Source organism: Amycolatopsis orientalis (genome assembly GCF_000943515.2).
Lineage (GTDB): Bacteria > Actinomycetota > Actinomycetes > Mycobacteriales > Pseudonocardiaceae > Amycolatopsis > Amycolatopsis orientalis.
This window is the reverse complement of the sequence record NZ_CP016174.1, coordinates 5,426,498-5,657,183: the sequence shown is the minus strand read 5'-3', so window position 1 is coordinate 5,657,183 and position 230,686 is coordinate 5,426,498. Positions and strand designations below refer to the sequence as shown.

At 69.7% G+C, this 230,686-nt stretch carries 185 protein-coding genes, 2 tRNA genes, 2 pseudogenes and 1 riboswitch (2 of these 190 cut by a window edge); of the genes and pseudogenes, 112 read left to right on the top strand and 77 right to left on the bottom strand.

The window, feature by feature from the left end; genetic code table 11:
- The 3 genes from SD37_RS24680 to SD37_RS24670 form a co-directional block, all read left to right on the top strand.
- Positions 1 to 1,696, top strand: partial view of a glycosyl hydrolase family 95 catalytic domain-containing protein gene (locus SD37_RS24680; protein WP_044856654.1) — the 3' portion only. 590 nt of this gene lie to the left of the window's left edge; 1,696 of the gene's 2,286 nt are visible here — the last part of the coding sequence; its start codon lies beyond the left edge, outside the window; the stop codon is at positions 1,694 to 1,696.
- A 37-nt stretch (positions 1,697 to 1,733) separates the two neighbouring features.
- Positions 1,734 to 4,025, top strand: coding sequence for a glycosyl hydrolase family 95 catalytic domain-containing protein (locus SD37_RS24675; protein ID WP_044856655.1), 2,292 nt, complete (start codon positions 1,734 to 1,736; stop codon positions 4,023 to 4,025).
- A gap of 73 nt (positions 4,026 to 4,098) precedes the next feature.
- On the top strand, positions 4,099 to 4,986 hold the full coding sequence (locus tag SD37_RS24670; protein WP_044856656.1) for a peptidylprolyl isomerase: 888 nt from the start codon (positions 4,099 to 4,101) through the stop codon (positions 4,984 to 4,986).
- Between the two features lie 34 nt (positions 4,987 to 5,020).
- Here SD37_RS24670 and SD37_RS24665 read toward each other — a convergent pair whose 3' ends face one another.
- Entirely contained in the window at positions 5,021 to 5,413 is a 393-nt protein-coding gene (locus tag SD37_RS24665) for a hypothetical protein (RefSeq protein WP_044856657.1), read from the bottom strand.
- On the opposite strand from SD37_RS24665, the gene SD37_RS24660 reads away from it, so the two are divergent.
- Complete coding sequence (locus SD37_RS24660) at positions 5,401 to 6,351, top strand: 8-oxoguanine DNA glycosylase OGG fold protein (protein WP_335622485.1); 951 nt, start codon at positions 5,401 to 5,403, stop codon at positions 6,349 to 6,351. The two genes, SD37_RS24665 and SD37_RS24660, sit on opposite strands and share 13 nt — an antisense overlap.
- 298 nt (positions 6,352 to 6,649) lie before the next feature.
- On the opposite strand, the gene SD37_RS24655 is transcribed toward SD37_RS24660, so the two are convergent.
- A complete protein-coding gene (locus SD37_RS24655) occupies positions 6,650 to 7,069 on the bottom strand; it encodes a MarR family winged helix-turn-helix transcriptional regulator (RefSeq protein ID WP_044856702.1) in 420 nt (139 codons plus the stop codon).
- A 56-nt stretch (positions 7,070 to 7,125) separates the two neighbouring features.
- On the opposite strand from SD37_RS24655, the gene SD37_RS24650 reads away from it, so the two are divergent.
- Positions 7,126 to 7,650, top strand: coding sequence for a DUF6790 family protein (locus SD37_RS24650; protein WP_044856659.1), 525 nt, complete (start codon positions 7,126 to 7,128; stop codon positions 7,648 to 7,650).
- Between the two features lie 21 nt (positions 7,651 to 7,671).
- A complete protein-coding gene (locus tag SD37_RS24645; RefSeq protein ID WP_044856660.1) occupies positions 7,672 to 8,313 on the top strand; it encodes a TMEM175 family protein in 642 nt (213 codons plus the stop codon).
- 33 nt (positions 8,314 to 8,346) lie between these two features.
- On the opposite strand, the gene SD37_RS24640 is transcribed toward SD37_RS24645, so the two are convergent.
- Positions 8,347 to 9,171: an NAD-dependent epimerase/dehydratase family protein gene (locus SD37_RS24640; protein ID WP_044856661.1), complete on the bottom strand. Its 825-nt coding sequence runs from the start codon at positions 9,169 to 9,171 to the stop codon at positions 8,347 to 8,349.
- A 36-nt stretch (positions 9,172 to 9,207) separates the two neighbouring features.
- Positions 9,208 to 10,020 (bottom strand): IclR family transcriptional regulator, encoded by an 813-nt coding sequence (locus SD37_RS24635; RefSeq protein ID WP_065912965.1) that lies wholly within the window; start codon positions 10,018 to 10,020, stop codon positions 9,208 to 9,210.
- A 154-nt stretch (positions 10,021 to 10,174) separates the two neighbouring features.
- On the opposite strand from SD37_RS24635, the gene SD37_RS24630 reads away from it, so the two are divergent.
- The 8 genes from SD37_RS24630 (at position 10,175) to SD37_RS24595 (ending at position 21,318) form a co-directional block, all read left to right on the top strand.
- Positions 10,175 to 11,686 carry a sodium:solute symporter family protein gene (locus SD37_RS24630; protein ID WP_044856663.1) on the top strand — a complete coding sequence of 504 codons (1,512 nt, stop codon included), beginning with the start codon at positions 10,175 to 10,177 and terminating at the stop codon, positions 11,684 to 11,686.
- Positions 11,687 to 11,733: 47 nt separating this feature from the next.
- A complete protein-coding gene (locus SD37_RS24625; RefSeq protein WP_044856664.1) occupies positions 11,734 to 12,678 on the top strand; it encodes a 5-dehydro-4-deoxyglucarate dehydratase in 945 nt (314 codons plus the stop codon).
- Positions 12,679 to 12,680: 2 nt separating this feature from the next.
- Positions 12,681 to 13,937 carry a glucarate dehydratase family protein gene (locus SD37_RS24620; protein ID WP_044856665.1) on the top strand — a complete coding sequence of 419 codons (1,257 nt, stop codon included), beginning with the start codon at positions 12,681 to 12,683 and terminating at the stop codon, positions 13,935 to 13,937.
- A 4-nt stretch (positions 13,938 to 13,941) separates the two neighbouring features.
- Positions 13,942 to 15,090 (top strand): alanine-rich protein, encoded by a 1,149-nt coding sequence (locus SD37_RS24615; protein ID WP_044856666.1) that lies wholly within the window; start codon positions 13,942 to 13,944, stop codon positions 15,088 to 15,090.
- A 15-nt stretch (positions 15,091 to 15,105) separates the two neighbouring features.
- A complete protein-coding gene (locus SD37_RS24610) occupies positions 15,106 to 16,563 on the top strand; it encodes an aldehyde dehydrogenase (NADP(+)) (RefSeq protein WP_065912964.1) in 1,458 nt (485 codons plus the stop codon).
- A 107-nt stretch (positions 16,564 to 16,670) separates the two neighbouring features.
- A complete protein-coding gene (locus tag SD37_RS24605; protein ID WP_044856667.1) occupies positions 16,671 to 19,016 on the top strand; it encodes a polysaccharide lyase 8 family protein in 2,346 nt (781 codons plus the stop codon).
- 286 nt (positions 19,017 to 19,302) lie between these two features.
- Positions 19,303 to 20,451 (top strand): epoxide hydrolase family protein, encoded by a 1,149-nt coding sequence (locus SD37_RS24600; protein WP_044856668.1) that lies wholly within the window; start codon positions 19,303 to 19,305, stop codon positions 20,449 to 20,451.
- 69 nt (positions 20,452 to 20,520) lie between these two features.
- Positions 20,521 to 21,318: an alpha/beta fold hydrolase gene (locus SD37_RS24595; protein ID WP_065913106.1), complete on the top strand. Its 798-nt coding sequence runs from the start codon at positions 20,521 to 20,523 to the stop codon at positions 21,316 to 21,318.
- Here SD37_RS24595 and SD37_RS24590 read toward each other — a convergent pair.
- Positions 21,299 to 24,058 carry an AfsR/SARP family transcriptional regulator gene (locus SD37_RS24590; protein WP_044856669.1) on the bottom strand — a complete coding sequence of 920 codons (2,760 nt, stop codon included), beginning with the start codon at positions 24,056 to 24,058 and terminating at the stop codon, positions 21,299 to 21,301. The genes SD37_RS24595 and SD37_RS24590 overlap by 20 nt on opposite strands.
- A gap of 124 nt (positions 24,059 to 24,182) precedes the next feature.
- Between SD37_RS24590 and SD37_RS24585 the strand changes: the two genes are divergently transcribed.
- Positions 24,183 to 24,671 (top strand): hypothetical protein, encoded by a 489-nt coding sequence (locus tag SD37_RS24585; protein ID WP_044856670.1) that lies wholly within the window; start codon positions 24,183 to 24,185, stop codon positions 24,669 to 24,671.
- Between the two features lie 150 nt (positions 24,672 to 24,821).
- Here SD37_RS24585 and SD37_RS44235 read toward each other — a convergent pair whose 3' ends face one another.
- Complete coding sequence (locus tag SD37_RS44235) at positions 24,822 to 25,175, bottom strand: hypothetical protein (RefSeq protein ID WP_167369657.1); 354 nt, start codon at positions 25,173 to 25,175, stop codon at positions 24,822 to 24,824.
- Between the two features lie 121 nt (positions 25,176 to 25,296).
- Between SD37_RS44235 and SD37_RS24575 the strand changes: the two genes are divergently transcribed.
- From SD37_RS24575 to SD37_RS24560, 4 genes are all read left to right on the top strand, one after another.
- A complete protein-coding gene (locus tag SD37_RS24575) occupies positions 25,297 to 25,854 on the top strand; it encodes a hypothetical protein (RefSeq protein ID WP_044856672.1) in 558 nt (185 codons plus the stop codon).
- A gap of 105 nt (positions 25,855 to 25,959) precedes the next feature.
- Positions 25,960 to 28,080: an EAL domain-containing protein gene (locus SD37_RS24570; protein ID WP_065912962.1), complete on the top strand. Its 2,121-nt coding sequence runs from the start codon at positions 25,960 to 25,962 to the stop codon at positions 28,078 to 28,080.
- A gap of 111 nt (positions 28,081 to 28,191) precedes the next feature.
- Positions 28,192 to 29,781, top strand: a complete 1,590-nt coding sequence (locus tag SD37_RS24565; RefSeq protein ID WP_236725106.1) for a substrate-binding and VWA domain-containing protein — start codon at positions 28,192 to 28,194, stop codon at positions 29,779 to 29,781.
- 8 nt (positions 29,782 to 29,789) lie between these two features.
- Positions 29,790 to 31,532 carry a hypothetical protein gene (locus SD37_RS24560; RefSeq protein ID WP_044856675.1) on the top strand — a complete coding sequence of 581 codons (1,743 nt, stop codon included), beginning with the start codon at positions 29,790 to 29,792 and terminating at the stop codon, positions 31,530 to 31,532.
- Here SD37_RS24560 and SD37_RS24555 read toward each other — a convergent pair.
- Complete coding sequence (locus SD37_RS24555; RefSeq protein WP_044856676.1) at positions 31,526 to 32,230, bottom strand: class I SAM-dependent methyltransferase; 705 nt, start codon at positions 32,228 to 32,230, stop codon at positions 31,526 to 31,528. The genes SD37_RS24560 and SD37_RS24555 overlap by 7 nt on opposite strands.
- 39 nt (positions 32,231 to 32,269) lie before the next feature.
- On the opposite strand from SD37_RS24555, the gene SD37_RS24550 reads away from it, so the two are divergent.
- Positions 32,270 to 36,220, top strand: a complete 3,951-nt coding sequence (locus SD37_RS24550; protein ID WP_044856677.1) for an alpha-(1->3)-arabinofuranosyltransferase — start codon at positions 32,270 to 32,272, stop codon at positions 36,218 to 36,220.
- On the opposite strand, the gene SD37_RS24545 is transcribed toward SD37_RS24550, so the two are convergent.
- Both SD37_RS24545 and SD37_RS24540 read right to left on the bottom strand, forming a co-directional pair.
- The gene (locus SD37_RS24545) at positions 36,131 to 37,123 is read right to left on the bottom strand and encodes a hypothetical protein (protein ID WP_236725105.1); all 993 of its coding nucleotides are present in this window, start codon (positions 37,121 to 37,123) and stop codon (positions 36,131 to 36,133) included. The genes SD37_RS24550 and SD37_RS24545 overlap by 90 nt on opposite strands.
- 119 nt (positions 37,124 to 37,242) lie before the next feature.
- Entirely contained in the window at positions 37,243 to 38,442 is a 1,200-nt protein-coding gene (locus SD37_RS24540; RefSeq protein WP_044856678.1) for a lipopolysaccharide biosynthesis protein, read from the bottom strand.
- Between the two features lie 68 nt (positions 38,443 to 38,510).
- Here SD37_RS24540 and SD37_RS24535 point away from each other — a divergent pair, with 68 nt between their 5' ends.
- Positions 38,511 to 40,202, top strand: coding sequence for an MmpA family trehalose lipid delivery protein (locus SD37_RS24535; protein ID WP_065912961.1), 1,692 nt, complete (start codon positions 38,511 to 38,513; stop codon positions 40,200 to 40,202).
- Positions 40,203 to 40,205: 3 nt separating this feature from the next.
- The gene (locus SD37_RS24530; RefSeq protein WP_044856680.1) at positions 40,206 to 40,385 is read left to right on the top strand and encodes a DUF2613 family protein; all 180 of its coding nucleotides are present in this window, start codon (positions 40,206 to 40,208) and stop codon (positions 40,383 to 40,385) included.
- A 925-nt stretch (positions 40,386 to 41,310) separates the two neighbouring features.
- Here the strand turns inward: SD37_RS24530 and SD37_RS24520 are convergent.
- Positions 41,311 to 42,543 (bottom strand): glycosyltransferase family 4 protein, encoded by a 1,233-nt coding sequence (locus SD37_RS24520; protein WP_044856705.1) that lies wholly within the window; start codon positions 42,541 to 42,543, stop codon positions 41,311 to 41,313.
- A gap of 163 nt (positions 42,544 to 42,706) precedes the next feature.
- Here SD37_RS24520 and SD37_RS24515 point away from each other — a divergent pair, with 163 nt between their 5' ends.
- Positions 42,707 to 43,402, top strand: coding sequence for a class I SAM-dependent methyltransferase (locus SD37_RS24515; RefSeq protein WP_044856706.1), 696 nt, complete (start codon positions 42,707 to 42,709; stop codon positions 43,400 to 43,402).
- Positions 43,403 to 43,430: 28 nt separating this feature from the next.
- Here the strand turns inward: SD37_RS24515 and pgfA are convergent, their stop codons facing one another.
- Positions 43,431 to 44,465 (bottom strand): cell envelope lipid trafficking protein PgfA, encoded by a 1,035-nt coding sequence (gene pgfA, locus SD37_RS24510; RefSeq protein ID WP_044856681.1) that lies wholly within the window; start codon positions 44,463 to 44,465, stop codon positions 43,431 to 43,433.
- Positions 44,466 to 44,702: 237 nt separating this feature from the next.
- Here pgfA and SD37_RS24505 point away from each other — a divergent pair, with 237 nt between their 5' ends.
- Positions 44,703 to 45,083, top strand: a complete 381-nt coding sequence (locus SD37_RS24505) for a hypothetical protein (protein WP_044856682.1) — start codon at positions 44,703 to 44,705, stop codon at positions 45,081 to 45,083.
- On the opposite strand, the gene SD37_RS24500 is transcribed toward SD37_RS24505, so the two are convergent.
- Positions 45,080 to 46,258, bottom strand: coding sequence for a PucR family transcriptional regulator (locus SD37_RS24500; protein WP_065912959.1), 1,179 nt, complete (start codon positions 46,256 to 46,258; stop codon positions 45,080 to 45,082). The genes SD37_RS24505 and SD37_RS24500 overlap by 4 nt on opposite strands.
- A gap of 60 nt (positions 46,259 to 46,318) precedes the next feature.
- On the bottom strand, positions 46,319 to 46,756 hold the full coding sequence (locus tag SD37_RS24495; protein WP_044856684.1) for a MarR family winged helix-turn-helix transcriptional regulator: 438 nt from the start codon (positions 46,754 to 46,756) through the stop codon (positions 46,319 to 46,321).
- A 37-nt stretch (positions 46,757 to 46,793) separates the two neighbouring features.
- Here SD37_RS24495 and SD37_RS24490 point away from each other — a divergent pair, with 37 nt between their 5' ends.
- Complete coding sequence (locus SD37_RS24490) at positions 46,794 to 47,315, top strand: hypothetical protein (RefSeq protein ID WP_044856685.1); 522 nt, start codon at positions 46,794 to 46,796, stop codon at positions 47,313 to 47,315.
- On the opposite strand, the gene SD37_RS24485 is transcribed toward SD37_RS24490, so the two are convergent.
- The 4 genes from SD37_RS24485 to SD37_RS24470 all read right to left on the bottom strand — a co-directional run bounded on the left by SD37_RS24485 (position 47,305) and on the right by SD37_RS24470 (position 50,539).
- Positions 47,305 to 48,075 carry an SH3 domain-containing protein gene (locus SD37_RS24485; RefSeq protein WP_044856686.1) on the bottom strand — a complete coding sequence of 257 codons (771 nt, stop codon included), beginning with the start codon at positions 48,073 to 48,075 and terminating at the stop codon, positions 47,305 to 47,307. The genes SD37_RS24490 and SD37_RS24485 overlap by 11 nt on opposite strands.
- Positions 48,076 to 48,170: 95 nt before the next feature.
- Positions 48,171 to 48,860 (bottom strand): sigma-70 family RNA polymerase sigma factor, encoded by a 690-nt coding sequence (locus SD37_RS24480; protein ID WP_044856687.1) that lies wholly within the window; start codon positions 48,858 to 48,860, stop codon positions 48,171 to 48,173.
- 144 nt (positions 48,861 to 49,004) lie between these two features.
- Positions 49,005 to 49,502 carry a hypothetical protein gene (locus tag SD37_RS24475; RefSeq protein WP_044856688.1) on the bottom strand — a complete coding sequence of 166 codons (498 nt, stop codon included), beginning with the start codon at positions 49,500 to 49,502 and terminating at the stop codon, positions 49,005 to 49,007.
- Positions 49,503 to 49,669: 167 nt separating this feature from the next.
- Positions 49,670 to 50,539 carry an alpha/beta fold hydrolase gene (locus SD37_RS24470; protein WP_044856689.1) on the bottom strand — a complete coding sequence of 290 codons (870 nt, stop codon included), beginning with the start codon at positions 50,537 to 50,539 and terminating at the stop codon, positions 49,670 to 49,672.
- 121 nt (positions 50,540 to 50,660) lie between these two features.
- Here SD37_RS24470 and SD37_RS24465 point away from each other — a divergent pair, with 121 nt between their 5' ends.
- Positions 50,661 to 53,756 carry an AfsR/SARP family transcriptional regulator gene (locus SD37_RS24465; RefSeq protein WP_065912958.1) on the top strand — a complete coding sequence of 1,032 codons (3,096 nt, stop codon included), beginning with the start codon at positions 50,661 to 50,663 and terminating at the stop codon, positions 53,754 to 53,756.
- Between the two features lie 3 nt (positions 53,757 to 53,759).
- Here SD37_RS24465 and SD37_RS24460 read toward each other — a convergent pair whose 3' ends face one another.
- The 4 genes and pseudogenes from SD37_RS24460 to SD37_RS24450 form a co-directional block, all read right to left on the bottom strand.
- On the bottom strand, positions 53,760 to 54,056 hold the full coding sequence (locus tag SD37_RS24460) for a hypothetical protein (protein ID WP_044856691.1): 297 nt from the start codon (positions 54,054 to 54,056) through the stop codon (positions 53,760 to 53,762).
- Positions 54,053 to 55,246: a DEAD/DEAH box helicase gene (locus tag SD37_RS44325; RefSeq protein WP_418189828.1), complete on the bottom strand. Its 1,194-nt coding sequence runs from the start codon at positions 55,244 to 55,246 to the stop codon at positions 54,053 to 54,055. The genes SD37_RS24460 and SD37_RS44325 overlap by 4 nt, the downstream gene beginning before the upstream one ends.
- Positions 55,247 to 56,008: 762 nt before the next feature.
- Positions 56,009 to 57,448: pseudogene (locus SD37_RS44320) on the bottom strand (TM0106 family RecB-like putative nuclease); the annotation flags it as partial.
- Positions 57,449 to 57,500: 52 nt separating this feature from the next.
- Positions 57,501 to 58,211, bottom strand: coding sequence for a GntR family transcriptional regulator (locus SD37_RS24450; protein ID WP_044856707.1), 711 nt, complete (start codon positions 58,209 to 58,211; stop codon positions 57,501 to 57,503).
- A 121-nt stretch (positions 58,212 to 58,332) separates the two neighbouring features.
- Between SD37_RS24450 and SD37_RS43235 the strand changes: the two genes are divergently transcribed.
- The 3 genes from SD37_RS43235 to SD37_RS24435 all read left to right on the top strand — a co-directional run bounded on the left by SD37_RS43235 (position 58,333) and on the right by SD37_RS24435 (position 61,637).
- A complete protein-coding gene (locus SD37_RS43235; protein ID WP_044856693.1) occupies positions 58,333 to 59,250 on the top strand; it encodes a glycoside hydrolase family 16 protein in 918 nt (305 codons plus the stop codon).
- A gap of 28 nt (positions 59,251 to 59,278) precedes the next feature.
- Positions 59,279 to 60,151 carry a sigma-70 family RNA polymerase sigma factor gene (locus SD37_RS24440; protein WP_044856694.1) on the top strand — a complete coding sequence of 291 codons (873 nt, stop codon included), beginning with the start codon at positions 59,279 to 59,281 and terminating at the stop codon, positions 60,149 to 60,151.
- A 127-nt stretch (positions 60,152 to 60,278) separates the two neighbouring features.
- Complete coding sequence (locus SD37_RS24435; RefSeq protein WP_044856695.1) at positions 60,279 to 61,637, top strand: deoxyguanosinetriphosphate triphosphohydrolase family protein; 1,359 nt, start codon at positions 60,279 to 60,281, stop codon at positions 61,635 to 61,637.
- Between the two features lie 54 nt (positions 61,638 to 61,691).
- Here the strand turns inward: SD37_RS24435 and SD37_RS24430 are convergent, their stop codons facing one another.
- Both SD37_RS24430 and SD37_RS24425 read right to left on the bottom strand, forming a co-directional pair.
- Positions 61,692 to 62,945, bottom strand: a complete 1,254-nt coding sequence (locus SD37_RS24430) for an HNH endonuclease signature motif containing protein (protein WP_044856696.1) — start codon at positions 62,943 to 62,945, stop codon at positions 61,692 to 61,694.
- Between the two features lie 233 nt (positions 62,946 to 63,178).
- Entirely contained in the window at positions 63,179 to 63,658 is a 480-nt protein-coding gene (locus tag SD37_RS24425; protein ID WP_044856697.1) for a DinB family protein, read from the bottom strand.
- Between the two features lie 108 nt (positions 63,659 to 63,766).
- Here SD37_RS24425 and SD37_RS24420 point away from each other — a divergent pair, with 108 nt between their 5' ends.
- The 3 genes from SD37_RS24420 to SD37_RS24410 all read left to right on the top strand — a co-directional run bounded on the left by SD37_RS24420 (position 63,767) and on the right by SD37_RS24410 (position 67,720).
- Positions 63,767 to 64,543, top strand: coding sequence for a cyclase family protein (locus SD37_RS24420; protein WP_044856698.1), 777 nt, complete (start codon positions 63,767 to 63,769; stop codon positions 64,541 to 64,543).
- Positions 64,540 to 66,150 (top strand): thiamine pyrophosphate-binding protein, encoded by a 1,611-nt coding sequence (locus tag SD37_RS24415; RefSeq protein WP_044856699.1) that lies wholly within the window; start codon positions 64,540 to 64,542, stop codon positions 66,148 to 66,150. The genes SD37_RS24420 and SD37_RS24415 overlap by 4 nt, the downstream gene beginning before the upstream one ends.
- Before the next feature lie 388 nt (positions 66,151 to 66,538).
- Positions 66,539 to 67,720, top strand: a complete 1,182-nt coding sequence (locus tag SD37_RS24410; RefSeq protein ID WP_065912957.1) for an IS30 family transposase — start codon at positions 66,539 to 66,541, stop codon at positions 67,718 to 67,720.
- 160 nt (positions 67,721 to 67,880) lie between these two features.
- Here the strand turns inward: SD37_RS24410 and SD37_RS24405 are convergent, their stop codons facing one another.
- From SD37_RS24405 to SD37_RS24395, 3 genes are read right to left on the bottom strand one after another with little or no spacing between them, the layout of a single operon-like run.
- Positions 67,881 to 69,143: an SAM-dependent methyltransferase gene (locus tag SD37_RS24405; RefSeq protein ID WP_044851749.1), complete on the bottom strand. Its 1,263-nt coding sequence runs from the start codon at positions 69,141 to 69,143 to the stop codon at positions 67,881 to 67,883.
- Positions 69,144 to 69,170: 27 nt separating this feature from the next.
- Complete coding sequence (locus SD37_RS24400; RefSeq protein WP_044851750.1) at positions 69,171 to 70,556, bottom strand: FAD-binding oxidoreductase; 1,386 nt, start codon at positions 70,554 to 70,556, stop codon at positions 69,171 to 69,173.
- Between the two features lie 58 nt (positions 70,557 to 70,614).
- Positions 70,615 to 71,859 (bottom strand): SGNH/GDSL hydrolase family protein, encoded by a 1,245-nt coding sequence (locus SD37_RS24395; RefSeq protein WP_044851751.1) that lies wholly within the window; start codon positions 71,857 to 71,859, stop codon positions 70,615 to 70,617.
- 114 nt (positions 71,860 to 71,973) lie between these two features.
- Here SD37_RS24395 and SD37_RS24390 point away from each other — a divergent pair, with 114 nt between their 5' ends.
- The 4 genes from SD37_RS24390 (at position 71,974) to SD37_RS24375 (ending at position 77,211) form a co-directional block, all read left to right on the top strand.
- Positions 71,974 to 72,345 carry an MmcQ/YjbR family DNA-binding protein gene (locus SD37_RS24390; RefSeq protein ID WP_044851752.1) on the top strand — a complete coding sequence of 124 codons (372 nt, stop codon included), beginning with the start codon at positions 71,974 to 71,976 and terminating at the stop codon, positions 72,343 to 72,345.
- A gap of 134 nt (positions 72,346 to 72,479) precedes the next feature.
- Positions 72,480 to 73,646, top strand: coding sequence for a sensor histidine kinase (locus SD37_RS24385; RefSeq protein ID WP_044851797.1), 1,167 nt, complete (start codon positions 72,480 to 72,482; stop codon positions 73,644 to 73,646).
- Complete coding sequence (locus tag SD37_RS24380) at positions 73,643 to 74,305, top strand: response regulator (RefSeq protein WP_065912956.1); 663 nt, start codon at positions 73,643 to 73,645, stop codon at positions 74,303 to 74,305. Before SD37_RS24385 ends, SD37_RS24380 begins: the two co-directional genes overlap by 4 nt.
- Before the next feature lie 2 nt (positions 74,306 to 74,307).
- On the top strand, positions 74,308 to 77,211 hold the full coding sequence (locus SD37_RS24375) for an AfsR/SARP family transcriptional regulator (RefSeq protein WP_044851754.1): 2,904 nt from the start codon (positions 74,308 to 74,310) through the stop codon (positions 77,209 to 77,211).
- Here the strand turns inward: SD37_RS24375 and SD37_RS24370 are convergent.
- Positions 77,183 to 77,623: a hypothetical protein gene (locus SD37_RS24370; RefSeq protein ID WP_044851755.1), complete on the bottom strand. Its 441-nt coding sequence runs from the start codon at positions 77,621 to 77,623 to the stop codon at positions 77,183 to 77,185. The genes SD37_RS24375 and SD37_RS24370 overlap by 29 nt on opposite strands.
- A 105-nt stretch (positions 77,624 to 77,728) precedes the next feature.
- Complete coding sequence (locus SD37_RS24365) at positions 77,729 to 78,469, bottom strand: carbonic anhydrase family protein (RefSeq protein WP_052674970.1); 741 nt, start codon at positions 78,467 to 78,469, stop codon at positions 77,729 to 77,731.
- Between the two features lie 361 nt (positions 78,470 to 78,830).
- On the opposite strand from SD37_RS24365, the gene SD37_RS43230 reads away from it, so the two are divergent.
- The 4 genes from SD37_RS43230 to SD37_RS24345 all read left to right on the top strand — a co-directional run bounded on the left by SD37_RS43230 (position 78,831) and on the right by SD37_RS24345 (position 81,304).
- Entirely contained in the window at positions 78,831 to 79,214 is a 384-nt protein-coding gene (locus SD37_RS43230) for a hypothetical protein (protein WP_065912955.1), read from the top strand.
- Between the two features lie 70 nt (positions 79,215 to 79,284).
- The gene (locus tag SD37_RS24355) at positions 79,285 to 80,124 is read left to right on the top strand and encodes a class I SAM-dependent methyltransferase (protein WP_044851756.1); all 840 of its coding nucleotides are present in this window, start codon (positions 79,285 to 79,287) and stop codon (positions 80,122 to 80,124) included.
- Between the two features lie 5 nt (positions 80,125 to 80,129).
- On the top strand, positions 80,130 to 80,735 hold the full coding sequence (locus SD37_RS24350) for a TetR/AcrR family transcriptional regulator (RefSeq protein ID WP_083255307.1): 606 nt from the start codon (positions 80,130 to 80,132) through the stop codon (positions 80,733 to 80,735).
- A 107-nt stretch (positions 80,736 to 80,842) separates the two neighbouring features.
- Entirely contained in the window at positions 80,843 to 81,304 is a 462-nt protein-coding gene (locus tag SD37_RS24345) for an ATP-binding protein (RefSeq protein WP_044851757.1), read from the top strand.
- 7 nt (positions 81,305 to 81,311) lie between these two features.
- Here the strand turns inward: SD37_RS24345 and SD37_RS24340 are convergent, their stop codons facing one another.
- The gene (locus SD37_RS24340) at positions 81,312 to 81,929 is read right to left on the bottom strand and encodes a TetR/AcrR family transcriptional regulator (RefSeq protein ID WP_044851758.1); all 618 of its coding nucleotides are present in this window, start codon (positions 81,927 to 81,929) and stop codon (positions 81,312 to 81,314) included.
- 85 nt (positions 81,930 to 82,014) lie between these two features.
- Here SD37_RS24340 and SD37_RS24335 point away from each other — a divergent pair, with 85 nt between their 5' ends.
- Positions 82,015 to 83,064, top strand: a complete 1,050-nt coding sequence (locus SD37_RS24335; protein WP_044851759.1) for an NAD(P)-dependent alcohol dehydrogenase — start codon at positions 82,015 to 82,017, stop codon at positions 83,062 to 83,064.
- A 45-nt stretch (positions 83,065 to 83,109) separates the two neighbouring features.
- Here the strand turns inward: SD37_RS24335 and SD37_RS24330 are convergent, their stop codons facing one another.
- Positions 83,110 to 84,021, bottom strand: a complete 912-nt coding sequence (locus SD37_RS24330) for a CPBP family intramembrane glutamic endopeptidase (protein WP_044851760.1) — start codon at positions 84,019 to 84,021, stop codon at positions 83,110 to 83,112.
- Between the two features lie 138 nt (positions 84,022 to 84,159).
- Here SD37_RS24330 and tdh point away from each other — a divergent pair, with 138 nt between their 5' ends.
- From tdh to SD37_RS24310, 4 genes are read left to right on the top strand one after another with little or no spacing between them, the layout of a single operon-like run.
- Positions 84,160 to 85,191: an L-threonine 3-dehydrogenase gene (gene tdh, locus SD37_RS24325; RefSeq protein ID WP_037303110.1), complete on the top strand. Its 1,032-nt coding sequence runs from the start codon at positions 84,160 to 84,162 to the stop codon at positions 85,189 to 85,191.
- Positions 85,191 to 86,372 (top strand): glycine C-acetyltransferase, encoded by a 1,182-nt coding sequence (locus tag SD37_RS24320; protein WP_044851761.1) that lies wholly within the window; start codon positions 85,191 to 85,193, stop codon positions 86,370 to 86,372. The genes tdh and SD37_RS24320 overlap by 1 nt, the downstream gene beginning before the upstream one ends.
- Positions 86,369 to 87,283 (top strand): LysR family transcriptional regulator, encoded by a 915-nt coding sequence (locus tag SD37_RS24315; protein ID WP_044851762.1) that lies wholly within the window; start codon positions 86,369 to 86,371, stop codon positions 87,281 to 87,283. The genes SD37_RS24320 and SD37_RS24315 overlap by 4 nt, the downstream gene beginning before the upstream one ends.
- Before the next feature lie 39 nt (positions 87,284 to 87,322).
- Complete coding sequence (locus SD37_RS24310) at positions 87,323 to 88,330, top strand: TerC/Alx family metal homeostasis membrane protein (RefSeq protein ID WP_065912954.1); 1,008 nt, start codon at positions 87,323 to 87,325, stop codon at positions 88,328 to 88,330.
- Here SD37_RS24310 and SD37_RS24305 read toward each other — a convergent pair.
- Positions 88,327 to 88,890 carry a TetR/AcrR family transcriptional regulator gene (locus SD37_RS24305; RefSeq protein WP_044851764.1) on the bottom strand — a complete coding sequence of 188 codons (564 nt, stop codon included), beginning with the start codon at positions 88,888 to 88,890 and terminating at the stop codon, positions 88,327 to 88,329. The two genes, SD37_RS24310 and SD37_RS24305, sit on opposite strands and share 4 nt — an antisense overlap.
- Positions 88,891 to 88,971: 81 nt before the next feature.
- Between SD37_RS24305 and SD37_RS24300 the strand changes: the two genes are divergently transcribed.
- Both SD37_RS24300 and SD37_RS24295 read left to right on the top strand, forming a co-directional pair.
- Positions 88,972 to 90,054, top strand: a complete 1,083-nt coding sequence (locus tag SD37_RS24300; RefSeq protein WP_044851765.1) for an FAD-dependent oxidoreductase — start codon at positions 88,972 to 88,974, stop codon at positions 90,052 to 90,054.
- 63 nt (positions 90,055 to 90,117) lie between these two features.
- Positions 90,118 to 91,350, top strand: coding sequence for an HNH endonuclease signature motif containing protein (locus tag SD37_RS24295; RefSeq protein ID WP_044851801.1), 1,233 nt, complete (start codon positions 90,118 to 90,120; stop codon positions 91,348 to 91,350).
- 1,161 nt (positions 91,351 to 92,511) lie between these two features.
- On the opposite strand, the gene SD37_RS24290 is transcribed toward SD37_RS24295, so the two are convergent.
- Entirely contained in the window at positions 92,512 to 93,294 is a 783-nt protein-coding gene (locus SD37_RS24290; RefSeq protein WP_044851766.1) for an alpha/beta fold hydrolase, read from the bottom strand.
- Between the two features lie 199 nt (positions 93,295 to 93,493).
- Between SD37_RS24290 and SD37_RS24285 the strand changes: the two genes are divergently transcribed.
- The gene (locus SD37_RS24285) at positions 93,494 to 94,447 is read left to right on the top strand and encodes a helix-turn-helix transcriptional regulator (RefSeq protein WP_044851802.1); all 954 of its coding nucleotides are present in this window, start codon (positions 93,494 to 93,496) and stop codon (positions 94,445 to 94,447) included.
- A 132-nt stretch (positions 94,448 to 94,579) separates the two neighbouring features.
- On the opposite strand, the gene SD37_RS24280 is transcribed toward SD37_RS24285, so the two are convergent.
- Positions 94,580 to 95,212, bottom strand: a complete 633-nt coding sequence (locus SD37_RS24280) for a TetR/AcrR family transcriptional regulator (protein WP_044851767.1) — start codon at positions 95,210 to 95,212, stop codon at positions 94,580 to 94,582.
- A gap of 49 nt (positions 95,213 to 95,261) precedes the next feature.
- Here SD37_RS24280 and SD37_RS24275 point away from each other — a divergent pair, with 49 nt between their 5' ends.
- The 3 genes from SD37_RS24275 to SD37_RS24265 are packed head-to-tail and all read left to right on the top strand — an operon-like array spanning position 95,262 to position 98,541.
- A complete protein-coding gene (locus SD37_RS24275) occupies positions 95,262 to 96,218 on the top strand; it encodes a patatin-like phospholipase family protein (protein WP_174567851.1) in 957 nt (318 codons plus the stop codon).
- Positions 96,215 to 97,063, top strand: coding sequence for an SDR family oxidoreductase (locus SD37_RS24270; RefSeq protein ID WP_044851769.1), 849 nt, complete (start codon positions 96,215 to 96,217; stop codon positions 97,061 to 97,063). Before SD37_RS24275 ends, SD37_RS24270 begins: the two co-directional genes overlap by 4 nt.
- Positions 97,060 to 98,541: a flavin-containing monooxygenase gene (locus SD37_RS24265; RefSeq protein ID WP_044851770.1), complete on the top strand. Its 1,482-nt coding sequence runs from the start codon at positions 97,060 to 97,062 to the stop codon at positions 98,539 to 98,541. Before SD37_RS24270 ends, SD37_RS24265 begins: the two co-directional genes overlap by 4 nt.
- A gap of 51 nt (positions 98,542 to 98,592) precedes the next feature.
- Here SD37_RS24265 and SD37_RS24260 read toward each other — a convergent pair whose 3' ends face one another.
- Both SD37_RS24260 and SD37_RS24255 read right to left on the bottom strand, forming a co-directional pair.
- Positions 98,593 to 99,345, bottom strand: a complete 753-nt coding sequence (locus SD37_RS24260) for a hypothetical protein (protein ID WP_044851771.1) — start codon at positions 99,343 to 99,345, stop codon at positions 98,593 to 98,595.
- Positions 99,346 to 99,349: 4 nt separating this feature from the next.
- A complete protein-coding gene (locus SD37_RS24255; RefSeq protein ID WP_044851772.1) occupies positions 99,350 to 99,940 on the bottom strand; it encodes a papain-like cysteine protease family protein in 591 nt (196 codons plus the stop codon).
- Positions 99,941 to 100,237: 297 nt separating this feature from the next.
- Between SD37_RS24255 and SD37_RS24250 the strand changes: the two genes are divergently transcribed.
- From SD37_RS24250 to SD37_RS24240, 3 genes are all read left to right on the top strand, one after another.
- Positions 100,238 to 103,078, top strand: coding sequence for a helix-turn-helix transcriptional regulator (locus SD37_RS24250; RefSeq protein ID WP_236725103.1), 2,841 nt, complete (start codon positions 100,238 to 100,240; stop codon positions 103,076 to 103,078).
- A 172-nt stretch (positions 103,079 to 103,250) separates the two neighbouring features.
- Positions 103,251 to 104,720: a trypsin-like serine protease gene (locus SD37_RS24245; protein WP_145926717.1), complete on the top strand. Its 1,470-nt coding sequence runs from the start codon at positions 103,251 to 103,253 to the stop codon at positions 104,718 to 104,720.
- A gap of 27 nt (positions 104,721 to 104,747) precedes the next feature.
- On the top strand, positions 104,748 to 106,286 hold the full coding sequence (locus SD37_RS24240; RefSeq protein ID WP_065912953.1) for a S8 family serine peptidase: 1,539 nt from the start codon (positions 104,748 to 104,750) through the stop codon (positions 106,284 to 106,286).
- 67 nt (positions 106,287 to 106,353) lie between these two features.
- Here the strand turns inward: SD37_RS24240 and SD37_RS24235 are convergent, their stop codons facing one another.
- Complete coding sequence (locus SD37_RS24235; RefSeq protein WP_052674972.1) at positions 106,354 to 106,785, bottom strand: HPP family protein; 432 nt, start codon at positions 106,783 to 106,785, stop codon at positions 106,354 to 106,356.
- Positions 106,782 to 107,294: a carboxymuconolactone decarboxylase family protein gene (locus SD37_RS24230; protein ID WP_044851774.1), complete on the bottom strand. Its 513-nt coding sequence runs from the start codon at positions 107,292 to 107,294 to the stop codon at positions 106,782 to 106,784. Before SD37_RS24230 ends, SD37_RS24235 begins: the two co-directional genes overlap by 4 nt.
- 98 nt (positions 107,295 to 107,392) lie before the next feature.
- Between SD37_RS24230 and SD37_RS24225 the strand changes: the two genes are divergently transcribed.
- Positions 107,393 to 107,944, top strand: a complete 552-nt coding sequence (locus SD37_RS24225) for a TetR/AcrR family transcriptional regulator (RefSeq protein ID WP_044851775.1) — start codon at positions 107,393 to 107,395, stop codon at positions 107,942 to 107,944.
- A 12-nt stretch (positions 107,945 to 107,956) separates the two neighbouring features.
- Here the strand turns inward: SD37_RS24225 and SD37_RS24220 are convergent, their stop codons facing one another.
- Positions 107,957 to 108,886, bottom strand: coding sequence for a hypothetical protein (locus tag SD37_RS24220; protein WP_044851776.1), 930 nt, complete (start codon positions 108,884 to 108,886; stop codon positions 107,957 to 107,959).
- 247 nt (positions 108,887 to 109,133) lie between these two features.
- On the opposite strand from SD37_RS24220, the gene SD37_RS24215 reads away from it, so the two are divergent.
- A complete protein-coding gene (locus SD37_RS24215) occupies positions 109,134 to 115,505 on the top strand; it encodes a DUF7927 domain-containing protein (protein WP_044851777.1) in 6,372 nt (2,123 codons plus the stop codon).
- A 19-nt stretch (positions 115,506 to 115,524) separates the two neighbouring features.
- On the opposite strand, the gene SD37_RS24210 is transcribed toward SD37_RS24215, so the two are convergent.
- Positions 115,525 to 115,935, bottom strand: a complete 411-nt coding sequence (locus tag SD37_RS24210; protein ID WP_044851778.1) for a RidA family protein — start codon at positions 115,933 to 115,935, stop codon at positions 115,525 to 115,527.
- Positions 115,936 to 116,049: 114 nt separating this feature from the next.
- Between SD37_RS24210 and SD37_RS24205 the strand changes: the two genes are divergently transcribed.
- Entirely contained in the window at positions 116,050 to 116,715 is a 666-nt protein-coding gene (locus tag SD37_RS24205; RefSeq protein ID WP_044851779.1) for a maleylpyruvate isomerase family mycothiol-dependent enzyme, read from the top strand.
- Positions 116,716 to 116,718: 3 nt separating this feature from the next.
- On the opposite strand, the gene SD37_RS24200 is transcribed toward SD37_RS24205, so the two are convergent.
- The gene (locus SD37_RS24200; RefSeq protein WP_044851780.1) at positions 116,719 to 117,045 is read right to left on the bottom strand and encodes a rhodanese-like domain-containing protein; all 327 of its coding nucleotides are present in this window, start codon (positions 117,043 to 117,045) and stop codon (positions 116,719 to 116,721) included.
- 81 nt (positions 117,046 to 117,126) lie between these two features.
- Here SD37_RS24200 and SD37_RS24195 point away from each other — a divergent pair, with 81 nt between their 5' ends.
- From SD37_RS24195 to SD37_RS24170, 6 genes are all read left to right on the top strand, one after another.
- Positions 117,127 to 117,702, top strand: a complete 576-nt coding sequence (locus tag SD37_RS24195; RefSeq protein ID WP_044851781.1) for a TetR/AcrR family transcriptional regulator — start codon at positions 117,127 to 117,129, stop codon at positions 117,700 to 117,702.
- Between the two features lie 30 nt (positions 117,703 to 117,732).
- Positions 117,733 to 118,125, top strand: a complete 393-nt coding sequence (locus SD37_RS24190; RefSeq protein ID WP_236725101.1) for a hypothetical protein — start codon at positions 117,733 to 117,735, stop codon at positions 118,123 to 118,125.
- An 88-nt stretch (positions 118,126 to 118,213) separates the two neighbouring features.
- The gene (gene secD, locus SD37_RS24185; RefSeq protein ID WP_174567850.1) at positions 118,214 to 120,484 is read left to right on the top strand and encodes a protein translocase subunit SecD; all 2,271 of its coding nucleotides are present in this window, start codon (positions 118,214 to 118,216) and stop codon (positions 120,482 to 120,484) included.
- An 89-nt stretch (positions 120,485 to 120,573) separates the two neighbouring features.
- On the top strand, positions 120,574 to 121,761 hold the full coding sequence (locus tag SD37_RS24180; RefSeq protein ID WP_044851784.1) for a cation:proton antiporter domain-containing protein: 1,188 nt from the start codon (positions 120,574 to 120,576) through the stop codon (positions 121,759 to 121,761).
- A gap of 99 nt (positions 121,762 to 121,860) precedes the next feature.
- Entirely contained in the window at positions 121,861 to 122,844 is a 984-nt protein-coding gene (locus SD37_RS24175) for a LysR family transcriptional regulator (RefSeq protein WP_044851785.1), read from the top strand.
- A 131-nt stretch (positions 122,845 to 122,975) separates the two neighbouring features.
- Entirely contained in the window at positions 122,976 to 124,298 is a 1,323-nt protein-coding gene (locus tag SD37_RS24170; protein ID WP_044851786.1) for a carbohydrate-binding protein, read from the top strand.
- 153 nt (positions 124,299 to 124,451) lie between these two features.
- On the opposite strand, the gene SD37_RS24165 is transcribed toward SD37_RS24170, so the two are convergent.
- Both SD37_RS24165 and SD37_RS24160 read right to left on the bottom strand, forming a co-directional pair.
- Positions 124,452 to 124,766 (bottom strand): DMT family transporter, encoded by a 315-nt coding sequence (locus SD37_RS24165; RefSeq protein ID WP_037310189.1) that lies wholly within the window; start codon positions 124,764 to 124,766, stop codon positions 124,452 to 124,454.
- A gap of 11 nt (positions 124,767 to 124,777) precedes the next feature.
- Positions 124,778 to 124,846: riboswitch (guanidine-III (ykkC-III) riboswitch) on the bottom strand.
- Between the two features lie 50 nt (positions 124,847 to 124,896).
- Entirely contained in the window at positions 124,897 to 125,478 is a 582-nt protein-coding gene (locus SD37_RS24160; protein WP_044851787.1) for a TetR/AcrR family transcriptional regulator, read from the bottom strand.
- A gap of 59 nt (positions 125,479 to 125,537) precedes the next feature.
- On the opposite strand from SD37_RS24160, the gene SD37_RS42120 reads away from it, so the two are divergent.
- Positions 125,538 to 126,083 (top strand): hypothetical protein, encoded by a 546-nt coding sequence (locus SD37_RS42120; protein WP_083255070.1) that lies wholly within the window; start codon positions 125,538 to 125,540, stop codon positions 126,081 to 126,083.
- Here SD37_RS42120 and mptB read toward each other — a convergent pair.
- Positions 125,987 to 127,426, bottom strand: coding sequence for a polyprenol phosphomannose-dependent alpha 1,6 mannosyltransferase MptB (gene mptB, locus SD37_RS24150; RefSeq protein ID WP_044851788.1), 1,440 nt, complete (start codon positions 127,424 to 127,426; stop codon positions 125,987 to 125,989). The two genes, SD37_RS42120 and mptB, sit on opposite strands and share 97 nt — an antisense overlap.
- 111 nt (positions 127,427 to 127,537) lie before the next feature.
- On the opposite strand from mptB, the gene SD37_RS24145 reads away from it, so the two are divergent.
- Positions 127,538 to 128,173: a DUF4230 domain-containing protein gene (locus tag SD37_RS24145; protein ID WP_044851789.1), complete on the top strand. Its 636-nt coding sequence runs from the start codon at positions 127,538 to 127,540 to the stop codon at positions 128,171 to 128,173.
- A gap of 154 nt (positions 128,174 to 128,327) precedes the next feature.
- Positions 128,328 to 128,837, top strand: a complete 510-nt coding sequence (locus SD37_RS24140) for an SRPBCC family protein (protein WP_044851790.1) — start codon at positions 128,328 to 128,330, stop codon at positions 128,835 to 128,837.
- 4 nt (positions 128,838 to 128,841) lie between these two features.
- Here SD37_RS24140 and SD37_RS24135 read toward each other — a convergent pair whose 3' ends face one another.
- Both SD37_RS24135 and SD37_RS24130 read right to left on the bottom strand, forming a co-directional pair.
- Entirely contained in the window at positions 128,842 to 130,092 is a 1,251-nt protein-coding gene (locus SD37_RS24135; RefSeq protein WP_044851806.1) for a cation:proton antiporter, read from the bottom strand.
- Positions 130,093 to 130,173: 81 nt separating this feature from the next.
- Positions 130,174 to 131,130: a helix-turn-helix transcriptional regulator gene (locus tag SD37_RS24130; RefSeq protein ID WP_044851807.1), complete on the bottom strand. Its 957-nt coding sequence runs from the start codon at positions 131,128 to 131,130 to the stop codon at positions 130,174 to 130,176.
- A gap of 92 nt (positions 131,131 to 131,222) precedes the next feature.
- On the opposite strand from SD37_RS24130, the gene SD37_RS24125 reads away from it, so the two are divergent.
- The 3 genes from SD37_RS24125 to SD37_RS24115 all read left to right on the top strand — a co-directional run bounded on the left by SD37_RS24125 (position 131,223) and on the right by SD37_RS24115 (position 134,418).
- A complete protein-coding gene (locus SD37_RS24125) occupies positions 131,223 to 131,786 on the top strand; it encodes a DinB family protein (RefSeq protein ID WP_044851791.1) in 564 nt (187 codons plus the stop codon).
- A 173-nt stretch (positions 131,787 to 131,959) separates the two neighbouring features.
- Positions 131,960 to 132,730 (top strand): carbon-nitrogen hydrolase family protein, encoded by a 771-nt coding sequence (locus SD37_RS24120; RefSeq protein WP_044851792.1) that lies wholly within the window; start codon positions 131,960 to 131,962, stop codon positions 132,728 to 132,730.
- Positions 132,727 to 134,418, top strand: coding sequence for a flavin monoamine oxidase family protein (locus SD37_RS24115; RefSeq protein WP_044851793.1), 1,692 nt, complete (start codon positions 132,727 to 132,729; stop codon positions 134,416 to 134,418). Before SD37_RS24120 ends, SD37_RS24115 begins: the two co-directional genes overlap by 4 nt.
- On the opposite strand, the gene SD37_RS24110 is transcribed toward SD37_RS24115, so the two are convergent.
- From SD37_RS24110 to SD37_RS24095, 4 genes are all read right to left on the bottom strand, one after another.
- Positions 134,382 to 134,813 carry a VanZ family protein gene (locus tag SD37_RS24110; protein WP_083255069.1) on the bottom strand — a complete coding sequence of 144 codons (432 nt, stop codon included), beginning with the start codon at positions 134,811 to 134,813 and terminating at the stop codon, positions 134,382 to 134,384. The two genes, SD37_RS24115 and SD37_RS24110, sit on opposite strands and share 37 nt — an antisense overlap.
- A 6-nt stretch (positions 134,814 to 134,819) precedes the next feature.
- On the bottom strand, positions 134,820 to 135,365 hold the full coding sequence (locus tag SD37_RS24105; RefSeq protein WP_083255068.1) for an isochorismatase family protein: 546 nt from the start codon (positions 135,363 to 135,365) through the stop codon (positions 134,820 to 134,822).
- A gap of 10 nt (positions 135,366 to 135,375) precedes the next feature.
- Positions 135,376 to 136,359: a TolB family protein gene (locus SD37_RS24100; RefSeq protein WP_044851794.1), complete on the bottom strand. Its 984-nt coding sequence runs from the start codon at positions 136,357 to 136,359 to the stop codon at positions 135,376 to 135,378.
- A 78-nt stretch (positions 136,360 to 136,437) separates the two neighbouring features.
- Positions 136,438 to 137,301 carry an alkaline phosphatase family protein gene (locus SD37_RS24095; protein ID WP_044851795.1) on the bottom strand — a complete coding sequence of 288 codons (864 nt, stop codon included), beginning with the start codon at positions 137,299 to 137,301 and terminating at the stop codon, positions 136,438 to 136,440.
- 277 nt (positions 137,302 to 137,578) lie between these two features.
- Between SD37_RS24095 and SD37_RS24090 the strand changes: the two genes are divergently transcribed.
- Positions 137,579 to 138,238 (top strand): MerR family transcriptional regulator, encoded by a 660-nt coding sequence (locus tag SD37_RS24090; RefSeq protein WP_044851810.1) that lies wholly within the window; start codon positions 137,579 to 137,581, stop codon positions 138,236 to 138,238.
- 216 nt (positions 138,239 to 138,454) lie between these two features.
- On the opposite strand, the gene SD37_RS24085 is transcribed toward SD37_RS24090, so the two are convergent.
- Entirely contained in the window at positions 138,455 to 140,062 is a 1,608-nt protein-coding gene (locus SD37_RS24085; RefSeq protein WP_044851796.1) for a purple acid phosphatase family protein, read from the bottom strand.
- Positions 140,063 to 140,225: 163 nt separating this feature from the next.
- Here SD37_RS24085 and SD37_RS24080 point away from each other — a divergent pair.
- Positions 140,226 to 141,415: pseudogene (locus tag SD37_RS24080) on the top strand (IS30 family transposase).
- Between the two features lie 58 nt (positions 141,416 to 141,473).
- Here the strand turns inward: SD37_RS24080 and SD37_RS24075 are convergent.
- The 3 genes from SD37_RS24075 to SD37_RS24065 form a co-directional block, all read right to left on the bottom strand.
- Complete coding sequence (locus tag SD37_RS24075) at positions 141,474 to 141,752, bottom strand: hypothetical protein (RefSeq protein ID WP_044854785.1); 279 nt, start codon at positions 141,750 to 141,752, stop codon at positions 141,474 to 141,476.
- Positions 141,753 to 141,935: 183 nt separating this feature from the next.
- On the bottom strand, positions 141,936 to 143,885 hold the full coding sequence (gene glpK, locus SD37_RS24070) for a glycerol kinase GlpK (protein ID WP_044854786.1): 1,950 nt from the start codon (positions 143,883 to 143,885) through the stop codon (positions 141,936 to 141,938).
- Positions 143,886 to 143,898: 13 nt separating this feature from the next.
- Positions 143,899 to 144,666, bottom strand: a complete 768-nt coding sequence (locus SD37_RS24065) for an IclR family transcriptional regulator (RefSeq protein ID WP_037310208.1) — start codon at positions 144,664 to 144,666, stop codon at positions 143,899 to 143,901.
- A gap of 151 nt (positions 144,667 to 144,817) precedes the next feature.
- On the opposite strand from SD37_RS24065, the gene SD37_RS24060 reads away from it, so the two are divergent.
- The 3 genes from SD37_RS24060 to glpD are packed head-to-tail and all read left to right on the top strand — an operon-like array spanning position 144,818 to position 148,900.
- The gene (locus SD37_RS24060; RefSeq protein ID WP_044854787.1) at positions 144,818 to 145,639 is read left to right on the top strand and encodes an MIP/aquaporin family protein; all 822 of its coding nucleotides are present in this window, start codon (positions 144,818 to 144,820) and stop codon (positions 145,637 to 145,639) included.
- A gap of 25 nt (positions 145,640 to 145,664) precedes the next feature.
- On the top strand, positions 145,665 to 147,182 hold the full coding sequence (glpK, locus tag SD37_RS24055) for a glycerol kinase GlpK (RefSeq protein ID WP_037309812.1): 1,518 nt from the start codon (positions 145,665 to 145,667) through the stop codon (positions 147,180 to 147,182).
- Between the two features lie 5 nt (positions 147,183 to 147,187).
- Positions 147,188 to 148,900 carry a glycerol-3-phosphate dehydrogenase gene (gene glpD / locus SD37_RS24050; RefSeq protein WP_044854788.1) on the top strand — a complete coding sequence of 571 codons (1,713 nt, stop codon included), beginning with the start codon at positions 147,188 to 147,190 and terminating at the stop codon, positions 148,898 to 148,900.
- A gap of 83 nt (positions 148,901 to 148,983) precedes the next feature.
- Here the strand turns inward: glpD and SD37_RS24045 are convergent, their stop codons facing one another.
- Positions 148,984 to 149,715, bottom strand: coding sequence for an SDR family oxidoreductase (locus tag SD37_RS24045; protein WP_044854789.1), 732 nt, complete (start codon positions 149,713 to 149,715; stop codon positions 148,984 to 148,986).
- Positions 149,716 to 149,830: 115 nt separating this feature from the next.
- On the opposite strand from SD37_RS24045, the gene SD37_RS24040 reads away from it, so the two are divergent.
- Entirely contained in the window at positions 149,831 to 150,307 is a 477-nt protein-coding gene (locus SD37_RS24040) for an RrF2 family transcriptional regulator (RefSeq protein ID WP_044855029.1), read from the top strand.
- Here SD37_RS24040 and SD37_RS24035 read toward each other — a convergent pair.
- Complete coding sequence (locus SD37_RS24035; protein WP_044854790.1) at positions 150,304 to 151,611, bottom strand: MFS transporter; 1,308 nt, start codon at positions 151,609 to 151,611, stop codon at positions 150,304 to 150,306. The two genes, SD37_RS24040 and SD37_RS24035, sit on opposite strands and share 4 nt — an antisense overlap.
- 67 nt (positions 151,612 to 151,678) lie before the next feature.
- On the opposite strand from SD37_RS24035, the gene SD37_RS24030 reads away from it, so the two are divergent.
- Both SD37_RS24030 and SD37_RS24025 read left to right on the top strand, forming a co-directional pair.
- Positions 151,679 to 152,629, top strand: coding sequence for an Lrp/AsnC family transcriptional regulator (locus SD37_RS24030; RefSeq protein ID WP_083255067.1), 951 nt, complete (start codon positions 151,679 to 151,681; stop codon positions 152,627 to 152,629).
- A gap of 314 nt (positions 152,630 to 152,943) precedes the next feature.
- Positions 152,944 to 155,520, top strand: a complete 2,577-nt coding sequence (locus tag SD37_RS24025) for a glycoside hydrolase family 3 protein (RefSeq protein WP_044854792.1) — start codon at positions 152,944 to 152,946, stop codon at positions 155,518 to 155,520.
- Positions 155,521 to 155,895: 375 nt separating this feature from the next.
- Here the strand turns inward: SD37_RS24025 and SD37_RS24020 are convergent, their stop codons facing one another.
- Positions 155,896 to 157,095 (bottom strand): oxygenase MpaB family protein, encoded by a 1,200-nt coding sequence (locus SD37_RS24020; RefSeq protein WP_044854793.1) that lies wholly within the window; start codon positions 157,093 to 157,095, stop codon positions 155,896 to 155,898.
- Positions 157,096 to 157,210: 115 nt separating this feature from the next.
- Between SD37_RS24020 and SD37_RS24015 the strand changes: the two genes are divergently transcribed.
- Complete coding sequence (locus tag SD37_RS24015; RefSeq protein WP_145926715.1) at positions 157,211 to 157,840, top strand: TetR/AcrR family transcriptional regulator; 630 nt, start codon at positions 157,211 to 157,213, stop codon at positions 157,838 to 157,840.
- On the opposite strand, the gene SD37_RS24010 is transcribed toward SD37_RS24015, so the two are convergent.
- Positions 157,794 to 158,459, bottom strand: coding sequence for a TetR family transcriptional regulator (locus SD37_RS24010; protein ID WP_044854794.1), 666 nt, complete (start codon positions 158,457 to 158,459; stop codon positions 157,794 to 157,796). The genes SD37_RS24015 and SD37_RS24010 overlap by 47 nt on opposite strands.
- An 80-nt stretch (positions 158,460 to 158,539) precedes the next feature.
- Here SD37_RS24010 and SD37_RS24005 point away from each other — a divergent pair, with 80 nt between their 5' ends.
- On the top strand, positions 158,540 to 159,961 hold the full coding sequence (locus SD37_RS24005; RefSeq protein WP_052675074.1) for an FAD-dependent monooxygenase: 1,422 nt from the start codon (positions 158,540 to 158,542) through the stop codon (positions 159,959 to 159,961).
- A gap of 25 nt (positions 159,962 to 159,986) precedes the next feature.
- On the opposite strand, the gene SD37_RS24000 is transcribed toward SD37_RS24005, so the two are convergent.
- Together SD37_RS24000 and SD37_RS23995 are read right to left on the bottom strand one after the other, a co-directional pair.
- Complete coding sequence (locus SD37_RS24000) at positions 159,987 to 160,958, bottom strand: aldo/keto reductase (protein ID WP_044854795.1); 972 nt, start codon at positions 160,956 to 160,958, stop codon at positions 159,987 to 159,989.
- Between the two features lie 2 nt (positions 160,959 to 160,960).
- Positions 160,961 to 161,761, bottom strand: coding sequence for an SDR family oxidoreductase (locus SD37_RS23995; RefSeq protein ID WP_044854796.1), 801 nt, complete (start codon positions 161,759 to 161,761; stop codon positions 160,961 to 160,963).
- A 301-nt stretch (positions 161,762 to 162,062) separates the two neighbouring features.
- Between SD37_RS23995 and SD37_RS23990 the strand changes: the two genes are divergently transcribed.
- From SD37_RS23990 to SD37_RS23970, 5 genes are read left to right on the top strand one after another with little or no spacing between them, the layout of a single operon-like run.
- On the top strand, positions 162,063 to 168,398 hold the full coding sequence (locus SD37_RS23990; protein WP_044854797.1) for a type I polyketide synthase: 6,336 nt from the start codon (positions 162,063 to 162,065) through the stop codon (positions 168,396 to 168,398).
- A gap of 8 nt (positions 168,399 to 168,406) precedes the next feature.
- A complete protein-coding gene (locus SD37_RS23985) occupies positions 168,407 to 172,462 on the top strand; it encodes a beta-ketoacyl synthase N-terminal-like domain-containing protein (RefSeq protein ID WP_044854798.1) in 4,056 nt (1,351 codons plus the stop codon).
- Positions 172,463 to 172,477: 15 nt separating this feature from the next.
- A complete protein-coding gene (locus SD37_RS23980) occupies positions 172,478 to 172,777 on the top strand; it encodes an acyl carrier protein (RefSeq protein WP_044854799.1) in 300 nt (99 codons plus the stop codon).
- 4 nt (positions 172,778 to 172,781) lie between these two features.
- Positions 172,782 to 173,567 (top strand): alpha/beta fold hydrolase, encoded by a 786-nt coding sequence (locus tag SD37_RS23975; RefSeq protein WP_044855032.1) that lies wholly within the window; start codon positions 172,782 to 172,784, stop codon positions 173,565 to 173,567.
- Positions 173,564 to 174,703 (top strand): glycosyltransferase, encoded by a 1,140-nt coding sequence (locus SD37_RS23970; protein WP_044854800.1) that lies wholly within the window; start codon positions 173,564 to 173,566, stop codon positions 174,701 to 174,703. Before SD37_RS23975 ends, SD37_RS23970 begins: the two co-directional genes overlap by 4 nt.
- 128 nt (positions 174,704 to 174,831) lie before the next feature.
- Here the strand turns inward: SD37_RS23970 and SD37_RS23965 are convergent, their stop codons facing one another.
- Complete coding sequence (locus SD37_RS23965; RefSeq protein WP_044854801.1) at positions 174,832 to 175,683, bottom strand: ABC transporter permease; 852 nt, start codon at positions 175,681 to 175,683, stop codon at positions 174,832 to 174,834.
- Complete coding sequence (locus tag SD37_RS23960) at positions 175,680 to 176,624, bottom strand: ABC transporter ATP-binding protein (RefSeq protein ID WP_044854802.1); 945 nt, start codon at positions 176,622 to 176,624, stop codon at positions 175,680 to 175,682. The genes SD37_RS23965 and SD37_RS23960 overlap by 4 nt, the downstream gene beginning before the upstream one ends.
- Before the next feature lie 331 nt (positions 176,625 to 176,955).
- On the opposite strand from SD37_RS23960, the gene SD37_RS23955 reads away from it, so the two are divergent.
- Genes SD37_RS23955 through SD37_RS23905 form a run of 11 tightly spaced genes read left to right on the top strand, consistent with a single transcriptional unit; the run spans position 176,956 to position 186,870 of the window.
- Complete coding sequence (locus SD37_RS23955) at positions 176,956 to 177,735, top strand: hypothetical protein (RefSeq protein WP_044854803.1); 780 nt, start codon at positions 176,956 to 176,958, stop codon at positions 177,733 to 177,735.
- A 2-nt stretch (positions 177,736 to 177,737) separates the two neighbouring features.
- On the top strand, positions 177,738 to 178,541 hold the full coding sequence (locus SD37_RS23950) for an MlaE family ABC transporter permease (RefSeq protein WP_044855033.1): 804 nt from the start codon (positions 177,738 to 177,740) through the stop codon (positions 178,539 to 178,541).
- 4 nt (positions 178,542 to 178,545) lie between these two features.
- A complete protein-coding gene (locus SD37_RS23945) occupies positions 178,546 to 179,385 on the top strand; it encodes an MlaE family ABC transporter permease (RefSeq protein WP_007033208.1) in 840 nt (279 codons plus the stop codon).
- Positions 179,382 to 180,605, top strand: coding sequence for an MCE family protein (locus SD37_RS23940; protein WP_044854804.1), 1,224 nt, complete (start codon positions 179,382 to 179,384; stop codon positions 180,603 to 180,605). Before SD37_RS23945 ends, SD37_RS23940 begins: the two co-directional genes overlap by 4 nt.
- Positions 180,602 to 181,615: an MlaD family protein gene (locus tag SD37_RS23935; protein WP_044854805.1), complete on the top strand. Its 1,014-nt coding sequence runs from the start codon at positions 180,602 to 180,604 to the stop codon at positions 181,613 to 181,615. Before SD37_RS23940 ends, SD37_RS23935 begins: the two co-directional genes overlap by 4 nt.
- Positions 181,612 to 182,622 (top strand): MCE family protein, encoded by a 1,011-nt coding sequence (locus SD37_RS23930; protein ID WP_235783572.1) that lies wholly within the window; start codon positions 181,612 to 181,614, stop codon positions 182,620 to 182,622. Before SD37_RS23935 ends, SD37_RS23930 begins: the two co-directional genes overlap by 4 nt.
- Positions 182,622 to 183,626: an MCE family protein gene (locus tag SD37_RS23925; RefSeq protein ID WP_044854806.1), complete on the top strand. Its 1,005-nt coding sequence runs from the start codon at positions 182,622 to 182,624 to the stop codon at positions 183,624 to 183,626. The genes SD37_RS23930 and SD37_RS23925 overlap by 1 nt, the downstream gene beginning before the upstream one ends.
- Positions 183,623 to 184,597: an MCE family protein gene (locus SD37_RS23920; protein WP_044854807.1), complete on the top strand. Its 975-nt coding sequence runs from the start codon at positions 183,623 to 183,625 to the stop codon at positions 184,595 to 184,597. The genes SD37_RS23925 and SD37_RS23920 overlap by 4 nt, the downstream gene beginning before the upstream one ends.
- Positions 184,597 to 185,697: an MCE family protein gene (locus tag SD37_RS23915; RefSeq protein WP_044854808.1), complete on the top strand. Its 1,101-nt coding sequence runs from the start codon at positions 184,597 to 184,599 to the stop codon at positions 185,695 to 185,697. Before SD37_RS23920 ends, SD37_RS23915 begins: the two co-directional genes overlap by 1 nt.
- Positions 185,698 to 185,702: 5 nt before the next feature.
- The gene (locus SD37_RS23910; RefSeq protein ID WP_044855034.1) at positions 185,703 to 186,206 is read left to right on the top strand and encodes a hypothetical protein; all 504 of its coding nucleotides are present in this window, start codon (positions 185,703 to 185,705) and stop codon (positions 186,204 to 186,206) included.
- Between the two features lie 10 nt (positions 186,207 to 186,216).
- On the top strand, positions 186,217 to 186,870 hold the full coding sequence (locus SD37_RS23905; RefSeq protein WP_044854809.1) for a hypothetical protein: 654 nt from the start codon (positions 186,217 to 186,219) through the stop codon (positions 186,868 to 186,870).
- A 204-nt stretch (positions 186,871 to 187,074) separates the two neighbouring features.
- On the opposite strand, the gene SD37_RS23900 is transcribed toward SD37_RS23905, so the two are convergent.
- The 4 genes from SD37_RS23900 to SD37_RS23885 form a co-directional block, all read right to left on the bottom strand.
- Positions 187,075 to 188,319 carry a PucR family transcriptional regulator gene (locus SD37_RS23900; RefSeq protein ID WP_044854810.1) on the bottom strand — a complete coding sequence of 415 codons (1,245 nt, stop codon included), beginning with the start codon at positions 188,317 to 188,319 and terminating at the stop codon, positions 187,075 to 187,077.
- A gap of 32 nt (positions 188,320 to 188,351) precedes the next feature.
- Positions 188,352 to 189,542, bottom strand: a complete 1,191-nt coding sequence (locus tag SD37_RS23895) for a PucR-like N-terminal domain-containing protein (RefSeq protein WP_044854811.1) — start codon at positions 189,540 to 189,542, stop codon at positions 188,352 to 188,354.
- Between the two features lie 339 nt (positions 189,543 to 189,881).
- Positions 189,882 to 190,892, bottom strand: a complete 1,011-nt coding sequence (locus SD37_RS23890; RefSeq protein WP_044854812.1) for an alpha/beta fold hydrolase — start codon at positions 190,890 to 190,892, stop codon at positions 189,882 to 189,884.
- 384 nt (positions 190,893 to 191,276) lie between these two features.
- Positions 191,277 to 192,497 carry a PucR family transcriptional regulator gene (locus tag SD37_RS23885; RefSeq protein WP_145926713.1) on the bottom strand — a complete coding sequence of 407 codons (1,221 nt, stop codon included), beginning with the start codon at positions 192,495 to 192,497 and terminating at the stop codon, positions 191,277 to 191,279.
- A gap of 314 nt (positions 192,498 to 192,811) precedes the next feature.
- Between SD37_RS23885 and SD37_RS23880 the strand changes: the two genes are divergently transcribed.
- Entirely contained in the window at positions 192,812 to 194,008 is a 1,197-nt protein-coding gene (locus SD37_RS23880; RefSeq protein ID WP_044854814.1) for a PucR family transcriptional regulator, read from the top strand.
- Between the two features lie 694 nt (positions 194,009 to 194,702).
- Here the strand turns inward: SD37_RS23880 and SD37_RS23875 are convergent.
- Both SD37_RS23875 and SD37_RS23870 read right to left on the bottom strand, forming a co-directional pair.
- Positions 194,703 to 195,917 carry a lipase family protein gene (locus SD37_RS23875; RefSeq protein WP_065912951.1) on the bottom strand — a complete coding sequence of 405 codons (1,215 nt, stop codon included), beginning with the start codon at positions 195,915 to 195,917 and terminating at the stop codon, positions 194,703 to 194,705.
- Between the two features lie 31 nt (positions 195,918 to 195,948).
- The gene (locus SD37_RS23870) at positions 195,949 to 196,521 is read right to left on the bottom strand and encodes a hypothetical protein (protein ID WP_065912950.1); all 573 of its coding nucleotides are present in this window, start codon (positions 196,519 to 196,521) and stop codon (positions 195,949 to 195,951) included.
- Between the two features lie 497 nt (positions 196,522 to 197,018).
- Between SD37_RS23870 and SD37_RS23865 the strand changes: the two genes are divergently transcribed.
- From SD37_RS23865 to SD37_RS23835, 7 genes are all read left to right on the top strand, one after another.
- Positions 197,019 to 198,248 carry a DUF6801 domain-containing protein gene (locus SD37_RS23865; RefSeq protein WP_044854817.1) on the top strand — a complete coding sequence of 410 codons (1,230 nt, stop codon included), beginning with the start codon at positions 197,019 to 197,021 and terminating at the stop codon, positions 198,246 to 198,248.
- Positions 198,249 to 198,321: 73 nt separating this feature from the next.
- On the top strand, positions 198,322 to 199,443 hold the full coding sequence (locus SD37_RS23860; RefSeq protein ID WP_044854818.1) for a DUF6801 domain-containing protein: 1,122 nt from the start codon (positions 198,322 to 198,324) through the stop codon (positions 199,441 to 199,443).
- A gap of 147 nt (positions 199,444 to 199,590) precedes the next feature.
- Positions 199,591 to 201,837: a heavy metal translocating P-type ATPase gene (locus tag SD37_RS23855; protein WP_044854819.1), complete on the top strand. Its 2,247-nt coding sequence runs from the start codon at positions 199,591 to 199,593 to the stop codon at positions 201,835 to 201,837.
- A gap of 46 nt (positions 201,838 to 201,883) precedes the next feature.
- On the top strand, positions 201,884 to 203,761 hold the full coding sequence (locus SD37_RS23850; RefSeq protein WP_044854820.1) for a serine/threonine-protein kinase: 1,878 nt from the start codon (positions 201,884 to 201,886) through the stop codon (positions 203,759 to 203,761).
- A gap of 173 nt (positions 203,762 to 203,934) precedes the next feature.
- Positions 203,935 to 205,779, top strand: coding sequence for a serine/threonine-protein kinase (locus SD37_RS23845; protein ID WP_044854821.1), 1,845 nt, complete (start codon positions 203,935 to 203,937; stop codon positions 205,777 to 205,779).
- 100 nt (positions 205,780 to 205,879) lie between these two features.
- Positions 205,880 to 205,954: transfer RNA gene (locus SD37_RS23840), tRNA-Val, on the top strand.
- Between the two features lie 35 nt (positions 205,955 to 205,989).
- Positions 205,990 to 206,064, top strand: a tRNA-Val gene (locus SD37_RS23835).
- A 33-nt stretch (positions 206,065 to 206,097) separates the two neighbouring features.
- Here SD37_RS23835 and SD37_RS23830 read toward each other — a convergent pair.
- From SD37_RS23830 to SD37_RS23815, 4 genes are read right to left on the bottom strand one after another with little or no spacing between them, the layout of a single operon-like run.
- The gene (locus tag SD37_RS23830) at positions 206,098 to 207,591 is read right to left on the bottom strand and encodes an MFS transporter (RefSeq protein WP_044854822.1); all 1,494 of its coding nucleotides are present in this window, start codon (positions 207,589 to 207,591) and stop codon (positions 206,098 to 206,100) included.
- Entirely contained in the window at positions 207,588 to 211,787 is a 4,200-nt protein-coding gene (locus SD37_RS23825; protein WP_044854823.1) for a type I polyketide synthase, read from the bottom strand. The genes SD37_RS23830 and SD37_RS23825 overlap by 4 nt, the downstream gene beginning before the upstream one ends.
- Positions 211,784 to 213,529: a fatty acyl-AMP ligase gene (locus SD37_RS23820; protein WP_065912949.1), complete on the bottom strand. Its 1,746-nt coding sequence runs from the start codon at positions 213,527 to 213,529 to the stop codon at positions 211,784 to 211,786. The genes SD37_RS23825 and SD37_RS23820 overlap by 4 nt, the downstream gene beginning before the upstream one ends.
- 37 nt (positions 213,530 to 213,566) lie before the next feature.
- Complete coding sequence (locus tag SD37_RS23815; protein WP_044854825.1) at positions 213,567 to 214,307, bottom strand: hypothetical protein; 741 nt, start codon at positions 214,305 to 214,307, stop codon at positions 213,567 to 213,569.
- A 448-nt stretch (positions 214,308 to 214,755) separates the two neighbouring features.
- On the opposite strand from SD37_RS23815, the gene SD37_RS23810 reads away from it, so the two are divergent.
- Genes SD37_RS23810 through SD37_RS23800 form a run of 3 tightly spaced genes read left to right on the top strand, consistent with a single transcriptional unit; the run spans position 214,756 to position 217,867 of the window.
- A complete protein-coding gene (locus SD37_RS23810; RefSeq protein ID WP_065912948.1) occupies positions 214,756 to 215,802 on the top strand; it encodes an alpha/beta hydrolase in 1,047 nt (348 codons plus the stop codon).
- Positions 215,799 to 216,632 carry an SDR family NAD(P)-dependent oxidoreductase gene (locus SD37_RS23805; protein WP_044854827.1) on the top strand — a complete coding sequence of 278 codons (834 nt, stop codon included), beginning with the start codon at positions 215,799 to 215,801 and terminating at the stop codon, positions 216,630 to 216,632. Before SD37_RS23810 ends, SD37_RS23805 begins: the two co-directional genes overlap by 4 nt.
- Positions 216,629 to 217,867 (top strand): glycosyltransferase, encoded by a 1,239-nt coding sequence (locus SD37_RS23800; RefSeq protein WP_044854828.1) that lies wholly within the window; start codon positions 216,629 to 216,631, stop codon positions 217,865 to 217,867. The genes SD37_RS23805 and SD37_RS23800 overlap by 4 nt, the downstream gene beginning before the upstream one ends.
- A 45-nt stretch (positions 217,868 to 217,912) precedes the next feature.
- On the opposite strand, the gene SD37_RS23795 is transcribed toward SD37_RS23800, so the two are convergent.
- Positions 217,913 to 218,353, bottom strand: a complete 441-nt coding sequence (locus SD37_RS23795) for an SRPBCC family protein (RefSeq protein WP_044854829.1) — start codon at positions 218,351 to 218,353, stop codon at positions 217,913 to 217,915.
- 144 nt (positions 218,354 to 218,497) lie between these two features.
- Between SD37_RS23795 and SD37_RS23790 the strand changes: the two genes are divergently transcribed.
- Positions 218,498 to 219,301, top strand: a complete 804-nt coding sequence (locus SD37_RS23790; RefSeq protein WP_044854830.1) for an LLM class flavin-dependent oxidoreductase — start codon at positions 218,498 to 218,500, stop codon at positions 219,299 to 219,301.
- Between the two features lie 239 nt (positions 219,302 to 219,540).
- Entirely contained in the window at positions 219,541 to 220,515 is a 975-nt protein-coding gene (locus SD37_RS23785; RefSeq protein WP_145926712.1) for a TerC/Alx family metal homeostasis membrane protein, read from the top strand.
- Positions 220,516 to 220,544: 29 nt separating this feature from the next.
- On the opposite strand, the gene SD37_RS23780 is transcribed toward SD37_RS23785, so the two are convergent.
- Positions 220,545 to 221,024: a hypothetical protein gene (locus tag SD37_RS23780; RefSeq protein WP_236725100.1), complete on the bottom strand. Its 480-nt coding sequence runs from the start codon at positions 221,022 to 221,024 to the stop codon at positions 220,545 to 220,547.
- Between SD37_RS23780 and SD37_RS43880 the strand changes: the two genes are divergently transcribed.
- The 3 genes from SD37_RS43880 to SD37_RS23770 all read left to right on the top strand — a co-directional run bounded on the left by SD37_RS43880 (position 221,017) and on the right by SD37_RS23770 (position 224,006).
- On the top strand, positions 221,017 to 221,163 hold the full coding sequence (locus tag SD37_RS43880; protein ID WP_236725099.1) for a hypothetical protein: 147 nt from the start codon (positions 221,017 to 221,019) through the stop codon (positions 221,161 to 221,163). The two genes, SD37_RS23780 and SD37_RS43880, sit on opposite strands and share 8 nt — an antisense overlap.
- 366 nt (positions 221,164 to 221,529) lie before the next feature.
- Positions 221,530 to 222,309, top strand: coding sequence for a hypothetical protein (locus tag SD37_RS23775; RefSeq protein WP_044854831.1), 780 nt, complete (start codon positions 221,530 to 221,532; stop codon positions 222,307 to 222,309).
- Positions 222,306 to 224,006: a serine/threonine-protein kinase gene (locus tag SD37_RS23770; RefSeq protein WP_044854832.1), complete on the top strand. Its 1,701-nt coding sequence runs from the start codon at positions 222,306 to 222,308 to the stop codon at positions 224,004 to 224,006. Before SD37_RS23775 ends, SD37_RS23770 begins: the two co-directional genes overlap by 4 nt.
- Before the next feature lie 46 nt (positions 224,007 to 224,052).
- Here the strand turns inward: SD37_RS23770 and SD37_RS23765 are convergent, their stop codons facing one another.
- Complete coding sequence (locus tag SD37_RS23765; protein ID WP_044854833.1) at positions 224,053 to 224,889, bottom strand: DUF2382 domain-containing protein; 837 nt, start codon at positions 224,887 to 224,889, stop codon at positions 224,053 to 224,055.
- Between the two features lie 388 nt (positions 224,890 to 225,277).
- On the opposite strand from SD37_RS23765, the gene SD37_RS23760 reads away from it, so the two are divergent.
- The gene (locus SD37_RS23760; protein ID WP_044854834.1) at positions 225,278 to 226,879 is read left to right on the top strand and encodes an ABC-F family ATP-binding cassette domain-containing protein; all 1,602 of its coding nucleotides are present in this window, start codon (positions 225,278 to 225,280) and stop codon (positions 226,877 to 226,879) included.
- A gap of 4 nt (positions 226,880 to 226,883) precedes the next feature.
- On the opposite strand, the gene SD37_RS23755 is transcribed toward SD37_RS23760, so the two are convergent.
- The 3 genes from SD37_RS23755 to SD37_RS23745 all read right to left on the bottom strand — a co-directional run.
- Complete coding sequence (locus tag SD37_RS23755; RefSeq protein WP_044854835.1) at positions 226,884 to 227,708, bottom strand: class I SAM-dependent methyltransferase; 825 nt, start codon at positions 227,706 to 227,708, stop codon at positions 226,884 to 226,886.
- A 431-nt stretch (positions 227,709 to 228,139) separates the two neighbouring features.
- Positions 228,140 to 229,153 (bottom strand): YdcF family protein, encoded by a 1,014-nt coding sequence (locus tag SD37_RS23750; protein WP_044854836.1) that lies wholly within the window; start codon positions 229,151 to 229,153, stop codon positions 228,140 to 228,142.
- 106 nt (positions 229,154 to 229,259) lie between these two features.
- Positions 229,260 to 230,686, bottom strand: the 3' portion of a protein-coding gene (locus SD37_RS23745) for an ABC-F family ATP-binding cassette domain-containing protein (protein WP_044854837.1). Its footprint extends 193 nt past the window's final position; the window shows 1,427 of its 1,620 coding nt (coding positions 194-1,620); the start codon falls outside the window, past its right edge — the gene reads right to left on this strand; the stop codon is at positions 229,260 to 229,262.

Here is a 230,686-nt window from a genome sequence, read left to right as displayed (position 1 = left end):
GGGCGCTGTCGCGTACTGCGAGCAGCCCCTGCACGCGGGCGGCGGGTACACGACGGCGTGGCGGGAGCGGACCGTCGGTACGCGGCGGCTGCTGGCGGCGACGGTCGCGTACGGGTTTCCCAAGCCGACTCACACCCCGGAGGCGATCAGCCGGGTCCAGCGCGTGTCGGCGACCGACCCGGATGTGCTCGTCGCCGACCATCGGCGCTGGTGGAACGCCTTCTATCACCGTAGTTTCGTGTCCATTCCGGACAAGCGCGTCCAGCGGTTCTACTGGATCCAGCTGTACAAGACCGCCTGCGCCACCCGGGCGAACGGTCCGGTCGTCGCCGAATGGGGGCCATGGTTCCCGGAGGTCGGCAACAGCTGGACGGCGGTGTGGTGGAATCTCAACGTCCAGGTCACCTACCCGATCGTCAACAGCAGCAACCATCCCGAACTCGACGCGGTCACCGCGACCTTCCGCCGCGACCACGCCAACCTCGCGCTCTCGGTTCCTCCCGCCTACCGGGACGGCGATACCTACGCCCTTTCCCATCCGGGGGACTGGCGGCTGCGGCCCGGCGGGACCCGGGCGGTGGGGATCCCCGGCCCCGTCACGAAGAACGACCAGACCGGCAACCTGATCTGGGGCCTGCACAACGTGTGGCTCGCGTACCGGCACAGCATGGACGTCCGCGTCCTGCGCGACGTTCTCTATCCGACGCTCGCCAAGGCGCTCAACTACTACCGCCACTTCCTCGCCGCCGGCCCGGACGGCGCCCTGCACCTCCCGATGACCCGATCGCCCGAGTACGCCGACGCGGCCGACTGCACGTACGACCTGTCGCTGATCCGCTGGGCGGCGCGGACGCTGGTCGAATCGGCGGCCAAGCTGCGCATCGACGACCCGCGGGTGCCCGCGTGGCGGGAGATCGGCGAGAAACTGGTGCCGTACCACCAGGATCCCGCGCAAGGCGTGCTGATCGGTGACGGTGTCCCGCTCGCCGAATCGCACCGGCACTTCTCGCATCTGCTCTGGCTCTATCCGTTGCGGGAGAAGCTCTGGGATCGTCCCGGCGACCGGGACGTCATGCGCCGCACCTTCGCGCATTGGGCCGGCGCCCAGGACAAATGGCACGGCTACAGCTTCGCGGCCGCGTCGTCGATGAGTTCGGTGATGGACGCGCCCGAGGAAGCCCTGCGGTACCTCAACATCTTCCTGGAAGGAACCGTCGTGGCCGATACCCAGCTGACCCCGAACACGATGTACCGCGAAGGCGCGAACCTCGCGATCGAGAGCCCCATCACCGCCGCACAGTCCGTTGTGGACATGCTCCTGCAAGGCGATCACGGCGTGCTCAAGATCTTCCCGTCGGTGTCGTCGACGTGGCGGGACGCGTCCTTCGAAAGCCTGCGCGCGGAGGGCGCCTTCCTCGTCGACGCGTCGCGCCGGGACGGTGCGACCGAATGGGTCCGTGTCCACAGCGAAGCGGGCGAACCGCTCACCCTCCAGCATGGGATCCCTGGCGACATCGAGGTTCGCGACACGCGCGGGCGGCCGCTTCCTTGGCGGGCCGTGGGGCCGGGCACGATCTCGGTTCCGCTCGGCCGCGGCGGGACAGCCGTCGTCACGCGGCGCGGTGCGCGTCCGGCGCTGGAACCACGCGACGTCCCCGGCGACGGCGGCACTCCGGCGTGGGGACTTCCGGTCTGAATCCATGCCCTGACTTCACGACAAGGAGGTCTGAACGATGGACATCACGCGCAGGACGGTCCTCGGCGGGGCGCTCGCCGGCGTCGCGGCCGCAGGACTCGCGCCGTCGGCGTCGGCGGTGGAGAACGACTTCGCGCCCGGTGGCCTCGACTGGCCGGGCTTCCTCGGAGCGGCGGACCTGATCTGGCGCCGGATGCCGAAGACCTGGTACGAAGGTCCCTTCCTGGGTAACGGTTTCCTCGGCTCGGGGATCTACGCGGAACCAGGCCGGAACGCCGTCCGGTTCACCGTCCAGCACAGCGAGGTCCAGGACCACCGCCCCGAATTCGGTTCGCTGTTCGGGCTCGCCCGGCTGCCGGTCGGACATTTCGCCCTCGAACCGGTCGGCGCCATCACGGGGATCGACTGGCGGATGGATCTCTGGAACGCAGAACTCCGGGGCACGATCACCACGGCGGCGGGCAGCCTGTCGCTGCGGGCGATCGTCCACACTGGACAGTCGTTGCTGGTCGTCGAGATCGAGCCGACCGAGGGTGAACGCGGCTTCCGATGGGTGTTCCATCCGGCCGAGGCGGTGAGCCCGAGAACGGATCCGAAGTTCGGGAAGCCGCCGCCCGCCGGATACGTCGCCAATCCGCCCGCGACGCTGGAAACCAGTGGTGACATCAGGCTTTCCGTGCAGGGCCTGCTGGCGGGTGGTGAGCACGTGACGGCCTGGCGCGAGAGCACGCGGGGTTCGAAACGCACGCTGTACACGTCGGTCGCCTGGTCGCATCCGAAGCGGACGGCGGCGAGAGAGGCGCTGAAGACGGTCCGCCGCGCCGAGTCGTTCACCGCGCTCACGATCGAGCACCGCCGCTGGTGGCACGACTACTATCGGCACGGCTTTCTGTCCATTCCGGACACCCGGCTCCAGGGTTTCTACTGGATCCAGCTGTACAAGATCGCCTCCGCCGCCCGCGGCGACGCGCCGGTGATGGCGACCTGCGGACCGTGGCTGGAGCCGACGCCGTGGCCCGCGACGTGGTGGAACCTCAACGTCCAGCTGGAGTACTGGCTCATCCACGGAGCCAACCACCTGGAACTGGACGCCGTCAGCCGCGCGCTCGGGGAATATCGCGCGAACCTGACGAGCCAGGTCGCGGAGCCGTACCAGCACGATTCGGCGGGGATCCCGCGTACGACCGACATGACGCTGCTCAACGGCGCGGTCGGGACGAACTCCGGATTCCCGGTCGGTGTGCCCGGTAAGGAAACCCCGACGCCGGAGGTCGGCAACCTCACCTGGGCACTGCACAACGTCTGGCTGTCCTATCGGCACACGATGGACCGAAGTCTCCTGCGGGATACTCTGTTCCCTTTGTTGCGCAAGGCGATCAACTACTATCTGCATTTCCTCGCGCCCGGCGCGGACGGGAAACTGCATCTGCCGCCGACGTTCTCGCCGGAGTACGGCGTCAACGCGGCCGACTGCACGTACGACCTTTCCCTGATCCGCTGGGGTTGCAAGACGTTGCTGGACTCGGCGGCCGAACTGCGCATCGACGATCCGCTGGCGGGGCGGTGGCGGGAGGTCCTGGCGACGCTGGCCCCGTATCCGGTCGACGCCAACGGTTTCATGATCGGTGCGGGGGTGCCGTTCGCGAAATCGCATCGGCACTACTCGCATCTGCTGCAGATCTATCCGCTGTACGAGATCACCTGGGAGCGGCCGGAGCACCGGAGTGTCATCGAGACCTCGCTCGACCACTGGGTGGGCTTCGAAGGCGCGCTGCAGGGCTACACGTTCACCGGCGCCGCGTCGATGTCGGCGCAGATGCTGCGTGGCGAGAAGGCGGAGTTCTACCTCGGCGAGCTGCAACGGCGCTACATCCAGCCGAACACGATGTACAAGGAATCCGGACCGGTGATCGAAACGCCGCTTTCGGCGGCGCAGTCGCTGCACGACATGCTGGTGCAGAGCTGGGGAGGGGTCATCCGGCTCTTCCCGGCCGTCCCTGCCGAATGGGCGGACGCGGCGCTGCGGGACTTCCGGACGGAGGGCGCGTTCCTGCTCAGCGCGTCCCGGCAGGGCGGGAAGACGCGCTGGGTCAAGGTCGTCAGCGAGGCCGGGGCGCCGTGCGTGCTGCGGACGGACCTCGAAGGTGAGCTGATCGTCCGAGACCGGTCGGGAAGGCCGAAGCGGTGGCGGCGCCTGGCGAACGGGGACGTCCGGATCGATCTGCGGCGCGGCGAGGAGGCCGTCGTGTACCGCGAAGGCGACAAACCCGACTTCGAAATCCGGCCCGTTCCCGCGAACGGGACCGCGGCGCCGTGGGGGATGCCCTGAGCCCGCCGTGACTTCGCGGTGGTGATACGCGAGAGTGTTCCTGCACTTCCCCCGCCGGATGACAGGAGCGCCGATGTCCCAGCCGCCGCAGCAGCCGTATCAGCAGCCGGGCTGGTACGGCGCGCCGCAGCAACCGCCGCCGTCGAACAAGACGGCGCTCTGGGTCGGGCTGGGCGTGCTGGGACTCGTCGTGGTGGTCGCGGTCGTGGCGATCACCGGATTCGTCGCGCCGGGGTTCTTCCTGTCGGATCCGAAGAGCAAGGGTACGGTCGCGTCGCCCTCGTCGGCTCCGCCGTCGACTTCCCAGGAAACGGCGACGCAGAGCCCGGTCCAGATCCCGGCTGAGCGGACTCCGCTGCCGAAACGCTCGGCGCCTCTGGCGGATCCGGCGAGCTGCGCCTACCCGGCGGACTCGTCCGGCCCGGTGCCGAAGAAGGCGACCCCGCCCGCGTCGGGACCGGCGCCGGCGAACGGCACGGTGGCCGTCACGCTCAAGACGACCGCGGGCGACATCGGGCTGACCCTGGACCGCGCGCTGGCCCCGTGCACCGTGGCGAGCTTTCTCTCACTGGCGCGACAGGGTTACTACGACGGGACGTTGTGCCACCGGCTCGGGACGTCGGGGCTGCAGATGCTCCAGTGCGGGGACCCACAGGGCACCGGCACGGGCGGACCGGGGTACACGATTCCGGACGAGGTCTTCCCCGAACTCAAGTACGGCAGGGGCATCCTCGCGATGGCGAAGAAGCAGGAGCCGGACTCCGGGGGCAGCCAGTTCTTCATGGTCTTCGGCGAGGCGGAACTGCCGCCGGAGTACACGGTGTTCGGAAGCATTTCCGACGCGGGCCTCCAGGTGCTGGACAAGGTCGCGCGTGGCGGGGTGGACGACACGAAGAGGAACGGCGACGGCACGGGTCCGCCGCTCGTCCCGGTGACGTTCCAGTCTGTCGCGGTGGGCTGAAGGTGCTTGCCGGCGAAGGCCTTCCTGGCAAGCGTCATACTCCCGCGGAGGAACCAGCAGCCTCGTCGAGGCGGTTGAGGATGGTGGTGAGTTGGCCCTCTTCGTGGATCGCGGCAAGCACCCGGACGAAGTTGTCGACACCCGGGTCACGGACGACGAGTCCGTCAGAGCACCAGAAGTACTTGCCGCCTGAATGCTCGCCGGTCTCGGCCCAGCGCGCCATGAGTCGTTCCACCTCGGCGACCGTGAAGACCGTCGCGCTCCAACGGGAGCCATCGGGCAGCCGCACTTCGACATCGACGTTGTTCACCTGATCGAGTTCTTCGTCAGCGCCGATCAGGAAAGCCACCTCGAACGACAAGGTCCGGACACGGTAGAACGGCCCGTCCCAGCCCTGGGAGAGCACGGTGACCGATGATCGCTTCACGAGCCCAGGCTACCGGCTCGGCATTGGCTGACCCGGCCTTTTTGTGCTGTGGTGGAACCTGGACGACAGTTGAAGAGGAGCATGTGGCAGTCATACCGAGCGACAGGCGTCTCCCGTCGGCATTGACCGATGCCGTTCGGCGATGGCGGGAACACGGCGAACCGGCGCAACCGGCTTCCCGATGGTCTCGCGGCTCCTGGCTCAGACGCTTCCCGGACCACCACACATTCCTTGCCTCCTTGCCGGAGAGCATCGATCGCGCCGAAGCCACTCGGCACGCGGCGCGTTCCACCACGCCGGAAGGTGCCGAGGCGGCCTTTCTGGTAGCGATGATCTGGGGATACGGACCGTCCGGTTATGGCGCATGGCGCACCGCGCGCGTGCTGGCCGAGAATCCGCGCGCGGCCGATCGGCTCGCGGAGGTGGCACTCGTGGCCAGGGATCGCGGTGGGCTCGCCGCGTTCCGCGATCTGGCGGACAGACCACTGCGCTACCTGGGTGTGGCTTTCGGTACCAAGTACCTCCGGTTCGTCACGGCCGCGCAGTCGTCTGAGCCCGCCCCGATCCTGGACGCCGTTGTCCGCCGGTGGCTTGCGACTCACTCCGGGCTGCGCCTGAACATCGACGAATGGCGGCCTGCCGTCTACGAAGACTATGTCGCGTTGCTGACGTCGTGGTCGGAGGAGCTGGCACTGACCGCGGACACCGTGGAGCAACTGATCTTCCGGTCGGCCATCAGCCAGGAGGGGTCAGCGGCGTGGGGCGAACAATGGGCGATCGCAGCTGACGCGGCGATGCCGCCACCCGCCCGAAAGGCGCACGCCATGCTCCTCGAGCTTGACCGGCTGTTCGATACCGCCGAGGTCCGGCTCGCCCGGGAAGCCCGGCGTCACCTGGATGAACTGGCGCGGATCATCCAGCAGGACTGGGCCGATTGAGACCTGTTATTCGGGGCCAAGGCCCAGCCGCGACCGCGGGTCCAGGTGGCATCGTCCACCGCGAGCGCGGCGCGGACGGTGGTAGATCACGTGATCCGAGCCGCCAAGGGAGTGCGGAAGCAGCGGCGATCCGGCCCACCGCGGGAACCGCGTATCGACCAGCCGCCTCGCCAGCGCGACATCGATGGGCGGAAGTGTTTCCATGGCTGGGCAAGGTGCCATTGCCTCATCGGTTGATCAACCGGTTATCCGGCTCGGGCCGCGGGAGTCTTTCCGCGTTTCGGGCTGCTCGCCGTCCTCAGTCGCCTCCGAGGATTTCGGCCAGCCGCAAGGTGTCCTCGAGATAGCGTTCGTAGGGAAAGCCCGCCGCGACGAGCCCGGCGCGGAACTCGTCGTAGAGCGGCTTTCCGGCGGCGTGGAAGGCTTTCCGGCCTGTCTCGGTGAGACGGACCAGCCGACGGCGCGCGTGTTCGGGGTCGATGGTGATCCGCACCAGGCCATCCGCTTCGAGCGGTCGTAGCGCCCGGCTGATCGCCGGGTCGGACACCGACAGTGCCTGCGCGAGCCGATGCTGTGTCGCCGGCTCGATGTCTTCGAGTGTGCCAAGAAGCCTTATCTGGCTGTAGGTCAAGCCGTCGGAGTCGTCGGTGCGCCGCCGGGCCTGTTCGCCCAGCAGCATGACCACGCGGTGCAGCAGATCTGCGAGTCCATCATCCACGAGCGTCACTATACCTGAATGTTGACGAGTTAATATTAACAGGGTAAGACTGAGGTATGGACAACTTGACTTACCTAGCCCGATCCGCCTTCCCCCTGGTCTGGATCGTGGTGCCGGCCATCGGGGCGTTCGTGAGGGCCCGCCACGCCACATCGGTCCGGGAACGGCTGGAGATCTGGCAGCGCTGGTGGGCGATCGGTGCCTTGGGGTTCGGCAGCCTGTGGATGACGGTCGCGTTCCTCGCCTTCCCGGACGGCATGGCCACCGCCATCGGCTTCGATCGGACGCCCTTCATGTTCGAGATCGCCTTCGCCAACCTCGGGCTGGCCGTAATGGGATTCCGTGCCGCCTCGGCCTCCGCGCGCGAGCGCGTCACCATCGGGCTCGGCGCCGGGATGTTCCTCTGGGGAGCCTTGGCGGGCCACGTCTACCAGTGGTTCGCCAACGGCGTCCACGCTCCCGGCAACACCGGCGGAGTCCTCGTCAACGACCTCGCCATCCCGGCCGTCATGATCATCCTGGCCGTGTGGTCCCGGCGCGTGGAGGCCACGGCCCGCCCGGCCGTGGCGACCGTCGCCTGACACCGAAGGAGCTGTCTCGTCATGGCGACTCATGCCTGCCAGGAACCCGATGTGACACGAGCGGGAGCCGCCGAGCGGCTCACCATGTTCGTCGACGCGGTGATCGCGATCGCCCTCACCTTGCTGGCGCTGGAACTCCCCGTCCCCGCCGGTGACACCACCGGGGCGATGCTGCGTTCGGTGTCGGACCACGGTAAGGAGTACCTGGCCTTCGCGGTCAGCTTCGTGGTGATCGCCGCCCACTGGCGAGCGCACCACGAAATCTTCCGGTCTGTCCGATCGCTGAGCGGCCGTCTGGTCAGCCTCACCCTGGCCTGGCTGTTCATGCAGGTCCTGACACCGTTCGCGACGCGGGTGATCACCGCCGAAGGCGCCTTCCCGCCCCGGTTCAGCTTCTACGCGATCGTGCAGGTCCTGGCGTCCGCGTCGTTCGCGCTGATCATCCGGGAGATCCGTCGCGAACGCTTGTACCGCACGGACGCCCTGCCCGAGGCGTTCGCGCCGAACCTGGTGCGCAGCGTCTGTCTGGCCGCGGTCTTCGGGGTGTCCATTCCCGTCTCGTTCCTGACCACGGGGACCGGCGCGTACCTGTGCTGGATCGCGGCGCCCGTCGTGCTCGCCGTCGCCGGTCGCGTCCAGGGCCGCGCGCATTCCGGCGCCTGATCACCTGACGTCGCCATGACCTCGGAAGCACCCTCAGAGCGGGTTGTACGCCCCCAGTGGCGCGGTGCAGAAAGGTCCGCCGACGTACTCGGCAGCCGCCCCGGTCGGCGCGGGTTTGCCCGCCAGCTGGTCGGCGTAGGTCTCCGCGTTGTCGAGCGACTTGTAGCCCAGCTCTTCGGCCTCGGCGAGCGAGTAGATCCGGCGCGTGTTGTCGGAGACGCCCCAGATCAGCCGGTAGCCGGGGGAGGGGTAGCTCAGGCACGCTTCGAAGAGGCGGGCGCCGTCGTCGGGGGAGAGCCAGGTCGTCAGGCCACGCGGGCCGAGGACGAGCGGGTTTTCGAAGCACGAGCCGATCCGGATGACGATCACGTCCATGCCGAACCGCGAGTGGTACAGGCTTCCGAGCGCCTCGATGGCCGCCTTGCTGACGCCGTAGTAGGTGTCGGGCCGGGGTGAGGAGTCGGCGGGGAGGCCGTTCTCGCCGGCTTCGTCGTTGCGGCGGAAACCGACGGAGTGGTTGCTGGAAGCCAGGATCACGCGCGGCACACCGGCCGCGCGCGCGGCTTCGAGGACGGTGTGCGTGCCGTTGATGTTGACGTCGAGGGTCGCTTCCCACGAGTTCTCGCGGCTGTGCCCGCCGAGGTGGATCAGCGCGTCGACGCCTTCGCACGCCTTCGCCATCGCTTCCGGGTCGGTCACCGACGCGATGACCAGCTCGACGGCCTCACCGGTTTCGGGTTCGGGCTGCGGAGCCAGGTCGAGCAGGCGCAACACCCGTCCGGAACGGCGCAGCCGCGACCGCATCAGGGTGCCGACGATGCCCGCCGAGCCGGTGATCAGGACGCGCTGGTCTGCCATGGGAGCCCCTTGTCTGTGGAGGAAGGACGGGAATGATCAGCGGATGCCGGCGCGACGCAGCTGCTGGCCGAGTTCCGCGGTGATTTCGGCGAGGAGTTCACCGACGCGCCGGGCGTCGGCATCGGTGACTTCGGTGACCGGCATGGAACAGCTGATCGCGTCCGTGCCGGGGATGCGGTAGGGGATCACGGCCGCCACGCACCGGACGCCGAGGCTGCCTTCCTCGACTTCCGACGCGTAGCCGCGTTCACGGGTCTTCGCGCATTCGGCGTGCAGCGCCTCGACCGTGGTGATCGTGTTCGGGGTCAGCGCCCGCAGCTCTCCGGTCAGGAGCCCGCCGATCTCGTCGTGCGTCAGTTCGGCCAGTAAAGCCTTCCCCAGCGCGGTCGCGTGGGTGGGCAGTGTGCGGCCGACGCGGGAGACGAGATGCGTCGAGTGCCGTGACTCCCGGGTCTCCAGATAGACGACGTCGGTGCCCTCGCGCCGCGCGAAGTGCGCGGTGAAGCCGGTCTTCTCGCGGATCCGCTCCAGCGCCTCTGTCGCGAACGGGACGACGGGGTCGCGGTCGAGGTAGGCCGTGCCGCAGATGAGCGCGCGTACGCCGAGGCGGTAGCGGGCGGTGTTGGTGTCCACTTCCAGCCAGCCGGCTTCGAGCAGGGTGCGCAGCAGTCCGTGCAGGCTCGACCTCGGGAAACCCGTACGCGCGTGGAGATCCGAGAGCGACAGCCAGACGTCGTTGGCGGCGAAGGTCTCGATCAGGTCGATCGCCCGCCGCGCGGATTTCCCCCCGGCCGGTTCGGCGGCGGACGAGCCGTTCGCCACGGTGACAGCGGCTTCCTGCTGTGGCATCCGCACTCCTCCATCCGGCCGTTGACTTGTGACTCCGGCCATATTAGCGTCCCGAACAGCGTTCTTATGGATGAACATAATCACTATAACAGACTCCGTTCATGGATGTGAACAGACTAGGCCGCATCATCGTGGACGCGGAAAGGAGTCAGCGGTGCATTTGCTGGACTGGATCATGGTGTCCGCGTATTTCGTGCTGATGGTGGTGATCGGCCTGTGGTCACACAGCCGGGTCAACACGGTCAGTGACTTCTTCACCGCCGGCGGGAAGATGCCGTGGTGGCTGGCCGGGATCTCCCACCACATGTCCGGCTACAGCGCGGTGCTCTTCGTCGCGTACGCGGGCGTCGCGTACACCGATGGCATCACGGTCTACTTCTGGGGCATGGCCAGCATCGGTATCGGCGTCGGTATCGGCAGCTGGCTGTTCGCCTCGCGGTGGAACCGCCTGCGCTCGAAGCTGGGTGTCTCCTCGCCGCTGGAGTACCTCGCGAAACGCTTCAACGTGCCCACCCAGCAGGCCCTGGCCTGGAGCGGCAGCCTCCTGAAGATCTTCGACATCGCCGCCAAGTGGTTCGCGGTCGCGACGATCCTCAACGTCTTCGCCGGCGTGCCCTACACCTGGGGCATCATCATCACCGGTTCGATCACGCTGATCTACTGCACCGTCGGCGGTCTCTGGGCCGACGCGCTCACCGACTTCGGCCAGTTCGTCATCCAGGCCATCGCGGCGATCGTGATGCTGTGGGTCGTGCTGGACAAGCTCGGCGGCGTCTCCGGCCTGTGGACCGTGTGGGGCGACCTCCCGCCGAGCCACCTCAACCCGACGACGTCGAAGTTCACCACCGTCGTGTTGCTCGTCTACGTGCTGGTGAAGACCCTGGAGTACAACGGCGGTATGTGGAACCTGGCGCAGCGCTACATGGCCGCGCCGAACACCTTCGAAGCCCGTCGCGGTGCGCGGCTCTCTTCGATCCTGTACCTGGTGTGGCCGCTGGTGATGATGTTCCCGATGTTCGCCGCCCCGCTGCTGATCCCGAACATCTCCAACCCCAACAACGCCTACGCGATCATGACCACGACGTTCCTCCCGCCGGGTCTGGTCGGGCTGGTGCTGGCAGGCATCTTCTCGCACACCATGGCGATGGTCTCCTCCGACGCCAACGCGATCTCCGCGGTCATCACCCGCGACATGATGCCGGTGCTGTGGAAGAAGGCGAAGAACTTCACCGAATCCCAGGGGCTGCTCGCCGCCCGGGTTTCGACGGTGATCTTCGTCGTGCTGACCATGGCGGTCGCCACGCAGGCCGAGAAACTCGGTGGCGTACTGGGTATCGTGGTGCTGTGGGTCGCGGCGCTGATGGGCCCGATCTCGGTGCCGCTGCTGCTCGGCATGCTCCCCGCGTTCCGCCGGTCCGGTTCCCGCGCGGCGCTGATCTCGTGGGCGGGCGGTCTCATCGCCTACGCGATCGCTTACTACGGCTACAAGGCCACCCTCGCGGTCACCGTGTCCACCCCGATCCTCGTCTCGCTGGCGCTGTTCATCGGGCTCGGCTTCCTCATGCCCGAGCGGAAGGCCAGCACGGACGCGATCATCGACACCATCGACCGGGACGACGACGTCGCGGTCAGCAAATCCCAGGACGGCACCACCGTGCCGGCCTGACCGGGCCCGAACCCGGGATCAACCGACAAAGAACGAAAGAGAAATCCATGGTACAGCCCAAGATCGAGCTCGACGGCCTACTGGCGTTCCCGCTGACCCCCTTCACCGAGGGGCTGGAACTCAACCTCGACGCGTTCGCGGAAAACGTCGAGAGCCACGTGGCCGCCGGAGCCGGCGCGCTGTTCGTCGCCTGCGGTACGGGCGAATTCAGCTCGCTGTCCCCGGACGAGCACGCGGCGATCCTGCGCAAGGCTCGTGAGGTCGTCGCCGGGCGCGTACCTGTGTGGGTGGGGGCGGGCGGCGGTGCGTCGTCGGCCCGTGCCGGGATCGCGGCGGCGGAGGCGGACGGCGCGGACGGCGTCCTCCTCCTGCCGCCCTACCTGGTCACCGGCCCGCCCTCGGGTCTGGTCGACCACGTTCGTTACGCCGTCGGCGATTCCTCGATCCCGGTGATCGTCTACCACCGTTCCACCGGGGTGTTCACCCCGAAGTCCGCGGCCGACCTGCTCGACATCCCGTCGGTGGTGGGGCTCAAGGACGGCTTCGGCGATGTTGAGCTGATGAGCCGGATCATCACCACGATCCGCTCGGTCGGCACCGACCGGGCGCGGGATTTCCTGTTCTTCAACGGTCTTCCGACCGCGGAGGTCTCCGCGCGCGCCTACTCCGCCATCGGGGTGGCGCGGTACTCCTCGGCCGTGCACTGCTTCGCCCCCGAGATCGCGGCCCGGTTCCACCGGGCCCTCGCCGAGAACGACGACGCGGTGATGGAGGCGCTGCTCGCCGGCTTCTACCTGCCGCTGGTGGCCTTGCGGGACGAGGGCCAGGGCTTCGCCGTCTCGCTGGTCAAGGCCGCGGCGCGGCTGCGCGGTGACAAGGTCGGCTCGGTCCGGCCGCCGCTGGTCGAACCGACCGCCGAGCAGATCGCCCGGCTGGAGAAGATCGTCGACGATGGCTTCGCCGTCCTCAAGTCCGTCGAGGCCGGTGCCTGACCATGAGGGTTCTCGACGTCGTCCTGACCCCGGTCGCGTTCGCCGACCCGCCGCTGCTCAACGCGATGGGCGTACACGAGCCCTTCGCGCTGCGCGGCATCATCCAGCTCGTCTGCGAGGACGGCGTGGTCGGCCTCGGTGAGTCCTACGGGGACCTCGCCTTCCTGGAGCAGGTCCGCAAGGTGCTGCCGGAACTCAAGGGCCACGACGTGTTCGACCTGCCCGGCCTGCGCCGGAAGGTCGCCACCACCCTCGGCGAGGTCGTCTTCGCCGACGCCCACGGGCTCACCGGCGGGTTCTCCGTCAGCAAGACCGTCGCCAGCGTGTACTCACTGTTCGAGGTGGCCGCGCTCGACGCGCAGGGCCACTACCTCGGCAGGCCGGTGGTGGACCTGCTCGGCGGCAAGGCGCGTGACGCCGTGGACTTCTCCGCCTACCTGTTCTACAAGTTCGGTGCCCACGTCGGCGCCGAGGAGGACTCGTGGGGCGAGGTGACCACGCCGGAGGCGCTCGTCGCCGAGGCGCGGCGCATGGTCGGGGAGTACGGTTTCTCCTCCATCAAGCTCAAGGGCGGCGCCTTCGATCCCGACCAGGAGATGGACGGTATCCGCGCGCTCGCCGAGGCGTTCCCGGACCATCCGCTCCGGATCGACCCGAACGCCGCCTGGACCGTGGACACGGGGATCCGGGTCGCCGAAGAGCTCGACGGGGTCCTGGAGTACCTCGAAGACCCGACGCCGGGTATCGAAGGCATGGCCAGGGTCGCCGAGAAGGCGAACATGCCGCTGGCCACAAACATGTGCGTCGTGCGCTTCGCGGACATCGAACCGGCGTTCCGGCAGCGGGCGGTCGGCGTAATACTTTCGGACCATCACTACTGGGGCGGCCTGCGGGACACGCAAGCCCTCTCCACCACGGCGGAATGCTTCGACGTGGGGCTTTCCATGCATTCGAACAGTCATCTCGGGATCAGTCTGGCCGCTATGGTGCATGTGGCCGCGGCGACGCCGCACCTGACCTACGCCTGCGACACCCACTGGCCGTGGAAGACGGCCGACGTCATCGCCCCGGGTGCGCTGGAGTTCGTCGACGGTGCGGTCGCGGTGCCCGACAAGCCGGGGCTCGGGGTCGAACTCGACCCCGACGCGCTGGCGCGGGCCCATGACGACTATGTCCGATGTGGACAGACAAAACGGGATGACGTGACCTATATGCGGAAGTTCGTCGGAAAGTTCGAGCCGAACACGGCGCGGTGGTGAAGCGGTGAAGGTCACCGGATACGCCTACCCCTGGGACGTCGTCGACGATCCAGGGTTCGTCGAGCGCGTACGGGAACTCGGTGTCGACGAGGTCGCCGTCGCCGTGTCGTACCACAGCGCCCGCGCGGCGACGCCCTGGTCGCCCGAGCGCACCTCGGTCGTCGCGCGTCACGCGGCGCTGTACCGGCCGGTGCGCGAGGAGGCCTGGGGCGAGTTGCGGCCTGCGGAACCGGACTGGGTGGAGAGCCGGGACAGCGCGGGCGACGCCGTCCGGGTGCTGAACGAGGCCGGTATCCCGGCCGCGGCGTGGCTCGTGCTGACCCACAACTCCCAGTTGGGCACGGAGTTCCCCGATTTCGCCGTGCGCAACTGTTTCGGTGAGCGGTACCCGTGGGCACTGTGCCCGGCGCAGCCCGCCGTCCGCGAGTACGCCGCGAACCTGACGGCGGAAAGCCTGGCGGGACTCGATTTCGCCTCGGTGATCCTGGAGGCGTGCGGTCCGCTCGGCGCCGTCCACCAGCACCAGCACGAGAAGACCGACGGCGTGTGGTCGCCCGCGACGGCGCGGCTGCTGTCGGTCTGCTGCTGCGACGCCTGTCTCGAGGGCTGGGCCGAGGCGGGCAAGGACCCGGCGAAGGCGCTCGGCAAGTTGCGTGCCGAGGTCCGGCGGCTGATCGACAGCGGTGACCTGCGGGCCACCGAGGACCGGATCCTGCCCACGCTGCGGCAGGTCCTGCTCGACACGCGGCAGAAGGCGACGGACGCGCTCCGGCGCGAAGTGCTCGCGAAGATCCCGTCGGGGACCAGGATCGTGCTCCACGGCGCGATGGACCCGTGGGTCACCGGCGCGCTGCCGGGGCTGACGCCGTCGGCTCCGGCGGAGGTCGACGCGGTGGTGCTGCAGAACTGGGCACCCGGTCACCGCAGCGCGGGCGCCGTCGCGGCGGCGCGGGCGAAACTGCCGGAGAAGGTCGCCGTCGGCAGCTACATCACCGCGGTGGGGGCGAGCCCGGTGCCCGACATCGAGGCCTACACCACCGAACTCGGCAAGGCAGGCGCCACCGAACTGCACCTGTACCACCTGGGCCTCGCCGGACCGGGGCGCTGGGTGGACCTCATCGCCGCCACCAGCGCAGCGCACGAACTCGACTAGGAGAAACAGAAGCACATGAGCCAGGCAACAGCTCCCGCCACGCTCGAACAGATCCTCGCGGCCGCCGCCGATGCGGCAGGCACGGCGGCGGCCGCGACCCCAGCCCAGCGCGCCGGCTGGCTGAACGCCGCGGCCGACGCCCTCGACGCGTCCGCCGCCGAACTGATCGCGCTGGCCGCCGAGGAGACCCATCTCCCGGCCTCCCCGCGGCTGCAGGGAGAACTGAAGCGCACGACGTTCCAGCTGCGTCTCTTCGGCGAGGTGCTCGCCGACGGCGCGTTCCTCGGCGCCACCGTCGACCACGCCGACGCCGCGTGGCCGATGGGGCCGCGGCCGGACATCCGGCGGCTGCTCACGCCGATCGGCCCGGTGCTGGTGTTCGCCGCCAGCAACTTCCCGTTCGCCTTCAGCGTCGCGGGCGGCGACACCGCGTCGGCGCTCGCCGCGGGCTGCCCGGTGGTGCTCAAGGCGCACTCCGGGCACCCCGAGCTGTCCGCCCGCACCGGCGAAGTCCTCCGTGAGGCGCTGGTCAAGGCCGGTGCGCCGGAGGGTATCTTCGCGGTCATCTACGGGCAGCAGAACGGCGTGACGGCGCTGAAGGACCCGCGTATCCAGGCGGCGTCGTTCACCGGTTCGGTCCCGGGCGGGCGGGCGCTGTTCGACATCGCGACCTCTCGGCCGTCACCGATCCCGTTCTACGGCGAACTGGGCAGTGTCAACCCCGTCGTCGTCACGCGGGCGGCGATCGACGCCCGCGGCGAGGCGATCGCCAAGGGCTACGCGGGCTCGTTCAGCCTCGGTGCCGGGCAGTTCTGCACCAAACCCGGTCTGCTGTTCCTTCCCGAAGGTCACGGGCTGGAAGACACGCTGCGCGAGGCCGTCTCGGCGATCCCGGCGCAGCCGATGCTCAACGAGCGCATCGCGGCCGGATTCGCCGAGGGACTGGCGAAACTGCGTGACGTGGCCGGAGTCGAGGTGCTGTCCGAGTCCGGTGGCGCGGAAGGGATCTCGCACGGCGCGACCCTGCTCGCCACCACCGCCAAGGCCTTCCTCGCCGACGCCGACACCGTCCGCGAGGAATGCTTCGGCCCGGCCTCGCTGATCGTCACCTACGCCGACCAGGCCGAGCTGATCAGCCTGCTCGGGGTGATGGAACCGGGCCTCACCGCGACCATCCAGGGTGAGGAGTCCGATGTGGACTGGATCCGCCCGGTCCTCCCGTCGCTGACCCGCGTCGCCGGCCGCCTGCTCTGGAACGACTGGCCGACCGGCGTCACGGTCACCTGGGCACAGGAACACGGTGGTCCCTACCCGGCGACCACCGCGCCGACCAGCACCTCGGTCGGCACCGCCGCGATCGAGCGGTTCCTGCGACCGATCGCCTGGCAGGGCTTCCCCGACGCGCTGCTGCCGGAACCGTTGCAGGAGAACAACCCGTGGGGACTGCCCCGCAGGACCGACGGGAAACGCTAGAAGACTCGTGAGTGGTAATGACGGTTCTAACCGTCATTACCACTCACGAGGCCCACTACACGCCGCCGCCCCTTGTTGTTGTCTTCGACCTCTTGGGAGGCCCTGTCATGCCCGGATTCGGTTACATCGACCGGAGAACCGCCTTGCGTTCAGGTGCGGCGGCGGCCGCCACGGTCGCGCTCACGACCACTCTCGCGACCCCTTCGTCGGCACTGCCCGCGTCGGGCACAGCGTCTATCGTGACCGGCTATCGCGAACTGCAGACCGGCATCGACCGGCCGTCGGCGGAACGCAGGGCCGCGCTGGCGAGCCTGGACAGGGTCGCGAAGTCCTACCACGACAGCATGACGGTGGGCGGCGGTCCTTTGTGGAAGGACCTCCCGCTGGGCCCGGGCAGCGAGTTCACGACGTCGATGTACGCCCGGCTTCGCGCGATCACGGTCAACTGGGGCACACCGGGCGGTGCGCTGGCCGGTGATCCGGCGGTGCTCGCCCGGATCAAGGCGGCACTGGAACTGTTGTACACCAGCGATCAGTACAGCGAGAAGACCGCCGAGATCGGCAACTGGTACACCTACGAGATCGGCATCCCGCTCTACCTGCTGCACATCCTCGCGACGGTGGCGGACGAGCTGACCCAGGACGAGATCGCCAAGTATCTGAAGCCGGTGCTGAAGTTCTCCGGCAACCCGAACCTGCGCACGAACAACCCGAGCGTCGTCGAGACCGGCGCCAACCGCGCGGACAAGTCGACGATCTCCATCGTGTCCGGGGCGATGCTGGGCGACACCGATCGGATCCGGCGCGGCGTCGGGGCGTTCACCGACGTCGAAGGCGGGGGAGCGGCGAGTGTCATCGCCAAGCTCCACCGCGCGGCCGGGGACGGCTTCCACACCGACGGCTCGTTCATCCAGCACGAGACGGTGCCGTATCCCGGGCACTACGGGATCGTCCTGCTCACCGCGGTCGCGTCCGCCATCCACGTCACCAAAGGCACCGAGTTCGAACTGGCCGCCGACGTCAAGGACGCCGCGTACGCGCTGGTCTCCGACACCTTCGCGCCGTTCGTCTACGCGGGCGCGCTGATGGAGTCGGTCCGCGGCCGGTTCCTTTCCCGGCAAGGGGAATCCGCGCACGACATCGGGCATCAGCTCACCGGCGCCGTCGTCCTGCTGGCACGGTCGGCGAGCGGGAAGCGCAAGGAGGAACTCGGTGGGCTCGCCGCGAAATGGATCACCGAGGACACTTTCGCGCCATACCTGAAGATCCCCGACCCCGAGCGGTTCGCGCCGGGCCCGGACCTCGTCGGCGTTCCCGGGATCGAGTTCGCCCAGGAGCTGCTCGCCACGAAGGTCCGGCCGACGCCGACGGTCGCCACGCACCGCGTGTTCGGCCAGCAGGATCGGATGGTGCACATCACCGAAGGCTGGTCGGCCTCGCTCGGCGTCGCCTCGTCGCGGATCGCGCGGTACGAGTCGGTCAACGCGATGAACCTGCACGGCTGGTACACCGGCGACGGCTCGCTGTACCTTTTCCTGCCGAAGGCCAAGGGGCACTTCACCGACGCCTACTGGCCGACGGTCGACCCGTTGCTGCTGCCGGGTACGACCACCAAGACCGGGCCGACCCCCACGCTGGAACAGGTGCCGCTGACCGGCAGGGCCCACTGCGGCGGGGTCCGCTGGGACGCGCGGCACGGCGCGCACGCCCTCGACTTCGTCTCGCAAGACGGCACGCTGACCGCGAAAAAATCTTGGTTCTTCACACCGTCGGGGGTGGTCTGCCTCGGCGCGGGGATCACCGACGCCTCCGGTGAGCGGATCCGTACCACGATCGAGAACCGCAACCTCGGCGAGAACGGCACGGGGGCGCTGCTCGCCGACGGCAGACTGGTCGGCGGCTCGGAGTCGTTGCGGCGCAAGCGATGGCTGCACCTGGAAAAGGTCGGCGGCTACATCCTGCTCGACGCCGCGGAGGTGACCGCGCTGCGCGAGGACCGGACAGGGACCTGGCGCGACGTCGACAAGGGCGCCAACACCAAGGGCACCACGGTGCCCTACACCCGGCGCTATCAGAAACTGGTGATCGAGCACGGGGCCAAGCCCACGGACGCGAGCTACGCTTACGCCGTCCTGCCCACGGCATCGGTGCTGGAGACGATCGCCTCGGCCTGGGCGTGGCGCGTGCGCTCCAACACCGCGACCGTGCAGGCCGTCCGGCTGTGGGACGCGACGCTGCTGGCGAACTTCTTCGCCGCCGGCTCGGTCGACGAGGTGGCGGTGTCCGGTCCGGCGTCGGTGGCGCTGGGCCGGGGGAGTGGCGGCTGGCGGCTGGCCGTCTCGGACCCGACACAGCGCCAGGAAGTCATCCGGGTGACAGTACGGCGCAAGACCGTCGAGGTGCCGGTGAAGGACACCTTCGGAGCCACACAGGTGATCTCGCTCGGTCGCTGAGCCGCCGGACGGAGCGAAGGTCGAGTTTCCTCGGCTGACCCGAGGAAAGGTCCTTCACGCGCCACCGTGATAACTGCTGATGCTTGAAGGTCGCCTGTGGCGATCACCGTGTCCGTGAAGGCCTCCTTGAGGGACCCAGAGTCCCTCAAGGAGGCCTTCACGGACCGGGTTGGGGGATGAGCCGCTGAGCCGCGGTCTCGTGAGTGGTGATGACGGTTCTAACCCTCATTGCCACTCACGAGGCTTTAGGTCAGGAACTGTCCTATATGGCCTTTACGGTCGTGGCATGACCGACATCGAGCAGTTCCGCATCGACATCCCGCAGTCCGATCTGGACGACCTGACCGACCGGCTGGCCCGCACCCGCTGGCCGTCCGCGCTGCCCGGTGCCGAATGGAGCCGGGGTGTGCCGGTCGGCTACCTCAAGGAGCTGACCGAGTACTGGCGCGACGGGTACGACTGGCGCGCGTATGAGAAGCAGCTCAACGAGTTCTCGCAGTACACCACGGTGATCGATGGTCAGCAGGTGCATTTCCTGCACGTCCGCTCGCCCGAACCGGACGCGATCCCGCTGGTCATGACGCACAGCTGGCCGAATTCGATCGCGGAGTTCCTGAACGTCCTGGGGCCGCTCACGGACCCGCGGGCCCACGGTCTGGACCCATCGCGCGCCTTCCACGTCGTCGCGCCATCCTTGCCGGGTTTCGGCTTCTCCCCGTTCCCGGAACCGACCGACGAGCGACCGTGGGACATCGCGAGGGTGGCTCGGACCTGGGCGGAGCTGATGAGCCGCCTCGGTTATGAACGCTATGGCGCGCACGGGAACGACGCCGGCGCGCTGGTGACACCCTGCCTGGCGGCGTACGCGCCCGACCACGTCATCGGCTCCCACATCACCTCCGGACTCGGCGTGCCGATGGGCGATCCGGCCGACTTCGAGGGCCTGACCGAACGAGACCAGGCCGATCTGTCGGGACTGATGGAACGCTTCGCGGGTGGCAGCGGCTACGGGGCCTACACGACGAACAGGCCGCAGACACTGAGCTTCGGATTCCTCGATTCACCGGTCGCGCAGCTGGCCTACCTGGTCGAACGGTTCAAGGAGTTCGACGGCTGGCCGGGCGGTGCCGGTCCCGCCGAACCGATCGACCGTGACCTCCTGCTCACCAACGCGACGCTGTACTGGCTGACCGCGACCGGCGGCACTTCGCTGTGGCCGTATTACGAGGGCGCGGCCGCGATGCCGATGGACCAGACCGTGGTCCCGACCGGTGTCTCGCACGGCGGCCCCGCCGCGTTGCGCAAGATCGCCTCGCGCAAGAACGACATCGTGCGCTGGGCCGACCACGAGAGTCCCAGCCACATGGTCGCGATGGCCGTCCCGGACGACGTGGTGACCGAGCTCCGCGAATTCTTCGGAAAACTCCGGCGGTGATGTCGAGCGGTGGTCATCGGCTCCGACTCAGGGACGAAGCTAGAGTGAAGCGACCCTGTGGAGGACCTGATGACCACCTCGTTCGAGACCGTGACCTCGGCCGATGGCACCCCGATCGCCTTCGAACGCACCGGGGCGGGCACGCCGGTGATCCTGGTCGGCGGCGCGTTCAACGACCGGACGACCGTGGCCGGCCTGGCCGCGACGCTGGCCACGGACTTCACCGTGATCGCCTACGACCGGCGCGGCCGGGGCGACAGCGGGGCGGGCGCGGTCTACTCGGTGGAGCGCGAAGTCGAAGACCTCGCCACCCTGATCGACCACGTCGGCGGTGCGGCGGCGGTCTTCGGGCACTCGTCGGGAGCCGTGCTGGCACTGGAAGCCGCCGCCCGAGGCGTCGCCATGACCAGCCTCGCCGTGTACGAGCCGCCTTATGTCGTCGACGACAGCCGTCCGAAGCCCGCGGCCGACATCTTCGACCGCGTCCGGGCGCTGATCGCCGACGGCAATCGGGACGACGCGGCGGAACTGTTCCTGGTCGAAGCGGCGGCCCCCCCCGCCGAGGTCGTCAAGGGGATGCGGGACGACCCGTTCTGGGCCTGGTTCACCGGCCTCGCCCACACGCTGCCCTACGACCTGGCGCTGTGCGGTCCCGGCAACGTCCTGCCCGCGGCCAGGTTCGCCAAGATCACCGCGCCCACCCTGGTCATGGACGGCGGGGAGAGCGACACCTGGATGCGCGCCGCCGCCCGCGCCGTCGCCGAGGTCGTCCCCGGTGCCCGGCACGTCACCGTCGAGGGCCAGGACCACGGCGTCCTCCACCAGCCGGACGCCCTGCGCGGGCCGCTCACCGAGTTCCTGAGGTGACGGTGTTCAGCGGTCCGGCGGACAGGCCCATCGCGCCGTAGTGCTCCCGTGCCGCCCGGAAGTCGGCGTCCGCCTCCTCGCCGAGTGCGGCACGGGCCTGCCCGATCCCGGCCAGCGCACGGGCCTCCTGCAGCCGGTAGCCGATCCGCCTCGCCGTTTCGAGCGCTAGGCGATGCCTGTCGAGACCCGCCGACGCTTCACCGAGAGCGAGGAAGGCGATGCCGAGACTGTTGGCCGCCATGGTCAGCAGCAGTGGATGGTTGAGCCGGGTGAGGATCGCGCACGCGCGTTCGGCGTGCTCGCGTGCCTCGCGGGGCCGATGGGCGAGCAGCAGCGCGTCGGCGTGGTCGATGAGGCTCCACGCCTCGCCGAACAGGTATGCGAGATCCCGTGCCGAGGCGATGGAGCGGCCGGTGACCTCGAAAGCCTCCTCGAACCGGCCGTGCCGGGCGAGGACCAGGCCGAGCTGGGCCGCGCTGAGGACCGTGCCGCGGGGATCCGCGCGCAGTGCCACCGACCGCCGGGCCGAGGCCAGCGCCTCGTCCAGCAGCCCGAGGATCTCCTGCACGTTGCTGAGGTTGCCCCAGAGCGTGGCGGCGGTCTCGGGATCGGCGGTCTCGTCCGCCACGGCGAGGCCGTCCCGATAGAACCGGATCGCTTCGGGAAAGTGACCGAGCATGCCGTGCAGAGCACCCGCTCTGGACAGTGCGATCGCTTCGGCGCCACGATCGCCGGACTCGCGGACGACGTCCAGCCGCTCCAGTGCGCAGCGCATGCCCTCGGCGAGCTTCCCGTTCTCCCAGAACGCCAACGTGAGGCTCGCGAGGCTCCGCTGGAGCGGGTCCGGATCACCGATCCGGCGGGCGGCGGTGACGCCGGTCCGCGCCACGGCGAGCATTTCGTCGAGATGCCCGCTTTCACGGAGGTGTTCGGCGGTCTTTTCCGCGATGCGCCAGGCGTGGTCGTCGTGACCGGTGTCGAGGGCGTGGCGGGTGACCGCGACCAGGTTGGCCCGTTCCGTGACGTACCAGCCCTCGCCGTGGCCGTCGCGGTAGTGGTCGAGCAGCCTGCCCACCGCCGGAACCGCTTCCTCGTCGCGGGCGGCGGTGCGGGCGTGCTCGGCGATCAGGTCATGGAACGAGTACCGGCCCAAGGCCCGCTGCGTGAGCAGATGGGCGTCGAGCAGCTCTTCCAGCAGTCGCTCGGCTTCGGGCTCGCCGACCCCGGCCAGCGCGGCGGCCGCGGGTACGCCGATGTCGGTACCCGGATTTCTCCCCAGCAGGCGGAACATGCGCTGCGCGGCGGCGTCCAAGTCCTGATAGGACAGTGTGAACGCGGCGGCGACATCGCGTCCGGCGACCTTCAGTTCGGCCAGCCTGTCGTGTTCGGACCCCAGCCGTTCGACCAGGGTGTTTACCGTCCAGTGTGGACGGTTCTGTAACCGGGCGGCGGCGATGCGGATCGCCAGTGGCAGATTCCCGCACAAGGCGGCCACCCCCGCGTCCGGCCGTCCCGACGCCGCGGCGAACAGCGCGCCCGCCTGTTCGTCCGGGAGGACGTCGAGGCTGATCGAGGCGGCGCCGTCGATGGCCGCGAGCCGTCGCCTGCCGGTGACCACGAGGGCGACCGTGGCCGAGCCGGGCAGGAGGGGCCGCAACTGTTCGGCGCTCGCGGCGTTGTCGAGCACCACGAGCAGCGACCGGCCCGCGGTCGTGGTCCGCCACAGTGCGGCTCGCCGGTCCACGCCGCCCGGCAGCCTGCTCGCCGGAACGTCCAGTTGCCCGAGCAGGGCTTCGAGGGCTGCTTCGGGCGGGAGCGGTTCCCGTGCCGGGGAATGGCCGTGGAGATCCACGAACAGTTGCCCGTCGGGGAAATCCGCGGCGAGCCGGTGCGCGGCGTGGACGGCGAGGGAGGTCTTGCCGACCCCCGCCATCCCGTCGACCACCACGGGCCGTCCGAGCCGGACGGCGTCGAGAAGGCGGCGGATCTCCGCCTCCCGGCCGGTGAAATCCGGGACGTCGTAAGGGAGAAAGCAGCGCGTTTTGCCGTATTCCGGTTCGTCGCGGAGAATCCGCTCGTAGAGTTCGCGGAGCTTCGGCCCGGGGTCGATCCCGAGTTCGTCCACCAGCCTCGTCTGCGCCCGCCGGTAGACGTTCAGCGCGTCGGCCTGCCTGCCCTGCTGGTGGAGCGCGCGCATGAGCAGCCCCGCGAACGCCTCCCGGAACGGGTGCTCGGCGACCAGCGCCGTCAGTTCGGCGACGGAGTCCTCACCGGCGGAGATCTCTTCGTCGAGGCAGCGTTCCACAACGGACAGACGGCGTTCGTCGAGTTCGCCCGCTTCGCCGCGCAGCACCGCACTGTCCACACCGGACAGAGCGGGGCCGTGCCAGCACGCGAGTGCCTCGCGGAACTCGCCGCGCGAGACGTGCTCCTCGAACGAACGCAGGTCGAAAGAAGGCGGACGCAGGACGAAACCGGGTCCCTCCGCGGTCAGGACGTCTTCGCCCGCACCCTCGGCGACGAGGGTGCGTTTCAGCGCGGTGGTGAGGTTACGGATCTGCCGGGTCGCCGTGGCGGGCGGATCCTCGTCCCAGACGACGTCCACCAGCCGCGAAACGGACACGACGCGATCGGCGCCGAGCAGCAGCGCTGCCAGGATCCGCTCCTGCCGCGGACCGGCCAGCTTCAGCGGCCGTCCGCCGTTGCGGCACTGCACCGGCCCCAGAACCCGAAACTCCATCGCACCCCCTCCCGCGAGGTTAACCGGCCGCGGGCCCGCGCCGATGCGGAAGTGATGCAGCTGTGATGCGCCGTCCGGCGAACCTCCTGCTGGACGAAGTATCGGACGTGATGAGGAGAACCCTATGCGCAAGCGGTATTACGCGGCGTTGGCAGGGCTGGTCGTGGCGGCGGCGGGAATCGGCGTGCCCGCCGCGGCGACCGCGGGCGAGCAGCAGGCCGAGAGCGAGCGGCAGGCCTGCCAGCGCTCGTTCGACCGCGCCGTCTGGGAGGACATGGACAGCTACAACAAACGCGACGCGGCCCGCTACCGGGCGATCATCCACCAGGACATGGTCACCATCGGCCGCAAGGGCCAGACGATCATCGGCTATTCCGCCAACGTGGACCCGGTGATCGACGTGCAGTTCAAGCTCCCGTACGAGTGGAGCATGCCGTGGACGGTGACCCACACCGTGGTCGAGGACTGCAAGATGGGCTACGCGATCCTCGACGCGTACTACAAGGCGCCGTCGCAGAACATCGACAGGCACTACACGATCAGCCTGACGCTGGTCCGCCAGCACGGTAAGTGGCAGGTCATCAAGGACACCGTGACCGACGTCCTGCCCTGATGGGGTCGTGAGTGGCAATGGTGGTTAGAGCCAAGGGTGTTTTAGGTACCTACCGGGGTGGGTTCGTTAGCGGCTGGCCGTGAAGGACTCCTTGAGGGACTCAGGGTCCCTCAAAGTTCCCTCATCCTGCTCGGACCATCGCCACCAGGCTCAGTGACACCACCAGTCACAGCGAGAGCGCGTGAAGGCCCCCTTCCCTCGGCTCAGCCGAGGGAAGGGGGCCTTCACGCGCTCTTGGCGGCTGCTCGCCGCCGATGCGGGGAAGTTCGACAAAAGCATTGTGTTCGACAAACTGCGGCCGTTGTCGGTGATGGGCTCGCGGCCTTTAGCGGCGCTTTCGACCAGCGGCAACGGCGGATGATGTTGCCCGCCTTTCAGCGAAGCCGCATCGAATTCTACGCCGAGCCGACGATGACGAAGCTCGCTGTAGACCTTGCCGACTCGTGGAAACGGGGCGAGGTGGTGGAATTCGACCTCGGCGCGCGTGAGATGGGCGGCGACCACGGGGATCTGCTGTCGATGTTGTTGCCGGCCCCAACTCCGGGTTGACGGTGAGTGTTCGGCTACCAGGTGTAGGGTTCGTGATCCTTCCGAGCGTTCCGATTCCGGAGAGGGGTCTGTGAGAATGCCGCTCGAACTGGCCACGGCGGTGGCCGCCCCGGCCGCGGCCGCCGACATCCGGTGTACCGACGTGGAACCGCCGGTCACCGGCCCGCTCGGCGAACCGGCGACCGTGCACGGCGGCATGCCGTTCGAGAAGGTCGTGATCGTCGGGCATCCGGACGTCGACTGCGGGATCCTCGCCGGAATAACGCATCTGCCATCTGAGCCTGCCTCGACCCTCGGCAGCGATCCGCTCTATTTCGTGACGAAACCAGAAGCGCGTGCCGGGCTGTTCTCCGCGACGGAAAATACCGACCCGGGCGTCATCGAGGCGGATGAAGCGACCAAGGATCAGGTTTCCGTCCCGGGAATGGGAACCGTCGCGGTTTGTTCGTGCTCCGGGACTGCGCGAGCGGCGGGACGTCCGGCGGAAGCGCCGTTTTACGGGCCCGAGGCCGAGCTTTCCACGTATGTTCTGCCCGGTGCCGAACATTCGCCGGCGTTACACCGCAACGTGTCGCTGTACCGGGACACCACTCGCGAATGGATGAGGGATAAGGTCGTTGTTGCACTACCGTAGGGTTACCACCCGATCGGGTGATCAGTAAACCGTGAGTATGGCCCGAGAATCGTGGAGGATGTTCCTCCACGACGGAATGCGAAAACGACCCCAGGACCGGCAGACGTGACTGCCCCATTTCCGGACGGCGACGAGTACTCCGCATCGCCGGACGCCCCGAAGAGAACTTCATCCTCCGCTTCGCCCAGACGGAAGAATGCCGCGCCGACGCGGGCCACACTGGCCCGCAAGTGGGCCTATCTGGTCACCAGCACGGCATACCTTCCGTACACCCACGCCCAGATCGAAGAGCATTTCGCCGCTCTTCTCGACGACGTGTTCGCGGCGGTGCTGAGTGGCGACGCCGAACCCGCGCAGGCCACCGAGGCCGGCGCGCGGCTCGTCGCGCTCAGATGTGTCGGCCCGGACAGCCTGCGTCGCACGATGGACGTACTCGGCAAGGGGCTCTTGCACGAACCGGAATTGCGGAGCGTGAGGGCACTCCCCGAACGGGTGTTGCAGGTGCTCGGGGCCCTCGCGTCCGGCTACGGCGAGGCCTTGCGGGAGAGCATCCAGACGCAGCAGGAGGATCTGAGCCGCACGCTGGTCACCCTCGAACGTGAGACCCGGCGTGAACTGGTGCTCTCACAGGCACGCTTCGAGCAGTTGTTCGCCGGCTCGGCGACCGGGGTGGCCGTCACCAGGGTGGACGGCCGGATCCAGCGGGTGAACCCGGCGTTCGCTGAGATGCTGAGCAGACCCGTGGCCGATCTGGTCGGGCTGAACCTCTACGACCTGATCCACCAGGCGGACGCGGAAGGCCTGCGCGAGGGTTACCGGAAGCTGCTCGACGGCGAGAGCCAGCGGCTCGAACTTTCACGAAGACTCGTCGCCGAAGACGAGGAATCGACGTGGGCCCGGTTCACCGGCGCCGTCATCCGCGACTCGGCGGGCGGGGCCCAGCAGCTGATCACACTGGTCGACGGCGACACCGACGTGTCCCTGCTCCAGCGGCAGCTGAGCCGCCAGGCCCTGCACGACCCGCTGACCGGCCTGCCGAACCGGCAGTGCTTCGGCACCCGCCTGGAACGGGCGCTCCAGCACGCCGACCCGTCCTTCGGCGTCACGGTCTACCACCTCGACCTCGACGGCTTCTCCCTGATCGCGGGCGGGCTCGGCCAGAAACAGAGCGACGCGCTGATCAAGAACGTCGCCGCGAAGCTGCGGGCCGTCGTGGGCGGCGAGGACGCGCTCGTCGCCAGGCTCGGCGGCGACGAGTTCGGCATCCTCATCCAGAACACCGCGGCCAGCCCCGACGTCGCCACCGTCATCGGCATGATCAACCAGGAGCTGTCCGAGCCCGTCTACCTCGAAGGCGGGAGCGGCGTCGCCGTCTCGGCCTGCGTCGGCGTCGTGCACCGGCCGCCACGCGACATCGCGCCGACCGAGCTGCTGCGTGTCTCCGACATGACGCTGCGCCGGGCGCAGGCCAACGGCTACCGGCAGTGGGCGCTGTCCGACTCCGTCCTCGACACCAGGGAACGGCACGAGTTCGGCCTGGCCGTCTCGATGGCGGGCGCCTGGGAGACCGGTGAGCTCGAGATCGGCTTCCGGCCCCTGACCCGGCTGGCGGACGACACGCCCGCGGGGATCGAGGCGAGGCTCGCGTGGAACCATCCCCGCCACGGCCGGATCGGCCACGACACCTGCGTCCGCTTCGCCGACGAGACGGGTCTCATCGTCCCGCTCGGCGAATGGCTCATCCGCACCGCGTGCGAGGAGGCCGACGACAGATTGCCGATGGTGGTGGGACTGACGCCGCATCAGGCCGCGGATCCGGATCTCGTCGGAACGGTGCGCCGGATGCTCGCCATGACCGGTCTCGGGCCGTCACGACTGCGGCTGGGTTTCCCCGCCGGTGCCGTACTCCGCGACCTCGGGGAGACCGTCGACAACCTGCAGCTCCTCGCCGAGATCGGGGTGGACGCCGAACTGCAGGACTTCGGTGCCGCCGGTGACGTCGTCTGTCTCGTGGACGTGCCCGTGCGGACGGTCCGGATCGCCGCCCGGCTGGCCGAGCGGCGGACCGAGCCCCTGGCCGAGCGCTCGCTGCGGAACCTCATCGAGACCGCGACCATGGCGGGTGCGACGGTGATCGCGGACGGGATCGATTCGGCCGGCGACGCCGGGGGGTGGCGGGCCGCGGGCGCGCATGTCGGCGCGGGCCGCTACTTCGGTCAGGTTTGAGGGCGTCGGTTAGGCCATCTGCCGCACCGGCGCGGGCGTAAGTTACCCGAGGGTTGACGTGCGCGGGTGGATTGGGCAACATCCCAGATCCTCACCCCGCACCTCGGAGGCATGCGCATGCAGGTAGGCCCGAGGCGTGGGCGGCGTTTCACCGCGCCCGTCGTCGTCTTGAGCCTGTTGCTGGTGATCGCGCTCGGCGCCTGGTGGGGTGTCGACTATCTGCGGGCCCGGTTGGCGGGCAACGGTTGTGACGCGTTGACGCCGGTCGAGATCACCGCCGCGCCGGATGTGGCGCCGGTGCTCACGCGGCTCGCGGCGACCGTGCCGCAGGAAGAATGCTTCAGTGTCACCGTGACCGCGAGCGAGTCGGCGAAGACCGCCGACCTGCTCGGGACCACCACGTCCACCGGACCCGACGTCTGGGTCCCCGAGTCGAGCACGATGCTGGTGCAGGCCAGGGACGCCGGTGCGTGGAACCTGCCGGAGTCCGGTCAGTCGGTGGCGAACTCACCGGTGGTGCTGGGACTTCCCGACGAGACCGCGCGACGGTTCGGCTGGCCGGGGAGAGCCCCGGCCTGGCAGGAGATCCTCGACGGCTCCCCGGTCGGGATGCCGGATCCGGTCCGTGATCCGCTGGGTATCGCCACGCTGCTCGGCCTCCGGAAGATGACCGAGAAGGCGGCTGACCCGGCCGCGGCCTTCACCGCCGCCCTGCGGAAGCTCAACCAGGCGCCCGGCCGGTTCCCGGCCGCCTTCCCGGCGACCGAACAGGCCGTCCTCGCCCGGAATCTGGTGGCGGCCTATCCGGATGTCCCGGTGCAGGGCTTCGATTATCCGTACGTCGTGCTGCCCAAGGCGTCGGAGGCGTCGAGGGGCGCGGCGGAGCGTTTTCTGCGGCTGCTGCTCGATCCGCTCGCCGGGGCGACCTTCGCCGACGCGGGATTCCGCGCCCCCACGGGACAGTTCGCGATTCCGCGCGCACAGGACAGCCGGACCGATCCGGCGCCACGGCCGCCGGGACCCCCGCCCGCGACGGAGCTCTACGCCGCGTTGCAGGCCTGGGCGGGAACGAATCTGAGCGCCAGGGTCCAGGTGCTCCTCGACGTCTCCGGCTCGATGGCCGCCGCCGTACCCGGGGCGGGCAAGAGCCGGATGGACCTCACCTTGCAGGCCGCGACGCAGGGACTCGGCCTGTTCAAGCCCACCACGGAATTGGGCCTGTGGCTGTTCTCGACCAAATTGGACGGTGACAAGGACCACCGTGTCCTGTTGCCGATGCGGACGATCGCCGAGCAAAAGGCCTCCGGCGGGGTCGAGCAGCTGCAGGCCGTCCGGCCGAAACCCGGCGGAGCGACGGGACTCTACGATTCCATCCTCGCCGCGTACCAGAACGCCAGGCAGAACTGGAAACCCGGCCGGATCAACCTGGTCGTGGTCCTCACCGACGGGCGCAACGAGGACAGCGAGACGGTCGGCCTGCCGCGGCTGCTGGAGGAACTGGGCAAGCTCCAGGATCCGCGGAAACCCCTGCCCGTCATCGGGATCGGCATCGGGCCGGATATCGACGCGTCCGAACTGCGGCGGGTTTCCGCCGCCACCGGCGGGGAAGCGTTCACCACCCCCGATCCGCGGAAGATCTCCGACGTCTTCTACCAGGCGCTGAGCAAGATCATGTGCCAGCCGCCGATCTGCAAGAATTGAGGCACTGAGTGGCACTGGGGGAGAGACCGTCGCCGGTCACGCTCACCGCGTTCGTCGCCGGCGTGGTCCCGTTCCTGCTGCACATCTGGGCGGCGTTGCGGGGAAGCCTCGCGCAGGACGACTTCGTCATCACCTACCACGCCGCGAAGGCGGGGCCGTTCGACTTCGGCTACTTCTTCCAGGATTACCACGGTCATCTCGCGCCGGGCGGCTTCCTGCTCGCCGACCTCCTGACCGCGTGGCAGCCACTGGACTTCGCCGTGCTGATGGCGCCGCTCCTGCTGATGCAGGCCGCGGCCTCGGTTCTCCTGTGGACGGTGCTGGTGCGCTGTTTCGGGCGCCGGTGGGGGATTCTCGTCCCGTTCACGATGTTCACGACATCGACGCTGCAGCTCGTCCCGACCTTGTGGTGGGCCTACGCCCTGCAATTCGCGCCCGTGCTGCTGGCCACCACCGCGGCCCTGCACGCGCACGTGCGGTACCTGGCCGACGGCGGACGCTGGGCGATCGCCACCGTGGCTTGGACCGTTTTCGGGCTGGCCTTCTACGAAAAGGCCGTGTTCATCCCGGTACTTCTCGCCGGGGTCACCGTGCTGCTCGGCGTCTCGCTGCGACGGCATGTCGTGCTCTGGGGTGTGCTCATCGCCGTGCTCGCCGGGTACGCCGCCGTCTTCCTCACGCTGACCAGCAGTCAGGTCGGACAAGGCACCGGCCCGGTCACCGTCGGCACCGTCGCGGATATGGCGGGCCGGATGATCGGCGACACCTTGGTGCCCGGGATGGTCGGCGGGCCGTGGTCGGGCCCCGGCCCGGGCGCGACCTTCGCCGCTTCCGGTGTGGTGGTCAGGATCCTGCTCCTGCTCGCGGCCGTCGTGGTCCTGGTCGCGGGGGTCCGCACCGGCGGAGTCCGGGCACGGAAGGCGTGGCTGCTGCTCGGCGTCGTCTTCGCCGCCGATGTCGGGCTCTCCGCGGCGACCCGGCTCACCGAGGTCGGCCCGGAACTGGGCAGCGATCCCCGCTATGTCGCCGATCTGGCGCTCGTCGTCGCGCTGTGTGTCGCTTTCGCCTTCCTGGAGCCCAAATCGCTCGACCGGCCGTCGGATCCACTGCCGTCTCCGGCGAAACGGCCGCTCGCCCTGGTGGTGTGCCTTGCCTTGATCGCGAGTTCCGCGGTGGGTTTCTCCCGGCTGGCGCCCGGGCTGCGGTTCGACCACTCCCGGGAGTTCCTCGCCAACGCACGCGCTTCGGTGGCACGGGATCCCGACCTCGTCCTGTACGACACCACGGTGCCGAACGACATCCTGCACGGCTGGTTCGGGGTGAACGCCCGCACCTCGCGGGTCGTGGGGCTGATCCCGGGTGTCCTGTTCGACCAGCCGACGAGCCGGATGTCCCTTTTGGACGCTTCGGGCACCGCCCGGCCGATCACCGGGGTGGACCCGGTTTCCCGTGGGGTGCCGGGGCCGGTGGCGGGCTGCGGTCATCCGGTCGCTGAGCAACTGGTCCGCGTTCCCTTGGACACCCCCGTACTCGGCCGGTACCTGCTGCGGATCGACTACTTCACCGCGGACGGCGGCGAAGGCGTGGTGGACCGCGACGGCGTTCGCGTGCCGGTGTGGTTCCAGCCCGGCCTGCACACGATGTACCTGCCGATCGAAGGGCTTTTCGACAAGGTCGGTTTCCAGTTGTCCGCCAAGGGCGCTCCCGTCTGTCTCGCGAAGGTTGAGGTCGGCAAGCCGCTCACTCAGTAAGGGTCGTACGGGCTGTCGTGGCCGAAGATCTTCGCCACGGGTGCCAAGCGCAGTCGCAGCAGGATCTTGATCCCGACGTTGCGCAGGAACCACGGCAACTGGGCGATCACGCGCAGCCTGTCCTTCGGTGAGGGCGGGGTGAGCCGGAATCTGGCCATGGACGTCGCACGGTCGAGGTAGGTGTACCGCCGTCCGAAGAGGACTTTCGCGATGGTGCCCAGGGTGACGCCGATCGAGGAAAAGCAGTCGTGGACCAGGATCTCCCCGCCGCCGGCCAGGTGCTCCGACCAGCGCAGGTCGTCGGTGTAGGTCCAGTAGTCGTGTTTGCCGTCGATATAGAGCAGCTGGATCGGCCGGGTCCAGCGCGGCCGGAGTTTCGTGCTGTACTCCGCCACGAGTTCCACGACGTCGTCGACGCCCGCGGCCTTGAGGTTCGCCTCGAACCGTTGGCGGGTCGGCGATCCGCCGAACAGCCGTCCGTCGACGAACGGGTCCACCGCGACCACGGTGGCGCCGACCGTCCGGGCCGCGGTGGCGAGGACGACCGTCGAACGGCCCTGGTGGCTGCCGATTTCGACGATCAGATCGCCCTTGTCCAGACGGCACGCCGCGGTCCACAGGGCCAGGCCCTGCTCCCGTGTCATCCAGCCTTTGACGGGTTCGGCGAGCGACCAGGCTTCTTCGAAACCGTCTGTCATAGGCGCATAGTAGCCACGTTTCCGCCTAGTATCTACCGGATGGTAACCCCCGGCGCGCTGCTCAAAAGGCCGAGTACGTGGATCGTGCTGGCGCTGACCGCGCTGTCCTTTCTGCAGCGTCCCGGTAGGACGACGTTCGACACCAAACTCGACCTCGCCGTGGATCCGCTGGCCTTCCTCGGCCGGGCGCTGCACCTGTGGAATCCCCAGGCGACGGCGGGGGAACTGCAGAACCAGGCCTATGGCTACCTGTTCCCGATGGGGCCGTTCTTCGCACTGTGCCAGGCCGTCGGGCTACCGGTGTGGATCGCGCAGCGGTTGTGGTGCGCGATCCTGCTGTCCGTCGCGTTCGCGGGTGCGCTGCTGGTGGCCCGGGCGCTCAAAGTGGGGAACGAACGGACTCGGCTGATCGGAGCAGTCGGCTACGCCCTGGCGCCGCGGATGGTCACCGAAATCGGATCGCTGTCCTCGGAGATGCTGCCCGCCGTCCTGCTGCCGTGGGTGCTGCTGCCGCTGATCCTCGCCGACCGGATCGGTTCACCCCGCCGCGCCGCGGGCCTGTCCGCGCTCGCCGTGCTGTGCATGGGCGGCGTCAACGGCGCGATGGTCGTGATGGCGCTCGTGCTGCCCGGACTGTGGCTGCTGACCCGGAAATGGCGGAGTACGCACGTCGCACTCGTCATCTGGTGGTTCGTCTTCGTCGTCGGCGTGATGCTGTGGTGGATCCTGCCGCTGGTCCTGCTCGGCCAGTACAGCCTGCCGTTCCTGGACTACATCGAATCCGCGACGAACACCACGGCGCCGATGTCGTTGTTCGAGGTGCTGCGCGGCACGAACCAGTGGGTCGCCTACGTCGTGCAGGGCACGCCGTGGTGGCCGTCGGGCTGGGCGCTGATCGACAACCCCGTCCTCATGACCGCCACCGGGCTGGTGGCCGCCGTCGGGCTGTTCGGCCTCGCGCGGCGTGGCCTGCCCGAACGGCGTTTCCTGATGCTCGGCGTCCTGACCGGGCTGACGCTGCTGACCGTCGGTTACGTCGGGACCCTCGACAGCCCGCTCGCGGAACCCGTGCGGCATCTGCTCGACGGCCCCCTCGCGCCGCTGCGCAACGTGCACAAGTTCGAACCGGTGCTGCGCCTGCCGTTGATGCTGGCGTTCGTCCACGGCATCACGAGTGCCGCGCCCGCGCTGCGCCGGAATCTGCGGCCGGCGCTGGGCGCCCTGCTGGTCGTGGTGATGGCCGCGCCGGTGTGGCTGCTGACCTTGCGGCCGGGGCCGGGCTGGGACGAGGTGCCGGGGTACTGGTACGACGCGATGGGCTGGGTCGCCAAGACCGACGCGCGGGCACGCACCCTGCTGCTGCCCGCGACGGGCTTCGGCGAGTACGACTGGGGCCGCACCGTGGACGAGCCCGCGCAGGCCATCGCGGACAGTCCGTGGGCCGTGCGCAACCAGGTCCCGCTGGGGTCGGAAGGTAACACCCGCCTGATGGACTCGGTCGACGCGGCACTGGCCGACGGCAGGGGAGATCCCGGGCTCGCCGACCTGCTGGCGCGGTCGGGCTACCGGTATCTGGTGCTGCGCGGGGACATCGACCGCGCCAAGGTCGGCGCGCCCGATTTCACGACCTTGCGTGCCGGGCTGGCGGGATCGCCGGGGATCGGGAAGGCGGCCGAATTCGGGCCGCTGGAGATCTACGAGGTGAAGCGGCCGGTGCCGCTCGTCAGCGCGACGTCCACAAAGGACGTTCCGACGGTGAGTGGTGGCCCGGAGAACCTGGCGCCGTTGATGAATTCCGGGCAGCTCGATCCCGGCACGCCGACCGTGCTGACCGGGGACGGCGGCTCGCCGACCGGACCGCGACTGGTCACCGACGGGCTCCGCCGCGCCGAACGCAACGTCGGCGGAGTGCGGGACAACCTGAGCCAGACGCTGACGGCCGGGGAATCGCCGCGACAGCAACGGGCCGCGCTGGACGTCCTGCCGTTTCCGGGGGAACAGCACCAGACGGTGGCCGCGTACCGGGGGATCCGTTCGGTGAACGCGTCGACGGCGGCGTCGTTCGCCGACGCGTTCGGCGGTTCGGATCCGAGTCATCAGCCGTTCGCCGCGCTGGACGGGGATCCGCGGACGGCCTGGCATTCCTCGTCGTTCACCGGTCCGATCGGGGAATGGCTCGAAGTCGAACTGGATACGCCGAGGCTGGTGAACAGCGTCGATCTCGCGATGGTCGACGACATCCGCGTCGGCTGGCCGCCGACCCGGATCCGGATCACCACGGACAACGGTTCCGTCGATCACCAGGTCGTGCGGGGCGAGGGGACGCACCCCTACCCGGCGCCGCCCGGGGTGACGCGCAAGGTGCGGATCACGTTGCTGTCGCTCGTGGTCGGCAGGCAGGACGGCAACGTCGGCATCTCGGAACTGAAGATCCCCGGCGCCGAGCCGCAACGCGCGCTCGAAGTCCCTGCCGACCTGCCGCCCGGCGCGGCGCCGGGCTTCGCGTTCACGCGGGGCGCGCAACCGCGCTATGCCTGCGTTCCCGACAACGGGCACGTCCGCTGCGACGCTTCCGCGGCCCGCGACGGCGAAGAACCGGACGGGATCCGGCGGTTGTTCTCGACGACGTCGCAAAGCGCGTACGAGTTCGGCGGAACTGTGCTGCCCGCCGGCGGCGGCCGGATGCCGGTGGCGCCGCCGGGCGTGCGGGTGACCGGGACCTCGCAACTGGGCGGGGATCCGTCGGCGGGAGCGCTCGCCGCGGTGGACGGCGATCCCGCGACCGCGTGGCTGCCCGACGTCACCGACCTGCGGCCGGCGTTGACCCTGGACTGGGCGGAACCGCGGACGATCTCCGGGCTCCGCGTCGCCACCGATCCGGGCGGAACGGCCAAGACGCCCGCACGGCTGGAGCTGCGGACGCCGACGGACAGCCGTTCCGTCGAACTCGACGCTTCCGGCTCCACGACGTTCCCGCCTTTGGACACTTCGCAGCTGAAGATCGCGTTCGCCGGCCTCGACGACGACCAGCGGACCCGGAACTCGCTGGGGATCGGGACCCTGTCCCTGACCGGCGCCGAACTTCCCGTCACCCCCACGGAGTTCGCGCTACCGTGCGGATCCGGGCCGAACGTCCACTTGGACGGCTTCGCCTACGACACCTCCGTCCGCGGCACGCTCGCCGATTTCGTCGCGCACCGGCCGCTGACGCTCTCGGCCTGCCCCGATTCCCAGGGCGGCGTCGACCTGGCGGCGGGCGGGCACGAACTGCGCACCGACCGGTCGGAGTCTTTCGTGGTCCAGGACCTGTGGCTCAAACCGGCGGGGAAGACCGCCGGGCCGGTCGGACACCGGGCCGTCACGGTGGACTCGTGGGACGCGACGTCCCGATCGGTCACCGTGGCGGGCGGGGACGAGTCGGTGCTGGCCGTCCCGGAGAACGCCAACGCGGGCTGGACAGCGTCCCTGAACGGGACTCCGCTGGTGAAGACACGCGTCGACGGCTGGCAGCAGGCGTGGATCCTGCCCGCCGGTTCGGGCGGCGTCGTCCAGCTCGAGTTCACCCCGGACTGGAAATACCGCTCCGGTCTGCTGATCGGCGCGATCGCGATCCTCGCGGTGCTGATCGGTGTCCTGTGGCCGATCCGGCGGCGTCATGTCTCCGTCGAGGCGGGTTCCGGGATCGCCGTCCCGGTGGTGCTCATCGGCCTGCTCGCCGTACTGGGCGGAATGCTGCCGATCGTGCTGCTGATCGCCGTCCTGCTGGCCCGCCAGTTCAGCGAACGCGCGCCGCGGTATCTCGCTTTCGGCGGGATGGCCGTGGGGACGATCGTCGCGGTGGTGGGGCGGCTGCTGGGGCACGGGCAGGAGTGGGCCTACGGGCCGGTGACCCAGGCTTCGCTACTGCTGGCCGCGGCGGCGATGGTGGCTGTGTGCGTGCCTTGGTTCGCGGGGCGTGAGGCCGAGGGTGACGTCGGGCCGGGGGCGTAGGCGCGCGCTTTCCAGCGCGGCCCGGAGTTCGGCCACGACCTTGCCGGGCTCCGAACGCAGCCGCGACGGAAGCGTCTGGAGAACGACGATCCCCGCGGCCGCGTACCGGGCGTTGCGGGCGAGCGTTTCGCGGAAGCCCTCGGTTCCCGCGTGGTAGCCGAGGGAATCGATTTCCCAGGCGAAGGCGAGCTCGTCACACCAGCCGTCTGGCTGGGCGACGTAGTCGCCGTCGGAGCCGAAGATCTTGACGTTCCACTGGAATTCGGGCAGGTCCGACCATCGCCACAGGTGCCAGGCGTCGGCTTCGGCGACCGAGCGGGCGCCGCCCAGGATCGGGAGGAGGGTGTCTCGCAAGCTGCTCCTTCGGGGGGCTTCGTCGAGTTCCTCGGCGAGCGCTCCGGGAAGGCAGAAACCTCGCTGGACGGACTCGGCCATCATCGCCGTGACCAGGTCCTTGTCCGGTGTTCTCCGGGCCGCGTCGATCACCGCCCGGGGAACCGGAGCTGTCGGGAGCCCGGATCTGACGCGTGGTTTCGGCAGGCGACGTGACCGTTCGATGTGGACGAAACCGCTGTCGGCGACCGAGTGGTTCGCCGGGACCAGAACATGGACCTCCCCGGTGACGGGAAGGTTGCGTAACCCGTATCGCGCCAAAGCGCTTACACCGGTCAGGATCGAATTGACGCCCGCGTGCAGGAGGGCGGCGTGGCTCTTCTGCTCGTTCGTCGGCTCGCCGTTCTGGAGCAGCACGACGCCGGGCAGCAGCATCCGCCACGTCCCGCCGGGCTCGCAGCGTCGTGAAATCGTCCGGCGCGGCATGCCGATGGCTTCGAGCTGCTTCACCGTGATCACCGCCGGACCGCTGGTGATCAAGGGGTGATGTGCCCAGTCTCCTCTTCGCACCCGAGCAGCATGGGGCCGATCACCGACAGAACCCGCCAGTCTGGTTCCGTGACCGGACCTTTCGTGCGTGCCCGTGTGGATTTTGGGACATCTGACGTCCCAAAATCCACACAGCCCCTTCAAGCCCGCCGCGACCGGACCTCCAACAAGGCGCCCGAGAGAGCCAAAGCACCGGCACAGCAAGCGGCGACGGTCACCACCTGGACGGCCGACGAGTGCAGCCAGGTCGTCACCAGCACCGTCTCCGCCGCCACGGTCGCCCACATCAGCACGGTCACCCGCCGGTCGCCCGCGGCGAGGCGGGAGAACAGCAGGATCTGCACCAGCGCGAGCATCGAGCCGGCGAGGGCGAACGGCCAGACCGGCATGGTGCTGGCGGAGTAGCCGGAGCCGCCGATGAACGACAGCAGACGGGGGCCGAAGACCAGCGAGACGAGGAGGACGAGGGAATCGAGGGCGGCGCAGACGGCCAGGGCGGCGGGCAGGATGCGGCGCCGGTCGTCGCCGTCGGCGAAGCGGGGGAGCACCAGGACGCCGACGGCTTGGGGGAGCCAGTAGGCGATCTTCGTGACGATCGCGCCGAGGGCGTATTCGCCGGCCTCGGTCGCGGGGAGGGTGTGGCGGGCCAGGACCAGGTCGAGGTTCACGAGCAGGACCAGCGCCAGCATCGCCTGCGCGGCGTGCAGCACCTCGCCCGCCTGCCGTCCCGCCTTGCGCGGTCGCGGCCGTCCACAGAGGAGCCAGCCGCAGATGATCACCGCGTACGAGCCGATCGCGGTCCCGGCCAGCGCGCCGGTGGCGTTGCCGCCGATCGCGAGCCCGATGAGTGAGCCGCCGACCTTGCCCGCGCCTTCGAGCGACATGAGCCCGGCCAGCCGCGAGAATCGGCCGCTGCCCTGCAGGAGGCCGTGGAAAAGGCCGAGCAGGGTCAGCGGGCCGAGCGTGACGGCGAGCAGCAGCGCGGGGACCACGGAGTCCAGGTGCAGGACGAAGACCAGGACCGGCGCCAGGATGAGGCCGATGGTCGCGACGACGGCGCTCGTCGTGAGGCCGAGTGCCAGGAGCGTCCCGCTGTCCTGTGGCTTGCGCGCCACCCGCAGCGCGACGACGGTCTGCAGGCCCATCGCGGGCACGACACCGATCACCAGCACCGCCAGCAGCGAACTCAGCTCGCCGAACGCGCCCGGTGCGAGCAGCCGGGCGGCGACGATGCTCAGCGCGTAGGCACCGGCGTTGTTGCCCGCCAGCGCGAGCGAGACGAGGATCGCCGCCACGCGCTTGTCGGTTCTGGCCCGGTCGGCCTCGACGTCTACGCTCAACGGCGCTCCTATTACCGGCGAGTAATCGAGCGACCATAACCGCGATCGAGGCGGAAAGGGAAGGGCACTTGGACGCACGGCGCGAACGTCTCGCCTTGGCCGCGGTGTCGGCCGGGCTGGCGCTGCTGGTGTTCCTGCCGGTGCTCGGACGTGGTTTCGTCCTGAGTTACGACATGGTGTTCGCCCAGCGTCAGTCCCTCGTGCCGGACGCGCTCGGCCTCGGGTCGGCCTTGCCGCGGTCGGTCCCCGCCGACGCCGTGATCGCGCTCGCCACGGCGGTCGTTCCCGGCGACATCGTCCAGAAAATCGTTCTCCTGCTTTCGCTTTTCCTCGCGGCATACGGCGCAGCGCGGCTGGTCCCGACGGAGCAGCTCGGTACGCGGATCGTCGCCGCCACCGGTTACGCGTGGACGGCCTATTTCGCGGAGCGGTTGTTCATCGGGCACTGGCCGCTTCTGCTCACCTACGCCTGCCTCCCGTGGATCGCGCGCGCCGCCCTTTCCCTGCGCGCGAACGAGCCGAGAGCGCTCGCGCGGCTGGTGCTCGCTTGCGCCCCGGCCGTGCTCACCCCCCCCGGCGGGGCGCTGGCCGCGCTCACCGCGATCGCGCTGGCCGGACCTCGGAAACTCGGTCACACCGTCGGTCTCGCCGTCGTGCTCAACTTGCCGTGGTTCGTCCCGACGCTCCTGCACGACGGCGGCACGCTGTCCGATCCCGCCGGGGTGGCCGCGTTCAGCGCCCGCGCGGAAAGCTGGGGCCCGGCGATCCTGAGTGTGCTGGGACTCGGCGGCATCTGGAACGGGGACGTCGCCCCCGGCAGCCGCGGCGCGCCGATGGCGCCTTTGCTGATCCTCGTCACGGTCGTCGTGGCGGTGGCCGGATTCCTTCCCCTGGCGCGAAGGTGGGGGACACCGCCGGCGAGAGCGCTGCTGGTGCTGGGAGTTCTCGGTGTCGTCCTCGCCGCGCTGGCGACGTTGCCGTTCGGCGAACCCGTCCTGTCCTGGGCGATGGGGCACGTCCCCGGCGCGGGTCTGCTGCGGGACGCGCAGAAATGGGCCGCGTGGTGGGCGCTCCCCGTCGCGCTCGGCTTCGCGCTCGCGATCGAGGCCGCCGCCACGCGGCTGCGGACCGGGGCGGCGCGCGTGGCACTCGTCGTGGCCGCCGCGCTCTTTCCCTTGCTCACCATGCCCGATCTCGCCTGGGGCGGCTGGGGGCGGATCGAGGCCGTGCGTTATCCGGAGGACTGGAACGCCGTCCATCGGGTGCTCGCCGAAGACCACCGGCCCGGCGACGTCGTCGCGCTGCCGTTGTCCACCTTCAGGAGTTTCGCCTGGAACGACCACCGGACCCAGCTGGACCCGGCGCCGAGGGCGCTGCCGGAGACCGTCCTCGCCGACGACACGCTGCGGGTCGGTGACGAGGAGATCGCCGGCGAAGATTCCAGAATGGACCGTGTCCGCGCCGCGAAGTCGCCCGAAGACCTGTCCGCGGCCGGAATCGGCTGGATCCTGGTCGAACACGGGACGCCGGGACGGGTCGACCCGCGGTTGCTGACCGGCGCGGAACCGGTGTGGTCCGGTGACTGGCTCACGCTCTACCGCACTCCCGGTGCACCCACCGTGACCGAGACGGCATCCCCGATCCCCGTGCTGCTGGCAAACGGAGTAGCGCTGCTGTCGATCGCCGTCGCCCTGTTGTGCCTCAAGTTACCGGTGCGTACATTGAGCCGACGCAGGAATTCCCTGTCGCGGAAGGAGTAGGTCTTGGGCACCCTCATCGGCGCGGCCGCGGCCGTCATCATCGGGCTCGCGACGGCAGCGGGCGGGAGTTACGCGCTGACGAACTCCGCCGATCCCGACGCCGCACCCCAGGTGCAGGCGAAGATCAAGGAGCAGTACAACCCGCTCGTGGCTCCCGAGAACGTCATCTACGGCAAACGCTGAGCCGGTGTCCCAGCTCGCCTCCGACCACGCGCACCGCGTCGTCGGGCTCTACGGCGACCCCACCGTTTCCTGGAGCATCCTCCTGGAAGCGAAGCTGTCTTCGGTTCTGGCGCCCGAAAAAGCGCGGGCGCGGCTGGCCGCCGCGGTCGAGGAGCGGCTCTGGCTCGGGGCCGCTCCCGACGTCGAAGCCTTTCCGGGGAAAGAACTTCCGGCCACCCGTGATCGCTTCGCCGAGGCGCCGTACGAACGCGGTGCGCCGCTGATCCGCGTCGCGGCCGCTACCGACGAACCCGTCGTGCTGATCGCCGCCCATCACGGCGCGCTCGACGGGCTCGGCCTGCTCGCCGTCCTCGGCCTCGTCCTCGACGCCCCGATCTCCTCCGCCGCCAAGGGAATCGGCGCGCGTACGGCGGATCGGTCATTTCTCGGCTCGGCCGTCCGCAGGCTCGCTGAGGCGCTTTTCGCGCCTCCAGCGAGGATCACTCCGGAGAGAACCGAAAGCGGCGCTGGAGACGTGTTCAGCGCCAGGAATCTCCCTCGCCTGCGGCTCGGGTCCTCGGTCTTCGCGGCGGCGGCCGCCGACCTGACGGAAACGTGGAACGCCCGGCGCGGCGGGAAGAGCACGCGAGTGGTGGCCGCGGTCGGCGCCTCCTGGCGAGGCGGTGCCGCGCCGGAACCCGAGCACGACAGCGCGTTCTTCCGCCTGCGGCTCGGCCGGAACCCCAGTGCCGCCGAAGTGGGGGCGCTGCTGGCCGCGCGGCCGCCGGAACCCGATTTCCCCGCCCGCAGCAGCCGGATCGCCCGGCTGGGCACGCGGCTGCTGGCGAGCAGGCTCGGCTCGACCTACCTCGTTTCCAACCTCGGCGTCGTTTCGGCGGCGGACGCGGTCACCTCGATCGCGTTCTATCCCGCCGCCAGTGGCCGCTCAGGCGTGGCGTTCGGCGCGGCGACCGTCGGGGACACGAGCACCGTCACCGTGCGCGCACGCCGTAAGGACTTCGACGACGCCGCGACGGCCGGGCTCGCCGACGGACTCGTGGAAGCCTTGCGGCGTCATGACCCTGGGCTGGGGGATGGCCACCCCGGCCACGTCGCGCACCAGTGACGCGAACCGGTCCACGCTGTGCTCCCAGTCGAACAGGCCCGCCCACGTGACACCGGCCAGGCCCATCTCGATCCGGCGGGCCCGGTCGGCGAGCAGCTCGTCCACCCGCGCGGTGAAATCCTCGAAGTCCTCGGCCAGCAGGCCGGTCTTTCCCTCCACAATGGACTCGGCCACCCCGCCCGCCGCCCGGTAGGCGATCGAGGGCACGCCGTGCGCGGCAGCCTCCATGATGACGATGCCCCAGCCTTCCTTGACCGACGGGCACAGGTGCAGCCAGGACCGCGCCAGGATCTCGTGTTTCTCGTTCTCGTCCAGCCAGCCGTGCAGCCGCACCCGGTCCTCGACACCGCGGTCACGGGCGTGGTTGCGCAGCACCTCCTCCCATGGCCCCTGGCCGACCACTTCGAGGCGAAGTGTCGGCCAGCGCGGCGCCAGTTCCGCGACGACGTCGATCGCGTGCTCGATCCGCTTGTGCGGCACCAGCCTGCTGACCGCGACCAGCGTCAGCTCGGTCTCCCGGACGGCCTTGACGCGCGGCGGAGTGTCCAGGCCGTTGGGGACCACGGTGATCCGCGATCCTTCGATGCCGAGGCCGGTGAGTTCTCCCTTGGTGATCTCGGAAACCGTGACATAGCGGCAGTGCCGGAACAGCCACGGTGCCAGCCTGGATTCGATCCACCAGCCGATCCGGCCCAGTGTCTCGCCGAGCGCGCTGATCCACTGTTCGCGGTGAACGTGGTGCACCAGCACGAGGACCGGGCAGCCCGCGACCAGCCTGGCGAAGAAGGGCATGCCGTTCTGCACGTCGACCACGAGGTCTGCATGCGCCTTTCGGATCGCCCGCAGCGCGTGGAGGTAGACGCCGAACTTGTTGCCACGGCGGCGGTAGCGGACCCCGTCGCGCCATTCCCCGGCGTTCGCGCCCGGATAGGCGGCACACTGGATTTCGACCCGGTACCCGGCTTTGGCGAGCCCCTCGGCCATCCGCTCGACGTACCGCTCGGAGCCGCCGCCTTCCGGATGCCCGGTGTCGCGCCAGTTGACGAGCAGCACACGTGGCCTTTCCATCGTGGTTCTCCCAACCTGTTAGCGACAATGCTAGGTTACCGGTGCGTACACGGTAGATGAATCATTCTCGGAAAGCGATGGTCCGATGGTCGGTAATCGGTCGATGACTTTTTCAACGATGCCGCATCGCGCCACCTTGCGCAGATCGGTGCTGTTGTTCCGGACCTTTCTCACCGAGCAAACCGATCCGGACGGCTTCTACTCGGTGCTCGCCGAGGACTCGGTCCGGCAAGTGGCTCAGCACACTCCGTTGAACGGCCGAACCATTGTCGACGTCGGCGGCGGCCCCGGCTATTTCTCAGACGCTTTCCGGGCGGCCGGCGCCACCTATCTCGGGATAGATCCCGATGTCGGCGAGCTGACGGCACGAGGCGAGGCGGGCGAGAACATGGTCCGCGGCAGCGGGACGGAACTGCCGGTGCGCTCCGGATCCGTGGACGTCTGCTATTCGTCGAACGTCCTCGAACATGTTTCCGAACCCGAGGTCATGCTGGCCGAGATGTGCCGGGTCACCAAACCCGGCGGCACGATTTTCGCCTCGTTCACACCGTGGTATTCCCCGTGGGGTGGTCACGAGACCGCGCCGTGGCATTTCCTCGGTGGAGACTATGCCCGGCGGCGTTACCGCGAAAAGACGGGGAAGGAGCCGAAGAACAAATTCGGCGAGAGCCTGTTCGCCTTTTCGGTCGGCGCGGCCATCCGGTGGGGGAAGGCCACGCCGCTCGCCGATCTCCAGGAGTTCTATCCGCGATACCACCCCTCCTGGGCCCAGTGGATCGTGCGGGTTCCGGGCGTCCGCGAGGTCGCGTCGTGGAACCTGGTGATGGTGCTCCGGAAGCGCTAGACGCTGGAAGTTTCGGGTTCGGGACGAGTCAGTGCCGGGAAGGTGCGCGACGCCGCTTCACCAGCAGGAACACCCCGAGCGCGAGGAAGACCGCACCGAGGATCCCGAGCACGACCGGCCCGGTGCTGGAGATGAAGTCGAGCTTGCCCTTGTTCTCGTCGACCTGCTGGACCATCTTGTCGACGGTCGCGTCGGTGAAGGTCAGCGTGCCGTCGAAGACCACCGTGGGCGTGGGATTCGCGGCGGATCGCAGCTCCTGGTGGGACTGCTGTTCCTGTTTGACCTGGATCCCGGTCACCGGCTCGATCCAGCTGGTGATGGTGCCCCGGTAGAACTGGCCGGCTTCGACGGAGTTCCCGGTGGCGCCGATGAGCGAGCCCGGCACCTTCTTCATCGAGACCTTCGTGTCGGGGATCTCCTGGACGAACTTGTAGACCTCGACGCCCTTGATCTCCTCGACGCCCTTGAACCGGGCCTGGACCGCGCGGCCGGTGTTGTCGTCGTAGACCTGGTAGTCCTTCTGCTCGGTGCCGAAGGGGAACTTGAAGTTCAGGCCGGGCTGCGGCTTGTACTCCTGGATCTCCTCGGGTTTCTGGTTCTCTTTTTCGGGCTTGTCCTTGAGTTTCGTGACGAAGCTGCTGGTGGCCGAGCACTTCGCCTCCTGGTCACCGCCCGGCGGCAGGTAGCCCTCCGCGGTGCGGCGGTCGAAGCAGACCTGGCGTTTGCTCGCGTTGACCACGGTGTCGTCACGGGTGTCGACGACCGAGACGGCCAGCAGCCAGACGGCGACGTCCGTGCCCTCCCGCATTTCCGGGGGCGCGAAATTCGCCACCACGTGGGCGGTGGCCTTCAGTTTCGCGTTGTCGCGGATCTCCGTGACCGTCTTGCCGCCCACGGTCTTCACCGCGAGCACCTTGGACGCGGTGCCTTCGAGGACCGACGTCGAATCCTGGTTCAGTGGCACTTTGGCGAGTTCGGGTTTCACGTAGGTCGGCAGCGACACCGCGCCGGCGACGGCGAACACCCCTAAGGCCAAGAAGATCAGGCTCAACGCTCGTCGCAACGGTCCTCCTGGTGGAACCACGGGAACATCCACATTACCCATCGGTAATCAGTCGCCAGATACTGGCGCGCGGGTCGATCGGCGTCAAAGGTGTGACCGACGGTCATAGGTACGCCGTGCGACCGGAAGGCGGTACCCGCGCCGCCATTCGGCGCAGGCAGCCAAACATGTTTGTTCCCGGGAACAACGGGAGCGGGACCACCATCGGACGACTTCCGCCGGGTGGAAAGGAATTCTGTGCCGCAGGACCCGATCGATCCCCGCGCCCTGGACATCGGTGCGTACTCGGACTCCATCACCGACCTCGAACTCCGCGACGCGGTCGCGGATGTCGCCGCGCTGCTTTCGTTGCACGGCAACGTGATCCGTGATCTCGACGCCAGGAGATCACGATGGCGTCCCGGGCGGCGGTCCCCGCATCCGGACATCGTCCTGTCCGCGGCCGGGCGTCGTCCACAGTGGACGAGATCCGCGAACCCCGAGGTGACCTTGCCGGTCGCCACCACCACTCGCGGCCGCACACTGGCCGTGCGGCTCACCGCGCGTCCCGGCCTCGGGCACACGTTGCTCGACCTCGCGAGGATCATCGACGCCGACATGGCGCCGGAAAGGCTCTAACGCGCGTCGTCGGCCAGCCGGACCGCTTCGAGCGCGACGTAGAGTTCGCCGACGTCGACCGGGTCGGACAGATCGCGCCTGGTGAGTTCCTGTACCCGGCGCAGCCGGTACCGGACCGTGTTCGGGTGGACGATCAGCCGGTCCGCGGCCTCCTTCGCCGAGCCGTGCCCGGCGAACCACGCGATCAGCGTGTCGAGCAGGACGTCCCGTTCGGCCTTGGGCAGCACCAGGATCCCGGTGAGCACGGAGCGGACGACGTCCCGCGACATCGCCGGCGCGCTCGCGACCAGTGTCGTGACAGGGGAGTCGCCGAAGACGGCCCCCCCGGCGGCGCCCGCCACCAGTGACCGGCGGGCGATCCGGGCCCGGTGGACCGCGTCCGGGGCCTCCAGGAATCCGTTGAACGGTCTGCTCATCCCCACCGCGAGCGGCAGGGTGCCCAGTACGTCGCGCAGCCGCCGGACGTCCTCGACCCGGTCGATCACGACCAGTCCGGTCTCGGCACCCGGCCGCCAGACCGACTTCCAGCGCCGTGCCCGCAACAGTGCCTCGACGCCGGGCCGCTCCTTCTGTTCGACGGCTTCGGTCACGACGGCGACGAACGTGCCCGCCGCCGGGAGATCGAGTTCCCTGGCCGCGTCCTCCAGTTCCGCCTGGGTGGCGAACCGGCCCTGCAGCAGGCCGTCGAGGAGGGCGAGTTTCTCGTGCGAGAGTTCGGCGGCCACCTCGCTGTACGCGGTGGTCAGCGCGTCGGAGTAGAGATCGATGGTCTTCCACACGTTGGAATTGATCTCCACCGTGCGCGCGGGGTTGATGAACCCGGGGCCTGCCAGTTCCAGCAGGCGTTCGTAGACGAAGATCCCGCCGATCCGGAACGCGCGGAGCACGGACGGCAGCGGGATACCCTGCCGGGCCTGCGCCAGCCCGGTCTTGCGGGCCGCGTCGAGCGGAAGTCCCCTGCCCTCGACGAGGGCGGTCAGCGCCCGTTCGAGATTCGCCCGGCAGACCTTGCGCAGTTCGTCCGGCGCGGTGGTGTCCACCTGGTGATAGAACTCGTCCTCGTCGCTGAGCAGCCGGGCGAGGCGGTCGCTGAACTCGGGCAGCCGGGTGAGCATCGCCTGCATGAGCTCGCGCTGCTCCCGGGGTGCGGGAGTAGCGGGAGCCTCAGTGCTCATCCGTCAACTCTAACCCGCTCGCGCGGCCACTTTTTATCACGATGCGACGAAAGGGCGCTTTCAGGTGCTGAGCGCGGTTGTCAATCGGCGCAGCGTGTCGCGGGCTTGCCGCAGGTCCGCGGCGCTGACACCGCTGTCATCGAGCATCCCGAGCCGGGGCGCTTCGCTCGCGTCCCACAGCCGTTCCAGCAGCCGCGCGCCCTCGGGGGTGAGGCCGTACAGGAGCGAGCGGCGATGCGCGGGATTGGACTCCGCCCGCAGCTGGCCTGCTTCGGCGAGGTCGTCCACGACGCGCTGAACGGCCTGGCGGACCTGGCCGAGGCGGCGGGCGATGGCGGGGACGGCGAGGGGTTCGTCCGACACCGCGCTCAGCACGTGCCAGCGGGCGACCGTCGTGCCCTGTCCGGCGGCTTCCCGTTCGCTGATCCGGCGGCTCAGCCCTGCCAGTTCGTAGACGTCGGCGATCAGCAGCCGGTAGTCGCGCACGAGATCGGTCATATTTGACAGCATACTGTCAAATAGTCATCCTGGCCGCATGGACGTCACCGAACGGATCGCCTCCCTCTTCACCGCGGCCGCGCCGCGCCCCGAACTCGCCGCACGGCTCGGCGTGTTCGAGCCGCTGATCGGCAGCTGGGATCTGGTGGTGCACAACCACGGCGAGGACGGGAGTGTCCGGACCGTCGACGGGGAATGGCATTTCGGCTGGGCGCTGGACGGCCGCGCGGTGACCGACGTGTGGATCTGCCCGGCGCGGGCGAGCCGGGTCGACGGCCTCGACGGCGAATGGGGGATGAGCCTGCGTTTCTACGACGAGAAGATCGACGCGTTCCGGTCGACCTGGCTCGGGCCGGGCAACGGCTGGGTGATCCCGTTCGTCGGGAAGCCGACCGAAGACGGCTTCGAGATCGAGGCCGACACCGACGGCGTCCGGCGCCGGTGGATCTTTTCGGAGCTGACCGCCGAGAGTTTCTCCTGGCGGGCGGAAGAAACGCTGCCGGACGGGGACCCCTTCGTCCGGCAGCGTTTCGAGGCCACCCGTGCGATCAGTGGTTGATCTTGAACCAGGGCTGCGACCAGCCGAGATAGGTGTAGTTCCAGGCGTTCTTGATCTCCGAGATCGTGGTCTCGGTGAAGCTGCCGGGGCCGTGGATGTCGTTCGACAGGAACTTGCCGCCGCCGATCGAGATCATCGTGTGCCCGGTGCCGCCGTTGCTGAAGAAGGCGAGCCCGCCCGCGGGGACCTGGGTGTCACCCGGGTGCTTGTACGAACCCGGGAGCTGGGTCCAGTGGACGTAGGCCGTCTCCGAGCCGCTCGCGGACCAGCCGTAGGCCCACGAGTTGATCCGGTCGCACCAGCGGTAGTAGTCGGGATCGTTGTTGGTGTGCACATGCGCCTTCGCCCACGCGACGGCTTCGGCGCAGGTCCTCGGGTTGCCGGTGCCGGCGGTGGAGCAGGAGAGGGTGGTGCCGGCGCAGTCCGGGGCGACCCGGCCGTCCGAACCGGTGTAGACGTAGGCGTCGCTGATGTAGCCGCCCTTGGACGGCACGTAGTCCCAGATGTCGGTGGTGCCGTACTTCCCGGTCACCGTCGAACCGTTCGTCTGGCAGTCGATCGTGACGGCGGTGCCGCTCGCGACCGTGCCGACCGAACTCGCGCCGGTGCTCGGGCTCGACCGGACGGTCACCGCCACCCCGGAGTCGGTGTTCACCGTGCCCGTCGCCGCCAGCGCCTCGCCCGCGCCGCCGAGCATGATCGCCCCGGCCAGCGCGAACGTGGCCATGGCGCCCCTGGCGATCCTCGATCGGATCTTCATCTCTGTCCTCCAGTGGTTTCCCCGGATGTGCGGACAGAATGAAGGACGCTCGTACAAGCGACGTACAAGTGTTCGATGGTCCGAAGTGGACGGTTCTATACCGGGACGAGTTCCGGCGCGGCGGCCGGTTCGGGGTTCGGGACATCGGCCGCGTAACGGGCATTCCGCTCGGTGAGCAGGACACGCAGCCGGGCGAGCGCCCGGAACTGGGCCGTGCGGACCGCGCCCGCGCTCGGCAGGCCGAGCCGTTCGGCCGTCTCCTCGGCCGAAAGGCCGAACACGAACCGGAGGGCGAGTACCTGCCGGTGCGGCATCGGCAGCCTGGCCAGCAGGACCCCGGCCTGCATCCAGTGCTCCAGCCGTTCGATCTCGTCGGGGTCGCGCCTGGACCAGCACGGCAAGCCGTCACCGATCTCCGGGACCGAGGCGACCGGTTCGCGGGAACGGCGCCGGTAGAGGTCGGCCACCTTGTGCCCGGCGATCCCGAAGACGAACGCGAGGAACCGGTCCGGGCGGTACCGGTAGCGGGGCAGCGCGATCAGGACCGCCTGCAACACCTCCTGCGCGCAGTCCTGGGCGTCGCAAGCACCCGATCCGGTGGTCCCGAGCCTGCCGGCGCAGTAACGGAACACGTGCGGGGAAAGGAAAGCGGCCAGTTCCCGGACCGCGTCCGGATCACCCGCGACCGCGGCGCGGACCAGCCTGCTGTCCGGGTTGGGCAACCGTCCGGCCGTCGCGGCGGCACGGGAGTCCGCGGGTACCGTCGATGGCGCTACCTCGTCCAAGTCTGCGCTCCAGGTCCAGGGGAAGTGGCCGGGAAAACGCGCCCGTCATCGGGGGCTGGGACTTCGTGCGCGGTTGTCCACCCTGCCGTGCCGCGCAAGGGATGTCCACCCGTCGGCCGCGAAGTCATCCGAACCGCGCAATGTCTACTGTGGACGATGAGGCTGCGACCCCTTGAGGCAGGACAGGACCGGGGGATAGGCGGTGGTGTCGGTGCTGAGCAGATCCGACGTCCAGACAAGGCAATGCGCGAGCACCCGGATCCGCTGGTCGAGATCGGCGTTCTCGCAGGCAGCGCCGATCTGGTCGGCGCAGGTGTCCCGGTCGTCGCGGACGCTGGCGGCGATGGCGCGGACGATCGCCGCCACCCCCGGATCGAGTTTGTCGGGCCGGACGGTCATCCCCGCCGGATCGCGCAGGCGCAGGGTGAACGGTTCACGGATCCGCAGCGAACGGCGGCGGTCCTTGGCGGCCAAGGAGAAAGTATCGACCAGCCGTCCGACGACTTCGCCGAGCGCCGGTCCTTGGCGGGTGGATGAGGCGATGGACACCAGGGCGGTGGCGAGGCGGTCGGCCTCGCCCGATCTGGTGAGGGAAAGAAGATCGCGGGCGACGGTGTGCGCGCGTCTGGGACTGGGTTTCATGTCGGGGCCCCTCGTCGGTGATGCGCAGGACCGATACCCCGCAGACGAAAAGCTAAACATGAATACCTGTCGGATTGGGGCGGGTGGCGGTACGGGTTATGCCGTTCGGCCCAGGCCGATGGGGGTGTTTCGCACGCCGCCTCCGCCGAGACGGCGTGCGAGAAGGGCTAGCGAGCCAACAGTTCTCGCAGCGCCTTCACCACCTCCGACGGCGATTCCTCGGCCATGAAGTGGCCCGAGGTGACCGTCCGGTGATCCAGATCCGCCGCCCACGCCCGCCAGAGCGCGACGGCGTCGTAGCCGAGGGCGGCACCCCAGTCCTGCTGGAGCACGGTGAGCGGCATGGTGAGCCGGTTGCCCGCTTCCCGGTCCGCCGTGTCGTGTTCGACGTCGATGCCCGCCGACGCGCGGTAGTCGGCGACGATCGAGGTCACCGCGTTCCGCGAGGCCTCCAGGTAGGCGGCCCGGACGTCGGCGGGGATCGCGTCGCCGCGTCGCGTCCACGCGTCGAGGAAGTGCCCGAAGAAGGCGTCGGGCGCGGCGCCGATCAGCTGTTCCGGCAGGCCGGGCGGCTGCGCCATCAGGTAGAGGTGGAAGCCGACGGCGGCGCTGGTGCCGTGCAGCACGTCCCACATGTCGAGCGTCGGCAGGACGTCGAGGATCGCGAGGTGGCTCACCTTCTCGGCGTGGTCGAGTCCCGCCCGCAGGGCCACGAGCGCGCCCCGGTCGTGCCCCGCGAGGGCGAACCGGTCATGGCCGAAAGCCCGCGCGACGGCGACGACGTCGGCCGCCATCGTGCGCTTCGAGTAGGTCTCGCCGGTGTCGGCCGGTTTGTCGCTCTCGCCGTATCCCCGCAGGTCAGGGCAGAGAACGGTGTGGTCCGCCGCCAGATCCGCCGCGACGTGCCGCCACATGAGATGGGTCTCGGGGAAACCGTGGAGCAGCACGACGGGGCTGCCGGTCCCGGCGACGGCGACGTTGAGGGCCACGCCGTCCGCGACGGGCACCCGCTGGTAGTCGAATCCGGTGATGCGCATGATCGCCTTCCTGGTCGTTTCTGGGTGATCGCCAGCGTCCCCGGCCCGAATCAGCACCCGGTCAGCGATGACCGAGCGGCCGGGGCACGATGGTCACCGTCAGTGAGGTCAGGAGGTGGTGATGCGGTTCGGGGTGCTCGGTCCGCTCGTGGCTACGGACGAGCACGGCGAGGCCGCGCTCAAAGGGCCGCGGCACCGGGCCGTGCTGGCCAGGCTGCTGATCGCCCGCGGCCGGGTCGTACCGGTGGAACGCCTGGTCGACGACCTGTGGGAGCGTCCGCCCGAGGGCGCTGTCGGCGCCGTCCAGACCTTCGTCGGCGCGCTGCGCCGTGCGCTGGAGCCGGACCGCGCGCCTCGCGAACCCGCGCGGCTGCTCGTCACGGTCGCCCGCGGCTATGCCCTGCGCGCGGAGTCCGTCGACGCCTGGGATTTCGAGGCCGCCGTCACCGAGGCCCGCGAACTGCTCGGTACCCGGCGCCCCGGCGACGCACTGTCGCGAGTGGACAGTGCGCTCGCGTTGTGGCGCGGGCCCGCGTACGCCGAGTTCGCCGAAGAGGGCTGGGCGCGTGGCGAGGTCGCCCGCCTGACCGAACTCCGGCTGCTGGCGAGGGAACTGCGCGCCGAAGCGCTGCTCGCCCTTGGCCGGGCGGCCGAGGTGATCCCGGAGCTGGAATCACGGGTGCGCGAACATCCGTTGCGGGAGAACGGTTCGCGGCTGCTGGCGCTGGCGCTCTATCGTGCCGGACGGCAAGGTGACGCGCTCGCCGTCCTGCGCACCGCGCGCGAACTGCTCGCCGACGAACTGGGCCTCGATCCGGGCGCGGGCCTGCGCGAACTGGAGGCCGATATCCTGGCGCACGCGCCGCGGCTCCAGCCGTCCGTGCCCAAGATCCCCGAGCGGGCACTGATCGGGCGCGCCGCGGAACTGGCCACGCTGGAGGAAGCGGCGGCACGGTCGCGGCTGGTGCTCGTCTCCGGCGACGCCGGGGTGGGGAAGACCGCGCTCGCCGAGGCGTTCTCCGCCCGTCTCGCCGCGCGCGGGTGGACCACGGCCTGGGGGAGCGACCCCGACGACGAGGGCGCGCCGCCCGCCTATGCCTGGACCCGGATCCTGGCCACGCTCGCCGACGCCGGATACGGCGTGGCGCCGCAGGCCGGGCCGGTGACCGAAGATCCGCTGGCCGCGCGCTGGCGATGGCATCGCGCGGTCGCGTCCTATCTGGCCGGTGCCGCACCGCTCCTGCTGGTGCTCGAAGACTTGCACTGGGCGGGCGAGGAAACGCTGGCGTTGCTGACCTCGGTGCTCACCGAGCCGGTTCTGATCGTCGCGACCTACCGCGGCACCGACCCGTCCGCGAGGCTGACGGAGTTCCTCGGCCGGGCCGCCCGCCACGAGCCGGCGCGGATCTATCTCGGAGGACTCCCCGAGGACGAGGTCGCCGCCCTGGTCCGCGTCACGACCGGGGAGGACGTCGACCCCGAGACCGCCGCGGTGCTTCACCGGCGCACGGCCGGGAATGCCTTCTTCGTCCGCGAACTCGCTCGTTTGCTGGCGGCCGAAGGACCGGCCGCCCTGGACGCCGTCCCGCCGGGAGTACGTGACGTCGTCCGGCACCGGACGCGGGCGCTGCCGGACACCGTCCGGAGCGTGCTGTTCCGGGCCGCGGTGATCGGGACGGACCTCGACCTGGACCTGCTCGAAGCCCTGGTGGGGGAAACCGCGCTCGACGCGATCGAATCCGCGGCCCGGCACGGATTCCTGACCGAAGCGGCGCCGCGCCGGTTCCGGTTCGCGCACGCTCTCGTGCGGGACACCCTCTACCACGATCTGTCCCGTTCGAGGCGCGCCCGCGAGCACGGCGAAGTCGCCGAAGCGCTGGAAACCCTTCACCCGGACGACGTCGATGCCTTGGCGCACCATTTCGTGCTGTCCGGGAAGTTCGCCGACCGCGCGGCGCACTACGCGCGCGCTGCCGCCGAACGGGCGGAAAGCCGTTTCGCCCCAACAGAAGCAGCCAGACTCTGGGATGCCGCGCTCACCGCCTACGACCGATCCGGCGCCTCCGACACGGAGAAGCGACTCGAACTGATCATGGGCAACGCGCGGGCGTCGGCCGTGTCCGGCGACCTCGGCCGGGCACGGCGGTATCGCGCCGAAGCGCTGGAACTGGCCGAAAAGCTTAACGATCCGCTGCTGACCGCCCGGGTGATCGGCGCCTTCGACGTCCCCGCGATCTGGACCGAAAGCGACGACCCGGACCTGGCTTCCCGGCTCGCGGCCGCCGTCGAACGGACGCTCGCCGCCTTGCCCGCCGAACGGGAGGCCGAGCGGTGCCGTCTGCTGGCGACGCTCGCCGTCGAACTGCGGAACGCGGGCGGGCGCCGGGCTCGTGAGGCGGCCGAAGAGGCCGAGGCGCTCGCACGGCGGCTCGGCGATCCGGCGCTGCTGGCGTTCGCGCTCAACGCCCGGTTCCTGCACTCCTTCGACCGGGCGGGGCTCGCGCCGAGGCGGGCCGAGATCGGCAGCGAACTCCTCGACCTGGCCACGCGGCATCGGCTGGTGACGTTCGAGGGGCTCGGACACCTCGTGCTCATGCAGGCGAACAGCGCGCTCGCGGAGTTCGCGGCCGCGGACCGGCATGCCGCGTCGGCGGACGAACTCGGGGAGAAGTACGGCGTTCCGCTCGTCGGCGTCTTCACCCGGTGGTATCGCGCGATGCGGACCGCGATGACCGGTCCCGGCGGAGAGGCCGCCTACCGTGCCGCCGCGGCCGGACTCGCCGGAACGTCGATGTCCGGAGTGGACAACGGGATCCTCGCCCTCGCCCTGCACTGCGACCGGATCCAGCGAGGCTTGCCGCGCGAAACGGACGTGAAGAGCTACGGCGCCTACGAAAGCTGGTGCCGTCCGGTACTCCCGATCCCGGACTCGCCCCGCGATCTGCTGTACGAGGCCCGCACCTGCCTGCACGCCATCGTCGAGATCGAACACGGCGACCGGGCGGCGATGGAGCGGCTGTACGCCGAACTCCTGCCCGCCGAGGGCGAGATCGCCGGGGCGGGAAGCGGAATGCTCACCCTCCGGCCGGTCGCGTGGTACCTCGGTGACCTCGCCACCGCCCTCGGCCGCCCCAACGCGGCCGCCGGGCATTACCGGCGGGCGCGGGCCATCGCCGTGAAAGCCGGTGCACCGCACTGGGTTTGTCTTGAGAGGTAAGGCTCACTGCTCCCGCATCGCCCGGCGGATCTCGGCCAGCTTGTCCTTGGCGGCCTTGTCGCGGTCGGCGATCTTCTTGTCCAGGGAGGCGACGTCCTCCTTGCCGCCGAGACCGGCGAGTTCGGTCGAGCCCAGCGAGGTCGTGTACCGCTGCTCGATCCGGTCCCGCACGTGGTCGAACGAGGGCACGCCGCTCTCGCTGTAGTCCGGCTCCGGGACCTCGACCGGCGCCGTCGGAGACTCTTCGACGATTTCGGCGTCGAGGATTTCCGGCGTCTTGTCCGGGCTGTTCTCGGTCATCGTCCACTCCGTCCTGCGTGCCAAGGCACGGCTTCGGTCATCAACCCGAGCATGCCCGAAACCAGCCGCATCTGGTCGACCGTGCGGATGTCGGCCTCGACCAGCCGCGGGGAACAGACCACGATGGCGAGCGCCTGCGCCCGCGAGAGCGCCACGTTGAGCCGGTTGCGCGAGAGCAGGAAATCCAGGCCACGTGGCAGATCGACCGCGGACGACGAGGTCATGGTGGTGATCACCACCGGTGCCTCCTGCCCCTGGAACCGGTCGACGGTGCCCACCCGCACGCCGGGATACCCGGCCTGGTCGAGGGCACGGGCGACGACGCGGGCCTGCAGGTTGTACGGCGCCACGACCAGGATGTCCTCGTCGCCGAGCGGCCGGGGTTCACCGTGGTCGGTCCAGGCCCGGCCGTGGAGGTCGGCGACGATGGCGGTGACCGCGTCGGCCTCCTCGACCGAACGCGTCGTGTTGCCGTGGTGGTCGACCTCGGCGAGGTACAGGCCCGCCTCGACGCCGTCGATCGCCCGCTCGGCCGCCGAAGGATGCGAGTGCAGGCGGCCCGCGTAGGACAACCGCGAGACCGGCGCGCAGACGGCCGGATGCATCCGGCGGGTCTCGTCGAGGAAGTAGCCGAGTTCGGCCGGGATGATGTCGGCCTCGCCGATCAGATGCCCGAGCGCGGAGGCCTCGGCGCCCGCGGGATGCGTGCCCTGCACGACCTGCGGCAGCTGCTGCGGATCGCCCAGCAGCAGGAGGTTCTTGGCGCACATCGACACCGCGAGCGCGTCGGCGAGGGCGAACTGGCCCGCTTCGTCGATGATCAGCAGGTCGAACGGCTCTTCGCGGATCGCGGCGTTCGCGAACGTCCACGCGGTCCCGCCGACCAGATGCCCGGTGTCGTGCTCCTCACGCCACTTCACCAGCGCGGGATTGGTCTTCGGCTGCTCCCACGGCGCGGCCGGATCCGGGGTCCGCTTGGCGCGTTTGGCGCACGGCAGGTCCGGTGCGTTCTTCAGCGCGGCGGACAGCACGTTCTCCACGGCCTTGTGGCTGGTCGAGGTGACGGCGATCGTCTTGCCCGCGCGCACCAGCTTCGCGATCAGCCTGCCTGCCAGGTACGTCTTGCCCGCGCCCGGCGGGCCCTGGACGGCGAGCGTGGAGCCGTCGAGCGCCTCGACGGCCTCGATCACCGTGCTCACCAGCTCCGTCCCGGGCTCGGGCAGGGTCCGGTCGTCGCGCAACCGCGGCGTGGTGCGCCGGAGCAGGTCGACGCCGGGATGCGCGGGCAGCGCCGGCAGCGCGTCGACGACGAGCCGGGCGAGGTCCGCGACCGCGTCGTCCTTGGGGGAAGGCCGCACCGGGCTCCCCGGCAGCACCGCGACCGGCCTGTCGGCGGTGGTCTCGTCGGGCGGGCAGCTTTCTTCGAGGGTCAGTTCGACGGCGGTGGCGGAGATCACCTTAGCGTCCCGCGCGGCGGCCCCGTACCGCAGCCGGACGTCGTCACCGGGGGCGAAGGGATGTGGCCGGTCCGGGTCGCAGCGGAGCATCAGCGAGCGCTTCGCCTTGCGGACCCGCCCGGACGGCGGCACCCATTCCCCGGCCTCCATGGCCACCGGGACGGTGCACGAGTTGTCGGTCTCCAGATCGCCGAGCGGGGCGGCCAGCTGGCGGAAGTACTCCCACCACGCCGGATTCGTCTCGCGGCGGTGGTAGCCGACAGAGGCCGCCAGCAGCGCGCGAGCCCGATCTTCGCCGGTGAACTCGGCCGGATCGTCGGGCAGCCCGTCCAGCAGCGGATCGACCAGCGCGGCCAGTTGCGCGGCGCGTTCCGCGCGTTTCTGCGCGGCGACGTCCTCTTCGGTTTCGCGCAGCAGAGTGTCCACATCGGACTCTTCCGGCGGCTCGGCGAGCGCGATCCCGGCCTCGGCACGGATCTTGTGCAGGAATTCGAACAGCCGCAGCGTGGAAACGCAGTCGTATTCGTTGTAGTCGCTGATGCCGCGCAGTATTTCGTCCGCGTGCTCTGTCTCGCCGGAGGCGGTGAGCGTCAGGTATTCCTCATAGGCCTCGATGCTCGAAACCGCCGTCTTCACGTCGCCGTCGCGGGCTTCGGGCATGTAGAGCGGTTCGAGGTACTTGATCGAGTACGACCGCTGCGAGACCCGGAGTGCCTTGCGTACCACGGCATACAGGTCGACGAGCCCGCCGCTGCGCAGCAGGTGGTCGACGGCGTCCTCACGGGTCCCGTGCACGGCGGCGAGCCGTTTGATCGCGGTGACCTCGTACGGGGCGTAGTGGTAGACGTGCGAACCGGGATGCTCGGCGAGCCTTTCGGTGGCGAAGTCGACGAACTCCTCGAAGGCCCGCTTCTCCTGCGCCCGGTTGTGCGCCCAGAACGGCGTGAACTTCGTGCCGTCCTCGGCGGTCACCGCGCCGAAGAGGTATTCGAGCCCTTCACCCGCCAGGGCGTAGGGATCACCCTCCATGTCGAAGAAGACGTCGCCGGGCGCGGGCGGCGGCAGTTCCGCCAGCGCGTCCGGATCGATGATCTCGTAGGCGATCTCGCCGGTGGCGTCCTGGCGGACCTGGATCGCGGCCTGGGCGCGCAGGGTGGTGAACGACGTCACCGAGATGTCGCGCGGCCGGTCTTCCGGCGCGGCCTTCGCGAGCGCGTCGATGGTGCCGAGGCCGGCGGCGACGAGTTTGCGCCGCTGGTCACCGCGCATACCCGCCACCAGCGAAAGATCGCGGTCGGCCTCACGGGCGCTCGCGCAGTGCGCGGCGTAGGAGCAGCCGCCGCAGGCCGGCCGTTCGTCGGCCCACAACGGGACCGGCAGGGTCGGCCGGCGGTTCCGCAGCCGGGCGCGGAGCCGGTCCACCAGCGGCAGGAAATCGTCGACGCGGAACGAGCGGGTGCTGTGGTCGCCGAGCAGCAGGTGCATCCGCGGACCGGTGGGCCAGCCCGCCCGGCGCAGCGCGTCGGCGTACGCGGTCAGCTGGACCACGGCCGCGGGCTTCGCGTGCCTGGCCAGCTTCGTGTCGTACACCTCGTAGCGGCCTTCGTCGTCCCGCATCAGGAAGTCGGCCCGGCCGGAGAACTCGCCGTCGTGGAAGACCGCCTGGTAGATCACCGGCGCGCCGGCCCGCAACGCCTCCTCGGTGGCCTTCGCGGCGACGACCGGGTCGCGTTCGTCGATCTCGACGACGACGCTGCGCTCGCCGCGCAGCTTGTCCAGCGTCGCGGCCTCGTGCGCGCGTCCGTGCGTGACCGCCAGCTGATCCGGCCCGGAGCCCGGCCGTGGCGCCCCCGGGAGACCGGCGGCCAGTGCCTGCTTGAGGACGCTGCGGTGCTCGCATTCGAGCAGGTCGGCGAGATCGGACGGGGTGTACATCGCCCGGGAGTCTGACATGGACTCCCGCGCGGGCGGCCCCGGCGCGCCGGAGTCAGCCGGAGGTGTGGTCGAACTTCAGGTGTGAGGTGATCCGGTAGCGGTCGCCCCGGTAGATCGAGCGGGTGTACTCGATCACACGGCCGCTCGGGTCGCGGGTGGTGCGTTCGAACAGCAGCGCCGGTGAGTGCTGCGGGACGCCGAGCAGGCCGGATTCGTCGGCGTCGGTGACGGTGGGTTCGGTGATCTGCACGGCTGTCGCGGGAACGACCTCGTAGCGCGTGCGGAGCAGTTCGTAGAACGAGCCCGACTCGAAGTCGGCACGCGTGATGTCCGGTACCAGGTCCCGGGGGACCAGGATGCGCTCGATCGCCATCGGCGCCTCGTCGACGACGCGGACGCGGGTGACGGCCACCAGCGGGCGGCCGGGGGAGACCTCCAGCCGTTTGCCGAGCCGGGCCCCCGCCGGCGTGGTGGCGAAGTCGACCACCCGGCTGGTCCACTCGCCCTCGGCGGGCGGGGCGAACTGGTCGCCGCCGGTGGCGGGCAGGAGGTCCTGGGAGATCTTGCGCGGCGCGGTGAACGTGCCCCGGCCGTGTTCGCGGACGAGCAGCCCGTCCCGCGCGAGTTCGTCGATCGCCGCGCGCAGAGTGGGGCGCGAGACCCCGATCTCCATGCTCAACGCCCGTTCCGAAGGCAGGACCTCGCCCGGCTGACGTCGCTCGATGAGCTTGCGCAGCCGTTCTTTGACCTCTGTCCGCCGCATGACCACAGCTTAGCCAGTGGTCCCCGAGAATTGGCTGGTGGACAACTTGTCTAGACCTATTGACTTTACCACTTTTGGCGGTGACCTTGGTAAAAACTGACCAGTGGTAAAGGAGACAGCGATGCGAAGGTTCCGTCTCACCACTTTGGCCGTCACCGCCCTGTCGGTCGCCGCACTCGGCCTGGCACCGGGTACCGCGAGCGGGGCGGCCGCCTGCGGTGCGCTGTTCGACGACTTCCATTACGCCTCGCACACCGACGGCCTGCTCGCGCGGCACGGCTGGCAGGTGCGCTCCGGTGGCGGCGGGCCCGGCGTCGCCGGAGCGCGATGGGCTCCGGAAGGCATCACGTTCCCGACGTCCGACGGGGACAAGGTGCTTCAGCTGGCTTCCGCCACCGACGGGACGCCCGCGGGGACGACGCAGACCGAGATCATGCAGCCCGGCCGGCGGTTCTTCGAGGGGACCTACGCGGCGCGGATCCGGTTCTCCGACGCGCCGTCGTCCGGCCCCGACGGCGACCGGATCAACCAGACGTTCTTCACGATCAGCCCGCTCCGCTACGACAACGACCCGATCTACAGCGAACTGGACTTCTCGGAGTACCTGCCGAACGGCGGGTGGGGCGAGGCGGGACCGGTCAACTTCCAGACCAGCTGGCACACCTACACCCCGGATCCCTGGTACGCCGAGAACAAGAGCGACAGCCAGCGCCGCAGCGTCGACGGCTGGCACTCCGTCGCCGCGACCGTGTCCGACGGCCACGTGCGGTACTACATCGACGGCGCGCTGGTGGCCGACCACGACCGCGGCGGCCCGTTCGACGTGTACCCGAGGCAGGACATGTCCCTGAACGTCAACCAGTGGTTCATCGATCTCACACAGCACGCGGGCGGCACGAGCACCTACCTGGAGCAGGTGGACTGGGTCTACTACGCGAAGAACGAGGTACTGACACCGGCAGTGGCCGCCGAGCGGGCCGCGTCGTACCGGGCTTCGGGTGTGCGGTTCACCGACGATCTCGGGGGTTGTTGGATGTGACCGGGGTTCTGCGGGAGCGAGGAGTGCGGTGGACGAGCGGGATCGGCTGACGGAACGGTTCGAAGAGCACCGGACGAGGCTGCGTGCGGTCGCGTACCGGATGCTGGGTTCGGCCAGCGAGGCGGAAGACGCCGTCCAGGACACGTGGCTGCGGCTCAACCGGACCGACGCCGCGGAGATCGAGAACCTCGGCGGCTGGCTGACCACGGTGGTGGCGCGGGTGTGCCTGAACGTGCTGCGCTCGCGCGACCACCGGCGGGAAGATCCGCTCGACGACGCTTTCTCCGAGCCCGCCGACTCCTCGGCGGATCCCGCCGCCGACGCGGTGCTCGCCGACTCGGTCGGGCTGGCGATGCTGGTGGTCCTGGAAACGCTGGCGCCCGCCGAACGGCTCGCGTTCGTCCTGCACGACATGTTCGCCGTGCCGTTCGACGAGATCGCCCCGCTGATCGATCGCACCCCGGCCGCCGCCAGGCAGCTCGCGAGCCGCGCCCGGCGCCGCGTCCAGGGCCGCTCCACCGCCGCGGAACCGGACCTCGCGCGCCGCCGCCAAGTCGTCGACGCCTACCTGGCCGCGGCCCGCGGCGGAGACTTCGAAGCGCTCCTCGAACTGCTCCACCCCGACGTCGTCCTGCGCGCCGACAAGGCGGCCGGCCCCTCGCGCGCGCCGATCTTCCTGCAGGGCGCCAGTGTGGTGGCGCGTGGTGCGGCGGCCGCTTCGGTGCGGGCGGCGGTCACCCAGCTCGCGCTGGTGAACGGCGGCGTCGGTCTCGTGATGGCCGACGAAGGACGGCCGTCGGTGGTGCTCGCGTTCGCCTTCGCGGACGGGAAGATCACCGAGATCGACGTCATCGCGGACAAGGAACGGTTGCGGGACCTCGACCTGGTGATGGTGGACTGACTTCGTGTTGCGGTTCGGTCGCGAACGCGTACCGATGACTCCTTTTCCGGCGAAAGCCGGTTAACGGTTGCCGGTCGTTCGCCGCCTCCTTGTCAAGGCTGTCGGAAGCTATGAGAAGGAGGCGGCCATGCCGGAGGGGACGCTCGGAAATGTTCGGCGCCACACTGTGAAGGATGCGCCCGCTTATCGGGACGCTTATCAGCGGGATCGGGACCGGGTTCTTTATTCGTCCGCGTTCCGGCGGCTCGCCGGTGTCGCACAGGTCGCCGCGGTCAATGAACAGCTGGTGCTGCACAACCGGCTCACGCACAGTCTGAAGGTCGCGCAAATGGGCCGAAGACTCGTGCAGCACCTGCGCTATCAATCCGGCGATCCGGAATCGGGATTCCCGCCTGGGTCGGAGCTGAACGAGGATGTCGTCGAGACGGCCGGGCTCGTGCACGACATCGGGCATCCGCCGTTCGGCCACGTCGCCGAGGAGGTCCTCGACGAGCGCCTGAGCCGGGTGGCCGGCTTGGAAGGTTTCGAAGGAAACGCGCAGTCTTTCCGGGTGGTGACGAAACTCGCCCGGCGGAAGATGGACCACACGGGTCTCAACCTGACGAGGGCGACGTTGAACGCGGTCCTCAAATACCCGCGTCTCAAGCCGCGTGACTCCGGCGCGGGATCGGCTTTGTGGACCGATCGTGGCCATGGCGACAAATGGGGTGCTTATCAGACCGAACGGGACGACTTCGCCTGGGCGAGGCGTGGCAGCGAGGGGGAGTTGAGGTCCGCGAACGCCATCCTGATGGACTGGGCCGACGACATCAGCTACGCGACCCATGATCTCGAGGACTACTTCCGTGCGGGGCTGATCCCGTTGCACAACTTGGCTGTCGACAAGAAGCGCATCCTCAAGCACGGTCGCCGCCGGCTGAGAAAGCTCAACGGATTCAACGAGTACCGGTTCGGGGAACAGATCGACAAGATCGTCGACGAGTTCAGCAGGAGTCTCCACTCACAGTGCTGGGACACCCGCGAGAACCGGGTACGGGTGAACAAGATCACCAGCGCCCACCTCACCCGGTTCGTGAAGGCGGTCCGGCTCCTCGGCGAGGCTCCCTATGTGGAGATCGACCATGACAGCCAGTACCGGGTGGCCGCGCTGAAGGAACTGACCTGGTTCTACGTGATCGACAGGCCGCCGCTGGCGATCCAGCAGGAAGGTCAGAAGAGGATCATCGGCTCGCTCTTCGATCGGTTGATCACTTGCCTGGAGAAGTCCCCGTCCAGTCCGAAGATCCCGATCCAGCTCCGTGTGATCTATCGCGACATCGAGCGAGACGCCGCGGCGAAGGGCACCTTCAAGAAGAACAAGGAGGCCCGGTGCGCTCGGGCTGTCACCGACTACATCTGCCTGCTCACCGAGGCGCAGGCCGTGGATCTCGGGAAACGGCTGGCGGGAGACTCGCAGAGTTCGATGTTCGGTACCTGGTTCAACTGAACCCGGCCCCGGGCATGCCGACGGGCCCGTCGCCGGTGGTGGTGGCGGGCTCGTTCAGCGGTAGTGGGTGTTGCGCCTGGGCTTCTGTAGCGGGTCGAGGTATTGGGGCGGGATGAATTCGGGCCGGCCGTCGGCGGCCATGCGGACCTTCCAGCCGGATTGTCCGTGGATGACGGTGTGGTGGTAGCGGCAGAGCAAACAGAGATTGCGCAGATCGGTGTCGCCGAGCTCGCCCCACGGAAGAATGTGATGTGCTTCGCAGTGTTTGGGGCGCCGTCGGCAGCCGGGAAAGGCGCAGTGCCGGTCGCGGACGTTGAGCGCCCGGCGTTGGGCGGGGGTAACGGTGCGGGCGGCGCGGCCGATGTCGAGCGGTTCGGCTTCCGTGCCCAGGACGGCGGGGATGAGTTTGGCGTCGCAGGCGAGCATGCGGGCGTGGCGTGCGGTGATCTGGGAGACCCCGTCCAGGCACGCACTCCCGAGTCCCGACGTGAGGGTGTCCAGGGGGATGGTGACGACGACGGTGGTGCGGTCTCCGGACAGTGTCGGAGCTTTGTCGTTCGTCATGGCGTAGTGGATGGCGTCGAAGAGGGCGTCGCCATGGCGTTCGCCGGGGGTGCGCAGGTCGTGGTTTCCGTCTTCGTCGACGGGACGTCGTTGACCCCAGGTTTCGAACAAGGCGTTGGCGCGCGCCCCGAACTCGGGGTCCAGGAGCCCGGTGAGATTCCACCAGCCGTCATCGCGTTTGCGGAGAGACACCTCGCGTGCGGGTGGCTTCAAGTCCTCGTCCTTCGGTTCGTTGCCGTCGGGGTCGAGGTGGGCCAGGAGGTCGAGACCGGCGTTGGTGATCTCCCGGGGTCCGGCGCGGTGGGCCAGATCGACCAGGATCTGTTCCGCCGCCACGCGGTCTTCCGCCGAGACCTCGTCGGGAATCTTCTTCAATGTCGTCAGGACGGGATCCAGTTGCTGTTCGCCGAGTTCACCTTCGGCCGCGGCGGCGCCGGCGATGGGTGCGGTGGCGGGAACGGGAGAGCCGTCGAGGTTGCGGCCGGGGTTCAGCGCCTGGGCTCGTTCCAGGGTTTTCTGCGCTTCGGCGGGGGTGATGCGGGCGGTTTCGGCGTACCAGCCGGCGGTGGAGCCGTGGCCGAACAGTTCCTTCGAGCCGCGTGCTTCGATCTCGACCAGGAATTGGCCGATCTCCGCCATCGCCTGACGTGCCAGGGATAACCGCTCGACCACGCCGTGCGCGAGTTCACGCGCACCGGCGCGCCACAGCTCGTGTGGCGGTTCGAGGGTTCGTCTGCTGGACACCTTGCAAGATTACCGGTAAATCGAACGCACTTTCGATCCCGAAAGGGATATACACGAAAGTGTGTTGGGTCCTTCTCTTTGCTTTGGGAGGCTTATCGAGATTCGCCGAAGGCTTTCGCCGACTCTCGACCGAACTCCCGTAGGCCCAAAAAGAAAAGGCTCACCGCGCACAGCCTCGTGAGTGGTAATGACGGTTAGAACCGTCATTACCACTCACGAGCCAAGCAACCGACTCAGTCGGCGAGGATCTGTTCGCGCAGGATGTCCGCGTGCCCGCAATGCTGCGTCAGCTCCCGCAGGACCTGCAGGTACACCCACCGGAGCGTGCGCGGTCCGGTCCGGTGGCCGGTCACGACGGTGTCCAGGGACAGGTCCGCGACCACGGTCCTGGCCGTGGCGCGGGCTTCCCGGTGCGCCGCGGTGATCGAGGCGATGGTGTCGCCGTCGGTGAGCCGGAAGGATTCGTCCGGATTCGCCACCAGGCCGAGGTCCTGCCGGGGCGTGCCGCCGACGCACTCCTCGAACCACACCCGCTGCATCCACGTGACGTGCTTGAGCAGCCCGAGCAACGTCGTCGCCGACGGGACGAGACGGCGGCGGGCCTGCTCCTCGGTGAGCCCGTCGAGGGTTTTCTCGATGGCGTCGCGATGTTCCTCGACGAAGGCGTCGAGCTGTGTGCGTTCGTCTTCCAGCGGCACATCGAACGAACCCATCGAAGTCTCCCGTCTTCCCGCGGTCTCGTGACCGCCCGATCCGGGCCAAGTCAACCAGTACCCGCCTAAGGTGATCGCTGACGCCGCAGTCACTCCCGGGAGGCACGCATGTCGTTGTTGGCCCAGCTGAACGCCGCGATCACCACGGGCACGATCGAGGTCGTCGACCTCACCGCGCCGTTGAGCGAGAACACGCCGATCCTCCAGCTGCCGGAGCCGTTCGCGAACACGATCCCGTTCGGCCTGGAGGAGATCAGCCGGTACGACGAACGCGGACCGCGCTGGTATTGGAACAACATCCACACCGGCGAGCACACCGGCACCCATCTCGACGTCCCCGTGCACTGGGTCTCGGGAAAGGACGGCCACGACGTCTCCCAGGTGCCGCTGCGCACGCTGGTCGCCCCGGCCGTGGTGCTCGACGCGTCGGCGCGCGCGGCAGAAGACCCGGATCACCTGCTGTCCGTCGACGACATCCGTGAGTGGGAGCGCGACAACGGGCCGCTTCCCGATGGCGGCTGGCTGCTGTATCGCACGGGCTGGGACGCCCGTTCGCATGATCAGGAGACCTTCCTCAACAACGACGAGAACGGCCCGCACACGCCGGGCGTCTCGGCGGAGTGCGCCCGCTGGCTCGCCGAAGAGGCGCCGATCACCGGGTTCGGCGTGGAGACCGTCGGCACGGACGCGGGACAGGCGCTGGCCCTCGAACCGGCCTTCCCCTGCCACGAACTCCTTCTGGGCGCGGGAAAGCACGGCCTGACCCAGCTGCGGAACCTGGCGAGCCTGCCACCCACCGGATCCCTGTTGATCGTCAGCCCGCTCCCGATCGTCGGCGGCTCCGGCAGCCCCGCCCGCGTCTACGCGCTGGTGGAGCGGGCATGAAAACCGCGGAGCTGGTCGGCCGCACCCTCGCGGAACTCGGGGTGGGAGCGGCGTTCGGGGTCGTGGGCAGCGGCAACTTCGAGGCCACCAACGGTCTGCGGGCGGGCGGGGTGCGGTTCGTCGCCGCGCGGCACGAGGGCGGCGCGGCGAGCATGGCCGACGCGTACGCGCGGACGAGCGGCCGCGTGTCGGTGCTGAGTCTCCATCAGGGCGTCGGGCTGACCAACGCGATCACCGGGATCACCGAGGCCGCCAAGAGCCGGACACCGATGATCGTGCTGACCGGCGACACCGCGGCGTCGGCGGTCCTGTCGAACTTCCGGATCGACCAGGACGCGCTCGGCGCGGCGGTCGGCGCCGTCCCGGAACGCGTCCACAGCGGGCCCACCGCGGTCGCCGACACCGTCCGCGCCTTCCGCACGGCCCTGCAGCAACGCCGGACCGTCCTGCTCAACCTCCCGCTCGACGTCCAGGCCCAGGAGGCGCCGGAAGCGGTTTCGGTGCCGGAAATCCCCGGCCCCGCACGGATCCGGCCCACCGCCGAGGCGGTCGCGGAACTCGCCGACCTCCTCGCCGGGGCACGGCGGCCGGTGTTCATCGCCGGCCGGGGCGCCCGGGCGAGTGCCGCGCCACTGCGGGAACTCGCGGAGATCTCCGGCGCGCTGCTGGCGACTTCGGCGGTGGCACACGGCCTCTTCCACGGTGATCCCCGCTCGATCGGGATCTCGGGCGGCTTTTCGTCCCCGGCGGCGGCCGACCTCATCGGAGCGGCCGACCTCGTGATCGGCTGGGGCTGCGCGCTGAACATGTGGACCACCAGGCACGGCAGGCTCCTCGGCCCGGACGCCCGGCTGGTCCAGGTCGACGTGGAGCAGTCCGCGCTGGGCGCGCACCGCCTGATCGATCTCGGTGTCGTCGGCGACGTCACCAGTACCGCCGAAGACGTCCACGCCGAACTGGGCAGGCGTGGCCATCGCATGAGCCGCGAAGCACCGACGGGCACAAGATGGAACGACGTCCCGTATAACGACCTATCCGGCGACGGAAGGATCGACCCGCGCACGCTCAGCCGCCGTCTCGACGAGATCCTGCCCGCCGAACGCGTGGTCTCGGTCGATTCCGGCAACTTCATGGGCTACCCGAGCGCGTACCTGTCCGTTCCCGATGAGAACGGCTTCTGTTTCACCCAGGCTTTCCAATGCGTCGGACTCGGCCTGGGGACGGCGATCGGCACGGCGGTGGCCAGGCCGGACAGGCTACCGGTGCTCGCCGTCGGCGACGGTGGGTTCCATATGTCCCTTTCCGAACTGGAAACCGCGGTACGGCTGCGGATCCCGCTCGTGGTCATCGTCTACAACGACGCGGCCTACGGCGCCGAGATCCACCACTTCGGCGACGCGGACATGACCACCGTCCGGTTCCCCGACACCGACATCGCGGCGATCGGCCGGGGCTTCGGCTGCGACGGGGTCACCGTGCGGTCGGCCGAGGACCTGGCCGCCGTCACGGACTGGCTCGACGGGCCGCGGGCAGCGCCGCTCGTCATCGACGCCAAGATCGCCGACGACGGCGGCTCGTGGTGGCTCGCCGAAGCCTTCCGCCACTAGCCTCGTGAGTGGTGATGACGGTTCTGTTGAGGAGTAAGTCAAAGGTGGCGTGACCGGGCCCTGTGCCGCCGCGTGAAGGCCTCCTTCCCTCGGCTCAGCCGAGGAAACTCGACCTTCGCACCTTCCCCGGTACATGGTGTGCGGTCAGCTCGCGTCACCTCAGTGACGTAGTGAAGGCCTCCTTCCCTGCTCTGAAGGTCAATGCCAGGAACTTGAGCGGCCGTGCCTGAGGTTTCCCTGATTGTCCATAAAGGACGCTTACCGTGGTAAATTGTCTGTTTGAGTATCGATTGCCCGTATTTCCAAGTCCGTGAAGGCCTCTCGGAGTCATGGGGTTGTTGCAACACCGTCTGATGGAGGGCGGGGTTGTGGTGGTGCGGGTTCATCGGTGGTTGCCGCGGTCGGTGCGGGTGGCGTTTTGGATCGGGTCCGGGCCGGGGTGGCGGCGAAGCCGGCGGCCCGGGCGGTGGGCTTGTCCCCGACGACGGGGGTGCGGTTGTTCCGGCAGGCTGGCGGGGTGATCGGTAACGCACCCACCCGGCCTGGTCCGGTCCGGTTAAGCCTGGCCGAGCGGGAAGAGATCGCCTGCCTGACCGCGGCGGGGCAGGGGCCTCGCGCGATCGGGCGGGTGATCGGCCGCCCGGCCTCGACGGTGTCACGCGAGGTGGCCCGTAACACCGGCACCTCCGGTGCCTATCGGGCGGTCAGTGCCCAGCACGCGGCTGAGGAACGCGCGAAACGCCCGAAGGTCGCGAAACTGGCCGCGGACGCCTCGTTGCGCCAGGTGGTGCAGGCCGGACTGGACCGGAAATGGTCCCCGCGTCAGATCTCCCGGAGACTGGTGCTGGAGTTCCCCGACCGGCCGGAGATGCGGGTGTCACACGAAACGATCTACCAATCCTTGTATGTCCAGGGAAAGGGTGCGCTGCGCCGCGAACTGACCGCCGCGTTGCGGACCGGGCGGGCACTGCGGATGCCACGCCGTCAGGCCCAGGCCCGCCGGGAACGCACCCCCGGCGGGCTCAAGGACATGGTCAACATCTCCGCCCGGCCCGCCGAGGCCGCCGACCGCGCGGTCCCCGGGCACTGGGAAGGCGACCTGATCCTGGGCAAGGACAACAAGTCCGCGATCGGAACCCTGGTCGAACGCTCGACCCGGTTCGTGATGCTGCTGCACCTGCCCCACGGACGCGACGCCGCCACCGTCGCTCACGCCATGACCGAGATCATCCACACCCTGCCACCACTGCTGGCCAAGTCCCTGACCTGGGACCAAGGCAAAGAAATGGCCCACCACCAGCAGATCACCCTGGCCACCGGCCTGGACATCTACTTCTGCGACCCTCACGCACCCTGGCAACGCGGCACCAACGAGAACACCAACGGCCTGCTCCGCCAATACTTCCCCAAAAGCACCGACCTCACCCAGCACACCCCAGCCGACCTCGCCCGCGTCGCCACCGAACTCAACGGACGACCCCGAGAGACCCTCGGCTGGCACACACCCGCCGAAGCCCTCGAAGCACTACTCTCAGACCAACAAACAATGCGTGTTGCAACCACCATGTGAATCCGCCCCTCCTTGAGGGACTCTGAGTCCCTCAAGGAGGCCTTCACTACCGTCTGGGCCGACCACGCCCCCGCTGACGTCGCGCAAGCCACTCTCACAACCTGCCACGTTTGCCCTACCCCTCAATAACCGTCATTACCACTCACGAGAACCCCTGCACCTAGACGCCCCAATCCGGCCGCAGCGGCATGCCCGAGTCGCCGTCCGGGCCGACCTTCACCCCGAGTACCTGGTGCAGCTCGATCTCCCGCCGTTCGAAGGCGAGGCGGCACGCGGCCATGTACAGCGCCCAGACCCGGCTCCGGCCGGCGCCCGCTTCGGCGACGGCCGCGTCCCAGTTCGCGTCGAGGTTCGCGCACCACGCGCCGAGGGTGATGGCGTAATGCTCGCGGAGGTTCTCCGAATGCCGCACCTCCAACCCGCTGTCGTGCATGGCGGTGGCGATCTCCCCGACGGACTCCAGTTCCCCGTCGGGGAAGACGTACCGGTCGATGAAGCCGCGCGAGCGGTGCGGGACGGAGGTGTCCGGGTTGGTGATGCAGTGGTTCAGCAGCCGCCCGTGGGGCTTCAGCTTCCCGGCGAGGAAACGGAAGTACGACGGAAGGTTCCGTGCGCCGATATGTTCGGTGAGCCCGATCGACGACACCGCGTCGAAATCCGTTTCGGTGACGTCGCGGTAGTCGAGGTGCCGGACCTCGGCCCGGTCCGCGAGCCCCTTGGTCACGATGTCCTTCTGCGCCCACTGCGCCTGTTCGCGGGAAAGGGTGACGCCCAGCGCCTCGACGCCGTAGTGCTCGACGGCGTGCTCGACCATCCCGCCCCAGCCACAGCCGACGTCCAGTAGCCGCATCCCCGGCTTGAGGTCGAGTTTCCGGCACACCAGGTCGAATTTATGCGCCTGCGCCTCTTCCAGCGAGGCGTCGGCGGACGGATACGCGGCGCAGGTGTAGGCCATCGACGGGCCGAGAACCAGTTCGTAGAACCGGTTCGAGACGTCGTAGTGGTTCGAGATCGCGTTGCTGTCCCGCGCCTTGGAATGCCGCAGCCCGTCGAAGACGCGTTTGGCGCGGCTCGGCAGCTCTTCGGCGGGCGGGGCGACGCGGCGCAGGTGCCTGGGGCCGAGTTCGCGCAGCAGCCACAACCGGTCGGCGGTGCTGAGCTGGTCGACCTGCGCCACGAGCGCGCGCAGCGCCGTGTAGAGGTCACCGTCCACATCGAGCGCGCCGGCGACGTAGGCGCGCGCGAGACCGAGGTCTCCCGGCGAAGACATCAGATACGTCAACGCCAGGGGCGACCGCACCTGGATCGACACCGGCGCGTCGGCCGGGCCGCTCGTGCTGCCGTCGTAGGCGGTGATGGACACTTCGGCGCTCGGGCCGAGCAACCGCTCGAAGATCTTCCCGACGGTCGTCGTCTCAGCCATGTTCGTCTCTCTTCTTGCCGTTCCGGGTCACCGCCGCCGCACGCATTTCGCGTACAGGTCGAGCAGGCGCCCGTCCGGGTCGTAGGCCGTTTTCAGTTTCCGGTAGGCGTCGCCGTTGTACAGCCGCCAGAACTCGTCTTCGGTATAGAAACTGTCGGAGTACAGCGACTTCCGCCCGCCGAGCCGGGTGACTTCGGCCTCGATCAGCCGATTGTGCGTATCGGGCTCCTCGCCGGGGTCCAGCGGGACCGCGGACCAGAACCCGAAGTTGACGTACAGCGTTTCGGGGTCCAGTTCGTACAGTGGGGAGTTCGCGCCGCCCGGCCGCTGCTTCAGCGGGCAGATCCACACGGGGCTGATCGGGATCTCGCGGCGGAAGAAGTCCAGGAACTCCGCGGCCCGCGCCAGCGGCACCTCGATGTCCTGGACGATGGTCTCTTCCGGCGGGAGACCGCGCAGCTTGAGGATTTTCGCGGCGATCCCGAACCGGCGGTCGAGCGCCACCGCCTTCCAGTAGACCGACGACCGCAGCAGCCGCCTGCCCAGCAGCAGCCGGGGGAGCCGGTGCTGCACGCCGAACGCCCGCGAGCACCAGAACCAGTCCGTGTCCCAGCGCCACAGGTAATCCCGCACGCTCAGATGGTCGGTCTCCCGCTCGCGGATCGACTTGTAGTAGATGTCGAGCCAGGTGTAGTCGCTGGTCGCGGGGGCGGAGGTGGTGAACGTGCCCAATGTCAGATACTGCTCGCCGGGCCCGAAGACCGTTCCGTCCACGAAGTCGGCCGCCCCGGTACGGCAGGCCTCGCCGAGCGCCGCGAAGTACTCCTGCGTGTCGTCGTACCGGACGTGGTCGAGCCGCACGTACGGTTTGACCGGCTCCAGTTCGATCTTCAGCCGCAGCGCGTACCCGAGCGTCCCGTACGAGTTCGGAAAGCCGTGGAACAGGTCGCTGTGCTCGTTGTCCGCCCGCGCGACGACGATCCGGCCGTCGCCGGTGAGCAATTCCATCTCCAGCACCGATTCGTGCACGAGGCCGTTGCGGAACGACGACGACTCGATGCCGAGACCGGTGACCGCGCCACCGAGCGTGATCGTCTTGAGCTGCGGGACGACCAGCGGCATCAGCCCGTGCGGCAGGGTCGCGTCCACCAGCTGCTCGTAGGTGACCATGCCCTCGACGTCGGCGGTTCGGGCCAGTGGATCGACGTCGAGGACGTGAGTGAACCCCGAGACGTCCAGCCCCGGGGTGCTGGTCGCCGTCCGTGCCCGGAACAGGTTCGACGTCCGCTTCGCCAGCCGGATCGTGCCGTGGAGGCCGGCCAGCTGGGCCCGGAGCGCGTCCGCGCGTGCCTCGTGTTCGGCGAACCGGACCAGCCGGGCCGTCGCTCGGGGTCCGCTGTCGCCGCTAGCCATCTTTGATCGCCATCAGCTCATCGTGCCCGACGGAACCGCCTCGCGCAGCCCTCAATCTCTACCTCAGCCGTGACAGGGGGACGGCGTCCGCCATCGCCGTGAAGCCCTTGTCCCCGGGGTGGAGGTGATCACCGGAGTCGTATTCGGGCTTCATGCGCTGCGGATCGGCGGGATCGCGGATCACCGCGTCGAAGTCGACGAAGCCGTCGAACAGCCTGCTGGTCCGGATGAACCGGTTGACCGCCTGCCGGGTCTCCTCGAGTTCCGGGGTGTACGAACGCCAGCCCTTCCACGGCGTGATCGTCGCGCCGAGCACCACAAGGCCGCGGTCGTGGGCCCGGGTGGCGATCTGCTTCAGCGCCGAGATGATCTTGGCCGGATCGGCCTGATGCGGCGTCTGCTGGATGTCGTTGATGCCTTCGAACACGATCGCCGTCCGCGCGCCGGACTGGCTCAGCACGTCCCGGTCGAGCCGGGCGAGCGCGTTGACGCCGTAGGTGCCGCCGTCGAGCAGCAGCCGGTTCCCGCTGATCCCGGCGTTGAGCACGCCCATGCGCGCGCTGACCTTGTCGGCGAGCTGATCGGGCCAGCGCAGGTTCGCGCCCCAGGTCGAGTTCGCCCCGTCGGTGATCGAGTCGCCGATCGCCACGACGCTGCCCCGCAGGCCGGGGCCCCGGACATCTACTCCGGACACGTAATGCCAGACCGCGGTCCGTTCGGGGAACGCCGCCGCCGACTCGTCGGCGGCTTTGTCGCCGTCGCGGGTGAAGTACGAGTTCTGCGTGGCCAGCGGGTGGTAGGTGACCGGGCCGGACGGCGTCGGTGTGTACGTGGTCACCAGGAGATCGCCGTCCCTCGGCACGTTCAGCGACGCGCCGTCGCTGACGATGTCGGCTCCCGGCGGCACGGTGACCTCGCCGTCGCCGCCGAAGGTCAGCGTGCGCATCGTGCCGGGGACGGCCTGCGGGGTGTCCGGGCCCGCGGCGACCGCGACGGTCACGCGGCCGAACACCACCGGAGCCCGGCCGAACGCGTTGGACAAGCGCACGCGGACCTCGTGCCCGCCCGCGCTGGTGTGCACGATGTTGCGGATCGAGAAGTTCGGGTAGCCATTGTCGGTCCCGGCCACCCCGGCCGCGGGCGACGCCGCCCAGGTGCCCACCCATCCGCTCGCGGTCGCGTTTTCCGCCTGGTTCGCCGGAGCCGCCGCCGCGGCTCCCGGTACGACCCCCAGCAACAGGATCGCCGCCACCAGTAAACGCTTTCCCGAATGCTCTCTCCGAAAGACACGGTTCGGTCGCATGTCGTCAGGCCTCCACCCAGTCGGCTCCGCTCATCGTCGGTGAATCACCGACCGCGGGTCAATGCGCGGCGCAGGACAGGTTTTCTGTCGGGGGGAGCGATTAGCCTGAACGCCATGAAGCCTGCCGCTCTCGCGAAGCTCTGCCTCGCCCTCCCAGGCGCCCGGGAGGAGTTCCCCTTCGGTGAGGACAACAGCGTGTTCAAGGTCGCGGGCAAGGTGTTCGCGCTCAGCCGGCTCACCGCGAAACCGCTGCGGATCAGCCTCAAATGCGAACCCGACCTGGCCGTCCGGCTCCGCGCCGAGCATCCGGCGATCATCCCCGGCTACCACCTGAACAAGCAGCACTGGAACACCGTCGAGCTGGACGGTTCGCTGACCGACGACTTCGTCCGCGAAATGATCGAGGACTCCTACGACCTCGTCGTCGCGGGTTTGCCGAAGCGGGAACAGGAGAAGCTGAAGTGGGTCGCGCTCAGCCAAGAGTGACGAGCCAGGAGTGAGCGGCCCGCGTTTCATCCGGATTTCATCCGCCCGTGCTCGCGCGGCCTCCTACCGTGGGCGGAGACGGGTGCCGACCGCCGCACGATGACGCGCCTCCCGCCACTTCCTAGGCTGAGGTGGTGCTGGAGATCTTGCGGGACCGGTTGCGGGCACGGGTGCAGGTGAGCCTCGCCCGGGCCGGACTGACCCTGCCCTGGTGGGTGCCGGTGAGCTCCACGCTGGTGAGCGCGGTGTTCGCGGTGGTCGCCCTGGTCCAGCGAGACGCCTTGCTGCCGCCGACCCCGGTGGCGCTGGCCGGGCTGGTCGTGATCGCCAGACCGCTGATCTGGGCCACCACCGATTGGGTCGTGCCGTGGGTGCGGATGGCCGCGCTGATCGTCGCGGCCGCGGTCCTGCTCATCGAGCCGGTGCTCCCGGATTTCGCGCCGTTGCTGCTGCTGATGGCGGCCACCGAGGCGGGCAGCATCCTGCGGACGCCGCTGGCGATCGCCCTCGTGACCGTCACGGGTGAACTGGTCCTGGTCGTGGCGGGGGTCTGGGGAGGGCTGGTCGGCGGGCCCGTGTACATGGTCGCGGTCCTGCTCGGCCTCTGCGGTGGGCTCGTGGTCCGCTGGTACACCCGGGCGCTGGCCGCCGAACGCGACAACCGCGACGCCTCCCGTGACAAGGCACTGCTGGCCGAGCGGCAGCGGATCGCGCGCGAGGTGCACGACGTCGTCGGCCATTCGCTCAGCATCACGCTGCTGCACCTGACCGGGGCGCGGCGCGCGCTGCAGCAGGACCGCGACGTCGACGAGGCGATCGAAGCGCTGACCGAAGCCGAGCAGGTGGGTCGCGCCGCGATGGCCGACATCCGCCGCACGGTCGGCCTGCTCGCCGACACACCGTCGGGCAGCTCCCCGCTGCCGGGGGTGGAGGACATCGCGACGCTGGTGGAACGCACCAGGGCCGCCGGACTGGCGGTGCGCTATACACAGGAAGGCGACCTCGATCGGGTAGGCGCCTCGGAAGGATTGGGTCTCTACCGGATCGTGCAGGAATCATTGGTCAACGTCGTCAAGCACGCCCCCGGCGCGACAGCTGAGGTCCGGCTCACCGCCGGCCGGTCGGGCGCGAAGCTCACGGTCAGCAACTCCCTCCCCGCGACCGTCCGGCGTACCTCCGAGGACGGCTCGGGGCTGGCGGGGATGGCCGTCCGCGCGGCCCAGCTCGGCGCCGACCTCAGTGCCGGGCCCAGCGGCAGGCAGTGGATCGTCCAGGTCACCGTGCCGGGGGTCAAGCCATGACCGCCACCGAGATCCGGGTGCTGCTGGTCGACGATCAGGAGCTGGTCCGGTCCGGGCTGCGGCGCATCCTGCGGCGCCGCGACGGGTTCGTCATCGCGGGGGAATGCGGCGACGGCTCCGAAGTGCCCGCCGCGCTGGCCGCGAGCGAGGTCGACGTCATCGTGATGGACCTGCGGATGAAGAACATCGGCGGGGGGGAGGCGACCAGGCGGCTGCGGCGGTCCGGCGGAGGCCCGCCGGTGCTCGCGCTGACCACCTTCGACGACGACAGCCTGCTGGCCGACGCGCTGCGGGCGGGTGCCGCGGGCTACGTCCTCAAGGACTCACCGGCCGAAGACCTGATCCGCGCCGTGCGCGCGGTCGCCGACGGTGACGCCTGGCTCGACCCCGGCGTCACCGGCCGCGTGCTCGCGGCCTACCGCCAGGCCGCCGGGAGCGGCAGCGGCGGGCTCTCGCCCGAACTGCTGACACCGAGGGAACAGGACGTGCTCCGGGCCATCGGCCGCGGGCTGACCAACGCGGAGATCGCCGCGTCGCTGGTGATTTCGGAGGTGACCGTGAAAAGCCACATCGGCCGGATCTTCACCAAGCTGCAGCTGCGTGATCGGGCGGCGGCGATCGTCTATGCGTTCGATCACGGGATCGTGGTGCCGGGCTAGCCATGGGAAACGATGGGGGGATGATCATGCCGGACTCGCTGCGCTTCGAGGTGCTCGGCCCGTTGCGGGCCTGGCGGGGGGAGACGCGACTGGACCTCGGTCCGGTCCGGCAACAGGCCGTGCTGGCCGCGCTGCTGCTGCGCCCGGACGTGACCGTCAGCCACTATGAACTCACCGACGGGCTCTGGGAACGGCCGCCGGAGTCGAACGTGCTGTCGGTGTACGTCCGGCGGCTGCGGCAATGCCTGGACACCTCCGGGCAGCGGCCGCGGGATTCGGTGATCGTGTCCGACCGCGGTGGCTACCGGTTCGCCGGCGACGGGGTGTGGCTGGACGTCGTCCGGCTGGAGGAGATCGCCGTCGTCGCGGCCGCCGCCGAGGAGGCGGGCGACCTCATCACCGCGGTGGACGCCTTCGCCGACGCGCTCCGGCTGTTCCACGGCGAGCCGCTGACGGGGCTGCCCGGCGCGTTCGTACAGGGCGAGCGGCGCCGCCTGGAGGAACGCAAACTCCTGCTGCTACGCCGGAAATTCGGGGTACAGCTGAAACTCGGCCGGTTCGACGAGGTGATCGGTGAGCTGTCGGCGCTCGTGTCCGCCGATCCGCCGAGCGAGCCACTGGCCGCGCTGCTGATGCGTGCCCTCTACGGCGGCGGGCGTCAGGCGGAGGCGCTGGAGGTTTTCACCGACGTCCGCCACCGGCTGATCGACCAGCTCGGCGTCGAACCGGGCGAGGAACTGCGGAAGGTGCAGGAAGCGGTACTGCGTGGCGACGAAACGCTGCTCGGTGTCGCCCAGCGCCGGGAGACGCCGCGCCGGATCCGCAACGAACTCCCCGCCACCAACGGCGAACTCGTCGGACGGGACCGGGAACTCGCGCTGCTCGTCGAGGAAGGCGATCCGGAGACGGTCTCGGTCGACGCCGTCGACGGCGTCCCCGGCGCGGGCAAGACCACGCTCGCGGTGTGCGCGGCCCACCGGCTCCGCGAGTCCTATCCGGACGGTGCGCTGTTCGTGGACCTGCACGGCTACACCGAAGGCCGCGAGCCGGTGACGCCGGAACGCGCCCTGCGGCGGCTGTTGCGCGCGGTCGGCGTCGAGGACGGAGCCATGCCGGACGATCTCGACGAGCTGGCCGCCTCGTGGCGGGCGGCGACCGCGCAGCTCGAGTTGCTGCTCGTGCTCGACAACGCCGAGTCCGCCGGGCAGGTGCGGCCCCTGCTCCCCGGCGGGCCGGGCAGCCGCGTGCTGGTGACGAGCAGACGGCGACTGTCCGGTTTGGACGCCGACCGCCGGGTCTCCCTCGGCGCGCTGGGACTCGACGCCGCGGAACGGCTGCTGAGCAGGATCGTGGGGACCCCGAGGGCGGAGGGCGAACGGTTCGCCGTGCGCGCGCTCGCCGGGCTGTGCGGGCGGCTGCCGCTCGCACTGCGGATCGCGGGCGCCCGGCTGCAGAACCGTCCGATGTGGACGTTCAAGGATCTGGTGGACCGGATGTCGGACGACGAGCGAAGGCTCGGCGAGTTGACCGCCGAGGACCGCAGTGTCGAGGTCGCGCTGCGCCTTTCCTACGAGCAGCTGCGGCCGGCCGAGCAGCAGGCGTTCAGCGTGATCGGCCTGTCGCCGACGCCCGAGTTCGACCGGCTTTCGGTGGCCGCCCTGCTGGACTGTTCGGCCGCCGAGGCCGAGCGTCACCTGGAAAGCCTTGTCGACGCGAGCCTCGTGCAGGAACCGGCCAGCGGCCGTTACCGGCTGCACGATCTGGTGGCGGTCTACGCCCGGCGCCTCGCCGACGGGCTGCCCGGCGACGTCGTCGATGCCGCGCGGAAGCGGGTCTACGGCCTGTACCTCGGCGCCGCTCGCCGGGCGAGTGAATGGGGGGTCGCGCGGTTCCCGCTGGAATCGGGCGGACCTTTCACCGGGCAGCGTGACGCTTCCGCCTGGCTGGACGCCGTCGGCGACCTGCCCGAAGTGGTCACCCAAGCGGCGGAGGCTGGGCTGGACGGCCTGGCGTGCTCGATCGCCGAAGGGCTGGTCGACTATCTCGCGCGCCAGCAGCGGTACCACGAATCCCGGGCCGCGCTGCAGATCGCGCTGCCCTTGGCCGAACAGGCCGAAGACGAACGCCTGGTCTCGTCGCTGCGGTTCTGCCTCGGCTACGCCTACGGCATGCAGGGCCAGCTGGACCGGGCTCGCGGCTGGTTCGACGACGCGCTGCGGGCGGGCCGGGACTCCGGCGACCGCGGGGCCGAGGCCCGGGCGCTGGGCGGGCTCACCATGGTGGACCTCATCTCCGGGCGGCATGACCTCGCGCTGGCCGGGATGCGGGAGGTGATGACCATGGCCGACGAGGTGGGGGACGGCTGGCTCGCCGAACGGGCGCTGTCCGCGCTCGGCTTTCTCGCCTACCTGCGGGGAGAGCACGAAGAAGCGCTGGTCCACCTGGGCCGGGCCCGCGAGCTGAGCGAGGAGATCGGCAGCCCGGGGATGCTGGCGCGGGTGCTGTGCCACAGCGGCACGGTCCGCCTCGAACTCGGCAGGTTCGCGGAGGCCGCGCTGGATCTCCGGCGGTCCGTCCAAATCGCGGAGGAGACGACGGACGGCCTGCTCATCGCGTCCGGGCTGGCCCGGCTGGGCGCGGCGGAGCTGGAACTCGGGAACCTCGACGAGGCGTTCGAACTCCAGCGGCGGGCGCTGACCGCGATCACCGAGGAGACCGTCGTCGGGATGGAGTCCGAGATCCGCAACCGGCTCGGACGCACCCATCTCGCCGCGGGCGACCCGGTCGCGGCCAGGGAGCATTTCGAATGGGTGCTCACCACCCTCGGCCCCGACGGCGATTCCCTCCAGCGCACCCTCGCGCTGGAAGGCCTGGACCTCACCAGACGGTCGGCACACCTGCGTTGACGATCGTGAAGCGGTGTCCCTCCATGTCCTTGCGCCAACGCGCGAAGCAGGCGTCACCGGCGTCGGTCACGTGTACCCCGGAGCGGACTTCGTGGACGACGCAGGCCAAGTCCGCGCCGTCGCACAGCACCAGTTCCCGCGGTGCCCCGCGTTTCCGGAGGACGGACGAGCACAGGGCACCGCGCCTGCTGATGACCCCGTCGTCGAGACAGCGACGGAGGTCGTCGACGGCATGGGCGGCGGTCTCGAACAGCGTCCACCGGTACCTCGGCGCCGGGCGGCCGGCGGCCCACGGGGTGAGGAACGCGGCCCAGCTCCAGCCCGGTCCGATGACCCCGGCCCGTTCCCCGGGACTCGGCCGGTCGTCCCGGGGCAGCACCATGGTGTACGGGGTCCGGCTCGCCGGGCTCATGCATGTCTCCTCGTGGACCTCCGGTCCGCCGGTGCGGATCCGTGCCCGGAACCGTAAAGCGAAGCCATGAAATCCCGATGAAACGCCGGCGGTCCTACGGTTCCGTCAGATCTGCGGCACCGCGGTGAGACGCCGTCCGTTCAGGGGCTGGGGCGAGCGGGCGTTGCCGTCCCCGAACAGGCCCTGGAACCGCGCGATCGTCGCCGGGGACACGGTCCGTTCGGCCATCAGGAACCATTGCACGCCTTCGGTGAACGGCGCCGTGGTCAGGGAGCCGTTGTACCGGAGCGTGCCGCGGTCGCGGGGCAGGAGCGTGTTCAGGTCGAAGTCCGCCAGCGCCACCGTCTCGCCGCATTCCGGCGCGAGTCGCGCCAGGACACGGTCCACCGGCGACGCGGCGCCCGCGCGCAAAGGCACGCCGATCACCAGCAGCTTCCCGGCGGCGCTGCGGTGCACGAAATGCATTTCCAGCGGATCGGCACGGCCGGCGAAACGGTGTTCGGACGGGGTGTGGAAATGGAACTGTTCGAGTTCGTAGCGGACCCCGGCGAGTGTGACGTGCCCGGTGCCGGGCCTGACCACGGCCTCTTCGGTTTCCTCGTGATTCCTCGTCCCGCACCCGTTGGAATCCGCCGCGTCCTTCCGGATGTATTCGAGGTCCAGATCGGAATGGCCGTAGGAGACCTCCAACCTCGGCAGGGTGGGATCGAACCGGATCGCGCCGGGGGAGATGTCGACAGGACTCTGCGACGGCTGCCGCGACTGGGCGGTGGTGCCGCCCGCGGTGAGCAGGAATCCGGCGAGGGCGAGGGGAAGGACGAATGCGGTAAGGCGACTGCGCGTCACACTCTGAACCTTTCAAGGACCCGGATGAACTGTGATCATCCGGACAAGTCGGCCTCACCCAATGGGGTTACGGCGCGAGAAGAACACATCTTTTTCCTCTGCGGGTAAATGCGCAAGTCCCCTGAGTAGGGCAATTTCCGGCACATTTCTCTCGTTCCGTACGAAACGGAGTGTGATTCGTGCCGGGCTTCCGCGAAAGGCTTACGGTGCGCATCCGGGACAACACCCGTAGTATCCGGCCGTGGTGATCTTCTCTGTCCTCGTCAGCCTGGTTGCGCTCTTTACCGCCGTGGACCCCGTCCCGCGAATCGGAGCCTGCGAAGGGGCGGAAGGGGTCACGGTCGCCGTCGATCTTCGGGGAGTGGGCCGGTCCGAGGTTCTCGTGCGCTGCGTGCCCGGCGCGCCCGGCGACGCGCGGACCGCCCTTGAGCGCTCCGGACTCGACGTGCGCCTCGGGAGCGGAACGGGGCCATACGGGGATTCCCGCTACGTCTGCCGGGTCGAAGGCCTGCCCGCCGGTGACGCCTGTACCGGCCATCGGGACGGCGCGCCGTTCTGGAAGGTGTGGCGGACCGGCGTGGATCCCGTCGCCTGGCGGGAATCCGCGACTCAGGGCGGACCAGGGTCGGTGCCCGTCTGCGCGGGTGGCCTCGTCGGCTTCGGCCACGGCCCCAAGGCCTCGCAGATGACCGTGACTCCCGAACAGGTCGTGACCACGCCCGGCTGGCTGCCGCCGCGCTGTTGACGGCGGCGTCGGGCTTCCATCATTATGAACATGTGTTCATGAACGTGTGTTCATAACTAAGGAGGCCCCGATGACCGGCATCGTCAACACCGCGCAGGCGGAGGCGTGGAACGGCTACGAGGGACGGCATTGGGCGGCGCACGCCGAGCGCTACGACGCCGTGAACGAGGGGTTCAACGAGATTCTGTTCGACGCCGCCGGGATCGGTGAACGGGATCGGGTGCTGGACATCGGCTGCGGAAACGGGAAGGTCACCCGGCTCGCCGCCGTCCGCGCCGCGCTCGGGGGCGCGACGGGCGTCGACCTGTCCGGGCCGATGCTCGCCACGGCGCGGGCCCGCGCGGCGGAGGAGGGCGTCGCGAACGTGGTGTTCGAACAGGGTGACGTCCAGGTCTTCCCGTTCGGGGAAGCCGTTTTCGACGTCGCGCTCAGCCGGTTCGCGGTGATGTTCTTCGCCGATCCCGTCGCCGCCTTCGCCAACGTGCGCCAAGCGCTGCGGCCTGGAGGGCGGCTCGCGTTCCTCTGCATGACCGAACTCGCCGGAACCGATCTGGGTGTCGTTTTCGGTGCCCTGGCACCGTTTCTGCCGATGCCCACCGGTGAGGACGGTACCGGGCCGACGTCGTTCGCCGATCCCGCGCGGATCCGGTCGGTGCTCACGGAGGCCGGATTCCGGGACGTCCGGTGCACCCGCGTCGAGGCGGACCAGGTCTGGGGGAGCGACGTGTCCGACGCCGCGGGTTTCATCGCCGATTGGGGACCGGTCAAGTACCACCTCGACCAGGCGGGCGCCGACGCCGCGGACGGCGCACGGGAGGCACTTTCCGCCGCGCTACGGCCGTTCGCGGGACCAGGCGGGGTCCGGTTGCGAGGGTCGGCGTGGTCGGTCACGGCGTCCGTGGCACGCTGAGCCCGATGTCACCGAGGAAAGCGGCCGCCCTGCGCGACAGTGAAGACAGCCTGCGCGAACATCTGGTCGCCACGGCCGCCCGGCTGATTTCCCTGCGGGGTACCGCGGAACTCACGGTACGGGCGATCGCCCGTGAGGCGGGCGTCGCCGACGGCGTGCTGTACAACCACTTCGCCGACAAGGAGGAGTTGCTGGCCAACGCCCTGGTGGCGCATGTCCGAAGTGTCGAACGCGGACTCGGCGAGCTGCCCGAGCCCGGTTCGGGTACCGTCGAGCACGGTCTCCGCGCGCAACTGGTCTACGGTTTGGCTCTGCACAAGGAGATCCTGCCCGCGTTCGCCGGGCTGCTCGCCCGGCCCGCCGTACTCGAGCGGTTCGGCGCGCTGACCGCGGACGGCGGGAACTGGCGCGACCGTCTCGCCGGATATCTGCGCGCGGAAAAGGAACTCGGCCGGATTTCCGGCGATCTCGAAGCCGTCACGGCGATGCTGGTCGGCGTCTGCCACGAAACCGTGCTCTCCGGCCTGTTCCCGCACGGTCCGGGGGTGGTCACCACGCCAGGGATCGACGCCGTGGTCGCGACGGTGCTGGAGGGTATCGCGGCGCGCTGACCTGGGGTCATACCGGCCACGGCGGCTTCCGGTTGATCGCCGTGAGTTCTGGGTAACCCGATCGTGCGGCTTCAGCAAAGAGGCCGTGCGACGGGAAGGGTGTCTCCATGATCAGCATCGCGGAGCATCCGGTTCCGGGAACCTGGGTGCTGGATCTGCGGGCCACGACGCCGCGGGCGTTGCCGGACATGCGCGCCTGGGTGGCCAGATGCCTTCCCGACCTCGGCGAAGGCCACCTCGACGACGTCCTGCTCGCGGCCACGGAACTCCTCGCCAACGCCTACGTGCACGGGGGTGGCGCGCGCCACATCCAGCTGTGGCGCGGCGTGTCGCCGTGCGCGATCCGCATCGAGGTCGCGGATGTCAGCGTCGAACAGCCTCGGGCGCGCCGTTCGCAGTTCGAGGATCCGCGCGGACGCGGCCTGCTCGTGGTCGACGGCGTGGCGGTCCAATGGGGCGTCCGGCGTGAGTCGGTGCGCGGCGGGAAGCTCGTCTGGGCGCATATCCGCTGCGACGGCGGCTGTCCGGAGGCGCTCCCGCGCGTGCGGGGGAAGCACTCCCGGGACTGACCGTTTCCTAAGGGGCGTGGCCTTGTCTTTCCGCGCGGCCTTTGATCGCCGCGCGGGCGGCGTCCACCGACTTCCGGACGACGACTTCCGTGGAATAGCCCTGCTTCGTGAAGACACCGTCGAGGTGGAACGTGCCGTAACCGTGCGCCTGGGTGAACAGCTGCTCCATCAGTTCGAGCCCGTCCTGCGGCCGGTCGGTGACGGTGAGGCAGAGCATGAGGAACTGGTCGGTCAGGCGGCGGGTCTGCTCGTGCAAAGCCGCGTGCTCCGGTCCTTGAAGGCCGTCGGCGTAGATGATGTTCATCCCGGCGCGGCGCTCGATCAGGTACCCGGTGTAGGCGCCCGCGGCCGCGGCGAGGGCGGCGACGGGGTCGGATTCGGCCTCGATGGCGTCGTGCACCCGGTCGGCCAGCTGGCACGCCACTGTGGCGGCGATGGCGGCCATCAGGCTCTCCTTGTCCGCGAAGTGCCGGTACGGCGCGCCCGGGCTCACCTTCGCGCGGCGGGCGACCTCGGCGACGGAGAAGCCGGCGAGTCCCTGCTCGGCGATCAGGTCGAGCGAGACCCGCACGAGTTCCGCGCGAAGGTCGCCGTGGTGGTACTTGCCGCCCATGTCGTGGATCACACCCCAGGTCGTGGAATATGTAAGAGCCCTCTTACGTCGTTGTAAGTGACCTCTTACATGGTCTCACTGTTTCTCGGAGGGTTTCATGAGCACGACCACGCACGCCATCGCCGCGCCGTCCCCGGGCGCCCCGCTGTCGCCGACCACGATCGAACGTCGCGACCTGCGCCCGGACGACGTGCTGATCGACATCGCGTACGCGGGTATCTGCCACAGCGACATCCACCAGGTCAAGGAGGACTGGGGGACCGCGATCTTCCCGATGGTGCCGGGGCACGAGATCGCCGGCGTCGTCGCCGCGGTCGGGTCCGCGGTGACGAAGTACCAGGTCGGGGACCGCGTCGGGGTCGGCTGCATGGTCGACTCCTGCGGCGAATGCGAGTATTGCGTCGCGGGCACCGAGCAGTTCTGTGTCAAGGGCAACGTCCAGACCTACAACGCCGTCGGCTTCGACGGCGAGAACACCTACGGCGGTTACAGCCGCCAGGTCGTGGTGAAGGACGCGTTCGTCTGCCGGATCCCGGAGGGAATCGGCCTCGACGTCGCCGCGCCGCTGCTGTGCGCGGGCATCACCACCTACTCCCCGCTGAACCGGTGGGGCGCCGGCCCCGGCAAGAAGGTCGCCGTGGTCGGCCTCGGCGGGCTCGGCCACCTCGCGGTCAAGATCGCGGTCGCCATGGGCGCCGAGGTCACCGTGCTCAGCCAGAGCCTGAAGAAGCAGGAAGACGGCCTGAAGCTGGGCGCGAAGGACTACTTCGCGACCGGCGACCCGTCGACGTTCCAGGCCCTGCGTGGCCGCTTCGACCTGATCCTCAACACCGTTTCGGCGACCTTGCCGGTCGACTCCTACCTCGGCATGCTGCGGGTCGGCGGCGCGATGGTGAACGTCGGCGCGCCCGGCGAACCGCTGTCCTACAACGCCTTCTCGCTGCTCGGCGGGAACAAGGTGCTGGCCGGGTCGATGATCGGCGGTATCGCCGAGACCCAGGAGATGCTCGACTTCTGCGCCGAGCACGGGATCGGCGCGGAGATCGAGACGATCTCGGCCGACCAGGTGAACGTGGCCTACGAGCGGGTCGAGAACAGCGACGTCCGCTACCGGTTCGTCATCGACACGGCGACCATCGGCGCGTGACCCCCTGACGGCGGCCGGTCTTCCCTAGGGAGGCCGGCCGCCGTTTCACATCAGCAGCAGCGGCAAGGTGTTGACCGCGGTATGCGCGGCCACCTGTGCCCACAGGTTGCGGTAGCGGGACCAGAGGTAGCCGGCGAACAGGCCGAAGAATCCTTGGAAGGCCACGATCGTGCCCAGGGTCAGCGGAAGTCCGGCCCAGGGTGAGGCGCCCTGGCCGTGGGTCGGCAGATGCAGCCAGGCGAACAGCAGCGACGCCAGCAGGATTCCGGGCCATCGGCCGAAAAGCGCCTCCAGCCGGGTCTGCAGCATGCCGCGGTAGAAGACCTCTTCGAGCACGTTCGCGGTGAAGAAGGTCAGTGTCGCGCCGACCGCGAGGTACACCGGGTCGGGATAGTCCTCGCTGGTGGGAAGCGGCGGGGCGAGCGGGCCCGATACGGACAGCCAGCCGAACACGAGTACCGCCGGAATCGGCGCCAGCCAACGCCAGGTCTCCCGCGGCCACCAGCCCGGCCGCAGCCGGAAAGGATCGGCTCCGCCCGCGGGCCGCAGGGCACGCAGGAGAAGCAGTGGCAGGACCAGGAACACGATCGGCTTGGCCAGTGCCCAGACATCGCGGACCGCCGCCTGCTGCCCCGCGGCCGCCACCAGGAACAACGCGAGCGGCCACAGGAAGGCGACGAGCGCCAAGACGGTCGCCTGCCTGCCCAGTACCCGCCGATCGGGCACTTCGGGAAGCGTTCCGGGTACACGGAGCGGGATCAGGCGGATCAGCAGGAGCCCCGCCAGCGCGGGAAGCAGGGCACCCGCGAGGGAAAGTTCCGTGTCCGAGTCCGCGGAGGGTTTGCCCGAGGCATGTCCGGTCGCCAGCAGCAGGGCGGGGGCGAGGGCGAACGCCGTCAGCCCGCCGATGAGGACCCTTCGGTCGGCACCCGGCCGGGTGCGGGTCTTTTCCGTCACGGGAAAAGGATCTTCGAAGCGGGCGCCTAACCGCGTCATCACTTCGTAGGACCAGGGGGTCCTTGTGAAGCCACGCTAACGAGGGATTTCAGAAACTCGCGATGGACCGCACAGCACGCACAGGTCAGACTTCGCGCCATGAAGGCATTGGTCAAAGCCGACCGAGCACCCGGGCTGGAACTCACCGACGTGCCGGACCCCGCCGTCGGCCCCGGGGAAGTCGCCGTCCGCGTACTGCGCGCCGGGATCTGCGGCACCGATCTGCACATCGACTCGTGGGACGACTGGGCGGCACGCACCATCGCCGCGCCGCTGGTCATCGGGCACGAGTTCGTCGGCGAGGTGGTCGAGATCGGCCGGTCGGTGACGACGGTCAAGGTGGGTGACCTGGTCAGCGGCGAGGGGCATCTGGTCTGCGGAAGCTGCCGCAACTGCAAGGCCGGGCGGCGGCACCTGTGCGCCCGGACCAAGGGGCTCGGCGTGCACACCGACGGCGCCTTCGCGCAGTACGCCGTGCTGCCCGAACAGAACGCCTGGGTACACCGCAACGAGGTCGACCTCGACATCGCCGCGATCTTCGACCCGCTGGGCAACGCCGTGCACACCGCGCTGTCCTTCCCCGTCATCGGCGAGGACGTGCTGGTCACCGGCGCCGGCCCGATCGGCATCATGGCCGCCGCGATCGCCCGCCACGCCGGCGCGCGCAACGTCGTCGTCACCGACGTCAGCGAGCACCGCCTGGAACTGGCCCGCAAGGTCGGCGTCGACCTCGCGCTGGACGTCTCGTCGGCGACCATCGCCGACGCGCAGGAACGGCTCGGCATGGCCGAGGGTTTCGACGTCGGCATGGAGATGAGCGGACGGCCCGAGGCGCTGCGCGACATGATCGCGAACATGTCGCACGGCGGCCGCGTCGCGCTGCTCGGCCTGCCCGCCTCCGACGTCTCGGTGGACATCGCCGCCGTCGTGCTGAAGATGATCCAGATCAAGGGGATCTACGGCCGCGAGATGTTCGAGACCTGGTACTCGATGTCGGTGCTGCTGCAGGCCGGGCTGGACATCTCGCCGGTGATCACCCACCGGTTCGGCTACACCGAACACGAGAAGGCGTTCGCGACGGCCAGGGAAGGCCGTTGCGGCAAGGTCATTCTGGATTGGACGGAGAACTGATGTACGGCGCGATGCGCGACGACCTCAAGGCAGGACTCGCCGAGATCCGGGAAGCCGGGCTGTACAAGGGCGAGCGGGTGATCCAGGGGCCGCAACGGGCTTCGGTCCGTGTCGGCGACGGCGACGTCCTCAACTTCTGCGCCAACAACTACCTCGGCCTCGCCGACCACCCCAAGCTGATCGAAGCGGCGCAAGAAGCGCTGGACCGCTGGGGCTTCGGCATGGCGTCGGTGCGGTTCATCTGCGGGACCCAGCAGCCGCACAAGGAACTTGAAGCGAAGCTGTCGGAATTCCTCGGCACCGAGGACACGATCCTCTACAGCTCCTGTTTCGACGCCAACGCCGGGCTGTTCGAGACGCTGCTGACCGACCAGGACGTCATCATCTCCGACGAGCTGAACCACGCGTCGATCATCGACGGCGTCCGGCTGTGCAAGGCGAAGCGGATGCGCTACCGCAACCGTGACGTCGCCGACCTGGAGCAGCGGCTCAAGGAGGCGTCCGGCGCGCGCTACCGGATGATCGCCACCGACGGGGTGTTCTCGATGGACGGCTACCTCGCGCCGCTCGACGAGATCTGCGCGCTGGCCGAACGTTACGACGCGCTGGTGATGGTGGACGACTCGCACGCCGTCGGCTTCACCGGCCCGACCGGTCGCGGCACACCCGAGTTGTTCGGCGTGCGGGACAAGGTCGACGTCGTGACCGGCACCCTCGGCAAGGCGCTGGGCGGGGCGAGCGGCGGCTACACCTCGGGTCGCGCGGAGATCGTCGAGATGTTGCGGCAGCGTTCCCGGCCGTACCTGTTCTCGAACTCGCTCGCGCCGTCGATCACCGCCGCCGCGCTCGCCACGCTGGAGCTGCTGGACTCCTCGGGTGAGCTGTTGGAGAAGCTGCGTGCCAACACCGCACTGTTCCGGCGCCGGATGACCGAAGCCGGTTTCGACCTGCTGCCCGGCGAGCACCCCATCATCCCGGTGATGATCGGCGACGCCGCCAAGGCGGGCAAGATGGCGGATCTGCTGCTCGACCAGGGCATCTACGTGATCGGGTTCTCGTATCCGGTGGTGCCGCACGGTAAGGCCCGGATCCGGACGCAGATGTCGGCGGCGCATTCGACCGACGACGTCAACCGGGCGGTCGACGCGTTCGTGACGGCAAGGTCCATGATGGACGAATGATCGATCCGCGACGGCTGCGGGTACTGCGCGCCCTCGCCGACCACGGCACCGTGACGGCGGCGGGCCAGGCGCTGCACCTGACGCCGTCCGCGGTCTCCCAGCAGCTGGCCGCCCTCGAAGCCGAGTGCGGCCAGCAGCTGTTGCGGCGGTGGGGCAGGCGGGTTTCGCTCACCCCCGCCGGGGAACTGATGGTGGTGCACGCCAACGCCGTCGCCGCCGAACTGGAACGGGCGCGGGCCACCCTGGCCGCGCTCGACTCCGGGGTACAGGGCCTGGTGCGGCTGGCGAGTTTCGCCTCCGCGATCACGATGGTCGTCGCGCCGGCGATCGCCGCGCTGCGCGCCGGTTCGCCCGGGGTCTCGATGCAGGTGCAGGACGTCGAGGGGCACGCGAGCATCCCGCTGCTGCTCGACGGCGAGGTCGACCTGGCGATCACCGAGGAGTACCGGCTGTCGCCACGGACGGATGAAAGCAGGCTCACCCGGTTCCCGCTGTACGTGGAGCCGTTCGACGTCGTGCTGCCCACCGCGCACCGGCTGGCCGGATCGTCCGAAGTGGACATCGACGACCTCGCCGACGACGACTGGATCGCCCCGAAACCCGGTAATCCCTGTCGCGACGTGCTGATGATCGCCTGCGCGACTCCGGAGATCCGGCACGTTTCGGACGATTTCCACGCGATCACCACCCTGGTCGCCGCGGGCGAGGGGGTCGCTTTGGTGCCGCGTAACGCTTTCACCGCCGTGCCCGGGGCGCTCGCCGTCCCGTTGCGCGGCGAGCCGCCGCTGCGCCGCGTGTTCGCCGCCGTCCGGCGGGGGAGCGCGGACCACCCGCTGCTCAAGACCGTGATCTCGGCGCTGCTGGACGCGGCGCCGGGGCATGCGAATGCGGACCGGGGGAGTCGACCTTAGGATCAGGGCACTAGCCGCCGAAAGAAAGACAGGGCGCGGATGCTCCAGATCGATGGCCTCACCTGGACCTTGACGATCGGACTGGTGCTCGCGCTGCTGGCGCTCGACCTCATCCTCGCGGCGGTGCGACCGCACAAGGTCGGCTTCGGCGAGGCGGTGGCCTGGTCGGTCGGCTACATCCTGGTCGCGGTGGCGTTCGGCGTCTGGCTGACGCTGGCTCACGGCGGCGACTTCGGGCAGCAGTACTTCGCGGGCTACATCGTGGAGAAGAGCCTGTCGGTCGACAATCTCTTCGTCTTCGTGATCATCATGAGCACTTTCGCGGTGCCCGAGGAACATCAGCACAAGGTGCTCACCTTCGGCATCGTCGTCGCGCTGATCATGCGCGCGGTCTTCATCGCGCTCGGTGCCACGCTTCTTTCGTTGTTCTCCTTCATGTTCCTGCTGTTCGGATTGCTGCTGATCTACACCGGGATCCAGCTGTTCCGGCATCGTGACGAGGATCCGGACGTCGAGAACAACGTGGTGGTGCGGACCGCGCGCCGCCTGCTGCCACTGTCCACCGAGTACGACGGCGGCAAGCTGATCACCCGGCTCGACGGGAAACGGGTGGGCACGCCGCTGGTGGTGGTGCTGCTCGCGATCGGCGGGGTCGACCTGCTGTTCGCGCTGGACTCGATCCCGGCCGTCTTCGGTGTCACCGACGAGCCGTACCTGGTCTTCGCCGCCAACGCCTTCGCCCTGCTGGGTCTGCGCGCGCTGTACTTCCTCGTGAAGGGCCTGCTCGATCGGCTGGTGTACCTCTCGGCCGGGCTCGCGGTGATCCTCGGGTTCATCGGGATCAAGCTGATCCTGCACTGGGCCCATGTCGACATCGACACGAGCGTTCCCGAGATCTCGACGCCGGTCAGCCTCGCGGTGATCATCGGCATCCTCATCGTGGTGACGGTCGCGAGCCTGCTCAAGACCCGCAACGATCCGTCGGCCAAGGCACATCCGGGGTCGCTGCGCGCCACGCCCGCGCGGTCGGAGTCCGAAAAGGACTAACGCCAGCCCCGCTCGAGCAGGTCGAAGATCTTCTCGACGTCCGTGCGCGGATCCGGCCTGCCCCTGGTGAGCGCCGGGATGTCCAGTACGAACCGCGCGAGCGCGCGGCAAGCGATGTCGTCGGCGTCGACCCCGGCGTCCTCGGCGATGGCCGCGCTGAGGGCCGCGGCGTGCCGGGTCCACAGGCGTTCCCCGTACTCCTGGAGCGCGGGGGTTCCGCTCACCAGCGCCGTGAATTCGGGGTACTGGGGGTGTTCCGTGATCGGGAGCCAGGTGGCGAGCACGTACTCGCGCAGGGCCTCGACCACGGTTTGCCCGGCCCGGCGTTGCCGCACAGCGGCGATCAGGTTCGCTTCGCGGTCTTGGGCCTCGTCGAAGACCAGTGCCTCTTTGCCGGAGAAATGCTTGAACAGTGTCGTTGTCGACACGTCGGCGGCCTCGGCGATGTCCCGGATGCTCACCTGGTCGTAGCCCCGCTCCAGGAACAGTTTCAGGGCGGCGTCCGCCAGCGCCTGGCGGGTGGCCGCCTTCTTGCGTTCACGCCGTCCCGGTGTCTCCATGAGCGCACCCTACCGTACGGGTTGTCACAGTCACTAAGTTGACTCGTTGCACTTTTTAACTCGTTCTGCTTTTCTGGGGTCATGACTTCGAGAATCAGCATCATCGGTGCGGGGCCCGGCGGCCTGACCTGCGCTCGCATCCTTCAAAGGCACGGCATCCCCGTGACCGTCTACGATCGCGACCCGCATCCCCGGGCGCGTGACCAGGGCGGCAGCCTCGACCTGCACGCGGACGACGGGCAGCTGGCCTTGCGCGAAGCGGGCCTGCTCGACGAGTTCTTCGCGCTCGCCCGTCCCGAGGGGCAGGAGATGCGCCTGCTGGATCCGGCGGGACGGCTGCTCGTCCACCACGTCCCGGCCGAAGGCGAGTTCTTCAAACCGGAGATCGACCGGGGCCGGCTGCGGGGGATGTTGCTCGACTCGCTGGAACCGGGCACTGTGCGGTGGGGGCGGGCTCTGGAGCGGGTCGAGCCGTTCGGGCGCTTGCGGTTCGTGGACGGAACGACCGTCGAGACGGATCTGGTCATCGGCGCCGACGGCGCGTGGTCGCGGGTGCGCCCGGCGGTGTCGTCGGCCGTGCCCGAGTACGCCGGGATCACCTTCCTGGAAGCCTGGTTCGACGACGTCGAGAACGCACACCCCGAACTCGCCGACCTGGTCGGCCAGGGCGGCGCGATGGCGGCCGACGGCGACCGCTGCCTGTTCGCCCAGCGCAACGGCGGCGATCACATCCGGGTCTACATCGTCCAGCGCCTGCCCGCGGACTGGATCGGCTCCAGTGGCACCCCGGAGATCCGCGCCCGGCTGCTCGACGCGTTCTCCGGCTGGTCGCCGCGGATGACCAGGATGATCACCGAGAACGACGGCCCGTACGTCGATCGCCCGTTGTACGTCTTGCCCGTCCCGCACACGTGGGAGCACTCGCCGCGCGTGACCCTGCTCGGCGATGCCGCCCACCTGATGCCGCCGCTCGGGGTCGGCGTCAACCTGGCCATGCTCGACGCCTGCGAACTGGCCCTCGCGCTGGCCGGGTCCGCCACGATCGGTGAAGCCGTCGCGACTTACGAGAGGACCATGCTTCCCCGTTCGGTGGATGTCGCGCGGCAATTGGAGAACGGTGTCGAAGGTTTGCTCGAAGCGCACGACGATTCCCTTGTCGGCTAAGGGTTTCCCAAAACTGTCGGTGGCTGGTTGTACGTTCGGCGAGTGGACACCCGCAACGCCACTCTGGCGCTACTCAAGGAAATAACCGAGCCTTCCACTTTGGGGGAGATCAACGATTCGCTGTATTCGTTGGACGACAAGGATTCCCTCGCTGTCGCGGTGGCGGCGTCGGAGGGGATCGCGCGTCTGGAGGCGGTCCGGTTCCGCGCGCTGGCCCAACTGAGCCGTCACCGCGACGGTGCGCGCGGCGTTGTCCAGGAAGTCGCGTTCGAACTGTCTTTTGTGGACAGTCACGCGGGTGCGATGGTCGCCGCCGCGGAGGCGCTGACCACCCGCTTGCCGCGCACACTGGGATTGATGGATCAGGGTGTGGTGAGCGGTTTCGGGGCGATGAAGGTCGCCGCCGCGACCGCGTGGCTCTCCGATGAAGACGCCCGCGCCGCCGACGCGTTACTGGAAGACCGCTTGCCGCGCAAGAACTCCGAGCAGATCCGGAAGGCGGCCGGGCACGCGGCGATGACCGTGGATCGTGCAGGGGCGGCCAAGCGTGCCGAGCACCATCGCGCGGGCCGTCGGCTGAGTATGCGGCACGGTGAGACAGGGGTGGCCTCGATCGAGGTCGAGGACGGCCCGGTCGAGAAGGTCGCCGCCGCCTACACCCGGATCGATCGCGAAGCACGGGCCCTCAAGACCGGCGGCGAGACCCGCACCCTGGATCAGCTGCGTGCCGACGTCGCGCTCGATCTCCTCTTGGGTGGGCAGGGCGGCACGAGTGAACGGGCCGAAGTGTTCCTCTACATGGATCTGGCCACCTACCTCGGCCTGAATGACGATCCGGCGGAACTGGCCGGACACGGCCACATCCCGGCGGAGCTGGGCCGTCACATCGCCTCCGGTCCGAACACCTTGCTGCGCCGGATCATCACCGACCCCCTCTCCGGGCAGGTACTGGACCTGGGCCGTGATCGCTACCGGCCCACGGCGGGGCTCGGCGAGTTCGTCCGCGTCCGTGACCGCGAGTGCCGAAGACCGGGCTGCCACCGTCCCGCGCAGGCCTGCGACCTGGACCATTCGGTGCCGTGGCAGTTCGGCGGCCACACCGACGCCACCGACCTGATCGACCTCTGCCGCCGCGACCACCGGCTCAAGGACGAACCAGGCTGGACCTACCGGCTCGACGGCGATGGCACCCTGATCATCACCACGCCCACCGGGCGGAGCTACGACAGTGCTCCGCCGCCGCTACACGAACCGCGTCCGGAGGTGTCGTTGGCGGAGGAACCGCCGCCGTTCTGAGGCGTTGCCGGAATTCGGCGACGGGGTCGTGTTTGTCGCCGTGTCGCGTCGGTGCTGGTCGAATCTTGCCTGGAGGTGTCTTGGGGTCGTTGACCCATCGCTGTTCTGGCTCTTCTGGCTCATTGCCGGAATCTGGCGACGGGGTTGCTGGTGTTGAAGTTTCGCCGGTGATGCTGTGCTGCGGTGCTTGGTCGTGAGTTGCCGCCGCTGTACGAATCGCGCCCGAAGGCGCCTCGGGCTGATGAGCTGCCGCTGTTCTGGGCATTGCCGAAATTTGGTGCCGATTCGTTGCTGGGGAAGGGTTCCTTGGGGCGCGGCCTGGGGTGGGCAGGTTCGCCAGGGGTGCTGTGCTGGCCGGGAGTTGTTGCGGTGGGCTGTTGCCGAAATCTGGCTACGGTGTGATCGCATCGCGTGGGCAGGTTTCCTCGGTGTCTCCTCCTGACGAACCGCCGTGCCGAGTCATTGCCGAAATGTGGCGACGATTCGCTGCCGGAGATGGGCTCCTTGGGGCACGGCCCGGGACGGGCAGGTTCGCCGGGTGCGGTCCTGGCTGGGGGAGTTGTCGCGGTTTTGGGCTGTTGCCGAAATATGGCTACGGTGTGATCGCGTGCGTAGGCATTGCTGGTGTCTCGTCCTGACGAACGGTCGTGCCGAGTCATTGCCGAAATGTGGCGACGTTCAGGTTTGGAGAAGGTTGCTGTTGATGGTGATCGGTGTTGGCAGATCCGGCGGTGTCGCTGTGCCTGGCCGTGAGTTGCAGTCGCGCCGCATCGTCGCTAGACGAGTCGCGCCCGAAGGTGTCTCCTCTTGACGTACCGCCGCGTCGCGTCGTTGCCGAATGTGGCAACGATTCGCTGCCGGAGATGGCCTCCTTGGGCACGGCCCGGACGGGCAGGTTCGCCGGATGCGGTCCTGGCCGGGGGAGCTGTCGCAGTTCTGCGCCGTTGCCGAAATATGGTCACGGCGTATCGCGCTGTCAGGTCTCCTTGATCTCTCCTCCTGACGAACCGCCGCACCACCCCATTGCCGAAATGCGGCGACGATTCGCTGCCGGAGACGGGCTCTTTAGGAACCTGCGGGGATTCGGGTGGCTTGGCCTGCCGTGCTGGCCCGAGACCCGCCACCCTTCTGACCCATCGCCGAAAAACGACCACACCCCACCTAACCCAAGAACTCCCTCACCAGCACGCTCGACTCAGGACGGCATTCGTCGAAATAAGCATGCCTAGCACCGGCAAAGACATGCATCCGCGCACCAGGGATCCGCCCCGTCAGCAAAGGCGCGTTCGCAGGCGGAGCAAGCACGTCGTCATCCCCGTGAAGCACCAACGTAGGCGCGGTGATCCGCGGGAGCACGTCCCACGCGTCGTGCGTGTTGCTCGCCACGAGATGACCGCGGACGGCGTGCGGTGGCATGCCGTGGGCGCCGAGGACGGTGTAGGGCCCGGGGTTGGCGGCCCGCCAGGCGGGCGTGTACATCATGTCCTCCAGCGCTTCCCGCGCTTCGGCCGAATGCCGTTTCGCGAGGGCCAGCCGGACGTCGTTCGTCCGTTCGACCCCGTGTGCGCCGCCCGGCGAGGTGCAGCCGAGGACGAGCCGCCGGACCCGGCCGGGGTGGCGAGCGGCGAACCATTGGGCGACGCGGCCGCCCATGGAGGTGCCGTAGACGTCGGCTTCGGCGACGCCGAGCCCGTCCAGAACAGCGAGCACGTCGTCCGCGAAAAGCGTTGTGGAGTAGGGAACATCGGGTGCGTCGCTGGCCCCGGTACCGCGGTAGTCCATGGTGATCGTGCTCGGGAAGTCCCCGCGCGTGCGGTTCCACCACGTGTGGTCGTTCGCCTGCCCGGCCAGCAACACGAGCGGCCTGCCCGTGCCGTGCCACTGGTAGGCCAGGCGCGTGCCGTCGGCGGCGACGGCGTGGCCGGTGCGGGGGAGCGTGCTCATCCTTCTCCTGTTCGGTCGTCCGGGACGGGCCCGATGGCTACTCTCCCTCGTCCCCGGCCCGGGGGGTCCACCGGGCGCGGGGTAAGCCATTCCGACCAGCCGGATGACGCCGTCTCGGTCTGGTAGTGCCCGCCACCCGGCGGTAGCGTTCCGGTTGGCCGGTTTCGTCACGAGTGAACGTGAAGGAGTCGTGGTCGGCGTGCACGAACCGATGGTGACGGAGTTCGCGACCACCGATCCGGAACAGGCCCGCGCCCTGATCGCCGAGGCATACCGTGACAACAGGTTGCGCGTACGGGGCACCGTCGAGAACTACCGGTTCGAGCACAAACGTTGCGACATCGGCGACGTGCAATTCGACTTCCTGCACAACACGCTGACCACGGAGGTCGTCGTCCAGCCGCTGGGCCGGGTGGTCCTGCTGCGCGTGCTGGACGGGGAGATCGAGATCGACGACGGCATCAGCGACCGCAGGCTGCGGGCGGGCGACGTGTTCGCCGGCCCGCACCCCGGCCAGGGCTACCGGACCGGGATGCACGGCACGCGCCTGCAGGTCACCGGGATCGATCTGGACCTGTTCACCGGAAACGACCCGGCGCAGGACGGCCGGGCGGTCGAGCGGCTCTGCTACGAACCGGTGAGCCCGGAGAAGGCATTGCGCTGGCGCCGGACGGTCGAGTACGTCACCGAGCTGTTCTCCGACCCGGACGTGGAGAGCGGCCCCCTGGTGCTCGGCGCGGCAGGACGGCTGATGGCCGCCGTGGCACTGGACACCTTCACCGCGGTCACCGGCGACACCCGCCCCGGTGACCGCAGGGACGCCGTCCCGGACACGGTGCGCCGCGGAATCGCCTTCATGGAGGCGAATCCGGACCTCGATCTCGGCGTGGCCGACATCGCCCGCGCCTGCCGGGTCTCGGTACGCGCGCTGCAGCTGGCGTTCCGGCGGTATCTGGACACCACCCCGATGGCTTATCTCCGCAAGGTCCGGCTGGACCGGGTCCGGGCCGAACTCCGCGCGGCCGAACCCGGCGACGGCGTGACGGTGACCCGGGTCGCGGCGAACTGGGGTTTCCTGGGCGGAAGCCGGTTCAGCGCGCAGTACCGCGAAGCCTTCGGCGAATCGCCCGGTCAGACCCTGCGCGGGAGCTGACCCTTCGTTTTCGTCGGTACGGGCCTGCGTTTTCGCCGCTAGACGACCGCGCCCGCGCCGGGTTCCATGGATTCGGCCACCAGTGTGCCGAGACCCCGCTTGCTGGTGCGTCGTAACCGGACCGGCCGGTCCCTAACGAGGTGCCGCGATCCCGTCGTACATGACGCGGCGGACGGCCCTGCTCATCGCGGCCTGTCCCGACGGCGACGGGTCGCGCAGGCCGGACAGGATCGACGCGAGGATCATCCCGTTGATCGCCCGCGCGGTGGCGTCGACGTCCAGGTCCGCGTGCAGGTAGCCGAGGTGGACGCCGTGGTGGAGATAGCCCGCGGTCAGTTCCGCGGCGGTCTCGTAGAAGTCCAGTACCCGCTCCCGCATCTCGGCGTCGATGCCGGCGGCTTCGAGCAGGAGAAACCGGGCCATCCGCGGGTCGCTGCCGAAGATCTGGGCGAGCGCGTCGCCGATCCTGGCGCTCTGTTTGCGGTATTCGGCCAGGCTGTTGACCGCGTCCGGGGCGTTGTCCGCCGCCAGTGAGGCGACCACCTTCTCGACCAGGTCCGTGATGACGTGGTCGACGATGTCCCGCTTGTTCTGGAAGTACCGGTAGAAGGTGCCGTGCCCGATGCCGAGCCGCGCGGCGATGTCGGCGATCCCAGTCGCGTGGTAGCCGCGTTCGGCGAAGCAGTCGAAGGCGGTCTCCACGATCTCGCGCCGTAGTTCCTGCTTTTTCCGTGCGGCCCTGCTGACCGGGGTCTCCGTCGTCATGCCGGTCAGCTTATTGCCTCGACCGGCGATATGACATACCGTTCCGGAAATGACACGTCATTCCGCAAGGGCGCTGGTGCTCGGCTGCGGCGGCACCCTGGGCTTCGCCTGGACAGCGGCGGTACTCGACGCGCTGCACAACCGGGCGGGCTGGGATCCGCGTGAGGCGGACGTCCTGGTCGGGACGTCGGCGGGCGCCGAGGCGGTGGCGATGCTGGGAGCGGGCATTCCCGCGAAGGCGATCCTCGGCGCGCTGACCGGCGCACCCGACGGGGATCCCATCGTCGCCGCCCACGTCCGACGGACGCCGAAGCGGTTCCCGCCGATGCCGTCCCCGCGGTGGCCCGCCACCGGCCTGGTCCGGGCCGCGATACGCCGGGACGTCGACCCGCTCGCCGGTCTCGCGGGCCTTCTTCCCCAGGGCAGGGGAGACGCGGCCTGGCTCCGCGAGCTGGGGGACGCGCTGGCGCCCGGCGGCTGGGTCCCCCATCCCGCGACCTGGCTGGTGGCCACGGATCCGGGCGGTGCACGGGTCGCGCCCGGTTCCCCGGGCGCGCCGCCCGCGCGGCTCGGCGAGGCGATCGCCGCGTCGTGGGCGATCCCCGGCTGGTTCCCTCCGTCTCTTGTGGACGGACGTCCGCTGCTCGACGGCGGGACGGTCTCCCCGACCTCCGCCGATCTCCTGCTCGGCCACGAGACCCACAAAATCCACGAGGTCGTGCTGATCGCGCCGATGAGCAGCGAAGGCGGGGCCCCGGCACGAGGCATGGCCCGGCTGGAGCGCCTGCTGCGGACAGCGCTGACCCGGCGCGTGGACGCCGAGGCGCGGCGATTGCGCGCGGCGGGGGTGCGGGTGGTCCGGATCGAACCGGCACCGGCCGATCTCGCCGCCATGGGCGCCAACTTCATGGACGGACGGCGGCGTGACCACGTGCTCGCCACCGCGTCGAGGACGGCGCCCGGCCTGGTCGCCGATGCCTTCGAACGAGAGGGAGTACGCGCATGAGCCGTTATCCGGAGCTGGACCTCGACGGGGCGCATGTGGCGATCACCGGCGCGGGACAGGGCATCGGCCGCGTGACCGCCGAGCGCATGGCCGCTCTCGGCGCGCGGGTGTCCATCGGCGATCTCGACCTCGAAGCCGCGAAACGCACGGCCGTCGACGTCGGCGGGACAGCGCATCACCTCGACGTCGCCGATCCGGCCTCGTTCGCCGCTTTCCTCGGTGACGCCGAACAGGCGAACGGGCCGCTCGTGGTCCTCGTCAACAACGCCGGGATCATGCCCAACGGCGGCTTCCTGGACCTCTCCGACGCGCTGAACCGGGCGACCATGGAGGTCAACGTCTTCGGCGTCGTCCACGGCATGCGGCTGGCGCTGCCCGGCATGCTGGAGCGCGGCCGCGGGCACATCGTCAACGTCGCGTCACTGGCCGGGAAGTTTCCCGTCAAAGGGCTCGCGATCTACAACGCCAGCAAGTTCGCCGTCGTCGGGCTGACCGCGGCGACCCGGCTCGAATACGCGCCGCACGGCGTCAGCGTTTCCGCCGTGCTGCCGTCGGCGGTCGACACCGCGCTCGCGTCCGGGCTCGACATGCGGCCGATCCCGAAGGTGAAGCCGGGCAGGATCGCCGACGCCGTGGTGGAGTCCGTCCGCACCCGCGCCGCCGAGATCGCCGTGCCCGGTTACGTCGGCGTGCTCGCCGCCCTAGCGGGCGTGACGCCCGAACCGGTGCTCAACGCGGTCCGCCGCCTGATGCGCGACGACCGGGCCCTGCGCCCCGACTCACCCGAGCGTGCGGGCTACCGGACCCGCCTCGACCAGGACATCCACCGGAAGGAAGAGGCATGAAAGCGCAGTACGACGCCGTCGTCGTCGGAGCCGGTTTCGGCGGGATGGGCGCGGCGATCCAGCTCAACCGGCTCGGCTACGAGAACCTGCTCATCCTCGAACGCGAGTCCGATCTCGGCGGCACCTGGCACGTGAACCACTATCCCGGCCTGGCCGTCGACATCCCCTCGGCCACCTACTCCTACTCGTTCGAGCCGAATCCGCACTGGTCGCGCCTGTTCGCGCCGGGGGCGGAACTCAAGCGGTACGCCGGGCACGTCGCGGACAAGTACCGGCTGCGGCGCTACATGCGCTTCGGGACCGTGGTCACCGGAGCCGTCTGGGACGAGGCGAACGCGTACTGGACGGTGTCCCGGGAAGGTGACGAGCCCGTCACCGCGAAGTACCTTCTGACCGCGACAGGATTCCTTTCCCAGCCCAAGAAACCCGACATCCCCGGGATCGACACCTTCGGCGGCAAGGTCATCCACACCACCGCCTGGGACGACGGCTACGACCTCACGGGCAAACGGGTGGCGGTGATCGGCACCGGCGCGACCGCGGTCCAGCTGATCCCCGAGATCGCGAAGATCGCCCGTGAACTCACCGTTTACCAGCGGACCCCGATCTGGGTGAGCCCCAAACTGGACTTCCCGGTTCCCAAGGCGGTCCGCCACGCGTTCGCCGCGGTCCCGCTCACCCAGCGGGCCGCCCGGCTGACCGGCACAGCGCTGCTGGAACTGATGATGGTCACCGGTGTCCTGCACTACAAGCAGCTGCCGATGGCGAACCGGCTCGGCAAGCTGTGGTGCCTGGCGCATCTGCGCCGTCAGGTACGCGATCCCGGGCTGCGCGCGAAACTGACACCTCGGTATTCGTTCGGCTGCAAACGCCCGACGTTCTCCAACGAGTACTACCCGGCCTTCACGAAGGACCACGTGCACCTGGAGACGACGTCGATCGCGCGGATCGACGAGACGGGCATCGAGACCACCGGCGGCGGGCGGCGGGACCTCGACGTCCTGGTGCTCGCGACCGGATTCGACCTCTGGGAGGCCAACTTCCCGGCGATCGAGATCATCGGCCGCGGCGGCCGCGATCTCGGGAAGTGGTGGCGGGAGAACCGGTTCCAGGCCTACGAGGGCGTCGCGATCCCGAAGTTCCCCAACTTCATTTCGCTCAACAGCCCCTATTCCTACTCGGGGCTGTCCTATTTCACCACCATCGAGACGCAGATGCGGCATATGGACCGGCTTTTCGGCGCGATGCGGCGGCGCGGCGCGACCGAGTTCGAGGTCACCCAGGAGGCCAACGACGCGTTCCTCGACCGGATGACCGCCCGCCTCGGCGATTCGATCTTCACCCTCGGGAACTGCGCCCCGGCGAACAGCTACTACTTCAACCCGCACGGGGAGGCGACCCTGCTCCGCCCGTCGTCGACCTTGAACGCCATCAAGGAGGCGGGGAGTTTCCCCGTCGAGGACTACACCTTCGCCTGACCGGCAGGGGCCGGGATCCCGCGCGATCCCGGCCCCGCCCGTCGGTAGCGCTTACTGCCTGCGGAGCCGGAGCGTGACGGCCGCGCCCGCCGCGGCGAGGAACACCGCGCCGATCGCGTAAGGCCACCACGGCACCGAGGTGTCGCCCGCCGGCGGGGCCCCGTAACCGCCGGCGGCGCCGGTACGGTCGTAGGTCGAGCCGGGCAGCTTGTCGCCGTAGCGGCTTTGCAGGGCCTGACGGTAGGCGGCGAGCGTCATCTTCTCGCCGGTCTTCGCCACCGACGATCCATCGAGGACGGTCACGGTGTCCCCGTCGACGGCGTACCAGGCTCCGGCCTGCGGTTCGCTCAGGAGATAGCCCTTGCCGGTCCGCCCGCCGAGGCGCTTCTCGATGTCACCCGAGGCGACGTTGAACACCGACCAGCCCGAGCCTTCGCGCTGCGACCACAGGGTCGCCGCGTTCCCGTTGCCCAGGGTGGCGGGCACGGCGACGTAGGCGAGTTCGGCGGGCGCGCCGGGAGCCCCGGCGATGAAGGCGGCGGTCGGCTGGTAGACCGCCACCGGAGTCCGCGGATCGGCTTTGGCGGTCCTGGCGGCGATGGCCGTGTCGGCCTTGGCCGCCCCGGGGAACACCGCGTTGGCGAGCCGCTGGGTGGTCGCGTCGCTGGTGACCACTGTGGACACCGCCGCGAGATCGGCCGCGGTGGGTGCGCCGCTGGGGGCGTCGGAGGCGGACGCCTGGCCACCGAGCGCGAGCGACAGTCCGAGAGCGAGGATCGTGGCGCCGAGGAAGGTTCGCTTCATGGTTTCAGTCCTTGATCCCGTAGACGGTGTGGGTCCAGGTGAACGAGTTGTTGGACCGGTAGGCGCTGTAGCTCATCTGGTTGTAGCGGGGGCTGGAACCCCACGGGTCGCCGTAGTAGACCGTCGTCGCGCCGTTGGTGTTGTCGTAGCCGTAGAGCACGTGCATATGGCCGCCGCCGTTGCGCCAGCCGATCCGGGTGCCGATCGGCTGCCGGGCGTCGACCTGGCTCTTGATGGTGGCGAAGCTCAGTGTCTGGCCGGAGGAGTTGTAGCTGCCGACGTTGCTGAACCCGAGCCACCGGAACACCCGTTGCTGGTCGCTGAGGTAGCCCTGGTTGTTGGCGCAGTCCGAGCCGGACTCGTTGTGCGCCACCTGGCAGAATTTCGTCTGGGACAGGGAGTATCCCCACCAGGCGGCGATGGTGTTGCCGCTGGCGTCCCAGCACCAGTTGCTCTTCTCCTGTGCCTGCATCTGGATCGGGATCGTGGTGGCCGCCGTGACCGTGGGCGCCGCGGAGGCGGGCGCCTGCAGGGCGACCATCGCGGCGACACCGGCGCAGACTGTGGCCAGCCCGCGCCTGAATGAGATTTTCACCGTGGGGACACTCCTAACTGGATGGTCGAACGCGGTAACAGAGGGATACTGCGAACAGACTGAGATTCACCCTCCAGTGGTATCCGTGGCAAGGCGCGCGGCAATACGTAAGGGTCCGTATTGCGAAGGCGGACGCGTGAGCCGTCGGGTCGCCCCGCAGGTCGGCGTGATCCGATCGAGTTAACGGCGGGCGGAGAAGGTGACTCCGGTGGTGTGGACCAGCGGAAAGCGGGCGGACCCTGGTCACTGTTCGTGTTCCCGCCTTTCGGCGGGTGTCCGATCGGTATGGTCCCGGACATGCCGACGATCGGTGCGGCACCGGTGTTCGTGGCCCGCGACACCGAATTGGCCGAACTGGTGCGTGTCACCATGAACCCGCCGTCGGTCGCCGTCGTCGAGGGCGAACCGGGTGTGGGCCGGAGCAGACTGCTCGAAGAACTGGCCGCCCGGCCCGGGATCGCGTCGCGAGTGGTCTGGTCCGCCCGCTGCGGTTCCTTCGCCCGGCCGGGTCGGCTGGCCCCGCTGGTCGACGCGCTGCTCGGACGGAGCGACGTCGCCGCCGCCCACGCGGCGGGCTTCTCCCCGGTGACCGGCGTCCTGCGGCGGCTGATCCCCGAATGGTCGTCGTGGCTGCCGCCGTTCCCGGCGAACGCGGACGCCGAGACCGTCCGGCAACAGGAGTTCCGCGCCCTGCGGGAGGTACTGACCGGCTGCGGCGCGGCGGTCCTCCTCCTCGACGACGTCCACTCCGCCGACGACGACACGTGGGAGTTCTTGCGTGGCCTGGCGGCCTCCCCGGCGACCGCGCTGAGCGTGGTGGTCAGTTCGGCGGCGTGCGGACCGCGGAGATTCCCGCCGATAAGGGAGATCGACGCCCATCTCTCGCTCGCGGCGTTCACCCCCGCTCAGGTGCGGACGTTGCTGGACGCCTCCTTCGGCCGCTGCGCACCGGAGTTCGCCGCTGCGGCACACCGGCGGACGTCCGGGATCGCCGTCGACCTGACGGCCTTGGTACGGAGCCTCGGGGACACGGCCGAAGCACTTTCGGTCGAAAGGCTGGCTTCGGCGACCGTGCCACCGATCGTGCGGAGCCGGGTCGCCGGACTGACGGCCGTGATCGGGGAGCCCGCGCGTGACGTCGTCTGCGCGGCCGCGGTGCTCGGATCCCCGGCCGGGGAAGCGGATCTGGGTGCGGTGGCGGCATTACCGTCCAGGGAGACCTCCGGCGCGGTCACCGAAGCGGTCGAAACCGGGCTACTGCGGGATCTCGGTTGTGGCCGGTACGTCTCGGGAAGCCCGTTGAGCGCGGAAGCGGTCTACGCGCTGCTGCCCGGTCCCCAGCGGTGCGCGATGCACGGCCGTGCCGCCGCCCGGCTCGCCGCCGTCGCCGACCCCGTGGCGTCGCTCATCGCCCGGCACGCTCGGCTGGCCGGTGAACTCGCGGCGTGGACACAGTGGACCGGCGTCGCGGTCGACAACGCCATCGAAGACGGCCGTACCGAGGAAGCGAGCCGCCTGCTCGAAGCGGCGTTGCGGGACGCGGACCTGCCGAGGAGCGCGCGCGAGTCGTTCGCCGTGCGGCTCGCCCGGGAGCTGCCGCGCGGCATCGCCCACGCGGGCACGGTCCGGCTGCTGCGGGAGATCCTGCGCGAATGGCCGCTGAGCAAGGCCGCGCGGGGCGAGATCAGGGTCCACCTCGGCCAGGTGCTGATCAACCAGGTCGGCAAGGTCGAAGCCGGCAGGCTCGAAATCGAACTGGGCGCGGCCGACCTCGGCAGACGGCAGGCGCTGCTCGCCAGGGGATTGGTCACCTTGGCCCTGCCGCATATCGGGACGGTCCCGGTCGAGGAGAACCTGCGCTGGCTCGACCAGGCCGAGCAGGTGAGCAAGGGGGAACACGACGCCGGGCTGCTCGCCGCCATCGCCGCGAACCGGCTGTCGGCGCGGATGCAGGTCGCCGATCCGGAGGCCTGGCAGGACATCGCCGATCTGCCGCTGGCCCCGGAATCGGCCGAGGTCTGCCGTCAGGTGGCCCGCACCTACATCAACCTGGCCGACGCGGTGGCGTGGAACGGGCACTACCCGGTCGCGCGGGCCTATCTCGCGACCGCGCGGCGGCTGATCCGCGACGACCATCAGCCTTATCTCGACGCGCTGGCCGACGGCACCGAACTCCGGCTGGACCTGGCGGTGGGGGAGTGGTCGAGTGTCGCCGAGAAGGCGCGGGCGATGCTGACCCGCGTCGACGGCGACAGTTCGCTGGCCGCGGAACCGTTGCTGGTACTCGGCTGGTACGAGTACGGGCAACACCGGCCGGCGGCGGCGCTGCGCAGTTTCGACGCGGCGTTCGCGCTTTCCGCGGGCAGCGTCCCGGTGCAGGCTTCGGCGTACGCGGGCCGCGTCGCGGTCCATCAGGCGGGCAAGGACCTCCAGGCCGCCCGGCGGCTCGCCGAGTACGGCCTGGAGACCGTGCGCCGCAAGAACAACTGGGTCTGGGCGGCCGAGCTGATGCCGTTCGCCGTGCGCACGATGCTCGGGCTGGGACAGCTCGTGGAGGCGAGGGAGCTGCTCGCCGAGTACCGGCAGGGCATCGACGGCAAGGACGCGCCGATCGCCAACGCGGCGGCACTGCTGTGCCGGGGCATGCTCACCCAGGCCCGCGGTGAAACGCTCGCCGCCGGTGAGCTGCTGCTCGGCGCGGCACAGGCCTACCGGGCGCTGCCTCTCCCGTTTTTCGCCGCCTACGCCGACGAACTCGCGGCCGGATGCTTCGCCGAGACCGGGGAGCGGGAACGTGCCGTCGCCTCCTTCACCATCGCGGAGACGGCGTACGCGAAGCTCGGCGCCGCCGTGGACGCGCTCCGCTGCCGCCGGTCGCTGCGGCGATGCGATCCGGAGATGCCGCGGCGCGGCCGCCGGGGGTACGGCGAGGCGCTGTCGCCGAGGGAACTCGAGGTCGCCCGGCTCGCCGCGCGGAACCTCACCAACCGGGAGATCGGCGAGCGGCTGTTCCTGTCGCCGCGGACGGTCGAAATCCACATCGGGCGGGCGCTGCGCAAACTGCGGCTGCCTTCGAGGACGGTCCTGACCGAAGAGTTGATCCGGGACGCGACCGGCGACGGTTCCAAAACCGCCTGATTCATTCCCTAAGGGCCCGTATTCGTCGATTTGATGGGTAAGTCGCGAAGAAGTCGCAGGTAGGGACCGCTTTCTTTAAATGGGGGCATGGTCGCCGAACTCCACTATTGTTCCGTTTCCGCCGCCGATCGACAGTTGTCGGGCAGTCGCGATTTCCCCGAAAGGAATCACCGTGAGCAGAAAACGGATCTTCGGCGTGGTCACCCTGACCATGGCCGCGCTGGCCCCGGTCGGCATCGCCGGTGCGGTGTCACCACCCGCCGTCCCGGCCGACCCGCCTCGCGCCATCGCCCCGACCGACGCCGCGCCCTTGCCCGAAGGCGGCGTCCACACGCAGAGCGTCGGCGGGGTACCGGCGTCGGTCAGGGACTACCCGTATGCCATCGCCGCGCTCCGGGAGGGCGGCTCGCGGCCGAGGGGGCAGAGCTGCTCCGGTTCCGTTATCGCGCCACGGAAGGTCCTGGTCGCGGCCCACTGCCGGGAACTCGCCGGGGAGAAGAGTGTCCTTTATGGACTCGACGATCTGAAGAGCGCGGGCGGCACTCAGCTGAAGGCCGTCGACTACAAGGTCCACCCCAGGTTCACCCAGCCCTGGAACGGTTACGACGTCGCGGTGATCACCGTCGACGGGGACATCCCGGTCCCGCCCGGCGGTTACGCGAAGGTCGCCACCTCCGCCGACACCGGCTTGGAAACGCCCGGCAAGGACGGCTTCAGCCTCGGCTACGGCAAGAAGGACGTCGACGACTCCACCCAGGACGTCACGCTGCACAAGCTGACCTTGCCGATCGTCACCGCGAGCCAGTGCACCGGCGTGGAGAACGGCGTCGACCCGAAGACGATGATCTGCGCCGGATATCCCGACGGCCGCAAGACCATCCTGCCCGGCGACAGCGGCGGCCCGTTCGTCGTCGGCGGGAAGGTCGTCGGCGTGGCTTCCTGGAGCCGCAGCGACTTCCACTGGTACAGCGTCTACAGCAGGCTCAACAACGACATGGGGGACTGGGTCGCCGAGCAGATCGGCGGCCAGCAGCCCGGTGACACCTTCACGCTCACCGCGTCGCCCTCGTCGGTGCGGGTCCTGCCCGGCAAGTACGTGTCGGCGAGTGTCACGAGCAAACCGGGCAAGAACGGTGCCGAGGACGTCACACTGTCGGCTTCGGGACTGCCCGAGGGCGCCAAGGCCACGTTCCAGCCCGCCACGATCAAGGCGGGCGAGGTGGCGAAACTGACCATCGAGACCGCCTCTGGCACCCCTGAAAAGGCTTACCAGGTCACGATTTCCGGGAAGGGCACGACCGACACGGCCACGGCGGCGCTGTCGCTCACCGTCGGGGCCGGTGAACCTCCGGCCGGTGAGCTGAAGGTGACCGTGAACCCGTCGTCCGGTTCGGGACGTCCGGGTTCGCTGGTGAGCGCCACTGTCTCCGCGACCGGCGGCAGCGGCGCGATCACCTTGTCCGCCACCGGACCCGGGTTGCCGATCAACCCGTTCTTCTCGCCGCAGAGCGTGTCGAGCGGCGGCAGTTCGACCATGCAGGTCTTCGCGCCGTACCAGCCGGGCACGTACCCGGTCACGGTGACCGCGAAGGACGGCGCGGGCAAGACCGCGACCACCACGTACACCCTCACCGTCCAGTGATCTTCGCCGAAACAGAGGTGATCCGCCATGCGTGACAAGACGAAAACCCTGCTGGCGCTGGGCTTGTTGAGCCCGCTGCTGGCGCTCGGGGCCGGAACGGCGGTCGCGGCCGATGCCGAAGGCACCGTGATCCCCGCCAAGGAACACTACGGCGACCAGTACATCGTCGTACTCCAGGATGTCGCCGCGGCCGGGCAGTCCGCCTCGGCGGACCTGGCCAAGCGGTACGGCGGCGAGGTCCGCTCGGTCTGGACCGCGGCCGTCCGCGGCTTCTCGGCCAAGGACATGACCGCGAAGGAGGCGCGACGGCTGGCCGCGGACCCGTCGGTCAAGGCGGTCTACGAAGACGGCACCGCACGCGGCACCGGCACCCAGCAGAACCCGACCTGGGGGCTGGACCGGGTCGACCAGAAGAGCCTTCCGCTCGACAAGGCCTACACCTATCCCAACGAGGGCACGGGCGTCACCGCGTACGACCTCGACAGCGGCATCAATCCGTCGAACCCGGAGTACGAAGGCCGGGCCAGCCTCGGCAAGGACTTCTTCGGTGGTGACGGCAAGGACTGCAACGGCCACGGCAGCCACACCGCGGGCACGATCGGCAGCAAGACCTACGGCGTCGCGAAGAAGGTCAAGATCGTCGGGCTGAAGGTGCTGGGCTGTGACAACTCCGGGCCGGACTCCGGCATCATCGACGCCGTCGACTGGGTGACGGCGAACGCGCGGAAGCCCGCCGTGGCGAACATGAGCCTGACCATGGACGCCCCCGGCGTCGGGGACGACGCGGTCAAACGGTCGATCGCGTCGGGCGTCGTCTACGGCGTGGCGGCCGGAAACGCCTCGACCGACGCCTGTAACACCAGCCCGGCACGGGTGCCGGAGGCGATCACGGTCAACGCCTCGGACTCCGCGGACAACCGGTCGTCGTTCTCCAACTACGGAAGCTGCACCGACATCTTCGCGCCCGGTACGAACATCACGTCGCTGAGCCCGGGCGACGGTGGTTCGGCGGGGATGAGCGGAACCTCGATGGCGACGCCGCACGTCGTCGGCGCGGCCGCGCTCTACCTGTCGGCCAACCCGGCCGCCACCCCGCAACAGGTGCGGGACGCGCTGGTGAACGGCGCGACCGCGGGCGTCATCAAGAACGCGGGCAGTGGTTCGCCGAACAAGCTGCTCAACGTCTCGTTCATCGGCAGCGGTGGCCCCGGCCCGGCATGCGGGGTCAAGTCGAACACCACGCCGGTGCCCATCCCGGACGCCGGGGCCGCGGTGACCAGTTCGGTGACCCAGGAAGGCTGTGACGGCAAGGCTTCCGCGTCTTTGCCGGTCAAGGTGGACATCTCGCACACCTACAGCGCGGACCTCGTCCTCGACCTGATCGGGCCGAGCGGCAAGGCCTACCGGCTCAAGAGCGCGGGCGGGGTCGGCTCGGCCGACGGGGGGCACACGACGTTCACGGTCGACGCGTCCGGTGAGGCGGCCAACGGCACCTGGAAGCTGAGCGCTCAGGACGTCTACAGGTTCGACACGGGCGGCATCGACGGATTCGGTATCACTTTCTGAATCCACTGAGACTCGCCGGCAGGGCGGGGAGGGAGAACAGAGGCGGGGCCGCGCGGCCCCGCCTCTGTCATGCCTGTGCGGCCTTCGCCGCGAACCGGGTGCGGAGGAGCACCGCGACGGCCAGCGCCGCGGCCGCCCCGAGCAGGAACACGCCGGTGGGCAACGGCTGCAGGACCATCAGGCAGCCGGACGCGACCGCGGGCGGATGCACCACCCGGAACAGCAGCATGGCGCCGAGTCCGGCCGCCGCCGCGACCGCGACGGCCACCGGGCCGGGGGCCAGCAGGAGCGCGGTGATCGCGCCACCCAGTACGGCGAGGGCGTGACCGCCGAAGACCGCGGCAGGCCGGGCGGACGGCAGCGCGGGATTGGCGAGCACCAGTGCCAGGCTGGCGGCGAGCGGGGCCGACGCCGCCGGGCCGATGCCGGAGCCGATCCCGGCGGCGGCCACCCCACCCGCGCCCACCGCGGTCAGCAGGATCGGCAACGTGTGCTTCACGACGTGACCTCGGGGAAGTCCAGGTCGGGTTCGGCGACGTGGTTGAAGTAGTTGGACAGCACGTTGAGCGCGATATGCGCGACCACCTCGGCGACCTGCGCGTCGGTGACCCCGGCGGCCCTGGCCTCGGCCAGCCGCTCGTCGGGGATCCGGCCGCGATGGACCAGTACGGCGTCGGCGAGCCGCAGCACGGCGCGAGTGTGCGGGTCCGGACTGTCGGCCTCGCGCGCGCTCGCCAGTTCGCCCGCGGGGATGCGCATCTTCTCGCCGCGGAAGGTATGCGCGGCGAGGCAGTAGCCACATTCGTTGCGCTGCGCGGTGAACAGCGCGAGCAGTTCTCGTTCCCGCGCGGTCACTTCGCCGCGGGTGAGGGAGTCGCGCAGGGCGAGGTAACCGCTCAGCGCGGCCGGGCCGTTGGCCATCGCGGCGTAGAGGTTGGGCACCCGGCCGAGCTGGGCTTGGACGTCGGTCAGCAGCGGATGCTCGGTGAGCTGGGGGATGCGGGGCACGAGATCTCCAAACGGTACTGGTCTGTTCCGAACGAGACGGTACAGGTCTGTTCCATCTTTGGTCAACCAATTCGGTACAGAGTGGTACTGTCTTGGATGTGGGAACCCGAGCGCGCGAGCGACTGCTGAGTACGGCCGAAGAGCTGTTCTACGCCGAGGGTGTCCGCGCGGTCGGCATCGATCGCATCCTGGACGAGTCCGGTGTCGGCAAGGCGTCGCTGTACCGGCATTTCCCGAGTAAGGAAGCACTGGTCGAAGCCGTCCTGCGGGAACGGGACCGCACCTGGCGGCAATGGCTCTCCGACACCGTCGACGGCTACCGCCTCGATCCGGCGGACCGGGTCCTCGCGGTCTTCGACGCGCTCTTCGAACGCTTCTCCCGCAAGGACTTCCGCGGCTGCGCCTTCATCAACACCATGGTGGAGACGGCGGATCCGTCGAGTCCCGTGCATGCTGTCGCGGCCGAGCACAAGGTCGCGCTGACCGGGTATCTCGCCGCTCTGCTCGCCGACGCGGGCCGTCCCGATTCCGGTGAACTGGCCGCGCAACTCGTCCTGATCGTGGACGGCGCGATCGTGACCGCGGTCCGGGAGAACTCCCCGGACGCGGCCCTGCGCGGCAAGTCGATCGCCGCCGCCCTGCTGCGCTGACCCCCTCCGGACTCAACGTCGGGACGACGTGAGCGCCCGCCGCAGTTCTTCGTACGTCGGGGCGAGCGTCCGGAGGGTCGCGGCGGCACGCACGTCGTCCTCGACCACGAGGTCGTACTGCAAGGAACCGATAAACCGGGCTTGCGTGGTGAGGACGGCGGCCGCGTCGTCGCGGCCGATCCGGCGCAGGCACGACGCCGCGTCGGCCGCCCGCCGGGCACCGAGACGGACCGCGAAGTGGATGAGGTGGCCGCGCAGTTCGGGGCCGCAGCCGTCGTCGATCCGGGCGGCCAGCGCGAGTGCCGCGTCGCCGTTGCCGAGTGTGCCGGGCGGAAGGCCGTCGTTCTCCCCGCTGAGCCGCCTGATCGCCCTGGGCAGCGACGCCTCGATCGCGGTTTCTTCCGCGACGACGGTGTGCCGCGCGAAATCCGTCCGCATCGTGTGCGGTTCGCCGTAGGCGACCGTTTCGGCGCGCCAGGCCGCCGCGAAATCCTCCCGGGGTATCCGCGCGTACGGGTATCCCTGCGGATCGTGGACGGTGACGGATGTGTCGTCCGCGGCGAGCGCGACCAGGAAATGGTCGGCGCCGACCGGGCCGGTCATTCCCGGCTGGTGCCGCAGGTGCCCCATTTCGACCGGGCCGAGCAGGACCGGGCCGTCAGCGAGGCTTTCGACGAGCCGGGAGTAGGCGACGTCCGGATCCGGTTCACTCGCCGTTTCCGCGCGCCAGCCGAGGACGTCGAGGGCCTCGCCGATACCGAGATCGGGATCCCAGCCGAAGGCGTCGAAGAACGGCAACGAACCCCCGATCAGCTGCATCCCGAAGGGACTGCCGGTCACGGTCTCCAGCACGTCGGCTCCCGGAGCCTCGGAGCCGAACATCATGGCGAGGGAATGGGCATAGCAATAAGGGCCGGAGCCACGGTAAGGAAGGTCGATCACGTGTTCGACGATGGCATTTTTCCGGCGAAAACGCCACCCTGGTCTTTTCGTCCCTTGTGGACGGTGGCCGCGGGCATCATCACCCGTCCGGGGGTTTTGGGGTCACTCAACGGGTTTTATCCAGGGAACACCGCTGGTCCCGCTTGCCGTGGACGATCTTGCCGACACAGGATGACCGTCATCGGAGCTCGCTGTCCCCGTCGTCCTCACCTGGGCCGACTGGAGCGAGGGGTGAGGCGGAGGCGGCATGGCGGAACGTCGTGGGCGGAATCGGTGGCGCCGGGGCATGGCACTGCTCACGGTGATCGTCGTGGCCCTGCTGATGGGCGCTCCGCTGCCCGCCGGCGCCCAGACGCAGCCGCGAGGGGCCGGGACCGAACGGCCGATCGGGCCCGAACCGGTGTACTCCGGGCTCGCGCACGGTGGCATCACGATGGCCGCCAACTCCGTCGTGCAGTGCGGCGTCGGCGTGGTCTGCAACGAGTCCGCGAGCAACGCGAGCCCGGTGTCGTGGATCAAGACCGACCCGGCCGCCCCCGGCAACACCGCCTCCGCGGCGAGCCTGAGCGTCCCGCCCGGCGCGAAGGTGCTCAACGCGCGGCTGTACTGGCAGTTCAACCCGGTCGCCAGCAGCGGGACCTCCGGTGACGGGAGCAAGGGCAACCAGGTCTCTATCAAGACCCCGGGATCGAACGCCTACCAGCGGATCACCGCCGAGACCTACGACTGGTTTCCCGCGACCACGACGGGCGGCACCCCGACCCTGTACGCCTACGGCGGCGCCGCCGACGTCACGAGCCTCGTGACCGGCGCCGGGGCCGGGCAGTACACGGTCGCCGACATCCAGGCGTGCCAAGGCCAATCGATCAGCCGGACGAACCTCGGGTGCTGGGGTGGCTGGTCCTTGGTGGTGGCCTACGAACTGCCCAGCGAGCCGCTGCGGTACCTGCAGGTCTGGGACGGGATGCAGGTGGTCGCGGGCGGCAGCACGCCGAGTTCGGCGACCATCGCGCTGAGCGGCATCAAGGCCCCGACCTCGCGTCAGCCCGACGTCGAACTCGGGATCGTCGCCGGCGACGGCGACGCGCCCATCACCGGTGACTACCTCCAGGTCGGCCCGAACGCGTCCAGCCTGCAGACGATCGCCATGCCCGCGCCCGGCGGCGTGGCGACCAACAACGCCTTCAGCAGCCGCATCGACCAGGTCACGGCCACCGGTACCGGTACGAACGTCACCTCACGCACTCCCAATCCGGTGAACAACGTCGGGTACGACGCCCGCAGTATCGACATCACCGGCAAGGTCCCCGCGGGAACCACCGCGCTCCAGGTGAAGATCGGCACCGTCGGCGACGCGCTGTACCCGCAGACGATCTGGCTCGTCACCGACGCGCTCGAACCCGATCTGCAGATCACCAAGGCCAACGACCCGGTCGGCAACACCGACGACAACCCGCCGGGATACGTGACCAAGGGCGGCGACGTCACCTACACCTTCGACGTCGCCAACCGGCACGCCGACGGCAGCATCACCGACCTCGACACCGCGACCGACGTGGTGCTCACCGACACCCTGCCCGACGGCGTCACGTTCGTGGCCGGGTCCAATCCGGACTGCTCGGCCGCCGGGCAGGTGGTCACCTGCCGCCTGCGGAACCTGGCCGCGGGGCAGTCGCAGAAGGTGGCCTTCAAGGTCACGGTCGGTGCGGCGGTGCCGGACGGCACCAAACTCGACAACACCGGAAAGCTGACCTTCCGCGGCGAGGACACCGGCCGCCCGCAGGAACGCACCTCCAACACCGTGCGGAACACCGTCGCCTCGCCGGGGTATCAGCTGACCAAGTCGGTCGACCTCGCCGAAGCGGTCCCGGGCGACACCCTGACCTACCAAGTGACCCTGCGGAACACCGGGGTGATCCCGGTGCCCGCGCTCACGGTGCGCGACACGCTGCCGTCGGGAACGACCTACGTGTCGTCCAGTGCCTCGAAGGGCGCGGCCTCCGGTACCGGCCCCATCGACTGGGCCGTCGACGGTCTCGCCGTCGGGGAGACGGCGACGTTGACAGTGCGCGTGAAGGTCGAAGAAGCCGCCATCGGCCAGGAGCTGGTGAACCGCGCGACCGTCCCGACCGGACCGCCGCCGGTGGTCCCGCCGGACAACCGCTGCCCGGACGATCCCACCGCGGCCTGCGCGAAGACCGAGGTGCCCTCGCCGTCGTACACGGTGACGAAGACCGCGGACAAGGACTCCGCGAACCCCGGTGACACCGTGCGGTACACGGTCACCATCGCCAACACCGGGAAGGTGACCGCGGCGGACCTCAAGGTCGTCGATGACCTGACCGGGGTGCTGGACGACGCGGTCTACCAGAACGACGCCGCCGCGACGCCCGGCTCCGTGTCCTATGTGGAGCCGAAGCTGACCTGGACCGGCACGCTCGCGGCCGGGAAGAGCGCCGAGTTCACGTACACGGTGAAGGTGAAGAACCCGAACACCGGCGACAACCGGTTGAAGAACGTGGTGACGACGGAGACGCCGGGCGGGAACTGTCCGCCGGGTTCGACGGATCCGAAGTGCGGGACGACGACCCCGGTGTCGGGGTTGCTGATCGAGAAGTCGGTCGACAAGGCGTCGGCGAATCCCGGTGATGTCGTGAAGTACACGGTCACCGTGCGGAACACCGGGCAGACGAAGCTTTCCGGGGCGACGTTCACCGACGATCTGACCCAGGTGCTCGACGACGCCGTCTACCAGAACGACGGGGCCGCGACGATCGGAGGTGTCACCTATGCGGCACCGAAGCTGACGTGGACGGGTGACCTCGGCGTCGGCGAGACGTCCACGGTGACTTACACGGTCAAGGTGAGGAATCCCAACACCGGGGACAACCAGCTCAGGAACGCCGTGTCGTCCGAAACGCCGGGTGGCAACTGTCCGCCGGGCAGCACGGATCCGAAGTGCGGGACGACGACTCCGGTGTCGGGCTTGCTGATCGAGAAGTCGGTCGACAAGCAGTCGGCGAATCCCGGTGACGTGGTGAAGTACACGGTGACCGTGCGGAACACCGGACAGACCAAAGTGGACGGTGCGACGTTCACCGATGATCTGACGCAGGTGCTGGACGACGCGGATTACCAGAACGACGGTGCGGCGACGATCGGTGGTGTCACCTATGCGGCACCGAAGCTGACGTGGGCCGGCACCCTCGACATCGGCCAGACGTCGACAGTGACGTACACGGTGAAGGTCAAGAACCCGAACCCCGGTGACAAGAAGCTGTCCAATGTGGTCACTTCGGAGACTCCCGGTGGCAACTGCCCGCCGGGCAGCACGGATCCGAAGTGCGGGACGACGACTCCGGTGTCGGGCTTGCTGATCGAGAAGAAGGTCGACAAGCAGTCGGCGAATCCGGGCGACACGGTGAAGTACACGGTCACGGTGACGAACACCGGCCAGACCAAACTGGATGGCGCGACGTTCACCGATGATCTGACGCAGGTGCTGGACGACGCGGATTACCAGAACGACGGTGCGGCGACCATCGGTGGTGTCACGTACGCGGCGCCGAAGTTGACGTGGACCGGTGATCTCGACCTCGGTGCGACCTCGACGGTCACGTACACGGTGAAGGTCAAGAAGCCCAACACGGGCGACAATCTGCTGAAGAACGTGGTGTCGTCGGAGACGCCGGGCGGGAACTGCCCGCCGGGCAGCACGGATCCCAAGTGCGGCACGACGACTCCGGTGTCGGGCTTGAAGATCGAGAAGTCGGTCGACAAGGCGTCGGCGAATCCTGGTGACGTGGTGAAGTACACGGTCACGGTGACGAACACCGGCCAGACCAAACTGGATGGCGCGACGTTCACCGATGATCTGACGCAGGTGCTGGACGACGCGGATTACCAGAACGACGGTGCGGCGACGATCGGTGGTGTCACCTATGCGGCACCGAAGCTGACGTGGGCCGGCACACTCGACATCGGCCAGACGTCGACAGTCACGTACACGGTGAAGGTCAAGAACCCCGTCCCGGGCGACAAGAAGCTCATCAACACCGTCACCTCCGAAACCCCGGGCGGGAACTGCCCGCCGGGATCGACCGATCCGAAGTGCGGAACCACGACCCCGGTTTCGGGCCTGAAGATCGAGAAGAAGGTCGACAAACAGTCGGCGAATCCCGGCGACACGGTGAAGTACACGGTCACCGTCACCAACACCGGGCAGACCAAGGTGACCGGGGCGACCTTCACCGATGACCTCACCCAGGTTCTCGACGACGCGGACTACCAGAACGATGGTGCTGCGACCATCGGCGGCGTCACGTACGCGGCGCCGAAGCTGACGTGGACGGGCGACCTCGGCGTCGGCGACACGGCCACGGTCACCTACACGGTCAAGGTGAAGAAGCCCAACACCGGCGACAACCGGCTCAAGAACACGGTGACTTCGGAGACACCGGGCGGGAACTGCCCGCCGGGTTCCACGGATCCGGACTGCGGCACGGAGACCCCGGTGTCGGGCCTGGAGATCAAGAAGACGGTCGACAAACAGTCCGCGAATCCGGGCGACGTCGTGAAGTACACGGTCACGGTCACCAACACCGGGCAGACCAAGCTGGACGGCGCGACGTTCACGGACGACCTGACCCAGGTTCTCGACGACGCCGACTACCGGAACGACGGCGGTGCGACGATCGGTGACGTCACCTACGCGGCGCCGAAGCTGACGTGGACGGGCGACCTCGGCGTCGGCGAGACGTCCACGGTGACCTACACGGTCAAGGTGAAGAACCCGGGCGACGGCGACAAGAAGCTCGTCAACGCCGTCACTTCGGAGACGCCGGGCGGGAACTGCCCGCCGGGCTCCACCGATCCGGACTGCGGGACGACGACCCCGGTTTCCGGGCTGCTCATCAAGAAGACCGCCGACAAGAAGTCGGTCGATCCCGGCGACACGGTGAAGTACACGATCACCGTCACCAACACCGGGCAGACCAAACAGGACGGTGCGTCGTTCACCGACGACATGACCCAGGTCCTGGACGACGCCGACTACCGGAACGACGGCGCGGCGACCATCGGCGGCGTCACTTACGCGGCACCGAAACTCACCTGGACCGGCTCGCTGGACATCGGGCAGACCGCGACCATCACCTACACGGTCAAGATCAAGAACCCGAACCCCGGTGACAAGAAACTGTCCAATGTGGTCACTTCGGAAACGCCCGGCAACAACTGCCCGCCAGGTTCGAGCGACCCGAACTGCGGCACCGATGTGCCGTCCCGGGAACTGACGGTGAAGAAGACCTCGGACAAGCAGAGCGCGAACCCGGGCGACGTCGTCACCTACACCGTCACCGTCACCAACACCGGCAAGGTCGATCTCGTCGGCGAGGACGCCGCACGGGTCACGGACGACCTCTCCGAGGTGCTGGACGACGCCGACTACCGGAACGACGCCACATCGACGCCGGTCGCCGGGGTGTTCGCCTTCACCGCGCCGAACCTGGTGTGGGCGGGTGATCTCCCGGTCGGGGCGTCGACCACGCTGAAGTACTCGGTGCAGGTGAAGAACCCGGTCACCGGCGATCACCAACTGCGGAACACCGTCAGCACCAACATCCCGGGCACCTGCCCGCCGCAGTCCGACGATCCGGCGTGCTCGACCGTCACCCCGGTGCCCGGTATCTCGCTGGAGAAGAAGGCGGACAAGGCCACGGCGAACCCGGGCGACGTCGTGAAGTACACGGTGACGGTCCGCAACACCGGCAAGACCAAGCTGACCGGCGCGACCTTCACCGACGACCTCACCGAGGTCCTCGACGACGCGGTGTTCCAGAAGGACGGTACGGCGACGATCGGCGAGGTGACCTACACGGAACCGGAACTGACCTGGACCGGCGATCTGGAGATCGGGCAGACCGCGACGGTCACCTACAGCGTGAAGGTGACCAAGACCGACGGCGACGGCAAGCTGACGAACGTGATCACCTCGGACACCCCCGGCGGGAACTGCCCGCCGGGCAGCAAGGATCCGAAGTGCGGGACGACGACGCCGGTGTCGAGCCTGAAGCTCAAGAAGACCGTCGACAAGACCGCGGCCAAGGCCGGTGAGGTGGTCACCTACACGGTGACGGTCGAGAACACCGGCCAGGCCACTGTGGACGACGCGACGTTCACCGACGACCTGACCCAGGTGCTCGATGACGCCACCTTCGACGGCACCGCGAAGGCGAGCATCGGGGCGGTGACCTACTCCGCCCCGAAGCTCACCTGGAAGGGCAAGCTCAAGCCGGGGGAGAAGGCCACCGTCACCTACGCGGTCACCGTGAAGTCGCCCGTGCTCGGCGACCATCGGCTCCGCAACGTCGTCACCTCCGACACGCCGGGCGTCAACTGCCCGCCCGGTTCGGCGAACCCCGACTGCGGGACGGATACCCGGGTCCCGCCGGAGCCGCCGACGCCGGAGAAGCCGAACCCGCAGCCGCCGGCCACCCCGCGTCCGCCCGGTCTGGCCGTCACCGGTTCGCCGGTGAGGACGATGACGGTGCTGGCGCTGGGCATGCTGGCCATCGGGGCGTTGCTGCTCCTCGCCGGACGGAGGCGCCGGGAGTCCTGACCGGCCGCCGGGCCGGAACTCAGCGTCGGGGTACCGCGATCAGCGCTTCGACCTCGACGACGAGTTCCGGCCTGGCCAGCGCCGCGACCACGATCAGCGACTGGGCGGGCCAGTCCGCCTCGGGGTACCAGCGGGTGAAGGTCTCGCGCATCGCCGTGCGGAAACCGTCGAGGTGCTCGGTGCCGGACAGCATGCTGAAGACCTTGACCAGGTGTTCCGGTCCGGCGCCGGAGGCTTCGAGGAGCCGTTCGAGGTTGGCGAGCAACGCGCGGGTCTGGGATTCGGCGTCGGGCCCGGCGAGTTCGCCGTCGGGAAGCAGGCCGATCTGGCCCGCCACGACGACGAGTTCGTGATCGGCGGGAACGCGGGCCAGGTGGCTGTACGCGCCGATCGGCGCCGCGACGGACTCCGGGTTCCAGCGCTGGATCATCGATTCCCCTTTTCGCTCGACGGCGGAATTCACCTCCCGAGTATCGACGACCGATGATTCGGGGCTCCGACGGGAGTCTCAGCTGGCGGACAACGACGACTGGAGGGACTCCGGATGACGAATTCAGGACCGAAGACGCGCGCCGCGACCGGGGTCTGGCCGCTGATCCACACCGAACGGGCGGCGCTGGCGAACGACCTGACCGGACTGAGCGAAGAGCGCTGGGAGACGCCGTCGCTGTGCTCCGGGCTGAGCGTGCGCGAGGTGCTGGCGCATCTCACCGCGGGCGCGAGCCTCACGCCGCTCCGGTGGCTGGCCGGGGTGATCCGCTGCCGGTTCGACTTCGACAAGCAGGTCGCCCTGCGGCTGGCCGAGCATCTGGGCGGGAACGGCGCGGAGACGCTGGAACGGTTCCGCCGCGTCGTCACCAGTACGACGAAACCGCCGCTGCCCGCCATCGCGATGCTCGGCGAGGCGATCGTGCACGCCGAGGACATCCGCCGCCCGCTCGGTCTCCGCCGTGACTATCCGATCACCGTCCTCACCTCGCTGGCCGGCTACTACCAGGGCGCCGACCTGGTGGTGATGGCGAAGGGGCGCATCGGCGGACTTCGGCTGGAAGCGACGGACGGCCCCTTCGCCGTCGGGTCCGGGCCGCTCGTCTCGGGGACGACCCTGGCGCTGACCATGGCCATGACCGGACGAGCGGCCTATCTCACCGAACTGCGCGGCGACGGGGTCCCGATCCTGCGACGGCGGGTGCCCCGCGAACGGACGTGAGGCTCAGTCCTGTTCGAGGGGAAGGCCGGCGGCGGCCCAGTCCTCGATGCCCTCCCGGTACTTGCGGACGTCGGTGTAGCCGAGCGCGGTGAGGCGGTCGGCGACCTGTCCGCTGTTGGGGCATGCCGGGTTCGAGCAGTAGGTGACGATCGAGGCGCCGCGATCGGGCAGCACGGTGGCCGCCTGGGCGTCGACGTCGGCGAGGACCAGGGGGATGGCGCCGGGCAGATGCTGCTTGGCGTAGTACTCGCCACCCAGCGCGTCGACGACCGTCACGGTCTTCGCCTCGATCGCGGCCTTCAGTTCGTCACGGGTGATGAGTGCGGTCATGTCGCTACCTCCAGTTAATCGGACTATAGTCCGTATGTGCCCCACGACCATAACGGACCGCAGTCCGCTTTCGCAACGCCCTTGGAACTCCTGCGCACGCCGCCGCCCAAGGAGCGGGCGGACGCCGCCCGCAACCGGGCCGCCATCCTGGACGCGGCGGCGTCCCTGTTCGCCGCACACGGCGTCGACGCGGTGTCGATGGACCAGGTGGCGGCCGCCGCGGGCGTGGGCAAGGGAACGTTGTTCCGCCGCTTCGGCGACAAGGCCGGGCTGGCCGCCGCACTGCTGGACGCCCGGGAACGGGTGCTCCAGGAAGGGGTCCTCCACGGACCCCCGCCGCTCGGCCCCGGCGCCACGCCGTCGGAACGCCTCGTCGCCTTCGCCGACGCCTACCTCGACTACCTGCTCAAACACCTGCCGCTGGTCCGGATGTCGGAGACCGCGGCGCCGGGGGCGCGGTACCGCATCGGCGCCTACCGGTTCTGGCACCGGCACGTGGCGATCCTGCTCGACGGCACGCCCGACCCGGAGCACACCGCGCACGCCTTGCTCGCCCCGCTGGCGGCCGAGCATGTGACCGCGCTGCTGCCGGAACTCGGTGAGGAGCGGGTCCGTGCCGGGATCACACGCCTGTGGCAGGACGCCGGGGCCAAGTAGGGTGTCGGCGAGACCACGGGGAGAGTGCCGATGACGGTGGAGCGCCGGACTGGCCGGCCTGCCAGGCAGGCCGTGCTGGTGCTGCTCGCCGCCGTGCTGACCTCGCTCGGGCTGGTCTTCGCGCTCCCCCCTGGCGATCCCGCCTCGGCGGCGGAGTCGCGCGGCGCGAACGCGACGATCGACTCCTCGGTCTCCAAGGCCGTGGCGCCGGTGCGCGCCGCGGGCAGGCTCGCCGCCGAGCCTTCGCTCCTGGGGGTGCACGGCCATGGTGACCTGCCCCTCTTCGGGACCGTCCCGCATGGGCCGGCGTCGACGGCGTTGCTCCGCCTCGGCGGACTCCGGTCCGAGACCACTCCTCCCTCGTACGCGGCGCATCGCCTCGCGCTGGGGGATCGCGCTCCTCCTTTCCCGGTAGCCGTCTGAAGCTCACGGGCACGTCTTCCGCGTGCCCGGACCGGGAGTCCGCGCGCCTTTCTTCGCGCGCGGGTGAATACATCGAGGAGAACCCTTCGTGCCGCGCGAAACCGCGCGGCGAGGCATGACCGGGCGGGCCGTAGTCTCGCTGGTCGTCCTCGCCGCGACCGTGTACCTGTTGCTGACCACCGCCCCGCGTCTGGGGCTCGATCTGCGTGGTGGCACGCAGATCGTGCTGGAGACCAAGGATTCACCCACCGCCACCGCGAACGCCGAGACCACCGACCGGACGCTCGAGGTGCTGCGCCGCCGGGTCGACGCGCTCGGCGTGGCCGAACCCATGCTGGCGCGCTCCGGGGACGACCGGATCATCGTCGAACTGCCCGGCGTACGGGATCCCCGCGAGGCCGTCGAGGTGATCGGCCGGACCGCGCAACTGTCCTTCCATCCCGTGCTCGGCGCCGCGACCGCTGATTCGCGCGTCCTTCCCGACGAGAGTGGCCGGCAGATCACGCTGGGGCCCGCCGCGCTGACCGGCGAAGGCGTCGACAAGGCGCTCGCGACGATGGACCCGCAGGGCGGCGGCTGGCTCGTTTCCGTTGACTTCAAAGGGGATTCCGGTCGTGCCTGGGAGCGGCTGACCGGGCAGGCCGCCTGTTCCCCGCCGGGTGATCCGGCCAGGCGGGTGGCGATCGCCCTCGACGACAAGGTGATCTCGTCACCCCAGGTGAGCCCGCAGGTCGCCTGCGGGGTCGGGATCGTCGGCGGGAGCACGCAGATCACCGGGCGGTTCTCCCCGGCCGAGGCGAAGGATCTGGCGTTGCTGATCAACGCCGGCGCGCTGCCGACCCCGGTCGAGATCATCGAGCAGCGCACCGTCGGCCCCACGCTCGGCGCCGCCGCCATCGACGCCAGCGCCCGCGCCGCGGTGATCGGGCTGGCACTGACCGCGCTGTTCCTGGTGGCGGTGTACCGGCTGGCCGGACTGATCGCGGTGGGCGCGCTGGTCGCGTACGCCGCCGTGTCCTACGCGGCCCTGCTCGCCGTCGGCGCGACACTGACCTTGCCGGGACTCGCCGGGTTCGTCCTGGCCATCGGCATGGCCGTCGACGCCACCGTGCTCGTCTTCGAACGGGCGAGAGAGGAGCACTCGGTCGACCGGGGCGGTTCGCTGCCGAGGTCGGTCGGCCGCGGGTTCAGTGGCGCGCTTTCGGCCATCGTCGATTCGAACGTGACCACCCTGCTCGCCGCCGGACTGTTGTTCTGGCTGGCGTCCGGTCCGGTGCGCGGCTTCGGCGTCACCCTGTCCATCGGCGTGGTGGTGGCCCTGTTCATCTCCCTCGTGCTCACGCGGTGGCTGTTGCATCTGACGATGCGGGGCGCGGTCGCGCGCGCACCGCGGATCTCCGGCCTCACCCACGAAGGCCGGGTCCGCCGGTGGGTGAACCGCCTCGATCCGGGTTTCCTCGGCCGTCCCCGGCGCTGGCTGACGGTGGCGGGTGCGATCGTCGTCGCGGCCGCCACTGGGCTGCTGGTGGCCGGGCCGAACCTCGGCGTCGAGTTCACCGGCGGCCGGGTGATCGAGTACGGCACTTCGGCGCCCGCCGACGTCGAACGGGTCAGGGACGCGGTTGCCGACGCCGGTTTCCCGCGCGCCGTCGTGCAGCTGTCCGGCGAGAGGGACATCTCGGTGCGCACCGAGCCGATCGACGAGGCCGCCACCGAGCGGATCCGGGCGGCCGTGGCCGGAGTCGCGGGAAACGCCACGGAGATCCGCGACGAGCAGATCGGCCCGAGCCTCGGCGCCGAACTGCGCACCAAGGCGATCGTCGCGCTCGGCCTCGCGGTGCTGGCGCAGCTGGCCTATCTCGCGGTGCGGTTCGACTGGCGGCTCGGCGTGGCGACGGTGGCCGCGCTCGCCCAGGACGTCCTGATCATCCTCGGGATCTTCGCGTGGCTGGGCAAGTCGATGGACGGCGTCTTCCTCGCCGCGCTGCTGACCGTGATCGGCTATTCGGTCAACGATTCGGTGGTGGTCTTCGACCGGGTACGGGAGGTCCGGGGACAGCGCCGCAAGGAGCCGTTCGCCCGCGTCGTCGGCACCGCGGTACTGCAGACGCTGCCCCGGACGATCAACACCGGGATCGGGGTGCTGTTCGTGCTCGGCGCGCTGCTGGTCCTCGGGGACGGGTCGCTGGCCGACTTCGCCCTCGCGCTCCTGCTCGGCCTCGTCGCCGGCACGGTGTCCACTGTGGCCACCGCGGGTCCCGTGGCCATCCTGCTCGACCGGCGGTGGCCGGGGGCCGGACGTCCGGTCAGGAAGCCTTCGCGGGCGCGAAAGCGCGACGACAACGGCGCGGTGGTGTGATCGGGGTTCCTTTGTGGACCGCCGCGCCCGCCCGGTCTCTATGCTCGTTCCCGGTGGCAGGGGAGTCCACCGGGAACGAGGGGCGGTAGATGATCCAGAGCGTGCTCGTCGGCGCGGTCGTCGTGCTGGCGTGGACGATGACGGCGGCGCGGCTGGAACGGTGGCAGATCACCGCGCCGATGGCGATGGTCGCGGCGGGGCTGGCGATCGGGTTCACCACCCGCAACGATCTCGGCAACGGGCTCAACACCGAGATCGCCCTTAACGTCGCGGAACTGATCCTCGCGCTGCTGTTGTTCGTGGACGCCACCGCGGTCAAGGGCGGCTACCTCGGCCACGACGGCAAGACCGCGGTGCGGTTGCTGCTGATCGCGCTGCCGCTGACGATCCTGATCGTGCTGGGCGTCGGCCTGCTGACGCTGCCGGGGCTCGGCTGGACGGCGGTCCTGCTGATCGCCTGCATCATCGCCCCCACGGATTTCGCGCCCGCGACGTCGGTGGTGCACGACGTCCGCGTGCCCGAACGCGTGCGGCATCTGCTGAACGTCGAAAGCGGCTACAACGACGGCGTCGTCGCGCCGGTGTTCATCTTCGCGCTCACCCTCGCGGGGAGCCGCCATCAGGCGAACACGCCGGGTGAAGCCCTGCAGGCGGCGATCCCGGCGGCGTTGCTGGCGGTGCTCGTGGGTTCCGTCGTCGGCGCGGTGGCGGCGGTGGCGATGAACGTGACGGGCAGGCACGGCTGGTCCACCCGGCATTCGGCCAGGGTCGCGGCCGTCGCGCTGCCGCTGCTGACCTACACCACCGCCGTCGCGATCGGCGGCAACGGCTTCGTCGCCGCGTTCATCTGCGGGATCGCCTACAAGGCCGCCCGGCACCCCGGCGAGGACGAACTCGGGCTGGCGGAGGACGTCAGCTCACTGTGCGGGCTGCTGATGTGGTTCGTGTTCGGCAGTACGGCGGTGCTGGTGCTGTCGTTCGGTCTCACCTGGGGTGTGGTGATCGTCAGCGCCGTCGCGCTCACCGTCGCCCGGCTGATCCCGGTCCTGCTCACCTTGCTGCGGACCGATTTCCGGTGGCGGGACCGGATGACCATCGGCCTGCTCGCGCCACGCGGAGCGGCGTCGATCGTGTTCGGGCTGCTGGCCTACAACTCCCTCGAAGGGGAGGCGGCGGACATCGCGTTGAGCGTGATGGTGGTGACCGTGCTGGTGAGCGTCGCCGCGCACGGGGTCGGGGCGTCGGCGTTCCTGAACCGCAAAGCCAAGAGGTCGTGAGCGGCAGGGTTCGCTGACATCGTTGGCATGTTGGGAAGCGAAGCCATTTGGCGCAGTTCTTCACTTGGTCTAGTCCAGTTACCGCTCTAACGTAGAGGGATGGAGCTGGAACTGCGCCACCTGCGCATCATGTGCGCGATCGCAGAACTCGGAAGCATCACCAAAGCGGCGAACACGCTCGGGATGGCGCAGCCCGCGTTGACCGCCCAACTGAAGCGCATCGAACGGACGCTCGGCGGGAAGCTCTTCCTGCGCGATCACACGGGGACCCGGCCGACGGCGCTCGGCCTTCTCGTCCTCGACCGGGCCAAGATGGTGCTCCCCGCCGTCTCGTCCCTGCACGACGAGGCGGCGCGCCTCGCCCAGCACTCCGGCACCGGCGAACCGGTCACGTTGCGGCTCGGCTCGGCGACGGGCCCGATGCTGGGGGCGCTCCTGCAGCGCCTCGGCACCACCCATCCGGACATCCACGTCGCCACGCATACGTCGTGGTCGGCCAACGAACTCGCGGGCATGACCGCCGAAGGCGCGATGGACTTCGCCTTCGTCGGCGTCTGCGGTGACGCCGCGCCGCCGCCGTCGCCCGGTCTCCGATGGCGGACGCTCGCGCATCATCCGGTCTTCGTGCTGATGTCGGCACGGGACGAGCGGGCACAGCACGACGAGGTGGAGCTCAGCGCGCTGGCGGACGAGCGCTGGTGCGCGACGCCGGGGGACGGCTGCTTCGGTGACTGTTTCGCCTCCGCGTGCGCCAGGTCGGGGTTCACCCCGCGATCGCTGTACGAGACCGATGTCCTGACCTGCATCGAGATGGTCGAATCGGGACACGCGGTGGTGCTGTGCCAGCCGCTGTTCCACGAGATCCCCGGCATCGTCGCCGTCCCGATCGCGGGAAACCCGCTGAGCTGGCGGAATCTCATCGGCTGGTCGGAACGCGGCGAGATGGGCCCGTTCGCCGCGGAGATGATCGCGCTGTCCCGCGTGGTGTACGGCGAACTGATCGACCGGCGGCCGACCTACTCCAAGTACCTCGAGCTGAACCCGGGTTATGGCGTCGACTACACCGACGCCGGGGTGCATTGAGCAGCGCGAACATCCTGAAAAGGTCCAGTCCACTGAGGTGGATATGATCTAAATGGTATGTACCATTCGCGGGAGGCTCCTCGTACGGTCGGGACTTGATCCCTTCCGGCAAGTTCCGAGGAAGCGTCTCAATGAACCGAAAGATCGTAGCGGCCGCCGCGGCGGCCATCGCCGGCGCCGGACTGGTCACGGCCGTCGCGCTGACGCCGAGCGCCAGCGCGGGCCAGACCGTCACGGCGGCGGGCCAGGTCCAGGCGGAGATCATCGCGGCACTGTCACGCGACCTGAGGATCAGCCCGGAGCAGGCTGAAACCCGCCTCGCGGACGAGCGGAAGGCGGCACTCGCCGACAGCGCCCTCAAGGCCCGGCTCGGTTCCTCCTACGCCGGGTCCTGGCTGGACGCGGCCGGGACGACGTTGACCGTCGCGGTCACCGACGCGGCCTTGGCGGACACGGTCCGCGCCGCGGGGGCCACCCCGAAGACCGTCGCGCGGAGCGCCGCCCAGCTCGACGCCGCCAAACTTTCCTTGGACATCAGGGGAACCAGCGCGCCGAAGACGGTGCCCGGCTGGTACGTCGACGCCACCACCAACTCGATCGTCGTCCTGGCCAACGCGGGTTCGGAGGCCGCCGCCCAGTCGTGGGCGACCGCGTCCGGCGTACGGGCCGACGCGGTGCGGGTCGAGACCAGCACCGAAAGCCCGGTTCCGCTGATCGACGTCATCGGCGGCAACGCCTACACCTTCGGCTCGGGCCGGTGCTCGGTCGGCTTCTCGGTCGAGGGCGGTTTCGTGACCGCCGGGCACTGCGGTACCACCGGCACCCGTACCTCGAACCCGAGCGGGACCGTGGCGGGCTCCAGCTTCCCCGGCAACGACTACGCGTGGGTCCGCGTGGACGCCGGCAACACGCCGCGTCCGCTGGTGAACCGCTACCCGGGCACCGTGCCGGTGGCGGGATCGCAGGAGGCCGCCATCGGCGCCTCGGTCTGCCGTTCCGGTTCCACGACCGGCTGGCACTGCGGCACCATCGAACAGAAGAACGCCTCGGTGAATTACCCGCAGGGCACCGTTTCCGGCCTCACCCGGACCAACGCCTGCGCCGAACCGGGCGACTCCGGCGGCTCGTGGCTCGCGGGCGACCAGGCGCAGGGCGTCACCTCCGGCGGTTCCGGCAACTGCAGTTCGGGCGGCACGTTCTACTTCCAGCCGATCTCGGAGATCCTGAGCGTCTACAACCTGCGCCTGGTGACGTCGGGCTCGAACCCGCCGTCCAGCACCACCGCCACCACCACGCCGACCGACCCGCCCACGGGAACCTGGGCGGCGGGCACCACCTACGCCGTGGGGGCGACCGTCACCTACAACGGCGTTTCCTACCGGGCCCTGCAGGCCCACACCGCTCAGGTCGGCTGGGAGCCGCCGAACGTCCCCGCCCTCTGGGCGCGCTCCTGACCGCCTAGCCGTCCGGGCCACACGCAGGGGTGCGCCCGGACCCCGACCGTCCCCGACGTCGTCCGTGCGTCGGGGGCGGTCCCTTTCGTGTGGGGTCGTGAGTGGTAAAGAGCGTTCTAACGACACTTGCCACTCACGACCCACACTTTCGTTTCAGTGCAGGACCTTCAGGCCCACCACGCAGGCCACGATTCCCACGATCAGCAGAATTCTGGCCAGGGAAACGGTTTCCGCGCCCGACCACATGCCGTAGCCGACGGTGAGCGACGCCCCGATCCCGACCCAGACCGCGTAGGCGGTGCCGACGGGAAGGTCCTTCATCGCGTAACCGAGGCCCACCATGCTCGCCACCAGCGTCACGCCGAAGATCACCGACGGCGTCGGCCGGGAAAGTCCTTCGGACCTGCCGAGGGCGGTGGCCCACACGGCTTCCAGCACACCCGAAACGATCAGCACAAGCCAGGACATGAGGCGCTCCCAGAGCGCCGTCTTGTCGCTGGCCGGGTACGGCACCCACTCGTCCGGGGACCTCGATCACGAGGTTCCGTACCCAGGATCGCACAAGGACCGGGGGAGAGTGGATCCGCGTCGCGCTCCCTCAGCCCGACAGCAGGGTGCGCGTGGTCTTGATGACCAGGTCGACGGCCCGCGGTGGTGGCGCCTCGCCGCGGTCGAGGTGCCGCCGTATCGCGGCATAGGGCAGGTCCACGAGGGCCAGCATCAGTTCGTCGGTGCTCCGGCCGGTCAGCGGGCGCAGCCGTCGCACCACCTTGCCGATCGCCGCGTCGAGGCGACGGTTGGCCTCGTCGGCGCGCGCACGGTCTTCGGCGGTCCAGTCGTCGACGCCGAGCGCGCGGGTTCCTTCGTAGAGCAGTTTCCCCTCGGCGGGATGGGCCCGGCACCAGCGGACGACCTGTGCCGCGGCCTCGATGGCGGCTTCCACGGGCGGTTCGCGGTCCAGGGCTTCGAGGTATTCCTGCTGGAAGCGGGTCAGGGTGCGGAGCCAGATGGCCGCGAGCAGGGCCGGCCGCCCGGGAAAGCGGTGGTAGATCGACCCGCTCGGGGCACCGACCTCGCGGGCGACGGCCGACATGCTCACCGCGCCGATCCTCTTGGCGGCGAAGATCCGGATCGCGGCGTCGAGGAAGTCGTCGGCGGTGTGCCGCGGTGGCCGTCCCATTTTCAGAGACTATCCTCTACTATGGTTTTAGGGGAAGGTCTCTAGAACTGGGAGGCGCGATGCGCGTATGGAACAGGCATTCCCGGATCGTCGCCGTGTCACAGGAGCGCGTCGGCGCCCTGATCGACACGCTGGCCGGTGACGACGATCGGCTGTGGCCCGTGGCCGCGTGGCCGCCGATGCGGTTCGATCGGCCGCTCTCGGTGGGGGCCGACGGCGGGCACGGGCCGGTGCGGTACCTGGTCGAGTCCTACGAACCGGGGAAGGCGGTGCGCTTCCGCTTCACCGCCCCGCGCGGGTTCGACGGGTTCCACGAGTTCACCCTGCGCGCGGCGGGAAAGGGGGAGACCGAACTCGTGCACCTCATGGTGTTACGACTCCGGTATCCCGCTTGGTACACCTATCCGCTGCTGTGGCGGCCGATGCACGACGCCTTGCTGGAGGACGGCCTGGACCGCGCCGAGCGTGAGCTCACCGGCACGGTACGGACACCGGCGCGCTGGAGCCCTTACGTCCGGCTCTTGCGGAACCTGATCTCCGGCAAGAGGTCCTTGCGCTTGAGCACGAACAACGTCCCGCCGATCAGCCCGACGGCGAGCAGATAACCCAGTGCCAAGGACACCGCGCCGCCGTTCGCGGGCGGGAGGAGCACCCCGAACAGCGCGCTGATCCCGGCGAGGATCCAGCGGCCGCGGCTGGTCGTGAGGCTCACGGCGAGCAGTGCGACCGTCCACAGGAGATACCACGGCTGCACGACCGGACCGAGGACCAGCATCGCGGCGAAGGTCAGGCCCGCGCCGTAGAGCGGATGCAGCTTCTCCCTGTAGGTGAGCCACAGCAGCCTGGCCCCCACGGCCAGGCCGAGGATGGCGCCGATGAGCGAGAACACCTTGATCGCGCCGTCGGTCAGGTCCGCGCCGAAGAGCTTGCCGACCCCGCCGACGAGGAAGCCGAGTTCGTTGGTGGGCGCCATCCAGCTGTGGACCTGCCCGGAAACCCCGGAAAGCACCCGGACCCAGCCGAAGCCGAGCCCGCTGCCGAGGGAGATCGCCACGGTGACCGCGGCGAACCCGGCGGGCAGCCCCAGCGCAACCGCCACCCGGCCCGCGGGGGTCGCCCGGCGGAACAGGTCGACGCCGACGAACAGCAAAGCCGCGACGGCCACGATCTTGACGTTCGCCGCGGCGCTCACCGCGATCACGCCGGCCGCGATCAACGCGGGCCGGGCGGCGCCGGTCCTCGCCGCGCCCATGAGGACGAGTTCCAGTCCGGCGACCATCAGGCCGACCATGAGCCCGTCGTTGTGCACGCCCGCCACGACGTGCCACAGCACCAGCGGGTTGAGCAGGGCCAGCCACAGCGCGATCGACGGCGACACCCCGGCACGGCGGGCGAGCCGGGGGAGCGCCCACGCCATGAGCGCGATCCCCGCCAGTCCCAACAGGCGGTGCAGCAGCACCGTCGGGACCAGGTCGTCCCCGGCGATCCCGGCGATCGTGCGGGCCAGCGCGACGAACGCCGGCCCGTACGGCGCGGGCGTGTCCCGCCAGTAGTGGCTGACCGCCAGCGTCACCGGGGAATCGGCGCCGAGCGCCTCGGCCGGTCCGACCAGATACGTGTCGAAGCCCTTGGCCGCGATCAGCCCCTGTGCCAGGTAGCTGTTGATGTCGCCGCTGAAGAGCGGGCGCGCGGCCAGCAGCGGCACGCACCACGAGACCGCGATCCAGTACAGCCGCCGCTCCGGCAGCCCGGCGGCGAGCCGTCCGATGCCCAGCCAGGACAGCACCAGGGTGGCCATCCCGGTGACCCCCAGCGCCACCACCAGGACCGAGGGCAGGCCGATCCCGGACGTGACCAGCACCAGCACGACGATTCCGGTGAATCCCGCCCAGTGGAGTGTCCGGAGGTTCAGCCCGGTCTTCTCCGGCGCGGGCAAGACGTTCTGCATGCGGTCAAACTACTCCAAGTGCGGAAACCGGTTCCGCCGATCGTCCGAGAAACGGGCGCTCGAGGCTTCGGCCCCGTCCCGGCCGGGTACCCCTGCCCTGGAGAGGTGGTGGTGGGCGTGAAGAAACGCTGGGTGCGTCTCGGCGCGTTCGCGGTGATCGGGCTCCTGATCGTCGCCGCGGCGCTGCAGATCACCGGGCTGCTACCGAAGCTCGACCCGTTCGGAACGTCCACTGTGGACCGTTCGCAGCCCGCGGTGCTCCAGGCCGTCCGCGATCTGAGCCAGTATCACGCGGCGGCCGGTGACTACCAGGTCGTCGTCGACATCGAGAAGGACGTCAAGTGGGTGCCCGCGAGCATCGCCGGGGAGCGGACCCTGTTCGTGGCCGCGGGAACGGTCGACGCCTACCTCGATTTCGGTCCGCTGGTGGAGAATTCGCTCACCGTCTCGGAGGACCGGCGCTCGGTCGAGGTGCGGTTGCCGGAACCCCGGCTGGCGAAACCCAATCTGGACCACGAGCGCAGCTACGTCTTCGGCCAGGAGCGCGGCCTGATCGACCGGCTCGGGGCACTGGTGTCCGTACCGGATCAGCGGCAGTTCCATCTCGCCGCGGAGAAGCGGATCGCCGAAGCCGCGCAGCATTCCGGTCTGCTCGAACGCGCCAAGGCCAACACCAAGTCGATGCTCACCGGGATGCTGCGGGCTCTGGGCTTCCAGGTGACGTTCCCCGGGGAGCCGACGACCTGACCTCTCGCACGTGGCTTCGTACGCGGATGAAGCAGAGCGCGCCCCAAGCACTCATCGCCGCACGATGATTGTCCGCGAACGTGCTGTGCTCACCGCGGCGCCTTGACCGCGCCACCGCGTACTGGTGGGCTGGCAGGGTCGACTGGGAGGCGCGATGGTGACGAAGCCGAGGCATACCCTGACCTATACCGAGCCGCTCGCCACCGGAGAGGTCTCGATCGACGCCCCGCCGGAGACGGTGTACCGGTTGATCAGCGACCCCGTCGCGATGGCCGAATGCGCCGAGGAACTCCGCAAGGCCCGCTGGATCCGCGGCGCTACCGAGGCCGCCGTCGGGAACTGGTTCTCCGGCAGCAACCGCAACGGCCTGCGGCGCTGGGTGACCCACGCCGAGATCATCGAAGCCGAACCGGGGCGCCGGTTCGCCTACCGGGTGCGCACGCCGTTCTTCGTGCCGATTTCCCGCTGGGAATACGAGATCAGGCCCGAGGGCGACGGCAGCCGGGTCACCGTGACCAACTGGCTGCGGGTACCGCCGTGGTTCATCCCGCTCGCCATCCTCATCACCGGTCAGTCCGATCGCGCCGGGACCAACCGGGCCAATATCGCCACCACCTTGGAGCGGGTGAAGGCGCGGCTCGAAGGCCGGGAATGGCGCGTTTAGCGGGCTAAACGCGAGGGTGCTGCATGCCGCGCTTCTCGAGTTTGCGCATCACCGGGCCGGACAGCAGGCCGTGCACGAGGACAGACACCGCGATCGTGAGCGCCGTGACGCGCCAAAGGGTGTCGGCCATCGGGAAATCGCCGTGCCCCAGGGCGTAGGACAGGTAGTAGAGACTCCCGATCCCGCGGATGCCGAAGAAGGCGATCGCCGTCGCCGCCGGGCGGGTGGTGGCGCCACCGAGCAGGGCCAGTCCGCCGAACAGCGGGCGCACGACGACCACCGCCACCACCGCCACGAGGATCTCGACGAGGCGCAGATCGGCCAGAAGCCCGTCGCCCAGTACGACACCGAGACCGAGCAGGGCCAGCGCGACGAAGAGCCGTTCCAGCTGATCACCGAATTCGTGCAGCACCCCGTGGTACTCGTGGGAGCGTTCGCTGGCGCGGATGGTCGCGGCGGTGGTGAACACCGCGACGAAGCCGATCCCGCCCAGCCATTCGCACAGCGCGAAGGGGAGGAACGCGATGGCCAGCACTACCAAGCCGTCGGAGTACTCGCCCAGCCGCAGCCGCTCGTGCCGCACGCGGAACATGAGCCAGGACAGCAACCGGCCGCAGGCGAGACCCACCAGCACGGCGACCGCGAGCGGCACGACGACCTCGGTCAGCAGCCACGGCACGGGAGAGGTGCTCGCCGTTCCGGCCAGGACGAGCGCCACCAGCACGAACGGCATCGCCAGTCCGTCGTTGAGCCCGGCTTCCGAGGTGAGGGTGAACCTGATCTCGTTGTCCGCGCCCCGGCCGTCGTCGGTATGCGGCGCGGGGACCTGGACGTCGCTCGCCAGCACCGGATCGGTCGGTGACAGGACGGCGCCCAGCAGCAGCGCGGCCGCCGGGGACAGGGCGAGCGCCCACCAGCCGAGCAGAGCCACCGCGCCGACCGACAGCGGCAACGTGATCGCCAGCAGCCGCCAGGTCGAGTTCCACGATCGCCAGCCGATCAGCCGGTCGGACTTGAGCCCGGCGCCCACCAGCGACACCAGGACGCCGAGTTCGGTGATCACCTCGACAGCGCCCACATGCGACCGCGGGTCGAGCACGCCCTGGCCGTACGGGTATCCGAGCGGGAGCAGCCCGAAGATCAGCCCGCCCACCAGCAGGACCAGCGGCATCGACAGCGCGCGTTCGTGCAGCAGGTTCGGCAGCACCGCGGCGCACAACGCCAGAACGCCTGCCCCGGCGAGCAAGATCTCCATCCGGGCGGGGTACCCGGCGAAGACCTCGCGCAACCGGCGAACCGGTACGGGCGAGTGTCCACTTTGGGCGCATCCAGAGGACTAAACGCGGGCCGCCTTGGCGTAGCGTCGGGCCAGCGAGGCGAACGCCTCCTTGAGTTCCGGGGGCCCGACGACCTCGATGTCCGCGTCGAACCGCCCGATGCTCGCCGCCAGCCCGGCCCAGGACCACGAGCCGAGCACGAGCCGGCATCGGTCCGGCCCGAGTTCCTCGACGACGCCGTCGCGGACGTAGTGCGAAACGGTGGTGGCGGGGAGATCGAGGATCACCTCTCCCCGGCACGGCCAGTCGCCGGAGCCGTCGGAGCCGCGGAACCTGCTCGCGACGAACGTGGCGACGTCGTCGGCGGGCAGGTCGCGCGGCGTGAACCGCGGGCCCGTCGGCGTCCGCGGCGTGATCCGGTCGGCCCGGAAAGTGCGCCAGTCCTCGCTGTCGCGGTCCCAGGCGACGAGGTACCAGCGGCCGTGCCAGGTGACCAGGTGGTGCGGTTCCACCCGGCGCGGCGGCGAAGCGCCCGCGTAGTCGAAGCGCAGGATCTCGCGGGCGTGCACGGCCGCGCCGAGCGTCAGCAGGACGTCGCCGTCGACGCGGGGATCCGCGCGGTTCGCGGGCGACTCGACGGCGGTGACGCGCAAGGTGTCGATCCGGCGCCGCAACCGCGAGGGCATCACCTGCCGGACGGTGTGCAGCGCCCGCATGGCCGCTTCTTCGATCCCCGCGCCGCTGGTGGTGGCGATCTGGAGCGCGACGGCCAGCGCGACCGCCTGCTCGTCGTCGAACAGCAGCGGCGGCAGCTCGGAACCGGCGTCGAGCCGGTAGCCGCCGTCGGGCCCCTTGATGGTCGCGATGGGGTAGCCGAGCTCGCGGAGCCTGTCGACGTCGCGCCGCACCGTGCGCGGGCTGACGTCCAGCCGTTCGGCCAGCAGCGCCCCCGGCCAGTCGCGGCGCGCCTGCAGCAGCGAGAGCATCGACAGCAGACGGGCGGAGGTCTTCGGCATGCCTTCCATCTTGCCGCGAGTAGAGGCCACAACCTGTCCTCTACCCCTGCGAGAGTCCTCGTGTGCCAGAAAACGACAACCCGGAGGGCCCGATGACCGCCACCATCCTCGACGCCGAGCGCGCCGACCTGATCGAAGCCCTCGACACCGTCCGCGCCACGCTCACCGGCACCGTCCGGGGCCTCACCGACGACCAGCTCGGCGAGCAGCCGACGGTCAGCGAGCTGTGCCTCGGCGGCCTGCTCAAGCACGTCGCGTCGATCGAGGAGATGTGGCTGCGGTTCGCCGTCGAGGGACCGTCCGCGATGACCTACGACCTGCCGGACGGCGTCACCTGGGCCGACCTCGGCGCCGGGACCGCCCGCGAGTTCCCGCAGTGGGCGATCGACCACCGGAACAACTTCCGGATGCTGCCCGGCGACACCCTCGCGGGGATCCTTGAGCAGTACGCGCGGATCGCCGCGCGGACGACGGAGATCATCGCCTCGATCCCCGACCTGTCCGCGACGCATCCGCTGCCGGAGGCGCCCTGGAACGAGCCGGGCGCGGTGCGCAGCGTGCGCCGGGTGCTGGCGCACGTGATCGCCGAGACCGCGCAGCACGCCGGGCACGCCGACATCCTGCGCGAGAGCATCGACGGGCAGAAGTCGACCTAAGGTGCCTCGTGAGTGGTAATGACGGTTAGAACCGTCATTACCACTCACGAGACCGTACTCACAACAAACCGCCGCCCTATTGCTCTCCACCGCACCAAACTGCTGGTTAAGACCATGAAAACGCAACGATCTGCTCATATCGGCGGTGCGAAACGGCAGGTATCGTCGTCGGTATGAAGATCGCCGTCCACCAGGGCCCGTACGCCGAACTGCCCGGCGCGGTCGCGGCGTCCGGCGCCGATCTCGTGATCGCCGCCGAAATGATCACCACCGGCTATCACATCGGCGCCAGGTCCCACGTGCTCGCGGAACCGGCCGACGGCCCCACCGCGGCCCGGATGTCCGCGCTGGCCAGGGAAACCGGTGTCGCGCTGGCCTACGGGTATCCCGAGTCCGACGGTGGCCGCGTCCACAACAGCGTCCAGCTGATCGACGCGGCCGGGCGGCGCCTGGCGAACTACCGCAAGACACATCTGTTCGGCGACATCGACCGGTCGTGGTTCGAGCCGGGCACCGAGGCCGTCGTGCAGGCCGATCTCGGCGGCATCCGGGTCGGCCTGCTGATCTGCTACGACCTCGAATTCCCCGAACTGGTGCGGGCGCACGCGTTGGCAGGGACCGAACTGCTCGTGGTCCCGACGGCGCTGATGAGCCCGTACGAACTGGTCGCCGAAACGCTGGTTCCCGCCAGGGCCTACGAGAGCCAGCTGTTCGTCGCCTACGCGAACCGCTGCGACACCGAACAGGAACTGACCTACTGCGGCCGCTCCTGTGTCGTCGCCCCGACCGGGGAAGTGCTCGCTCGCGCCGGCGGCGGCACGGAGCTGATCAGCGCCGAAGTCACCCGCGAGGCACTCGTCGCGTCGCGGCGGGAGAACACCCACCTGGCCGACCGACGGCCCGAGCTGTACCGGACACTGACCGACCAAGGAAGCACCGTATGACGTCCGCCGTTCCGACCGCGATCCACCACGACGAACCGGCCGGACGGCCGATCACGATGTTCGGCCCCGATTTCCCGTTCGCCTACGACGATTTCCTCGCCCATCCGGCCGGGCTCGGCTCACTTCCGGCCGAGCGGCACGGTACCGAGGTCGCGGTGATCGGCGGCGGGCTTTCGGGCATCGTCGCCGCGTACGAGCTGATGAAACTGGGCCTGCGGCCGGTGGTCCACGAGATCGCCGAGATCGGCGGCCGCCTGCGCACCGTCCGGTTCCCCGGCTGCCCGGACGACCTCGTCGCGGAGATGGGCGCGATGCGCTTCCCGCCGGCGTCCACCGCGCTCTTCCACTACATCGACAAGGTCGGCCTGGAGACGACGCCGTTCCCGAACCCGCTGGCACCCGGAACGCCGAGCACGGTCGTCGATCTCAAGGGGGAGAGCCACTACGCGCGTACCGCGGACGAGCTTCCCGCGGTGTTCGGCAAGGTCGCGGCCGCCTGGGACAGCACGCTGTCCGAGCAGGCCGCGTTCGCCGAGATGCAGAAGGCGATCCGCGACCGCGACACGAAGACGATCAAGCGGCTGTGGAACGAACTCGTGCCGAGGCTGGACAACCAGACGTTCTACGGTTTCCTCTGCGACTCACCCGCGTTCGCCTCCTTCCGCGATCGCGAGATCTTCGGGCAGGTCGGCTTCGGCACCGGTGGCTGGGACACCGACTTCCCGAACTCCATCCTGGAGATCCTCCGGGTGGTCTACACTGGCGCCGACGACGAACACCGCAGCATCACCGGCGGGAGCAGACAGCTTCCCTTGCGGCTGTGGGAACACGCGCCGGAGAACCTCGCGTTCTGGCCCGCCGGAACGAGTTTGAGCACGCTGCACGGCGGACGGCCGAACCCCGGCGTCGCCCGGTTGCACCGCACCGCGCCGAACAACATCACGGTGACCGACACCGAAGGCCGGATCCGCACCTATCCCGCGGCGGTGTTCACCGCGCAGAGCTGGATGCTGCTGTCGAAGATCGAATGCGACGAGGCACTGTTCCCGATCGACCACTGGACGGCGATCGAGCGCACGCACTACATGGAGTCGTCGAAGGTCTTCGTCCCGGTCGACCGGCCGTTCTGGCTCGACAAGGACCCCGCGACCGGACGCGACACGATGAGCATGACGCTGACCGACCGCATGCCGCGCGGCACCTACCTGCTCGGCGACGACCCGGACGCGCCCGCGGTGATCTGCCTGTCCTACACCTGGGCCGACGATTCGCTGAAGTGGCTGCCGCTTTCGGTCTCCGAGCGGGTCGAGGTGATGTTGCAGTCCCTGCGGGAGATCTACCCTGGCGTCGACGTCCGGCGGCACATCATCGGCGACCCGGTGACGGTGTCCTGGGAGGCCGAACCGCATTTCATGGGCGCTTTCAAGGCCAACCTGCCCGGCCACTACCGCTACCAGCACCGGCTGTTCACGCATTTCATGCAGGACAGGCTGGACGAGCGCCATCGGGGCCTTTTCCTGGCGGGTGACGACGTTTCGTGGACGGCGGGCTGGGCGGAAGGCGCGGTCCAGACGGCGCTCAACGCGGTGTGGGGCGTGCTGCACCACTTCGGCGGCGAGACGGATCCGGCGAACCCGGGGCCGGGGGACGTCTACGACGACATCGCGCCCGTCGAGCTGCCGGACTGAGACCGGCGAACCAGCCGTCCCGTGCCGAGCGTGAGCAGTACGCCCAGAACCGCGCCGACGGTGTTCATCAGCCAGTCGTTGGTGTCGCAGGCGCGGCCGATCGCGGGAACGAGCGCCTGCAGCGCTTCGATCACGGCGGACAGTCCGGAGCCCGCCGCGAGCGTCGTCAGCGGCCGCCTCGTCGCCAGCGTGGCGAAGTAGGCCAGTGGCAGGAACAGCGCGACGTTGGCCAGGAGTTCCACGGTGCCCAGCGTCGGCATGGCGAACTGGACCGTGCACAGGATCCCGTCGATCCGGTTCGCGGTGGGTACCAGCGTCAGCGCGAAGACCGGCAGGAGGCTCAACCCCGCCAGCGCCCACAGGATCCGGCGCTTGCGGGCCGATCCTACGAGCACGCCCGCTCACGCGGTGAACACGACCTCCGCTGCGGGCACCACCCGCAGCCTGCCGCCAGGGTGGATCGCGGTGCTCAGCAGGAGGTTGTGCCGGGCGATGACCTGTTCGGCGGTCAGTCCAGTGGTCGGATCGCCGTCGGCCGACGGAGAGTGGCCGTCGCCGACCAGCACTACGTCCAGACCGTGGCTCTGCGCGGACCGGGCGGTCGCGTCGACGCAGTAGTCGGTGGCCAGCCCGGTCAGCACCACGGTGTCGACGCCCCGATCGACGAGCAGTCCCGCCAGGCCGGTGCGGTAGAAGGAATCCGTCGCCGTCTTGTCGACCACCACGTCGACCGGTTCGAGGCCGAGCAGCGAGCTGACCCGGGTGCCCGGTGAGGAAGGATCGAAGTCGGTACCGGCGGCGCCGATCTGCCGCAGGGCGATCACCGGAACGCCTTTCGCGCGGGCCCTGCGCGCCAGTGCGGCGATCCGGAGAGCCAGTTCCTCGCCACGCCACACCAGGGGAACGAGCATGTCCTGCAGGTCGACGATCAGCAGCGCGGCCTTCATGTCCGGCAGCCTAGGGGAGCGCGGCGGGTGATTCGGCCTCCGGGATGAGCAGGCGCGGGTCACCCGTGCCGTCGGCGGCGACCGCCCACACGTCCGAGTGCGCCGGTGAACGGGGCAGCGCGTAGGCGACGGTGCGGTCGTCGAGCCAGGCGGGTTGGTCGTCGACGCTGCGGGTCTCGCCGAGCGGGGTGACGGCGCCGGTGGCGAGGTCGAGCACCGAGATCCGCCAGCCCTTGACCGGATCGCCGTCGATCGCGGCCTTGTAGGCGACGCGGGTCTCGTCGGGGGAGAGGGACGGGCATTCCACGTTGTCCCGCAGCGTCTTGACGGTACGGGCCTTGACGTCGCCTTCGACGAGATACCGATGGGAACCGGTGGACATCGTGGCGTAGAACCGGTCCGGGCGCCGGGTGAAGGTGACGCCCCAGAAGTTGACGTCCACCGCCCGGTACGGCGCGCCGTCCACGGTCACGGCGAAGTCCTCCAGCGTCGCTTCGACGTCGCCGGTGGTGAGGTCGAGGATGCCCGCGCGAGTGGAGAACCGGCCGCCGTTGTAGGAGTCTCCGGAAACGAAGACCGTCCACCCGAGACGGCGTCCGTCGGGCGAGACCCTGGCCCGGTTGGGCACCCCGACCAGCGGGATCTCCTGGGTGACCGTGAGACCGCCGTCGAGGACGGCGAGCTGATAGGTGGTCAGCCCGGTCTCCGGGCGCAGGCAGATCCCGGTGCCGCCCGCCGCGTGCACCCGGCTGCAGGTCACGGTCGACACCGCGCGTGGCCCGCCGGGATCCGCCGTGGCGACACTGGACACGTGCCCGCGGTCGGCGTCGGCGGTGCTGCGGAACAGCAGTCGCGGCCCGGTGAGGGTGACGGCGCCGCTGGTGCCCGCCGACGCGGTGCCCGGATTTCGCGCCACCCCGACGTAGATCACGGCTGCCGCGGCCAGCGCGAGCACTCCGGTGACGGCCAGCAGCGTGCGGGTGCGGGTGTTCACGGTCGGCCTTCCTGCCTGGCGTCGTCTTGACCACCCGCGGGCGTGTCCACTGTGGACACGCCCGCGGGGATCGGCCGGTTACTGCCACACACTCGTGATCGGCGGCTTGTTCGCCGCGTTGGCGATGCCCGGAAGGCCGAAAGCGGCCTCCATGGTGCGCAGGATCGAGTAGTGGTTGATGGATTCGCCGTAGTTCCCCGGCTTCACGTGGGCGCCGACGAAGGTGGTGAAGATCTGGTTCACCGACGTCCCGCTGTCCTCGTCGAAGGTGACGATCAGCAGGCTGTTGTGCGTCTTCGCCCACTGGGCGTAGGCGTCCAGGTTGCTCTTCAGCCATTTGTCGCCCGTGTCGACGGAGCAGTCGTGCATGTCGCTGCAGAGGTCTGGGGTCACGAAGGCGACGTGCGGCAGTTTCGTGAAGTCGGACGGGAAAGCGGAGAACCGCTTGTTCGCCGACGCCGGGACGTTGCTGAAGCTCACCCAGCTGTTGTGCTTGCGGGCGTACTTGCCCTTGGTGCAGCCCGTGTAGCCGTCCGACGGCATGCTTTCGGCGTAACCGGTGAACGTCTTGCCGATGCCTGCCAGCTGGGAGGCGATGTTCTCCTTGTTCCCCAGGTCCTGGCACTTGTTGCTGTCCACGCCATGGGTCGAACCCGCGAACTGGGCGATGTAGTTCGGCTGGCTCGGGTGCGTCGTCCCGTACGCCTTGGTGAACTTGGCGCCCTGTGAGGCGAGCTTGGCGAAGTACGGGGCCTTGGAGCTGCCGTTGATCTCCTTGTAGTCCTTGTTCTCGAACATCACCAGCACGATGTGGTCGAACGCGGGCACCTTCGCCGCCGCGGGCACCACCGCGGCCGTGGTGGTGCCCTGGTGCGACACCATCGTGGCCGCGGCCACGCCCGCCGCCGCCACGGCGGCGACCGCGATGCGTTTCCAGAACATGAAACCTCCTGGGGTCAAGGATCGGACTTCGACGACCGGCCATCGGGTTCAGCGGCGCTCCGCGGCGGTGACAAGGTAAGACATCGGATGTCTTGATGTGCATCTAAACCGTCCGGAGCCCCTCTGCCCACCAAGGTCGCCCGACTGGAGCAATCGGGCGGAGGAAATCGAGGCAAAACCGGCGTGGGCTGACATCGAATCGTGCAAACCTGCATCATGCACTTACGCGTGGCGAGCCGAAAAGGAACGGCGCACGCCCATGGTTAAACTCGAAGTCGTGAAGTCCTTTTCGTCGAGACCGGCCGGATACACGATCGGGGAACTTTCCGCGATCGTCGGGATGTCGCCGCGCAATATCCGGGCGCATCAGACGAGGGGATTACTGCCGCCGCCGGTGCGGCACGGCCGGTCCGCCTATTACGGGCCGGTTCATCTACGGCGGCTGGAACGGATCACCACGCTGCAGGAACAAGGCTTCAATCTGGCTTCCATCGCGGCGATGCTGGGCACGGCCACCGCGGATCCGGGCACCGCGCGGACGAGTGCGGCGCTGGCCGAGATCGCCCGCGTCCAGCCGCCGGTCTTCTGCGCGCTGGAACGGCACGGTCTGCTCGGCCGGGACGATTCGGGGGCGGCCGCGATCGCGCGGCCGCCCGTCGCGCAGGCGGTCGCGGAGCTGGCGGGAGCCGGGATCCCGCCGGTCGACGTCCTGCGGTTCCTCGGGCAGCTCATGGACCGGATGGCGCCGGTGGCCGACGCTGTCGTCGGTGCGGCCGCGGAGCGGCTGACGGTGGCGGATTCGCCCTCGGGCGGAGCTTCGCCCGACCTGGGATCCTCTCTCGCGGACTTCCTGGTAAGCGCTTTCAGAACGGCCGTCGAGAACGCGGTCGAACTCACATTTCCAGGCAGGGGACCAGGGAAACGGCGGTCGAGGTAGCGGTCGGTTCGCGCCGGGAACGGCGATCGGCCGGTGACCTCGTCCCGTTTATGTCATGAACGTGTAACAGTCAGGCCGACGCGATAAGGCCGGTTCACCTCCCCATTATCTTCAAACAAACTCCTCGGCCGATCGGCCGAGGAGAAATGGCTTTCCGGCCGATGTGCCGAGGAGGAACGGCGGCCCCCGGACGGCGGGAACGAGGGCCGCCGTTGGTCAGCTTCGCCGCAGAGTGATCTGATCTATCAGCGTTCCGTCCGCGCTGATCGCCCGGACTTCCAGCCCCGCCGGCGTGCCGCCCGCGGCCGGGACGACGTCGACGGCCACCAGGCTGTAGCCGCGGAACCGCACCCGGGACCAGGTGACCTTCTTGGTCGTACTGTGCCCGTCCTCGTACGAGAACTTCATCGGGATGGGGGAGTCGTTGGCGGTCTCGTGCCCGAGATAGGTGTCGGGAGCGGGGAACTCGGAGACGCTGTCCCCGCCGCCGCCGCCCGCGGTGATGTAGGTGGTGCCGTCCTTGACCGGGTTCGCGGTGCCCCGCGACGGGAGCTTCTTGGTGGCCTTGCCCGCGCGGATCGGGTCGGTGCGCTCGTAGATGTGGTTGTGCCCGTTGAGGACCAGGTCGACCTGGTACTTGTCGAACAGCGGCGCCCAGTCCTGCTGCGCGCCGAGTTCGGCCCCGTTGGAATGACAGGTCGAGTACGTGCACTGGTGGCAGTACACGACGACGAAGTCGATCGTGGGGTCCGCGCGGAAGGCCTTGAGGGTCTTCTCGAGCCACGAGAGCTGCTTGCCCTTGGTGTAGCCGAGGTTGGACGGGCTGTTGTAGCAGACGTCGTTGCCGTCGAGGCTGATCATGCCGACGTTCTGGTAGCGCCAGGAGTAGATGCAGGTGGAGCCGCTCCAGGCGTTGTCCGGCATGGTGAAGCGGGCCCGGACGCCGCCGTAGCCGTCCGCGGAGTACCAGCCCTCCATCTCGTGGTTGCCGAGCGCCATCATCCACGGGATCCGCGAGGTGACGGGCTCGTTCTGGACGAAGAAGGAGTCCCACAGCCGCGCGTCGTAGGTGTCCTCTTCCGGATGCCCGCCTTCGCCGGTGAGGGCGTAGCTCAGATCGCCCATGGCGAGGTGGAAGGCGGGGTCCAGGCCCGCGATCAGGCTGCTCGTCGCGACGGCGTTGTAGCCGACGCCCTGATCGCCGAACGCGGTGAAGGTGAACGCGCCGTCGCCGCCCGCCGCCGGGGCGGTGTGGAAGGTGGCCATGTCGGCGAGCCTGCCGCCGGTGGCCGGGTCGTAGCCCTGATGGCCGACGACGTAGTAGTAGGTGGTGTCGGGGAGCAGCCTGTCGAGCCGGGCGTGGAGGTAGTACTGCGTGATCGCCTTCGGGGCGTTCGGCGGGACCTCCTCCACGGGGTGCTGCCACGACATCTGACTGGTCAGCGCCCGCACCTCGGCGGCGATGGGCGGACTGAAGTCGCCGGGGACGGTGCCGATCCGGATGAACGGCGCGGTCACCGCCGCGGGGACCTGCCAGGAGACGACGACCTGCTGGGCCGGATCGGCGCCGAACGCGATATGCCGTCCGAACGGCCGCAGCGCCGAGCCCGCGGTCTTGTCGGCGTTGAGCAGCACGGTCGGGCCGGGTGACGCGGTGGCGGTGCCGGGGAGCAGGACACCGCCCGCCGCGAGCGCGGCACCGCTGACCGCGCCCACCCGGAACAGGGTCCGCCGTGAGTACTCGTTGACGAATTTGTCGTGCTTCTCGGCAAGGCTGAGCCGACGATAGGCTTGAGACCTGCGGTTTCGGGGAGTCTCAGACATGATCTGAAGTTAAGAAGGCTTCTTAACTATGTCAACGGGTGAACACGACTTCCGTTCTCACCTGCATCGAACCGTGCAAGCTTCCGGCCGGTGGTGGGTCGTGAGTGGTAATGAGGGCTTGGGTTCTAGTGGTCGTCGCAACATCTGATGTGGAGGTGTTGTGATGGCTGGGTTTCGTCGTCGTTGGTTGCTGCGGGATGTGCGGGCGGGGTTTTGGGATGGGGTCCGGGCCGGGTTGTCGGTGGAGCGGGCAGCGGTGGCCGTGGGCGTGTCGCGGGCCAGTGGGAGACGGTTGTTCGACGAGGCTGGCGGCGTGCTCAGTAATGCGCCGAAGTCTGGATCGGGCCGCTATCTCTCGCTGGCCGAGCGGGAGGAGATCATGATCCTGTGGGCCCAGCGGGTGCCGAAAGCGGAGATCGCGCGCCGGCTGGGCCGGGATCGCTCCACGATCGGGCGGGAACTGGACCGCAACAGCACCGGGCAGGGCTATCGGGCCAGTTCGGCTCAGCGCGCGGCCGAGGAGCGGGCGACACGACCGAAACCGGCGAAGCTGGCCGCCGACCCGGTGCTACGGGACAGGGTCCAGGCGGATCTGCGGGCACGATGGTCGCCGGAACAGATCACTGCCAGGCTGGTCCGGGACTTTCCCGACCAGCCGAGGATGCACGTGAGTCACGAGACGATCTACCAGGCCATCTACGTCCAAGGACGAGGCGCGCTGCGGCGTGAGCTGGCGCAGTGTCTGCGGACCGGGCGAGCGATCCGCCGACCGCGGCGGATGCCTGACGGGCGCCGGACCCGCCAGGGCAAGATCGCCGGGATGGTCCCGATCTCCGAACGCCCCGCCGAAGCCGCGGACCGGGCGATCCCGGGCATTGGGAAGGCGATTTGATCATGGGCAAGGACAATCGTTCGGCGATCGGGACCCTGGTCGAACGCTCGACCAGGTTCTGCCTGCTGCTGCACCTGCCCGGCGGGAAAGACGCCGCTACCGTCGCCGAGGAGATGATCAAGACAATCCAGCGGCTGCCCGCCGAGCTACGCCGGTCACTGGCCTGGGACCAAGGCACCGAAATGGCCCAGCACGCCCAGATCACCCTCGCCACCGACCTCGACATCTACTTCTGCGACCCACACGCACCCTGGCAACGCGGCTCCAACGAGAACACCAACGGACTGCTCCGCCAGTACTTCCCCAAAGGCACCGACCTCGCCACACATACCCCCGAAGACCTCGCGAGGGTGGCCGCCGAACTCAACGGCCGCCCCCGCAAAACCCTCGACTGGGACACCCCAGCCGAACGACTCAACAAGCTACTGTCCTCATACGAGCACGTTGCGACGATCGCGTGAATCCACCGGGTTCTAACCGTCATTACCACTCACGAGCGGGCAAGCGAGGCTGGGAGCGTCAGACGAGTTCGGAGGAGACGACCGCGGGCAGCTCCCGCAGCCGTTCCAGCAGGGCCTCGACCTCGGCTTCCTCGACCAGGAGCGCGCACGTCATCGTGCTTTCCCGCACCCCGTCGCGGACGTCGACCGAGAGATCGTGGACCAGCCCGCCGTGCCGCGCGAGCGCGTCGACCAGGCCGGGGATCTGTTCGACGCCGCCGACGAAGTAGGTGGCGATCCGGCGGCGGACCATCAGCGACGAACGAGGGGCGGGAACCGAAAAAGTGGTGAGCGACATCGTGGGTCTCCAGGAGCGGGAACGGACTGGCCAGAGGGCCAGGTCCCGGGAAGATGTCCCGTGTCGACGGGTCGCCGGACTGCGCGCCGGCGACCTGGTTTCAGCCGGCGCGCTGGACTACTACGAGTCGGGTGAAGCGCTGCATGGGCGAAAGGCTAGCACGCCACCGGAGGACGTCAACGGCTACAACCGCAACCGGGGGCCTTGCTCACGGATGTGCGCGGCCGAGCCGCAATCCAGATCGAGTTGCCGCCTCCGCTCCGCGGCGAAGGCGCGCCCCAACGCCGTACGGTCCGAAGTGGACATCGTGCGGCGGAGTTCGTTCAGCAGGCCGCGCTCCTCGGCCCTGATATGCGCGTCGACCGAGTTCTCCAGTGCCATCAAGGCTTTCTCGGAGTCGGTGGACTCCAGTACCGCCAGCAGTTCGTCGGCGAGACCACTCTCCGTCCCATCAGGACGGACGATCCGGTCCGTCGCGGTGACGTGGGCGACCAGGGTCGCCGACAGCTCCGCGACCAGTGCCGGGCGATCGGCCTCGTCGTTGCGGAGGTCCCGGAACAGCTGCTCGATCCGGCGGTGATCGGCCAGGACGACCTCGACCAGGTCGGAGCCCGGGGGAGCGGCGGCGGGTCCCGGCCGCATCCAGCCGAACGTCAGTTCCACGGCCTGGCGCCAGTGCGCGTATTCGCTGTCGCGGCGGGCAGGGTTCATCGACGGCAGCCACTGCCCGGCGCGGTGCCAGTTCCGGCGCAGCCCCTCCAGGTCCGGCCAATACCCGACCGACAACCCGGCCGCGTACGCCGCGCCCAGCGACACCGTCTCGGCGACCATCGGGCGGACCACCGGCACGTCGAGGACATCGGCGACGAACTGCATCAGCAGATTGTCGGCGGTCATCCCACCGTCCACTTTGAGCGTCGACAGCGCGAGCCCGGAATCGGCGTTCATCGCGTCGACGACCTCGCGTGTCTGCCAGCCCGTCGCCTCCAGCACGGCCCTGGCCAGGTGTCCCTTGGTGATGTACGACGTCAGCCCGGCGATCACGCCGCGCGCCTCGCTGTGCCAGTGCGGCGCGAACAGGCCCGAAAAGGCGGGCACGATGTAGCAGCCGCCGTTGTCCTCGACCGTACGGGCCAGCGTCTCGATCTCGGGCGCGCTGCCGATCAGTTCCAGCCCGTCGCGGAACCACTGCACCAGCGACCCGGTGACGGCGATCGAGCCTTCCAGCGCGTACACGGCGGGTTCGTCGCCGATCTTGAAGCCGACCGTCGTCAGCATGCCGTGCGTCGAGAGCACCGGCGTCGGACCGGTGTTGAGCAGCAGGAAGCTTCCCGTGCCGTAGGTGCACTTCGCCTCGCCGGGCGCGAAGCAGGTCTGGCCGAACAGCGCCGCCTGCTGGTCCCCGAGCGCCGCCGCGATCCGGATCCCCGGCACCACCCGCGACGTCGTCCCGTACACCTCGGTCGACGGGCGGATCTCCGGCAGCATCGCGCGCGGGACGTCGAAGAACTCCAGTAGTTCGTCGTCCCACGACAGCGTCCGCAGGTTCATCAGCATGGTGCGGGAGGCGTTGGTGACGTCGGTGACGTGGACGCCGCCATCAGGTCCACCGGTGAGGTTCCAGATCAGCCAGCTCTCGACCGTGCCGAACAGGACGTCGCCGCGTTCGGCGCGTTCCCGCAGGCCAGGAGTCCGTTCGAGCATCCACCGGATGCGGGGCGCGGAGAAGTACGTCGCCAGCGGCAGCCCGCACAGCTGCCGGACGCGGTCCGCGCCCGGCTCGCGGGCGAGTTGTTCGAGCATCGCGTCGGTGCGGGTGTCCTGCCAGACGATCGCGCGCCCGACCGGGTTGCCGGTGTGCCGGTCCCACAGCACGGTGGTCTCCCGCTGGTTCGCGATGCCGAGGCCGACCACCTGCGCGGCTTCGGCGCCGGCGTCGGCCAGCGCCTGCGGCACGATCCGGCCGACGTTGCGCCAGATCTCCGTCGCGTCGTGTTCCACCCAGCCCGGCCGCGGGAAGTGCTGCTGGTGCTCGCGCTGCGCGACCGACACCAGCCTGCCGCGCGCGTCGAACAGGATGCACCGTGTCGAAGTGGTGCCCTGGTCGATCGACATCACATAGCGCTGGACCACGCGAGCACCTCCATCACCATCGGGACGCGCCGAGATCGCGGGAGACCGCCCGTGCCGCGTCGCGCACGTGCCCGAGCAGCCGCGGGATCGGGCTGCCGTCGGCTTCGCAGATCCGTTCCGTCGCGCCGGACACCCCGATCGAGCCGACCACGATGCCGCCGTGACCGCGGATCGGGGCCGCGATCCCGGCCTCGCCGGAGATCATCTCGCCGTTCTCGCTCGCCCAGCCCGCTTCCCGGACTTTGCCGCAGGCGCGTTTGATCGCGGTCTGGGTGACCAGCGTCCGGCGGGTGTAGGCCTCCGGTTCGCCGGTGCGCAACGATGCCACGAGACCCGTGTCGTAGGCCAGCAGGACTTTGCCGAGCGCGGTCGCGTGCAACGGCAGAAGGGTGCCGACGTCGAGGGTCTGCAGGCTGTCGTCGGGCCGGAACACGTGGTGCACCACCAGGACCCGGCCTTCCAGCGGGGCGCCGATCCGGACGGCTTCGCCGCTGCGCGCGGCCAGCGCGTCGGCCCAGTTGATCGCCCGCGACCGGAGTTCGTTGACGTCGAGGTAGCTCGTGCCCAGATGCAGCAGTGCCGCGCCCAGTTGGTATTTCCCGGTGTCGCGGTCCTGTTCGACAAAGCCGACCCCTTGCAGGGTGCGCAGGATCCCGTGCGCCGTTCCCTTGGCGAGTTCGAGGGAATCGGCGATCTCGCCGACCCCGAGTCGGCCGGAACCACGCGCCAGCAACCGCAGGATCGCGGCGGCGCGCTCGATGGACTGGATCGGACCGGGCACGGCCCAACCGTAGCCCGACCGGCCCTGATTCGACAATGTCGAACATCGTCTCCGGGCGTTCGACAATGCCGACCGGTGTCCGTTGACCCCGGGTTTCCCCGAACTTAACTTCGGCCTCAGCAGGGCAACGGTGTCCTTTGTGGAGGAAGCAATGGTGCGAAACCTCAAGGCTCGCGGACTCGCGGGCGAACTGGCGGCGGAGTTCGTCGGGACGATGATCCTCATCCTGTTCGGCTGCGGGGTGGTGGCTCAAGTCGTCGCCGCGGGCATCGGGGACCACGACAGCATCGCGTGGGCGTGGGGCATCGGTGTCACGCTCGGTGTCTATGTGGCTTCACGGATCAGCGGCGCCCATCTGAACCCCGCCATCACGGTGGCCTTGGCGGTGTTCAAGGGTTTTTCCTGGCGCAAGGTCGCCCCGTACGCCTTGGCGCAGACCGCCGGCGCGTTCCTCGCCGCGCTGATCGTGCGCTGGAACTACACCGAGGTGCTCAACGCCGCCGACCCCGGCCTCACGATCAAGACCCAGGGTGTCTTCTCCACCCTTCCGGGTAACGGAACCCTTCCGGTGGGTGACTGGGGCGCTTTCCGCGACCAGATCATCGGAACGGCGATCCTCGCCTTGGTGATCTTCGCCATCACCGACCTCCGCAACACCGCGCCCGCCGCGAACCTCGCCCCGGTCGTCGTCGGGTTCCTGGTCGTCGCGATCGGCATGGCCTGGGGTACCAACGCCGGTTACGCGATCAACCCCGCCCGTGACTTCGGCCCCCGGCTGATGTCCTGGCTCACCGGCTACGACACCGCGTTCACCGACCAATACGGCTATCCGTACTGGTGGATCCCGATCGTGGCCCCGGTCATCGGCGCGGTCATCGGCGGCGCGATCTACAAGTACTTCATCGAGCGCTACCTGCCCGCCGATCCCGCTCCGGAAGCCTTGCCCGCCAAGGATCTCGAGCCCGCCGCCTGAGCCGTCCGCAAAGGAGAGACACCAGATGCCTGACTACATCGGCGCCGTCGACCAGGGCACCACCAGCACCCGGTTCATGATCTTCGACCACGGTGGCAACGAGATCGCCCGCCACCAGCTCGAACACGAGCAGATCCTGCCGAAGCCGGGCTGGGTCGAACACGATCCGACCGAGATCTGGGAGCGGACCCGTTCGGTCATCGCCACCGCGCTCAACAAGGCGAACCTGACCACGGCCGACCTCGCCGCGCTCGGCATCACCAACCAGCGCGAGACCACCGTCGTGTGGAACCGCCGCACCGGCCGCCCGTACTGCAACGCCATCGTGTGGCAGGACACCCGCACCGACCGGATCGCCTCGGCGCTGGACCGGTCCGGCAAGGGCGACGTCATCCGGCGCAAGGCCGGGCTGCCGCCCGCGACGTACTTCTCCGGCGGCAAGCTGCAGTGGATTCTGGAGAACGTCGACGGCGTCCGCGAAGACGCCGAAAAGGGCGACGCGCTCTTCGGCACCACCGACACCTGGCTGATCTGGAACCTCACCGGCGGGCCCGACGGCGGCGTGCACGTGACCGACCCGACCAACGCGTCGCGCACGATGCTGATGGACCTCGAAACCCTGGCGTGGGACGACGAACTGCTGTCGTTCTTCGACATCCCCAAGCAGATGCTGCCGTCGATCGCGCCGTCCTCGAACAACGGCCGGTTCGGCGTCACCCGCGCGGACGGCCCGCTCGGCGGCGAGGTCGCCATCACCGGTGTCCTCGGGGACCAGCAGGCGGCCACCGTCGGCCAGGTGTGCTTCCGGCCCGGCGAGGCCAAGAACACCTACGGCACCGGCAATTTCCTGCTGCTCAACACCGGGCACGAGGTCGTGCGGTCGAAGCACGGCCTGTTGACGACGCTGGCCTACCAGTTCGGCGACGAGAAGCCGGTCTACGCGCTGGAAGGCTCCATCGCCGTCACCGGTTCCGCCGTGCAGTGGCTGCGCGACCAGCTGGGCATCATCAGCGGCGCCTCGCAGAGCGAGAGCCTCGCGCGTCAGGTCGAGGACAACGGTGGCGTCTACTTCGTCCCCGCGTTCTCCGGGCTTTTCGCGCCGTACTGGCGTTCGGACGCGCGCGGCGCGATCGTCGGGCTCACCCGCGCCACCACCAACGCGCATCTGGCGCGGGCGACGCTGGAAGCGATCTGCTACCAGACCCGCGACGTCGTCGAGGCCATGCAGAACGACTCGGGCGTCACGCTCGACGTGCTGCGGGTGGACGGTGGCGTGACCGCGAACGAACTCTGCATGCAGCTGCAGGCCGACATCCTCGGCGTGCCGGTGTCGAAGCCGGTCGTCGCCGAGACCACCGCGCTCGGGGCCGCCTACGCGGCCGGCCTGGCCGTCGGGTTCTGGAAGAACACCGACGAGCTGGAGCAGAACTGGAACGAGGACAAGCGCTGGACTCCGTCGTGGACGGACGAGCAGCGCGCCGAGGGCTACGCGGGCTGGCAGAAGGCCGTCGGCCGCACGCTCGACTGGGTCGAGGTCGAGTGAGCCCGATGAACAGGAGGAACAGAGTGACACCCGTACCGCTTTCCCCGGTCTACCGCGCCGAGGCGCTGCGCAAGCTCGCCCGCGAAGAGATCGACGTGCTGGTCGTGGGCGGGGGAGTGACCGGTGCCGGCGTCGCGCTCGACGCGGCGTCGCGAGGGCTCTCCGTTGCACTCGTCGAGGCCCGCGACTTCGCCGCGGGGACGTCCAGCCGGTCTTCGAAGCTGATCCACGGCGGGCTGCGTTATCTGGAGAACCTGGACTTCAAGCTGGTCCGGGAAGCGCTGAAGGAACGCGGTCTGCTGCTGCAGACGCTGGCGCCGCATCTGGTCCGCCCGGTGAAGTTCCTGGTGCCGCTCAAGCACCGCGTCTGGGAACGCGGCTACATCGGCGCGGGTGTCACGCTCTACGACACCCTCGGCGGAGCACGCGCCCTGCCTCGGCATCGGCATCTGTCCAAACGCGGCGCGGCCAAGGTCGCGCCCGGCCTCGCGGACGACGCCTTGATCGGCGCCATCCAGTACTACGACGCCCAGGTCGACGACGCCCGGCACACGATGACGATCGCGCGGACCGCCGCCGAACAGGGCGCCTCCGTCCTCACCCGTGCCCGCGTCACGTCGCTCATCCGCGACGGCGAGCGCGTCGTCGGTGCCAAGGTCGTCGACCGCGAGAGCGGTGCGGAGATCGAGGTCCGGGCGAAGACGGTCGTCGCGGCCACCGGCGTGTGGAGCGACGACATGGCCGAGGCGGCGGGCATCCCGGCGCCGTTCACCGTGCGCGCGTCGAAGGGCATCCACCTGGTGGTGCCGCGCGAGAAGATCGACCTGGACACCGGGCTGATCCTGCGCACCGAGAAGAGCGTCCTGTTCGTCATCCCGTGGGGACGGCACTGGATCGTCGGCACCACCGACACCGAATGGGACCTCGACCGCGAGCACCCGGCGGCCAGCCAGGCGGACGTCGACTACGTGCTCGATCACCTCAACGCGGTCCTGCGCACGCCGATCACCGCCGACGACATCGAAGGCGTGTACGCCGGGCTTCGGCCGCTCCTGGCCGCAAAGGCGACCTCGACGACGAAGCTGTCGCGGGAGCACGCCGTGGCGCATCCGGTGCCCGGCCTGGTGATCGTGGCGGGTGGCAAGTACACGACGTACCGGGTGATGGCCGCGGACGCGGTCGACGTCGCCGTGGAGGACCTCGGCCGCCCGGCACCGTCGTCGTGGACCGAACGCCTGCCGATCGTGGGCGCCGCGGGCTACCACGAGCTGTGGGGCGCGCGGCACTCGCTCGCCCAGCGCGCCGGGCTGCCGATCGGCCGGATCGAGCACCTGCTCCAGCGCTACGGCACCGCGGTGGAGGACATCCTGGAGTCGATCTCGGAGCGTCCCGAACTGGGCGAGCCGATCCCGGGTACGGCGGAGTACCTCAAGGCGGAGGTCGTCTACGCGGTCTCGCACGAGGGCGCGCTGCACCTGGAGGACGTCCTCACGCGCCGTACGCGGATCTCGATCGAGGAGCGGGACCGCGGCGTGACGGCGGCGCCGGTGGTGGCGGAGCTGATGGCGCCGCTGCTGGGCTGGGACTCGCACAAGCGGGAGCGTGAGGTCACCAACTACCTCGCGCGGGTCGAGGCGGAGCGCTCCGCCCAGATCCAGCCGGACGACGAAGCGGCCAACGCCAGCCGCTTGGCCGCCCCCGCGCTGCTGCCGAGCTGACCTCTGCGCCCGTCATGGGCGGCGTTTAGTCCTCTGGATGCGGTTCTTGCATACGCAACTACCGCATCCAGAGGACTGAATGCTTACTTCAGCCAGTCGAGGTAGCGGGTCGGGGCGAGGCGGGCGCCGTCCTTGGTGGTGAGGACGTCGCCGCGTACGGCGGAGAACATGCCCGCGGTCTCGTCGATCGTCACCGAACGCGTGTCTCCCTTGGCGGACAACGTGATCCGGCCCAGTTCGTCCAGCGGGTAGACGTCCGGGCCGCCGACGTCGAGGGTCCCGTTCAGCGGCTTCCCGGCCGAGACCTCGGAAACGGCGGCGGCGACGTCGGCCGCGGCGATCGGCTGGATCGGCGTGCTGGGCAGGCGGACCGTGTTCTCGTCGGCGGTCCAGGACAGGACCGCGTCGACGAACTCCATGAACTGGGTGGCGCGGACGATCGAATAGGGGATCCCGCTGCTCTTGAGGATGTCCTCCTGCAGCGTTTTGGCCCGGTAGTAGTCGAGTTCGGGGACCTGGTCGACGCCGACGATCGACAGGATCACGAAGTGCCCGGTGCTCGCCTTCTTCGCCGCGGCCACGAGGTTGTCCATCGACGTCCGGAAGAACGCGGGGGACGCCTCGTCGAAGGTCGGGGAATTCGTGAGGTTCACGACGACGTCCGCGCCGTCGAGGGCGGCGTCCAGGCCCTGGCCGGTGAGGAGGTCGACCCCGGTGGACGGCGAATGCGGCACCGCCTCGTGCCCGGCGTCGTTCAGGTTCCGCACGACCTGTGAGCCGATCAGCCCGGTCCCGCCGATGATCGCGAATTTCATGGTCCAGTGCCCTTCGTCGAGGAGTGTCCGCTAACCCGGACACCGTATGTCCGAGAATGATACTCAGACATATTGTGTCCGAGTCAAGGGGCGGGTTAGAGTCATCCGGGTGAAGATGTCCGGCGGGGTGGAGTGGGCCCTGCACTGCTGTGTCGTGCTGACCTCGGTCGACGAACCCGCGCCCGCCGCGCGTCTGGCGCAGCTGCACGACGTCTCCCCGAGCTACCTCGCGAAGCAGCTCCAGGCGCTTTCCCGCGCCGGCCTGATCCGGTCGGTGCAAGGGAAGGCGGGCGGCTACGTCCTCACCCGGCCGCCTTCGGAGATCACGGTGCTCGACGTCGTCGAGGCCATCGACGGGCCCGGTCCGGCCTTCGTCTGCACCGAGATCCGGCAACGGGGTCCGATGGCGACGCCGCCCGAAGCGTGCACAGCGCCCTGTGCCATCAGCCGCGCGATGGCAGGAGCGGAAGTCCAGTGGCGAGCGGCTCTGCGCGCGGTCTCCATCGCGGATCTGGCCGAGGACGTCCGCGGTGACTACGGTCCGGGCGCGCTCGCCGGGATCGGCGCCTGGTTCAAGGCGGCCGAAGGCTAGACCGTCGCCTTGGCCGTCGTCTTGGCCGGTCGCATCAGTGCGGTGGTCACCATGGTCGCCAGCACCAGCGCGGCCGCCGGCACGAGCGCCTGGATCAGGGAATGGCCGCGCAGGAAGACGGTGCCGAGTACGGCGATCCCGAGCGTCGTGCCCAGTTGCTGCACCGCGTTCAGCAGCCCCGCCGCCGATCCCGTCTCATGTGGACGGACGACGGACAGCGCGGTCGTGAAGAACGGCACCGTGAACAGGCCCAGCCCGAGCCCGCCGATCCCCAGCGCGAGCGGCGGCGGGCCCGCCATCGCCAGCAGGATTCCCGCGAGCAGCAGCGTCAGCCCGGCGAACGCGACCCGCGGCCCGTACCGGGGCACGAGCCACTGGCCCGCCAGCCACGACGACACGGCCAGCCCGCCCGACCACGGCAGCAGCGTGAGTCCGGACGCCAGTACGCCGAGCCCCTCATCGAGTTGCTGGTGCAGGACCACGACGAGCATCACGCCGTTCATCACCGCGAAGAACAGGGTCGAGGTCACCAGTGCCGAGGGGAATCCGCGGTGACCGAACAAACTCGGCTCCACCAAAGGATTCCGTCGCCTCCGCTGGTGGAAACCGAACACCACCAGCACGGCGGCGCCGCCGGTGAACAGGGTCCAGTCCCACCGGTCGATCAGCGGGTACACCAGCAGCCCGACGCCGAGTGAAGCGAGCAGGGTTCCCGGCACGTCCAGCCGGACAGGATTCGCGGCCCGGTCCTCCGGCAGCAGCCGTCGCGCGGCGAGGATCGCGAGCGAGATCGGCACGTTGACCAGGAACGCCGCCCGCCAGGACACCAGATCCGTCAGCAGGGCGCCGAGCAGCGGCCCGCTCACGGCGGACAAGCCCACCACGGGACCGTTCCAGCCGAGTGCCGCGGACAGTGCCGGACCGGTGTACATGGCCTTGATCAACCCGATCGTCTGCGGGATCACCAGCGCCGACGCCAGTCCCTGTACCGCTCGCGCGCCGATCAGCACGCCGGTGTCCGGCGCTAGCGCGCAGCCCAGCGACGCGAGGGCGAACACGGCGACGCCGGCCAGGAACACGCGGCGGCGGCCCAGCAGGTCGCCGAGCCTCCCGCCGGTGATCAGGAGCATCGCGAACGGGAGGGTGTACGCGGCGCCGAACCACTGGATGTCGGACGCGGCGCCGCCGAGTTCGGCGTGGATGGCCGGACCGGCGACCTGGGTGATCGTCGCGTCCAGCACGTTCATCGCCTCGGCCGCGAGCAGGGTGCCGAGCGCGGCGGCGCGGATCTTGGTTTCTTGCATGACCGAGATGGTGCAGCGAAGATGGTGATTGTTCCCTGTATCGCCCGGCGAATGGATGAAATGTTCCATGCTTGACGAAATCGACCGTGGTTTGGTCCATGCGCTGCACCTCGACGCGCGGGCTTCGTTCAGCCGGATCGGGACGGTGCTCGGTGTCTCCACGCAGACCGTCGCCCGCCGCTATCAGCGGCTTCGCGCCGACGCGGGGTTGCGCGTGGTGGGCCTGCCCGACCCCGGCCGGACGGGGCTGACCCAGTGGCTCGTGCGGCTCACCGCGCAGCCCGCCACCGCGCGGACACTCGCCCGCTCGCTGGCCAGGCGGCCGGACACGTCCTGGGTCAAGCTGACCTCGGGCGGCACGGAGATCGTCACGATCGCGCATACGCCGAAGGATTCGCCGAGTGCCATGCTGCTGCACGACATCCCGCGCACCGCGAGTGTCACGGCGGTGTCCGCGCACCTCGTGCTGCACACCTACCTCGGCGGGCCGACGGCGTGGCGCGGGCGGCTCGCCGCGCTGACCGAAGACCAGCAGGAAGCGTTGCGGCCCACGGAAATCGTCCCGGACGACGCTCCGCTGACCGCGTCGGACCGCGTCCTGATCGACGCCCTCCGCCCCGACGGCCGGCTGAGCACCGCCGACCTCGCGGCCGCGACCGGCCTCGCCCCGGCGACCGTGGCCCGCCGCCTCGCCGACCTTCGCGCGCGCGGCGTGCTCTTCTTCGACGTCGAGATCAACGCGGCCCTGTACGGCGTGACCACCCAGGCGTTCCTGTGGATGGCCGTCGCGCCCGCCGACCTCGACGAGGTCGCGACGACGCTCGCCACCCACGACGAACTGGCGGTGGTCGCCGCCACGACGGGGCCCACCAACCTGATCGCGCAGGCGCTGTGCCCGGACACCGGCGCCCTGCACCGGTACCTCACGCGCCGGCTCGGCGCGCAGCGCGCGATCCGCACGCTGCACACCGCGCCGGTGCTGGAGATCGTGAAGGCGGTCGGACCGCTCACGGCGTGAGCCGCGGCACCGATCAGGAATCGAGAAGCGCCGGAACCGCGGACCTCCCTAGCGTCAACGCCATCGGCAACGACCCAGGAGGTTCCACCGCTGGACGGCGCGGCAGGCGCGTGGCGGCGGGGGAGTGATCTACCGGTGGCCGGGTGGCGTGTCAAGCCTTAGTTCACGGCAAAAATTAACGGTCGGCGGACCTGTCCGAAACTCTTGACTGCACGTCCGCCGCCGGTGAGGATCGGCCGGTCCCCGCCTCCCGCAGAATGGACCAGACCATGGCAAGACGTTCTCGCGCGCGCCGAAGTCCGCTCGTCGCCCTGATGAGCCTCGCCCTCCTCGGTGGCGCCGTCGCGGCCGCGCCGTCGGTGGGCGCGGCCGAGCAGCCCGTGATCGGGAAGCCCGCCCTCGACCGGGACGGCTGCGCCCGGATCGAGAAGAGCCTCCCGGCGCTCGCCGACTGGCCGAAGGTCGAGAGCCGGTTCAAGGGCAAGGCCGGCGACGAGCAGCGGATCGCCCAGCTCCTCAAGGGAATGACCCTCGAGGAGAAGGTCGGGCAGATGACGCAGCCCGAGATCGCGGCCATCACCCCGGACGAGGTCCGCCAGTACTCCATCGGCTCGGTCCTCAACGGCGGCGGCTCGTGGCCGAACCAGGACAAGCACGCCTCGCAGCAGGATTGGCTGAAGCTCGCCGACGCCTACTGGGACGCCGCCAAGAGCAGCCGGACGCGGACACCGGTGATCTGGGGCATCGACGCCGTGCACGGCAACAACAACGTCTACGGCGCCACCGTCTTCCCGCACAACATCGGCCTCGGCGCGGCGCACGACCCGTGCCTGGTGCGCGACATCTCCGCGGCGACGGCCCGGCAGATCCGCGCCACCGGCCAGGACTGGGCGTTCGCGCCGACGCTGGCGGTCGTGCGGGACGACCGCTGGGGCCGCACCTACGAAGGGTTCTCCGAGGATCCGCGGATCACCCGGGCCTACGGCTACGAGGCGATCAACGGCCTGCAGGACGGTTCGACCAAGCGCATCGGCTACAACGGCGTGATCGGCACGGCCAAGCACTTCATCGGTGACGGCGGCACCCTCAAGGGACAGGACCAAGGCGTCAACCCGGCCTCCGAGGCCGAGATGATCAACGTGCACGGCCAGGGCTACTACGGCGCGCTCGCGGCGGGTTCCCAGACCGTGATGGTGTCGTTCAACAGCTGGACCAACGCCGACCTCGGGATCACCGAGGGCAAGCTGCACGGCAGTGACAAGGCGCTGAACCAGATCCTCAAGGGCAAGATGGGCTTCGACGGCCTCGTCGTGTCCGACTGGAACGGCATCGGACAGGTGCCCGGCTGCACCAACTCCTCGTGCCCGCAGGCGATCAACGCGGGCATCGACATCGTGATGGTGCCGAACGACTGGAAGGCGTTCATCACCAACACCGTCGCGCAGGTGAACGGCGGGCAGATCCCGGTCTCGCGGATCGACGACGCGGTGACCCGCATCCTGCGCGTCAAGCTGCGCGCCGGGCTGTACGAAGCGCAGAAGCCGTCGGATCGTTCCTACGCGAACTCCGACGAAGCGCTGACGGAGAAGTGGCTCGCGCGCGACGCGGTCCGCTCGTCGCAGACGCTGTTGAAGAACAACGGCGAGGTGCTGCCGCTGAAACCGAAGTCGAAGGTGCTGGTGGTCGGCAAGAGCGCGGACAGCGTCCAGAACCAGACCGGCGGCTGGACGCTGAGCTGGCAGGGGACCGGCAACACCAACGCCGACTTCCCGAACGCCACGTCGATCCTCGCCGGGCTCAAGCAGCAGCTCGGCGATGTCAACGTCACCTTCGACGAGAAGGGCGACACCGACCCGAAGGGCTACGACGCCGTCATCGCCGTCATCGGTGAGACCCCGTACGCGGAAGGCGTCGGCGACCTGACCCGCAAGACGCTCGAAGCCTCGAAGCTCTACCCCGAGGACCTGGCCGTACTGGACAAGGTCCACGGGAAGGGCACTCCCGTCGTCACGGTCTACGTGGGCGGCCGGCCGCTGTACATGAACAAGGAGATCAACCGCTCGGACGCGTTCGTGGCGGCCTGGCTCCCCGGCACCGAAGGCGGCGGCGTCGCCGACGTGCTCGTCAAGGGCGGCTTCAAGGGCACCCTGCCGTACTCATGGCCGAAGAGCGCCTGCCAGACGCCGCTGAACGCGGGCGCGGCCGAGTACGACCCGCTGTTCAAACTCGGCTACGGCCTGAAGACCGGGCAGGGTGTCACGGTCGGGCAGCTGGACGAGACGACCGGGCCGGTGTCGTGCGGCTCGACCGGTGGCGGCGGGACCGCGACCGAGGATCTCGAACTGTTCAACCGGACGGATGTCGCGCCGTACAAGGGTTTCATCGGCTCCGCGCAGAACTGGGGCGGCACCGAGATCGGCCCGGACGGCGTCGCTTCGCACGCCGAGATCTCCGTCGTCCAGTCCGATGTGAACGTCCAGCAGGACGGGCTCAAGTCGACCTGGACCGGCACCGGGCCGGCGCAGCTCTACTTCCAGAACCCGGCGGGCACCAACGATCTGCGCGGTTACCTCAACGCCGACGCGGCGCTGGAGTTCGACACCATCGTGCATCAGGCGCCCGCCAACCGGACGGTGATCAGCATGCACTGCGTCTACCCGTGCTTCTCCGAGGTGAATGCCACCAAGCTGTTCACCGACCTGGCGGGCGCGCCGAAGTCGACGGTGAAGATCCCGGTGTCGTGCTTCGCCAACGGGCTGGATCTGGAGAACGTCAACACGCCGTTCCTGGTGTACACGGACGGGCAGTTCTCCGCTTCGTTCGCGAACGTGCGGTGGGTGCCGAAGGGGGCACAAGATCCCGACGCCCGGCCCTGCTCAAGTTTGAGCTGACCAGTCCCACTTCGGTCTCGTGAGTGGTAAGTGTCGTTAGAACGACACTTACCACTCACGACCAGGCCTGACTTCGCAAGTAGTCGACTACTTGCGAAGCCAGGCACTGAGCCTTTTGATCCGTGGTGGGGGCTCGAGGCTGAAGGGGCCGTTACCCGCATCGCATGCAGGGAAAGCGCCCTTCGCCGCGTGAGATGAGGGGAAAGGCCCCTTCAGCCACGCCCCCCGCTCCCTCGGTATCCCAGGACGAACCGGCGCAATGAAAGGTCCTTTCCTTGCAAAATTTGCGAGGAAAGGACCTTTCATTGCGCCACTCACGAGGTCGGGAGGGCCGTTAGTCGACTGAACGCGGCCACTCCCGAGGTCGGGAGGGGCTCAGGAAGGGCGGTTCATGTCGGGGATCTCGATGTTCACCGGCCTGCCCCCCGAGAGCCACAGCCGGATGTACTGCCGGATCGCCTCGTCCAGCACCCAGGCGACCGGGGGCACCAGCGGCAGCGGGATGAGCTTCTCGTGGAACGCCACCAGCGCCGGGAACGCGGTGCCGATCAGCGGATCCCAGACCGGCTCCCGCGGGATGCCGTTCCACTCGGAGACCCGGTCGCCGACGATGTACCGCGCCAGCGCGTTGACCATCGGCCGGTCGGTGCCGCCCGGGCTGGTCTGCTCGGCGAGCATGTCGAGGAGGATGTCGGTGAGTTCGACGCCTTCGCGCGTCGGTCCCATCGCCGGATCCAATACCTGCGTGGACTGCGCGTAGGCCGCGTTCCACGTCGCGGGCAGGTACTCGTCGCTGATCCCGAGCATATGGCCGGTCACCTGCCAGCTGTGCAGGTAGGCGGCGGAATGCGCGGCGGAGACACGGACTCGCCAGTCGGTCAGCTTGCGCATGGTGTAGGTCGGCAGGGTGTGCCAGGTGACCAGCATGTCGTTCTGGCTGATCGGGATACCCTGCTGCCAGTGGGGAGACTGCGGCAGCAGATGCCGGACGGCGGCGTGCACCAGCCGGGTCTTCACCGCCGAGACGATCATCTGGCCGTCGGGCCGGTAGGCGTTGAGCGAACCGACGTCGTAGCCGAGTTTGGCCGTCTTCGCGACGCGGTCCTTCATGTCCGCGCCGCCCTTGGAGTAGTAGACCGCCCTGGCCTCGTTCGGGATGGCGGTGCTCAGCATCCCGCCGCCGAGCCCGTTCAGCAGGTTGACGAACCGCCCGCTGACCTTCATGAAGTCGGCCGCCTGGTCCAATTTGGACTGATCGGCCCACGACGGCAGCCGCCGCGCGTGCTCGACGAACTCCCGCAGATCCGGCGGTAGCCCGGACGGCGTCGGCTGGTCGTTCCTGGTCCAGGTCCGCAGCGCCTCGTTGACCGCCGCGACCTGTCCCCGGTCGAGGACCGCGGCGACCACCGGATCGGCCTCGGCGTCCCACACCCACTTCGGATCGGTGCCCGCCCCCGTCCCGGCCACCGAACCGCTCGGACTCCACGCCCAGGCGGGCCGGGCCATCCCCATGGCCCCCAAGAGGGTCGCTCCGCCACTGACGATCAGCATCTTGCGTCGATTGAGTTCGGTCATGCGCCAGTACTCCTCCTTGAGTCCCGGACCTGCGGGTTGGTACTGTGATACAAGTAGTGCAACCGCGTATCTCAAGGAGAGCACAATCATCGCGAAGACGCCAGACCCGGATTCGTTGCTGGAGCGCGCCCTCGCCGACGCGCTCGAACGCGCCGAGGAAGGCGACGAGATCGCGCTTCGGCTACTCGACGCCGCCTACGAGCAGTTCTGCCGGATGGGGATCCGCCGGTCCACGATGGAGGACGTCGCCCGCCGCGCCGGCGTCTCCCGGATCACCGCCTACCGCCGGTTCGCCACCAAGGACGCCTTGGTCGAACAGGTCGTCCGCCGCGAGTTCCGGCGCTATTTCGACCAGTTCCTGCTCGACATCCAGCACGCCGAAACCGCCGCGGACCGGGTCGTGCTCGGGTTCGCCAGCGCGTTGCGGGCGATCCGGCACAACCCGTTGATCGGCGGCCTCATGACGGTCGAGCCCGACGTGCTCGTCCCGTCGATGGTCAGCGACGGCGGGAACACGCTGGCGACGGTGCGGCGGTTCGTCGCGGGCCAGCTCCGCCGCGAGCAGCACGCGGGCAACGTCTCGGCGGACGTCGACGTCGAACTCGTCGCCGAACTGATGACCCGGGTCTGCTCCTCGTTCCTGATCACGCCGAGTCAGGTCGTCGATCTCGACGACGACGAGCAGGTCCGCGAGGTGGCTAGGCGGTTCCTCGTCCCGATGCTGCGGCCGCGACCAGACCGCTGATCAGTAGATCCAGCGCCCTGGCGAAGTCCCGCTCGGGATCGGCCGCCGCCAACGAGGGCAGCGCGCGGCTGAAGTGGGGGAGGACGGCCGGGTCGACCCGCCGGAGGTAGGGGTCCATCTGCTCCTGTTCGGCTTCACCGCGGCGTACCGTCGTGAAGCCGACGGTCGTGAGCAGCAACGAGCCGAAGACGAGGCTGTTCAGCGCGCCCAGCGTCTCGCGGATCCCGTCGCCCTCGAAGCCGGCTTCGTAGAGCGCGCCGACGAGATCGTCGATCGGCAGCAAGGCCTGCAACGAGTTGGGATTGGCCTCGTCGGTGGCCAAGGCCATCGGCACCACCGGATGCTCGGCGAGTACGCGATAGATGTTGAGCACGGTGACCCGCACCCGCTCCGGCCAGGGCGACGCCGGATCCGCGCGCTCGATGCGGCTGTAAACGCGCTCCGCGATGCCGTCGAGGATGTCGGTCTTGTTCTGGACGTGGTTGTACAGGGCCATCGCCTCGACGCCGAGCGTCTTGGCGAGCTTGCGCATCGAGAGTCCCTTGAGGCCCTCCTCGGCGGCCAGTGCGAGCGCCGCGTCCAGAACCTTCTCCCGGTTCAACGGCTCTCTCCGCGTCATCTCACGTCCTCCGCTTGACAGGTTTACGGTGTATCTATCATATTTACAGCGTACATTTACACTGTAAATACGGGGGTGTCGTGAACGACGTGATCATCGTGGGCGGGGGACCGGTCGGCCTGCTGCTGGCGGGCGAACTCCGCCTGGCCGGGGCCGATCCGCTCGTCCTGGAAGCGGCCGACGGTTCCCTCCGCCGGAACCGGAGTTACGGAGTGCGCGGACTCAACGGCCGCACCTCGCAATCGCTGCGGCTGCGAGGACTGACCGAGGCGTTCGCGGCGGCGCAGGCCGAGATGTTCCAAGTCGCCCAGGGGATCTCGCGCCAGATGAAAGGCAACCGTGCCAGGGGGCACTTCGCCGGCCTGCCGCTGGTCGAGGACGAGGTCCCGCCGGGTGCGGCCGGTGGATTCATCCTCAAACAGCATGTGCTGGAAGGGATCCTCGCCGAGTGGGTGACGGGGCTCGGCGTCCGGGTCCGCCAGGGCAGCGAGGTCGTCGACGTCGTACAAGAGGAGTCGTCGGTCCGCGCCGTGCTCGCCGACGGCCGGTCCGAGCGGGCCGCCTACCTGGTGGGCTGCGACGGCGGCCGCAGCGTCGTGCGGAAACGGTCCGGGATCGCGTTCCCCGGTACGGACGCGACGATGACCGGCCGGATCGCCCGGGCCGAACTCGCCGACCCCGGCGCGGTGAAGTCGTCCATGCACGGTCCGGGCGGGATGCTGAACCTGTCCCTGATCCCGGGTGAGATCGCCACCATGGAGTTCGACGGCGGACCGGGGGACCGGGACGCGCCACTGACGCTGGAGGAGATGCGGGCGAGCATCAGCCGCGTCAGCGGGGTCGACGTGCGAGTCGCCAGGCTGGACGGCGGAATCCGCTTCAGCGACAACACGCGGCAGGCCGCCACCTACCGGCAGGGACGCGTGCTCCTGGCCGGCGACGCCGCCCACGTGCACTCGCCGGTCGGCGGGCAGGGACTGAACCTCGGCCTCCAGGACGCGATGAACCTCGGCTGGAAACTGGGCCTGGTGGTGCGGGGCGCGGCACCGGAGTCCTTATTGGACACTTACACCACCGAGCGGCACCCGGTCGGGGCACGCGTGCTGCGCAACACGCGTGCCCAGGTCGCGCTGATGCGTCCCGGTCCGCAGGTCGCGGCGCTCCGGGAGGTGCTGGCGGAGACGCTGGAGCTCCCGGCGGCCAAGCGGCATTTCATCGCGATGGGGAACGGGACCGAAATCGACTACGCGCCGGACGCCGAGCATCCGCTGGTCGGCCGGTTCGCCCCGGTACCGCTGGTGTCCGAGGACGGTCACTCGTTGCTGGTGACCGGCTCCGAGGTGATCAGGAAGACGGCGAACGGGCACGACCGGATCCAAATCGTCGAGACGCGCACCGGCCCGGACTTCCTGGCGAGGCCGGACGGGTACGTCGCGTGGGCCACCTCGGACGGCGACACCGCCGGGCTGACCGAAGCTCTCGCGGAGCTCGGGGTCTCGTGAGTGGTGATGACGGTTCTAACCGTCATCACCACTCACGAGACAGGGCGGGAGACCAGGTCAGCCGCGGGTCCGTCTGGACGAAGCTGCCCAGCAGCTGATCGATCTGGGTCAGCACGTCGAGGTCCAGCGCCACCCCGGACGCCTTCGCGTTCTCGGTCACCTGCGCGGCGCTGCTCGCCCCGGTCACCACCGAGGCGACGGTGTTGTGCTGGAGCGTCCACGCGAGTGCCAGCTGGGCCATGGTCAGCCCGGCCTCGTCGGCGACGCCGCGCAGCATGCCGACGCGGTCGAGGAGATCCGGCAGGAGCAGCGGCCGGGCCTCGACCGCCTTCGCGGCGCGCGAGTCCGGGGGGATCTCACCGCCCCGGTATTTGCCGGTCAGCACCCCCTGGGCGAGGGACACCGAGGCGAACTGACCGATGCCCGCGCGTTCGCACACCGGCATCACCTGTGCCTCGGCGACCCGCCAGAGCATGGAGTAGTGCGGCTGGTTGGCGATGAGCGGGACACCGAGCCGGTCGGCGATCGGCTTGGCCTCCAGCAACTGTTCGGCCGTCCATTCCGCGGTGCCCGCGTAGAGGACCTTCCCCTGCCGCACCAGATCCGACAGCGCGAGGAAGGTCTCCTCCAGCGGGGTGCGGTAGTCGAACCGAAGTAGTTGGTAGACGTCGACGTAGTCGGTGCGCAGGCGCCGGAGCGAACCGTGCAGCGACGTCGTCAGGTGCTTGCGGCTGAGACCGGCGTCGTTGACCCCCGGCCCTTCCGGCCAGAACACCCCGGTGCACAGCACGAGATCGTCGCGGCGCGCGGAGGTCAGGGCGGCCGCGAGGTTCTCTTCGGCGTCGCCGCCGTCCCAGGCAGCGGCGGTGTGGAACGTCGTGATGCCCGCGTCGAGCGCGGCCTGGACGCACTCCGCGCCGTCGCGATGCGTGAGCCAGTTGCCGTAGGAGAGTTCGCTGACGGACAGCCCGCTCGCGCCGAGCCTGCGGTATTCCATGCTCACCTCTTCCGCGCGCCGGTTTCGAGGATGGTGCGGTCGATCCATTCGTCGAGCCCCGCCGCCTTGCGCGCGTAGGTCTCCCGCACCGATTCGTGCGGCAGGATCAGGAACTCCTCCGACGCCAGCCCGTGCACGACGGACTCCGCCACGTCTTCCGGCTCCAGCAACGGCGCCGCGGCGGCGATCGCGAGCGCGGCGGGGTGCCCGGCCGCGATCCCCGGCTCCAGCAACGCGGTGCGCACCCCGAGCGGGCACAGCGCGCTGACCCGCACGCCGCGCGGCCGGTAGGTGATGGCCAGCCATTCGGCGAGCCCGACGGCCGCGTGCTTGGTCACCGAGTACGGCGCGTCGCCGGGTGTGCCGAGCAGACCCGCTCCCGAAGCCGTGATCAGGAGATAGCCGTGGCCCCGGCTCAGCATCGCGGGGAGCGCGACCTGGGCGGCGTGCACATGCTGCATGACGTTGATCGCCCACGACCGGGTCCACTGCTCGTCGGCGGCGTGCACACCCGTCCCGAACGCGGCGCCGGCGTTGGAGCAGAACAGGTCCACCGGGCCGAACGCCGTACGCGCTTCGGTCACCAGCATCTTCAAGTCCTCTTTGGACGAAGCGTCGGCGTGGCGCGCGATCGCGGCACCACCCGAGGCCGTGATCCCGGCGACGACCTCCTCCGCCGCATCGAGATCGAGGTCGGAGACCACCACTCCGGCGGCGCCCTCGGCGGCGAACCGGCGGGCCATGGCGGCGCCGATACCGTGTGCCGCGCCGGTCAGCACGACGACTCGTCCTGTCACTTCCACATGCGCTCCATGGTTATCGATACTACTTTCGATGACAATTCTTCTGTTTTGTTACGCCGGTGAGCGACGCCCTGTCGAAATCTGGAATGAAGGTGATAAAAGTGCAGGTCAGGGGCCTGTTCTGAACGTGTCGACATATTTGTTTCCGGCGCCGGACTTTAGCACGCGTTCCCTTGTTTTCCGAGTTTTCGGACTGGAGTATTGCGCTCTCTGCGGCAAGTAGGTTATTTCTTGGGAATCCCGCTGAGGATCACCGAACCCGGCGAGGTTCGACCAGCCCAGCCGAACAGGAGGTCCGCCGGTGAAGCATGCGACGGCGCGCACGCGGGTACTCGGCGTCAACCCGCTCGGACGGCCGGACCCCGGGCTGGCGGCCGCCGTCGCCAGGGGTGGCGGGCTCGGTGTCCTGGACATCGGTTCCGCCGGGTCCATCGGGTCCACAGTGGACAGAGGGTTCCCCTTCGGGATCCGGATCCCGGCGGGCGGCCAGGTGCGGCCGGAAGAGGTGCGGGAGAGTGGCGCGGGGCTCGTCCTGCTGTCCGAAGGGGCGGTCTGCCAGGGCAGGGTCGAGACTCCCGTACTGGCCGAGGTGACCGGCGTCGAGCAGGCCGTCCGGATGCTCGGCGCCGGCGCCTCCGGTCTGGTGGCCAAGGGCGCCGAAGCGGGCGGCTCGGACCTCACCACTTTCGTCCTCCTGCAACGGTTGCTGGAGCGGTTCGGCGACGGCGTCCCCGTGTGGGCGTACGGGGGCATCGGACCGCGGACCGCGGTGGCCGCGATCGCCGGAGGCGCCGCCGGGGTGGTGCTCGACGGGCTCGGCCTGTTCCCGGAGGCCGATGTGCCGGCCGCGGCCGGGGTCGAACTGGCCAGGGCCGACGACGGACTCGCGAACCTGTTCAAGAATCGCTTCGCGGACGCGGAAAGCGCTGTCCGGTCGATCGTGCGGTCCCTCGCCGTGCCCCCGTCGGCGCACCCCGCGGACCAGGGCGCGCGCCTGTGCCGAACCCTGGGGACCGGCCTCCCGGTGGTGCAGGGGCCGATGACGCGGGTGAGTGATCAGCCCGGCTTCGCCGCCGCGGTCGCCGCGCACGACGGCTTCCCGTTCGTCGCGGTGGCCACCGCGAACGGCGCCAAGACCACCGAACTGCTCGGCCGCACCGCCGAAGCGCTCGGCGACCGGCCCTGGGGCGCGGGCATCCTCGGCTTCGTCCCGGAGGCCCTGCGCGCCGAACAGCTCGCCGCGGTGCGCGCCGCCCGCCCGCGCTGCGTGCTGATCGCGGGCGGGAAGCCCGCGCAGGCCAAGGCACTGGAAGCCGACGGGATCGCGACGTTCCTGCATGTACCGTCGCCGATCCTCCTGCGGCAGTTCCTCGACGCCGGGGTCCGCCGGTTCGTCTTCGAAGGCGCCGAATGCGGCGGGCATATCGGCCCGCGGTCGAGTTTCGTGCTCTGGGAACAGCAGTTGGACGTCCTGCGCGAACACGGCGCCGACGACGTCGAGGTGCTGTTCGCGGGCGGGATCCACGACGCCCGGTCCGCCGCGATGGTCTCCGCGATGGCGGAGCCGCTGAAAGGCGGCGGAACCGGTGTCCTGATGGGCACCGCGTACCTGTTCACCGAGGAGGCCGTCACGCACGGCGCCATCACCGGGGTCTTCCAGGACCGCGTGCTCGGCGCCGGGTCCACGGTCACCCTGGAAACCGCGCCCGGCCATCTCACCCGGTGCCTGCCCAGCCCGTACACCGACGAGTTCGCCGCGCTCAAGGCCGGGCTCCGCGCGGACGGCGTCCCACCGCAGGAGGCCTGGCAACGGCTGGAGGAGCTGAACACCGGACGGCTCCGGATCGCCAGCAAGGGGATCCGGCGGGAGGGCGACGCCCTGGTCGAGGTCGACACCCTCGGTCAGCTGGCCGAAGGCATGTACATGGCGGGCCAGGTCACGGTCCTGCGGGAACAGCGCACCGATATCGCCGCCCTGCACCGGGAAGTCACCGACGGTGCCGCGGAACTGCTCGCCGCCCGCACACCCGTCGACGAGTCCGTTGTGGACGGTGACATCGCCATCGTCGGCATGGCGTGTGTCTTCCCCGGAGCGCCTGACCTCCCGGCCTTCTGGTTCAACGTCCTGCACGGCGCGGACGCCGTCACCGAGGTGCCGGATCAGCGCTGGGACAAGGCGGTCTACGCCGGCGAGTCGACGTCGAAATGGGGCGGCTTCCTGCCCGCGGTGGACTTCGACCCGCTCGCGTACGGCATCCCGCCCAAGTCGATGGGCAGCATCGACCCGGCCCAGCTCGTGTCGCTGCAGACGGCGCGGCGGGCCCTCGAAGACGCGGGCTACGGCGACGGCGGCTTCGACCGCGAGCGCACCAGCGTCATCTTCGGCGCGGAAGCGGGAGGAGATCTGGCGAACGCCGGTGTCCTGCGCGCCTTGCTGCCCAGCTACCTCGAAGACGTCCCGGAAGAACTGCTCGCGCAGCTGCCGGAACTGACCGAAGACTCCTTCCCCGGCACTCTCGCCAACGTCATCTCCGGCCGGATCGCCAACCGGCTCGACCTCGGCGGCGCCAACTACACCGTGGACGCCGCGTGCGGATCGTCGCTGGCGGCGCTGGACCTCGCGGTGAAGGAACTGCGGGCGGGTACCAGCGGGATGGTCCTGTGCGGCGCGGTCGATCTGCACAACGGCATCAACGACTACCTCATGTTCACCTCCGCCGGCGCGCTGTCGCCCACGGGGCGGTGCCGTCCGTTCGACGCGGCGGCGGACGGGATCGCGCTCGGCGAGGGCGTCGCGTGCCTCGTGCTCAAGCGGCGGGCCGACGCCGAACGCGACGGCGACCGGGTCTACGCCGTGGTCAAGGGGGTCGGCGCGGCGAGCGACGGCAAGGCGCTCGGCCTCACCGCGCCCCGGCCGGAGGGGCAGCGGCGCGCGCTCGAACGGGCCTACCGCGACGCGGGCGTCTCACCGGCGGACGTCTCGCTGGTGGAGGCGCACGGCACCGGCACGGTCGTCGGCGACGCCACCGAACTGACCACGCTCACCGAGTTCTTCCTCGACGCGGGCGCCGAACCGGGCGGTTGCACGCTGGGTTCGGTGAAAAGCCAGATCGGGCACACGAAATGCGCCGCGGGACTGGCGGGACTGATGAAGGCGGCGCTGGCGCTGTGGCACGAGATCGTGCCGCCCACGCTGCATCTGAGCAGGCCGAACCCCGCCTGGGACGCCGAGCGCAGTCCCTTCACCTTCTCCACCGGCGCCCGGCCGTCGCCGGTTCCGCGCGGCCGAGGTTTCGCCGGGGTGAGCGCGTTCGGGTTCGGCGGGACCAATTTCCACGCGGTGCTGGCGGCCCCGGGTGTCGCACCCGACCGGCGCCACGGACCGCGGGATTGGGACGCCGAGCTCTTCCTGGTCCGAGGATCCGATGTGGACGGTGCCAGGGCGGTGCTGCGCGATCTGCTGTCGGCGCACGAAGGCCGTCCGCTGCGGGAGATCGCCGCGCTCGCCGCCGAGCGGGGCGGCTCCGGGCCGGTGCGGCTCGCGGTCGTCGCGAATGACCTCGCGGAGCTGCGTGAGGCCGCCGAGAACCGCGGCGGGCTCACCGCGGAGCACACGGAACCGGGTGCGGTCGCGTTCCTGTTCCCCGGACAGGGCAGCCAGCGGACCGGCATGCTGGCGGAGCTGTTCGTGCACTTCCCGGAGCTGGCCGACGTCCTGCGGCTCGCGCCGGAGATCGCCGCGAAGACGTTCCCCCCGCGTGCCTTCGGGGAGGAGGCCCGTGCGGCACAGGACGAGGCGCTCAAGGACACGCGTGTCGCCCAGCCCGCGCTCGGGCTCGTCGAATCGGCCGTCTGCCGCCTGCTCGCCGACCTCGGTGTCCGGCCGGATCTGCTGGCCGGGCACAGCTACGGTGAACTGACCGCGTTGTCGGTCGCGGGCGCCTTCGACACCCCGACCCTGGTGGCGCTCAGCCAGGCCAGGGCCCGCTCGATCGCCGAAGTCGCGGGTGCCGACCCCGGGGCGATGGCCGCGGTGAAGACCTCCCGTGAAGAGCTCGCCGCCGTCCTCGATCGATCCGACGTCGTACTGGCCAACCACAACGCGCCCGAGCAGACCGTCCTTTCCGGACCGACCGCGGCCGTCGAAGACGCCGTCCGGGAGCTGCGGGAACGGGGGATCGCCGCCAAGCGGATCCCGGTGGCGTGTGCCTTCCACAGTCCGCTGGTGGCCGGGGCGAGCGACGTGTTCGCCGTCGACCTCGACAACGCCGAGATCGGCGACCCCGGCCCGCCGGTGTGGTCGAACCGCACCGCACGGCCGTACGAGCCCGGGGAGGTGCGTGCCGGTCTGGCCGCGCAGATCGGCTCGCCGGTGCGGTTCGTCGAGCTGATCGAGGACATGTACGCCGCGGGCGCGCGCACGTTCGTCGAGGCGGGTCCGGGGCAGGTGCTTTCCCGGCTGGCCAAGGAGATCCTCGGCGACCGGCCGCATACCGTGATCGCTTGCGACCCCGGCGGACCCGGTCTGCGGGGGTTCCTCACCGCACTCGCGCGGCTGGCGCTCACCGGCGTCGACGTGCGCACCGAACGGCTCTTCCGCGGCCGCGTCCGGGTCGGCCCGCTTCCCGCACCCGCCTGGACCGTGGACGGCCAGACCGTCCGCGCCCCCGGCGGCGAGGTCCCCGCCCATGGGCTCGTGCCCGCCCGACGAATCCCGAGGACGACCATGAACCAGCCCGCGCCCGGTCGTGACCAGGCCGTCGTCGAATTCCTTCGCACCAGCCGCGAGATGCTGGCGGCGCAGCGGGACGTGATGCTGGGATACCTCGGCACCGCGCCGCTTCCCGTGACACCGGTGTCGGCTCCGGTCGCTCCGGTATCGCTGCCGCCGGTCGAAGCACCGGTCGTGGCCGCGCCCGCCGCCGACCCGGAGCCCGTCGCCGAGGCCCCCGTCACGGACGTCCTTGCCACCGTGATCGGCGCGATCAGCGAACGCACCGGCTATCCGGCCGAGATGATCGACGCCGATCTCGACCTCGAAGCGGATCTTTCCATCGACTCCATCAAACGCACCGAAATCGCGGGCTCGCTGCTGGCGAAGCTCGGCCTCTCCGGACGGGTGCACGACGACGCCCAGGATCAGCTCAGCCGGGACAGGACGGCGAGCGCGCTGGCAGCGCGGCTTCGGAAATGGCTGGAGCCCGCGGCGCCGGTCGCCGCGGCACCGGCACCCGAAGAGTCCCCGGCCGGCCGCGCGCCCGGCCGGTACCTGCTCAGCCGGGTCGCCGCCCCGCTCGGCACCCCCGATCTCACCAAGGTGGGCGGCAAGACGATCGCGGTGAGCTTCGAACCCGGCCAGGAGGAGCTGGCCGAGTCGGTCCGCGCGGTGTTCGCCGAGGCGGGCGCGCTGCCGGGAGCGTTGGACGACGCGGACATCCTGCTCGTGCTGAACCCGTTGTCCGAGGCCGAGGAACCGGTCGCGGCGCAGGTCTTCGGACTGCTCAAGGACGCCAAGGGAACGGTGGTCGTGGTGGCCGGCCCGGGAACCGGGCACACCGCCGGGCTGCGTGGCCTGGTCCGCGCCGCGGCCAGGGAACGCACCGAGCCGACCAGACTGGTCGAACTGGAGTCCACAGTGGACCTCGCGCGGATAGTGCTGGAAGAGGTGATCGCCGAGGGGCCGGCCGCCGTGCGGTACGACACCGCCGGTCGCGCCGCCTTCGAGCCGTCGGCGGCCTCCCTCGGGTCGATCGCGTACGCGGGTGCGGGCCCCGGCGGCGGCGAGACCAAGGCGCTCGGGCTCGGGCCGGATTCGGTGCTGCTGCTGATCGGCGGTGCCCGCGGGATCACCGCGCGGGCGGCGGTCGCGCTGGCGGAGAGCGGCTGCCGGATCGAACTGGCCGGGCGCACGCCGTGGCCCGCCGAACCCGGCGACGAGGACCTGCCGTCCGATGCGCAGGGGATGCGCTCGGCCCTGGCCGCGCGCGGTGGTTCGCTGGCCGGGATCGAACGCCGGGTCCGCACCGTGCTGGCCCAGCGCGAGATCGCGAGGACCCTCGATCAGATCGGCGCCGCCGGTGGTACCGCGGCCTACCGGTCGCTCGACGTCCGCGACGGCACCGCCGTCCGGCAGCTGGTCAAGGATCTGCACACCCGCTACGGCCGGATCGACGGCGTCGTCCACGCGGCCGGGGTGATCGACGACAAGCTCATGGCGGACAAGGACGAGCACTCCTTCCGTACCGTCTACGGGACCAAAGTGGACGGTGCGCGGGCGTTGCTCGACGCGCTGGAGCATTTCGGGGTGCGGCCCGGGTTCGTCACCTTCTTCGGCAGCATCGCCGCCGTGCTCGGCAACCGGGGCCAGACCGACTACGCGGCGGCGAACGACGCGCTGGAGACCCTCGGCGAGCAGTGGGCGGAGCGCACCGGATGCCGGGTCCTGACCGTCCACTGGGGACCCTGGGCCCCATCGGACGACCACGCCGGCATGGTGTCGCCGGAGCTGGCGCGCGAGTACGAACGCCGGGAGGTCGCGCTGATCGACCCGGACGAAGGCACCGCCGCCCTGCTGCGTGAGCTGGCCTACGGGCCGTCCGACGTCCGCTCGGTGCTGTACACGGCTTCACTGTGGTGAACCAGGCCATGACGAACCAGGAACCGGTCGCGATCGTCGGCATGGGGGTCTTCCTCCCCGGCGCGTCCACTGTGGACGAGTACTGGCAGAACATCGTGTCCGGTACCGACGCGATCACCGAGATCCCGTCGCATCGCTGGGATCCGAGCTTCCATGACGGGGACGGCCGCACCCCCGATCGCACCTACGGGCGGCGTGGCGGCTTCGTCGCCGACAGCCTGGACTTCGACGCGACGGCGCTCGGCATCGCGCCCAGTTCGCTCGCCGGGATGGAACCCGACCAGCTGGTCGCGCTGGCTGTCGCCGCTTCCGCCGTCGACGACGCCGGTGGCTTGCGACGGCTGGGCGACCTCGAACGTGTGGGCGTCATCCTCGGGCGCGGTGGCTACCTCTCGCCCGGACTGCAGCGCTTCGACCAGCGGGTCCGGTCGGTCCGTCAGATCACCGGCGCCGTCCGCGAACTGCTCCCGTCGGCCCGGCCGGAGCTGCTCGACCGGCTGCGGAACGCGTTGCTGGAGCCGCTGGGGGAGTTCCGGCCGGACACCGCGATCGGGCTGGTGCCGAACCTCGCCGCGTCGCGGGTGGCCAACCGGCTGGACCTCGGTGGCCCCGCGTACACGGTGGACGCCGCCTGCGCGTCCTCACTGCTGGCCGTGGACCAGGCGATCGGCGAACTCGCCCGGCGACGCTGCGACGTCGTGCTGGCCGGCGGGGTGCACCACTGCCACGACGACACGCTCTGGTCGATGTTCACCCAGCTCGGCGCCCTTTCGCCGAGCCAGCGGATCAGCCCGTTCTCCCGGGAGGCGGACGGCCTGCTGATCGGTGAGGGCACCGCGATCGTGGTGCTGAAACGGTTCTACGACGCGCGCCGCGACGGCGACCGGGTCTACGCGATCCTGCGCGGGTCGGGGACGTCGAGCGACGGCAAGGGCGCGAGCCTGCTCAGCCCGGCCGTGGCAGGCCAGACCCTGGCGCTGCGCCGGGCGTGGGCGTCGGCGGGCCTCGACCCCACCGCACCCGGCGCACTCGGCCTGCTGGAGGCGCACGGGACCGCGACGCCCGCCGGGGACGCGGCCGAATTGGCCACCCTCGCCGAGGTGTTCGGCCCGCCGGACGGACCGCGTGCCGCGCTCGGCGCGGTCAAGGCGATGATCGGGCACACCATGCCGACGGCCGGGGCCGCCGGGCTGATCAAGGCGGCGCTCGCCCTGCACCACGCCGTCCTGCCGCCGACGCTGAACTGCGCGGATCCGAGTCCGCTCCTGGACAAGACCCGGTTCCGGACCTTGACCGCGGCGGAGCGGTGGCTCGCCGGTGACGTGCCACGCCGGGCGGCGGTCAACGCCTTCGGCTTCGGCGGCGTCAACGCGCATGTGGTGCTGGAGGAGGCCGATCCGGCGCCCACCCGGCCCCGCCGGGCCAAGGTGACCGCGGAACCCGAGCGGGTGGTGAGGCTCGCGGCGTCCACGCCGGACGAACTGCGCGCACTGCTCGACCGCCCCGAGCCGGAATCCGGCGGGCGGGGCCCGTGCCGCATCGGGATCGTCGCGCCGACCGGGAAGCGGCTGGAAGTCGCGCGGAGGGTGCTCGCGAAGGTCGCGGCCGAGGGCAGGTCCTGGCATGGGCCCAACGACATCTGGTGCACCACGGCGCCGTTGCTGGAGCAGCCCGGCGCCAAGACCGTGTTCGTCTACCCGGGACTGGAGGCGGACGCGGAACCGCGCTGCGCCGACGTCGCCCGGCATTTCGGCCTGGAGCGACCGGAGTGGTCGACGACCAGTGTGCTCTCGCGCGCGTCGAGCGTCTCCCAGGTCGGGCTGCTGCTCGACACCGCGTTGCGGCGGCTCGCGATCAGGCCGGACCTGCTCGCCGGGCACAGCGTCGGCGAGTGGACCGCGATGCAGGCCGCCGGGATGTACCCCGGACAGTCCACAGAGGACATGCTGAGCCGGTACTGGCCGCACGGTTTCACCCTGCCCGACGCCGAGTTCCTGGTACTGGGCTGTTCCGCGGAGCGGGCGGCCGCGTTGCTCGCCGCCGAACCGGAACTGATGATCTCCCACGAGAACGCGCCGCGGCAGACGATCGTCTGCGGTGATCCGGCGGCCGCGGCCCGGCTCGCCAAACTGTGCACGCAGCACGGCGTCGTCGCCAGGACACTGCCGTTCCGGTCCGGGTTCCACACCCCCTTGATGCGTTCCCGGCTCGGCCCGTTCACCCGCCTCGCGGCGGAACTGGACCTGAAGGCGCCGCGGATCCCGGTCTGGTCGGCGACCACCGCCGCGCCGTATCCCGCGGATCCGGTGGCGGTCCGCGAGCTGTACCTGGCCCATCTGGTGCGCAAGGTCCGGTTCCGTGAACTCGTCGACGCGCTCCACGCCGACGGTGCCCGCGTGTTCGTGCAGGCGGGCGCCGGTCAGGTCGGCTCGTTCGTGTCGGACACTCTCGGCGAACGGCCGCATCTGGTCGTCGCCGCGTCGTCGGGCACCCGCCCGGGTCTCGCGCAGCTGCTCCGGGTCGCCACCGCGGTCTGGGTGGAGGGCGGACGGCCCGCGTTCGACATGCTGGAGCCGCGCCGGACCCGGATCGACACCGCGGGGACGCTGCTCTCGGTCGCCGACGACGTCAAGGGCATGTTCGACGTCCCCGGCGACGTTCCCGAACTGGCCGAGGGGGTTCCGGAGGCGATCGTCGCGGAGTTCACCGCGCTCCTCGCCGAGACCAGGCAGGCCGCGGCGAGCGTGATCGACGCGGCGAAACGGCGGGAAGAGCGGACCACCGTTGAGTCCACTGTGGACGTGTCGCTCGATTCGATGCCGTATCTGGTCGACCACCGGTTCTTCCGCCAGCGCGACGGATGGCCGGAAGAGGCGGACTTCCGCCCCACCGTCCCCGCGACGACGCTGGTCGACATGGCCTGCCGGGCGGCGGAACGCGCCTGGCCGGGGACGATCGCGACCGGGGTGAGCAACGCGGCGTTCTCACGCTGGCTGATCGCCGCGCCCGCGCGGCAGGTGCCTCTTTCGATGACCCGTGAGGGCGACCGGATCAGTGTCCAAATCGGACCGCACGCCAGTATGGACGTCCAGCTGGCCGCGCGATATCCCACCGCACCCCGGCCGTCTCCCTTGCCGGGCCCGGAAACCGCGCCCCCGCTGAGCGCCGCCGAGATCTACTCGCGCCGGGAGATGTTCCACGGCCCGTCGTACCAGGGGCTTTCCCGGTTGATCGGGCTCGGGGAACGGCATATCCGCGGCGATCTCGTCGTACCGTCGGCCCCCGGGGCGCTGCTGGACAACGTCGGGCAGCTGCTGGGGTGCTGGCTGATGGCCACCAAGGCGGACGCGCTGCTGGCGTTCCCCACGTCGATGGGCCGGATCACCTGGTACGGCCCCGAACCGGCGCCGGGTACCACGCTGCGGTGCGTGGTCCGGGTCCGGCTGCCGCGGCCGGAGGTACTGGAGATGGACGCGGAACTGGTGCGCGACGGCACCGTGCTGGCGCGGATCGAACAGTGGCGGGACATCCGTTTCCCGTGCGACCGGGCCGCCCACCGGGTCTACGCCTTCCCCGACCGGCACCGGCTTTCCGAGGACCACCACGGTGCCTGGACGGTGGTGACCGACCGGTGGCCGAGCCCGGCCGCGCGCGACATCTACGCCGGCGTCCATCTCGGCGCGGAGGAACGTGCCGAGTACGCCGCTTGTGCGCCCCGGCGGCAGCGTGGCTGGCTGCTGGAACGGATCGCGATCAAGGACGCGGTCCGCGCCCGGCTCGCCGAGAACGGCGTCGAAGGGGTTTACCCGGCGGAGATCCGCGTGAGCGCAGACGGGACCAGGGTGACCGGACAGCACGGCCGGACGCTGCCGGAGTTCGCCGTCGCCGTCGCCCTCGCGAAGACCGGGGACCTCGCGGTCGCCCTCGTCCGGGAAGCGACGGCGCCACCGCCCCGGATCGCGGTCCGGGCCGAGGGTGACCTGGCCGGGCTGGGCGAGGAGATCGGTACCGGGGTGGAGTTCGCTGGGATACCGGGGCACGTGGTGGCCTGGAACCGCGGGTAAGAACAGGAGCAGAGCATGACGATCGAACAGCAGAGCCCGGTTTCCGTCTTCGGCACCGTGGCCGAATTGCTGACGGAACTGGTCGGGGACGCCGACGTCCTCGGCATCGAGATCACCCCGGAGACCACCTTCCACGAGGACCTCCAGCTGGAGAGCATCGACCTGGTGACGTTCGCGAGCATTCTCGCCGAGCACTTCGGCGCGGACGTCAACCTCGCGGAGTTCCTGGCGGAGAAGGATCTCGACGACGTGATCGGACTGCGGGTCGGCGACATCGCGGACTATGTGGCCGCCCGCCTCGGCGAACGGGGCTGACGCGGTGCCGACGATGACCGTCAACGGTCTGCGCACGAACGTGCACCTCGTCCCCGGTGGAGGCACGGAGACCGTGGTGTTCCTGCACGGCATGGGCACCGACAGCCTGGCGAGCTTCTACCTCACGCTGGCCCCGCCGGTCGCCGCCGCCGGGGTGGACGTGGTCAGCTACGACCTGCGCGGCCACGGCAAGACCGAACGCCCCGAGCGCGGGTACACGATCGCGGATTTCATCGCCGACCTCGACGACCTGCTGTCCCAGCTCGACCTCGACCGACCGGTTCATCTGGTGGGCAACAGTTTCGGCGGCACCCTGGCCTACAGCTACGCCGTGGCGAAACCGGAGCGAGTGCGCAGCATCGTGTGCATCGAGTCGGAACCCGCGACCGAGCTGTGGGCGGACAAGATGGCACAGATCCTCGAACACACAGTGCGCTTCCTCAAGGTCGAGGAGAGCTTCGACTGGATCGAGGCCAACTACAGCGCCCATCACCGGCGGCTCGCCAGGATGGCCGCCGAACGGATCATGTCGACGACGATGGCCGAGGAGGTCCCGCTCGGCCCGTTGCTGACCATGGACCAGGTGGCGGCGATCGACTGTCCCGTACTGTCCATTTTGGGCAGTCATGGCTATCAGGCCGATGATCTCACCGCGCTGACGTCGTTGCTGCCCCGCGGCGAGTTGCACGTGTTCGAAGGCCAGGGGCATTCGGTGCTCGTCGAGCAGCACCGGGAGGTGCGGGAGCTGCTGCTGAACTGGATCGCCCGGCACGGGAGGCCGCGCGGATGAGCCGGTTCCTCCTGGTCGTGCCGCCGCTCACCGGGCATGTGGCACCGCTGCGCGCGGTGGCCGCCGAACTCCTGCGCCGCGGCCACGACGTCGCCTGGTGCGGCCCGGAACCCACGACTTCGGAGCTGACCAGGGCGGGCCGGGTCCACGCGGCGGGCGACGCGCTGGAATTCGCCGTCGAGCGCCGTCCCGAGGGGCTGAGAGGCTTCGCGGCACTGAAGTTCCTCTGGGAGCGGTACCTCATCCCACTCGCCGACGCGATGGTCCCCGGCGTCGAGAAGGCGGTGGCCGACTTCCGGCCCGACGTCGTCCTCGCCGATCAGCAGGCCTTCGCGGGCGCCCTGGTGGCGAGCCGCCGGGCCGTCCCGTGGGTGACCTCCGCGTCGACGTCCACCGAACTCGCCGACCCACTGGGCGCGCTGCCGAAGATCGCCGCCTGGGTCGACGGACTGCAGGACGATCTCCGCGCCCGGCACCACGTATCCTGCGGTGACCTGCGGTTTTCGCCGGAGCTGGTGCTGGCGTTCACCACCGTCACGCTGACCGGGCCGATCACCGGCCCGGGCGCGGTCCGGTTCGTCGGCCCGGCGCTGGCCCCGGCGCCCCCCATAGGCTTCTCGTGGGACAGGCTCGACGGCCGCCCGCTCGTCCTCGCCACCCTCGGTACCGCCAACGCCGCCCTCGGCCGCCGCTTCCTGTCCGAATGCGTCGACGCCCTCGCCGGGATGCCCGAGGTCCAGGGTCTGGTCGTCGATCCCACCGGCGAACTGCTCAGCGACGAAGTGCTGCTGGCCAAGCGGATCCCGCAGGCGGAAGTGGTCCGCCAGGCGGCGGCGGTGATCTGCCACGGCGGGCACAACACCGTCAGCGAAACCCTCGCGTGCGGCCTGCCGCTGGTGATCGCGCCGATCCGGGACGACCAGTCGATGCTGGCTCAGCAGGTCGAGGCCGCCGGTGCGGGACTGCGGCTGCGCTTCGACCGCGTCAAGGCGCCGGACATCCGCCGCACCATCACGGACGTGCTGACCGAACCCGCCTACGCCGCGGCGGCCGCACGGGTGCGGGCCTCGTTCGCGGCCGCCGGGGGAGTGGGGGCCGCCGCGGACCACCTGGAGTCGCTGCTTCAGCGCGGTTGAGTGGGTCTGGTGGCGCACGGCGGAGCTGAAGGGCGCTTTCCCCGCATCTCATGCAGGGAAAGCGCCTTTCGCCGCATGCGATGCGGTGAAGGGCCCCTTCAGCCCCCTGGACGGAAAGCCAGGCCGCATCACCTCGGCGCGGTCTCCCGCGGCGACCGGAACGTCCGCGCCGCGATCCATCCGCCGGCCAGCGCGGCCACCGCCGCGATCCCGAGCGACACCGGGATCGACCAGCCCGACGGGCGTCCCAGCGCGAGCGCCCTCGTCGCGTCGATCGCGTAGGTCAGCGGGTTGATCGCCGAGACCACCCGCAGCCAGGTGGGCATGGTGTCGAGCGGCATGTAGGCGCTGGAGGAGAACATCAGCGGGAACATGACCACGAAGGACGCCATCTGCAGCGTCTCGGCTTTGCGCAGCCAGGTCGTGATCGCGACGAAGATCCAGCTCAGGCACCAGCCGACGAGCAGGGTGAGCAGAAGTGCCGCGGTGACCCCGAAAACACCGCCGGTCGGCCGGAAACCGAGTAGGACCACGCTCGCGAGCGCCGTCACGATCAACTGCACCGCGAGCCGGGCGGAGTCGGAGATCGTGCGGGCCACCAGTACCGACGACAGGCTGATGGGCAGGCAGCGGAGACGTCCGGTGAATCCACTGTAGATCTCCGCGAGCAGTCCGGCACCGGAACTCATCGCCGTGGTCATCGCGATGTTCACCAGCGTGGCGGGGACGAGGAAGTTCACGTAACCCTGATAGGCCGCGACGCCCGGCAGGGTGCTGACACCGTTGAAGACCTGGCTGAACAGCAGGAGCAGCACGATCGGTTGCAGCAGGCCGAAGAACACCAGCCGCCGGTCGCCGAACGCGGTCTTCAGCGAGCGTCCGGCGAGGACGCGGACCTGGGTGGCGAACGTGCTCGGCGGCCAGGCGGCCGGATCGGTCAGTACCACCGGTGCGGGTGCGCGGTGCCGTGCCTCGGTCATGACGGGACCGCCGGATTCCGGTGCAGGGAAAGGTAGACGTCGTCGAGCGTGGGCTCGGCGACGGTGAGGTCCTTCATCGGCGCGCCCGCCGCGTCGAGGGCGCGGACCAGCACGGTGATGTCGGCGGGCCCGGACAGGGCGACGCCGAGAACCAGCCCGGCCGCCGACGTCGTGCAGCGCATGCCGAGTCTGTGCAGTGCGGCCAGCGCGCGGCGGGCGGCGAGGTCGGTGCCGAAGGTCAGGGTCGCGGTCCGTTCCCCGAGGCGCGCCTTCAGTTCGGACGGCCGTCCGGAAACCGTGACATGCCCCAGTCCCAGCACGATGACGTGATCGGCCAGCCGGTCGGCCTCCTCGAGATACTGCGTGGTGAGCACGACGGTGGTGCCCCTGGCGGCGAGCCGTTCGACACCGTCCCAGAGACCCGCGCGGCTGACCGGGTCGAGGCCGGTGGTGGGTTCGTCCAGGAAGAGGACGTCGGGGGAGCCGACGAGTCCCGCGGCCAGGTCGAGCCGCCGCCGCATCCCGCCGGAGTACGTCCGCGCGGGGCGGTCCGCCGCGTCGTCGAGGCCGAACATGGCGAGCAGTTCGGCCGCGCGGGCCTTGGCCTGGCGCCGGTTCGCGCCCAGCAGCCGGGCCACGAGTTCGAGGTTGCCGCGACCGGACAGCGCGTCGTCGACGGCGGCGAACTGGCCGGTGACCCCGATCCTCCGCCGGACGTGGTGCCCGGCGCGGACGACGTCGAAACCGCAGACCTTGGCGCTGCCGGCGCTCGGTTGGACGCGGGTGCTGAGGATGTCGATCAGTGTCGTCTTCCCGGCGCCGTTGTGCCCGAGCACCGCGAGTACGGTGCCCCTGCCGACCCGAAGACTGACACCGGCGAGGGCCGTCACCTCACCGTAGTGCTTGGCGAGGCCGGTCACCTCGATGGCAGCCTGCTCCATCGCCACTCCCTGGGATCTTGTCCGCCGAAACTACCGAGGAATTCGGCGTCGCCGCAATGAACAAAACGGACTCCGGACGCCCCTCACAATTCCGCGCACCCTTCTTCGCACGCGCGTCACAAAAGTGCTTGCAACCGGTCTCGTGAGTGGTAATGACGGTTAGAACCGTCATTACCACTCACGAGACCAACCCCAAAACAGTTACCCCCTTTACAAAACCGACCCGGTTTTCCTCGGGCCACCACCCCTTGCTTGTTTCCCTGATCTTCCGCCAGTAGCGTGCTGCACAAGTTGGCCGTTCGGCCGGGGAAGTCGAAGTGAGGAAGCCCGAATGTCAGTGCTGACCGGGCGCGTTCTGCGCGCCTTCCTACTCCCGGCGGTGCTGGGGCTGGGGGCGCTTTCGCTGGCTTCCGCCTCCGCCGCCGACCCGGCGCGGACACGGCAGGCCGAACCCGTTCAGGTTCCCGCGGCCGCGGCCGCGCCGGGACTGAAGTTCGGATTCTACGTCGGCGACGAGCAACAGCCCACGACGAGCCGCGTCGCGAAACTCGGCTCGGACATCACGTTCCCGCAGGGGCTGTTCGACGGCAAGATCCTCGGCTTCGTCGGCAGGGTGCCGATCACCGGCAAACTCGCCATCCCGCCGACGTCGAGCTATTTCGTGTCCTTCCGCTTCATGCCGGCCACCGGTGACGTGGAACTGATCCCGGACGGCGACGCCACCGGCACCGTCGAGGTGAAGACCGGGGCCACCACCGGCTGCAAGGCGGTCGGCACGAACCTCTGCGCGGATTCCGACGTCACGAACAAGATGTTCATCAAGCTTTCCAACGTCAAGGTGGACGGCAAGGTCCTCGACGTCGGCCCGAACTGCCGGACCGCGCAATCGGTCGTGGTGAACATCAAAGCGCTGGTGCCGCTCGCGTTCCCTGCCCCGCCGGTGAAGGTCACCACCACCTTCCCCACCCCCGGTTTCGCCGGTTGCGGTGGCCGTGAGGACCTGAGCCCGCTGCTCACCGGTCTGGTGTCCGGGCCGGGCAACACGCTGGTCACCCACCTGAAGCTGCGCTGTACCGGCGATGGGCCGCCCCCCAACGGATGCGGAGCCTGACGATGACCAATCCCGTCGCCCTGCTCGCCCGCGCGCCGGAGAAGGCCGCCGCCGCGCTGCGCGAATTCGGCCGGATGTGCGCCATGGGGATCGACGTCGTCCTCGCGATGTTCCGCCGTCCGGTGCAGGTCCGTGAGTTCATCCAGCAGTTCTGGTTCATCGCCAGTGTGTCGATCACACCGGCGATCCTCGTGTCGATCCCGTTCGGCGCGGTCATCTCGCTGCAACTCGGTTCGCTCACGAGCCAGATCGGCGCGCAGCAGTTCAACGGCGCCGCGAGCGTCCTCGCCGTGGTGCAGCAGGCCAGCCCGATCGTGACGACGCTGATCATCGCGGGTGCCGGCGGTTCGGCGATCTGCGCGGATCTCGGTGCCCGCTCCATCCGTGAGGAGATCGACGCGATGGAGGTGCTCGGCGTCTCGCCGATCCACCGGCTGATCGTCCCGCGGGTACAGGCCGCCATCGGGGTTTCGGTACTGCTCAACGGCTTGGTCAGTGTCGTCGGCGTGCTCGGCGGCTATTTCTTCAACGTCATCGTGCAGGGCGGGACGCCGGGCGCGTATCTCGCGAGTTTCAACGCGCTGGCGCAGCTGCCCGACCTCGTCGTCAGCTCGATCAAGGCGTTCATCTTCGGTTTCCTCGCGGGTGTCGTCGCGTCGTACCGGGGCCTCAATCCCCGGGGCGGCCCGAAAGGCGTCGGCGACGTCGTCAACCAGTCGGTGGTGATCACGTTCCTGCTCCTGTTCTTCGTCAACACCATCCTGACCGCGCTGTACCTGCAGCTCGTCCCGGCGAAGGGAACCTGATCCCGTGACCAGCGTCCCCGAACGGGCCCGCGAGGCGTTCAAACGCCCCGGCAACAGTCTTTTCGAGCTGGGCGACCAGTTGCTGTTCTACATCCGCGCGCTCGCGGCGATCCCGATGGCCGTCACCCGCTACTTCCGCGAAGTGGTGCGCCTGCTGGCCGAAGTGACCTTCGGCAGCGGCGCCCTCGCGGTCATCGGCGGCACGGTCGGGGTGATGGTCGGCCTGTGCGTGTTCACCGGGATCACGGTGGGGCTGCAGGGTTTCAGCGCACTGAACCAGATCAACATCTCCGCGATGACCGGCTTCCTCACCGCGTACTTCAACACCCGCGAGATCGCGCCGCTCTCGGCCGGGCTCGCGTTGTCCGCGACGGTCGGCGCCGGGTTCACCGCGCAGCTGGGCGCCATGCGGATCTCCGAGGAGATCGACGCGCTCGAAGTGATGGCCGTGCGCAGCATGCCGTACCTGGTCACCACCCGGATCGTGGCCGGGTTCATCGCGATCATCCCGCTCTACGTGATCGGCCTGCTGATCTCCTACCTCGGCTCGCGGGTGACGACGGTCGTCTTCTTCGGCCAGTCCGGCGGGACCTACGACCACTACTTCTCCCTGTTCTTACCGCCTGAAGACGTCTTGTGGTCGTTCGGCAAGGTACTGGTGTTCAGCGTCGGCGTGATCCTCACGCACTGCTTCTACGGCTATCGCGCGGCGGGCGGCCCGGCGGGGGTCGGCGTCGCGGTCGGGCGTGCCGTGCGGACGTCGATCGTGCTGATCAGCGTGCTGGACCTGTTCCTCAGCCTGGCCATCTGGGGCGCGACCACGACGGTGAAGGTGTCCGGATGAGCGCGCGGGCACGGACGCAGGCCGCCGGGGTGATCTTCCTCGTCATCCTGGTGCTGCTCGGCTGGCTCGCCGTCGCCATCTTCAACAAGGATTTCGACCGCGCGGAGCTGGTCACGCTCAAAACCGACCGGGTCGGCAACCAGCTGGCCCCACCCGCCGAGGTCAAGGTCCGCGGCGTCCCGTTCGGCGAGGTCCGGGCGGTCCGCGGCAGTGCGGACGGCGCCGAGATCGATCTCGCCATCGACCCGGCGAAAATCGATCAGCTGCCGAAGAACGTCTCGGCCCGGCTGCTGCCGAAGACGGTTTTCGGTGAGCGCTACGTCAACCTCGTGCTGCCGGACCGGCCCGCCGGTGGTTCGCTGCGGGACGGCGACGTCATCACCCAGGACCGTTCGGCCAACGCGATCGAACTCGAACGCGTGCTCGGCGATCTGCTGCCCCTGCTGCGGGCGGTGCAGCCGCAGAAGCTCAACAGCTCGCTCGGCGCGATCTCGCTGGCCCTCGACAATCGCGGGAAACCCTTGGGGGACAGCATCGTCCAGCTCAACGACCTGCTCGGCCGGGTGAACCCGCTGATGCCCCAGTTCAAGGCCGACATCAGCCGTGCGGCCGACGTGGCCGACCTCTACACCGGGGCCGCACCGGACATCCTGAACGCTCTTTCGGATCTTTCCACGACGGCGAAGACCATTGTGGACACTCGCGCGGATCTCGACAAGCTGTACACCAGTGTCACCACCGCCAGTGGTGACCTGAACAAGTTCCTCGTGCAGAACAAGGACAGCATCATCGGCGTCAGTGCGAAAAGCAGGCCGACGCTGGAACTGCTCTCGCGATACTCGCCCGAGTTCCCTTGCCTGTTCGACGCCGTGAACCGGCTCAAGCCGGTGATGGAGAAGGCATTGGGCAAAGGAACCGGCGAGCCGGGGCTGCACGTGACGCTGTCCGTCCACGACGCGCGGGACAAGTACGTGCCGGGTCGTGACGATCCGAGGTTCGACCAGAAGGGCGGGCCGAGGTGTTACGGCGGGGGTGGGTCTTCGGCGGCGGTGTCCTTCGCCGCCGATGGGGACCTCGGCCCGGTCAATTCGAAGGGGGAACGAGGGCTGGTCGCCGAGCTGCTGGCACCGTCGCTCGGGATGCGGCCGGCCGAGGTCCCGGACTGGAGCAGCGTGCTCGTGGGCCCGGCGTTACGCGGTACGGAGGTGACCGTCCGATGAGGAGTGTCGCGGGCCCGGCGATCAAGGGCTTGATCTTCTTCGTGATCACCGCGGTGGCGACCGGCATCCTGGCCATCACCATCGCGAACTCCGGCGTCGGCACGACGGTCGGCTACACCGCCAGGTTCACCGACGCGACCTCGGTCAACCCCGGGGACGAGGTCCGGATGTCCGGGGTCCGGATCGGCCAGGTGGATTCGGTCGCCGTGGTCGAACGCCGCCTCGCGGACGTGCGGTTCTCGATCGAGGACAGGCGCCGCCTCACCGCGGGCGCGTCGATCACCATCCGGTACCGCAACCTCGTCGGCCAGCGGTACCTCTCCATCGACCCCGGCCCCGACGGTCCGCCCGTCCTCGACCGAGGAGCGCTGATCCCGCCCGAGCGGACGCATCCGGCGCTGGACCTCACCGCGTTGTTCAACGGGTTCAAACCGTTGTTCCAGGCGCTGTCGCCGAACGACGTCAACCAGCTGTCGTTCGAGATCGTCCAGGTGCTGCAGGGCGAGGGGAGCACGATCGACAGCCTGCTGGAGCACACCGCGTCGCTGACGAACACCTTGGCCGGCAAGGACGAGGTGATCGGCCAGGTGGTCGGGAACCTCAACACGGTCCTCGACACGCTCAACTCCCAGGGCGATCAGTTCGACAAGCTCGTCGACGTCACCGCGCGGCTGGTCTCCGGGCTCGCCGCCGACGCGAAACCCATCGGGCAGGCGATCGGCGGGCTCGGTGAGCTCACCACGGCCACCGCCGGCCTGCTCCAGGACGGCCGCGCGCCGCTGAAGGCGGGCATCGTCACCCTGGGCGATCTGTCGAAGAACCTCGCCGACAACACCCCCGTGTTCGAACAGTTCCTGGCCAACCTCCCGAAGAAGCTGGACCGGATGGGCGCGATGGTCTCGTACGGCTCGTGGTTCAACTTCTACCTCTGTTCGGTCAAATCGGATGCGCGGCCCGCCCCGGGCGGCCCGCCGGTCGGCATCCCGCTGACCCAGGGACGGTGCCGGTGAAAGCGCCCAGGATCAAACCCTTCCGCAGCCGCAACCCGATCGTCGTCGGCGCCGTCACGGCGCTGCTGATGGCGGCGGCGGGCTCGGCGACCTTCTTCTCCGACGACCTCCCGCTGGTCGGCGGGGGTGTCACGTATTCGGCGGAATTCACCGAAGCCGCCGGGCTCAAACGCAACGACGAGGTCCGGGTCGCCGGGGTGAAGGTCGGCGAGGTCACCGACGTCCTCCTGGACGGTGGTCGCGTCAAGGTCCTGTTCCGGGTCAAGAACACCTGGATCGGCAACCGCACCACCGCCGCCATCAAGATCAAGACATTGCTGGGGCAGAAGAACCTGGTCATCGACCCGGTCGGCAACGCGGAACTGGATCCGGACGAACCGATCCCGGTGCAGCGCACGAGTTCGCCCTACGACGTCACCACGGTGTTCAACGACCTCGCGAACACCGTCGGCGCGATCGACACCGATCAGCTGGCGAAGGCGTTCGGGGTGATGTCGGAAACGCTCGGCGCCTCCACACCCCAAGAGGTCCGGACGGCCTTCGACGGCATCACCGCCCTGTCCAAGACACTCGCGTCGCGCGACGAGGAACTGGTGAAACTCTTCCAGAACACGAACAAGGTGTCCCGGACGCTCGGCGACCGGACGCAGCAGATCGAAGCGCTGATCCGGGACGGCAACACCCTGCTCACGGAACTGAACGCGCGCAAGGACGCGATCGCGAAGCTGTTCAGCGGCGTGAAGAACCTGTCGGTGCAGCTCAAGGGACTCGTCGCGGACAACCAGAAGACGCTCGGCCCGGCGCTCGACCAGCTCGATCGCGTCGCCACCGTGCTGCAGCGCAACCAGGACAAGCTCAGCGAGAGCCTGCGGCTGGCCGGGCCGTTCTACCGGCTGCTCGGCAACGCGGTCGGCAACGGCCGCTGGATCGACACCTACATCTGCGGGCTCGTCCCGACCGGCGGTCCGCCGGGCAGCTGTATGCCGTCGAGGAACGGGGGACGCTGATGGGGCGCCACTTCACGTTGGCCGATCTCGGGGGACAGGCCCGGCGCCGGGCCTGGGTGCGGCGCCTCGCGGTCGCCGTGGTCGCCGGGCTGCTCGTGACGGCGGCCTGGCCGCTGCTCACCAAGCAGGCGGACCGGGTCCTGACCGGGTACTTCACCGCGACCGTCGGGGTCTACCCGAACACCGAGGTGCGGGTGCTCGGCGTCCCGATCGGTTCGGTGACCAAGGTCGAGCCGCGGGGGACGAACGTCGAGGTGACCATGACGATCCGGCCGGACGTCAAACTGCCCGCCGACGTCGGCGCCGTGGTCATCACCCCGAGCCTGGTCGCCGACCGGTACGTGCAGCTCTCCCCGGTGTACGTGGGCGGGCCGGAGCTGGGCGGCGACGCCCGGATCCCCCGCGAGCGCACGGTGACCCCGGTCGAGGTCGACGAACTCCTGGGCAGCCTCAACCAGCTGATGACCGCGCTCGGGCCGAAGGGCGCCAACCGGGACGGCGCGGTCAGCGACGTCCTGACCAAGGCCGCGGCCTATCTCGACGGCAACGGCGGCAAACTCGGCGAGGCGATCAAGAACCTCGGTGAGTTCGCCCGTACGGCTAGTGATTCCAAGGACGATCTGTTCACCTCCCTCGACAACATCAGCAAGTTCACCGCGATGCTCGCCGCGAACGACGGCCAGGTGAAACAGGCGATCCAGCAGATCTCGTCGATCAGCAAGATCCTGGCCGATCAGCGGGACCAGTTCTCCGGCGCGATGAGCGAACTCACCGAGGCGCTCAGCGTCGTCCAGGGGTTCATCAAGGACAACCGGGGCAAGGTGAAGTCCGATGTGGACAAACTCTCCGAGATCACCAAGGTGCTCATCCAGCAGAAGGCGTCGCTGGGAGAAGCACTCGACGCGGCGCCGAACGCGCTGACGAACGTGCTCGGCGCGTACAACCAGGGTGCGGGAACGCTCGACGGCCGGGGGAACCTCACCGAATTCTCGGGGGCGAAATGAAAACCCGGCTCGCTGCCGTACTGGTCCTCGTGCTGGCCGCCACCGGTTGCGGCGACGGTGTGGACGTCTACGACATCCCGCTGCCGGGCGGCGCCGCGCTGGGCGACCATCCGATCCACGTCACGGCGAGTTTCTCCAACGTGCTGGATCTCGTGCCGCAGTCCGGGGTGAAGGTGAACGACGTCCCGGTCGGCCAGGTGCGGACGGTCGAACTGGCGCCGGACGGGCGCAGCGCCGTGGTCGGGCTGCTGATCGACGGCAATGTGAACCTGCCGGCCAACGCGGTCGCGCGGCTGCGGCAGGCGAGCATCCTCGGCGAGAAGTTCGTCGAACTCGCGCCGCCGGACGAGGCGACCCCGAGCGGGCGGCTGGCCGACGGCGCGGTGATCCCGCTGGCGCGCTCGTCGCTGACCCCGGAGATCGAAGAGGTCTTCGGCGCGCTTTCCTTGCTGCTCAATGGTGGAGGCGTCGCGCAGGTGCAGAACATCACCCGCGAACTCAACGACGCGCTCGGCGGCAAGGAAAGCGCGGCCCGCAGCCTCTTGTCCAATTTGGACACTTTCGTCCGCGGGCTCGACGAGCACAAGGCGGAGATCACCCGTGCCATCGAGAGCGTCAACAGGCTCGCGGCGACCTTGAACGCGAACACGGAGCAGATCAAGGCGACGCTGAACGGGCTCACGCCCGGGATCGAGGTACTGAACCAGCAGCGTCAGGCACTGGTCGGGATGCTCAAATCGCTGGACGGGCTCACCTCGGTCGCGGTCGACACGGTGAACCGCAGCAAGGACGACCTCGTCGCGGACCTGAAGGCGCTCGAACCGATGCTGAGGCGGCTGGCCGACTCCGGGGACAAACTGCCGAAGGCGATGGAGATGATCTTCACCTTCCCGTTCCCCGACGCCGCGCTCGACGCCCTCCGCGGCGACTATCTGAACACCTTCCTGACCTTCAAGAGCGGCGGCCGCTGATGCTGACCAAGTTCGTCCGCGGCCAGCTGGTGGTCTTCGTGGTCGTCGCGGTCCTCGGCGTCGCGTACGTCGGTGCGACGTACGCGGGGCTGGACAAGCTGGTACTCGATCGGGGCTACACCGTGAAGGTGCGGCTCGCCACCGGCGGCGGGATCTTCAGCAACGCCGAGGTCACCTACAGGGGCGTGCCGATCGGCCGGGTCGGCGAACTACGGCTGACCTCCTCCGGGATGGAGGTGGACCTCGACATCGAGCCCGGCAGCCCCGAAGTGCCGGCGGACACCGAAGCCGTCATCGCCAACCGGTCCGCCGTCGGCGAGCAGTACGTCGACCTGCGGCCGCGACGCGGCGACGGTGCCATGTTGCGGGACGGTTCGGTGATCAGCGAGGCGGACACGAAGATCCCGCTGCCGGTGGACGTCGTGTTGTCCAGTGTGGACGCTTTCGCCAACTCGGTGCCGAAACCCGCCTTGCGGACCGTGGTCGACGAGCTGTACAAGGCGACGTCCGACGCGGGCCCGGCACTGGACCAGCTCGTCGGACGGGGCATCGAGTTCGTCAAGGCGGCGAGTGCCCACGTCGATCCGCTCACCAGGTTCGTGACCGACGCGCAGACCGTGCTCGACACGCAGGTTTCGCAGGCGGACGCGATCCGCTCGTTCGGCGCGAACGCGAAACTGCTCGCCGAGACACTGAAGAGTTCCGACGGGGATCTGCGCCGGTTGATCCCGGCCATCCCGGCGGCGGCGAACGAGATCAGTTCCGTGCTGCGGGAGACCGGGCCGAGCCTCGGCATCCTGCTGGCGAACCTGCTGACCACCGCGGACGTACTGGAAACGCGGCTGGACGGCATCGAGCAACTGCTGGTCACCGCGCCGAAGGCGGTCGCGGCGGGCGCCGCGATCATGGGACCGGACGGCGCGCACGTCGGCCTGTCGCTGACGTTCTTCGACCCGCCGCCGTGCGTCACCGGTTACGGGACCGGCTACCGCGACGGGCTCGACACGGCACCGCGTCCGTTGAACACCGCCGCGCGCTGCGCGCTGCCGAAGGGGAATCCGACGAACGTCCGCGGCTCGCAGAACGTCCCGGGAAGGTGAAGACCATGACCAGATTCGCTGTCCTCCTCGCGGTGGTCGCCACGGCGTTCGCCGCCTGGTTCGGCTACTCCTGGTGGGACGCGAGCCGCGACGACGGCGTCGCGCGGGCCACGGTCCGGGAGGACGCGCTGACGGCGGGGAGGCAGGCGGTCGCCACACTGACCACTTTGGACTACCGGCAGGCGGAACAGGGTTACCAGAACTGGCTGAACCTCTCCGGCGGCGCGCTGCACGACGAGCTGGCGCGGGACCGGGAAGGCGGCCTCGGCCGGATCGGCCAGGCGAAGACCGTCACCACCGGCCGGGTCGTCGACGCCGCGGTGACCGAAGTGGACAGTGGCGGCGGGACGGCCGAAGTGATCGCGTCGGTCGAACTCGAGGTCCGGCCCGACGGCGGGGAGGCCGTGACCAAGCACAACCGGTTCCGGGCCGGCCTGAACCGGACGCCGGACGGGTGGCGGGTCACGTCGCTCGGGCAGGTGCCGGTGACCGACACCGGAAAGCCATGACGGAGGACGGATGACCACGAAACGAGCCGTCAAACCGGCCCGGCGCACCGTGAAGGTGGCCGGGAAAATGGGCGGGAGCACGAAAGTCCTCGACGCGCCCGATGAGGTCGTCGAGGTCGACCCGGTCGATGACGTCCCGGAGGTTTCCGAGGAGACCGTCGCACCGGTGCGGCGTCGGGGTGCTCTGGCTTTCGGCGCGGTCGCGTTGGTGATGGCGGGCCTCGCGGGGTGGTTCGCGATCGAGGCGCGGGACACGACGGCTGTTTTGGCGCACAACACCGCGCTGACCGACGTCGCCGCGACCGCCGAGGTGAGCGACCAGGTCGGCAAGGCGCTCGGCACGATCTTCTCGTACCGGTACGACGATCCCGCCAAGAGCGAACAGGCCGCGAAAGAGGTCCTCTCCGGACCCGCGCTGGGTCAGTACGATCAGCTGTTCGCCCAGGTCCGGAACCTGGCGACGGCGCAGAAACTGGTCGTGACCTCGACTCCGGTGGTCTCCGGTGTCAAGGTCCTCGACGGCGACCGGGCGTCGCTGCTGGTGTTCCTCGACCAGACCGGCGTCCGCGGGGACGGGCAGCGCAGTAGCGGTGCGGCCCAGCTGAGCGTGACGGCCGAACGGTCCGAAGGGAAGTGGCGGGTCACCGCCCTCGCCGCCGCCTGACCCCGCCACCCCCTCGCATTCAGTCCTCTAAACGCGTGTCCTCAGGGGATAGCGCGCGGATGGGTCGTGAGTGGCGATTCGGGTTCTAACCCGAATCGCCACTCACGACCAACTCAGCCCACCCCTCGCCGGAAGCCTCAAGCCTGGACACGCCACTCGCGACCACGCTCACCCCACGCATTTAGTCCTCTGAATGCGTGGGGTTCAGGAGGGGATCGTTCGTAGGGCGAGGATCATCTCGAAGCGGCGTTCGGGGTCCTTCAGCCCGTCCGCGAACAGCGCCTCCAGTTCCTGAGCGCGGGACCGCACCGTCTGCGGGTGCACCGAGAGCCGCTCCGCCACCTCACGGACGTTCCCGCACGTCTCCAGCCACGCGAGCAGGGTCCCGGCCAGCCGTGAGTGCTGCTTCCCGGTGAGCCCGGCCAACGGCCCGAGCCGCTCCCGCACCAGCTCGGCGGCCAGAAACGGTTCCTTGAGCAGCCACAGTCGCGAAAGGTGGTCGGCACACCACGTCACCGGCTCGTCGGCGAGCGCGCCGGACTCGACGAGCCGCAGTGCCTCTCGCGCGGCCCGCAGGGAACGAGCCGCGTAGGAGGGCGGGACGGCGGGGCCGACCGCGGCTCGCCAACCGGCCAGATGCTCGGCGAATTGTTCCCGTTCATCCGGTTCCGGAGCGGGCAGCAGCAAACAGGGCGAACTGCTCTCGAAGTCCGCCAGCGCGCTCGAAGCAGCCGCCGGAGCTTCGTCCGACGGCTGATCGAGTGCGACGGCGACGAGCAGGTCCGGTAACTGCCAGCGTGCGAGGTCGGCGGCGTGTTTGACGACGTCGGGCGGTGACGGCGGTTCGGCGAGCAGGAGTTCCATCAGCCGGTGACGCCGTCGCTCCAGCGCGCCCGCGGCCTTCTCCCGCGCCTCCGCGTGGCCCTCGACGGACAGCGCCGACAGCTCGTCGATGTAGGCGAAGATGGCTTCCGCGAGCAGGCACAACGTCGCCGAAGGAACACCCGTGCGCCGCCCGGCCTCGGCCACGCGGCGCCAGGTCACCCTGGCCCCGACCCGGTACGCCGCCTGGAGGACGTCGACGTTGCGGCCCTGGTGGAACTCCTGGACACCCAGGCTCAGGAACACACCCCGGCGGTCTTCCGACGGCGCCTCCGGGTTCCCGATCCGCTCCAGGAACTGCAGGAACGCCATCTGGACACCGGTTTTGAGCGCCTTGCCGAACGCGCCGTCCAGCGGCCGGGCGTAGTCGGGGATGGTCCGCTGGATCTCGCGGACCACCTCCCCGGCCACGTCGGCCAGCACCGGCCGGAACACCGTCGCCAGTTCTCTCGGCAGCAAGGCCCAGAGCTGCACGGGACGTCCGCTCGACCCGCCCGGCCGGGCGGGGGAGAGGAGCGGTCCGTATGTCGCCTCGACCCCGCTGCGGCCATCCTGCGGTCGGGTCACCTCGTCACCTCGTTGTGAGTGGGAAACGCTGATCAGTCCTCGGCGAGCAAGGCCTCCGCGCGCAGGGCGATCTCCATGTCGAGCCGGTCGTCGGCGTTGTTCAACCGGTCGCCGAAGAGATCGATGAGCTGGTGCATGCGGTACCGGACGGTCTGGGGGTGGACCTTGAGTTTCTTCGCGATCTCCGGAGCGCTGCCCCGGGACTGCAGCCAGATCAGCAACGTCTCCCCGAGCCGCGCCCGCTGCTTGGGCGTGAGGTCGTCGAACGGGGCGAGGCTGCGTGTGCACAGCTCACGGACCAGGAACTCGTCGGCGAGCAGCCACAGGGTGGACAGGTGGTCGCTGTAGCGGGTGACCGGCTTGTCCGGCAGGACCCCGCGCTGGACCAGCCGCAGGGTGCGGCGGGCCCACAGCAGGGAGCGCGGCGCTTCGGTGAGCCGCACGGCCGGGCCGATCACCGCCCGCCAGCCGGGGAGCCGCTCGGCGAGGTCCTTCAGGTGCCTGTCGGGGTCTCCGGTGACCAGGCAGGGCTTGGGGCCCTCGAAGTCGACCAGGACGTCGGCGTCGAGGTCGGCGCTGTCGGAGTCGAGCGGGCCGTTCCGGCGTTCCAGCGCGACGACCGTGACCTCGGCGGGCAGCGCCCATTGGGCATTGGCCGCGTGGGACGCGATCGACTGCGGTGAGGACGGCGGATCGGAGAGCATGAGTTCGAGCAGCCGCCGTCTACGTCTGGCCCTGGTGCCGGCGGCCCGTTCCTGCGCGGCCGTGTAGCCCTCGATGGACAGTGCGGAAATCTCGTCCACGTAAGCGAAAATCGCCTCGGCCGCGGTGCACAGGAGATCGGCGTCCGCTCCGATCGCCTGCCCGAATTCCGAAACGTGCCGCCAGGCGACCCGACCGCCGACGCGGTAGGCCGTCTGCAGGCAGTCGAGACTGCGGCCCTCCTTGAACTCGACCTTCCCGAGATTGCGGAAGACCGCGGACCACTTGTCGAGCGGGGCCGTCCCCTGACCGACCGTATCGAGGCAATGCAGGATGGCCTGCCGGATACCCTGAGTGATGATCTGTCCGAACGCGCCTTCCAGCGGCTGGGCGTATTCGGGGACGGCTCGTTGTACCTCCTGGAGGATGGCTCGGGCCAACGGGTCGGCCCGCGGCCGGAACCGCTCGCCGAGTTCCCGTGGCAGTGACGCCCACAGTCCATTCGCACCGGTGCTGCGCACAGGTCGGTTCTCCACTGGGGTTCTCGGTGCCGGCGCGAAGGCGCGCGGTCGCTGGACCGGACCCGGTGGCTGGCGGTGCGGGGTGACGGGGTGACGCACGTCGGGGTCAGGCCGTGCGGTCCGCAGATCGTGCCGCGAGAACCCGGTATCCAAGTCGGTCATGTTTTTATCCTTGGTAGCAACAAAATCAGCCTCTTCAACGGTGAAGCCGATCCAGATTTTGTGGCTCACGCAACATAAAATCCGGCCGAGAGGACTGTCAACGGCTGGCGGGACCTTGATCGGCCACCTGGATGGACTACACCCGAACGGGTGGTCCGATCCGGCGGCGGGTGACATTTAGGCACGCCTGAGATGGGGTCCGGGTGACAACTTTTCCGGGACCTTCTTCACGGCCTTCGCGCGGTTTTCGACCTCATTCGCCGCTTCGCTCGCCCGAACGAGGATCTCGACGACCTCTTCGAGGGTCAGCCGGGCGGGTTCCGTCTCGTCCAGGAAGCGTTCCAGCTCCGCACCGAACCGGGCCGGGTCGGCTACATGTGGAAAGTGTTTCGCATTTTCGAACACGGTCAAGCGGCTACCCGGCAGCAGTTCCGCCGTCTTTCGGCCGTGCTCGACCGGGATGAGCGGGTCGTGGGCACCCCAGATCATCAGGGTCGGCACCTGCTCGGCGAGGTAGAGCTTGTCGACCGCGCTCGCGCGCTGGCCGCGGAGGTCGATCAGGCTGCGCGCGATGAAGAGGAACGCCCGGCGGCGGCCCGCGTCGGAGAGTGACGAAAGGTGCCTTGTCAGTTCCCGCGTCTCCGGGGCCAGTTTCCCGCCGAGACCGCGGCCGGCGGCGGCGATCCCGCGGGCGATCGCGACGGTGACCGGGTTGACGGCGGCGGCGAGTGTCGCCTTGGCGCCCGGGAGCGCCGTCGCGCGCAGGACCGCGGTCACCTGCGGACCGAGTCCGGCGCTGCCCACGAGCACCAGCCGGGCGCACATCTCCGGGAACTGGTAGGCGAACTGCATCGCGATCCCGCCGCCGAGGGAGTGCCCGGCGATGGTCGCGTGGTGGTTCCCGGTGAGGGCGAGGATGTCGCGGACGACGCTGGCCATCGCGCCGAGGCCGTAGTCGGCCCTCGGTGAGCCGGAGTCGCCGTGGCCGGGCAGGTCGGGGACGAGGACGTGCCGCCCGAACCCGGTCCGCTCGAAATGCTCGAGCAGCGGGATCCAGGTCTGCCCGCTGCCCGAGATCCCGTGCAGCAGCACGAGCGGCTCGCCCGTGGTGTCCCTTGTGGACGGCAGGTATTCCCGCAGCCGGATTTCCTGCCCGTGCAGGGTCAGTGTGCGCGCTTCGAGGGCCATGTCCCGCCTTTCCGTTGTCAGGCGTCAAAATAACGTGAGGAAAGGCCGGTTCGTCAGCGTGTCGCCGGACACGTCCGGCAATTGCGGCCGAGGTGACAAGAATGCCGGGGCCGACCCCGGAGCCGGATGCCAAAACCTGGACACCGGAACAATCGCGCATCGACATTTCCCGACCGTGCCGGTATTCAGGAAAGCGTCCGTGAACACCCGTCACCACGGGAGAAACGCATGGCCGCGACGACGCACCGTGCCGGATCGGCGGCCGTTCTCTGATGGCCTGCCGGGCGGACTTCCACATCGATCAGCCGAGGGTGAAACCCGCCCGCCGCGGCCTGCGCTGGGTACTTCCCACCGTGCGCCCACCGGAACGGCGGGTCCGCCGGGTCAGCGCCCTGGCGCGTCTTCGTCGCGGCGGTGGGCGCGCATGAGCCGCTGGGCGCGCAGCGCGAGGTGCATGCCCAGCCGGTCGTCGGCGTCCTTGAGCCGGTCGCCGAACAGTTCTTCCAGTTGCCGCAGGCGGTTCCGCACGGTCTGCGGATGCACCCCCAGCCGTTGCGCGATCTCCGGCGCCCCGCCGCGGGTTTCCAGCCAGGCGAGGAGCGTTTCACTGAGCCGCTCCCGCTGTTTCCCGCTCAGCGACGAGAACGGGTCGAGACTCCGCTTGGCCAGTTCGGCGGCGAGGAAGTCCTCGGCGAGCAGCCACAGGGTGGCGAGATGATCCCGGCACCAGACGATCGGACCCGGCGCGTCCTCGCTGGTCAGCAGTAGTGCGCGGCGGGCGGTGCGCAGGGCGGCCGGGGCGTCGGCGAGCGGGACCACGGGGGAGACCGCCGCGCGCCAGCCGTCCATCGCCTCCTTCAGCGGCGCCAGATCGGTGTCGGGATCCGCGGTGAGCAGGTACGGCTCGGTGGTGTCGAGGTCGCGCAGCACTTCGTCGGCCAGGAGATGGGCGGGGAATTCGCCGGCGCCCGGAGCGCGCTGGAGCGCGACCATGGCCGCGATCCGCGGGACCCGCCACCCGGCCCCCTTCGCCAGGCTCGCGATACTGCACGCGGACCCTTCCGGTGCCTGCGCGATCAGTTCGAGCAGACGGCGGCGCCGGAGCGGGATCGCGCCCGCGGCCTGGGCTTCCGCCTCCTGGTAGCCCTCGATCGTCGTCGCGCACAGTTCGTCGACGTAGACGAAGACGGATTCCGCCGCGAGCGCGATGACGTCGGCCCCGACGCCGAGCCCGCGCACGATGGGCCGCATCGCGCGCCAGCCCGCCCGTGCGCCGATCGTCGCGCTGTCGTGCAACGGTTCCAGGCCGCGGCCTTCGGTGAATTCGATCCGCCCGCGCAGGCGGTAGAAGTCGATCCAGCGGTCGTGCGGGACGTCCGCGTCGCCGATGCAGTCGACGTAGTGCCGCAGCGCCCGCTCACAGGAAACGACCAGGACCCGGCCGAAGACGCCGCGCAACGGCTGGGAATACGCGGCGACGGACCGCTGGACCTCTTTGATCATCGCGGCCGTGGCGTGACCGGTATACGGACGCAGTTCGTCGCCGAGCGAACGCGGCAGCGCCGCCAGCATGGGGAAACTGCGGTACTCGACCACGAGGACCACCTTTGATTTCGTCGAACGGGGTGACGGGAAACATGAATCCCTTTACGCGGCCGCGCCGGATCGACGGGACGGCGCCGGGAGTGTTTCTACTCGATCGGCCGAGGGCGTGTACCGCGAATGTGACGTTGAATTGGCGACGGAAAGTCGCGGTACTCCACGCGGACTCCACGGACGGACGTTTCGCCACGACGGCTTTTGACACGGATGTGGCGCCGGTTCTACGCTCCGTGCATTCGAGTGCGCCGGTGGCGCGCGGACGAAAGGGAATGGGTGCCCGGAATCGTCGGCATACTTCCGAGCGGGGGAACGCATCCGTGAGCTGGCAGCCCGTTGGTTCGTTGTGGGCGCGCCTGCCGAGGGAACTCGGTGACGCGGTCCGGCCGTGGATCCCGGCGATCGCCCGGCAATGCGTCGAAGGCGTGATGGCCGAAATCGGTGAATGCGCCGAGGTTTTCAGCGACGCCGACGCCCGTGCCGCGGCCGTGGAGCTGACCAGGCGCGGTATCGAGCGCGCCATCGACCGGGTCGGTGTCCCCGAACTGCTGCAGAACGACCTCTTGACGGACTTCCGTGACCAGGGCCGGATCGCGTTCCAGCAAGGGCTCAGCCGGGAGGCCGCGCAGGCGGCGTTCCGGGTTTCGAGCCGGGTGCTGTGGCGGTCGATCGCCGCGGCCGGCCGTCGGCTGAACCTCTCCGGCGATGTCCTCTACGGCGCGGCCGAATGCCTGTTCGGCGACGTCGTCGAAGTGACGATGGCGCTGACCGAGGGCTACAACGCGGCACAGGCCGAGGCCACCGGACCCGCGGAGCAGCGGGCAAGGCTGTTCCGGCTGCTGACCGGCGGTGGCGGGTACGCCCAGGCCGATGTCGGCGCGCTCGCCGTCGCGATCGGCTGGCGGATCCCGCACCGGATCACCGCGGTCGTCTTCACCGCCGCGCCCGGCGCGCCCCCGTTCCCCGCGGGCCTGCTCCCGACGGCGGTACCCGCGGATCTCGTCTCGGACGCGCCCGGTGCGCTGGTGGCCTGCCCCGAAGCCGACCTCGGCGGCCTCCGCGAGCTGCCTGCCGGATGGACGGCCACGGTCGGCGTGTCCGTCCCGGTCGCGCAGGCCGCCGAGTCGTTCCGGATCGCCCGCCGCGCGGCCGAACTGGCCCAGCGGGGGATGATCACGATGGTCGGCCCGGTGCTGTGGTGCGAGGAGCACATCACCACGTTGCTGTTGCTCGCCGATGAGTTCCTGCTGGACCAGCTGGCCGGGGAGACGCTGGAACCGTTGTCGGGACTGGCGCCGCGGCAACACGAGGAGCTGGCGGCGACGCTGCTCACCCAGGTGCAGACGCGGGGAAGCGCACCCGAGATCGCCCGGCAGCTCGCCGTGCACCCGCAGACGGTGCGGGCACGCCTGCGCCGTCTCACGGAGTTGTTCGGCGAGCGGCTGGAGGACCCGGACCAGCGGCTGCGGATCGAACTCGCGCTACGGGCCGAACGCCTGCGCCCCGCCGAGTTGTAGCCCACCGCCGCTGAGGCCTCGTGAGTGGTAATGACGGTTCTATTGAGAGATAAGCCAAACATGGCGCGATCGGCTCGCAGCTGTGAAGGCCCCCTTGCTTACCCTCAAGGTAGCGAGGGAGGCCTTCGCTACCTTGACGATCGACAAGGGGCCCCACGTGGGGCAGGGCGCGTCCCATGTCTGTCCACCAGGGATAGTCACCAGCGACTCGGTGTCCGATCGATGCCTAGAAGTACGGTTCAGGATGGGGTCGTGAGTGATAAGTAGCGTTCTAACGCTCTTTATCACTCACGACCCCATCCCAAAACCGCGCAAACTACTCAAATTGGACACCTGGGGCCGGACAGGGGTCTCTTGTGGACACCTGGGGTCGAGACTGGCTTCCGTCAGCCAGTCCGGTCCCGCGGCGGGGCACGCCATATTTGCCTTACCCCTCGATATTTGAGAGGTAAGGCAAAGTTGTCGTGACCGACACCCCCAACTCCGCGTTCTCCCGAAGCCGCTGCTGCCGATCACCTCGGTGAAGACTCCGGGAGCCGGGCATGTCTCCAATGTGGCATTGGGGACGCTCAGCGTCTCCAATGCCACATTGGACACATCAGACCGCGGCGTGAGCCGATAGCGCACGCGACACGCCAAGTTGCCTTACTCGCCTCTAACCGTCATTACCACTCACGACCAGAGGGCAGCGGGATCAGCAGTTCGACGTCGCCGGAGTACCCGCGATCCGGTCCTTGACGAACGCGAGCACGTCGGCGTTGCCGGTGTAGACCGCGGTGATGTGGTCGGTCTCGTAGGTCTTCCACGTTTCCTTGACCCCGGCCGCGCAGTAGGCCTTATGCAGCGCGTCGGCCTGGGAGAACTGCACGAGCTGGTCCTGGGTGGCGTGGTAGAGGAACAGCGGGACCTTGATCGGGGTGCCGCCCAGCTTGTTCTCGGTGAGCCGCTTGACCCATTCCGGCCGGACGTAGCCCGCGCTGGTCGTGTAGTCGGCGATCTTGTGGTTCGCGTAGGTGGTGAGCAGTTCGAACGTGCACGCGCTCTTCTGCATCTCCGCCAGTTTCACGCGCCCGTTGTCGCTGAGGAACGAATCCAGCTTCAGTTCGGGATAGGCGTTGTCCAGGCCGACGAGGGCATAGGCGAAGACACCGAAGCCGAACTTCCCGTCGAGCTGCAGGGTGACCTGGACCAGATCGGCGGGGACACCGCCCGCCGCGACGCCGACGAGGTTCAGTTCCGGCGCGTAGGTCGGATGCAGTTCACCGGCCCAGGCCGCCGCGCCGCCGCCCTGCGAATAGCCGCGGAAGAGCACTTTGGCGTCGGCGGACAGCTTCGCCTCGGGCAGGCGCTGAGCGGCACGGACCACATCGATCACCGCCGGGCCTTCGGACCGGCCGACCACGTAGGTCGTCTTCGGATCCTGCCGGTAGCCCTCGTAGTCGGTGAGCGCGACGGCGTACCCGGCGTCGAGGAGGTCGTCGAGACCGGACTGTTCGTAGAACGCGCCGATGTCGATCATCTTCGACGGTGTGCAGGTGAACGCCGGGCCGTGCGTGCCCGCGGCGAACGAGACGATCGGCGCCTTCGCCGGGTCCGCGTTCTTCGGCACCAGCACGGTGCCGGTCACCGCGTCCGGCTGCCCGAGGGCGTTGGTGGACAGGTACATCACCTGCCACGCGTTGACGGAATCCTTACGCGGCCCGGCTTTCGAGACACGTGAGCGGATGATGTCACCCGGCTTGCCCGCCGGGAGCGGGGACGGCGGGGGGTAGAACGAGTCGTCGGACGCCGCCGGGACGGCGGAGTTCGCCGGACCGCCGCCCAGCGCGGTCAGCACGCCGGCGGACAGGACGATCGCCAGCGCGGCGGCGAGTGTCCGGCGGGTCGGACGGGGGAACGAGATCGGCACGGCCGGGCCTCCAGAGAGCACGGGACGGATGTCAGGCGTTGCCGCCGTAGACCTGGCGACAGGTCGGGGATTCGGTGAAGGCGAGGTCCAGTTCCGCGTTTGCGCGCAGATGCTTGATCGGGCCCTCGGGCTCGCTCAAGCCACTCATCGTGGTGTCGGCGTCGGCCACCACCTTTTGCAGGCTCGCCTGGTCGGTGACCGGCGCGCCCTGCATCTTCGTCAGGGTGTCCGTCACCTTCGACTTGGTCTCGCCGAGGGTGGTGGTCGCCTTGTCCACCGCGGACTGTCCCTCCGGCACCGGCGGCACCCCGGCGTTCCGGATCCCGCCCGCCATGTCGTCGAGGGCGGCGGAGAGCGAATTCAGGAAGCCCACCATGGCGGTCTTCGTCTTCTGTGGATCGGCGGGGGCGAACGCGGGCGGCTGGGACAGCTTCGCCGACGCCGTCGCGACTCCGGAGCACACTTTGTCCACCCAGGCGAGCGCGGCGGGGTCGGCGTGACGGCCGGCGTCGGCGGGTTCGTCGGACCCGCAGGCGCTCAGCAGGGTCACCGCGGCGGTCACGGAGACGGTGGCGAACGCGATTCGCGCTGCCGTGCGGCGCATTCTCTTCATGGTTTCCCCGTCGAATTCGGCGAAAGAGGGGCCGATGGCCGTCGACAGCGGAAAACAGCTGTGGTCGACGGCGACCGGCTTGCTGAACTGGGAGGTTACTCACGAAAGATTCCGCCAGGCAAGCCGATCGGTGCACCATGGAAGCGGGGAAAGACGCGATTGGCACGCGGGACACAGTTTCGCGCCGGCGGATTGTCACCGGTGTCAGTGGTTCCGCCGAGCCTCGCCAGTGGCTCTGTGCTGGGGAAACCCGTGTGCTCCTACTAGGAACCGGATGCCGGCACCGTGTCCGGGTGACAATTTACCGTCCACCCGTCGACTTTTATGGGCGGGGCCTTGATAGTGGTCCTGTCACGTCGTTAGTTTACTGTTCGGTTGCGATCCGTCAGACATCGTCGCTACCCGGAGAATTCTCCCGGGCCGATATTTATTGCTCTGGGGAATTGTGCGCCGTTTCGTATCATCGTTGATACCACGGAAGGACGATCGTGAGTCACCGTAGAGGAACAAAGAAGGCGGTCGCCGCCGCCGCTGCCGGTGCCGTGGGGCTTGCCACCGCGGTACTCGTGGTCGGGGCGCAGTCCAGTGTCGCCGATCCGATCTCACTGCCGCTCAACTACCACTGCACGTTCCCGCTCGTGGGTTCGCAGTCGCTGAAGGTGGTGATCAACACCGATCTGCCGCTGTCGGTCAAGACCGGTCAGCCGACCGGCACGTTCGACATCAAGGCCGTCTCCACGATCAACGCGGACACGGTCAGCGGGCTGAACCTGATCGGTGCGACCACACTGGAGGGTCAGGCCGTCGCAGCGGCGAACGTGGCGGCCCCCGGGCTCAACCTGCCGGTCAAGGTCCCCAACGAGATCGCCAAATCGAACATCCCCACCTCGGGCGAGATGACGGTCAACGCGGCGGGCAGGACCCCCTCGCTGACCTTCAACCAGCCCGGCGAAGCGAAGATCACCGTGGGTGACCTGCAGCTGAAGGTCACCCCGCGCAAGGCCGACGGTTCGGTCACCGGCATCACGCCGGACGGCACGATCGACGCGCCGTGCACGCAGGATCCGGGTCAGAACAACACCCTGGCCACGATCAAGATCGGTGAGGGCGGCGGCACCACCACGCCGACCACCACACCGACCACGCCCACCACCACCCCCACGACCCCGACCACGCCGACGACGCCGCCTGTCACCACCACCCCCGGTGGCGGCGGGCTCAAGTACGCCTTCGGCATCAAGGGGCAGACCGCGCTGAAGTCGCTCGGCAGCACCGCGCCGATCAGCGGTGGCTTCGACGCGGACGTCGACCTGGCTTCGAAGACGTTCACCGGCGACCTCAAGCTCGACCCGTCGCACACCGACTTCAAGCTGTTCGGGTTCATCCAGGGCGGCTCGGACATCAAGGTCGAACAGGTCGGCAAGCAGACCGGTGAGCTCGTCGGCACCGGGTTCAAGGCGCACATCAAGTTCAACGTGTTCCTGCCGAGCGTGCAGATCTTCGGGATCCCCATCAGCAGTGACCCGAAGTGCGGCACGGTCAGCCCGTCCACCAGCGAGATGACCACCGGTCCGGACTTCGACCTGCTCAAGGGCGGGAAGCTGACCGGCACCTACTCGCTGTCCGCGCTGCAGAACTGCGGTCAGCTGAACGACTGGATCAGCGCGTTCGCCAAGAGCGACGGCAACACGCTCGATCTGAACCTCGCCAAGAAGTAGTCAAGGCAGCCGGTCCCCGTCGCCTCCCGCGACGGGGACCGGTGCCGTACCGGCGCCGTCCAGGAAGGCGACCATGCCCTTTCGTATCAACGTCCGGATGCTGCTCGCGGCCGGCCTCATCGTCCTGCTCACCGCCTGCTGCCTGCTGTTCGTCGCGGTCCGCGGCGCGGCGGCGGCCACGCCGGTGGCGAAGAAGCTGTCGTTCACCTGCCCGTTCCCGCTGATCGGGCTGCAGAAGCTCGACGCGGTGATCAAGGCCGACTTCGAGGTGCCGACCGCGCCCGGCGGCACGCTCACCACCTCCGGGCTGACGATCACCGTCACCGTGCCGGACAAAGCGGCGCGCGGGCTCAACCTCGTCGGCGCCACCACCGTCGAAGGCACCGCGGCGGCGGAGGTCACGCTCGTCAACGGCGACGCGAACCCGTTGCCGGTACGCATTCCGCTGAACGTCGGGAAGACCGAGATCCCGGCGGCGGGCTCGTTCAGCCCGGTGGCGACCGGATCCGTGCCCACGGTGACCTTGGCGAAGCCGGGCAAGACCACCCTGACCGTCGGCGACTTCACCACCCGCCTGACCCCGAAGAAGGCCGACGGCTCCTTCACCGGCCTCGGCTCGTTCACTTCGGACTGCACCCTCGACCCCGGCCAGGACCCGGTCCTGCTCTCCTTCGACCTCGGTGGGACCCCCGCGGGACGCCACTACACGGTCGCCGGGAAGACCGGCCTCAAGGCGCTGGGCACCACCGCGCCGCTGACCGGTGGATTCGACCTGAGCCCCACCGCGGCCACGGTCTTCGCCGGCGGCCCGGTGTTCGACAGGACCCACACAGACTTCCGGCTGTTCGGCTTCGTGCCGGGCGCGGCCGACCTCGAATTCGTCGCCGACGGACCACAGGGCGGCGATCTCACCGGGACCGGTTTCGTGGCGCGGCCCCGGTTCACCACCGTCCTCCCGCTCGTCACCCTGCTCGGCATGCCGGTCAGCAGCGGACCCGGGTGCAGGACGTCGAGCCCGTCGACGGCGGAACTGCGGACCGGGGACGGCTTCACGATGGCGGCGGGCGGGGCGCTCACCGGCACCTACACGTTGGCTCCGCTGACCGGCTGCGGCGCGTTCACCCCGTATCTGAGCACGTTCGTCCAAGGCGACGGCAACACGTTCGATCTCGTGCTGACGCCCCGTAAAGCCTGATCTGGCACACCTGTTCTCACCACCATCGCAGTAGTCGGGCCGGACGCGGGCCCGGTTCCCGGCGGCGGTAATCTGCCTCGCGACACCTCACGGGACACCCGTTCCACCACCAAGGAACCATCGGTGAATCCCTGGGAGTGCCGCACCATGACGATTTCCGCGCCGGAGACCGCCGTCCGCACGGTGGAACTGACCGTGTCGGGGATGACCTGCGCCGCCTGTTCGGCACGGGTCGAACGCACACTGAACAAACTCGACGGTGTCCGCGCGTCGGTGAACTACGCGACCGAGCGCGCCACCGTGCAGGTCCCGGACGAGCTGGCCGACGACGTCCTCGTCGAGCGGGTCCGCAAAGTCGGGTACACGGCGGAAATCCGCGGAGAAGAGGATCCGGGCACCGGCTTCGCGCGGGTCCGCGATCTCCGGCGGCGGCTGGTCGTGGCCGCGTTGCTGGCCATCCCGCTGGGGAACCTCTCGATCACCCTCGCGCTGGTGCCGCGGCTGCGGTTCCCCGGCTGGGAACTGCTGTGCCTGGTCTTGGCCGTTCCGGTGGTGTTCTGGTCCGCGCTGCCGTTCCACCGCGCCACACTGCGGAATCTCCGGCACCGTTCGTCCAGTATGGACACCCTGGTGTCGATCGGCGTGCTCGCCTCGTTCGCCTGGTCGGCGTGGTCCGCGTTCTCCGGTGGCGCCGGACCGGGATACTGGATCGGCTTCGGTCCGACAGCGGCCGGAGCGGACGCGATCTACCTCGACGTCGCCGCCGGGGTGACCACCTTCCTGCTGGCGGGCCGCTACTTCGAAAGCCGGTCCCGGCGCAGCGCGGCCGGACTGCTGGCGGCACTGGACGCGTTGGCGGCCAAGGACGTCCGGGTCTCGCGTGACGGGGTCGAGCTGATGGTCCCGATCGGCGAGCTGGCCGCCGGGGACCTCTTCGTGGTGAAACCGGGTGAGTCGATCGCCGCGGACGGCGTCGTCGACAGTGGACTGTCCACTGTGGATGTCAGCGCGGTGACCGGCGAACCCGTGCCCGCGGAGGTCGGCGCGGGCGACCGGGTCATCGGGGCCTCGGTGAACCGGGACGGCAGGCTGGTGATCCGGGCGACCGCCGTCGGCGCGCATACCCAGCTGGCCCAGATGACGGCGCTGGCGGAACGCGCGCAGGCCCGCAAGGCCGCCGTGCAGCGTCTGGTCGACCGGATCTGCGCGGTGTTCGTCCCCGCCGTGCTCGGGGTGGCCGCGCTGACCCTGGCGGGGTGGCTGGCCACCGGGGGACCCGCTCGCGACGGTTTCGCGGCGGCCGTCGCCGTGCTCATCATCGCCTGCCCGTGCGCGCTCGGCCTGGCCACGCCGACGGCGCTCATGGCGGGTGTCGGCCGCGGCGCCCAGCTGGGCATCCTGATCAAAGGGCCGGACGCGCTCGAAGCGAGCCGTTCGGTGGACACCGTGGTCCTCGACAAGACCGGCACCGTCACCACCGGGAAGATGACCGTGACCGACTGCCGCCCGGCCGACGGGTTCACCATGCCGGAAGTGCTCCGGTTCGCCGGTGCCGTGGAGGCCGGGTCGGAACACGCCATCGCCACCGCCGTCGTGACGGCGGCGCGTGCGGGGCTGCCTGGGTTGCCGCCGGTCGACGGCTTCTGCGCGCTGCCCGGACTCGGGGCACGGGGCGAGGTCGACGGGCACGAAGTCCTCGTCGGCAACACGCGGCTGCTGGCGGATCGGGGGATCCCTGTCCCGGCCGACGTCGCGGAAGGACTGGCCGCGGCCGAGGGCGAAGGCGCGACGGCGATCCTCGTCGCGCTGGACGGCCGTGTCGCCGGGTTCCTGGTGATCCGGGACGTCGTGAAGCCGTCGGCGCGGGCCGCGGTCGACGCCCTGCACGCGCTCGGCCTGCGGACCGTCCTGCTCACCGGCGACAACGAAGCCGCCGCCCGCGCGGTCGCGGACGAGGTCGGCGTCACCGACGTCCGCGCCGGGGTCCTGCCCGCGGAGAAGGCCCAGGTCATCGACGCGTTGCGGGCCGGGGGAGCGCGGGTCGCGATGGTCGGCGACGGGATCAACGACGGCCCGGCGCTGGCCACCGCGGATCTGGGGATGGCGATGGCCAAGGGCAGTGACATCGCGCTGCGTTCGGCGGACGTCGTGCTGGTCCGCGAAGACCTGCACGTGGTCCCCGACGCCATCCGGCTCGCCGATCGCACCCTGCGGATCATCCGCGGGAACCTGGCCTGGGCGTTCGGCTACAACGTCGCCGCGATCCCGCTGGCCGCGCTCGGCCTGCTGAACCCGTTGATCGCCGGGGCGGCGATGTCGCTGTCGTCCGTCCTCGTCGTGTCCAACAGTCTCCGGCTCAAGGATTTCGGCCGGGCGGACCGACGCGCCGCGTGACACTTCCGGGTGGTTTTGTACCATCGCCCCGGACAAGGGGGCCTTCGTGAAGCCGTTGAACACCGGCGAACCCACCGGCGTGGGGCGCTACCGGGTGTTCGCCACGCTCGGCGAAGGCGGGATGGGCCGGGTGCTGCTCGGGATCTCCTCCGACGGCCGCCTGGTCGCGATCAAGCAGGTCCACCCGGGCTTCGCGCACGATCCCGGCTTCCGCGAGCGGTTCCGGCGCGAGGTCGACACTTCGCGCTTGGTGTCCGGCGCGTACACCGCTCCGGTCATGGACGCCGATCCGAACGCGCCGACCCCGTGGCTGGCCTCGGTGTTCGTCCCGGGACCGTCGCTGTCCGAGGCCGTCGCCGCCGGCGGGCCGCTGCCGCCGATCGCGGTCCGGCATCTCGCCGCGGGGCTCGCGCTGGCGCTGGGCGATATCCACCGCGCCGGGCTGATCCACCGGGACCTGAAGCCGAGCAACGTCATCCTGACCGGTGACGGCCCCCGGGTGATCGACTTCGGGATCGCCCGCGCCGTCGAAGGCGACTCCGAACTCACGCACACCGGGGCGGTCATCGGCTCGCCCGGGTTCATGTCGCCGGAGCAGGCCGAGGGCAAGCCGCTGACCCCGGCGAGCGACATGTTCTCCTTCGGCGCGCTCCTGGTGATGGCCGCGACCGGGTCGAACCCGTTCACCGGAACGTCCACACCGCACACCCTCTACAACGTCGTGCACGTCCAGCCCGATCTGCGTCCACTGGCGCCGGAACTCCGGCAGATCGCCGAGCCGTGTCTGGCGAAGAACCCGGCGGACCGGCCGCCCCCGGCCTGGGTGCTGGAGCGCCTTGGCCCGATCCCGCCGATGACCAGTCCCTGGCCGCCGGTCGTGCGGCACCTCATCGACAAGCAGCAGGCCGAGGTCGGGCGGCTGCTCAACCCGCCGAAACGGTCCCGCCGCGGCCTCTACGCGGGGATCGCCGCGGCCGCCGTCGTGCTGCTGGCCGGTGGCACGATCACGGCCGTCTCCCTGAGCAAGGACGATCCGCCTCCCGCCGTCGCGGCGCCGAGCGCGTCCCCGCCGCCGGACGAACCGATCGCCACCCCGGTCAACCCGGATCCGCTCGGCCCCGACAACCTGCGCAAGGTGGACCTGTGCAAGGTGCTCGAAGGCCGCGACGTGCCCGGCTTCGGCAAGCTGAGCACGAAGAACGGTACCCAGTTCGATTGGTGCACGTATTCCTCGTCCGCGGGCAAGTGGCTGGACCTGCGGATCGCCGGCGACCTCTTCCAAGCCGAAGCGGGCGGCGAACTGGAGGGGCTTCCTTTGGCCGTCAAGGGGGCAGGCGGCTCGTGTGAGGTGGCGGTCCCCGTCACCGGGCTGTTGCACACCACTCTCACCGCCCACGTGGGCTCCTTGTCCACAAAGGACGAGGCTTGCTCGGTGGTCAAGGCGGCCCTCGCCGACGCGGTCAAGCGGATCCGGGCCGGCGGTCACGATCGCGCGCTTCCGGCAGGCACGCTGGCGCCGCTGGACCCGTGCGCGCTGGTCGGCCCCGCGACCGTGGACCGGCTCATCGGCCCGGTGGTGGAGACGATCCGCGAGCATCTGCACGAATGCCGGTACGACGCGACGGGCAGTGTCCGGTTGAGCTTCGGGCGGGGAGCCCCGCCGACGGAGGCGACGTACTCGTCTTACGCGGCCACCGCCACCCTGGATCTCGGCGGTACCAAGGTGTATCTGGCGAGGTCGGACGATGGCCCCGCTCGCTCCACCTGCTCGCTGATCTGGCTGCATCTGCCGGTCAGTGACCAGGTCGGGGAGAACGTCGAGCTGACCGTCGGCACCAGCGGCGCGGAGAAGAACGCCGAACTGGCCTGCGAGAAGGCGAAGAACTTCGCCGGGGCGCTGCTGCCGAGACTCCCGCGCTCGTGAGTGGTGATGACGGTCAGAAGCAAGGTTGTTTCAGGTACCTGCCGGGGGTGTTCGTTGGCGGCTGTCCGTGAAGGCCTCCTTGAGGGACTCAGGGTCCCTCAAGGAGGCCTTCACGGACGGCTCGTCAGAACCGTCACCACTCACGACCGACCCGACCAAGGACGAACAGCTCAGTGAAACCGTTGAATCCCGGCGAACCCCGGCAGATCGGCCCGTACCGGATCATCGCCGAGCTCGGCGAGGGCGGCATGGGCCGCGTCGTGCTGGGCCTCGCGCCGGACGGCAGGCTCGTCGCGGTCAAGCAGCTGCACGCCCAATTCGCGCACGATCCCCGCTTCCGTGAACGGTTCCGGCGCGAGGTCGCCACCTCCCGCCTGGTGTCCGGTGCCTACACCGCCGCGGTCATGGACGCCGACGCGGAAGCGGAAACCCCGTGGCTCGCCTCGGTCTTCGTCACCGGGCCGTCGCTGAAGGAAGCGGTGGACGCCGCCGGGCCGCTGCCCGCCGGATCGGTGCGCCTGCTGGCGTCCGGGCTCGCCGCCGCGCTGACCGAGATCCACCGTGCCGGGTTGATCCACCGGGATCTCAAGCCCAGCAACATCATCCTCACCAGTGACGGGCCCAGGGTGATCGACTTCGGCATCGCGCGGGTGGCCGAGGAGGCACAGGACCTCACCGGGACGGGCGCGATCATCGGGTCGCCCGCGTTCATGTCCCCGGAACAGGCGGGAAGCGGGCAGGTCACCGGCGCGAGCGACGTGTTCTCCCTCGGCGCGATCCTGGTGATGGCGGCGACCGGCCGCGGTCCGTTCACCGGCCCGACCGCACCCCAAACGCTGTATAACGTCGTGCACGCGACCCCGGATCTCACCGGGGTCCCGGACGAGATCCGGCGGCTCGCCGAACCGTGCCTCGCCAAGGATCCGGCGCGTCGCCCGACCCCGGACCAGATCCTGGAGTACCTCGGGCCGGTGCCGCCCATCGCGGCTCCCTGGCCGCCGTCCGTGCACGCCCGGATCCAGCAGCAGGACGCCGAAGTGCGCTCGGTGCTGGCGCTGCCGTTGCCGATCTGGCGGCCGCCACCGAAGAAGATGGCCCCGCGGACCAAGAAGATCCTGTTCGGCGCGCTCGCCGCGGTCGTCCTGCTCATGGTCAGCGGGATCGTCGCACTCGGTCTCAGCGTCGCCGAATACGCCAAACCCGAGGAACCGGGCGTGACCTCGCTGTCGGTGTCCGAGGCCTTGAGCCCGGAACGTCTGCGCCTGGTGGACCCGTGCAAGGTCCTCGCCGGCCGGTTCGTGCAGGAGTTCGGCACCCTGACACCGGACACGTATTCGTTCTATCCCGCCCGCTGCAAGTACGCCGGCCTCAACGGCGCGACCTTCGAGCTCCGGCTCGGCGAAGGCATGAGCACCAGCGGTGCCGAGCGGACGAACCGGACCGCCGACGGGCTTCCGTTGCTGCGCAGCACGATCAGCGGCGGCTGCGATTCGGTCATCCAGCTTCCGGCCGAGCGGCGGCTCGGTGTCTTCATCTCACATCCGGAAAAGGACGGCGACCCCTGCAAGGCCGCCGACGACATGCTGACCGCCGTTGTCACCCGGCTGCGCACGCACGAGGTCGACCGCGCGAGCGACCCGCCGAGCCTGCTGCCGTTCGACCCGTGCGCCGTCCCCGACACGGCCGTCGTCGCCAAGAACCTGCCGAACGCCCAAGTCGCTCCGCAGACGTTGCGTATCTGCGAGTGGCAGGGCGGTGGCGAGAGACTGACCGTCGAGCTGAGTCGGGGAGCCTACGCGCCCGAGGGCTCCCCGATCGACCTCGGCAACGGCGTCACCGGTGACATCCGGGAGTTCGGGGGCACGAACTGCACCGTGACCTGGCAGCACCGCCCACTGCCGGAGCGTGAGGCCGAACACGTCGCCGTCCGGCTGAGCGCCAAGGAGGGGAGCGGAAGCCCCTGCGACCGGACGAAGGAGATCGCCGCCTCGATCGTGCCGAAGCTCCCGAAGCCCTGAACCCGCCTGCTCGCCCGCGGTTCGATCGAGAAAGGGGATCCCCTGTGCGGGCCCGGAAACGGGGTCCGCTAAGCTGTCTCCAGTACGAACAACAGCACACGCGCGTTTAGCTCAGCGGGAGAGCGCTTCCCTGACACGGAAGAGGTCACTGGTTCAATCCCAGTATCGCGCACCAGGTTCGCTTCCCCAGCGGACCGGAGTTCGTACCACGGGCGATTAGCTCAGGGGGAGAGCGCTTCGTTCACACCGAAGAGGTCACTGGTTCGATCCCAGTATCGCCCACCATCGCTTCTGGTCTCGTGAGTGTTAATGACGGTTCTAACCGTCATTAACACTCACGACCCAAGACCAGACCGCGGCCAGCAAGAACAGTCCGGCGGCGACGCCCGCGGATACCTGAAGCCCCGTAGTGCAGGCGGTTCGTGCCGCGCCGAGCAGTTCGTCGGCCAACTGCGCCGGGAGACCCGATGCGGCCGTCTCCGCCTGTGCGGGTCCTGACAAAGCGAGTCGCCGCACCGGTTCCGGGACAGCGGCCGGCACCGCCAGCCGCCCCGCGTACACGGCGGCCGCCAGGGAACCGAACACCGTCGTGCCGAAACCCGCGCCCAGTTCGTAGCCCGTCTTCTCCACCGCCGCGGCGCCTCCGGCCTGGTCCGCCGACGTCGCCGAAAGCAGCGTGTCGGTGCTCGAAGTGAGGGCGAGCGCCATCCCCAGCCCCAATCCCGTCAGCCCGCAGCCGAGCAGTACGGGCGACGTCAGCGCGGCCTGCCCCGCCGCCGGGACCAGCAACGCCACCACCGTCACGGCGAATCCGGCCGTGCGGACCCGGGCGTTGCCGAACCGTCCCAGCAACGACGGGGTCACCACGCTGCCGACGGCCGACGCGCCGAGCACCAGGAGCAGCCGCGCCGCCGCCGCGGTGGGGGAGAGGCCGAGCACCACCTGCAGATACTGCGCGAACAGCAGGCCGAGCCCGACCAGTGTGCTCATCACCAGCAGCACCCCGCCGACCGCGGCCCGGACGCCCGGCAGGCGAAACAACGTCAGGTCCAGCAAGGGCGGATCGGTCCGGCGCTGACGGCGCAGGAACAGTCCGATGAGGACACATCCGGCCGTGGCGGAGGCGATCGCCGTCACCCAGGAACCCGGTTGCCCGACGGCGAACGCGATGCCGAGGACCCCGCCCGCCGCGAGCCCCGCGCTGAGCGCGTCCCACGGCCGCCGTCCCGGTGGATTCCGGGGCAGCCACCGCAACGCCAGCACCACCGCCGCCAGGATCACCGGCGGGTTCAGGAGGAAAGTGGCGCGCCAGCCCCAGGTCTCGACCAGCACGCCGCCGAGGATCGGCCCGAACACCGAGCCGGTGCCCGCGATACCGCTGCACACCGCGATCGCCGTCCGGCGCCGCCGCTGCTCCGGGAAGAGCTCCCGGAGCAGCGACATCGTCACCGGCATGATCATCGCCCCGCCCGCCCCGAGCATCGCGCGGAAGGCGAGCAGCACCGGGACGTTCGGCGCGAACGCGCAGCCGAACGACGCGATCCCGAACACGACGTATCCCGTGACCAGCACCCGCCGCCGTCCGTACCGGTCGCCGAGGGTGCCGAACGGCAGGAGCAGGGGTGCGGCGGTCAGCGGGTAGATCGCCACGATCCACACCTGTGCCGCCGCACCCGGCCGTAACTGGCGGACGAGGTCGGGCAGCGCGACGTGCAGCACCGTCGCGTCCACCGCCACCAGGAAGAGCCCGGCGCCGAGCACCGCCAGCAGCGGCCAGGCGCGGACCGCCGGCTCGGCCCGGGCCGTGGTCACAGGAGGCCCGCCAGATGCCTCGCCACGACGTCGACATGGGGCGGGTCGACCACCGACAGGTGATGGGCCTCGACCGGGACGATCTCCAGTCCCGGGCACAACCCGGCCCAGCCCGCCGCGAGATCCGTGCGGGAGTAGCGCGGCTCCATCGCGAGCCCGGCGGCGTACTGCTCGATCGCCCGGTAGAGCACGACGCGGCCGTCGTAGCGGCGTGGCGTCCCGCGTTCGGCCGCCAGCGTGTCCAAAAAGGACTGACGCTGGTGCCGGAGCACCCCGGGACTGAGCAGCCCCGCTTCGGCGACCCGGCGCATGGTCAGGTCGATCTGCTCCTCCTCGGGCAGCGGCGCGAGTTCCTCGTGGCCGAGCTGGACTTCCCGGCCATAGGTCCCTTCGACGTACCCGGTGAACCGCAGGAACCGCCGGGCGGACGACGCCCGCGGATCGAGGTCCGGCTCCGGGAGCGGGAGCATGGTGTCGATCAGCGCGACGAACTCGACCTCCTCACCTTCTTCGGCGAGCCGCGCGGCGACGCCGTAGGCCAGCGCCCCGCCGAACGACCAGCCGGCCAGCCGGTACGGCCGGCCGCGACCCTGGGCCCGCACCAACGGCAGCAGATGCTCGACGCGGTCTTCGATGCTGATGCCGGGAACGCGCTCGAACCCGACGCATGGCACCGCGGCGGGCAGCCGATCGAGCAGCGGCCGGTAGACGGTGCAGGTGCTGCCGCCGGGATGGAACAGCAGCAGCGGCGCGACCCCGGCCTCACCTGGCGCGAGGACGTGCACCGGTCCCTTTTCCTCTCGCGTGTCGAGGACGGCGCGGGCGACGTCTGCGATGGCCGCGAGCGAGTCGTGCCGGCGGAGTTCGGCGGCGTCGACAGGAGTGTCGAGTTCCGCGCTGAGTCCTTCGGCGATCAGCTCGGCCAGCCGGTCCGGCCCGCCGGTCTCGGTCAGCCGGACGTGCGTCCCGGCGGCGTCGGCCCCGGTGTGCTCCTGCCACAGCCGCAGCACCAGGCGGTCCGCCGCGTCCCAGGCCCGGCCACGGGCCGGCCGCGGATCCTCGTCTTCGCGTGGCGCGAGATCCCGGCTGAGGTCGGCGAGGGTGGCGCCCCGGAGCACGCCCGCCGCGTCGGGCTCGGTGCCGAACTCGCGGCGGACGGCCTCCCGGATCCGGTTCGCCATCAGGGAATCGAGGCCGAGTTCGACGAGCGGGACGTCGACGTCGATCCGGTCGGGCCGCAGCCCCATCACGGCGGCGACGATCTCGGTCAGCCGGTCGCCGCCGCTCGGTACGGGTTCGGCCTCGGGTTTCCGCGCCGCGAACGACGGCGGTTCCTCGACGGCGGTGTACCAGTGCCGTTCGTGCCGCCATGGCATCGGCGGGACGTCGGCCAGCCGGGCGCCGTCGTCCGGATCGGCGGGGGTGATCCGTGTTCCCGCGCAATAGAGTTCGGCCGCGGCGGCGCCCAGCGCGCGGACCTCGTCCTGGCCCCGGCGCAGCGTCCCGGTGACGACGGCGTCGTGGATTCCCTCGGCTTCGAGTGTCCGCGCCACCGAACCCCGCAGGATCGGATGGGGTGAGACCTCGAGGAAGAGGCGATGCCCGTCCGCGGCCGCGGCCGCCACGGCCTGCCGGAACCGCACCGGACGGCGCAGGTGCGCGGCCCAGTATCCGGCGTCGAAGTCCGGCAGCTCGCGGGGATCGGTCAGCACCGTGTCGTACCAGGGGACCGTCGGGCGGCGGCCGCCCAGTTCGACGAGCGCCTCCCGGAGGGCGGGCAGGACGGGGTCGACCCGGACGGAGTGCCCGGCGACCTCGACCGGCAGGCGGCGCGCGGTCAGCCCGGCGGCCTCCAGCTCCGCGACGAGCAGGTCGAGGACGGTGGCGTCCCCGGCGACGGTCAGCTGGCCCGGCGCGGATTCGACGGCGAGTTCGATGTCCGGGTACAGCTCGAGTTCCTCCGGCGCCAGTTCCACCGCCGCCATCGCGCCGCCCGGGCCGATGGTGCCCAGCAGCCGGGCACGCGTCGCGACCAGGTGGACGGCTTCGTCAGCGGTGAGCACACCGCTCACCACCGCGGCGGCCGCCGAACCCAGCGAATGCCCGATGACCGCGGACGGCCGGACGCCGAGTGCCTCCCACTGCGCGGCCAGCGCGACCTGTGTCCCGAAGATGGCCGCCTGGGTTTCGGGCAGGGACAAGGGATCCGCGGTGGTGAGCAGGGAACGCAGCGACCGGCCGGTGTGTTCGGTGAACAGGTCGTGGAGTTTGTCGACCTGCGCGGCGAACGCGGGCTCGGCGGCCAGCAGCCCGCGGCCCATCCCCGGCCACTGGGAGCCGTGGCCGGAGAACACGAACACCGGTCCGCCGGTGGACAGGGTGGTGCCGGTGACCGCGCCCGCCGGGAGCGGATCCGCTCCGGTTCCGACGGCGCGCAGCAGGACCGCCAGTTCCGCGGTGTCCCCGGCGACGACGGCGGCGCGGTGCGGCCCGCCGTTGTCGCGCCGGAACAGGGTGTGGGTGACGTCGGCGAGGGACTGCGACGGCGTGGCCGCGGATTCCAGCCAGTTCGCCAGTTGAGTCGCCCGTTCGGTGAGCCGGTCGCGGGTCCGCGCGGACAGCAGCCCGATCCGGACGTCCGCGCGTTCCGGGGCCGGTTCCAGATCCGGTGCCTGTTCGAGCACGACGTGCGCGTTGGTCCCGCCGAACCCGAACGCGGACACCCCCGCCGTGGCCCGGCCGGACCGGCGTGGCCAAGGCGTCGGTTCGGTCACCACCTTCAGGCGGAGCTCGTCGAACGGGATATGCGGGTTGGGCGCGGTGAAGTGCAGCTGGGGCGGCAGTTCGTCATGGGTCATGGCGAGTACGACCTTGATCAGCCCGGCGATCCCGGCTGCCGCCTCCGCGTGCGCGATGTTCGTCTTCACCGAACCGATCAGCAGGGGAGCGTCGGGCCGCCGGTCCTTGCCGAGCACGGCGCCGAGCGAGCGGGCCTCGATCGGGTCGCCGAGCAGGGTGCCGGTGCCGTGCGCCTCGACGTAGTCCACAGTGGACGGATCGAGGCGGGCGCCGTGGTAGGCAGTGCGCAACATGTCCTGCTGGGCGACGGGGTTCGGCGCGGCGAGGCCCTGCGACCGGCCGTCGGAGTTGACCGCGGTGGAGCGGATCACCGCCAGCACCCGGTCGCCGTCGTATTCGGCGTCCGCCAGCCGTTTGAGCACGACGACGCCGCAGCCTTCGGCACGCGCGATGCCGTCGGCGTCCGCGGCGAACGTCTTGCAGCGGCCGTCGCCGGCGAGCAGGCCCGCCGCGGCGAACGCGGCCGTGGGCCCGGGCAGCAGCATGAGGTTCACCCCGGCGGCCAGGGCCAGATCCGCTTCGCCGTCGCGCAGCGCGCGCACGGCGTGGTGCACCGCGACCAGCGACGACGAGCAGGCGGTGTCCACCGCCATGCTCGGCCCGCGCAGATCGTAGATGTAGGACAGCCGGTTGGCCGAGATGCTCCCGGCGGCGCCGGTGGCGGTCCACAGATCCACGTCACCGCCGGACATCGTGAGATGCCCGTAGTCGTGGGTCGAGATGCCGGTGAACACGCCGGTCCGGCTGCCGCGCAGCGAGACCGGGGCGATCCCGGCGTGTTCCAGCGCCGCCCAGGTGACCTCCAGGAGCATCCGCTGCTGCGGGTCCATTGTGGACGCTTCGCGCGGGGTGATGCCGAAGTGGTCGGCGTCGAAACCGGCGACGTCGTCGAGGAAGCCGCCGACCACCGGTGCGGCGTCGGCGGTCCACCGGCCCGGCGGCGCGGTCCGGACGGCGTCCCGTCCGCTCCGCAGCAGCTCCCAGAACGCGTCCAGGCCGTCCGCCCCCGGCCACCGGCAGCCGAGGCCGACGACGGCGATCGGATCGGTCCGGCGGCGATCGGTACCGGTCGCCTCCGGCTCCGGTTCGGCACCGCCGGTGAGGGACCGGGCGAGGTGGTCGATGGTCGGGCTCTCCCACAGCAGCGTGGCCGGAAGCGGGACGCCGAGCAGGTCTTCGAGATCCGCGGCGATGCCGACGGCCTGGCGGGAGGACAGGCCGTAGTCGCTGAGCGGACGGTCGGGTTCGAGGCGGGCGGAGTCCACGCCGGTGTGCTCGGCGACGGTGTCGAGCAGCCAGCGGCGCAGTGCGGGGGTGTCGAACGACGGGTTTCTCATCGCACCAGTGCCTTTCCGTAGTCTCCGGCGAGGTAGTGGTCGCGGCAGGCGCTTCGCGCGATCTTGCCGCTGGAGGTCCGCGGGACCAGGCCCGCCGGAACGAGGACGACGTCGCGCAGGGAGAGGCCGTGCGCGTCGGATACGAGCCGCCGGATCGACGCGGCGAGGGCGCGTTCGTCCTCCGTGGTCAGTGCGCTGTGGCCGCGGTGCTCGGCGACGATGACGGCGGCTTCGGTGTCGGTCCCCTCGACGGCGAAAGCGGCGACGCTGCCCGGACGGATGTCGTGGTCGGCCGAAGCCGCCGTCGCTTCGACGTCCTGCGGGTAGTGGTTGCGGCCGTCGACGATCAGCAGGTCCTTGATCCGTCCGGCGATGTAGATCTCGCCGTCGTGGCGGACGCCGAGATCCCCGGTGCGCAGCCAAGGCCCTTCCGGGAGTCCACTGTGGTCACCGGTCAGCCGGGCGCCGAAGGTTTCTGTGCTTTCCAAGGGTTTCTGCCAGTAGCCGGTGCCGACGTTGGGCCCGTGGACCCAGATCTCGCCGACCGAGCCGTCTGCCAGCGCGACCCCGGTCTCCGGGTCGACCAGCGCCACGTGCTGGCCGACGGGGACACCGCAGGCGACCAGCTTGAGGCCCTCGTCCGACGGCGTCGCGACGCCCGCTCCGAGGGCGGCACGGTCGAAGGTGGTGACCCGAGGGGGAACGCCGGGACCGGTGGTGACGAAGACGGTCGCCTCGGCCAGCCCGTACGCCGGGCGCGTCTTCTCCGGCCGGTAGCCGGAATCGGCGAAGGCGGCGTGGAACCGGTCGAGTACGTCGGGGTTGATCGGCTCGGCGCCGTTGACGATCGCCGCCACACGGTCCAGCCGGAGCCGGGGGCGGTCCTCTTCGCGGACCCGGCTCGCGGAGTAGTGGAACGCGAAGTTCGGCGCGGCGCTCCAGCTTCCGTTGTGGTCGCTCAGCAACTCCAGCCAGCGCACCGGCCGTTCGATGAAGGCCAGCGGATCCATCAGCACCGACCGCATGCCCATCGCCAGCGGCGTGATCAGGCCGAGGACGAGACCCATGTCGTGGAAGAGCGGCAGCCACGACACCGTGGTCCCGGCCGCCGGGTCGATGCCGAGACCCTGCACCGCCTGGCGGACGTTGGCCAGCACGTTGGCGTGGGTCAGCACCACACCGGCCGGGCTGCGGGTCGAACCGGAGGTGTACTGCAGGTACGCCACGTCGTCGGGCGCCGCGTCCGGGGCGGGCCACGCGCGGGCCGGTCCTTTGGCGGGCTGGTCGGTCGCGACGACGGCGACGCGCTCGCCGCCGGGAAGGCCGGCCAGGAACTCCCGGACCGAGTCCTCGGCCGCGGCCGTGGTGACGACGGCGGTGGGCGAGCAGTCGGTGAGCACGGCGGCGAGCCGTCCGGCGTGGCCGGGCAGTCCGGGGTCGAACAGCGGGACGGCGATCGCGCCAGCGGTGATCGCGCCGAGGAAACCGACGACGTAGTCGGCGCTCTGCGGGCACAGCACGGCCACCCGGTCGCCGGGCCGGACGGGGAGCGCGGCGGCGACGGCGTCGACCCGCTCGCGGAGTCGCCGCCAGCTCAGGGTCCGCCGCAGACCGGCGCGGTCGACCGCGAAATCGGCGAAGGTCACCGCGGGCCGGTCGCCCGCGACGTCCGCCCAATGCCGAAGGCAGGCGGTGAGGGTGGGGCCGGCCGTGGCGGGCAGGGTTTCGGGGGCCAGGGACATGGCGTCTCCTCGGGGTTCGGCGGGGTACAGCGGGGGTTCAGCGGCCGAGCGGTCCGGCGGCGTGCTGCCACGCGGCGACGGCGAGTGCGTCGAGATCGAGGCCGGTGGTTCCGGCGTCACGGAGCACGACCAGTACGTCGTCGGCGGCGATGGCGACGGTGCGCAGGCGTAGTCCGGGCAGCTCGGGGGGCTGGCCGGGCAACGTCAGGAGTTGTCGGTAGGAAAGGGTTTTCGCGCCGGGTACGGCGGGTGCGGGCTGGACGGTGACGGTCGACACCGCGGTACCCGCCGCATCGTCGACCGTCACCTGGGAGCACCGCCCGGCCTGAGCGGACCACGCCGCCAGGTCGGGCGGGTTCGTCGTGCGCGCGACGAGTTCGGAGACCTGCCCGCCGGGTACCGCGGACTGGAAGCCCTGCCCGGTGACGCCGGCCGTCGCGCCGAGGACCCGCCCGTGGACGACGTCCTCACAACCGGCGACGTCGATCCGGCTCTCCTTGCGGCGCGCGGTGTCCGAGGTGGACAGTGCGGTGCCGAGGTCGAAACCGTCGCGCGCGGACGTGTGCGGGACGGCTTCCGGCGGGAGCAGGGCCGCGGGCGGAACGGCCGGAGTAGCCGGGGTGGCCGGTGCCGCGGCGGCGGGTGAAGTGGCCTGAATCGATTCTCCGGACGCGCCGGAAATGGTCACCACCGCGGCGGCGGAAGCGACGAGCGCGACTGTGCGGCCCCGCCACTTCGTCGGCGGAAATCGAGAGGTACGGCGAATTCGGGCAGCCATGAATAGCCCTTTCGGAAGGGTGCTGAGGACGGTCGCGGTCCCTTCGGTGGGACACCGGCGCCGGGGTCGCGTCAGCGGACGCCGGACCTGGGCGGCACGACGAAGGCTACGGCGGGAAATCGAATACCGGAAGGTATCAAGAGAACGTAAATGTCCTTCGTGTACACGCTGTGACCTGCGACTTCCGGACTTTTGCCTGGTATGCGAGCCAGTCTGGTACCACCGTGCCACAGTCGCTCACGGTCCGTGAGCGACGGGTCACCCGGATGGGGGAGGTGGAAGCATTTCTTGTTTCCCTGGCATTCACATTGTCCTCCCGGATTGTGGGCAGGACAATTGCCTGGAGAGGCGCCTTCCGCTTAACGTGTCGGCACCTCCGGATTTCTTTTGCGGGTAATCGCCGTCACATTTTCGGATTCGATCGATCGACCGGGACAAAGGATTACGTATGCGCACTACTTCGAAGCGGCTGCGCGCCGTCGCGCTCCTGACGGCCGTGGCGTGCGCGCTGCCGGGCGTCGCCACCGCTCCGGCGCGGGCCGAGAGCGGTGTCCCGGACGCCCGCGCGGACGACGGCTCGCACGTCGTCGCCCAGTCCACTGTGGACGGCGACCCACGGATGCTGGACCTCACCGTGCGCTCGGTCGGCGTCGGGAGCTACGCCATGGTGCGGCTGATCCTGCCCTCGGGCTGGGACGCCGAACCGGGCCGGAAGTGGCCGGCGGTGTACCTGCTCGCCGGGGAGACGCGGCTGCAGGACTACCGCGGCTGGACCGCCAACACCGACATCCGGAAGCTCGCCGACGACTCCGGCGCGCTGGTGGTGATGCCGGGCTCCGGGTCGGCGGGATTCTTTTCCGACTGGTGGAATCACGGCAAGGACGTGGTGCTCAACCAGTGGGAGACGTTCACCGCGGTCGAGATCCCGCAGCTGATCGACCGCGCCTATCGCGGGGACGGGCGGCGGGTCGCGGCGGGCCTCTCGCTCGGCGGATACGGTGCGGTGGAACTCGCCGCGCGGCGGCCGGGGGGGTTCCGGTTCGCCGGGTCGTTCAGCGGCAACCTCAATCCCACCGGCCCGTACGGCGAGCTGCTGACCAGCGCGATCGTCGCCTCGGCCCGGCAGGATCCCGAGGCGCTCTGGGGCGACCGGCGGCGCGAGGCGTCCCGCTGGGACGCGCACGATCCGCTGGTGAACGCCGACCGCCTGCGCGGCACCGAGCTGTACCTGTCGACGGGCAACGGCCTGCCGGGTCCGTTCGACGGGAAGCTCCCGGTCGACGTCCTGCCCGGCGCGATGCTGCTCGAATTCCTGTGCTCCACCCAGACCACCGCGATGGCGGACCGGCTGAATCGCCTCGGGGTCCCCGTCATGACGGACTTCTACGGGCCGGGCACCCATCACTGGGCGTACTGGCAGGACCAGCTGCACAAGACCTGGCCGCGGATGCTGCGGGCGCTGTCCGCGCCGGTAAAGGCGGGGGAGGCGTCGTGACCCGTCCGTCCTTTGTGGTCACCGGGGCGTCGAGCGGGATCGGCCGGGCGTGTGTCGCCGAGCTGGTCCGCCGGGGTGCCCACGTCTGGGCGGGCGTGCGCACCGACGCGGACGAAACGGATCTCGCCCGCACGTACGGCGAGGCGGTCACCGTGCTGCGGATGGATCTCCGTGACGCGGCGTCGATCGCGGCGTGCGGGGAGAAGGTCGCGGCGGCGGGACCGTTGCGGGGCCTGGTGAACAACGCCGGGATGGCCCGCCCCGGACCGCTGGAGCATGTCCCGCTCGACGATTTCCGGCACCAGCTGGAGGTCAACGTCACCGGTCAGCTCGCCGTCACACAGGCGATGTTGCCCGCGCTGCGCGCCGCGTCCGGCGCCAGGGTGGTGACGGTCGGGTCGATGGGCGGGCGGATCGCCGGGCCGATGGTCGGCCCGTACCACACCTCGAAGTTCGCCTTGGTCGGCTTGACCGACAGCCTGCGCGCCGAACTCGCCCCGTCCGGGATCGGCGTGATCCTCGTCGAACCCGGCGCGGTCGCCACCGCGATCTGGTCACGCGCCCGCGCCGCGGCCGAGGAGGTGCGCGCCGCACTGCCGGAAGCGGCGCGGGAAAGGTATGCGGTGCAACTGGATGAGGCCGAACGCAGCGCGGAACGGTCGGCGCGGGCCGGGGTGCCGCCCGAGCGGGCCGCGCGAGTCGTCGTCCACGCGCTGACCGCCCGCCGCCCCGCGCCGCGGTACCTGGTCGGCCGGGACGCGCGGATCGCGGCGGTACTGGCGAACCTGCCGTTCCGGCTCCGCTACCGGCTGACGGCGGCGAAGCGGTGACCCGGCTGGTCGTGATCGTCGCCCCCGGTTCGCGGGGCGACGTCCAGCCCTGTATCGCTTTGGGGCACGGTCTCGCCGCCGAAGGCGACCGCGTTCGGGTGCTGGCGTCGGAACGCTTCCGGGCGCTGGCGACCGGATACGGCCTGGACTTCGCGCCGCTTTCGGTCGATCCCGGTGAGATCCTCGGCTCGGACGGCGGACGCGAATGGACCGAGGGCGGGCGCAATCCCGCGACGTTCCTGCGCGGATTGCGAGGCGCTCTGGCGCCGGTGCTGGAGCGCCTCCTGGACGATGTCCACAAAGGAGCGGACGGGGCCGACCTCGTGCTCGCCCCTACTTTGGGGTTCCTCGGTGCGCACCTGGGTGCTTCGCTCGGCGTCCCCAACGTTGAACTGCACTACCAGCCCAGCGTGCCGACCCGGGCGTTCGCGCATCCGCTGCTGCCCTGGGCGGCCGGCCTCGGGCCGTGCGGACGGCGGCTGAGCCATCACGCCGTCGATGTCGTCGCCTGGCAGCTGTTGCGGCCCGAGGTGGACCGCTGGCGCAGCCGTTCGCTCGGCCTGCCCCCGGCCGGATGGCGCGGACCCCGGCGCACGGAAACCCCGGTACTGTGCGGATTTTCCGACGCCGTCGTGCCCAGGCCGGAGGACTGGCCGTCGCGGGTCCACGTCACCGGATACTGGTTCCTGGAAACCCCCGCCGGATGGCGGCCGGACCCGCGCCTGCGGGACTTCCTCGCCTCGGGACCGCCCCCGGTGTACGTCGGCTTCGGCAGCATGCGGCCGTCCGAGGCGGAGCGGACCTTCGCCGCCGTCCGCACGGCGCTGCGCCGGGTGGGACTGCGCGGCCTGCTCGGGACCGACACCGGGTTCGACGACGACGAGGATCTGCTGACGGTCCAGGATGTTCCGCACGGGTGGCTCTTCCCGCGCACCGTGGCGGTGGTGCATCACGGAGGCGCGGGCACGACCGCGGCGGCGTTGCGCGCGGGCGTCCCGGCGCTGGTCTGCCCGGTGTTCTCCGACCAGCCCTACTGGGGCGACCGGGTGGCCCGCCTCGGTGCCGGGCCCCGTCCGTTGCCGCTACGGGAGATCACCGCGGACGCCCTGACCGCGCGGTTGCTCGAACTCTCCGGGAATCTGCTGTTCCGCCGCGGGGCACAGTATGTCGCGGCGCGGCTGCGGGAGGAGGACGGGGTGGCGCGGGCGTGTGAGGTGTTGCGGAAAGTGCGTTGACGCGCCTCGCGCTCGGCTACTCACTGGAACGCGCTCAGGTAAGAGTCAAGCGGCCTTTGTCTTGTCGGCCAAGTAAGTAGTGAGACGGGCGAAGCAGGACTGCCAGCCCTCGACGTGGTTGTCGCGCTCCGCCACGGTCTCGAAGATCTCTTGGTGGAACGTCATCTCCGTTTTGCCGTCCCGATCGGCGAGGACGACGGTGACGAGGGTGTCGTGTCCCCGCGCGCCTTCCTCTTCCCAGGCGAAACTGAAGACGAGCCGTTCTGGCGGGACGATCTCGTGATAGACCCCCGAGGCCCACAGTTCGGTCTCGCCGTCACTCATGCACGTGCGCCACCGGCCGCCTTCGGTGAGGTTGACCGTGCAGGACGTGGTGCTGAATCCGGCCGGGCCCCACCACTTCGCGAGATGGTCCGGGTCGGTCCACACCTGGAAGGCGAGTTCGCGCGGTGCGTCGAGGAGACGCGTGATCGTCAGGTTGGCCATCGTTCGAGTCTCTTCCGCGCCCCGTGGTTGACCCAAGGCTGTATTTAACCAATGGGTTGATCAACGTACTGGTTGGACTGTAGCGCGTCGGTCCGCCCTGTCAAGTCGCCGCGGGTGGGTGGACTCGGTTCGTATTGTCGGAGGATGAACCTGCGCTCAGCACTGTGGCTGCCGATCTTCGACGAGCTGGCCGACCCTGTGATCATCGCGCGTCTCGCCGCCGAGGCCGAAGAAGCGGGCTGGCACGGCCTGTTCGTCTGGGACCACGTCCGCTGGGACGAGCCGGTGCGTGAGATCGCGGATCCGTGGATCACCCTCGCCGCCGTCGCTTCCGCCACCGAGAACCTCGTCTTCGGCCCGATGGTCACGCCGCTGGCCCGCCGTCGTCCGGTCAAACTCGCCCGCGAGACGGCCACTCTGGACAGGCTGAGTGGCGGAAGGCTGATCCTCGGCGCCGGCCTCGGCAGCGACCGGTTCGGCGGGGAGTTCTCCAGGGCCGGCGACGAACAGGACGACCGCAAACGCGGCGAGATGCTGGACGAATCGCTCGAGATCCTCACCGCGGCCTGGTCCGGCGAACCGGTGCGGCATCACGGAACGCACTACACCGTCGACGACATCACCTTCCTGCCCCGGCCAGTGCGCCCGATACCGGTGTGGTTGGCGGGTTTCCCCGGAAAGCGGAAGCCGATGCGCAGGGCCGCGCGGTACGACGGGTTCTTCCCGGTGAACCTGCCGCACGCGGACGAGTTCGCCGAGGCGGTCGAGACGATCACCGCGATGCGCGAGGGCGCCGAGGGGCGGTACGACTTCGCGATCGGCGTTCCGGCGGGCACGGATCTCGCGCCGTACGAGAAGGCGGGCGCGACCTGGTGGATGGCCGAATTCCCGTGGGACGACCTGTCCGTCGACGCGGTGCGTGGCGTACTGAGGAGCGGTCCGGCCTGACCGTGCCGGGTGGTCGTGAGTGGCAAGTGACGTTCTAACGACACTCGCCACTCACGACCGGCGGCACGGTGACGTCTTTAACAACCCTTTACTTTGGGCGGCGTCATGGCCGATACTGGCGGCGAGGGGAGTACTTCCCAAGCGTCTGCCCGGTCAGTACGGACACTCCGCCGGTGTCCCCGGGAGGCCGCCCGCGATGGGTGAAGGAGACCTCGAACTTGATGTTCGAGGAGGCTCTGATGCCCGGATCCGTGGGCTCCGTCTGGCTGTGGTCGATCAGTATCGTGGTCCTGCTGGCCCTGCTCGTCGCCGATTTCGTCGTCACCCGGCGCCCGCACGAGGTGTCGATGCGGGAGGCCGCCGGCTGGTCCGTGTTCTACCTGGCGCTCCCCGTGTTCTTCGGGCTCTGGCTGTGGCTCGACTTCGGCAGTGGCCCGGCGGTCGAGTTCATGACGGGCTTCGTGGTGGAGAAGTCGCTGTCGGTGGACAACCTGTTCGTCTTCATGTTGCTGCTCGCCGCCTTCGCCGTCCCGCCCGCCGTACAGCAGCGTGTGCTGCTCTACGGCATCGTCGGCGCGCTCGTGCTCCGAGGCGTCTTCATCGCCGCCGGCGCCGCGATGCTGGCGGCGGGCACCTGGGCGTTCCTCGTCTTCGGCGTGATCCTGTTCGCCTCGGCGGTCAAGATCCTGCGCGAGGCGATGTCCGACGGGAGTACCGAACGGGATCTCTCCCAGCTGCGGTCGGTCCGGTTGCTGCGCAAGCTGATGCCGGTCACCGACGAGTATCGCGGTGCCCGCCTCACGGTGCGGGTGGACGGCCGCCGTGCCCTCACCCCCTTGGCCGTGGTGGTGGTCGCGGTCTTCGCCACCGACGTGGTCTTCGCCGTCGACTCGGTGCCCGCGGTCTACGGCATCACCGAGGACCCGTACCTCGTGTTCGCCACCAACGCCTTCGCCCTGCTCGGCCTGCGCGCCCTCTACTTCGTCCTGCGTTCGGCGCTGGCCAAGCTCGTCCACCTCAACCACGGTCTCGCGCTCATTCTCGCCTTCATCGGGGTGAAACTGGTGCTGCACTGGGCACACGGCATCTGGCCGGGCGTGCCGGAGGTGCCCACCCCGATCTCGCTGGCCGTGATCATCCTCGTGCTCGCCACCGTCACGTTCACGAGCATGCACGCGCGTCGTCGCGAGGCGGCCACGGCCGCGCGGGAGTGACCGATGGTCACCGAACTGGTCGTCGGCGGTCAGGGGAAGCGCAGTACGGTGATCCCGGCCAGCACGAAGAACACGAGCACCACCAGCGTCCCGCCGTGCCCGCCGGACGAGCTGGTCACGACCTGTTCGACGGCGCCGGTCAGCCGCACGCCGCAGTCCGCGACGACGGTGTGCCTGCCCGCCTCGATCCGGGTGAACTCGACGGCCGTGGTGAAGGCTCCGGTGTCGTCGGCGTAGGCGCTGCCGACCCGTTCGCCGTCCGACGTCAGGGTGACGGCCTTACCGGGTACGCACCCCTTGCCGGTCGCGGAGAGCCGGTCGCCGGGCTGGACGCTCGGCCGGTCGAGGACCAGATCGTTCGGCCCGGCCGGGGTGCTGCCCGGTGCGGGGACGTCCGTCGACGGCGGGGGAGTGTCCGTTGTGGACGGTGGCGTGGTGGTGGGCGGAGTCGTCGTGGTGACCGGGGTGGTGGGCGTGGTGGTCGTCCCCGGTCTGGTCGGGGTGGTCACCGGGACAGTCGGCTTCGTCGTCGGTGGCACCTTCGTCGTCGGGGGCGGCGTGGTCACAGTCCCGGTCACGCGGAAGGTCGCGCTCCCGGTCAGCGGCCCGCCGGTCCGCGCGTTCGTGCAGGAGCCCGCCACCGGGTAGCTCCCCGGCGTCGCGTTGCCCGGCACCGTCGCGGCGACCTGTCCACTGGGGACCTGGGGTGAGGCGTTCGCCGACGCGAGAGGCGCTCCCGACCATGTGAAAGAAACCGGGCCTTTGCACGGGTAGAAATTCCAGGAAATGGTAAAAGAACTCCCGGCGGCACCGCTCGAAGGTTTCAAACCAACCGTGGACTGATAGGGGGATTGTTGCGCGTTACCCGCTCCCACCAGGGTAAGTAAAAGCAGCAGTCCGGTCACGACGGCGAATATCAGCCGAACCACGATACGCATTGGGACGTCCCTCTCCGGTAAGTGCTCGCTGTAGCATTCCGGACCAGTCGGATTACGCAAACAGGGGATGCGCACAATGGGACGTTTCATCGCGGCAGGGGTTGCGTTGGGTCTGAGCGCGCTCCTCCTGGGCGCGCCACCGGCCGCCGCGGCCGATGGCGGGCTCGAACTGGCGGTGACCCTCGACGACCGGCCGATCACGAACACGACGGTCACGGTCGATCCGGCCAAGCAGATCGAACTCACCGTGACGGCGACCAACAGCGGCGGCACCGCGCTGAAGGTCCGCAGCGTGCGGGTGTCGGGTGTGGCGCTCGCCCTCACCTTCTTCGCCTACGACACCACGGCCCCGTTCGAGGTCCCCGCGCACAGCCGGATCACCAGGACCTTCGTGCTGGACATGGCCGATCTCGACGGCCAGGCGATCGGCCTGCTCCCGACGTCGGTCGAACTGCTCGACGCCCAGCGCGGCACCCTCGGCGAGGCCACCACGGTCGCCGACATCCGCGGGTCCTTCTGGTCCGTCTACGGTGCCTTCGGGCTCGCGATGCTCGTGCTCACCGTGCTGGCGTGGCTGACCGCCCTGCTCGCGCTCGCCCGCCACCGCCTGCCGCCCAACCGGTGGCGCCGCGGCCTGCGCTTCCTGCCCGCCGGATTCGGCACCGGTCTCGTCGCGGTCGTCTCGCTTTCGGTGCTGCGGCTGGTGCCGCCGGAACCGGCGGTCGAGATCCCGGTGGTACTCGGCGCCGCCGTCATCGCGTTCCTGCTCGGCTACCTGACGCCGCATCCGGCACCGGGGCCCGCCGACGACGAGACGGTCCGCTTTCCCGACGCCACCAAGGAATTCAACCGATGAGCGCACCCGCCGAGGTGGTCGCCGCACTGCCGCAGTACGAGATCGGGGCCGCGATCGGACAGGGCGGGATGGGGGTCGTCTTCGCCGGCGTCCACCGTTCGCTGCGCCGCGACGTCGCGATAAAGCAGCTGCCGTGGGACGTGCTGAACCACGCCGTCAGCAGCGAACTCTTCGATCGTGAAGCGCGGGTGCTGGCCAGTCTCGACCATCCGCACATCGTCCCCGTCTACGACTACGTGCGCACCGGCCGCGAGCATCTGATGGTGATGGAACGCCTCGACGGCGGCACCGTGCACAGCCGTTTCCAGAGCGGGGGAGTCACCGCCGAGCAAGCCTGCGCGATCGGCCTGGCGATGCTCGCCGGATTGCACGCGGCGCACGAAGCCGGGGTGCTGCACCTCGACGTCAAGCCCAAGAACCTGCTCTTCACCACACAAGGCGTGATGAAGGTGGCCGACTTCGGCATCGCGAAGGTGATCAGCGAAGGCGCCACGCTCGTCACCCATGGCGGCGAAGTCCTCGGCACACCCGCCTACATCGCACCCGAGCAGGCGATGGGCAACGCGCTGAGCCCCGCCGCCGACGTCTACTCGGCGGGCACGGTGCTCTACGAACTGCTGTCCGGGAAACTGCCGTTCGACAACACCCGGGGCGCGATCAGCATGATGCGCCAGCACATGTTCACCGACCCGCGTCCGATCGACGGTGTGCCCGCCCCGATCGCCGGGGTCGTCATGCGCAGCGTCGCGCGCGAACTCGACTCCCGCTACCGCGACGCGGAGACGTTCGCGGCGGACCTCGCTTCGGCCGCCACCGCCGTTTACGGACCGGGGTGGCTGGAGCGCTCCCGGGTACCGGTACGCCATCTCACCCCGCGGGTCATCTCCGCGCTCAGCACGCCGGTCGCGGCGCCGGTTCCGGCCGGGGACGGCCCGACGCGACCGGTGCGCCGGAGCGCCCCGGATCCGACGCTTTCGGCGACCCGCGCGGCGTTCGAGCCCGAGTCCCGGCCCACCGGGAAACCGGGCTCGGTGCTGTGGTTCAGGCTCGCGGCGGCAGCGGCCGCGATCGTGCTCGTGGTGCTCGCGCTGCTCAACCCGGAACGGCTGCCGCACGAGGCCCGGCTCATGGCGCTCGACGGTGTGCTGCTCACGGCGCCGGTGGAGGTGGACCTCAGCAAGTCGTTCACGGTGACCGGTCCCGGCCTCCCGCGGCAGATGAGGCTCGACCTGACGGCCGCGGGGATACCGCTGGGTTCGGCGACGGCGACACCGAAGGCCGACAACGGTAACTATCGAGCGGATCTCCAGTTTCCCGCCCTCACCCGCTGGATCGTCGGCGGCGCGGTGACCGCCACGGTGACGACCGACGGCGTGCCCCAGACGTTCACGCTGCTCACCCGGCAGCATCCGCTCGCGAGCGCGCTCGGGGCGGGAAGCCTGATCCTCGCCCTGTTCGCCTTGGCGTATCTGGAATCCGGGTTGCGGACGATCCGGAACGGCCACCGCTGGCGCGGCGCGCTCGTCGCCGGTCCCGTCCTCGGCCTGCTGTTCGGCGCGACGGCGTGGCTGTGTGTTTCGGTGCTGCGGGTGCACGAACCCGCACTGCTTTCCGGCGTCGGCAGCGCGATCGCGGGTGCGGTGGCGGCGGGTTTCATCGTCGCGGCCGCCCGCGCGCGACGTCCGCGAACCCGCTGATCCGCCAGGGGCGGCCCGGTTCCGAGGGCCGCCCCCGCGAGGAGGATCAGGACTTGCGATGCTTGCCCTGGTCGTCCGTGACCTCGAACTGCTCCTTGCGGACCTTGCCGGAGATCGTCTGGTCCTCGGTGACGGTCTCGGTCTTGAGCCTCGCCCGTTCGACCGCGACGGTTTCCTTGTTCACCACCGGTTTCTCGGCGTGCAGTACGACTTCCTGCTCGTCCTCGCCGATCTCGGCCCGTTCACCGCCCGCCTTCGTGATCGGTTCCCGTTCGATACGCACCTCTTCGTGGCTGACCGGCACGGTGACCTGCTGCTCCTCGGTGACGACGTACTTGCGCAGCCGGACATGGCCGGTCTCGACCTGTTCGGTGCCGACGTTCAGCCGCTCCTCGGAGCGGGTCATGGTGCGCTCGGCGTCCCGGTCCCTCTTGCCGTCGCCCGCGTCCATCCCGGGCTTGCCGCGGCCGGTGCCACCCATGGCGCCCTGGCCCGCGCCGGCGGGGTTCGTTCCGGGACGGCCCCGGCCCTGGGCCCGGTCGTCCATCCGGCCGTCCGGCGACGTCCTCGGCATCGGGAGCCCGTAATGCTTGTACAGCCGCGCGCTCTCCTCCATGGACAGGTGGCCGTCGGCCTCGATGCGGGGCGCGTCGGAGACGGCCTCCTTGTCGACGCGGACGTGCACGCCGTCCTTGTCGGCGTGGGCGCCCGAGAGCGGGACGAAACTCTCCTTGGTGCCGAACAGACCCGTCTTGACGGTGATCCATTCCGGCTGGTGCGTCGCATCGGCGAGGTAGACGTTGCCGACCTTCCCGAGCTTGGTGCCCGTCGGGTCGACCACGGCACTGTCGATGAGTTCCTGCGGCTGCATGGTGTTCGCCATCGATCCTGCTCCTCCCGAACGATGTTGCTGCTGAGAAGCCCACCGTCGGCCGGGTCGATGATCATGGCAACCGTTGTGGTGCACCTGTGGGTGACCCCGGAAAGTGCGGGTTTGAAGGCGAGCGTGCTGGTTAGGCCCGTCGTGTCGTCGCAGGTGGAAGCGGGTGCCCGCCGGGTGACCGGCGGCCGAAGGGATGGCGCGAACGTGTGGACCTCAAGTCCGCGCCCTCGGAAAACCGGATGCGCGGGCGCGGGGGCTTGTCCTACTCTCCCGAGCGTGATGCAGCAACTGCTGTTCCTCTGAGGAACGACGCCTCCACCGGTACCGCGAGCCGCGGTACCGGAGTTCGTTCTTCCTGCTCATCACTTTCACCGGAGGCAGTTCCTTCATGTCATCCCCTCTTTCTTCCGCGCCGCTGCGCGCCGCGCACGTCCGCCTGTCCGATGTCCACCTCTCGTTCGGGGGACGGCCCGTGCTCTCCGGGGTCGACCTCGTCGCCGCCGCGGGCGAGCGGGTCGCCATCGTCGGCGAGAACGGCCGTGGCAAGACCACGCTGCTCCGGGTACTCGCCGGTGAGCTGGCCGCGGACCGCGGCGAGGTGCACCGCGCGGGTTCGGTCGGCGTCGCCGACCAGCAGATCCCGCTCGGCGCCACCGACACCGTCGGCGCACTGATCGACCTCGAACTGGCCTCCGTCCGCGGTGCCCTGGCCCGTCTGGAGGCCGCGACCGAAGCGCTCGGCGACGGCCGTCCCGGCGCGGAGGACCTTTTCGCCGACGCGCTCGCGGAGGCCGAGGCCCTCGACGCGTGGGACGCCGACCGGCGGGTCGAGGTGTCCTTGGCCGCTCTGAACGCCGTCGACGACCGTGACCGTCCACTCGGGACACTTTCGGTCGGGCAGCGCCACCGGGTGCGGCTGGCCTGCCTGCTCGGGGCCGGGCATTCCGTGCTGCTGCTCGACGAGCCGACCAACCACCTCGACGCCGACGGGCTCGAGCACCTCACCGAGCGGCTGCGCGCGTACCCGGGGGTGGTCGTCCTGGTCAGCCACGACCGGGCGTTGCTCGCGGACGTGGCCACCACGGTGCTGGACCTCGATCCGTCGAGCGACGGCAAGCCGCGGGTCTACGGAGGTGGCTACGCGGCGTACGTCGACGCTCGCCGGGCCGAACGTGCTCGCTGGGAGGCCTCGCACGCCGAGCAGATCGCCGAGCGGCAACGGCTCGCCGACGACCTTTCCGCGGCCCGGAACCGGTTGCGCGACAACTGGCGGCCACCCAAGGGAACCGGCAGGCATGTCCGCGCCACTCGCGCGCCGGGCCTGGTCCGCGCGGTCCACCGGCGGCAGGAGGACCTGGCCGGGCATGTGGTGGCGGTCCCGCCGCCGCCCGCCCGGTTCGCCATGCCCGAGCTGCCGGAGCGTCGCGGCTCGACCCTGGTGCGGGCCGCCGGGGTCACGGTGGCCGGGAGGCTCACCCGGCCGGTCGATCTGGTGCTGGACGGCGGCGACCGGCTCGTGGTCACCGGCCCCAACGGCACGGGCAAGTCGACGCTCTTGACCGTGCTGGCCGGGGAGCTGGAGCCGACCACGGGCACGGTCGTCCGGTCCCGATCGGCGCGGATCGGGCGGCTGGGGCAGGAGTCCGACCTGCCTGGCGAGCGTACGGCGACGGAGCTGTACGACCAGCAGCTCGCCAGGGCGGAGACCCGGGGGCCCGGGCTGGGCGAGCTGGGTCTGCTCGCCGGGTACGACCGTCACCGGCCGGTGGCCGAGCTGTCGGTCGGCGCCCGGCGGCGTCTCGACCTGGCACTGGTGCTGGCCCGCCGTCCGCATCTGGTGCTATTGGACGAGCCGACCAACCACCTGTCCGCCACCCTCGTCGACGAGCTGACCGCCGCGCTCGGGACCACCCCGGCCACGGTGGTGATCGCGACGCACGACCGGCAGTTGTCACGGGACACGGAATCCTGGCCGCGGCTCGCGCTCTGAGCCGTCACCCGCGGTGGGCGATGGTGTAGCGCACGCTCTGCGCCAACACCACGCTCCCGTCGGGTTCGCGCAGCGGCTCGAGTTCCGCGAGCACGGCGCGGCGGACGGCGTCCTGGCGGTCTTCCGGCACCAGTTCCCAGAACATCCGCTGGCCCTGCGACCAGGACCAGGTGATCCACTGCCCGGGGTCGGCGAACTTCACCGGATAGACGCGTTCCACGGACGTGACGCCGGTGAAGCCCGCCGACTCCACGGCCCGGTCGAAGCCGTCGATGGTGGCGAACAGGCTCGCTCTGATGGCCAGGGTCCAGGCCAGTTCCGGCGACACGAACGGTTTGAACACCTCGCGCACGCCGGCCCAGCGGGGATCGTCGTCGCCGAACGTGGTCATCCCCAGCCTGCCGCCCGGCTTGAGCAGACGGTGCCAGGACCGCAGGCCCTCGATCGGCTCCGGCAGGAAGAACACCACGAACGACGCGAGGGCCACATCGAAGGTGGCGTCGTCCAGTGTCGGTTCTTGGGCGTCCATAAGGGAAACCGAGGCGTTGGCCGGCCCGCGGTCTTCGATGTCCTTCGCGGTGCGCTCGATCATCTCGGCGGAAAGGTCGATGCCCAGCACCGATCCGCCCGCGCCGACCCGCTCGGCGGCGGGGAACAGCACCGCGCCGCGCCCGCAGCCGACGTCCAGCACCCGCTCGCCGGGGACGAGCGCGACCCGGTCGAGCAGTTCCCTGGCGAAGGTGCCGAAGAAGTCGACGCCTAGGGCGTCGTAGGTCTCCGCCGTCCGGTCGAACAGCAGCGCCATCGCCTGCCGGGTGTACGCGCTCATCACCGGACGATGGCCCGGCGAAAACGGCGTTGTCAAACGCCGGTCCGGGATTTGTCACGCCGCTTTGCACGGCTGCGGCGCGGTTTCGGCCGGTCGTGAGTGGCGAGTGTCGTTAGAACGACACTTACCGCTCACGACCCCCTGCGTTCGTTGCGGGGCGGTGGTTATGACCGGTGGTGTCATCGGGCGAGTACGCATCACGGGTACCGGGTGGCATGACCAAGGTCGGACCTCGCAAGTAGTCGACTACTTGCGAGGTCTTCACCGTGAGCCAAGATGGGCCCGTGCAAGGGGCCTTTCCAGCCTAGGGTCGCTGGAGTTCGGACGGACTGTGGTCTGGGGTACGGCACGCACGAGCGACGGCCACCCCGCCGAAACCGAGGACGAGCGCGATCGTGAGTGGCGAGTGTCGTTAGAACGACACTTACCACTCACGACCAGAGCCGGGACAGCTGGGTGAGGACGATCAGGGCGCAGACGATCAGATTCTTGATCTTGTGGTCGACCAGGATGGCGACGAATTCGCGGATGGTGGCGCTCGGCCAGAAGTACCAGGCCGTCGGCGCGCCGATGACCTGGCCGTTCACCTTGGCCCGGCGGGCGATGAGGGCGGCGCGGAGGACGTGGAAGTTGTTCGTGACCACCGTGCACCGGTAGTCCGGTTTCCGCTGTTCCATGATCGCGGCGCTGAAGGTGAGGTTCTCGAACGTCGTCGTGGACCGGTCCTCCAGAAGGATCCGCTCGCGCGGTAGCCCGGCCTCGACCAGATAGTCGGCCATGGCGTGCGATTCCGGCAGGTCCTCGTCGGAGCCCTGGCCGCCCGAGGTGACCACCATCGGCTGCCCACCGCGGCGATCTTCGGCGTCCACGACGACCTTGGCCCGCTTGAGCCTGCCCGCGAGCAATGGCGGAACCCGGTACCCGTCCAGCAGGCCCGAACCCAGTACGACGACGAAGTCCACGCCCTTCTCGGTGCGGATACGGCCGTAGACGATCGAGTACAGCAGGAAACAAACGAAGAGGAACGAAACGTAGACGACGATTCCGTTGAGGCTGCCCCGGAGGATGTCGAGGGGTTCCCAGGCCAGTTGCGTGACTGTCGCGTTGAACGCGATCAGCGCGCAGATGCCGATCCCGGTCAGCAGTGACAGCACGTTGGCGGGCCGGCGTCCCTCGCGGCGGAGCATGGTGATCCCGTTGCAGATCAGGAACACCGTCAGCGCAAGCACCGTGGGCACGATCAGCAGGAGTACCCCGAACGCGACCAAGCCCGCCGCCGACGGCGACACCGACGCGAGCAGCGCGATGAGAGTGATACCGATGAACAGGAGCGCGAAAAAGAGGTAGAAGCCGTTGCGCAGCCTGCGCCGGTCGCGAAGGAAGCTCACCAGGAACACCACGCAGCACACGGCCGCGATGGCGAAGAGGATTGCGGCGGCCTTCACGGGTTCTCCAGCCTTCGGACGATGGCGGCGGCACCGAATCGAAGCACAGACCGGCAATGCGGGCGACACCGCCCGTCGGCGTGTCGCTTTTCCTTGCCTGACCGGGTCAACGCGCGCGTTGCACGGGCCGCTCGTCCCACACCGGTTCCGCCGTCTCCCGAACCTTGCCGTCGGTACCGAAGACGAGATATCGGTCGAAGTCCCGCGCGAACCAGCGATCGTGCGTCACCGCCACCGTGGTTCCTTCGTACGCCTCCAGTGCCTGCTGCAGCGCTTCCGCCGAGGCGAGGTCGAGGTTGTCGGTCGGCTCGTCGAGCAACAGGATGGTGGCACCGCCGATTTCCAGCAGCAGGATCTGGAAACGCGCCTGCTGGCCACCGGACAGCTTCTCGAACCGCTGGTCGCCCTGGCCGTCGAGGTCGTAGCGGCGCAGGATGTTCATCGCCGGCCCGCGGCTCCGCGCGTGCTCGGTCCAGAGGATGTCGACGAGCGTTCGCCCGAGTAGTTCGGGGTGGGCATGCGTCTGCGCGAAGTGGCCTGGGACGACCCGGGCGCCGAGCTTCCACAGTCCGTCGTGCGCGACGTCCTCACCGGCCAGCAGCCGCAGGAAGTGGGATTTCCCGGAACCGTTCGAGCCGAGCACCGCGACCCGTTCCCCGTAGAAGATCTCCAGATCGAAGGGTTTCATCAGCCCGCGGAGTTCGAGGCCTTCGCAGGTGACGGCGCGGACGCCGGTCCGGCCGCCACGCAGGCGCATGGTGATCTTCTGCTCGCGCGGGGGAGCGGCGGGCGGGCCCGACTCCTCGAATTTGCGCAGCCGGGTCTGTGCGGCGTGGTAGCGCGAAGCCATTTCGTCGCTGCGCGCGGCGTACTGGCGCATGTCGGCGACGAGTTTCTTGAGCTGGGCGTGCTTTTCGTCCCAGCGACGACGCAGCTCCTCGAAGCGTTCGAAACGCTCAGCGCGTGCTTGGTGGTAGGTGCCGAAGCCGCCGCCGTGCACCCAGACGTCGCCGCCGTCGGGCCCGGGTTCGACGCTGATGATCTTCTTCGCCGCCCGCGCCAGCAGTTCCCGGTCGTGCGAAACGAACAGCACGGTCTTCTTGGTCTCGCGCAGCCGCTCTTCCAGCCACTGTTTCCCGGGGACGTCGAGATAGTTGTCCGGCTCGTCGAGCAGGAGGACGCCGGAGCCGCCGAGGAGCAGCGCCTCCAGGACCAGCCGTTTCTGCTCGCCGCCGGAGAGGGTGCGGACCTCTCGCCAGCGCGCCTTCTCATACGGCAGGTCGAGCGCGGCCGTCGTGCATTTGTCCCACACGACTTCGGCTTCGTAACCGCGAGCGTCGCCCCAGTCCGCGAGAGCCTGGGCGTAGGCCATCTGGGCCGCTTCGTCGTCGCGTTCCATCAACGCGAGTTCGGCCTCGTCGACCGCGCGGGCCGCGGCGCGGAGCGCGTCCGGCGACACCGAGACGAGAAGATCCCGCACGGTCCGTTCGTCGCGCACCGACCCGACGAACTGGGGCATCACGCCGAGCCCGC

Bases quoted from the DNA above. Each gene is read 5' to 3' on its own strand.
- SD37_RS24675 (WP_044856655.1), top strand. From the start codon at position 1,734: ATGGACATCACGCGCAGGACGGTCCTCGGCGGGGCGCTCGCCGGCGTC.
- SD37_RS24670 (WP_044856656.1), top strand. From the start codon at position 4,099: ATGTCCCAGCCGCCGCAGCAGCCGTATCAGCAGCCGGGCTGGTACGGC.
- SD37_RS24660 (WP_335622485.1), top strand. From the start codon at position 5,401: ATGATCGCTTCACGAGCCCAGGCTACCGGCTCGGCATTGGCTGACCCG.
- SD37_RS24650 (WP_044856659.1), top strand. From the start codon at position 7,126: ATGGACAACTTGACTTACCTAGCCCGATCCGCCTTCCCCCTGGTCTGG.
- SD37_RS24645 (WP_044856660.1), top strand. From the start codon at position 7,672: ATGGCGACTCATGCCTGCCAGGAACCCGATGTGACACGAGCGGGAGCC.
- SD37_RS24640 (WP_044856661.1), bottom strand. From the start codon at position 9,171: ATGGCAGACCAGCGCGTCCTGATCACCGGCTCGGCGGGCATCGTCGGC.
- SD37_RS24635 (WP_065912965.1), bottom strand. From the start codon at position 10,020: ATGCCACAGCAGGAAGCCGCTGTCACCGTGGCGAACGGCTCGTCCGCC.
- SD37_RS24625 (WP_044856664.1), top strand. From the start codon at position 11,734: ATGGTACAGCCCAAGATCGAGCTCGACGGCCTACTGGCGTTCCCGCTG.
- SD37_RS24620 (WP_044856665.1), top strand. From the start codon at position 12,681: ATGAGGGTTCTCGACGTCGTCCTGACCCCGGTCGCGTTCGCCGACCCG.
- SD37_RS24610 (WP_065912964.1), top strand. From the start codon at position 15,106: ATGAGCCAGGCAACAGCTCCCGCCACGCTCGAACAGATCCTCGCGGCC.
- SD37_RS24605 (WP_044856667.1), top strand. From the start codon at position 16,671: ATGCCCGGATTCGGTTACATCGACCGGAGAACCGCCTTGCGTTCAGGT.
- SD37_RS24600 (WP_044856668.1), top strand. From the start codon at position 19,303: ATGACCGACATCGAGCAGTTCCGCATCGACATCCCGCAGTCCGATCTG.
- SD37_RS24595 (WP_065913106.1), top strand. From the start codon at position 20,521: ATGACCACCTCGTTCGAGACCGTGACCTCGGCCGATGGCACCCCGATC.
- SD37_RS24590 (WP_044856669.1), bottom strand. From the start codon at position 24,058: ATGGAGTTTCGGGTTCTGGGGCCGGTGCAGTGCCGCAACGGCGGACGG.
- SD37_RS24585 (WP_044856670.1), top strand. From the start codon at position 24,183: ATGCGCAAGCGGTATTACGCGGCGTTGGCAGGGCTGGTCGTGGCGGCG.
- SD37_RS24575 (WP_044856672.1), top strand. From the start codon at position 25,297: ATGCCGCTCGAACTGGCCACGGCGGTGGCCGCCCCGGCCGCGGCCGCC.
- SD37_RS24565 (WP_236725106.1), top strand. From the start codon at position 28,192: ATGCGCATGCAGGTAGGCCCGAGGCGTGGGCGGCGTTTCACCGCGCCC.
- SD37_RS24555 (WP_044856676.1), bottom strand. From the start codon at position 32,230: ATGACAGACGGTTTCGAAGAAGCCTGGTCGCTCGCCGAACCCGTCAAA.
- SD37_RS24550 (WP_044856677.1), top strand. From the start codon at position 32,270: ATGGTAACCCCCGGCGCGCTGCTCAAAAGGCCGAGTACGTGGATCGTG.
- SD37_RS24500 (WP_065912959.1), bottom strand. From the start codon at position 46,258: ATGAGCACTGAGGCTCCCGCTACTCCCGCACCCCGGGAGCAGCGCGAG.
- SD37_RS24495 (WP_044856684.1), bottom strand. From the start codon at position 46,756: ATGACCGATCTCGTGCGCGACTACCGGCTGCTGATCGCCGACGTCTAC.
- SD37_RS24490 (WP_044856685.1), top strand. From the start codon at position 46,794: ATGGACGTCACCGAACGGATCGCCTCCCTCTTCACCGCGGCCGCGCCG.
- SD37_RS24485 (WP_044856686.1), bottom strand. From the start codon at position 48,075: ATGAAGATCCGATCGAGGATCGCCAGGGGCGCCATGGCCACGTTCGCG.
- SD37_RS24475 (WP_044856688.1), bottom strand. From the start codon at position 49,502: ATGAAACCCAGTCCCAGACGCGCGCACACCGTCGCCCGCGATCTTCTT.
- SD37_RS24470 (WP_044856689.1), bottom strand. From the start codon at position 50,539: ATGCGCATCACCGGATTCGACTACCAGCGGGTGCCCGTCGCGGACGGC.
- SD37_RS24465 (WP_065912958.1), top strand. From the start codon at position 50,661: ATGCGGTTCGGGGTGCTCGGTCCGCTCGTGGCTACGGACGAGCACGGC.
- SD37_RS24460 (WP_044856691.1), bottom strand. From the start codon at position 54,056: ATGACCGAGAACAGCCCGGACAAGACGCCGGAAATCCTCGACGCCGAA.
- SD37_RS24450 (WP_044856707.1), bottom strand. From the start codon at position 58,211: ATGCGGCGGACAGAGGTCAAAGAACGGCTGCGCAAGCTCATCGAGCGA.
- SD37_RS43235 (WP_044856693.1), top strand. From the start codon at position 58,333: ATGCGAAGGTTCCGTCTCACCACTTTGGCCGTCACCGCCCTGTCGGTC.
- SD37_RS24435 (WP_044856695.1), top strand. From the start codon at position 60,279: ATGCCGGAGGGGACGCTCGGAAATGTTCGGCGCCACACTGTGAAGGAT.
- SD37_RS24425 (WP_044856697.1), bottom strand. From the start codon at position 63,658: ATGGGTTCGTTCGATGTGCCGCTGGAAGACGAACGCACACAGCTCGAC.
- SD37_RS24420 (WP_044856698.1), top strand. From the start codon at position 63,767: ATGTCGTTGTTGGCCCAGCTGAACGCCGCGATCACCACGGGCACGATC.
- SD37_RS24415 (WP_044856699.1), top strand. From the start codon at position 64,540: ATGAAAACCGCGGAGCTGGTCGGCCGCACCCTCGCGGAACTCGGGGTG.
- SD37_RS24405 (WP_044851749.1), bottom strand. From the start codon at position 69,143: ATGGCTGAGACGACGACCGTCGGGAAGATCTTCGAGCGGTTGCTCGGC.
- SD37_RS24400 (WP_044851750.1), bottom strand. From the start codon at position 70,556: ATGGCTAGCGGCGACAGCGGACCCCGAGCGACGGCCCGGCTGGTCCGG.
- SD37_RS24395 (WP_044851751.1), bottom strand. From the start codon at position 71,859: ATGCGACCGAACCGTGTCTTTCGGAGAGAGCATTCGGGAAAGCGTTTA.
- SD37_RS24390 (WP_044851752.1), top strand. From the start codon at position 71,974: ATGAAGCCTGCCGCTCTCGCGAAGCTCTGCCTCGCCCTCCCAGGCGCC.
- SD37_RS24380 (WP_065912956.1), top strand. From the start codon at position 73,643: ATGACCGCCACCGAGATCCGGGTGCTGCTGGTCGACGATCAGGAGCTG.
- SD37_RS24375 (WP_044851754.1), top strand. From the start codon at position 74,308: ATGGGAAACGATGGGGGGATGATCATGCCGGACTCGCTGCGCTTCGAG.
- SD37_RS24370 (WP_044851755.1), bottom strand. From the start codon at position 77,623: ATGAGCCCGGCGAGCCGGACCCCGTACACCATGGTGCTGCCCCGGGAC.
- SD37_RS24355 (WP_044851756.1), top strand. From the start codon at position 79,285: ATGACCGGCATCGTCAACACCGCGCAGGCGGAGGCGTGGAACGGCTAC.
- SD37_RS24350 (WP_083255307.1), top strand. From the start codon at position 80,130: ATGTCACCGAGGAAAGCGGCCGCCCTGCGCGACAGTGAAGACAGCCTG.
- SD37_RS24345 (WP_044851757.1), top strand. From the start codon at position 80,843: ATGATCAGCATCGCGGAGCATCCGGTTCCGGGAACCTGGGTGCTGGAT.
- SD37_RS24335 (WP_044851759.1), top strand. From the start codon at position 82,015: ATGAGCACGACCACGCACGCCATCGCCGCGCCGTCCCCGGGCGCCCCG.
- tdh (WP_037303110.1), top strand. From the start codon at position 84,160: ATGAAGGCATTGGTCAAAGCCGACCGAGCACCCGGGCTGGAACTCACC.
- SD37_RS24320 (WP_044851761.1), top strand. From the start codon at position 85,191: ATGTACGGCGCGATGCGCGACGACCTCAAGGCAGGACTCGCCGAGATC.
- SD37_RS24315 (WP_044851762.1), top strand. From the start codon at position 86,369: ATGATCGATCCGCGACGGCTGCGGGTACTGCGCGCCCTCGCCGACCAC.
- SD37_RS24310 (WP_065912954.1), top strand. From the start codon at position 87,323: ATGCTCCAGATCGATGGCCTCACCTGGACCTTGACGATCGGACTGGTG.
- SD37_RS24305 (WP_044851764.1), bottom strand. From the start codon at position 88,890: ATGGAGACACCGGGACGGCGTGAACGCAAGAAGGCGGCCACCCGCCAG.
- SD37_RS24300 (WP_044851765.1), top strand. From the start codon at position 88,972: ATGACTTCGAGAATCAGCATCATCGGTGCGGGGCCCGGCGGCCTGACC.
- SD37_RS24290 (WP_044851766.1), bottom strand. From the start codon at position 93,294: ATGAGCACGCTCCCCCGCACCGGCCACGCCGTCGCCGCCGACGGCACG.
- SD37_RS24280 (WP_044851767.1), bottom strand. From the start codon at position 95,212: ATGACGACGGAGACCCCGGTCAGCAGGGCCGCACGGAAAAAGCAGGAA.
- SD37_RS24275 (WP_174567851.1), top strand. From the start codon at position 95,262: ATGACACGTCATTCCGCAAGGGCGCTGGTGCTCGGCTGCGGCGGCACC.
- SD37_RS24270 (WP_044851769.1), top strand. From the start codon at position 96,215: ATGAGCCGTTATCCGGAGCTGGACCTCGACGGGGCGCATGTGGCGATC.
- SD37_RS24265 (WP_044851770.1), top strand. From the start codon at position 97,060: ATGAAAGCGCAGTACGACGCCGTCGTCGTCGGAGCCGGTTTCGGCGGG.
- SD37_RS24260 (WP_044851771.1), bottom strand. From the start codon at position 99,345: ATGAAGCGAACCTTCCTCGGCGCCACGATCCTCGCTCTCGGACTGTCG.
- SD37_RS24250 (WP_236725103.1), top strand. From the start codon at position 100,238: ATGCCGACGATCGGTGCGGCACCGGTGTTCGTGGCCCGCGACACCGAA.
- SD37_RS24240 (WP_065912953.1), top strand. From the start codon at position 104,748: ATGCGTGACAAGACGAAAACCCTGCTGGCGCTGGGCTTGTTGAGCCCG.
- SD37_RS24215 (WP_044851777.1), top strand. From the start codon at position 109,134: ATGGCGGAACGTCGTGGGCGGAATCGGTGGCGCCGGGGCATGGCACTG.
- SD37_RS24210 (WP_044851778.1), bottom strand. From the start codon at position 115,935: ATGATCCAGCGCTGGAACCCGGAGTCCGTCGCGGCGCCGATCGGCGCG.
- SD37_RS24205 (WP_044851779.1), top strand. From the start codon at position 116,050: ATGACGAATTCAGGACCGAAGACGCGCGCCGCGACCGGGGTCTGGCCG.
- SD37_RS24200 (WP_044851780.1), bottom strand. From the start codon at position 117,045: ATGACCGCACTCATCACCCGTGACGAACTGAAGGCCGCGATCGAGGCG.
- SD37_RS24190 (WP_236725101.1), top strand. From the start codon at position 117,733: ATGACGGTGGAGCGCCGGACTGGCCGGCCTGCCAGGCAGGCCGTGCTG.
- SD37_RS24180 (WP_044851784.1), top strand. From the start codon at position 120,574: ATGATCCAGAGCGTGCTCGTCGGCGCGGTCGTCGTGCTGGCGTGGACG.
- SD37_RS24175 (WP_044851785.1), top strand. From the start codon at position 121,861: ATGGAGCTGGAACTGCGCCACCTGCGCATCATGTGCGCGATCGCAGAA.
- SD37_RS24170 (WP_044851786.1), top strand. From the start codon at position 122,976: ATGAACCGAAAGATCGTAGCGGCCGCCGCGGCGGCCATCGCCGGCGCC.
- SD37_RS24165 (WP_037310189.1), bottom strand. From the start codon at position 124,766: ATGTCCTGGCTTGTGCTGATCGTTTCGGGTGTGCTGGAAGCCGTGTGG.
- SD37_RS24160 (WP_044851787.1), bottom strand. From the start codon at position 125,478: ATGGGACGGCCACCGCGGCACACCGCCGACGACTTCCTCGACGCCGCG.
- SD37_RS42120 (WP_083255070.1), top strand. From the start codon at position 125,538: ATGCGCGTATGGAACAGGCATTCCCGGATCGTCGCCGTGTCACAGGAG.
- mptB (WP_044851788.1), bottom strand. From the start codon at position 127,426: ATGCAGAACGTCTTGCCCGCGCCGGAGAAGACCGGGCTGAACCTCCGG.
- SD37_RS24140 (WP_044851790.1), top strand. From the start codon at position 128,328: ATGGTGACGAAGCCGAGGCATACCCTGACCTATACCGAGCCGCTCGCC.
- SD37_RS24135 (WP_044851806.1), bottom strand. From the start codon at position 130,092: ATGGAGATCTTGCTCGCCGGGGCAGGCGTTCTGGCGTTGTGCGCCGCG.
- SD37_RS24130 (WP_044851807.1), bottom strand. From the start codon at position 131,130: ATGCCGAAGACCTCCGCCCGTCTGCTGTCGATGCTCTCGCTGCTGCAG.
- SD37_RS24125 (WP_044851791.1), top strand. From the start codon at position 131,223: ATGACCGCCACCATCCTCGACGCCGAGCGCGCCGACCTGATCGAAGCC.
- SD37_RS24120 (WP_044851792.1), top strand. From the start codon at position 131,960: ATGAAGATCGCCGTCCACCAGGGCCCGTACGCCGAACTGCCCGGCGCG.
- SD37_RS24115 (WP_044851793.1), top strand. From the start codon at position 132,727: ATGACGTCCGCCGTTCCGACCGCGATCCACCACGACGAACCGGCCGGA.
- SD37_RS24105 (WP_083255068.1), bottom strand. From the start codon at position 135,365: ATGAAGGCCGCGCTGCTGATCGTCGACCTGCAGGACATGCTCGTTCCC.
- SD37_RS24095 (WP_044851795.1), bottom strand. From the start codon at position 137,301: ATGTTCTGGAAACGCATCGCGGTCGCCGCCGTGGCGGCGGCGGGCGTG.
- SD37_RS24085 (WP_044851796.1), bottom strand. From the start codon at position 140,062: ATGTCTGAGACTCCCCGAAACCGCAGGTCTCAAGCCTATCGTCGGCTC.
- SD37_RS24075 (WP_044854785.1), bottom strand. From the start codon at position 141,752: ATGTCGCTCACCACTTTTTCGGTTCCCGCCCCTCGTTCGTCGCTGATG.
- SD37_RS24060 (WP_044854787.1), top strand. From the start codon at position 144,818: ATGGTGCGAAACCTCAAGGCTCGCGGACTCGCGGGCGAACTGGCGGCG.
- glpK (WP_037309812.1), top strand. From the start codon at position 145,665: ATGCCTGACTACATCGGCGCCGTCGACCAGGGCACCACCAGCACCCGG.
- glpD (WP_044854788.1), top strand. From the start codon at position 147,188: ATGAACAGGAGGAACAGAGTGACACCCGTACCGCTTTCCCCGGTCTAC.
- SD37_RS24045 (WP_044854789.1), bottom strand. From the start codon at position 149,715: ATGAAATTCGCGATCATCGGCGGGACCGGGCTGATCGGCTCACAGGTC.
- SD37_RS24040 (WP_044855029.1), top strand. From the start codon at position 149,831: ATGTCCGGCGGGGTGGAGTGGGCCCTGCACTGCTGTGTCGTGCTGACC.
- SD37_RS24035 (WP_044854790.1), bottom strand. From the start codon at position 151,611: ATGCAAGAAACCAAGATCCGCGCCGCCGCGCTCGGCACCCTGCTCGCG.
- SD37_RS24030 (WP_083255067.1), top strand. From the start codon at position 151,679: ATGCTTGACGAAATCGACCGTGGTTTGGTCCATGCGCTGCACCTCGAC.
- SD37_RS24025 (WP_044854792.1), top strand. From the start codon at position 152,944: ATGAGCCTCGCCCTCCTCGGTGGCGCCGTCGCGGCCGCGCCGTCGGTG.
- SD37_RS24020 (WP_044854793.1), bottom strand. From the start codon at position 157,095: ATGACCGAACTCAATCGACGCAAGATGCTGATCGTCAGTGGCGGAGCG.
- SD37_RS24010 (WP_044854794.1), bottom strand. From the start codon at position 158,459: ATGACGCGGAGAGAGCCGTTGAACCGGGAGAAGGTTCTGGACGCGGCG.
- SD37_RS24000 (WP_044854795.1), bottom strand. From the start codon at position 160,958: ATGGAATACCGCAGGCTCGGCGCGAGCGGGCTGTCCGTCAGCGAACTC.
- SD37_RS23985 (WP_044854798.1), top strand. From the start codon at position 168,407: ATGACGAACCAGGAACCGGTCGCGATCGTCGGCATGGGGGTCTTCCTC.
- SD37_RS23980 (WP_044854799.1), top strand. From the start codon at position 172,478: ATGACGATCGAACAGCAGAGCCCGGTTTCCGTCTTCGGCACCGTGGCC.
- SD37_RS23970 (WP_044854800.1), top strand. From the start codon at position 173,564: ATGAGCCGGTTCCTCCTGGTCGTGCCGCCGCTCACCGGGCATGTGGCA.
- SD37_RS23965 (WP_044854801.1), bottom strand. From the start codon at position 175,683: ATGACCGAGGCACGGCACCGCGCACCCGCACCGGTGGTACTGACCGAT.
- SD37_RS23960 (WP_044854802.1), bottom strand. From the start codon at position 176,624: ATGGAGCAGGCTGCCATCGAGGTGACCGGCCTCGCCAAGCACTACGGT.
- SD37_RS23955 (WP_044854803.1), top strand. From the start codon at position 176,956: ATGTCAGTGCTGACCGGGCGCGTTCTGCGCGCCTTCCTACTCCCGGCG.
- SD37_RS23950 (WP_044855033.1), top strand. From the start codon at position 177,738: ATGACCAATCCCGTCGCCCTGCTCGCCCGCGCGCCGGAGAAGGCCGCC.
- SD37_RS23940 (WP_044854804.1), top strand. From the start codon at position 179,382: ATGAGCGCGCGGGCACGGACGCAGGCCGCCGGGGTGATCTTCCTCGTC.
- SD37_RS23935 (WP_044854805.1), top strand. From the start codon at position 180,602: ATGAGGAGTGTCGCGGGCCCGGCGATCAAGGGCTTGATCTTCTTCGTG.
- SD37_RS23925 (WP_044854806.1), top strand. From the start codon at position 182,622: ATGGGGCGCCACTTCACGTTGGCCGATCTCGGGGGACAGGCCCGGCGC.
- SD37_RS23920 (WP_044854807.1), top strand. From the start codon at position 183,623: ATGAAAACCCGGCTCGCTGCCGTACTGGTCCTCGTGCTGGCCGCCACC.
- SD37_RS23915 (WP_044854808.1), top strand. From the start codon at position 184,597: ATGCTGACCAAGTTCGTCCGCGGCCAGCTGGTGGTCTTCGTGGTCGTC.
- SD37_RS23910 (WP_044855034.1), top strand. From the start codon at position 185,703: ATGACCAGATTCGCTGTCCTCCTCGCGGTGGTCGCCACGGCGTTCGCC.
- SD37_RS23905 (WP_044854809.1), top strand. From the start codon at position 186,217: ATGACCACGAAACGAGCCGTCAAACCGGCCCGGCGCACCGTGAAGGTG.
- SD37_RS23890 (WP_044854812.1), bottom strand. From the start codon at position 190,892: ATGGCCCTCGAAGCGCGCACACTGACCCTGCACGGGCAGGAAATCCGG.
- SD37_RS23870 (WP_065912950.1), bottom strand. From the start codon at position 196,521: ATGCGCCGCACGGCAGCGCGAATCGCGTTCGCCACCGTCTCCGTGACC.
- SD37_RS23860 (WP_044854818.1), top strand. From the start codon at position 198,322: ATGCCCTTTCGTATCAACGTCCGGATGCTGCTCGCGGCCGGCCTCATC.
- SD37_RS23855 (WP_044854819.1), top strand. From the start codon at position 199,591: ATGACGATTTCCGCGCCGGAGACCGCCGTCCGCACGGTGGAACTGACC.
- SD37_RS23825 (WP_044854823.1), bottom strand. From the start codon at position 211,787: ATGAGAAACCCGTCGTTCGACACCCCCGCACTGCGCCGCTGGCTGCTC.
- SD37_RS23820 (WP_065912949.1), bottom strand. From the start codon at position 213,529: ATGTCCCTGGCCCCCGAAACCCTGCCCGCCACGGCCGGCCCCACCCTC.
- SD37_RS23815 (WP_044854825.1), bottom strand. From the start codon at position 214,307: ATGGCTGCCCGAATTCGCCGTACCTCTCGATTTCCGCCGACGAAGTGG.
- SD37_RS23810 (WP_065912948.1), top strand. From the start codon at position 214,756: ATGCGCACTACTTCGAAGCGGCTGCGCGCCGTCGCGCTCCTGACGGCC.
- SD37_RS23795 (WP_044854829.1), bottom strand. From the start codon at position 218,353: ATGGCCAACCTGACGATCACGCGTCTCCTCGACGCACCGCGCGAACTC.
- SD37_RS23790 (WP_044854830.1), top strand. From the start codon at position 218,498: ATGAACCTGCGCTCAGCACTGTGGCTGCCGATCTTCGACGAGCTGGCC.
- SD37_RS23785 (WP_145926712.1), top strand. From the start codon at position 219,541: ATGCCCGGATCCGTGGGCTCCGTCTGGCTGTGGTCGATCAGTATCGTG.
- SD37_RS23775 (WP_044854831.1), top strand. From the start codon at position 221,530: ATGGGACGTTTCATCGCGGCAGGGGTTGCGTTGGGTCTGAGCGCGCTC.
- SD37_RS23770 (WP_044854832.1), top strand. From the start codon at position 222,306: ATGAGCGCACCCGCCGAGGTGGTCGCCGCACTGCCGCAGTACGAGATC.
- SD37_RS23765 (WP_044854833.1), bottom strand. From the start codon at position 224,889: ATGGCGAACACCATGCAGCCGCAGGAACTCATCGACAGTGCCGTGGTC.
- SD37_RS23760 (WP_044854834.1), top strand. From the start codon at position 225,278: ATGTCATCCCCTCTTTCTTCCGCGCCGCTGCGCGCCGCGCACGTCCGC.
- SD37_RS23755 (WP_044854835.1), bottom strand. From the start codon at position 227,708: ATGAGCGCGTACACCCGGCAGGCGATGGCGCTGCTGTTCGACCGGACG.